Origin of the sequence: Thermasporomyces composti (genome assembly GCF_003386795.1) — a bacterium.
GTDB classification, from domain to species: Bacteria; Actinomycetota; Actinomycetes; order Propionibacteriales; family Actinopolymorphaceae; genus Thermasporomyces; species Thermasporomyces composti.
Genome location: NZ_QTUC01000001.1, coordinates 1,780,178 through 2,010,863 on the forward strand (window position 1 = coordinate 1,780,178; position 230,686 = coordinate 2,010,863).

The window sequence follows — 230,686 nt, forward strand, 5'->3', positions numbered from 1 at the left end:
GGGTGGTCTACGAGGCCTTGCGGGGTGGTCTCGACTTCACCAAGGACGACGAGAACATCAACTCCCAACCCTTCATGCGCTGGCGCGACCGCTTCCTGTATTGCATGGAGGCGGTCAACCGGGCCGAGGCGGAGACGGGTGAGATCAAGGGCCACTACCTCAACGTCACCGCCGCGACGATGGAGGACATGTACGAGCGGGCCGACTTCGCCCGAGAGCTCGGCAGCGTCATCGTCATGGTCGACCTCACCGTCGGCTACACCGCGATCCAGTCGATGGCGAGGTGGGCCCGCCGCAACGGTGTCCTGCTCCACCTGCACCGCGCCGGCCACTCCACCTACACCCGGCAGAAGACCCACGGGGTGAGCTTTCGCGTCATCGCCAAGTGGATGCGCCTGGCCGGCGTCGACCACCTCCACGCCGGGACGGTGGTCGGCAAGCTGGAGGGAGATCCGCACTCGGTCGCCGGGTACTACGACACGCTGCGTCTCCCGTACGTCGAGCCGGACCCGGTCAACGGGCTGCTCTTCGAGCAGGACTGGGCGTCCCTGCCCGGGGTCATGCCGGTGGCGTCCGGAGGCATCCACGCCGGCCAGATGCACCAGCTGCTCCACTACCTCGGCGAGGACGTCGTGCTGCAGTTCGGCGGCGGGACGATCGGGCACCCGATGGGGATCGCCGCTGGCGCCACCGCGAACCGGGTCGCCCTCGAGGCGATGATCAAGGCGCGCAACGAGGGTCGGGACGTCCTCGCCGAGGGACCCGACATCCTGCGGGCCGCCGCACGGCACAGCCGCGAGCTTGACGTCGCCCTGTCCACGTGGGGCGACGTCACCTTCACCTACGAGTCGACCGACACGCCCGACGTCGTCGAGACGCCGACGTCGACGTGAGGCCGTCGCCCGCCGCCACACGAGGGGGACCGATGCGGATCACCCAGGGCACCTTCTCCTACCTGCCCGACCTCAGCGACGAGGAGATCGCCCAGCAGGTCCAGTACGCGCTGGACAACGGCTGGGCGATCTCGATCGAGTTCACCGACGACCCCCACCCGCGTAACCACTACTGGGACATGTGGGGTCTGCCGATGTTCGACCTCACCGACGCGTCCGCGGTGGTGTACGAGGTGAACCAGTGCCGAGCGGCCTACCCCCAGCGCTACATCCGGGTCAACGCCTACGACGCGCGCCACGACCGACAGACGACGGCGCTGTCCTTCATCGTCCATCGGCCTGACCACGAGCCGGGCTTCCGGCTGGAGCGGGGGGAGCACATCGACCGCCGGCTGCGCTACACGATCCACCCCTACGCCACGGACCGGCCGCCCGGGGAGCGCTACGGCTTCACCTCCGGTGACGGGCACCCGCGTCCGCCGCGCCAGCGCGGCCGGCGGCCGGCGTCCTAGGCCCTGTCTCAGAACCGATGCCGTCCTCGGAACCGATGTCCTCCTCGAAACCGATGCCGTCGCCGACCATGACCTCTCCTCGACCGCGATGACCAGCGGCTCGCGAACCCCTCCGCGGGGTTTCCGCATGCCCACGCCGGGCCGGCCACACCCCGAGCCGCCGGCACCCGAGCCGGGAACGGCGGAGGCCGCAGCGTCTCCGGACTCGGCAGATCCCCCGCTGCCGCCCGACGCCACCGTCGACCTCGCCGCCGAACGGCAGGCTTCCGGAATCGACGAGATCCTCGACACCCTCGACCGGGAACTGGTCGGGCTCCAGCAGGTCAAGACCCGCATCCGTGAGATCGCCGCTCTCCTGCTCGTCGACCGGGTTCGTCGGCGCTTCCGGCTGACCTCGTCCCGACCGAGCCTCCACATGTCGTTCACCGGCAGCCCAGGAACCGGCAAGACCACGGTGGCGCTGCGGATGGCGGAGCTGCTCCACCGGCTGGGGTGTATCGAGCGTGGCCACCTGGTGGCGGTGACCAGGGACGACCTGGTGGGCCAGTACGTCGGGCACACCGCCCCCAAGACCAAGGAGGTCCTCAAGCGGGCGATGGGCGGGGTGCTGTTCATCGACGAGGCGTACTACCTCTACCGGGCCGAGAACGAGCGGGACTACGGGCAGGAGGCGATCGAGATCCTGCTCCAGGTCATGGAGAACGAGCGCGACAACCTGGTGGTGATCCTCGCCGGCTACAAGGACCGCATGGAGTCGTTCTTCGCCTCCAACCCGGGAATCAGCTCGCGCATCGCCCACCACCTGCACTTCGCCGACTACAGCCTGGACGAGCTGATGGCGATCGCGCGGCTCATGCTGGATCGGGACAACTACCGCCTCTCGGGGGCGGCGGAGCAGACGTTCCGCGAGTACTTGGCCCGTCGGATGCGGCAGCCCAGGTTCGCCAACGCGCGCAGCGTGCGGAACGCGCTGGAACGCGCGCGGCTCCGGCACGCGAACCGACTGCTCGCCGCCTCGGGTCGGACGTGGAGCCGCGACGACCTCATGCGGTTCGAGCCGGAGGACTTCCTCGCCAGTCGCGTCTTCACCGGCGGGGTGTGACCCGGCCCCGTCCCCAGCACGCGCCGAACGCCCGAGACTCAAAGCGACCAGGCTCAGAGCGCCCCGAAGTCAGACCAACGCAGACCTCGAACGACGCGGACCCGGAGTGGCCGAGCACCTCGACCCGACACGGGTCCAGAAAGGTTGGTGGGCACCGGGGAACCGGCGCCCAGCCCGAGTGTGACAGCTCGACACGTCCAGGTCAACAGTGCGCGAACAGCCGACTACGTCGCGCGCAGGAGATGGTCGAGGACGACGAGCTGGGTGATGGCCAGCGACTCACTCCGGCGGCCATTGCCCACGTCGCCCAACGTCGCCACCGGGTCGCCGTCGCCCAGCCCGAGCCGAGACCAGATCGCCTTCTGGACCATACGACTCTCCTCGCGCGGGGCGTAGCCGTGGACGTGGAGCGCGTCGACAGGGATGCCGTCCTCGTCGCGGATCAACCGGAGCTGGACGGTCCGCTGCCCGATCTCGGCGAGCAGCCCGCGCAGGCCCGTGTGACGCACGGTGGGCCGAAGCATGAGCTCCACCGAGAGCGGCGAGTTCGACGTGTCGTCGTGGCCCTCCGCCGGCGCGAACCGGACCACGATGTCGGCGTGCGCGCGTTGCGGCCGGATGAACTGCGCCGACTCCGGCTCCCGGCGTTCCAGCTCGGCGAGCACCTGGTCGACGGTGTAGCCCCGTTTGCGGACGTCCCGGCTCACCTTCCACTCCCGACGGATGCGCTCGGGAGGGTCGAGGTAGACGGCGATGTCGAAGCAGGCTCGGGTCAGCTTCGAGTACAGCGGCAACAGTCCTTCGACGATGACGAACTCCCGTGGCTCGACCAGCTCCGGTCGGGTGAGCTGACCGGTGTCGTGGTCGTACACCGGCTTGAGGATCGGCTGTCCCGTCGCGAGGAGCTGCAGGTGCTGCTCCATGATCTCGACGTAGTTGCACCGCGGGTGCAACGCCGTGAACGGCAGCCCCTTGCGCTCTTGCCGGTCGTACCGGTGGTAGTCGTCGACACAGATCGTCGTCACACGTGACGCGCCCAGGGCCGCGGCGATCCCCTTCGTCAAGGTGGTCTTGCCCGCCGCGCTGTCGCCGGCGATCGCGACCATGACGGGACGCCGGGCCGACGAGTGATCGCGGGTCCGTTCCATCCGGATCACCTTGTGCGGCATGGTCGCCCCCCTCGGTGGACACGTCACTGCCCTCGACACTGCCCTCGACGATCCCCTCGTCCCGACCGTAGGCGCTCGTCGGCGATCTCGGATCCCCCGGGCGGGGGTCACCGCGGGGGAGGACGAATCCGCCACGAACCCATGCAAACGACCGCCACGGCGCGGCTCGCTGTCCGACAACCGCCCACTCCGTCCGGCCGACGCTCCTACCCTCGACCCATGGGGACGCAGCCGCTGCGCCTGGTCATGGTCGACGACCACGAAATGGTGCTGGAAGGGCTGAAAGCTCTCCTTGCGCGCTTTCCGGGCCGGGTTCGCGTGGTCGGGCAGGCGGTGAGCGCCGACGAGGCGGAGCCGCTCGTCGCCGCCCTCGACCCTGACGTCGTGGTGTCCGACGTTCGTCTACGCGGATCCGCCAGCGGGCTCGACCTGTGCCGGCGACTCGTCGAAGCCAACCCGGACCGACGCGTCGTCCTGCTCAGCGCCTACGACGACGAGCAGTACCTCTTCCAAGCGCTACGCGCCGGTGCCGCCGGCTACCTGCTGAAGTCCATCGACCGGGAGGAGCTGGTGCGCCAGCTGGAACGCGCGGCCAAGGGCGAGACCGTGGTCGACCCGACCATGGCCGGACGGGCGGCGGCCTCCGCGGCCCGGCTCCAGGCCGGCGAGTTCTGGCCCGGCGCCCACTTGAGCCTCACCCAGCGGGAGAGCGAGGTGCTCGGCTTCCTCGTCGCCGGCCTGTCGAACCGCGCCATCGCGAGCAAGCTCGTCCTCGCCGAGGAGACGGTGAAGAGCCATGTCCGGGCGATCTTCCGCAAGCTCGAGGTCAACGACCGCGCCGGCGCGGTCGCGGTGGCGCTGCGGGAAGGGCTCTACCAGTGACCGCCCGTGCCCTCGGGCTGGCCGACGCGGCCGCCGAGAACGCCCTTCTCGTCGGCATCATCGAGGCGATCTCGGCCGGCCCCGAGCTCGAGGTCCTCGCGGCGAAAGTGGCGCCTCTCATCGTGGCGGCCACCGACACCGACGCCTGCTGCGTCCACGTGCTCGACGACACCGAGCGGTCTCTCACGCTCGTGGGCGCTACCCCGCCCCTGGACCGTCAGGTCGGCGAGGTCCATCTCCACCTCGGCGAAGGCGTGACCGGCAAGGCGGCCAGTCGCCAGGAGCCGGTCGTCGCGACCGCCGAGGCCGGCCACGGTCACTCCACCATGCCGCTCGGCGAGGAGCACAGCTGCCTGGCGGTTCCCATGACCACAGCGCCCGGCGGCCTGGTCGGCGTCCTGACCGTCTACACCCGCACGCGTCGGGTGTTCACCGACGACGACATCCGGCTCTTGACGACCATCGGCCGCCTGCTCGCGGGCGCGGTCCACCAGGCCCGCCTCCACCGTCGACTCCTGGCGCGTGAGCGCGCCTACGAACGGTTCACCGAGCAAGCCATCGCCGCCCAGGAGGTGGAACGCCGCCGGCTCGCCGCCGACATTCACGACGGCATCACGCAGCGACTGTGCAGCCTGCGCTTCCACCTGGACGCGGCCAGCGACGCCCTCACCGAGGACCCACCGTTCGCCTCGCGGCAGCTGGCGCTGGCCCGGGAGCTCGCCGACCTGACCCTCGACGAGGCGCGGGCCGCGATCACGAACCTACGGCCACCGGTTCTGGACGACCTCGGGCTCGCCGACAGCCTCGCCAGCCTGGCCCGGTCGATCCCGGGCGTCACGGTCCTCGTCGACGTCGAGGAATGCCTGCTTCCCGAGCACGTCGAGATCGCGCTCTACCGCATCGCCCAGGAGGCGTTGCAGAACGTCGTCAAGCACGCCGACGCCACACGGGTGCGCGTTCACCTGCGCCGCGACCCGTCCGAGGTGCTGCTGGAAGTCAGCGACGACGGGCGCGGCATCGACGACGGGGTACCAGCCACCGTCGAGGACCGGTCCCCCGGCGGCTACGGCATGACGAGCATGACCGAACGAGCCGAGCTCATCGGAGGTCGACTCGACGTCCGCTCCCGGCCCGGGATCGGTACCACCGTGACCGCCCGCATCCCGGTGTCCTGAGCGGCACCGAGGCACTGGCACCGGCGTTGCCCGAGGCCCGCTGACGCCTCGAGGTCTCAGTCGGCCTCGGTGAGGTAGAGGAAGTGGGACGCGTCGATGAGCCGCAAGACCTGCCGGACCACGAGCGGCATGGGCCGTCGGCTCTCGTCGTGGACGACCCGGGGATCGCGCAGGCGGACCGTCCGACCCCGGGTGGTGAGCTCACACTCTCCCGCCGCCAGGACGTTCTTCACCCAGTCGGCGTCGGGTCCGTAGGTCAAGGCCACCACGTAGCCGTCCGGCGTCCGGAACACGTTGAGCGGCGTCCGGTAGCGATGTCCGGAACGCCGGCCGACGTGGGTGAGGACGCCGAAGCCCGGGAGCCAGGGCGCGACGTGGCCGAGGACACGGTTGGTCGCCCGCCGATTGAAGCGCGCCACACGCCTGCTGAGCACCATGAGAGCAGCCACCTCGGTCGTCACGCTGGAACCGGCCGTGGGCGAGCTGACCGCGTGTCAGCCCTGCTCCCGCAGCAGCTCCACGAGCACGGCCGCCTGGCTGCGCTCGAGATCCCTGCTCGCGGTCAGCAAGGTCAGGGTGTCCTGTTCGGCGAGCTCGCGCAAGCGTGCGAGCCCCGCCCGACCGGTCGCCGTGCCGAGCTCGGCGGTGTACCGGCGCTTGAACTCGTCGAACCTCTCCGGCTTGTGGCCGTACCACATGCGCAGTTCATGCGAGGGCGCGACGTCCTTCTCCCAGGAGTGCAGATTGGCGTCCTCCTTGGTGAGGCCCCGCGGCCAGATGCGGTCGACCAGCACGCGGAAGCCATCGTCGTCGGAGACGGGATCGTAGACCCGGCGACACCGCACCTCGCGCACCATGGACCGCCCCCTCGCGTCGACGTGTCATCGTCGTCCAGATTCCCCGGTCGGGCACTCCGGACACCCCGCGAGGTGTGTGGACGGCTGGAGCGAGAGAGATGGCGTGAAGATCGACTACTCGTCGTCGGTCTCGTCCCAGCGCTCGACGATGTAGCGGATGGCTCCGCAGCTGCGGCAATGGGTCTCGTCGGCCTCGGGATCGGCCCAGGAGTGCGCGGTCTGACAGGCGACCGGAACGTAGCGAGGCGCCTGAACGACCTCACGCCGAACAGCGGACGTGACAGGTTGCCGATCTTCAGGCATGCCCGGAGCATAGCGCCGACACGTGAGGGCGGAAAGGGTTTCGTCACCCCCTGCGGAGATCGCCAGCGCGGCGCCTAAGCTCGCGGGGTGCGTCGACTGCTTGTCGTGGTCAGCGTCGTGGTCTTCGTCGACGCGATGCTCTACGGCGTCCTCGCGCCGCTCGTACACGGCTACGCCCACGACTTCGCGTTGTCCAAGACCGGCGCCGGCCTGCTCGTCGCGGCGTTCGGCACTGGCGCGTTCGCCGGTGGCATCCCCGGTGGGCTCGCGGCCCAGCGGTGGGGGCCGAAACGCACCGTGCTGCTCGGGCTCGGTTTGATGGCGTTCGCCAGTTTGGCGTTCGCGATCGCCGGCGACCCGTGGACGCTTGGCGTCTCGCGGTTCGCACAAGGCATGTCGAGCAGCACCACGTGGGCCGGCGCCCTCGCCTGGCTCACCGTGCTGACCTCACGCGATCGCCGCGGGCAGGTGCTGGGCACGGTGTTCGGGACGGCCGTCTTCGGGGCGATCCTGGGCCCCATGGTCGGGGCGGCGGCCGACCTGATCGGTATTCGCCCGTCCTTCCTCGTGATGACCGGGCTCGCGCTCGTCCTGCTCGTGAGCGCCGCCGCGATGCCGGCTGCGCCGGTCGAGCGCCAACGGCCGGGCGCGCTCGCCCAGGCCGCGCGTGACTACGCGTTCCTCGCCGGCCTGTGGTTCAACACGCTGCCCGCGCTGTTGTTCGGGACCGCCACCTTGCTGGTGCCGCTCGCGCTCGGTGACGCGGGCTTCACGCCGTTCGGGATCGGCGCGGTCTTCCTGTGTGCGGGGATGCTGGAGTCGGCGCTCAACCCGATCGTGGGCCGGCTCAGCGACCGGTATGGACGCTTCCGCCCCGCGCGGGTGGCGCTCGCCGCCTCGGCGGTCGTGGCCACCGCCTTGGCGTTCACGTCCGAGCCGTTCGTGCTCGCCGCTCTCATGTGCGCGGCGTCGCTCACGTTCGGCGGCTTCTACACCCCCGGGATGGCGCTGGTCTCGGACCGGGCCGAGCACGTCGGGCTGGCTCAAGGACTGGCCTTCGGGGTCATGAACTCGGCGTGGGCACTCGGTAACCTCGCCGGCCCCGCGCTCGGCGGCACCGCCGCCGAACGGTGGGGCGACGCCACGCCCTACCTGGCGGGCGCCGTCCTCTGCCTCCTCACGTTGGTGGCCGCGCAGCGACTGCGAGGGACGCGACCCACGCCGCGGACCCCGGTCAGCGTGGCGACCCCGCCGGGCCGCCAGGCTCCTTGAGGATCGGGAAGAGGTACCGGTCGGTGATGTGGTTCAGCACTCGCCGCGCCTGACGGAAGCGGTCAGCGACGTCCGCCACGACATCGAGGTGCACGGTGCGGAACGGCGCCAACTCGTACGCGCGCCGATACCAGCGAGCGCCGAGGTGCTCGAAGAGCTCCACGGCGGGCATGGTGACCATCCGCTCCCGTTCCTCCCCGGGACCCACACCGGACAACCGCAGCAACCGGCTCGCGTCGATCGGACCGAGGGCGTGCTGCTGGACGTACTCGGGGAAGACCCCGGAGAGGAAGAGGGCGACGTCACCCAGTCGGCGGTAGATTCCGGGGCGCTCGGCGTCGCTCACCGCCTCCAGCAGACCCGCCAGCCGTACCGGATCCAGCTCGCTGAACCGTCGCCACCGCCAGCCTCGTCCGGTGCGGACCCGGTAGCGGCCGCTGGCCACCCGGGTGAACGACGCGAGCAGCTCCGCCAGCAGGAACCTGCGCGCCGGCGAGCTGAGGAAGTCGACCAGCTGCGGGGCGTCGAACACCGGCACCGTCTGGCGCGGCGCGGTGCGCTCCAGGACGTAGTTCATCGACGAGAGCTCGTCGGCCGACCGGTGCACGACGAGCGCGAAGACGAGGAACGGCGACACGTCGAGGAGCTGCCCCGACGCGGTGACCCGCGTGCCGAAGACCGCCTCGAAGACGGCCGGGTCGGAGAGAAGTCGCGGAATCGCGGTCGGATCACGGCGCAGGTCGTCGACTGCCACCCGGCCACCCGACGTTCTGGCGAGCAGCTCGAGGTCCGTGGTGGTCAGGTGGTCCGCGTAGGAGACGCCAAGACCGTCCACAAAAACCACAGTACGACGGCACCGGCGCAGCGGAACCCGGTTCTCAGCTCCCGGCCCCTCCTGTGCCGAACCGCTCAACCGCCGCAGCGCCAGGGTGAAGAACGGCGTGGCGGCCCGGGCGGCCACGCGTCCCACCACCGCCGGAAGCCGTCCGAGGGCGGTGAGCTCCTCCTGCCAGGTGAGCCGGCAGCGGTCGGGCCCCAGCGGCTCGATCGTGAACGTCCCGGTCCCTCGCAACACCGCCCCGTCGTGCCGGATCACGCAGCGGGTGGGCGGCTCCCAGACGACCACCTCCATGGGGTCGACCACCCGAAACGGTCCGAGGCCGGTGACCGCCTCCAGACGCGTTCCTCGCCCGTGCCGAGGACCGGGCAGGACCCGCACCGTCGTCCCGGGCATCCACTGCCCCTGGGCCTCCCAGTCGACGAGACGCGCCCAGACCTCGCTCGCCTTCGCCCGGATCGTCCGGCTCGTTCGGATTCGCACGCCGGTACCGTACCTGTCGGACACAAAAGAAGGGCGTCTCCCATGGTGAGACGACCGGGTCGCCGCGTAGGGTGGGGCCGCTCAGGATCACGGGGGAGGTGCTCGCCATGCGGCTCACGAGACCGACGACGCTAGCCTTGGCCGGCCTCGCTCTGACGGTGGGAGCGGTCGCCGCCCCGACGGCCTTGGCGGCGCCGTCTGCCGCCCCGACGGCCATGGGCGCGGCCGCCTCCGCCACGGGAGCGGACGCACGCACCGCCGCGCCCCTGGACTCCTGCGACGCTCTCCTCGTGGACTCGGCGGGCGTCCTCTCCGCCGAGGAAGCTCGACGGGTCACCGAGGCCGCGCGTTCGTTCCGCAGCGAGACGGCCTTCGAGGTCCGGATCCGCATCCTCACCCAGCAGGAGGCGCCGTCTCTCGAGTCGTGGATGGACGCACAGGAGGCGGCCTGCCCGACCTGGCTGGCCGCCGACGGTGGGTTCCGCAGCAACCTCGTGGTCTTGGCGTTCACCACCGACTCTCCCACCGACACCGGTGAGACCGGGCTCTACTACGGCGCCCAGATGCCCTCGGACATGGACCAGGCCTGGCCGCGCATCCTGGCCGACGAGATCAATCCCGCGATCAGGGACGGCGACTGGGACCGCGGCATCACGTCCGGCCTCACCGCGGTGGAGCGGGCCATCAACCCACCCTCGAGGTCGGGGCAGTTCGCCGTCGTGGTCGCCGCGCTGGTTGTGGTCCTCGTCGGCCTGGTCGGCGGGGGCGTCGCGGTCGGGCGGCGGCGCCGTCGACGCCAGCTCGCCGAGCGCTTCGCGGCCGCGACGGCGAAGCTGGACGAGCTGACGCTGCCCCTGGACGACCAACTCCAGCTGCTGCGCCGCGACACGGAGCTGCTGCGCGAGGCCGTCGCCGACGAGGAGGAGACCCGGGGGGTCGCACCGGCGGAGCGCCTGCTCCGCGAGGGTGACCGGATCCTGCACCAACGCTCGGAGCTGTCCATCGGTCGCGACCGTGTGCTCGAGGACCGCGACCTCGCGGCGGTCGAGCGAGCGGTCTCCGCGTGGGAGGAGCTGGCCTCGTCGGCGGCGACGCTCATGGAGAAGCTGACCGCCGAGCAGCGTCGCCTCGCCGACCTCGTCGGCCGGCTGCAGACGGTGCGGGAACGCGCGCGGGACGTCCCGCGGCTCGCCGAGAAGGTCGCGGCGGCGGCGGACGCCGGGGAACGCGACGGCTTCGTCGTCACGACGGAGCGGTCGGTTCTCGACACCGTGGGCGAGCGGCTCGCCGAGATCGACCGCCTCGCCGCCGAGCGACGTCTGCTCAGCGCCGACGAGCGGCTCACGGCGCTGGTCGACGACCTCACGTCGGCGCACAAGCAGTTGACCCGGCTCCGGCGGCGTCGAGCGGCACTCACCACGCTGGTCGGGAAGCTCCAGGAGGCCACCGCGAAGGTGTCGGACCTGGCCGAGGAGGCCGCCGCCGCCTTGGCGGAGCTTCAGACAGGTTACGCGCCGAGCCTGTGGACCGACGCCGCGACATTCGTCAGCGCCGGCCGCGAGCGGTTGGCAAGTGCGCGGGAGCGGGCGAGCGCCGCGGAGTCCGCGCTCGCGGCCGGTGACCTCGGTACCGGGGAGCGCCACGCCGAGGCCTGGCGGATGGACGTCCGCCACGCACGCCGCGTGTTCACCCGCGTGATCAAGCGACTGGGCCGCGTGCGTCAGCTCCGCGACGCCGTGCCCCGCAAGCACGCCGACGTGGCCGCCCGCCTCGACCGCCTCCAGACGATCGTCTCCACCCCCGACGTCAACGGCAGCCTGCGCGCCAAGGCCGCGACTCTGACCTCGGAGCTGAAGGCGCTCGACATCCATGCCGAGCAACCTGACTGGATCACGCTGAACCGGCAGCTCACGGCTCTCCGCTCACGGGTTGACGCGGCCGTGCGGGAGGCGACCCGAGCGCGCGCCGAGGCCGAGCGCCGCCACCGCGAGGCGTACCTGCGCACCCGGCCCAGGCGAACAACGGGCTTCTCCTTCTCAGGCGGCACCAGCCGTTTCTCAGGCGGCACCAGCCGTGGCGCCCGTCTCCGCTCGAGCACAGGCCGACACGGCGGCTCGGTCTCCCGGAGCTCGCGCGGCCGCCGTGGTGGCTCGGCCCGCCGGTGACGTGGACGCGTGCGGCCGAACGTACACACGGGCGGCCTGATCAGCCGCGACGGCGGCGGGCCGCGGTCCGGCGGCCGCTCTCGCGTTGCAGCGCCTCCACCAGCTGTCGCTTGGTCATCCGCGACCGGCCGGGTATGTGCAGCTGCTGGGCTCGCTGGTAGAGGTGCGCCTTGCTGGCGTTGGCGTCGACGCCTCCCGCCGTGGCGCGCGACCGGCGGGAGCTCGGCGTCCTGCGCTGCGCCTGCGGGTCGGATGGACCCGCCGACGCCTTGGGCTCCCAGTGGTCGCCGACCTTCTCGAACTCGTGCTTGAGCGCCGCGTAGGCGGTCCGATGGGCTCGTTGACCCTCGCCGTACGTCTTGACGGCCGAGTCGTGCGCTTTCGTCCAGATGTCCTGCGCTCGCTTCGAGGATCGCAGGAGGGTCGACGGCAGCTCCTGTCGAGCCGGCATGTGACACCGCCTCCTTGGTCGTCGTTGCGCGGTGTACTCCCGCCCCGTACCCGGGTCATTCCGCTTGACACGTCCGGCCCGGCACATCGCCGGTGTCCGACCTGGGCCCAGGCTCACCGTTTGGGCGAGACGCGGCGGACCACCGTTCGACGTCCAGCGCGTGGCCCATGACCTGACGGGTACGGGTCTCGCCAAGACGGAGCAGCGGCTCGCGAAGGGGGAGGTCATGTCCCAGGAGGAGTACCCGGGCCAGACCCTCGTGACGAAGGACCACGACGTCATCAGGCAGTGGGGAGAAGAGCGGAACGCCGTGCCCGCGACCGTGCCGGGCAGCCGGCACGGCGACCACGTGGGCGTCCTTCGCTTCGACTTCCCCGGTTACGGCGGTGAACGCCTGGAGCACATCTCGTGGGACGAGTGGTTCCGCACGTTCGACGAGCGGAACCTGGAGTTCGTCTACCAGGAGCACCGCAGCGGCGGTGAGCCGAGCAACTTCTTCCTCGTGCGCAGCGCCGAGCAGTGACGACGCCCTGCCGGCTGTCCGCGTCGGCCACGGGCGGCGGCTCGAGGGCCGCGGCTCGCCGGCGCGGTGTTCACCGGCCGGCGGAAGCCCAGTAGCCTGCGCCGGGTGGGGTGCACGCCATGAGGATCGTGTCGCTGTTGCCGTCCGCCACCGAGATCCTCTTCGCGCTCGGCGCTGGCGACGACGTGGTCGGGGTGACCTTCGAGTGTGACTATCCCCCGGAGGCGCGCAGCCGGAGGATCGTGTCCACCAGCGCCCTGCCGGAGGGCCTCACCCCGGCGGAGATCGACGCCGCGGTGTCGGAGAGGCTGGCGGCCGGCGAGGACCTCTACCACCTCGACCGTGGCGCCCTCGAGGGCCTCGACCCGGACCTGATCGTCACGCAGGACCTGTGCGCGGTGTGCGCGGTCGACGTCTCGGTGGTGGACGACGCCCTCGCCTTCCTCGGATGCCAGGCGAAGGTCCTCACCCTCGACCCGCAGAACCTCGACCAGGTGCTCGCCTCGATCATCCAGCTCGGCGAGGCGGTAGGGCGACAGGACACCGCCGAGTCGCTCGTCGCGCAGCTTCGGGCACGTCTGGACACGGTCGCCGCAGCGGTGCGCGGACGCCGGCCGGTCCGCACCATGGTGCTCGAGTGGACCGAACCGCCGTTCGCGCCTGGCCATTGGATCCCGGACATGGTCGCGATGGCGGGCGGGACACCTGTCCTGGGCGTATCCGGTGAACGCTCCGAACGCGTCTCCTGGGACGCGGTGGCGGCCGCCGACCCCGAGCTCATCGTCTGCGCGCCCTGCGGATACGACCTCGCCGCGTCGGTGCGCCTGGCCGAAGCCGTCGTGGCCGCCGGTGTCCTGCCACCGACGGTGCCGGTGTGGGCGGTGGACGCCAACGCGTCCTTCGCCCGGCCCGGGCCGCGCCTCGTGGACGGCGTGGAGGCGCTGGCGGCCGTGCTGCACCCGGACGCCGGGCTCCCGGTGAACCAGCGACTGGCCCGGCAGGTACGTCCCGGGGTGACGTGACGATGAGCGTCTCGTCGCGAGTGGTCGACGCGACAAGCGGCGCACCGGCGGTCGGCGTGGCGGTCAGCTTGTGGGAGTCAGCCGCGATCGAGGGCGAGGCGCCGGCCGAGGGGGCGTGGACTCTGCTGTCGCAGGGTCACAGCCAAGCCGATGGAACCGTCGAGAGCTGGGCGGTGCGCCAGGGCATCTATCGGCTGGTGTTCGCGATCGGCGCCTGGTGGGCCCAATGCGGCATGCCGACGGTCTACCCCGAGGCCGTCGTCACGTTCAGCGTGACGGACCCTGGTACGCACTGCCACGTGACGCTCCTGGTGAGCCCGTACGCCTACACCGCCACCGTCACCACCGAACGTCCGGTCGAGTGACCTCAGCCGCCGCCCCACACCTTGCGGACCATGTCGCGGGCACGGTCCACCACCGCGGCCACCGGGCCGAACAGCAGGTTCCTCCCGCCGGTCTCCACGCCCGGGTGCGGACGGGTCGGCGCGGTCGCCTCCGCCGCCTTGAGCGCCTTGGCCATCGTCGCCCGTTGCTTGGCGTTCGTCGACCGCTGCAGGTGGATGAACTCGTAGCGTTCCTCCGCCCGGGCGTGGGCCATGACAGCGGTCCGCAACGCCAGCAGCTCGGGGAGAAAGCGGGGATCGGACGGATCCATGCGATCCAACCTGCTCAACCGTTCCTTGGCGTCCCGTTCCTCCCGGAGGCGATCCTCGACGACGCCTTCCCCACCGTCGAAGGCGCGACGAGCGTAGGGATGGACGACTTCTTCCTCCGCTGTCTCGTGGATCGACAGCAGACGCACGAGCCGCCGAAAGGCGTCCACCCGCGCCTCGCCGGTGCTGGCCTCGACCTCGTCGAACAGGTTGCGAATCTCGCCGTGTTGCCGTACCAGGAGCGCCACCACGTCCTCGGTGGAGCCGGGAACGTCCGCTGCGGGCCGGTCACTCATCTCGTCCTCCGCGTCCAAGGTGCCCGAAGACCTCGCGACTTCGGACCGTCATGTCGTCGACCATCGAGGACCTCAGTGCGGCGCACGCAACGACGCGACCGGGTGCTCGCCCTCGCTCTGGACGCGGTAGTCGCGCCCGAACATCTCGCGGTGGTCCTCGATGACCTGCTCACTCGGCACGAGCCCGTCGCCGTTGACCCGCTGCTGCATCGCCTGGAAGCGCTCGTGGGCCTCACGCACGTAGCCGGCGCCCAGCGTGGTGATGTCGATCTGCGTGTCGAGCAGGTTGCGGATGAAGGCCTTGTTCGACTCGAACGTCACCGGTCTCGGCAGCTCCGGGGCGACGACCTCGGCCGCCTCGCGCCCGTCGTGCCGGCGCATCAGGTCGGCGGCGATCCGCAAGTGCTCCAGCTCCATGTTCAGGTGAAGCTCCCAGATCGACTTCACCTTCGGATCGGTCTCCTGCTCCATGAAGCTGTAGTACATGTAGCACTCGTTGTACTCGTGGTTGACGAGCTGCTCCCACCAGGTCTCGCCCGGGTCCACCAGCGACTCGTAGTGGGTGACGTGCTCCTCCTCGATCATGCCGATCTCTTGGTAGAGCTGACGCGCGATGGGCTCCATGTACATGGGGCCGACGTTCATGTAGAAGTTCATCGTCTGCTGCTCGGTCGCCATGATGGTGAGCGCGTGCAGCTTCGACAGGGGGTTGGTCGACGCGCGGTCGTAAGGGTCGCGAACGTTGTCGACCGGGTCCCGGTGCTGGAACTTGGTCGGGCGGCCCGGCATGACCTCGGTGAGGTTGTCGACGATCGACTCCGCCTTGCGGTGCTCGATCATCTCGTACAGGTTCGCGTAGCGGTACAGGTGATCGAAGTCCTCGAGTACGCCGAACTCGTACGCCTGCCTGAGGTAGGGGTCCGGCTCCATGCGAGCCACCCAGGCGGTCAGGTCGGAGGCCACTTGCTCGTAGGCGATCGCGGTCTCCAGGACGGACGAAAGACCCGGGAGAAGCCAGTTGACCACCCGCTGCTGCTGCGCCTCGATGTAGCGGGTGCGCGCCAATTCCCGGCGGACGTCACTGTCCATGCAATGCCGAGCCAGATTGTGGCTGAAGAAAACGGCCTCGGTCTCGATGCCGTTCATGGTGATGATCCGGCACCGCGTGTAGGGGTCACAGTGGTCGGGATCGATCGGTGTCACGTTGAGCTCGCGCCAATTCCGCACCTGCTGTTCGAGCGGAATTCCACGCTCCTCCAGGGGATTGAACGACATGAAAGACCTCCCGTCCCTCCCCAGCTGGATACCCGACGCTTCGTCAGCAGGAAACAGGAGCTCTGAGGAGGGGGAAACACCGGGAGGCCGCGATTCGACGGCGGTCCCGCGATTCAGGATCCGCCCGACCGTCGGTCGGTCCGTGAAAACGCGACGCTCTCACGTCCGCCTGACGATGGGCGGCCGTGGCCCACCCAGACCGCGCAGCGGGGCAAGCTGAGCCTCGGCACCGCTTTGCTGGGTGGCGGCGCTGAGACCGACGATCGGCCCGGCCCAGCACAGGCCGTACTGGTCGAACCGGTTCCGGGCGTGGAGGTACGACTCGGTGGCCTGGTGACGCAGGTACCGCTGGTAGGGCCGACCGACGAGGGCGGCGTTCAGCTCGCCGAGGTTGCGCACGTAGACGCCCTTGAACGTGGGTCCGTCCGCGCCACACGAGGGCTCGCACGGCTCGGTGAGCACACCCTGGGGGTTGAGGAACTCGCTCGTCGTCGAGGCGTCCGCGAGCTCGCGGGCGCGCGCCAGGTAGCTGTCGTCGCCGGTGGCCCACGCCAACTCGGTCAGCGCCCCGAGGATGATGCCCTGGTTGTACGTCCACGTCGTCTGGCCGTTGTTCTGGCACGTTTCGCTGCTCAGACCGTCGTTGACGAGGTTCTCCGCGTTGATCATCCCGCTGGCCTCGAACCACCGCCAGATCTCGAGGGCGCGCTGCAGGTACTCCGTGTCGCCGGGGATGCGGTTGTGCAGGCTCGCGGCGACCTTGATGAACAGCTCGTTGGTGACCGCGTTCTTGTAGCGCTGGTGGATGTTCCACACGAGGCCGCCGCCGCAGACGTCGTCGCGGCTGGCCCACATGTAGTCGGCGTCGTACTTCGCCGTCTCCAGGTAGCGCGGATCACCGGTGAGGTCGTACGCCCTGATCCACGCCAGCGCCCACCACCCGGTGTCGTCGATGTAGTCGTTGGTGAAGTTTCCGCCCTGGGCGTCGAGGTTCTTCTCGTAGGTGTTGGCGATGATCCATTCGTGCCGCCGGTCGCCGGTGACGAGCATGTAGTCGATGACCGCGGTGAGTGCGTTGGCGGAGTTCCACCAGCCGGTCGTCTTCCACAGACCGGTGTCGGCGTCGTACAGCTTCACCAGCGCGTCGATCGCCCGCGTGGCAGGTCTGCCGGTGCCCGACGGCGTCTCCACGCCGATCCACGCGGTACATACCACGTCGTCGCGGTTGCCGGCCTTGCCGCACGCGCGCAGGACGGCGTCGCGACCGGTCGCCTGATCCTCCAGGGAGGACAGCAGGGTGCTCGTGCCGCGTTGCCCGGCGGGGATCGTGGTGTAGCCGAGCCGCTCCTCCGCGATGGTCTCCCCACCGTCGAACGAGCGGTCCAGCCACACCTCGTCGGTGGGGTCACCGTTGCCGATCGTCGCCCACCCCGCCGCGTCACGGTCGGAGATGTGCAGCTCGATGGAGCGGCCGAAGATCGTCGCACCGTCGGCGAGTCGGTTCTCCGTCGCCAGCTCCACTGGCGCGCCATCGCAGACCGTGCCGCAGATGGCGTTCCCCGGTGCCCGCTCGTTCACTGTCGTCACCTCCGCGGACGCGGACGCCGGCAGAACGCTCATCGCCAGCAGACTCGCGGCCACCGTCACCGCGGCGCGCATTCCTCGCGGCACCTCGCCCATGGACGTCTCCCCCGACGGAAGCAAAACTTTGCTGTGGAAACATCCCATGGGACAGAACCGCCGACAAGGCGAACGCCGAAACTGGCCTGACGCGATCTAGCCCGAAATTGGCCGTCCAATTTCATTCCTCAGATGTTCATGTTCCCTTCGTTCTTTCCTAGCCTTACGCGCGCCACGATCACGGTGGAGAAGCCCACTTCGGGCGGTTGAGCCACAACGTGGGAGGAGCAGGCGGATGCGCGACGAGCTGGTGGGTCGACGGATTCGACAGCAGCTGCTCGCGGGAGACCTGGATCGCCGGAAGTTCATGGCGGTCACCGCGGCGAGCACGGTCGCTCTTGTCCTCGGAAAAGGGCCGTACACCACGCGGACGATGAACTCCGGACGTTTCTCGGACTACCCGTTCACGCTGGGCGTGGCGTCGGGCGACCCGCTGCCGGACGGCGTGGTGCTGTGGACCCGTCTGGCGCCTGACCCGCTCGCTGAGGGCGGCCACGGCGGCATGCCCGACGCTCGCGTTCCCGTGCAGTGGGAGGTGGCCGAGGACGAGAACTTCCGCAGGGTCGTACGCCGGGGAACCGCGTCGGCGTACCCGGAGCTGGCCCACTCCGTCCACGTCGAGGTGTCCGGGCTGAAGCCGAACCGCTGGTACTACTACCGCTTCCGGGCACGGGGTGAGATCAGCCCGGTCGGGCGCACCAAGACCACACCCGCCTACGGCGCGGCGGTCGACCAGCTTCGCTTCGCGTTCGCCTCGTGCCAGCGGTACACCGACGGCTACTACACCGCCTACCAGCACATGGCGCAGGAGGACCTGGACTTCGTCCTCCACCTCGGTGATTACATCTACGAGTACGGCGTCGAGATGAACGGCGGCGCACGCAACCTGCCCGACCTGCTGCCGGACTACCTCATCCCCGAGGCCGTCACGCTCGACCGCTACCGCCTCCAGTACGCCCTCTACAAGCTCGACCCCAACCTCCAGGCCACGCACCAGGCGTTCCCGTTCATCGTCACCTGGGACGACCACGAGGTCGAGAACAACTACGCCGGCCTGGTGCCGGAGGAGGGCAGCCAGACGCCGACGCTGGAGGAGTTCCTGGTGAGGCGCGCGAACGCCTACCGCGCCTACTACGAGCACATGCCGCTGCGTCGGAGCTCGATGCCCAGCGGCCCGGACATGCAGCTCTACCGCCGCCTGTCGTTCGGCTCGCTCATCGACTTCCACGTGCTCGACACCCGGCAGTACCGCGATGACCAGGCGGCCGGCGACGGCACCAAGCCGCCGAACGACGAGAGCCTGGACCCGACGCGGACGGCCACCGGCGAGGAGCAGGAACGATGGCTTCTCGACAGTTTGTCGGCCTCGCAGGCGACTTGGAAGGTGCTGGCGCAGCAGATCTTCTTCTCCCAGCGCGACTTCGCCGCCGGGGACGAGCTGTCGTTCAGCATGGACGGGTGGGACGGCTACGCCGGCCAGCGCGACCGACTGCTCCGAGAGTTCGCCGACCTAGGGGTCAACCCGGTCGTGCTCACCGGCGACGTCCACGCCAACTACGCGTCGGACGTGAAGCTGAACTTCTCCGACCCGAACTCGCCGACCATCGGCGTGGAGTTCGTCGGGACGTCGATCGCGTCCGGACAGAACGGGTCCGACAGCACGTCGACCGGTGACCGCATCCTGGCGGAGAACCCCCACATCAAGTTCTTCAACGGACAGCGGGGTTACGTCCGCTGCACGGTGACACCTGACCTCTGGCAGTCCGACTACCGGGTCGTGCCGTACATCACCGAACCCGGTGCGGACATCTTCACCCGAGCGTCCTTCGTCACCGAGGCTGCCAACCCAGGCTTGCAGGTCGCCTCTCTGCGCTCGGTGCCATCGCGTCCGGAGTCGGAGTTCGAGACCGATGCCGAGCGCTTCGAGCGAGAGCGACGCGACGGGCGCGGCCCGACGGCCTAGTCACACGTGTCCCTCGCGCACCCGCACCCACGACCGTGCAAAGGAGCGACGACCATGCGCACTCTTCCCGGCCCCGTCCCCTCCGGGAGCGGGCGGCCCGAGGACGGTGTGGCCTCCGGACGTTTCCGGCGCTTGAGCAGGAAGGTCTTGCTCGCGGTGCCAGCCGCCTTCTCCTTGGTGCTGGCGGCGCACACGACCGCTCCGGTTCCGGCCGCCGTCGCGGCCGGGCATCCGGCCTCGGCTCCCGCCGCCAAGCCCACGATCGTGCTCTCCACCGAACCGGAGGTGCTGGAGACTCGGCAGTGTCTGACCGAGCTGCCGCGCGTGCAGCTGACGAACACATCCGGCCAAGGCGCGTTCGCCGACATCTCCATCACCCCCGAGGAGCCGCTGTGGTCGGCGAACACCCGCGTCTCCACGTACGTGCCGGCCGGCAGTACCGTCTCCGTCCCTGTCCAGATCTACGTCCCTGAGCAAACCCCGGACGGTGAGTACGACCTACGCTTCCAGGTGATCCGCTCGACGCCCTCGATCGCGCTGGAACCGGCACTCGCGTCCCGCAAGGGCGTCGTCCTCACCGTCACCGTGGCGTCGGCCCCCGGCCGGGACTGCGTACCGCCGAGCGGGATGACCGTGACGGCCTCCAGCTCGCAGGAACCGTTCAACGCGCCGACGTACGCGATTGACGGCCGAACGGCGACGATCTGGCACACGCACTGGTCGCCGGACCGCACCTACCTGCCGCAGTGGATCACGTTCGACTTGGGCGGCACCTACGACGTCGTGGAGCTGTCGTACCAGCCGCGCACCGAGGGCAACCTCAACGGCACCATCACCGCCTACACCGTGCTCGCCAGCACCGATGGGGAGACGTTCACCGAAGTGACGAGCGGCACGTGGGACGCCGACAGAACTCGCAAGACAGCGGAGTTCCACGCGCCCGGCGCCCGATACATCCGACTGCTGGCGACCGAGGGTGTCTCCGACTACGCCTCGGCCGCGGAGATCGCTCTCTTCGGTCAGCAAACCTCGGGGAGCTAGCCGAAACGCCCGGACGACACCCGCGACCGACCGATACGGTCGACACGAGCGGCCAGGAAGGGGCGGGCCACATTGGACCGCCCCTCCCGGCCTGTCGCACGACCGGTACGGGGGTCTGGGATGCGGGCAGTCGTCTACCACGGTCGTGGTGAGAAGGCACTGGAGGAGGTCCCTGAGCCGACCATCCGCGACAGCACGGACGCGATCGTCAAGGTCGACACCGCCACGATCTGCGGGACCGACCTCCACATCCTGCGCGGCGACGTCCCCGCCGTCACGCGGGGACGCATCCTCGGGCACGAGGCGGTCGGCACGGTGACGGAGACCGGTCCGGGTGTGCGTGGTCTCGCGCCGGGCGATCGAGTCCTCATCTCCTGCATCTCGGCCTGCGGGCGATGCTCGTTCTGCCGGACCAGCGAGTACAGCCAGTGCCTCGGGGGCGGAGGTTGGCTCCTCGGCCACCGCATCGACGGTGTCCAGGCGGAGTACGTCCGCGTGCCGTTCGCCGACACCTCGACGCACAAGGTGCCTGAGGGCTGGAGTGACGAGCAGGTCGTCTACCTCGCCGACATCCTGCCCACCGGCTACGAGGTCGGCGTCCTGAAAGGGCAGGTGCGGCCCGGGGACGTCGTCGTGGTGATCGGCGCTGGGCCGATCGGCCTCTCGGTCATCCTGGGCGCGCGGCTGTACTCGCCGAGGACCGTCATCGCTGTGGATCCCGTGCCGTCCCGGCGCGAGTTCGCGTCACGGTTCGGCGCCGACCGCGCCGTGGCGCCAGAGGACGCTCAGGCCGCCGTCGACGAGGCGACCGCCGGCTTGGGTGCCGACGTCTGCGTCGAGGCGGTAGGCATCCCCGCCACGTTCGAGCAGGCCACCGCCCTCGTCCGTCCCGGTGGCCACGTCGCCAACGTGGGCGTGCACGGCGAGCCGTCGACGCTGCACCTGGAGACGTTGTGGTCGAAGAACGTGACGATCACGACCGGGCTCGTCGACACGAACACGATCCCCACCTTGATGAAGGCGATCGAGGGTGGTCAGCTCGACCCCACCCGCTTCACGACGCACCGGTTCGGCTTCGACGAGGCGATGCAGGCCTACGACACCTTCGCCCGGGCGGGTGAGACGAACGCCTTGAAGGTGCTGCTGACGACCGACGCCTGACGCCTCAGGCGTCGTCGTCAGACGGAGGCGCTAGCTCTGCAGTGCCCTCTCCCAACGCTCGGCGCCGCGCAGCGCGACCCCCGTCGCCAGGGAACCGCCCAGGTTCACCGTGTCCGCTCGTACCGTGCGGTTCTTGCCGGTCGCCTTGGCGACCCGCAGGGCGCGGTCGGCGAGCTCGAGCAGGTGGTCCAGGGAGTGCGCGGTCTCGGGGTAGGTGGCCAGTCCGACGGAGACCGTCAGGCGCAGGGTGACGGTATCCGAGCCCTCGCCGTTGACGCACACCTCGAGCGGGGTGTTCGCGACCTCCGCGCGGATGCGCTCCGCCACCTCGTACGCGCGGTCCATGTCGACGTCGGGCACGGCGACGACGAACTCCTCACCGCCGAACCGACCGGCCAGACCGTCGCGCCTGGTGAGACGCTGCATGGCCTCCGCGACCGCGCGGAGGGCCCGGTCACCGACGAGGTGACCGTAGTTCGCGTTGACCTTGCGGAAGTCGTCGATGTCGATGAAGAGCACCGCCAGCCGACCGTCGGCGGCGGCCACCCGCCCCAGGAGCGTCTCAGTCTGCTCACGCCACCAGGGGAAGCTCGCCAGCTCGGTCTTGCGGTCGGTGTGGACCTCGACTTCGAGCTGACGAAGCAGCAACGAGCGTTGCGCCGTCAACGTCGCCGGGATGGCGAGCAGCGCGAGCCAGGGGACGACCGTCGAGGCGGTCGCGACAACGCAGGCGAGCCCACCGGCCACCATGTCGACCGACCACTCCGCCGGACCGCCGAACGCGTCCCGTGGGGTGCTCCCCGGCACCAGGACGAAGATGGCGATGGCGCACAGCAGGATGTCGATCGCGAAGTAGCTGGCCGCCGCGAGCACCATGGCGAGCCCCGAGGCGTTCGCGTCGGCCCACCCTGCCTCCTGGAGCACGGGAACCAACCGGCTCATCAGCGTGCTCGCGGTCACCACACCGAGGACCGTCACCGCGGTGGAGAAGAACCACCGGTGCGGCGTGCATCGGTTCGTTCGGATCCGCCACCACACGGATTGGACGACGGCGAAGACCAACGCGAGGGAGAGCGGCAACAGGATGGCGGCCGCCAGAGTCCAGACCGGTTGCAGGTCCTTGTGCAACGCGCCGGAACTCTGCCGTCGCCGTTCCACGCGACGCGCTCCTTCGGTGCCGACGATGCCGCACACCGTCAGTGCGACCGCGACAGCCCAGCTGCCGACGTCGATGCCGTCGCGCACGACCGCCACGAGCGCGACGATCGCGGTGAGGTCCACCGCCAGCAGATACGCCATGCTCCGCGTCGGTAACGACCAGATCGCCCACCGCCACGGCTCTCGCGGACGTCCCCCTGCCCCGGTCTCCATAGGCGTTCCCCCACGACATCCGTGCGCGAGGTCATCGCGCGCCGCCTCGACCTACTCGCCCGCCCCGTCAATGACATGACTGACGGTGATCATTATGTATCGTTCTGTGCTTGTTGATCATAGACCGGGTCGTGCCGTTTGCGGAACGCCCACCTGCGTCCACGTTGAGCGACGAAGGCGGGAGGATGGCATCAGCACAGCACGTCATTCCACCCTTACTGACGGCCAAGTCGCGGCACGCGTTCCCCCCTCGGCCACATCCGGTCACCTTCGCGACACGCCGGAGAGTCGACGGGACAGTCACGAACGCCGCTCGAGCAGCTTCGTCACGTACGTCGCGCAGGCTCGGACCAGGTCGGCCCGAGCATCGGACGTCTCGAATCCACGACCGCTCTCGATGGCCACGGTAGTCCCCCGCTGGGCGAACCACGGCGCGCAGGCGGCCAGCTCGACGTCCTTGGCGCCGTAGACCAGCAGGAACGGCAGGCCGGACGCGAGCAGGGCGGAACGCGGCCGCAGCGACTCGCGTTCGCGGAAGAACGCCTCGGGGAGGTGGAATTCCCCGCCCCGCATGGGTTCCACCGGGCCGACGTCGAAGCGAACGCCTTCGGCGAGGCGGCTCGAGACGAGGAGGACGGCGCGAGGGCGCGGGTCACCCGCGGAGACCAGCTCGTTCACCGCAAGCGTCGCAAGGACGCCGCCGATCCCGAACCCCGCGCAGACCAGTGGGCGGTCGGCGAGGGCGTGGGCGCGGACGACGGCGAGGAAGTCCTCCGTCATGTCGGCGAAGCTGACGTCCTGGAACGCGCCGGAGGAGTCACCGCTGCCGCGCGTGTCGAACCGGACCACGCGAACCTGGCAGCCGTCACACAGCGCGGCCGCGAGGAACGCCAGCAGGCCGCCTGGGCCGGAGCGGTCACCGGTGAGGTCGTGCGCCACGACGACGGTTCCACGGGGCGCGACCTCCACAGGGTCGTCGACGACGGTGAGGCACCGACCTGTGGGGAGCTCGGTGAAGAGCTGGTGTCGCCGTACCGGCCCGGGCTCACCGCTCACGACCGCTCACCGCCGTTCCCTCGGGCCGTCACCCTCGCGAGGTACTCGCGTAGCAGGTGGGCGAGTCCGCTCCGCTCCGACTCGAGCCTGGTGAGCGGGCCTCCGCCACAGACCAGGGTTCCGGTCGACTCCCGGCTCGACGTGACCGCGACGGTCCACGCGACGCTGCCCTCGAGGAACGGTGTCACGAGGTCGCGCAGGACGCCGACGGGGACGCGGAAACCGCGGAGCCGGCTCGTATCCGCCCCGCAGGCCTCCCAGAACGTCCGCTCCTCGCCGCCCGGCGAGAAGTCCACCTCCAGCAGCTCGGAGTCGACCCGATCCCGCACCGAGCTCCACCACCTGAGCTGATCGGGTCGCGGAGGGAACACCGCGATGCGGACACCGTCGAGGTCCTGCCCGGCGAGGAGGGCGGCGTGCAGGCCGCGGGCGGTCATGTGCACCGACCTGGCCCGGTGGCGTCGCGCGATCGTCACCGCGTCCGCGCACTGGCGCAGCCAGGTGCGCACGTCCATCCCCGCCAAGCTCTCGCCATGACCGCTGAGGTCGAAGCGGGCGACAACGATGTCGGCGGCGGCGATGATGCGCGCTGCCTGCGCCTGCCAGTAGTTGGTGCCGGTGCGGTTCTCACCGAGGGCGTGGACCATCACCAGCCACGGAAGCCCCGCGCACTGGTGAAGGTCACGCCGACCCGGCGGAAGCTCCACCAACAACGGTTCGATGGGCTGCTCGAGCAGAACCGTGGAGGACGCCAGCGGGCGGTCGAGCGTGTGGTCCCCGGCCGTGCTCGCCAGTCCTACCCGGGTCTGGAAGGGGAGCCTGGGGATCAGCGGAGGCCGGGCGTCCCACGTCACGGCGCCCCCACATGCCTGGCTCGGTCACCCGACCGGTCGTGCGTGGTGACCACACACCGCAGGACAGCCATGGTGAGCCCTCCCGATCGCGAGGAGGGGCGAGGTCTTCGCCACCTCCCTCGTGATCACGATTTCACAGAGCCGGACGCCGTGCCCGCACACCGTCTCGCATCGCGAGACCGGCCGGCCCGCTGTCTGGTACCGGTCAGCGCGATCGGGAAGGGCCACCACGACCTGGCCCGACGACGGGTCTCCCCAAGCCGAGCCTCGAGCGCTTCAGCGCGCGCGTACCGCGGCGGCGACCTCCATCAGCGCGTCAGCGGAAGGCGTGTGCGTCGACCACGACGTGATGCCCCAGCGCTCCGAGCGGCGGATGAGCTCCTCGGCCGCGGCTTGTGAGGACTCGGCGAACAGCACGAACGGCGAGTCGAGCAGAAGCTCGACCGTGAACCAGTCGGCACCTGAGGCCGCCCCTTCGGCCACCATGTCAGCCGCCGCCTTCTCCGGATCCTCCGTCAAGACCACCCGTTGCAACAGCGCGTCAAGCTCGGGTTGCCGACCGGCCTTCTCCGCGGTCGACCGCACCAGCTCGACACGGTCATCGGTGGTCGCCGAGTCGACGAGCGTGAGGGCACCAGGCGGCTGTCCTGGGACGGCCATGGCGCCCGTGAGACCTACGACATCGGCGAGCTGGGCGGCGGCACGAAGCCCCCGCTTGCCCATGCCCGCCACCATGACGGGGACGGGTCGCTGGACTGGCTCGGGTCGATGCTCGGGATCCTCCAGCCGACGGCGTACACCCGTGACCAGGTTCTGGACGTGCTGCCATCTCTCCGACAACCGCGGGAACGGCAGACCCGCGACCTCGTGCTCACGCTGCACGTAGCCCGCGCCGATGCCGAGCTCGACCCGCCCACCGGAGAGGCTGTCGAGGGTCGCCGTTTCCCGAGCGAGCAGAGCCGGGTTCCAGAAGTACGCGTCGAGGACGTAGGTGCGCAGCCGCACGCGCTCCGTCGCTCCCGCCACGGCGGCGAGGAGCTGGAACGGAGCGGGGCCGCCAATGTGATCGGGGACGGTCAGGACGTCGAGGCCCCCCGCCTCGGCGCGACGCGCGAAGTCGAGGAGTTCGGTCGCGGTCTTGTGGCCGTACACGGAGGTCCCGAATCGCAGCGATCGTGTCATGTCGTCACCCTTTCATTCGACGACACGGCACGCCGGCGACGTTCGCGGTCGGCTGAACAGGAACCATCCGTGGCGCGACAGTCGTTCTAGAGGACTCGTTCGGCGATCAGTTCTCCGATGGGCAAGGCCGACGTCGCGGCCGGCGACGGAGCGTTGGCGACGTGCACCTGCCGAGAGGTCTGGCGGAAGAGGAAGTCGTGCACCGGCGTGCCGTCCGCCAGGATGGCCTGGGCGCGGATGCCGGCCTCATGGGGACGCAGGTCGGCCAAGCGCAGCTCGGGGCAGTACGTGCGGCACTGGGCGAGGTAGCCACGCTTGAAGGCGGAGTTCAGCGTCTCCCGCACGCCGACGCGAAGGTTCGCCCGCGCGAACCTCCAGAACCCGGGAAAGCGCAGGTAGTCGCTGACGTCCTGCCACGAGAACGAGCCCTTGCGGTATCCCTCCCGAGCCCAGCCGAGAACGGCGTTCGGACCGACGGTGATCCGTCCGTCGATCGTGGGGCTCAGGTGGACGCCGAGGAACGGGAGCTCGGGGTCCGGGACGGGATAGATGAGGTGGTTGACCAGGCCTGCTCGCTCCGGAGGAAGCTCGTAGTACTCCCCGCGAAAGGGAACGATGCGGAAGTCCGGCGTGAGCCCACCCATGCGTGCGACGCGGTCCGCCTGCAGACCCGCGCAGGCCACCAGACGTCGGCCACGGTAGGCACCGCGACTGGTGTGGACACGCACCACGTCGGAGCCTTCCTCGATACCGGTCACGGTGACACCGGTGTGAATCTCCCCGCCCGCTTCCCGGATGTCCTCGGCCATGGCCAGCGCGACGAGCCGGAAGTCCACGATGCCGGTGGCGGGGACGAGCAAGGCTTCGAGACCGGACACGTGGGGCTCCATCTCCCGCAACCGCGTCGCGTCGACGGGCTCGACGACGACGCCATTGGCCTCGGCGCGTCCGCGAAGCTCCCGCAGCCGCCGAACCTCGAGATCGGTGGTCGCGACCACCAACTTGCCGACGGTGCGGAACGGGATGTCGTGCTCGGTGCAGAACTCCTTCGTCGCCCGCTCACCCGCACGACACAGTCGCGCCTTGAGCGAGCCGGGCGCGTAGTAGATGCCGGCGTGGATCACACCCGAGTTGTGCCCGGTCTGATGCACGCCCAGGTCGTCCTCCTTCTCCAGGACGACGACACCCGCGCCGGGACGTCGTGTCAGGAGATGACGTGCGGTCGACAACCCGACGATGCCGCCGCCGACGACCACGTAGTCGTACGTCATGTGCCTTCCTCACCGGAACGTCCCAACGAGAACGCGGCACGCCAGACACTAGCGTCGGCGTGCCACGTTGACCGTCATCGCGACTCAGTGGACACGCGCGTCGAGCTTCCGGAAGGCGTCGAGGTAGGCGTCCGCTCGTTCGAAATGCACGAGGTGACCTGACTGGACCTGCACGAGCTGTGTCCCTCGGGGCAGAAGGTCGAGCGCTCGCGAGACGTCGTGGGAGTCCATCGCGGCCATGAGGATGCCGCGGTCGTCGTACGCCGTGCCGGTCCGCGCCTCGAAGTAGTTCGTGTGCACGAGGACCGTGGGCACCCTGACGGCACGCAACGCCGCCTCGGTGTCGAACCCGTCGTACCACCGACCGCCGTCTCGCACCCAGGCGGCGCCGAACTCGGGGTCGTAGTCCACCAGTCCCTGGAAGAACACCGTCACGACCGGCGGAAGGTAGAACAGCTCGACAGGCTCGCCGGGCTGCTCTGTCGCCTTGGAGACGGCGTGGTTCTTGATCGGGCCGGCGAGCGGCCCGAAGAAGGCGAAGTAGTCGGAGTGCTCCAGGAAGTACCGCTGATAGTCAGCGTGCGGAGATCCCGCCTTCAGGTACTCGTCCGCGAGGACGAGCATGGCCCCGCCGGTGGTCTTGACCAGACGCGGCATCGTCGACGAGAACAGCGGAGGATCCTCGAGGAGCAGTCCGCGGACCAGCTCCGGATGCGCCGAGGCGATCCGCAACGCGAGGAGACCACCGGAGGAGTGACCTGACACGAGGGCGGGCTCGCCGATCACCTGCTCGACGAAGTCCGCGAGCACGTCGCCCACGAAGACGTTCGTGTAGCGCCGGGGGTCGAGCCGGCCGGACGCGCCGTGCCCGGGAACGTCCACCGCGAAGACGTGGTGCTCGCGCGCCAGCTCGGGCAGCACCTTCATGTAGTCCTGCCAGCGGGACCCCTGTCCGTGGATGAGCAGCAGGGGTTCGCCGTTGTCCGGACCTTCCGCGTACGCGAGACGCACACCGTCGACCCTGGCTTCCCGCTCGACGAAGCCAGCTTCGCGGACGGCCGTCATCGCCTTATCGAACGTCGTGACGTTCTGGTAGAGGTAGCCGCCGATGCCGGCGGCCACGAGGAGCAGCACGACGACCAGGGCGACGAGAAGGACGCGCCGCACCGTGCGACGCCTGGGTGTCCCGTGGCTCATCGTCGCCCCCGCGTGCTCACGTCGGTCCGGGTGACGTGGGGCAGAGCCCACGTCCGCTCGACGCGGCACATGTCAGGCACCGCCGAACGATTCCGGCGGCTGTGGGCAGGTCGTCCGGGTCGACCGTCGCGGCCTCCCGTCGTGGGTGTTCGGATAGTGCATGAGGAGAATCACGTCGGCTGGCTTGTCGATCGCGAAGAAGCAGTGGGGTAGGTCACCGCGGTAGCGCAGGCTCTCGCCGGCCTGGAGCCGACGTTCGGATCCCCCGTTTCCCGCGACGACGCTGCCGTCGACGACGAGCACCGACTCCCGCACACCGGCCGCGTGAGGCGCGGAGTCCTGCCGCTCGGTGCTCAACGTCGCCCGGTAGACCTCGACGAGCTCGTCAGCGCGGGCCCAGCGGTCGAGGAGAACGGCGGTCACTGAGGCTCCACTCACCGGTCCGGCACGGTCCGGCGTCTCGTCGGCGAGGAGGGACCCGAGCGGGGCCTCCAACGCCGTCGCCAAGGCGAGCAACGTGTCCAGGCGGGCGCCGCGTCGGTCGTTCTCCAGCTCTGAGATCGTGCCCTTGCCGATGCCGCTACGCCGCGCGAGCTCCGACAGCGACAGGCTCGCCTCGTCGCGGAGCCGCCTCAGCCGTGATCCCAGAGTTCGGCTCATGCCACCCCATCGGTTCTGTTAGCAGAACGGTACCAGGACCGGACAGCCGGCCGTCCGGTCGCGGCCCGCGACCGCGCCGCGAGGGGCAGCGGCCACCCGGGGCCTCGTCCTCCGGCGTGATCGACGTGGCGTTCCGTCTTCTCCTCGCGATCCTCGGCGGCCTCGGGAGCGCCTGGCTCCGCGCGCACCGCGCGCCGCCGCCGGGACCGCGAGAGCGAGCGGGTACACCACCGAGGAGGCGGTGGGATCGTCTTTCAGGGGACAGGACGGGAGCGGCAGGCAGGGACGGAGCGGCAGGCAGGGACAGAAGCGAAGACAGAGAAGCAGACGGGAAAGAGAAGCAAGACGGGAAAGGACAGAGAAGACAGGAAGAAGGCAGAAGAGGAGGGGCTCTACCGCGGGCATCCCCTGGTGAGCCCCTCCAGCCCTTGCCGTCTCTTCTCGCCCGAGTGCTCTCCCTTGGACTTGAACAGTGACCAACCTAGGGAATCCACAGACGGGGACGAACGGGCCCGAGTCTGTGTTTTGAGCGGACCAAGGACCTCACCGTGTCGGACCAACGGGCCGTGACCTAATCCCGCTTTGACAGCAGACGTACCGAGCCGTCCTCGTCCTGATCCACCAGGAAGAGCGTGCCCGGGGGGAACTCGCCGAGGATCTCCGGCGGAAGCTGGACCGTTCCGTCGCCCGCCACGACAGCGAAGTCCTGTCCGTCTCGCCCTTCCGCGCCGACCCGCCCGTCCCGGATCGTGACGACCCGGCCGAGCCGGGTGCCGACCTCCGGGTCGTGGGTCACGACGACGATGGTCGTGTCCCGGGCGGCGTTGACCGCCCGCAACGCCGCGACCACCTCGTCCCTGCCGACCGTGTCGAGCTGGCTGGTCGGCTCGTCGACGAGGAGCAAGCCGGGGCCGGCGGCGATCCCCACCGCGAGCGCGGCCCGCTGGCGTTGCCCCATCGTCAGCTCGTGGGGTCTGGCGCGCCCCAAGCCGCTGAGCCCCACCAGATCGAGGATCTCGTCGGGTTCCGCGAGCTCGATCCCACGCGTGGCCGCCGCCCGCCGTTGGGCCAGCCAGATGTTGCGGTGGAGGCTGGCATACGGCAGCAGGTTGCGCGAGGCGCCCTGCAGCACCACCCCGATCTCGGTGCCGCGGAGCCGGTTCAGCTCGGCGTCGCTGAGCTTGCCGATGTCGTAGCCGCCGATGCTGATCCGCCCGGCGGACGGCCGCATCAACCCGGCGAGCAGCGAGATCAGCGTGGACTTGCCCGATCCCGAGGGCCCGACGAGCGCCACCATCTCACCGGAGCTGATGGACAAGTCGACGCCGGACAACGCCACCACGTCCGAGCCCTCGATCCGGTAGATGTGCACCACCCGACGGCACACCACTGACAGGCCCATCAGCTCCTCACCTCCCGCTGTCGCGCGACCGGGTGTCGCCGCACCGGACCCGTCCGCGCCTGGCGTCCCTGCCACCAACCCCCGACCGCGGCCGCGACCACGACCAGCGCCACGACCGCGCCGTACGAGGCGAGCACCGGCCACCACCGCGGCCAGGCCGCCAGCAAGGTGGCGTCCACCCCGAGCGGCAGGCGTCCGCCGGCCGCGAACCAGGCCACCGCCGCGGCTGCCGCCCCGATCACGGCACTGGTCACGACGATGCCCGCGTACGACCACAGCGCCGCCCCGGTCGTCACGCGGTCCGGCACCCCTTGCGCCCGCAACGCCCTCATGCTGGGGCCCCACGTGCGCCGGTCGACGACGACCACGAGCGCCAGCGCGGCCAGACCGACCACCACCGTCATCCAGACGGTGAAGTCGTACGCGCGCAGCGCCAACGCGGCGCCAGTCCGGTCGATGGACGCCCGCAGGCTCTCGATCCTGCGGTCCTCGACGATGACGAGCCCTTGCTCGCGGAGCGCGTCGACGACCCGCTCGGGCGCGTCGGCGCTCAACCACACCCGGGGCCTGGTGGCAGTGCCCGGCTCGGCGGTGAGCCGTTCGGCGTACTCGAGGTCGACCAGCGCCCCGGACGCGCCCACTCCCGGCAAGCCGGCCATGCGCGCTCGCCTCGTGAAGCGCACCGGCTCGCCGTCGACGTTCGTCACGTGCTCGCCCGGGACCCCGCCGGCGGTGACGGCCGGCAGCGGGAAGGGAGCGTCGACGGTCCGCAGCTCGTACGTGGCCTCCGGCCGCGCGTTGGGATGGGTGATCAGGAGGCCGTCCTCGGCTCCGACGAAGCGAAGCTGGTCGGTGATGGGGCCGTCATTGGGGACCAGCCACCGCCGAGCGTCGGCCAGGACCTCCGGGGGGAGCAGGTCGACGCCGTTCTGCCTGAGCGCGCGGATCTCGACGCCGGTCTGGCCGGTCTCACTCGTGGAGAGCGCGACGCCGGTGAGCCGGCAGCCGTCCCCGCATCCGGTGACCTCCGCCCGGTAGCTGCCCGCCTCCGCCGCCAGCCTGCCGAAGCTCACGACGAGCTGCTCGTCCTCCGGCGTGCGCGCCAGGAGCGAGACGGTCAGCTCGTCGTCGCCGGTGAAGGGATCCGGGGCCAGCTCCGCGACGAGCTCACCGTCACGGATGACGATCGGCTCGGGCGCCGGTGGTCGCAGGCGGTCCGCCACCTGCGCGGAGCTCAGCGCGCCGTACCGGGGCGACCACAGCGCGACCGTGGCGAGCCGAGTCGAGTCGACAGCGAGCACCGGGGCACCGTCGACGTTCGGCGACGACATCACCGCCATCGCGTACCTGCCGTCCGGGTCAGCGGCACGCACCGCCCGCAGCAGCTCCTGCCGTCCCGCCCGCTGGATCTCCAGCACCCGGGGAGCACCGAGGAGACGTTGCGCTTCGGCCAACCGGCCCTCCGCGGCGACGTCGGTGGCGGCCGCGGCGAAGCCGAGCGTCCCGAACACCAGCGCCAAGACGACCAGCAGCCGCACTGATCCCGGACGGCGAGCCAGGTAGAGCGCCGCGACCGCGGCGCCGATCCGACCGCGACGCAGCGACCCTCGGCCGACGAAGTCGATGAGCGGACGGACGAGCAGCGAGGCGAGCGTCCCCACCGCGAGGATGACGAGGACCGGCGCGGCGACCATGACGCCGACCAGCTCACCGTCGAGCACCCGCAGCTCCGCCAGCACCACCAGGCCCATGGCGATGACCAGCAGCTCGACCGCGGCGACGGTGATCCGGCGGGATCGGGACGGCATCTGCCGCAGCAGCTGACTCACCGGCGCGGTGAGCTGGCGTCGCAGGGCGAGCAGTGCCGCGACGACCGAGCCGGCCGCCGCGAAGGCCGCCGCGAGCAGCTGCTGGCTGTCGATCGCCACCAAGCCAGGTGGCCCAGCGGCCGTGGCGGCGATGAGGACCCGGGCGAGCACGAGCCCCACGGGGACACCCGCGAGCAGCGGCAGCAGGCTCTCCGCCGAGACCGCCAGGGCTCGGATCCACCAGGTGGCGCCGCGCAGCGCCACCGTGCCGATCTCCTGCTGCCGCGACCAGCCACCGTGACTCACCGCGAGGTGGATGACGAACCAGCACAGGACGAGCAACGGCGCCACGGCGATGGGCAGCAAGGCGCGGGCGTGCCGGCCGTGGGCCTCGATGCGGTCCAGCAGGCGCGGGAGCGTCGTGCTCGGACTGCTCAGGTACGGGTCCTCCTGCTCCAGTCGCCGCTCGACCGCGTCGAGCTGCTGTCTCACCCGCGGGATCCGCTCGGGAGTGAGCAGGCGCGGCGGCAGGATCGCGTCGAGGTACACGAGCTCCTGCGCGTGCGGGAGCGTGGACAACGCCGTCCGGTTGGTGAGGATCGCCTTGTCCCCCAGCCTGCCGAGCGGGTCCTGCAGGCTCCAGTACGGGGCCGCGGGATCCCTCGCCGTGAAGAGCCCGGCGATGGTGAAGGTGGCCGGCGGGCCTTGCGGCTCCCAGCGGTCCTCCGCGCGTCGGACCGGGGTGAGGACCACCTCACGACCGGCGGTCAGCTCGAGGCTCGCGGCGAGCGACGCGGGTACGGCGATCTCACGGCTCCCGACGGGGCAGCGGCCCTGCCGGAACCGCACGTGGCGACAGAAGCCGTCCCTGGCGAGCATGCTGTGCGCCTGCGGGGAGAGCGGCTGACCGTCGATCCCTTGCACGTGGATCTGCGCCGTCGTGACGTTGGTGAAGCCGGTGAGCCTGCTTCGAGCGTCGGCATAGGCGGGGAGATCCTCCGAGGCCTCGAAGAGCCGAGTGCGCGGCTCGGGCGACGACACCAGCAACGGCGGGAGCGACACGGTGACGTCGCTGTGCTCCGCGGCGGCCAGCTCGTTGGCGATCGCGGCGCGGTCGATCGCCACCGCGAACGCGGGCACGCTCACCGCCGCGACCGTCGCGGCCACGGACAGCACGAACGCTGTCAACGCCTGTCCCCACCGCGCGGCCAGCTGCGCAAACACCAGCGTGATCATGGCCGCCCCTGCGTCGTCCGCCACTGCGCCGCACCAGCCGCGACGACCACCGCTCCCAACGCCGCCGCGCTGACCAGGGCGGCGAGGAGCACCGGAATCGGGCCCGCCGACGCCGTGGGGAGCACGGTCCAGCCGTCGACGAACCCCGGATACGACACCCGCGCGATGGCCGCCCCGACCAAGCCACCGACGAGGCCGACCACGGTGGCGGTGCCCACGAGGGCGGCGGGACCACCGTAGCCGATCGCACGGATCACCCGGGCCGGAACACCTTGCGCCCGCAACGCCGCGAGCTCCGCGCCCCGAGTGGGGCGCTCCCGCTCGGCGTCGACGAGGACCGCACCGGCCGCGAGCAGCAGTCCCACCAGGGCCACCACCGCCTGCAGCCGGCCACCGACCGCGGTGCCCTCCGCGCGCAGGTGGTCCAGGCGCTCCGCCAAGGACTCCACGCGCAAGGTCGAGATCCCCACCTCCCGAAGCTCGTCCACGATCGAGGCCGGCGCGTTCGGCGACAACCACACCTGAGGCGTCCCCGCGCCGGGCAAGGAGAACGGGACCAGGCGCTCGGCGTAGGTGAGGTCGGCGATCGTGCCGACCTTCTCGTGGCGCGGGACGAGCCTGGCCGTCCGAACCACCTCGGCGGGGACGGCGGCGCCCGGCAGCGGGGGCACCCGAAGCTCTCCGACGGGATCGGGACGCCACCCTGCGGTGAGCACCGGCAGCATCACCGGGGTGTCCACGACGAAGGCCCAGTCCGAGCGTTCGAGCGGCACCTCGGGCGTCGGCGAGACCGTGATCCGCAGGCCGTCGCCCTCGGCCGTGACGGACGGACCGACGTCGCGTGGCCCGAGGGCAGGCCGCCAGCGGGTCGGCTCGGTCAGGACGTCGGCGGGTATGGAGCTCCCGCGGTTCCGTCCGGTCGCGGCGTAGAGCTCGACGCGGGTGCCGGGCTCGGGTGGGGCATGTCCCACGCTCGCCGCTGTGGCGGGGTTCCCGCCGACGGGGTCGGGCCGCGGAGCGCCCAAGACCTGCACGCCGACGAGCCGACAGCCGTCGGCACAGGCGGGGATCGACGCGGTGTGTGAGGCGCGTCGCTCGGCGAGCGGGCCGACCACCGCGTCGACGGGCTCCCCGGTCCGCAGCGTCCGCAGCCGGATCCGCAGGTAGACGGGGGCGCCGTTCGGCTCGGTGGCCGCCGCCTGGAGCGCCAGCCGGTCGCTCTCGACGACGACGGGACGCGGCTCCTCCGGCCGCAGGGCTTTCGCGATGTCCTCGACGTCACCGCCGTACTCCTCCCGCCACCCGACCACGACGCCGAGCCGCGTGGTGTCGACGGCCAGCCTGGGCTCGTCGTTGGTGCCGCCCGGCTGGTCGACGACGGCCATCGCCCGCGTGCCGTCCGGGTCCACCGCCCGCACCGCGGCGAGCAGTTGGGCGGGATCCTCGGCATCGACGACGAGGACCCGGTCCGCGCCGACCTCCAGAGCCGCCCGCTGCCACTGGGTGCGCTCAGCGGTGTGGACGCCGACGAAGCCCGTCGTCACCAGCGCCACCGCGACGGTCACCAGCGCGAACAGCCGATGCGTCTCCGGACGCCGCGCGAGCAGCGCCGCGGTCAAACCCAGCGACAGGCGGCCGGCCTCGTGAGACCGGCGAACAAGCCGGCTCGCCAGGGGTGGCACCGCCCACGCCGCGACGAGGGCGAGCGCGAGCGCCGCCAGACCGGGAGCGAGCAGCGGCAGCCCGCGCACCTGTCGAGTGACCAGGAGGGTCTGACCGACACCGTATGCGGCGAGCAGGATCAGCACCAGGTCGACCACGGACCGGCGCCACCGGCCGCGCCGGCCCGGCGTCCGCCGAAGCAGGTCACGGACCGGGGTCACCAGGGTGCCGAGCTGCGTGGCCACGACGGCCACGAAGCCGCCGGCGAGCGCGAGCCCGACGAGCAGCAGGGAGAGCGTCAGGGCCGTCCGATCCGCCCCGCCGGCGATGTCGGCTCCCAGCACCTTTCCCAGGCCGAGTCCTGCCACCGTGCCGACGAGCGCGCCGGCGACCAACGGGACGATGCTCTGTCCCAGGACGAGGAACCACCCGCGTGCTGACGGGACGCCGTGCAGCCGCCACCAGCCGACGTCCGCGCGCACCTGGACCGCCGTCTGCCGGACGACCACGGTCAGGGCGAACCAGGTCAGGAGCAACAGGACGACCACCCCGACCCCGACGCCGGCGACGACGTTCCAGCGGTCACGGCTGATCCGCTCCAGGAGCGCGTCGAGGTTCGTGGTCGTGACGGTGTAGCCCTGCTGTCGCAGGCGTTCCATGTCGGCGTGGAGCTGCGCCGCCAGCTGTCCGACGTCGGCGGTCGCGAACGCCCGCGGCGTCGCCACGAGGTCGTAGGCGTAGCTGGTCCGCTCCTGACCACGCAGGGTTTCCTTGACGGTGAAGGCGGACGGCCGATCACGGCTGGAGCCCTCGCCGAGGCCGACGAGCGTACCGTCACCCCAGTACGCGTCGTCCGGGTTGACGACGCGATACGCGCCGACGAGATGGACCCGCAGCCACTCGTCCTCCCCAGTCTTGATGTCGAGGCGGTCGCCCAGCTCGAAGGAGTGCGCGCGGACGAGCGGCTCGGGGAGCACCACCTCCCCGGCGGACCTGGGACAGTCCCCGGTGAGGGCGAGGTGCTCGCAGACGTTCTCGCGGTAGGCGACAGTGACCTCGACGGCTGTCTCGTCGGCGGTCTTCGCGTGCTCGGCGGGCCTTCGGTCGTCCTCGTTCTCCTCCGCGCCCGTCGCCGTCTCGTCGGTCTGGTCGGTCTCGGCGGTTCCTGTCGAGCCTTCGTCCCTCGTCGAGGACTCGGTGTCGTCGCTGTCCGGGACGTTCGAGGCAACCTTCAGCTCACCCGTGGTGAAGCCGCCGAGAACTCCGCTGAACCCTGGCGGCCGGAACTGTCGCCGCGCCTCGTCGATCGCCTCCGTCGACGCGGAGTCGTCCGCACCACGCCAGCCGGTGAGGCGGGTGACCGAGATCAGGCGTTCCTCAGCCGGCGCGCTCGCCACCGCGGAGACGCCGACCCGCTGGCTCGCCGCGACGGCGTACCACGGCGCGGCCACCACCGCCGTACTCGCGGCCAGCGCGACGAGCGCCACGATGACGGCCTGCCCCCGTCGGGCCGCCAGAGCGCTCGCCAACACCTGCCACATCGGTGGGCCTACACGTCCCCGGGTGCGCTGTCGTCACGGGCCACACGCGCGCCAGCGCCGGCCGCCTGGACCGTTCCGCTCGGATCCTCCGCTGGCGCTCGCTCGGTACGCACCAACGTCGCGCGTCCATCGACGAGGGACAGCTCGGCGTCGCACACGGCGGCGGCGTCCGGGTCGTGGGTCGCGAACACCACCGCCACGCCTCGCTCCGCCTCCTTGCGCAACAGGTCGAGGACGTTCTGCCGCGAGGCCGCGTCGAGCTCACTCGTCACCTCATCGGCCAGGAGCACGTCGCCGTGGAGCGCGAGCCCACGCGCGATCGCGGTGCGCTGCTGCTGTCCGCCGGAGAGCTCCTCGACCAACTGGTCGCGCTGCGCGGACAGCCCGAGCCGCTCGAGCCATTCCACGGTGAGACGGCGGGCGTCGGATGGCGTGTGCCCGTTGGCGAGAAGCGCCACCTCGACGTTCTCCCGGACGGTGAGGAACGTCGCGAGACCGTTGTCTTGAGGGATCAACACCACGCGTCGCGCCACAGCGTCGTCGCGGTCGCGCAACGGCTCACCGTCGATCGTCACCGTGCCTTCGATCGGCCGCAGGAGTCCGGCGATCGTGGACAGCAAGGTGGTCTTTCCAGCGCCCGAACGTCCGCTGACGGCCACCATGCGACCGGGTTCGACGACGACCGAGACGTCCCGCAACACCGGCTCACCGTCGCCGTACGCGACGGTGACGCGATCGACCGACACGGTCCGCACGCTGCCTCCCGTCCGGGTCACTGGGCCCCCGAGCATAGTCAGCCGCGCGCGTCCCTTCGTGTCCCATTTCGGCAGCTCACGGACCTGAAGGCGCGAACGCTCTGGTCAGTCTGGGCGACGCCGCCGGCGCGACCGGGGTTGGCCAGGTTCGGTGCCGCGAGCTGGGTGAGCCGAAGGCGAACGGCCTACCGGTGCCGCCTCGCCGAGGCACCACCGCCCAGCCAACGTGGACGTCAGCGACGAGCGCGCTGTCGTCCCCTTGACCTGGCCCCGGGGTCGGCGTCGAGGAAGCGCGTCACGACGACCCGCAAGACCTCGACCTCGCGAGCGGGGTCGACGCCGGGACGACCCGCCTGCAGGTACACCGCGTCGATGAGGGCAGAAATCCACCGCGCCGCCGTCTCCGGGTCGGTCGGTGGCCGCACCTGGCCACGACGTGCCGCCTTGCGAATGAGATCAGCCATGACGGCGTTCACCATCTGCTCGTCCCGGTCGACGATCGCGGCCAGCTCCGGATCACGCCCGAGCTGAACGAGCAACGCCATCAGCAACCCCGGCACCACGGGATGTGTGGCGTCCGCGGTCCGATGGTCGATCACCGCGAAGAGTGCGGCCAGCGGGTCGGATCGGTCGAGCTGCTCGAGGAACGCTTTGGTCGCCTCACTGTCGTCGGCGAAGAGAGCGTGGAAGATCGACTTCTTGTCTGGGAAGTAGTGGAACAACGTGCCCGACCCGATACCGGCTCGGCGACAGATCGCCGCCGTCGTCGCCCCGTCGAAGCCACGCTCGGCGAACACCTCCGCGGCGGCGTCGAGGATCCGGGCGCGCCGCTCCGCGTACCGAACGGGATCGACCGTCCGCATCAGCGTGTCTCCCTCGGCCCTTTCGTCGGTTCCTTGCCGACATCCTCCTCGCCCGTCGCCCGCTCGCGGCTCGTGGTGCCGCCCTGCCGACGTCGCACCTCGCCGATCGCGACGAGCATCGCGATCAGGATAGGGACCACGTATTGGAGCCATCCGAGCTTGTCCGGCAGCGACTGCAGCCAGACAGGAATCTCCAAGTCCGGGAGGATCTGGCGCAGCCAGTAGATGGGGTCGACGTAGCGCAGCCACCGCGGAGGATCGATGTCGATGTCGGGCAAGGACGGCAGCCAGTCCAGGTTGACACTCGGCAGCAACGAGCGCAGGAGCGCGCTGACGCCCAGGAAGCCGAAGAGAACGCCGACGACCTGGACGACGACGTGGCGCGCCGCGTAGAGCTTCGGATGCTCCTCCTGAAAGCGGTAGACGCGAGCGGCCAGGGTGCCCTCCGGTGGCTTGAACGGCGTCGTCCGCTTCCGGGAGGGGGGCTCGCCGCCTTCGACGAGCACGCAGCGAGCGACGCGACCGCGCCACCACCAGACCAGGCGCACCGTGTGCGGTCCGTGCGCGAGCGTGACCACGTCGATGGCGTCGCCGTCGACTGTCGCCACCTCCTGGTCGTCGACCAGCAGCCGAGCCTTGTTGCGATCGCCGTCGACCCAGACCTCCACCGCGAGGTCCTCGTCGTGGTGTCGCAGCGTGTACGCCGCCGTCCCAGTCATGACTCAATAATAGAGTGACCACTCCAATAATGGCGCCAGTGCGCCAGAAGAACGTCGCCGGAGCGCGTCGTCCGGGCCCGCTCGTGTGGCGAGGACCTCACCACCGGACCGATCCGCGCTCCGTGTGGCAGGGCTGCGCGTCGAGACGTTCGTCCGCGGCCATCACGACGCACTCGCGATACGCTCCGCGCGACAGGCCAGCGGCTTTGAGTCCACGGCGAGAAGGAGCGGCATGTATCGGCTCGCGGACCTCGACCCTCTGCACCCCCCGCCGCTCGTCACCGGCGACGACCCCGACGTCTGGCGCGAGAATCGGGCCCGCATCGAGAAGGTGTGGCGGGAGTACCTCGGCGTCCTACCGGAGCCGATCGAGGTCAGCTGGCGGACCCGCGCGGAGCAGCGCATCCAACCGACGCCAACCGAGCCCGCCGTCACGCTGCTGCACATCGACTACGACGCTCCTGGCGGTCGCCCCGGCGACGTCGAACGCGTCACCGCGCACCTTCTCGTCCCGGACTCCGCCCGTGAACGACCCGCACCCGCGGTGCTCGCGTTGCACCCGACGCATCCGCGTGGGAAGGAAGCGGTCACGGTTGACGGCGTCGCCCCCGACCGAACGTACGGGCTCGAGCTCGCCCGGCGCGGCTACGTCGTCCTCGCCCCCGACGTGATCGCGAGCGGTGAGCGCATCGAAGCCGGCGAGGAGTACTGGCACACGGGGAGCTTCTACCGCTCGAACCCGGGCTGGACGGTCATCGGCCGGATGGTGACCGACCACCGGCAGGGCGTCGAGCTCCTGTCTCAGCTACCGGAGGTCGACGCCGCCCGTATCGGCGCCATCGGACACTCCCTCGGCGGCTACAACGCGGTGTTCCTCGCCGGCCTGGAGCCGCGCGTGTCCGCTGTGGTGTCCAGCTGCGGCTCGTCGATGTGGGCGGGCGATCCCCGACCGAACCGGTGGTACCGGGGCTTCCCGTTCATCCACCTGCCCCGGCTCGGTGACGATGTGGACGCCGGCGTCGTGCCGTTCGAGTGGCACGAGATCACCGCGCTCGCCGCACCACGCCCGTTGTTCGTCTACGCCACCACCGGGGACGACTGCTTCCCGCACTACCAGGCGATCGCCGCCGGTCTCTACGAGGTCGAGCGCGTCTACACCGTCCTGGGCGCAGCGGCGACCTTCACGTTCCTCCTCGGCACCGGACCGCACACGTTCCCCCGCCCGATCCGGCAGGCCGCCTACACCTTCCTCGATGACGTTCTCAGCTCTGGACGCCACGCGGCGGCCACCACGTCGACGTGACAAGATCCTAGGCGCTCCACGCACCGTGCGGGTGGGTCGACCGGAACCGCTCAAGCGCGGAACTGTCGATGCGTTCCTCGTGGCTTCGTTCTAACAACCACTGGATTGTCTCATCGGGGTCCAGCGCGATCTCTTCAAGCCTCGACCACGCTTCGACGTGCCTCCGCACATCGTACGGAGCCGACAGCGTGAGCTGCGCGGAGTACGTCTCAATCGAAACGATGGACGCCCCGTTCCGCAAGTCATAGAGCACGAAGCTCGAGACCGGAATGTCGTTGTGAGGCACTTCCGCGGGAATCACCCGCACCGTGATTCTGGGTGCCTGGGCCATGTCCGCGACGTGGCGGAGCAGGCGAGGGTAGCTCTGAGGCTCCAACCCCGTGAGCTTTTGCTCCAGAGCGTGCTCGGTGACGATCACCTGGTAGTCAGGTGCGTCTGGTCGACGTAGTCGCTTGCCGCGGCGCACTCGGGCCTCGACCGCTGCCCTGGCAACCTCCTCAGCGACGTTGGGGTCGCCGCCTAGGACGAGGCGAGCATACTCCGGGGTCTGGAGCGGACCTGGACAGATCAAAGGCTGGAAGTGACGGATCCTGATGGCCTGACGGTCAAGGTCGACCAACTCCTTCTGTCTCTTGTCCAGCCCTCGACGGTAGATGGTCAGGTTGGAGACGACGTCCGTATTCGCGTCCTCCGCGAGAGCTCGCAGCATTCTCCGGTAGTCGTCTGACGCCATCCGCTCGGCGTCAGCGACAAGCTCGCGATGCTGCCGAATCGTCAGGGTGTCGTCCTCGGCGATGCGAGTCCGCGCGAGCTTCAGGCACAGGTCGTGCCACTGCTCGACGAGTTCGACAGAGGGCATGCGTCGCCCATTCTCGATCTGCGAGAGGAACGGCTGCGAGATCTTGAGCTTGGCCGCCAACTTCACGCCGCTCTCCCCTGTTCGGGTACGCATCCAGCGAAGTTCCCTGCCAAGGCTTGTCCGCTGCTCCACCTGTCCTCCGTGAAGACGCCCGCACAGCCGGCCCGATCATATTGCGTATTCGCCGCTCCTTGGAAGATGACTGCGCCCCTCGCATCGCGACACGTGAGAACGAGTGTTATAGAGAACAACACCGATATCTCATGATTGCAGCCAGATTCATTGCAGCTCGGAGGATCACATGGCTGCGCGTGAATCAGGCATGGGCGTGGCGGTACTTGATGGGCCCGCCGCTACTGCGGCTGATCGCCCAGCACGACGCGGAACTGAGTCGGCGACGCGTGCGATCAGGGTGGAGCTTCAAAGAAGAGTTGCCGGCCAACCACCTGCTCGTGCTCTGACGAGCTTCGCCACGTCAGCGATGCCGCGGTCGTCGGTCTCGACCCAGAAGTTCGTGACATCGTTCTCGGCCAGCGCCCGAGAGAGGTAGACCGCGCGCTCGTAGAGCTTCTCGATCTCCTCACCTCGTTCACGCCCGCGCGTGACGATCCGCCGTCGCAGCTCATCGTGCCGGGCGGTCAGGCGGCACAGTGTGGGCACCGCACCCGGGATCGCGTCCACGTAGGCGGCGAAGCGATCCCGGTTCTCGATCTCGCCGGCGGCGATGAGACAGCGTGCGCCGGCGTCTCGATAGTTCCGCCACATCGCTTCAAGGTTGCGCGCCTTGAGCCTCTCGTTTGTAGGGGTCGTCCTCTGGGCTGGCCAGCACACGCCGATGAGGTCGGGGTCGACGAGGGCCGCTCGATGCCCCTCGTCGACGACCTGGTCGAAGATCTCCCATCCGACCGTTGTCTTTCCGACGCCCGGCGGGCCGGAGATCAGCAGGAACGGCACGGGATCAACGGCCATGGTCGGCGAGCCCAGCCGTCCGCGGGTACTCCGACCACGCCGTTTCGGTCGAACGCTGAAAGCCTGGCTGCGCCGTCAGACGCCAGAGCGCCGGCGGCTTGTGCGCTAGGCCTGTGCGGCGAGGTTCTTCGTGCTCTTGGCCAAGTCCAGCAACCCGTGGACGGCGAACAGCGGCTTGAGCGGCGCCCACTCGCCGACCCGGTAGTCCGCGGACCGGACCAGTCGTGCGGCGAGGTCCGGCCGTTGCCGCCACAAGTACAGGCGTCCCTTCTCGGCGTGCAGCGGGTTCGAAACGATCTTGATGCGGTCGACGTCCTCGAGGTAGGGGATGACGTCCTGGATGTTCTCCCACGTCGACCGTGACTCCTCCTCGCGGATGACCTGGCCGCCGTACCCGCGCTCCTCGGTCGCGTACCGCGCCATCACCGCCGCCTCATGCGGACCACCGCAGAAGATCAGACGCGAGCACGGCGCGGTGGGATCGATCGAGCGCAGCCCCGCCCGGACCCGCCAGCGGTTCAGCGCGTTCGCCCGGTCGCTTCGTGGGTTGCGGTAGCCGAGGACGACGACAGCCTCGGAGCCGCCACGATCGGGACCCGTGAGACGGCGAGACGACCGCCAGTGGACGATCTCCGCCCACACGATCACCGCGATCACGAGACCCGCGGCCACGAGCACCCAGGTCACCCTTCCTCCTTGCCCGCCGCCACAGACGCAGGGCCCCTGGAGTATCCCCTGGGGGTTCGCCGGAACCGACGAGACACCGGACGCCGCCGCTCGACAGGAGTGTCTGGAGGAAGCCGGCGTGCGCGGGACGATCGATGGTCTGCTCAGCGTCCAGGCGCTTCCCGGAACGCATCCGCTGACGTTCGTCCACCCACACCCGGCACGGAGCGCTAGGCTACGGCTGGCCCCTGAGCTCGAGGAGCCGCGGCGGTGGGGCCCGCCGCTCCCGGTCCATCCGGGATAACCGCGACGTCTGTCGCCAACGGTCCCTACCAGTCGTCCACGCTGCCGCTGGTAGGAGGCCCTATGCCCGACCCGAACCCCTCTGCCGTCACCGGTGACGACCTGCGTGCGACCCGCCGCGCACGCTGGCGGCAGGTTCTACCGGTGCTGGGAGCGATCTCGGTGGGCGGCGTGCTCGGCTCGCTGAGCCGCTACGGCGTCTCGGTGGCCATGCCGCACGAGCCCAGGGACTTCGCATGGGCGACGTTCGGGGTCAACGTCATCGGATGCCTTCTCATGGGCGTGTTGATGGCGCTCCTCGAATACGCCCGCCCCGGTCACCCGCTGCTGCGCCCTTTCCTGGGCATCGGCGTGCTCGGCGGGTTCACGACGTTCTCGACGTACGTCGTCGACACCCTTCGCACGTCGGCTGAGGCCCCGGGAACTGGCTTGGCCTACCTGCTCGGCACCCCACTCGCGGCGCTGGTCGCGGTGTGGATCGGTGCCACGCTCACCCGTACGACGATCCTTCGACGACGCCGGGAGCCGACATGAAGCTGGAAGGTCGCGCCCTCAAGCTGACGGTCTTCGTCCGTGAGACAGACCAGTGGCACCACAGGCCGCTCTACCAGGAGATCATCCGCCGGGCCCACCACGCGGGTCTGGCTGGCGCCTCGGCGTTCCGTGGGGTCGAGGGCTACGGCGCCTCGAACCACATCCACACCACGCGGATCCTCAGCCTGAGCGAGGACCTCCCGATGATGGTCGTCATCGTCGACGAGGAGGACCGCGTGCGCAGCTTCCTCCCCCAGCTCGACGAGCTGGTCAGTGACGGCCTGGTCATCGTCGAGCCGGTCGACGTGATCCGCTATGGCGCTGGCGGCGTGGAGCCGCGATGACCGTCCTGCTGCTCGCGGTCGGCGCCGCGATCGGCGCCCCGCTGCGTTACCTCGTCGACCAGCTGGTCCGGACGCGCCACGACTCGGTGTTCCCGTGGGGCACCTTCGCGGTCAACGTCACCGGCTCGTTCATCCTCGGCTTGGTGGCTGGACTGCCCGCGCCGACGGGCGTCACCGCGTTGATCGGCGTCGGCTTCTGCGGAGCGTTCACCACCTACTCGACGTTCGGCTACGAGACGCTCCGGCTCCTCCAGGACGGCGCACGGCTCTACGCCGTCCTCAACGCGGCGGCCAGCGTCGCGGCGGGACTCGGCGCCGGTTCCATCGGCCTGACCCTCGCCCGCGCCCTCCACGGCTGACGAGTCAGGCGCTCACCCTCGCCGGGTGACGACCCGACGGTCAGCTCCGCGACAGCAGGTGAGCGACGAGAGCGCCTTCCAGCTCCAGCTCCTCCGTCGTCGTGCGCAGCCTGACCCGCGCCTCCTCGTCGTGTTCGAGCCCCTCGACGACGTGCCAGCTCGTGCCGTCCGACGCGATCGGGAAGCTGAACGACAGCCCTTCGGGCACGCCGTACTCGCCGTGGCTCAGGACCGCCATCGACGTCCAGTCGCCAGGAGGTGTGCCGAAGGCCAGCGCTCGGACCGAGTCGACGACCGCGTTCGCCGCGGACGCGCCCGAGGACTTGCCGCGGGCCGCGATGATCTCGGCGCCGCGCTTCTGCACCTTCTCGACGAACTCGCCGCGCAGCCACGGGTCGTCGTCGATGACCTCAGGAGCGGGCCGGCCGCCGATGCGGGCGTTGAACGGGTCGGGGTACTGGGTCGCGGAGTGGTTGCCCCAGATGGCGACGTTGCTGACCTGTCCCACCGGCACACCGGCCTTCTGGGCGAGCTGCGCCTTCGCGCGGTTCTCGTCCAGCCGGGTCATCGCGAACCAGCGGTCGTCGGGGATGTCGGGCGCGTGAGCGCGGGCGATCAGACAGTTGGTGTTGCACGGGTTGCCGACCACGAGGACGCGAACGTCGTCGGCCGCGTGCGCGGCCAGCGCCTCACCGATCGGCCGGAAGATTCCCGCGTTGGCACTCAGCAGGTCACCGCGCTCCATGCCCTGCTTCCGCGGCGTCGCCCCGAGGAGCAGCGCCCACGAGCAGCCGTCGAGAGCCACGTCGCGGTCCGACGTGTAGACGACGTCCGCGAGCAGGGGGAAGGCGCAGTCCTCCAGCTCCATCACCACGCCCTCGAGCGCCGCCATGGCCGGCTCGATCTCGAGCAGCCGGGGTACCACCGGCGTCGGGACCGTGCTCGCCTCCGCGGCAGCCGCCACAGCAGGCCTGCTCGCGCTACCTGTCTACGAGATCTACAAAGTCGGCGCACGACCGCACCGGCTGCCCGGGCCCGACCTCCTCGCACACGTGGACCTGCCCGTCGCCGTCATACCGCACTACGACAACGCCGAGGGCGGAACGCACGACACCCGCTACTGCTACCTCGGTGAACGCCGCCTGTCCCAGCTCGAGCGTCAACTCCCCGAGGAGGCGGCTGTCCTCGGCATCGACGATGCATACCGGGGCGATCTTCGACCTCTCCGCCGCAACTGTGGAGATCCGCGGCCGTGGGGGCCTCACCATCCGACGCCATGGACACAGCACCTTCACGCCTGCCGGCACAGCCCTCTCCGTCGCCGATCTCCGCGAGCTTGTCCGGACGGGAAAGCCCTCGCGTCGACGGACGACGTCCCATGACGCAGCAGCGGCTCCACGACATGGGCTCCCGACCGAGCGACCCGCAACCTTGACCGAGCTGACGGCTACGTACGAGCGTGCTTTCGCGATGGCGGAGCAGCAGCGCGACACCGCTGCGATGATCAGGGCGATCCTCGACTTGGAAACCGCGATCCGCGAATGGTCAAGTGACACGGAGGAAGATGACGGCACGGCCGAATCGGCCGAAGTGCTCCACAGTCTCATCGTGCGCCTTGGCGACCTGGCCGCGCGTGGACTGCGGGACCCTCGAGACGTGTTCGCCCCCATCGTCGAGCCTCTCGCCTTGCGCACGTCCCTGCGCCAGGAGCGCGCCTATGCCCTCGCCGACCGCATCCGCTCCGCCCTGAACTCGGGCGGCGTCGTCGTAGAAGACACGCGCACCGAAACGCGGTGGACCCTCGCGTTCGCCCACCACGGATCACCATGGCCGTCGTCGGGGCGGAGTCATCCGACACCAGGGCCCTTCTCGAGTGGCTGGGGGTCTGGTTCACCTGTCGGGCCCGCAGCCTCGCTTCGCGCCGCCGACGCAACGATCGCAGGTAAGCTGCTTGTCTTCCATCTCCGCCGCGTGAGGAGAACATCTCCTCGCCCGAGCACGCCCGATGCCTACCGAGGTGGACGTCTGGGAGTCACGATGACATCGTCTGGGCCTCACCAAGGTGAGGAGCGGTTCCATACGACGACGGCGCCGAACTCAGTGACGCCGAGCCAGATCGGTACCGCCCTCTTCCTGGCCGTGACGAGCGTCGTGGTCCTCGTCAACGCCGTCTGGCTTCCCTTCGCCAGCGACCGTGGGGAACGTGCGCTCTTCGTCATCGTCGGCGGGTTCTGGGCGGTGGTCAGCGCGTTGTTCCTGCGTTGGCTTCGCCGGGTCGAGCGCTACGAGCTCACCGTCGACGCGGACGGCATCAGCGTGACGGGAGGTAGGACGTCGAGGTCGTGGCGGTGGGACGAGGTTCGAGCGCTCGCCGTCGTCAGCGGTGGTCACAGTCGCATGCTCACGATCGAGGACGACAGAGCACACACTGCTGACCACCTCGCGCCGCGGTCCGCTGGCCTCTTCCGTGCGCTCACGCGGCTTTCCCCGCTCGCCGTGAACGTTCCGCTGGAGAATCTCACCGCCGACGAGCACGAGATCCTCGACGCGATCCGCAGGTTCTCACAGGGTCGGTTCCCTGGGCCGGAACGGCGCGGACTCCGACTCCCGGGACGCGCGTTGCCGCCGCTGGACGGAAAGGAAGCGGGTTAAGACGACAGCGGCGGCCACCGCGCCGGTCGCCCACACGATCACCCGCGTCGTGGTCGACACGACCTGTCCACCGGTCTGCGGGGGTAGCCAGATCATCTGGACACTCGCGCCGACCGGAACCGTCAGCGCCGCGAGAAGACCAACCACCCCAGGTCGCCTCATGCTGGCTCCTATGGCGCCGAGGGGAGGCCCGAGAATCACGCTCGCGATCCACCACACCACGAGCTCGACATGGACGAACGGCTCCGCCCGGAGCACGGAATCCAAGCCGAAGTATCCCGCCGTGGCCGCGATGAGCGCGAGGGCGCCGGCGAACGCTCCTCGGGTCCGTGTCCGCACCAGCCAGCCCGCGGCCACCGCGAGCGCCGCCCATGACCAGCCGACGTCGAGCAGCTGGCTGACGACCTTGAGAGCCGGCGCCCAGCCGGTGTCGGCGATACGGCTGCCGAGCACTCCGTACTGGGAGGACACGTCGTTGACGAACGAGGTGACCGTGCCATAGCCGGCCCCGAGCACAACGGCGCCGAACGCCCAACGCGCGCTCCTCATGCCGCCACCATAGGACGTTTCGCCGACCGGTCACGTCCACCGACGGCAGGTCTGACCACGAGCGACCGTGACATCGAACAGTAGGCACAGATGCTTCGCCATTACGACCGCTCGAGGAACTCCTGGGCGAAGGCGAGCGAAAGGTCCCCGATGGTCTGCAGTCCTTGGACCTTCCCCATCCAGTCGGCTGGAGGGCCTCAGTGCCGTACTGAGCGCCGACGGGGTTACCGCAGATGGAGCCGGTGGAGTCGCTGCCGTCGGAGCGGTTGACCGCGACCAAAGGTCGGGAGCCCGCTCGTCCTCGTTGTAGGCGATAGCCGCGTAGACGCCAATGGTGAACGCCTTCCTCCGCCACCCATCCGAAACCCTCCGGACCCGCTCCGGCGTCGGTCGCCCCGAACTCGCGACCAAGAACCCGGCAGGCCGGAGCGACCCGCTAGGCAGCGCACTGTGGCTTGAGCGCCGCCCACTGACCGGCCCCGTAGTCAGCTGACCGGACCAGTCGTACGGCGAGGTCCGGCCGCTGGCGCCACAGGTACAGGCGCCCCGCCGTCTGGTTCAGCGCTTCTCTCGAGGACCCGTCTGTCCGCTCGTGCCGCAGCAACGTGAGGAGTTGGTGGCGAAGCAGACCGGCGCCGGCGACGAGCCGACCAGATCGTCACGGTAGAGAACGACCGGGACGATGCCGAACAGACGGACGCTTTCGAGAACAGCATGCGGCGCCACGGACGGTGCGAGGAGGCTGAAAGAACAGCCTCCTCAGAGACCCCCTGACTTGCTGCAACGATCCAGTCTCACCGACGCAACCTACGCCACTCTGGATTGGGGCGAAGACGCTCCAGTTCAGCCACCGCCCGTTCAAGTTGGTTCCGCATCTGCTGCTGCATGTTCTGGAGGGCGCCAGCAAGCGAACCATGCTCAGCGGTAAGTGCCTGGTTAAGCTTGCGAAGCTCTTCAACCGGTCCTCCACTCTCCGCGATCCTTGCGGCCAGGTCGTCGTGGGCACGATTCAACGCTTCCTTTACAAGCTCAGCGAGCTCCTCCGACGACCTCCGCATCGCCCTGGGATCGATGGAGACCTCTCGCACCCTCCCCCCAGGTCCTAGGCGCACCTTGACGAGCCCGTCCTCCGCCTCACCGTCGCCGGTCACATCCTCCAATCCACGGAGGCTTTCTCCGACGCGCTCGAGGCTCTCACGGGCTTGCTCGTTGATCCGATTGAGGTACTCGTCTGCGTCGTACATCACCAGATCCTCCCGTGCAGACATCCGGCTAACACCGTACCTACCTCGGAGCGGCGATCGTAGTTATCCACAGGCCGATGACGCTACGTTGCTCGGCCGCCCTTTCGTTGCTACCGTCTGTGCTCAAGCCTGATCCGCGAGGAGGAGCCATGGGGGAAACGACACAAGTCGATCTCTCGACTCTGCGCGACTTCGCCTCCGGCCCGCTAACCACGACAATCAACAAACTCCGAGAAGCCGCCACAAAGCTTGACGGCGCCACACCTAATGCGTCCGATTACCCGCCCGTCGCACAGGACGCCGCTCGCGCACAGCATAACGCGACGATTCAAAGTGCCGATACCTTTGTCGAAGCGATGCGGACGACCGCACAGATTCTCGAGCGACTGAAGATTGCCATCCTGAACTACGCGCAAACCGAGGAAACCAATACCCAGCTCCCCACCAATATCGAAATCTAGGACTGAAGCTATGGCTCGCCTGACGTCGACCGTAAACATCAACCTCGGCGGAGCACTCGAAGCGCTAAGCTTTTTCGGCATCCCCAATCCAGTCGATTGGCTAAGTGACGCCGACGGCGACCCAGAGGCCATTCAGCAGCGGACAACTGCCTTCATCGAGGCCGCTCAAACAATGTCTGACTGCGCTGATGAGCTCAAGGCGGGGCAGCAGAACTTGAGTTGGTCCGGCTCAGCTGCAGATGTTTTTGGTGACATACTGGGAGCCATCTGGGAGGGCTTCAAGGCCTGCGTAGAGTTCATTCTTTGGATCCCAGAAATCGTTCTTCAGATCGTCGACTGGATCCTCGACCTGTTCCGATGGGTTCTAAACCTCGTGATTCTCGTCTGCACAACGATCTGTGCGATCTACGTCGCACTCTGTGCAGTCATAGCTGCCTTGTCAGCAACCGGCGTCGGTACTGCCGGAATTCCCGCTGCCATTACCGAGGCCTGGACCGCCGCCTGGGCGGCAACCAAGGCCGGTTGGGTCGGCACCCTCGGGTGCTACGCCTTGATTGCCACAGTACTCGCTGCTGCCATCCGCCTTCTCGACTGGGTAGTCGACAAACTCGTCGAGCTCCTCAACGACTGGCGCGAAGGGCTCGGTGACCGCCTTCCCACGGTACCCGACTGGGAGCCCGGAGTCCCACCAGCGTTCCCCGTCTGAGGATCGTTATGACGTCGCCCAACCCCTTACGCGCCCGGAGGGCGGTTCCACAGCCGCGACAGCAACGGACATGACGCCATCTGAAGATTCTCGGGACGGACGTTTCCCGGACCGGCACAAATACGAGTCTACGGATCGCGCGGGAAGGCTATAGAGGGAGAGTACTGTGTCCTCGGGTGAAATCTTTACCACCCAGACGAAAGTTCGGGTGCCGGCCGCAGCGACCGTGATCGTTGCCTTAGCTTCCTTGGTCTGTGCGATCGCGGTGCTTGTCAACCTCGTCCAGTCGTTTACTGGAAGCGCCTCGACAACGCGAACTGTATGGACTTATACCTTCCTCTTTGCGAGCGTGGTCGGTGTCGTGATCCTCGGCCGACTACGTGCATTCGAAGACCGCCGCTTGATAATCGATACGAGCGGCATGACTGTTGTCGATCGGCGAGGAAGCCGCAGTTTTCCTTGGACAACGCTTGGTAGCGTCGCCATCCTGCATGGGGGGAGGTTGTCCGGAAGGTCACTCGTCATCGAAGGACCGCAGTCCGTGCAGGCCGCCCTGCGGCGTAGCCGGCTTTCTAGGGCGACACGACGCGTCTCCGGCGTACTACCCTTCGCAGTCGTCATTCCATTGCGAAACCTCGACGCCGATGAGGCCGCCATTGTTGAGGCTATCCGAAGGTTTTCTGCAGGCCGATTTCCGGACCCAGACCGTTACCTGACGCGACGGCGCTATCCGACTCTGTAAGATGGACAAGCAGCCGTCTCACCTAGGCGCGCTGGAAAGCAAACGCCTTCGGCTAAGAAGAAGTCCACGAAGGAGCGAGCAGCACGCATTGGAGGACAGCGGTTCCGGCGTCGATCGAAGGGGACAAAGAGTGCCCGGTCACGTTGGTGGCTAACGGCGTCGACCAGCTGGAAAGTGGGTTGGACGGTCTGATCACCGTGCAACGCGACGGTGGCTTAGATAGCTCATATGAGGATCGGCATCCATCCCGGTTTTTGGCTTGGCCGCGGACGGTCGGCTGCAATTGGACGCGTCCAGCCGCCGCAGACTTCTAGGTGGGATCCCGTCTAGGTGTGATCCTCGGCAAATCGGCACGGAGCAACGTCGAACCCACCGTGGTGCCTCATCCACGCCATGGCGAACCGTTCGACGAATGGCGTGTGGTACCACACGCGCACCCACCTGGACATGCGGTCGAGGCGCGGGACCGCCCCGTTGGGGGGAACCTAGTTCCAGCCGGGACGCGTGCCTTTCGGGGGGTCCAGCCGCCCGAGGAAGGCACGTACGTGGCACGTTCTCTCCGCTCACTGTCCGCCATCGCTCGCATGAACTTTCAGACGTTCGGGTACCTTCCGTGGGCTCATCGGTCTTCTTCCTCGTCGGAATCTTCCTCTGGTTCAGTCGAGCCCAGCCAACGTCGATTCGACAAGCGTTAGCACGAATGGGAGAAGGACGTGCCGTACCAGCGCACCGGGGCGATCACGACGTCGTTGACGTTAGGCGCGTCGGCGATGACTCTCTCGACGCTGCTCCGCCTGGACCGGAACGGCTGACGCGAACACCCTCCGCGTTACGGGGAGCCGGGATACCGGCGTCGTCTCGGAGTGTGAAGACGAAGCCTCTGGTGAGGAAGTCCTCGTAGAAGGCGCTCGCCTGCGCGGAGGCTGTGGACATGTCGACGATCGTGTGGCTCAGTGACCATGCGTCAAGCTCCCGCCGGTGACGGAGGAGGACGTGCCACGCGGCCGTGCTGCGGTGGCCCCTCCTCGAAGCACAGCGGCGTCGATGTTGTCGAGGTTCCAGGCGCTGACTGTCCAGGTCCTTGAATCGGCACGCAGAGTACGGCGGCTCTTCGTCGCCGTGGAAGGGCACGTCCATCCGAAGTCCTTGCAGATCGCTTCGTCGAAGACTGCTCCCACCGTCTCGGTGTCGGGCGGACCGGCCACGCGTAGGACGGAAGCGAGATGCTGACGAGATCGGACCTCCGGAGGTTGCGTCGTACGCCAAGTCGCGGAAGCCGGCAGGACGTGACCGTTCGTCTGGCCTCGAGTGTCGTAAGGCGGAGGTGGTCACGCGCGGATGCTGGGCCCCGCAGACGCTCCTGCGGAGTGCAGGGACGTTGGCAGGCGGTGTGGAGGCTTGGCAAGGGGGTTGACGTGCGTACGTGGACGAGCGAGCTCTTGAAGTCTCGATGGGGTCTGACCGGGGTCCGGTTGCTCGAGCGCCTGCGGACGTACCCGACGCGGTTCGTCGAGCGGGTCGCCAGCGACCAGGGTTGGTTCGCCGTCAAGGTCGATGAGGCGCCCGGAGCAATCGAGGAGGGTTCACTGCAGGTTTAGGCGGCGCTCGTCAAGGCGCTGCCACGTCACGTCCCGGCGATCGTGCCGGATCTGACGGGCGCGCTGCACGTCGTCGACCAGGGCAAGGGTGTCACCGTCTACGAGGACATCAGCGGCGGCCGACCATCGTCGAGCAGAGAGACGTCGAACAGAGACACGTGGTATGGCCTCGGCACCCTCTGGCTCGGATCCATGCCCTCCCACCTGTCCCACAACCCTTCGCGATACCGGTCCAGGCCGCCGCGAACGAACTCGACCAGCACGCCGCTGACTACCCGTTCGCCGACGAGTTCCGCTCCCTCATCCATCGCGTTCGACGGATCAGCGAGTGTCCGGCGGCCACCATCCACGGCGAGATCAACCTGAGCAACGTCGCACAGAGACCCGACGGCGAACTCGTGCTCCTCGACTGGGACGAAGCCGGAACCGGCCCGATCGCGATCGACCTGGGGTACCCGCTGATCTGCGTCTTCTTCGACGAAGATCTCACCTGGCACGCCGACCATGCCGTCGCCTTCTACACCGGCTACACCGAGAGCAGCACCACGCCGATACCGTCACCCGAGCAGATCGTCGACGCAGCCCTCATGCACGCGATGCGGTACCTCCGCTTCGCGACACCACGCGGCGGTGGCTCCGCGTGCCATACGCGCTCAGCCGCGAGGACAGTCTTCTCGAGACGCTGACGCGAGCCATCGGCCGTGGGGCTGCGGGTCGGTGAGTGCTGGGCGTGGGACGCACGGACGGGTTCGAACCTCAGCCCGACATGCGCCCAGTGCGGGACGGTGAGCATCGACGCCGACTCCGTGCGCGTCCTCGGGGAACCACGCCAGACAGCCAGAGGAGCGGCTGCCGACCAGTACCCCGTGGGTAGACGGCGGGCGAGGGCAGCTCAGGGTTGGCCCCAGGCTCGATCACACATCACCGGACGCCGGGACGACGAAGGCCCCGTCCATAGCGGACAGGGCCCCTGACCTGCGACTTGGTGTGTGCTCGACGTGGCGCGCTCGAAGGGATTCGAACCCCCAACCTTCTGATCCGTAGTCGCGGCCGGTACTTCCGAGCGCGTTCGTGGGGGTTCGTGGCCTGCACAGTCGTGGTCGTCGTGGTTCGGGTGTTGCCGCGTTCGTCCACCTTGTTGCGTGCAGAGTTGAGTGCAGGTCTCGGCGGACGGCGGGGTCGCGCGCGAGGCGCAGTCTCGCGAGCGGTCGGGTGGGCTCTGGTCCTCCTGCCGGGTCGGGAGCCTCGTTCGAGCGAGAGGGGAGGAGCCGCCGCATCCTCGACGTGAGCCTCTGGGGTACGGCGCGCGAGATCGGAGGGCTCAGGGGTGGGCATCAGTCCTGATCAAAGCTTTGACCCGGCCCGAGTCAAGTTCCTGAGACAGGCGCACGACCCGCACATTACGAGTCGGTGGCAGTCTGGTCGGAGAGGTGGTCTCCACGCTGGCTTGCAGTCCGCCGCTGTCCGCCAGAGTCCGTGATTGCGTGGCCGTTTGGCTGCTCGTTTGGCTGCTCGTCGATGGCGAGACCATGACAGCGATCGGCACTAGCAAGAGCGACACAATACGAGTGGGTTCTCGCACGCAGGGTCAAACGTCCGGAGGAAGGAGCACAGTGGGTGGGCGGCACTCCCGGCACTGCTCAGGACCCTGGACTAAGAGGCGTGTGCGCAGTGCAATTTTGACTAGTCTAACTAGTAATCAAGGTAATAGTCGCCCTCCTCCTCTTTAGTCGCGGGGCGAAGCTCTATCTCAGTTGGAATGCCTGCTTCCTCGACCAACTCTCGCGTAGGCAACTCCAGTTTGCACACTTGACACGCAAACGAATTTACGCGCAGCTCCCAGAAGACATAAACTCCGTTGAAGTATGGTTCCCCATCGGCAATGTCCCAATCAGGCTCCCCTTCTAGTTCTGAATCGCCTTGAACATATCCAAGCCTCCCACATGCAGGACAGGTAACTGGAGCAGCATCGTCAGTACTTAGACCAGCTGGAACGCCTTCGATCTTTCGCAGCAGGTCCTCATCGACGTCCGAACCAAACCGACTCTCGAATTCGCGTTTCGCAGCTTCGATCCGAACTGCAGCGATGTCCTTAATCGCCAGTCGACGATCGCGCATCATTACAGAGACCTTTGCGCGATACTGTCCCCAGAACGTCGCCGCATCTTTCCCTATGGCTAATACCAAGTGTTCGGCAGTCTGCAACCCGAGAATGAATGCTTTCTCGCCATACCTTGGATTCCACATGGCGGCATGAGCGATGCCGTTGCGGGTATGAATCAGGTCTTTCAAATCATCCTCGGGTTTTCGAAATGGGAAGGTTTCCAGTAGCATTGCTACGCGCTTTAACGCATCCTTCATGCTGATTGTTAATACCAACTCAGCATATTTTTTTCGGTTTACTCCAACTGCATAAAATAGGCTAGTGACATGTTTTGGATCAACAACAAGGCTGAGGCTAATGCTTGCCAAGTATGCCTTCGCTAAGTGTTCGATAGCTACACCGAGATGAAGCAAAGCCATGTCCATCCTTTTGTGCTCCAGGTCCGACAGCGCGCTCTTCATGAATCGCTGGGCCGAAGCGAAAAGGCTTTCCGTGCTCAAGTGCGTAGGTTCTTGATCCATGGCCATAGTTGATCACATACCGCCGGCATGCGCACTAGCTTTCACAAGATCGCTTGTGACTACTCGCGCAGGGACCGAGGGTGGCTCCTCAGCACCGACGCGAGGTTTTGCTGGCGTCCAATCCCCAGCGACGGTGATGGATCAGCTGCTTTGAATAGGGCTTCTCTCCCGTCGGTCGGACAGCTTGTCCGTACCCGGATTCTGCCCGGGCCGCAAGGCCAAGCCGCAAGCGGTCGCCGAGCGAGCCTTGCGGCCCGGGCAGGTTCCGGGTACGCCGCTTGCGGTGGCCGACCGACGGGAGGAGCCCGGGCGGCATCTCTCCCGGAGGGAGGACCGGGGGTGCGGGGGCAGCGCCCCCGCGTTTTGCTTGTTGGCCTCGGCCTAGTCGGTGGTGTGTCCGCTGTCGTGGCCGCGCCGGCCCGGCCGAGGACGGCCCCAGCCGCCCGCAGTGCCGAGGCCGGGCGCGGCGCGCGCCGCGTCAGCGGCGCGCCCTTGATTTGGTAGAGGTCAACTCAGCAGAGGCGAGGCGGCGCGGACCGCTGCCGCGAAGGTTTCCATGGAGTCGACGACCACCTCGGCGCCGGCCTCGGCGAGCTGGCTACGCCGATCGGGCCGTTTGGCGTAGCCGATCGGATGAACCCCGGTAGCCAGGGCGACTTGGATGTCGGTGTCGGAGTCGCCGACCAAGACGCATGCATCCGGCGCGGTCTCGAGGATGCCGAGTGCCCGGTGGACGGGGTCGGGGTGCGGCTTCATCAGGTCCGGCCGGGTGTGGGCTCGCCCAACGATGGCGCGCACGTGGTCGGTGAGTTGATGGTGTTCGAGGTAGGTGCGGATCGCTGCTGGTGAGTTGTTGCTGACGATGACCACCATCCGGCCCGCCGCGTGACAGACGCGTATGGCCTCATGGGCGTGCGGCGTGGGCACTGCCACCGAAGCCGCGGTGATCTCCTCGTCAATGAGGGCCTCTTCGACGGCGGACAGCAAGCGCGGAGCGGCGTGCGCGGTGTAGCGCAGGACGTTGAGCGGATCCGGGTCGTCTGCCAGCTCCTCGCCCACGCTGACACCGTGGTCGGCGAGGACCTCTCGAAGGTGGGAGGCGATGGCGGCGTTACGGCCGCCTGCGAAGATCCCGCAAACCGGGCCGTCGAAGTCCAACAGAACCGGCCCGATCCGCCGCAGCAGACCCGCGAGCTCCCGCACCTCGTCGATACTCATGGCGTCCACTCGCGGGCGATCGTGTTCCACACGCTGTCAAACCAGGTGTGGGCCTGCTCCACGTACTGCTTGCCCATCGTTGTGTCGTCGTCGGCGGCGTGATGGAACAGCACGGCGTCCTTACCCATCGCGTCGTAGATCGGGATTGCTTCACCGCCAACGCTGACGGTGTGCTCAGTGACCGGGTAGAAGCCGAAGAACACTTCCTCGCAGTTGAGGATGTAGAGCTTGAACAGCGGCGTGCCAGTGAAGACGCGCGCTTGTGCCGTGGCCGACTCGACCAAGCCGAGGTCTGCCAGCTCCTGCACCGAATCGATGATCGCGCCTACGTGGCGGCGGGCAATCCTCTCCGAACGCTTCCTGACGCGAGGGTCATCACCCGGCTCGTCACCGGCTCGTGAGGGTATCGCCACCGGCACGGACAGATCCGGAAGCAGGATCCGGATCGCGATCGTCCTCGGTCGCAGCTGACCGGCTCGGATCTTGTCCAACGGCTCCTGAAGCGCTCCGTGCAGTGTCTCCCCGGAAAAGCCGGCGAAATCGATCGACACATGCTGTCGTTCGAACACGGCCTCGACATGAGGGCGCAGCCCAACCGGCCGCTCGGTACGCTCTCGAACATAGACACCACTCCCCTGACGGGAGACGGTCAAGCCCTCGGCCCGCAGCACTCTCAACGCCTGCTGCACGGTCATGCGGGCGACGTTGTAGCGCGCCGCGAGCTCTGCTTGTGACGGCAACTTGTCGCCAGGCTTCAGCTTCCGCGTCAAGATCGCGGCTCGAAGCGCGTCCGCAACCTGCTGGTACGGCGGCCGCGGATCATCGGGGTCCAAGGTCATGCGCGCCAGCGTAGCGGCCTGACTAGCCAACCTAGAACAATCACGCCAAGATCGCTTGACATGGCTAGGCGGCCTAGCTGGCGTTTCGGGCAAGTCCGACATGGCTAGCCAACCTAGGGAGGTTGTAGATGGCAATTGGTGGGCGTCTCCCGGTGCATTCGGTGGATGTGTTCAACTCAGCAGTGCAGAGCCGGCGCCCTACCCCCTAGGCCTAGGCGCCTGTCGGGGTGGTGAGGATGTGTACGCCGTCGTGGGCGCGGATGACCGGGTGATCTGGGTTGGTGAGGGCGTCGAGGAGTCGTACGGCGTACGCCTCGGTCATGCGGTCGCGGATCTGGTCGGGGGTGAGCCAGGCGACGCGGTCGGTTTCTGAGCTGGTCTGCTCGGTGCCGCCGGTGAGGTGGCAGCGGAAGACGAGGGCGACGATGCCGTGGGTCATGTTCTTGTAGACACCGGTCAGGGCGTCGGGTTCGACCTGGAGACCGGTCTCTTCGGCGACCTCGCGGCGTAGTCCGTCGTGGATGGTCTCGCCGAGTTCGAGGACGCCGCCGGGGGGTTCCCAGTGACCGTTGTCGCGGCGGCGGATCGCCAGGGCGCGGCCTTGCTCGTCGATGACGGCGGCGGCGACGCTGACGGAGTGACGCGGCGCGGTAGCGGACATGGAGGACTCCTCGGCGTAGGTTGAGCCTCCTATGGCGACGCTGACGAGCGGCGCCATGTAGCCAGGCATAGGAGGACTCCCCGGCGTAGGGTAATCCCCTGAGTGTACGAACTCCGATAGAGGAGTGCAGGAGGTAGACGTGGCCCAGGGTGTGGACCCGACCAGTGACCGGCCGGTCTACAAGCAGATCGCTGACCTGCTGCGGAGTTCGATCGAGCGGGGCGAGCTGCGGCCTGGTGAGCGGCTCCCGAGTGAGACGGAGCTGATCAAGCGGTTCGGTGTCGCGCAAGGCACGGTCCGGCAGGCGGTCGGGCTGCTCCGCTCGGAGGGTGTCGTGATCGCCGAGCATGGGCGCGGAGTGTTCGTCCGGTCCCGGCCCCGGCTGCGGCGGCTTGCTCACGATCGGTTCGCGCGTCGTCACCGGCAGGCCGGCAAGGCCGCGTACATCGCGGAGTCGGAGGCGGAGAACGTCACCTACGACGTGGACAACATCCGGGTCTTCACCGACAAGGCGTCCGCGGACATCGCCAAGCGGCTGGGCCTGCGCAAGGGTTTCGCTGGTCCGCGATCGATCTCGACGCCGGGACGCTTCGAGTCAAGGACTCACTCCAGCACGTCGGTGGCGAGCTGCGGTTCACCGGCACGAAGACCCACAGGTCGCGGCGGACGATCCCGCTGCCCAAGGTGTGCGTCGACGTCCTGAAACAGCATCGGCAGCGTCAGGCGGCGCACCGGGCCGAAGCGGAGGAGTGGGCGGATCCGGATCTGGTGTTCACCACCGCGCGAGGGACGCCGCTCGAGCCTCAGAACGTCTACCGGCACTTCAAGGCGCTGTGCGCGGCTGCGGGGGTCCGCGCGGTGCGCTTCCACGACCTGCGGCACAGCTGCGCGTCGCTGCTGTTCGAGCTCGGGGTGCCGCTGAGGGTGATCATGGAGATCCTCGGCCACACGCAGATCACCACCACGTCCGAGATCTACACCCACATCCTGCCGACGCAGTACCGGGAGGTCGCCGTTGCGCTCGACGGCTGGTTCACCGGGGCAGACCTTCGCATCGACCCGACGGGGGCCGGATGAGTGCAGATCTGAGTGCAGACGACGTCGCGAAGATCGAAACGGCCCCGTTCCCTCCGAGGGGACGGGGCCTCTGACCTGCGGGTTGGTGTGTGCTGGACGTGGCGCGCTCGGAGGGATTCGAACCCCCAACCTTCTGATCCGTAGTCAGATGCTCTATCCGTTGAGCTACGAGCGCGGGACCGGTTCGTGAGTTTACAGCCCTTCCCGTCGAGCGTGAAACCCGGCCACCTCGGCGCGCCTCCGCCCGCGCCAGTCAGGGTGAAGCCAGGGGAAATCGGGCGAACCGACTGCATCCGGTCGCGCCCACCGCTCAGCCCACGCTCCTCGCGATGTCGATCAAGGTAGCCGACGCTCGCGGGGAACCGCCACAGCCACGTGTCGTCGCCGCTTGAGTCGACGAGCCGTCGCCGGCCAGCCACTGCGCGCATCGCCCGGCGGGAGCAGGTCGGCCAGCCGGTGCAGCCCTCGCGCAGCGAAGCACTCTTCCTTGGGCAGGAGAAATCCCACGTCACCGGCTCGATCCTGGGCAGGATGGCGGCAAGCCGCCCACGCGACCGGAAGGGGACGCTCCGTGACCACGCCACCCGGGCCGAGGAGGCCGGCTCGCCGGTCGTGCCGGGTCGTGGTCGTGGGCGCCGGGCTGGGCGGACTCGCCGCCGCCTGCCACCTGGCCGGTGCGGGCCACCAGGTCACCGTCGTCGAGCAGGCCGACCAGCCCGGGGGCCGCGCGGGTCGGATCGTCCGGCACGGCTTCACGTTCGACACGGGCCCGACCGTGCTCACCATGCCGGAGCTGCTGGAGGCGACGTTCGAGGCGGCCGGCGTCCGCATGTCCGACTACCTCAAGCTGCGACCTCTCGACCCGGCGTACCGCGCCAACTACGCCGACGGCACCACGCTCGCCCTCCGCCACGGCCGTGAGGCGATGGCGGCGGAGATCCGGCGCGAGTGTGGACCGGCGGAGGAGCAGGGGTTCGTGCGGTTCTGCCGGTGGCTGGAGGCGCTCTACCGGGTGGAGATGCCGGCGTTCATCGAACGCAACTACGACCGACCGTGGGACCTCGTGCGGCCGCTGGCGCCCACGCTGGCCCTGCTGCGCCTGGGCGCCCTGGGCAAGCTCGAGCGGCGGGTCCGCCGGTACTTCTCCGACGAACGGCTCGTCCGGCTCTTCAGCTTCCAGGCGATGTACGCCGGGCTCGCGCCACGGCAGGCGCTCGCGGTCTTCGCGATCATCACCTACATGGACGCCGTCCGAGGCGTCTACACCCCGGACGGGGGGATCGGCGCGGTGCCGGTGGCGTTGGCGAGGGCGGCCGAGGCGGCCGGCGCGACGTTCCACTACGGCAGGCGGGTCGACCGCGTGGTCTACGACCTCGGCGCCGGACGGGGACGGGTCCGCGGCGTCCGGCTCGCCAACGGTGACCACCTCCCCGCCGACGCGGTCGTCGTCAACGCCGACCTTCCGCTCGCCTACCGCGACCTGCTGCCCGACCTCACCGTGCCTCGGTCGCTGCGCCGCGCTCGGTACTCGCCGTCGGCGTTCGTCTGGCACGTCGGCGTGCGGGGCCTGCCGTCCGCGGAGGTCGCCCACCACAACATCCACTTCGGCGCGGAGTGGGCGTCGTCGTTCCGGGCGATCATGACGGAGGGGCGCCGCATGCCGGACCCGTCGGTGCTCGTCACTGTGCCCACCCGCAGTGACCCGACGTTGGCCCCGGAGGGTTGCTCGGTCCTCTACGTGCTGGAACCCGTCCCGAACCTGACGACCGGGCGGGTCGACTGGAGTGTCGAACGCGACCAAGCCCGAGACCGCCTCTACGAGCTGGTCAAGGGCTGGGGCTATCCGAGCGACGTGGTGGTCGAGCACCAGGTCGACCCCACCGACTGGGCCCGGCAGGGCATGGCGGCTGGGACGCCGTTCGCCCTGGCGCACACCTTCTTCCAATCCGGCCCGTTCCGGCCGCCCAACGCCGACCCACGGGTGCGGGGACTCTTCTTTACTGGAAGCGCGACCGTGCCGGGCGTCGGCGTCCCCATGGTGCTGGTGTCCGGGCGGCTAGCGGCGGAGCGCGTGGCGCACCTGGCGGAGGAGCTGTGAGACGGGCCCAGCGCGGTGTCGACGCCCACCTGCGGCGGTCGTACCGGCTGTGTGCCCGGATCTCCCGCCGACACGGCAAGACCTACGCGATGGCGGCCCGGCTCCTCGCGCCCGATCAGCGTCGGCACGTCCACGCGGTCTACGCGTTCTGTCGGGTGGCCGACGACATCGTGGACGAGACCGGCGGCCGCGGGGCCGACGTGACGAGGCAGGCGCTCGACGCGTTCGGCCAGCGCTTCCGGTCCGATCTCGCGGTCGGTGAGTCCGACCACCCCGTCCTGGCGGCTGTCGTCCACACGACCTTGACGCTCGCGATCGACCCCGGGTGCTTCGACCGCTTCCTCCAGTCGATGGCGATGGATCTCGACACCACCTCCTACGCCACCTGGGACGACCTCATGGGCTACATGGACGGCTCAGCGGCGGTGATCGGCGAGATGATGCTGCCGGTGCTGCGGCCCTACGACCGTGCGGCCGCGCTGGGTCCGGCGCGCGACCTCGGGGTGGCGTTCCAGCTCACGAACTTCCTGCGGGACGTGGGAGAGGATCTCGACCGGGGCCGGGTCTACCTCCCGCAGGAGGACCTGCGCAGGTTCGGGGCCGACCCGCGTACTCGTCGGGTCGATGAGTCGTGGCGGGCGCTCATGCGCTTCGAGATCGCCCGCACTCGCCGCATCTACGCCCGCGCCGACCGTGGCATCCCGCTGCTGCCACCACGCTCGGCACGCTGCGTGCACACCGCGCGGGTGCTCTATTCCCGCATCCTCGACCGCATCGAAGCGGCCGACTACGACGTGTTCAGCGCTCGCGCGCAGGTCCCGGCTCGGGAGAAGCTGGCCGTCGCGGCGTGGACCATGCTGCGCGGCCATCCCGCCGCCGGACCGTTGGAGGCCGACGCGCCAGGCGTTCCCACAGCAGGAGCGTGAGCGTGATCAGGCTGAAGCCGAACGCGAAGTCCTCCACCGGGATGTCCCACGGGAACCGCACCCCGCTGGAGTGTTCCGGCGCGTACACCACGATCGGCGCGCTGAGCTTGGTGAGCCAGCCGTCCACGAGGACCTGGAAGGCGAACATGATCGCCAGGCTCAGCCAGTACGCCGGTCGGCGGAACAGGCCGGTGCGCAGCACGACGAGCTCCAGCGCCACGACCACCGGAACGGACGCGAAGGCGGCCACGGTGTACTCGGGGACGAGCGGGTCAGCCATCGCCACCACCGGTCGCGACCGCGTCGTCGGACCTTTGCCCGCCGCCGTCACCGGCGTCGCCGCGCAGCAGACGTCGGACCGCCTCGTAGGTGAGCAGCGCGCACACGGGGATGACGACGAAGAACACGAGCTCCTCGACAGGAATGCCGAACGGCAGCGACCACCCGGTCGTGTAGTGCGGGCTGAACGTCCAGTGGCCGCGCGCGATCGCCAGCGCGTCCCAGGCCACGAACAGCGCGACGACGGGGACGAGCACCCGCAGCACCCGACGCGGCCGCCGGTACACCCGGGCGCCGAGGACGATCTCCAAGGGGAGGGTGATGGCCAGACACGCCCCCATGAGGAGGAGGTACTGGAAGCGGTCGATCGGGGTACCTCCTGGTGGTCACGCAGTCGGTCCGACAGTGGACCGAACCGAGGTCCTTTCCCCGCGAGGGTAACCAGTCGATGAGAGCCGACGAACCGTCTTCGCGTCGTGGCGTCGAGACGAGGCCGCCAGGACGTGACCCGAAGGCCGTGCTCGCACCGCCCCTGCCGCGACGAGACCACCCGGCGACGCGGCCTCGTGTGCCCGACCGTCCGCACGCGGCGGTCATCGGTGGTGGTCTCGCTGGTGTCGCGGCGGCGGTCGCGCTCGCCGAGCGCGGCGTCAAGGTCACCTTGCTCGAACGCGAGCCGTACCTCGGCGGCCGGCTCGCCGGCTGGTCGACCCGGCTCCGCGACGGCTCCACGGTCACCATGACGCGCGGCTTCCACGCGTTCTTCCGCCAGTACTACAACCTGCGCGCTCTGCTCACCCGCGTCGACCCAGAGCTGCGCTGGCTGGTGCCTCTGCCGGACTACCCGCTGGTCCACGCCGACGGGACGCGAGACGGCTTCACACGGATCCCGCGCACACCGCCGTGGAACGCCCTCGCCTTCGCCGCCAGGAGCCCGACCTTCTCCTGGCGCGAGCTCTCGCGGGTGAACGTCCGCGCGGCGCTGCCCATGCTGAACGTCTCGGTCCCCGAGATCTACCAGCGGCTCGACCACGAGGACGCGCTGTCGTTCCTGGACCGTGTCCGTTTCCCAGCGGCGGCTCGTGATTTGGCGTTCTCCGTCTTCTCCCGCAGCTTTTTCGCCGATCCTCGTCAGCTGTCGGCGGCCGAGCTGGTCACGATGTTCCACCTGTACTTCCTGGGATCGAGCGAGGGCCTGCTCTTCGACGTCCCGGCACGACCGTTCCCGCACGCGCTGTGGGAGCCGCTGGCCGCGTACCTGGAGAACCTCGGCGCCGAGCTCCGGCTGGGTACCCCCGCGCGAGTCGTCCACCGAAGCGCCCGAGGCGGGCTGCGTGTCCTCACCGGCTACGCCGATGGCGTCGACGTGGACGCGGTCGTCCTGGCCACCGACGTACGCGGCCTGCGGGAGATCGTCGCGGCCTCACCGGATCTCGGCGACGCCGCGTGGCGGGCCCGGATCGACACGCTGGCCTGCGCACCGCCCTTCCTGGTCGTCCGGCTGTGGCTCGACCGTCCGGTCGCGCCCGAGCGGCCCGCGTTCGTCGGCACGGCGGGCTTCGGGCGGCTGGACAACGTGAGCGTGCTCGACCGGTACGAGGACGAGGCCCATGCCTGGGCGGCACGCACCGGCGGGTCGGTGGTGGAGCTGCACGCCTACGCGGTCGGGGAGGACGCCGCGGTGGACGCCCTGCGCAAGGAGCTGGTCGACCAGCTCTACCGGGTGTTCCCCGAGACCCGCGAAGCCCGAGTCGTCGACGAGCGTCACGAGCTGCGGGCCGACTGTCCGCTCTTCCCACCAGGTGGCTTCGCCGACCGCCCGGGCGTGACCACCCCTGACCCAGCGGTCGTCCTGGCGGGAGACCTCGCTCGGGTCGACCTGCCGGTCGCGCTCATGGAGCGCGCGGTGACCAGCGGCCTGCTCGCGGCGAACCATCTGCTCGACGGGTGGGGCCGGCCCACCCATCCCGTGTGGAGCGTGCCGAACACGGGACGGTGGGGCGTACTGCGCTGGCTCGACCGGGCGCTGGGGCTGCCCAGGCCCGAGGTTCAGCCAGGCCAGCGGCCTGAGGTCCGCAGCTCGTAGCGGCGCTCGGCGTAGGCCAGGTCGTCCTTCCACAAGCGCTTCGCGGCGAAGCGCATGAGCGGGGCGATGGCCGGGGCCGCCCGACGCGCGACCGCGAAGCCTCGCCGGTCGGAGTAGGCCAGCGTCGCCTCGATGACGGCGGTTCGGGGATGGCCGTGCTCGTCCATCCCGAGCGGGGTCGCGTGGGTCTCGACGACGCTGGTCTCACCCTCACCGTCGACGATCCGCATGAGGACCGTCCGCGGATCCGGGCACGTGAACTCGGCGCGCACCGGGACGCCGAAGCGTCCCGCGACCCGGAAGGCGACCTCCACCTCGAACCGGTCGTCCGCGGGCTCCGACTCCTCGGGCGCCTTCGTCACCCGCAGGTGGGCGAAGGAGTACGGGTGGAACCACGCGCCGTGCCACGGATCGAGCCGGTTGGCGACGACGTCCTCCGGCTCACACCGGCCGGTCATCGTGGCGACCGCGGCGATGCTCGCCGACAGAGCGGGCCGAGGCGGGATGACCGGGCGGGGCGACGGCTCCTCGCCACCGACGTGGTCGAGCCGGACCCAGGCGAGCACGCCGTCGTCGTACGCCGGGAACGGGTCCCAGCCGGGAAACCCGTCCGCGCCGAACGCGAGGCCGTGCCAGCGGCAGATCAGCTTCCCCTCGCGGACGGCGGCCAGACACAGCGGCGCCCCGAGGTGCGGACAGGATCCCGGTCCGACGTGGAGGGCACCGTCGGGGGTGCGCCAAGCCACCAGTTCCACTCCGGCGACGGTGCGTCCGAACGGCCGGTCCGGTCGGATCTCGCGACTGGCCGCGAGCACGAACCAGTTGCCGGACGGCCGGGCACGGGCACGTTTGAGTGCGGCCTCGATCAGCCCGGGCCGCGCGCCACGCCAGGTGGGTTCCTGCGCGGCCCACGTGATGGGCGGCAGTCTGCGCAACGGAAGTCGTCGTCTTCTCCGCTCCGCCATGGGCTCCCTCATTCCCCATGGACGGCGGGTCCTACCCGGCCAGCCCGGTCAGCCCTCAACCCTGGCAGCACCGAGATCCAGCACCGAGATGGCGGGAACCGGTGATGGGGTCAGCTCACGATCAGCAGGTGGGGAGCGAAGGAGTCACGATCGGGCGAGCCGTTGCGCGGCCCGGACGACGGCGGCACGCCGACGGACGTGCTCGGCTTCGCTCTCCGGGCCGGCGATCATGCGGGCGACCTGGGGGACGGTGAACCACCATCCCGCCAGCGCGAGGATGAACAACATCAGGTGGTCGGCGTCGATCTCCTTGGTCAGGGCGCCGGCGTCCTGACCGGCCACGACGGCAGCCGTCTTGGTGTTGTAGTACTCGCGTCGCTGCTCCTCGTCGGGCACCTCGCCGTCGAAGGCGAGCCCTTCCCACCGCAGCAGGCGGATCAGCTCCGGGCGGCTACGGTGGTAGTCGTAGACCCGCCCGGCGTACTCGCCGACGTCCTCGCTGGCCAACGACTCGACCGGCACGGCGCGCGCCACCTTGGCGAGCTCGTCGCGCAGGACATATGTGAACAACGCGCGCTTGTCGCCGAAGTAGTAGTAGATCCGCTCCTTGTTCACGCCGGCGCGCTGGGCGATGCGGGCGATGGTGGTGCCGTCCGGCCCGTACGCGGCGAACTCGGCCACCGCGGCGTCCAGGATCTTCCGCTTGGTCCCCTCGGTGTCCCATGCCATCGCCTGCTCCTTTCTCCGTCCTGGGTCGGGCGGCGTCGTCGAGCACCATCTTCCAACTCCAACGATGGGGTTGGAATCTGGCCTCGACCGTACTACAGTCAACTCCAACCTTTGAGTTGGAAGTGAAGTCGGTCAATGTCCGCTGCTCGCCTTCACTCGGCGGCTCCCACACCAGCGCCAACCAGCGCATTCCCCGCAACGACGGGTGCGGTCGCGCTGCTGGTGACCATGGCGCTCCTCGTACTGACCCAGCTGTACGCGGCGATCCCGCTCATCGGGCCCGTCGGGGACGCCCTCGGCGGAGACGCGACCCTGGCGCTGTCGACGGTCTTCAGCCTCTGCTACGCGATCGGGTTCGTCCTGTGGGGCCCGATCTCAGACCACTACGGGCGCAAGAGGATCCTGATCGTCGGCATCGCCGCGTTGACCCTCACGACGCTCGGATGCGTCTTCGCCTCCTCGCTGACCGGGCTCGCCGTGCTGCGCGCGGCGCAAGGCCTGGCGGCCGCCAGCTTCGCCCCGGCCGCTCTCGCCTATCTCTCGGAAGCCGTCGCCCCGGCGCGACGGCCGGTGGCGCTCGGAGCGATCTCCACGGCGTTCCTGGTGGCCGGCATCGTCGGTCAGGTTCTCGCCGCGACGATCACGCTGCTGGTCGGCTGGACGTGGTTCTTCGTGGTCGGCGCGGCGGCCCTGGGGCTGAGCCTGGTCGGGCTCGTCACCCTGCCGAAGGAAGCTGGCCGTCCGGCCGGCCCCGGCGGGTTGGGCCAGCGGTTCGCAGCGTTCGCGCGAGTCGTCTCGAGGCCACCGGCGCTGCTGCTCTCCGCGGCCCACGTGACCTTGCTGCTGTCGTTCGTCGCCATGTACACCGCCCTCGGCCCGCACCTGGTCGAGCTGGGCTTGGCGGCCTCGCAGGTGATCTGGCTGCGCCTGGTCGGACTTCCCGGCATGTTCACCGCCCTGCTCGTCGGTGTCATCGCCCGCCGACTCGGCTATCCAGGCGCCGCCCGTCTCGGCTACCTGCTCGCGGCGGTGGGGATCACGGGTGAGGCGCTGTTCGCCTCGACCCTCGTCGGGATCGCCGTCACGAGCTTGGTGTTCGTGACCGGCGTGGCGATCACCATCCCGGCGATGATCACCCTCTTCGGCGAGACCGCGGCCCCGAACCGCGCAGGTGGCATGGCGCTCACCGGGCTCGTGCTGTTCATCGGCGCCAGCATCGGACCGGTCGTCGCCTCGGTCGGCTGGAGCTTCCCAGCTCTCATGCTCGTGCTGGCCACGCTGCTCGTGTGCGCTGCGGGATTCCTAACCGCCTTCGCACGCGTCACCTCACGCGCGGCGGCATGACAAGCGACGGCGACCCTCTGATCGTCGCTGAGTTCACGAGCGGCCACCTCGAGCTGGTGCAAGGCACCCCCGTAGGACTCCGCCATGGACAGCCACGCCCGCCCTGCCGATCGCCGCTCGCCTGCTCGACCGGGACGTGTCCGCCGCCGAGACACTGCTCGACCGCCTCCTCGACAACCAACTGCTCGAAGGCCCCGTCCCGGGCCGCTACCGCATGCACGACCTCACGCGGGAGTACGCGCGCGAGGTCGCCACGCGCGACGAGCCCGAGCACGAGCGACACGCGGCGCTCGACCGCGCGTGGGCTGCTCACCTACGCCGCCCTCGCCCACGCTCGGCGCCGTCGCGGCGACGCCGAGACCGCGGTGCGCCTGTGCGAGCAGGCCATCGCCGACCCCCAGGCGAGGCGGTTCCCCTACGCGCACGCGATCACCATGTGGCGACTCGGCGAAGCCTGGACGCCACCGGCAGACCCGCACGGGCCCGCTGGTTCCTCCGCGAGGCCTACGAGAAGTTCCGCGCGATGGGGGTTCCTGAGGCCGAAGAGGTGCGCGACGTGATGGACGCACTCCAGGACACCGAGTCCTCGGCCTGAGCCCGGTGAGTACGGCCTTACGGCGCGCCGAGCTCGTCGAGCGCCTCCGCCGCACCCGGGTTGAGCGGGATCGGGTCGGTCTTGCGGGCGTTCTCCAACTCGATGTCCGCGGCCACCGGGTTGACCTTCTCCAGCTCTGCGCGCTGCTCGAACAGCAGCGTCACCAACTGCTTGGCCAGCTCGGCGTCGAAGCCCTTCTTCACCACGAGCACGTTGGGCACGACGATCGTCGGCACGTCGGCGGGCTGCTGGTAGACGTCAGCCGGGATCGCGCCCTCCTCGTAGATGGGGCCGTACTCCTCTCGCAGCGCGGGGAGCTGCGGCGTGACGTCGATGAACCGCACCGCATCGCCCATCGACGTGGTGAGGTCGGTGATGCCACCGGTCGGCAGACCACCGGACCAGAACATCGCGTCGATGGTCCCGTCCTTCATGCCGTCCTGGGTCTCCGGCAGGCCCAGCCGCTGCGCCTGGATGTCGGACGCCGGATCGAGGCCGGCCGCCTCCAACACCCGGTTCGCGATCACCTCGGTGCCCGACTTGGGCGAGCCGGTGGAGACGCGCTTGCCCTTCATGTCGGCCACGGACTCGATGCCGGTCTCGGACCGCACCAGGACGTGGGTGTAGTTGGGATACAGGCGGGTGAGCGCCTCGATCGGCTGGGGCTCGTCGAAGGAGCCGGTGCCGTTCACCGCGTCGTTGGCCGTGTCGGCGAGCGAGAACGCGATGTCGTACCGGCCGGCGACCACGCCTTGGATGTTCTGCACCGAGGCGCCGGTCTCCGTCGGGGTCGCCTGGTAGCCCGCGATGTGCCGGCCGATGAGGCGAGCCAAGCCGCCGCCGAGCTGGTAGTAGACGCCGGTGGTGTTGCCGGTGGCGATGGTCAACCGACCGCCCGGGGAGCCGCCACCACCGCCGGTCTCGCTGTCGGTTCGTTTGCCCCCGCAGGCGCCGAGCAGCGGCACGCCCGCGAGGAGCGCGATCGCCGTGCGTCGGGTCGTTCGTCGAGCCGTTCTCATCATGGGCCTCCCCGTGAGTCGAGGGCCGGCCGGACGAGCCGCCGGCGCAGGAGGTGGATGGCCACGGCGAGGACGACAAGCGCACCGCCGAGACCGATGGTGATCGGTTCCAGGTACAGGAGCAGCAGCGCAGCGACGAAGGCGAGCACCCGCTCCACAGGGTGGGCAGGCCCCACGATCCAGCCGCCCGCGGCCGCAGCCAAGGCGGCGACCGCCACGACGCTGACCGCGGTCGCCCAGACGACGCCGAGGATCGGCCCCTGCGCGAGCAGGAATGCCCCGTTCTCGCTGAGCACGAACGCGAACGGCACGAGGAACGCCGGGAGGGCGTACGACCAGCAGGCCCACATGGTCCGCAGCGGGTTGCCCCCGGTGATGGCGGCCGCCGCGAGCGCGGCGAGCGCGGTGGGCGGGCTCACCTCCGAGAGGACGGCGTAGTAGAACACGAACATGTACGCCTCGGGGCGGCTCACCCCGAGCTCCACGAGCGCGGGCGTGATGATGACCGCGGCGATGATGAACGAGGCGGTGACCGGCACGGCCAGCCCGAGCACGGTCACCGCGACGGCGGCGAACACCGCCGTGAGCACGAGGATGAGCGTCGGGTCCTGGGTGATCGCGCTCGCCCCGTCGACGATGATCCCGGCCAGGTTGAGCCCGAGCCCGGTGAGCGTGACCACCGCGACGATGATGCCGGCGGAGGCGCACACCGTCGCGACCGGCAGCACACTGCGGGTTCCGGTCGCCAACGCCTGCACCAGACGGCGTGGCGTCATCCGGTGCGCGGGGTCGAGGAACGAGAACAGGAACTGCAGGATCGTGGCGTAGACGACGGCACGGAACGGCGGGATGTCGGCGGCCATGAAGGCCACGATGAGGAACAGCGACAGGAAGTGGTAGCCGAACCGCAGCAGGAGGCGGAGCGCCGACTGGTGCGGGATCTCGACGCCGCGGGTGCCGTGCTTTCGCGCGTCGATCTCGATGGCGAGGATGACGCCGACGTAGTAGAGGATCGTCGGCACGATCGCGTAGATGAGGACGGTGAGGTAGCTCGTCCGCAGCAGCTCGGCGATGATGAACGCCGCCGCGCCGAGCGTCGGCGGCGACAGGATCGCGCCGATGCCTGCCGCCGCGAGCACTCCGCCTGCTCGTTCTCTCGGGTATCCGGCGCGCCGCAGGATCGGCCAGGCGACCGAGCCTAGGCTCACCGCGGTGGCGGTTCCCGAGCCGGACACCGTCCCGAGCAGGAAACCCGCGAGGGTGACCGTCCGGCCTGGTGCGCTCGGCGACTGTCGACCGCGTCGTTGGAACGCCGCGAACGACAAGTCGATGAAGAACTTCCCCGCCCCCGACATGTCGAGCACGGCGCCGTAGATCGTGAACAGCACGATGTAGGTCGCCGCGACGTTGAGGGGCGTGCCGTAGAAGCCGCTGGTCCCCATGTAGAGCTGCGGCACGATCTCGTCGACGTTGAAGCCGACGTGGGCGAGGCTCCAGTCCAAGGGCAGGTAGCCGCCGTAGTAGGCGTACGCGAGGAAACCGAGGCAGATCGCGGGAAGCCACCATCCGCTCGTGCGGCGGCACGCCTCCAACACCAACGCCAGGAGGACGAGCCCGACCGCGAGGTCGAGGGTGGTCGGGACCTGCCGGCGTTCGAGGAAGTCGTCGAAACCGACGATGGGATACAGCGCCACCGCCAACGACAGGACCGCGAGCGCCCAGTCCAGCAAGCCCGGGTTGTCAGTCGATCGGGGTGTGTGCTCTTTTCCAGCGAAGCCGAGTCGCTCGACCAGCCGTGACACCGGCCGACGCGCCGACGGCTGGCTCCGCCCGGGCCGGTAGCACAGAAACGTCAACGGCAGGACGGCGGCGAGGAACAACGTCAGGTAGTACTGCGTGCCCTTGGCCAGCGGCGCGAAGACCACCCACAGCACGAAGACACTGAGCAGCGCGCACGCGACGGTCACACCGACGTCCACCGGGCCTGACAGCCGCCGGGCCGGGCGTTCCTCGTCGTGGGCGGCGAGAATCTCCTCCGGTCGCCGCCCAGCGGTCTCCGGCTCACCGGGCACGCGGTCGGCCGTGAGCTCACTCGAGGCGCCTTCGTCGGCCTTGGTCGTACCGTGCTGCCTGGCCTCTGGTGCGTGATCCCCCGGTGCGGTCAGGTTCTGTGGTCCGATGGCATCGACCTGCGCGCTCTTCGGGTGATCATCCTGTGGCATATGTCACGCTCTCCCCATGGACGAGCTCGCGCATGCCGACCTCGGACCGCGGCCGTTCGCCCGGTGGTCCGACCCCGAGGACGACGCCACGCCTGTACGCGGGGTCCCAGTCTGGCTCGCCCGGCGCCTCGGTGACCTGACTCCGCGGGCTCCTGTGCCGATCTCGGCCATCCCCGTCCCACCAAGCGGGCTGAGCCCGGACGCGGCGGCCGAGTTCCGCCAGGCGGTGGGTCCGGCGTATGTGGAGACGGAGCCGGAGGCGCGGCTCGCCCACGCGGGCGGACAGTCCTACACCGATCTAGTCCGCCGACGCTTCGGCTACGACGTCGCGGTCCCGGACGCGGTGATCCGACCGGCGAGCCATGACGAGGTGCTGTCCGTCCTCGCCGTCGCCACGAAGCGCGACGTGGCGGTCGTCCCGTACGGTGGCGGCACGAGCGTCGTCGGAGGGGTCGAGCCGGTCGACGGAGGCCACCGCGCCGTCGTCACCCTCGACCTCTCGCGGATGGACCGGCTCGTGGACGTCGATCCGATCTCCCGCACCGCGACGTTCCAGCCTGGGGTGACCGGCCCTCGGGCCGAGTCGCTCCTCGCCGAGCACGGCCTGACGCTCGGGCACGTCCCGCAGAGCTTCCCTCGCGGCACCATCGGCGGTTTCGTCGCCACCCGGTCCGCCGGCCAGGCGTCCACCGGGTATGGCCGGATCGACGACATGGTGGTCGCGTTGCGCGTGGCCACGCCCGTCGGCGAGATCCGCGCGGGCACGGGGACCCCGAACGCCGCGGGACCCGACCTGCGCGCGCTGTTCACCGGCTGCGAGGGCGCCCTCGGCGTGCTCACCGAGGTGACCCTGCGAACCCGCCCGACGCCAGAAGAGCGGCACTACGAGATGTGGGCCTTCGGCTCGTTCGGCGAGGGTCTCGACACCATCCGCGGTCTGGTCCAGGACGTCGACGCGCCCGACGTCGTCCGGCTCTCCGACGAGGAGGAGAGCGCGACGACCCTCGCCACCCAGGGTCCGAAGGGACGCCTGGCCGCCCTCCTCGCTCGGGTGCGCGGCCTGCGCACGCCGGCCCTGTGCGTGCTGGGCTGGGAGGACACGGCGGAGGGCGTCCGTCGCAGGAGGCAGGCGGCGGCCCGCTCGTTGCGGGCGTCCGGCGCGATCCCGCTCGGCGCACGAGCGGGCGAGGCGTGGCGGCGGCACCGGTTCGAGGGGCCGCGCCAACGCGACATCCTGCTGGACGCCGGCGTGCTGGTGGAGACCTTGGAGACGGCGACCACCTGGTCACGCCTTCGGGACCTGTACGACGCGGTGTCGCGCGCCCTCCGCGACAGCCTCACCGCAGCGGGCACGCCGCCCGTGGTCATGACGCACGTGTCGCACGTCTACCCGACGGGCGCGTCGCTGTACTTCACGGTCCTGGCGCGCCAGCTCCCGGATGCGGCCGAGGCACTCGAGCAGTGGGAGAGCGCCAAGGCGGCCGCCAATGAGGCGATCGCGACGCACAAGGCCACGATCACCCACCATCACGCGGTCGGCCGCGCGCACGCGCCCTACCTCGTCCACGAGGTGGGTGAGCTGGGCGTCACCACCTTGGCGGCGGTGAAGGCGCACCTCGACCCGCGCGGCATCCTGAACCCGGGCGTCCTCATCCAGGCATCGCCGCGCTGAGGAAAGCCACCACGAGACCTGGCTCTGGCCGAGGAAGGCGGCGGGCTCGTCGGCGGACGCGCCGCGCGGCGACGTTCACACACCGTCAGGGCGCCGTCGCCCGTTCGGCGGCTTTGTCCTAATGTGTCCGCCCATGGGACAGGCCAGCGACGACCACGGGTCACCAGGACCGAGCGCCGTCCCACCGCAACCACTGTCGCCCCACGCGCACTGCCGCGCTCGAGGTGGTCTCCATGGGTATCGCCGTCAGCGTCGTCCTCATCGTCGTTGGCGCCGTCTTGGCCTTCATCCCGCACGACCGGATCGCCGGGAGGGACCTCGAGGGTCCCGGCATCGTCCTCATGCTGATCGGATGCCTCGGCCTCGCGGTGAGCGTCGTGGTCTGGACGCCGTCGAAACGCCGCCGCGCTCGGCGCTCACCCCCGACCGGAGGAACGTGACACGCCGAGTCGGCCAAGCACGGGCAACGGGGACGACTCGGACGCCGGTCCTATGCGGTCCGGACCAGTCGAATGTCTTGCGATAACCCTGTGCAGGGTGCGACGACAGTCCGCAAGACCTTTCGGCAGTGCTGAAAGAACCAGGAGGGAAGCACTTTCCGCTCCTCTCGCCGGGCCCTGTGGACGTCCCTCCGGCCGCTCGGTCCCACTTAGCGTGACCTCCATGTCCACGACCACGACACCGAGCGGCAAGGTCATCAGTCCTCGCGGCGAGCCCGGAGCGGTGCCGGCGGCTCTGCCCACCCGCCACGCCGAGCTCCGTGCCTGGGTCCAGGAGGTCGCCGACCTGTGTCAGCCGGAGCGGGTGTACTGGTGCGACGGGTCCGAGGAGGAGTGGCGCGCCCTCACCGACCAGCTCGTCGCGGCCGGCACGCTGGTTCGGCTGAACCCGGACAAGAAGCCCAACTCGTTCTGGGCGCGGACCGATCCGAGCGACGTGGCGCGGGTCGAGGACCGGACCTTCATCTGCTCACAGCGAGAGGTCGACGCCGGGCCGACCAACAACTGGGTCCACCCGGACGAGATGAAGCGCACCATGACCGACCTCTACCGAGGGTGCATGCGTGGACGGACCATGTACGTCGTCCCGTTCTGCATGGGACCGCTCAACGCGGAACACCCGATGTTCGGCGTGGAGATCACCGACTCGGCGTACGTCGTCGCATCCATGCGCATCATGACCCGCATGGGGCAAGCCGTCCTTGACGCGATGGGTGACGACCGGCCGTTCGTGCGCTGCCTCCACTCCGTCGGGGCGCCGCTCGAGCCCGGTCAGAGCGACGTGCCGTGGCCGTGCAACGAGACCAAGTACATCTCCCACTTCCCCGAGACGCGCGAGATCTGGTCGTTCGGCTCCGGCTACGGCGGGAACTCCCTGCTGGGGAAGAAGTGTTACTCCCTGCGGATCGCGAGCGTGATCGCCCGCGACGAGGGATGGCTCGCCGAGCACATGCTGATCCTGAAGCTCACCTCACCGGAAGGCCGGGTCCACTACATCGCCGCCGCGTTCCCGAGCGCGTGCGGCAAGACGAACCTCGCGATGCTCGAGCCCACCATTCCGGGTTGGAAGGTCGAGACGCTCGGCGACGACATCGCGTGGATGCGCTTCGGCGAGGACGGCCGCCTGTACGCGCAGAACCCCGAGTACGGGTTCTTCGGTGTGGCGCCCGGCACCGGCTGGGAGACCAACCCGAACGCCATGCGCACGATCGAGCAGGGCAACTCCATCTTCACCAACGTCGCGCTCACCGACGACGGCGACGTGTGGTGGGAGGGGTACTCGCACGAGCCGCCCGCTCACCTCACCGACTGGCGGGGACGCGACTGGACGCCTGACACGCGGGACGAGAACGGCAAGCCCGTGCTGTCCAGCCACCCCAACAGCCGCTTCTGCACCCCGATCAAGCAGTGCCCGATCCTCGCGCCCGAGTTCGAGGACCCGCGCGGCGTCCCCATCTCGGCGATCCTCTTCGGCGGCCGGCGCGCGACGACGGTTCCGCTCGTCACCGAGGCACGGGACTGGACCCACGGTGTCTTCGTGGGCGCGACGCTGTCGTCGGAGACGACCGCGGCGGCCACGGGGAAGGTCGGTGTCGTGCGACGCGACCCGATGGCGATGCTGCCGTTCGTCGGCTACAACGCCGGCGACTACTTCCAGCACTGGCTCGACATCGGTCAGCAGACCGATCCGAGCCGTCTGCCGCGGATCTTCTACGTCAACTGGTTCCGGCGAGGCCCGCACGGCGAGTTCCTGTGGCCGGGGTTCGGCGAGAACAGCCGAGTGCTGAAGTGGATCATCGAGCGGGTCGAAGGACGCGCCGAGGCCGAGGAGACACCGATCGGGTTCGTCCCGTCACCGGACGCGTTGGACGTGACGGGCCTCGAGCTCCCGCGCGCGAACCTGGAGGCGCTGCTGCGGGTGGACCCGCAGGAGTGGAGCGCTGAGATCCCCAGCATCGAGGAGTGGTTCGCCACGATCGGCGACACCCTGCCAGAGCCCCTGTGGGCCGAGCTGGACGCGCTCCGACAGCGGTTGAGCGCCTCGTCGTAGATCCCGCGCCACCAGGGAGCGCGGCGAGAACGCAGCCCACGACCGTGCGGTGACTCACGGTGGTCCGCGAGCGCGGTCGTGGGCTTCGCGTGTGCGCCCGAGTTTGAACCCTCCTGTCGGCGTGGGCCAGACTGGCGTCCAGCCCTCGGCGCCGCCGAGAGGCCGATCTACTCGACCGCTCGGGGGGTTCCATGTGGACGGCCTGGTTGCTCCTGGTCTTCGTCGTCGTGGGCGGTGCCCTCGCCTACGCGAGTTCGGCGTACGCGGAGGTGCGACGCCTGCGTCGACAGGTCGCGACACTCCGGGAGCTCGTCGAACGGTTGAAAGAGCTCGCATGGGACCACCGTGAGCTCGATCCCTCGCTGAGCACCATCGTCATCGACGAGATCCGCACCTACGAGAAGAAGGAGCTGCGCGGATGAGGAAACGCGCCGTCCTGGCCCTGACGGCAGCGGGCGCCTTGGGCGCGATGCTTACGCTCAACGGCTGTACGACGATCAACACCCAACCCGACGAGGCGGGCCTGGTCTACGACGCGGGACCCATCTCCAACACCGAGTTCGACACGTGTGTCGGTCCGAGCACCCGTGCCTGGGACGGCCCGGGTGACCGCCACTACACCTACCCCTTCGGACAGCGCACGTTCGACTTCAGCGGAGGCGAAGGCGCCGACGGCAACCCGATCAGCGTCGTGACCAAGGACAACGTCACGATGACGGTCGCGGGCGTCGCGACGTTCGCCCTCAACACCGAGTGCGAGACGCTACGGCAGTTCCACGAGCGGATCGGCATCAAGTTCCAGGCGTGGATGGAAGACGGCCAGACCACCGACGGCTGGCGCAACATGCTGAACGTCTACCTCAAGCAGCCGCTGGACAAGGCCATGGACGCGGTGTCGAAGAAGTACGGCTACAAGGAGCTGTACTCCGACCCGGAGGTGAAGGAGGCCTGGGAGGAGGAGGTCGGCCGCCTGGCCTCCCGGTTCATCAAGGACCAGGCCGGGGCGGAGTTCTTCTGCCGGCCGTCGTACACCGGTTCGGGCGAGTGCGGCAACCCCGTCTTGACCCTCCAGACGCCTATCCCGCCTGAGAACATCCGCGCCGCGCTCACCGCCGAGCAGGAGGCCGTGGCGCAGAACAACGCGCAGAAGCAGCGGAACGAGACGGTGCGTACCGAGCTCGAGTCGATCCGTGAGCTCGTAAAGGTGCTCGGTCCGGAGGGCTACGTCCTCCACAAGGCGATCGAGGAGGGCAAGGTCACCGTGGTCCCGGTGCCGACCGGCAGTGGGATCAACATCACCCCGCCACGGCCCTCGAACGAGTAAGGACCTCTTCGACGAGCGAGGCGTTCGTCCCACGACGAGCGCTGGGTGACCACCACGTCCGGCTCCGAGACGCACCTCGGAGCCGGACGTGTTCTGTCCTCGGTGTGTGCCTCACCCTCGTGGAGTCACGCCGTACCGGTGGTCGCGAAGCGGCCCAGAGACGCGGCGGGCTCCGGTCGATGCACGCCGCGCGGGCGGTAGCCGAGTGCCTCGGAGAGGCCGAGGTAGTCGGCGAGGAGCCAGATGATGGCGAGCCACATCTCGGTGCCTTGCAGCCCAGCGGTGTGCTGGGGACCCACGCCCGGCTCGAGGGCGAACGCGAAGCCCGCACCGTCCCGCCAGCGGCGCAGCGCCCGCTCCAGCTGCCAGCGGGCCCACGCCTCGCCCTCGGCCTTCCGGTAGTCGGTCTGCTTCGCTGCCAACCACAGCGGGTGGATGACGTCCAACACGTTGCAGGCGTTCCCCCGCTCGTCGGTGAAGTACGCCGCGTCCCGGCTGTGCGTGAGGACCGTGTCGATCGTCCGCTCGGGATACGGCAACGGCAACCCGAACTGCGCGAAGGTCCCCCGGGTGAGCCGGTAGAAGCCGTTGACCGGCTGGAGCCAGCGCTGCTGCCGGTCCGGTCGGCTCCACATCCCTGTGAACGGGTCGGCGTTGGCGAGCAGCCAGCCGAACAGCGTTTCCGTCTGCCCGCGGATGCCGGCGTCGACGAGGTTGCGGTAGACGCCGGTGCCGAACGCGTCGACCCAGGCGCCCGCCGACCACCCCCGGGTGTCCCACGGCAGCGTGTCGAGCCGGGCCACCAGGTCGGCGGGGTCCATCTCCGAGACCGCGCGGATCGGGTGGGGGAACGACGTACCGAGCAGGTCCAGGGCGTAGCCCACGCACAGGATGTGGTACGCACCCGCGTTGTCCAGGGACGGCGGCGTGACGTCGCCGTACTCCGGGACGAGCCCGGTGTCGGGGTCCTGCAGCTCGCGCAGGTGGGCGGCGATCCGGTCCCCCTCCACCTGGGGAGGGGCGGAGCCGAGCAAAAGGTCCGCGATCTCCACCGCGTCACACCACGCCCGGACCGTCGGCTTGGCGTCCGGGCGGTCGAGGAACCGCCCACCACACTCGTCGTCGGCGGGCTGCCAACAGCGCGCCAGCACGTCCACCGCCTGCTCGCGGGCGCGGTCGGCGAACGCCGCCAGCCGCTCGGCGAGGTCGCCGTCGGGCTTCCGGCCGGCGCGGTGCACGTCGCGACGGTCGCGGAGGAACCGGGCCGGGTTGCCACCCACGACCGCCCAGGCCGGCACGTCCTTCGTGACGACGGCGCCGGCGCCGACCACCGCGTGGTCTCCGATCGTGACGCCGTCGACCACCACCACGTGGGAGCCGATCCACACGTCGTTCCCGATCGCGATCCCCTTGCTCGTGGTCGGCTGCTCACAGACCGCCCGGTCCGGCGCCATGGAATGGTTGAAGCCGAGCAGGGAGGTGTGGGCGCCGACCCGCACCTTGTCGCCCATCCGGACCCGGCCGCGGGCCACCGAGTACGGGTTGAGCGTGCACCGCTCACCCATCTCCAGGTCGTCGACCAGGACGTAGGTGTGGGCGGCGATGTAGGAGCCGGGGCCGATCCGCATCCGTCGCGGGAAGACCGCCGCCTGGGGCGAGATGTAGGCGTCGTCGGCGATGGTCACGTCGCCCCGGGTGGCGAGCTCCGCGTGCCAGTCGCGCTGGGCCTTGCGCTCCTCCTCGGTCGCCTCACGCGGATACACCCACGGAGCGAAGTCGAGGTACTGAGGCGTGGTGGCATCGCCGTGTGCCATGACGTCCCTTCGCCGGTCGAGCTCGCTCGTGGGCCAGTCTCGGGGGCGCCTGGCGCGGCGGACAACGAACGCGGACGGAACCGGCCGGCGAAGATCGGACGACGCGCTGGCGCTCAGCACAGCGAGCGACGCACCGGACACGGAGGACGTGCCACCGAGCCGACGTCGGTGGACGGCCCGGATGGACGGCGCTGGATGGACGACGTGTGGGCCGGGCGATGCCACCCGGCCCACACACGGCCTCTTTGTGCAGGTCAGTGCGGAGGCGGCGGGATTTGAACCCGCGAGAGAGTATTACCTCTCAACCCGCTTAGCAGGCGGGCGCCATAGACCGGACTAGGCGACGCCTCCCTTGGCGAGAGCCATGATGCCGGATCAGGGTAGCGGCCCCGCGCTCGGTCCGGCAAAGCGCGTCCCGTCGGAGTGTCCGGCGGCGTGTCGCCAGCCCCCCGGCGCCCGCGTCCACCGGCCCGCTCTGCGGCCTTGATCACCGGCCCGCGCCGCGACCTTCGGGCATCGTCCGGGTCCGACACGCGGGGGTACGGTCGGAAGGGATGGTGTCCTGAGGCGAGGCGATCTCGTGACGCGGCGGACCTGATGATGCGGCGAGGCGGTGCTTCGACGGCCGGCTACGCCGACCGGGCGGACGCCGGCCACCGGCTGGCGGACGAGTTGGCGGAGTATGCCCACCGGGACGACGTGATCGTGCTGGGGCTGCCCCGAGGGGGTGTGGTGACCGCCGCCGCCGTCGCCGAGCGGCTGGGCGTGGCCCTCGATGTCTTCTGTGTCCGGAAACTGGGCGTTCCGTGGCACCCCGAGCTGGCGATGGGCGCGGTCGCGACCGGCGGCGTCCGGGTGCTCAACCGGGACGTGGTGGAGCAGCTCGGGATCAGCCCGGCTGAGGTGGAGCAGGTCGCCCAGCGGGAGCGGGCGGAGCTCGCCCGCCGGGAGGCGACCTACCGCGGCGACCGACCCCCGGCGCAGCTCGAGGGGAAGGTCGTGATCCTCGTCGACGACGGGATCGCCACAGGCGCCACCGCCCGTGCCGCGGTTGTCGCCGTCCGACGCCACCAGCCCGCCAAGGTCATCCTCGCCGTCCCGGTGGCGCCGCCACAGGCGGTCGAGGAGTTCGCCGGCGTCGTGGACGAGATGGTGTGCCCGCTGACGCCCCCGTCCTTCGAGGCTGTCGGCCGCTGGTACACCGACTTCCGCTCGGTCTCCGACGCCGAGGTCCGCGCCCTCCTCACCTGAGCCGACCACTCCTGTGGTCGCCTGCTTCCTCTGGTCTTCTGCCCGGTCGTCCGCTGCACTCGAGGGACGGCGCCGTCTGGGTAACAGATTGATCATCTCCATGGCAGCGGCCTCAAGCGAGGCGATCATGGTGACCCGGTGCGCCCGTCGAGGGCTCTGCTTCGTCCTGGAGGAGTTGCTCGTGTCGACGCTGCGGTCGGCCGAGGACAGAAGCAGCGTCCACGCCCTTCCATCTGGCTGGACGACGTACGAGCCAGACCCGCTCCTCTACCGCCACGTGTGGCTCGCCCTCATCGAACGGGTCAAGGAGGCCGCCGCCGCACAAGAACTGGAAGTTGTGCCAGACGAACTTGTCTGGAGTCAGGCTGGACGGTGGCCGGCCGCACTTGGACGCAGCAGGTGTTCGACAAGCTCATCGCTCGAGGGAACACCGGCAAGCTGGTGGAGGCGGGCGCAGCACTAACGCTCTCCGGACAAGCACCCAAACCCTACTCGCCACCAGCTATCCGTGTCGTAGTTGACTTCGAAAAGCCACACGAAGGCGCCGGCCTTCGCGTCACTGTACGAACAGACCACCTCCGAGCAGAAGAAGAGGAGGACGCGACCGCAGAAATAGTTGCTTCATGGCTTGTACCGGTAACACGCCAGCTCAACGCCGCCTGGAGATTCGTCACGGCAGACACCGGCCAATCATGGAACAGCACACCGTATGACGAGTGGTTTGCCGTCTACGACGGCGCATCCAAGGCCGAGAACATCCACGCGGCTACTACTGGGCCAACCTGCTGAACACCACCCCCATCGCTTCACTCGGTGGACTTCGAAAGCTCACCACATCCGCCGAGCGATCCGGACTTGCCCTCGAGCCAGCCGCAGCGAACGGCAACTAGGCTACGCGCTCCTCAAGATCCCCGAACCGATCACCACCCACACCGACGACCAGCTCCGCGCAGTCAAGAACCTCCTCGACCCAGTACTCATCAAGAAGCCGGCCCCAAGGCGCACCACCTCCCACGCACCGACACGCATCCCGCCAGACTGACTCGAGAGATTGGCATATCGCTACAAAGGGTTGACGATGTCGACGCTGCGGTCAGCGGATGGAAAAGAGTGGCCCCTCATTCTCTGTGCAGGCTGGACGACGTACGAACCGGACCCGCTCCTCTACCTGGACGTGTGGCTCGACCTCATCGAGCGGGTGCTGCACGCGGTCGGTCGCGAACCGATGCCGCCGTCGGTGATGGTGCGGTGGTCGACCCATGACCGTGGCCCGCACATCGTGGCCGGCGTCGCGGAGCTGGCGCGCCGAGTGGCCACTGTTCTCACGAGGAATGGGGTCGAGCTCGAGGACAAGGGGATCGAGATCGTCGACCCCAGCGTGCACTCATTGACTTGACCATGACGTTCGACGAGTGGGCGCGTGAGCGGGAAGGCGTGGCCGAGGACTGGGCAGACATCTTCAGCCTGAAGATTCAGTGGCAGCTCCGCTGCAGCCAGAGTTCGCTGACATGCAGGTCGGACTCACCGACGAGCCGTATCCGCCAACCAGCGAGATCGTGGCGAGGGGCGGTAGGTGTCGCGGGCGAACCTAGTGTCCCGGATGGCGGCTTCTTGGATGTCTCGATGGTGTCGCGGACCACATCGCAGGACTCGGCGGCCTGCGCTCGTTGAGCCGGTTGGCTTCGCGTCGCGGCGTGACGGTCACGTCGTTGCGCTATCGCTCCGGCGCACGCGGCCATCGTCCGCCTCACCCAACCGCTCAGCAGCCGGTACACCGACGACGACGTCGCAAAAGTCAAGGACCTGTTCCAGCCGATCCTGCTGTATCCCACCGGCGGTCACGCCTTCGACGGCTGCGTCGGCCCACCTCTGCGCATCGTCCCCGACCCCTACACCGCCTACATCCGCAGCGACCATAGCTGCCCGACTTATAGGACGGGAAAGAAGTCCGCACCAGAAACTACCTGTGCCTGCTCGCCCAGCTCCCCGCCCCGTGGGACTTCTAGGACGGCGGGCGACCACTCATCTCATCGACAGGGACGCACCTCGTCGCGGAGGTCAGACTGCGCGAAGCGGGCCGCCGCCGATGAGACACGTGGCGCGACAAGGACCTGTCCACACACCACGTGGCAGCAAGACCCCAGGTGGCTCGCCCGGAGCACCGCCGCGCTCGCACCACTACGCACCGCCCACGCACCGCCACCGGCGGGATGAACGCGCGCGACGTATCGAGGGCCGCCGGGATCTCCCAGCCCGGCGGCTCCCCGTCCATGATGGGAAAACATCCCGGCCACATCGGGTGACTGTTCGGTCGCATGCGACTTCTGGCATCCTTCCGGACAGGACATCGAGCGGAGTGGTCCGCGCTGGGCCTCGAGGAGGGCGCCAGGGCGACTCGTGGGCAGGAGCCACATGGGATTGGAGACGGGCCGAATCTCGCCACGCCGAGACGGCGCGCGCGTCTCGCCTGCCCGCCCCGCCTCAGGCCCGTCGTTCCTCCGCGCCGTCCTCGTCACTCTCCTCGGCACGCTCATCCCGGGGAGCGGCCTGTTCGCGGCGGGTCGACGCCGACTCGGCGCTGGTGTCATGACGGTCACCGTCCTCCTCGTCGGCCTGCTCGGCTACCTCGCCGCCAATCAACGGGAGAAGGTGCTGGCGTGGCTGGTCGACGAGGGCAGCCTGGGCTTCCTCGCGGTCGCGCTCCCGACCGTCGGCCTGGCCTGGACGGCCGTCATCGTCGGCACCTACCGCACGGTGCTGCCGGCCGCCGCGACCGCTGTTCAACGCCTCGTCGGCTCGGTGCTCGTCGCGGTCCTCACGTTCTCCGTGTTGACGCCCCTCGCCGTCGCCGGCCGCTACGCGCAGGTGGGGAATAACACGATCGGCAAGGTCTTCGCCAGCGCCGACAGCAAGAGCGTCACCCGGCCGAAGAACGTGACCAGGGAGGATCCCTGGGGTGGCCGCGACCGCGTCAACATCCTTCTCCTGGGCGGCGACGGGGGCAAAGGCCGGATCGGCATCCGTCCCGACAGCATCCAGCTGGCCAGCATCGACACGAGGACCGGCAACACGGTTCTGCTGGGCCTTCCCCGCAACTTGGAGAAGGTGCCGTTCCCCGAGGACTCCCCCCTCGCCGAGGTCTACCCCGACGGTGTCTTCGACGGCCCCGGTGACCGGCTGGAGTGGATGCTCAACGCCATCTACAAGGACGTGCCGGAGCAGCACCCGGGGCTGCTGGACAGCGACAACCCAGGCGCTGACGCGACGAAGCTCGCCGTCGGCGAGGTCCTCGGCCTCGAGGTGCACTACTACGTCCTCATCAACCTCGACGGCTTCACGGAACTCATCAACGCGCTGGGCGGCATCACCGTCAACGTCAACACCCGGGTCGCGATCGGTGGCTCCCAGGACGAGGGCCGTCCGCCACACGACTGGATCGAGCCAGGCCCGAACCAACACCTCGACGGCTACCACGCGCTGTGGTTCGCCCGAGGCCGCTACGGGTCCAGCGACTACGAGCGGATGGAACGCCAGCGCTGCGCGATCAAGGCGATCATCGACCAGGCGAACCCACAGAAGGTCCTCACCCGGTACGAGGCCATCGCCAAGAGCTCCGAGGACCTCGTCTACACCGACATCCCACGCGAGCTGCTGCCCGCCTTCGTCAACCTGTCGCTGAAGGTGAAGAACGCGAAGGTGACCAGCATCGCGTTCACCAACAAGATCATCAAGCCGTGGGATCCGGACTACGACAAGATCCGCTCGATGGTGCGGAAGGCCATCCGCGACAGCGAGCGCGACGGGTCGAAGAAGACCACGAAGCCGAAGCCGAAGAAGACCGCCTCACCGGACTCCACCGACGCAGGTGAGGGCTCCGGGTCGTCGGAGACGTCGGAGTCCTCGGGAGACGCAGAGTCCTCGGGAGACACAGAGTCCTCGGGAGACACAGGGTCCTCGCAGGACGAGTCGAAGGACTCCGAGGAGGGAGCGACCTCGCTCGAGGACGCCTGCGCCTACCGACCCCAAGGAGCGGGGTGAGCGGGAGCGCTCCGAGGTCCGTCACTACAGACATCCGTCACCCGTCACCAGCGAGGCTCGTCACAGCGGGCGATAGCCGTGGGCGGCGTTGAGCCGCTCTCGGATCTGCTCCTCGAGCTCTGGCACCGCGACATCGAGCAGCCGCGACGTGATCACGCTCTGCCTGCCGTCGGCCAGCTCGAGGACGAGCACCGTGCCCGTGAGCGTGTCGCGGCGCCGAACGTCGGACACGTCCCGCCACGCCGCTGCGCGAACGCTGTCGCGCAGCCGGTTGGTGTGGTTGAGGAAGCCCTCGTCGTCGAGGACCAGCCGTGGCCTGCGACCGAAGACGATCCAGGCGCCCCACCCCGCGAGCACGGCGAAGATGGCGACGAGAAACCACTCCAGGAACTGGACCGCCAGCACGTCGAGCACGGGCACGGCACGACGGACGACTTCGAGGACGACGGCCAGCCCCAGCCACACGCACGCCATCCCGATCATGCGGGCGCCGAGCGCGGGCCGTAGGCGGTAGCTCACCGGGTCGGCCATGGCACGGAGTCTGTCATGCCCCTCGGTCGCGTCCGGCTGGCGGCCTCGCGCGGTGACGTCAGCGCCTCCCCTCGTCTCGCACCAACCTTTGTCTCTCAGCAGCCTGTCTCTCATATCTCTCAGCAACCTGTCTCTCACCAACGCCGTCCGCCATCCGGCGCTGGTGCTCACGAGCCACACCCTCGTGAGTAAGGCGCGACCGAAAGACGCGCGCCATCGCCCGCTCTCGTGCCCACTCTGGTTTGCCCACTCTCGTTGCGATGTCTGTCACACCCACGGCGTTGGGACTCCCCGCGCTGTCGGCTGTGACCTCCGACCCTGCCGACCCGAGTCCCTGTCGGGATTGTCTGGCGAGCATGGCCGTGCTCAACCTCACTGTTGACGGAGTGCGCTACGACGATTACATAGAGGAGCGAACGCTCCTCGTTCACCTCCTGCGCGATCGCCTGGGCAAGGTGAGCACCCGAGTCGGATGCGACACCAACGAGTGCGGCGCCTGCACAGTCCTCGTCGATGGCCGAGCGGTCCGGAGCTGCTCCATGCTCGCCCTGCAAGCCGACGGTCGTACCGTCACCACCGTCGACAGCGCGTCACACGCTGTCGACGGCCCGGTGCCCCACCAGACGCCGTCACACCAGGCTGTGCTCGAGGCCCTGGCCCAGACCTTCCGCCGGCATCGGGCGACACCGTGCGGCTTCTGTACGCCCGGCATGCTGCTCTCGGCTGTCGACCTGCTGAGCGAGTGCCCCGTGCCCACCGAGGACGAGGTCCGGGACGCGCTGGCGGGGACACGATGTCGTTGCGGGGACGAGCACACGGTCGTGCGCGCTGTCCTCAGCGCCGTCACCGAGCTCCGAGGTCTCACCCCGGCGGAGCGATCACGCGGCACGACGTCGCGGGACGCCCCGCCACCCGACCCGAACCAGGGTGAGAGCGCCACGGACTCAGCGGCGACCGCCCGGACGGACCACACCCTCGCCGGACACCGGGGAGCCGCGTCATGACCGGGCTCTCCGCGTCGTCCGTGACCCTGCCGGTCGCCGACGCCGAGCGGCAGTACCTCGACGCCACCCGGCGCGGCGAGGACCTCGCCCCTCCCGGGACCCTGCACCTCGCGATCCTGCGCAGCCCCTACGCCCACGCGCGACTCGCTCGCGTCGACGTCGAGGGTGCCCGCGACTGCCCTGGTGTGGTCGCCGTCCACACCGGCGCCGAGCTCGCCGAGGAGTGGACGACGGTCCCGTTCCCCGCTGAGCCGGGCCCACCGGTCCCGGCGGAGCTGCGGGTCCCGCCCCGGCTGCCCATAGCCGTCGACACCGTCCGCTTCGTAGGGGAGCCCGTCGCGGTCGTCGCGGCGACCAGCGGATACGCCGCGGTCGACGCCCTCGACGCGATCGAGATCGACTACGAGCCGTTGCCGCCGATCCGCGACGTGGAGGAGGCGCTGGCACCGGACGCACCCTCGGTCCACGACTCTGCTCCCGGGAACCGCTGCTTCCTCCACCGCCAAGCGCACGGACACTACGAGTCCGCCCGCGAGCACGCCGACGTCGTCCTCGCCCGACAGCTGCGTCACCCGTGGCCCCTTGCCACCGACGACCCTCCACCGTCGGTCGTGGTCGACGTCGACGACGCCCACGGCACCTACACCGTCTGGTCGGACACCCGCGACCCCGACCAGGTCCGAGACGTCCTCGCGCACATCACCGGTGTGCCCGTGACCGGTCTGCGGGTCCTCACCCCGGGACCGGTCGGCACCCGAGACCCGGCCGCAGAGCCTTACGCCGAGGACGCCGTCGCGCTGCTGCTCGCGCGGAAGCTCGGTCGCCCGACCACGTGGAGCGCGACCGGAGGCGAAGCGCGTCCCCGCGACGCCCGCCACGACGACCTCGTCCAGGAGGTCGAGATCTGTGCCCGCCGGGACGGAACCATCCTGGGCCTTCGCCTGCACCAGCTCGTCGCGGTCGGTGCCTACCTTTCGCCAGTTTCACCGCGCGGCCTGGGCTTCGCCGAGCTCGGCCCCTACCTCGTCGACGCCCACGAGCTGCGCTGCACCGGGGTCTTCACGACGACACCGCCCACGACACGCCTCGGCCCGGACACCGCGGCGGCCACGTTCGCGATCGAGCGGATCATCGACGAGCTCGCCGCCGAGCTCGGGTTGGATCCGGTCGTCCTTCGGCGGCGCAACTGGGCCGAGCCGCGGTTCGACGCGGTGACCACCCGGGCGCTGGAGCTGGTGGACTACGACGAGCTGCGCCGGCGCCGACGTGACCAAGAATCCTCCGCGGTACGGCTCGGGATCGGTCTCACGACCACGACGCGTCGGCGCCCTACCGACGCTCGCCGCCAGTCGAGTGAGCGACCCGAGGGGCCGTCGGCGTCGGTTCGGGTCCTGCCGACCGGGCGAGTCGAGGTCGTCACCGCGGCGGCGGCGTTCGGTCACGGCCACCTGGCCACCTTCGCCCGGGTCGTGGCGGACACCCTCGAGGTCCCGCTCCAGGACGTCCGGGTGGTCCCGGCGGACACGCCGCACTCACCCGCCCCCGGCTCCGCGTCCGACGCTCGCATGCTCGTCTTGGGTGGCATGGCTGTCCTCCGCGCCAGCGAGCGTGTCATCGAGGGCGCGCGGAGCGCCGCGGCACGGACGCTGGGCTGCCGGCTGGAGGAGCTGCGGTACGGACGCGGAGCCTTCCACACGCGGCGGGCACCCCACCGGTCGGTCAGCCTGCGCGCGCTGGCCACCACCCCGCTGACCGGCCACGGCGTCGCGCCGGACGTCGCCACCGACAAGGAGCCTGTCGACGCCGACCACACCACCGGCGACGTGCACGCCGCGCACGTCGCCGCGGTGGAGGTCGACACCGAGACCGGCGTCGTCGACGTGCTGACCTACGCCGTCGTCGACGACACCGACACGCCCCTGGGACTGACCGCCGTCCGGGACGGGGTGATCCTCGGCATCGGGCGAGCCCTCGTCGGGACGTCCGGCCAGGACGCCGAGAGCCCAGCTGACCTGCGCTGCTGCGGGCCTCCCGGCATCGTCGAGGGACCCGCGGCCACGGCCCGGCCAGCGGTTCCCGAGCCCCTCGCCGAACGCCTCGGCGGTGAGGCACCGCCGGAGGTTGGATCAGGCCGGCCAAACCCCGTCCTCCTCGAGGAAGCCGACCAGCGGCGAGCGGCGGCGTTGACGGCCGTGCCCGCCGTCGTCAACGCAGTCGCCGACGCGCTCCGTCCGCTCGGCGTGCGAGACCTCGTGCCGCCCTGCACGCCGGACCGGGTGTGGCGGGCCATCCAGGCCGCCCGGGCCGACCAGTCACCCAGCCCGGTGCCCGGCCGGGGCGAGACCGAGGGCGAGGTGGGTGACCGACCGTGATCCCGAGCCCGTTCGACTACCTGCGACCGAGGACCGTCGAGGAGACAGTGCAGTACCTCGACGAGGCCGGCGAGGACGCCGCGCTCCTGGCGGGCGGGCAGAGCCTGGTACCCGCGCTGCGATGCCGAGACGCCGTCCCCGCCGTCGTGGTCGACCTGAGCGAGGTCGAGGAGCTGCGTGGCATCCGGGTCGAGGACGACCAGATCGTGGTGGGTGCGATGACCACCCTGCGGCGGCTCGCCACCGACCCGATCATCGCCGAGCACGCGCCCCTGCTGGCGACCGCCGCCCGCCTCGCCGGTGACCGGCGGACCCGCACGATGGCGACGCTCGGGGGATCCTTGGCGCTGGCGGATCCGGCCGCGGACCTGCCGACCGCGGCGGTCGCGCTCGACGCCACGCTGCTGCTCGCGGGGCCGGAGGGACGGCGTACCACATCGGCGCGGTCGTTCTTCGTCGAGCCGTACACGACCGCGCTCGGTCTCGCCGACGTCCTCGTCGAGATGCGGTTCCCCACCCGCTTCGGGTGGGGCGCGCACTACACGAAGGTGTGTCGGACGACCCCGGGCTGGGCTGTGGTCGGGGTCGCCGCGTTGCTCCGTCAGGAGGACGGCGTGGTCACCGACGCCCGGGTCGTGTTCACCAACATGGGGCCGGTTCCGGTGCGCTCACGCCCGGCCGAGGAAGCCCTTCTGGGCGCGCGCCTCACCGACGCCATTGTCGGCGCGGCCGCGGACGCGGGCGCCGACGAGAGCGAGCCCGTCGACGACGCCGCTGCCACCGCCCCCTACCGGCGACAGCTGGCTCGAACCCTCACCCGCCGCGCGGTACGCGCGGCGGCCGGACGGTGAAGGACGAACACACGATGGAGCTGGAGCACGAGTTCACTGTCCCGCTCGACGTGGCGCGAACCTGGTCCTTGCTGCGGGACCCCCGCCAGGTCTCGTACCACCTGCCAGGCGCGTGCCTGTCCAAGTCGCGGGACGACACCGTGACGGGCACGCTCGACATCGCGATCGGCCCCCACCGCACGACCTACGTGGGCGAGGTTCGTCTTCTTGACCGGAACGAGGCGGTGCATCGGCTGGTGGTGCGTGCGCAGGGGCGTGACACCCGAGGACTCAGCACGGCGGCCGCCACGATGACCGTCACCCTCACCCCGGACGTCGCCGGTGTCGGGGCCGGCCCGCGCACGGTCGTGCACGTCCACTCCGACTTCACCATCACCGGCCCGCCGGCCCTGCTCAGCCCGGCTGTCTTGCAAGACACCGGGACGTGGCTGGTCACCCAGTTCGCCAGCAGCGTCGCCGGCCAGGTGAGGGGACCGTCCCTCGAGGAACCGGCTCCAGCCCTCGTCACGGAGCGCTCGTGGGCACGCCCGGCGCCCCTGCGGGCCGCCCTCCTGCGGTACGGGCCATGGCTCGCCGTGGCCGTCGCCGGCGCGCTGCTGCTCCGCCGCCCGGCCCGCGCGACCACCTGGCCGAGTGCGGTCCCGCGTGGGCTCGTCGGCGCGCTCCCTCGCCGACGCGTCCCGTGGTCGCGGCTCTTCAGCCGCATCCGGACGCTCTAGGCGTCGGCGCCGGCCGACACGCCACCGCTACCGCGACATCTCCTGCCGATCCGACGAGTCAGTCGTCTCCTCGCGCGGTGAGGTTTCCGCGCGGTCGTCGATCCAGTACGTCCCACCGAAGCCACCCGCCCCATGGGACAGGCAGAACACCGGCGGGTCGCCCAGGTCATAGCTCGGTCGCGGAGCTGCTCGTCGCACGGCGCGACCACCAGGCTGCGAGTCATTCATCGCCCTGACGCCGCCTTTCGCGCGCGAAGACCACGGCGGGCCGTGCCGTGGAAGGCCGCGGCGGCGCTCATGGCCCCCGTCACTACCTGAGTCGCGGTGGTCCCCATCTGGTTCAGCATGTCGTCGTCGACGATTCCCCGCTTCGCACAGAAATCACACGTCGAGCTCACTCGTCGTCAGCGGGTAGCCTCCGACGACCTCGGTCCGGCCGGTGTGGCACTCCGGCTTCCACCCTTCATGCGAACTCGTCGCCTCGTCAAGCGGATCACGCTTTCCCGGGCGAGCCCGTCGTCGACTGACCTCCTTTCGCGGGGGGCCGGTCGTTCGCGTGAGCCGGTCGTCGACGGTGAACGCGACCCTAGTCGTGCGTCGCGTGCTCGTGGTCCCGGTGCTGGGCCGACTCGATCTGGAAGGTCGAATGTGTGACGTCGAAGTGCTCCGCGAGGCACGCGTGGAGAGCGTCGAGGACCCGGCCGGTGTGGCCGCCGTTCATGGTCTTCTCATCCACCACCACGTGCGCGGACAGGACCGGGAGACCGGACGTGATGGTCCAGGCGTGCAGGTCGTGGACGTCCAACACACCGGGTACCCGCCGAATGTGGTCGCGGACGTGGTCCAAGTCGACCCCCTTCGGGACCGCTTCCAACAGCACGTCGACCGCCTCGCGGAGCAGCACCCATGCGCGAGGCAGGATCAGCGCGCCCACCGCGGCGGAGGCCACCGCGTCCGCCCACACCCACCCGGTGAGCGCGATCACCACCGCCGCGACGACGACGGCGACCGAGCCGACCAGGTCGCCGAGCACCTCGAGGTAGGCCCCGCGGATATTGAGCGACAAGGCCTGGGCCCGCCGAAGCAGCATGAGGGACGAGGTGTTGGCGACCAAGCCGACCACCGCGACCACGAGCATGAGGCCCGAGGCCACCTCCGGCGGGGAGAAGAAGCGGCGGACCGCCTCGATGAGGACGTACAGGGCGAGCCCCAGCAGCAGGACCGCGTTGGCCATGGCGGCCAAGATCTCGACCCGTTGCCAGCCAAAGGTGCGTCGACGCGTCGGCGCCCGTTGGGCGAGGGTCGCGGCGATCAAGGCCATGACGATCCCCGCCGCGTCGGCGGCCATGTGGCCGGCGTCGGCTAGCAGCGCCAGCGAACCGGACAGCAGCGCACCCACCGCCTCGACGGCGAAGACGGTGAGGGTGAACGCCAGCACCAGCGCGAGCCGCCCGCGGTGACCGCCGGTGAGCGTCGTGTGATCGTGTCCAGCACCCATGACTGACCCCGCCTCGTAGGGTAGCCGTCAGTCATCAGATCTCTGGGCGCTGACGACGTCCGGTCGCGACCAGCTCGGGCATGCGCCCGACCAGGCCTCGGCTGGAGACAAATCCGGACGACGTGGCGATGAGTGGAAGGCGATCAGTCGGTCGAACCGGACGAGTCGCCCACCAGCGCCGACCACCGCGCCATGGTGTCGACCAGCGCGGGGAACGTCTCGACCTCCTCGCGAACGTGGGCGTCCAGCCGAGCCTGGTCCATGTCGGCCAGCTCAGCCGGCACCGGATGGCGCAGCCCAAGCGTGACGTCGAGGCACGCACCGAGCCACTCCAACCGCCGCCCCACCCACCGCGCGAGCGCGGCAGGGCCTGGTCGCAGCGTCGCGCCTCCGGCGGTCGCGTAGGCACGGCTGGCCCGGTGCACTCGGTCGGCATCCGGCTCGGTCCACCCGACCGTCGCGAACTCCACGATCGCGTGCGCCGCCTCGAGCGGCGCACTGTCGGGTCCCACGGCATCCCAACCGAGCAGCAGCGGGCCGCCGTCCGTCATCACCACCCTGGACGGCTCGACCGCACGGTGGGTCACGACGTGGGGCTTCCCGGCGCTGAACGCCTCGGCGACCTGCGTCGAGGCCCGCAGGATCCCCGCGAGGTGGTCTCTCAGCGGGGACGCCCACGAGCGTCCCTGGGCCTCACCTTCCGCCAGCCAGGCGTGCCAGTGGGCGGGCGGGTACAGGCCATACCCCTGTGGCTGCGGCGTCGTGTCGAGCGGTCGTAGCCGGTGCAGGAGGGCGAGCGTGGTGCCCAGCCACTCCGCCACGTCGTCCTCGCGGTCGAGTGGCCGATGGTCGACCCACTCATACACCCGGAAGACGCCGAACCCGTGCACCCGCGCGGCGAAGCCGAAGGCGGGCTCTTGGGGCTCGACCGGGGTGAGCATCGCCACGCCCGCCTCCTGGGCACGCCGCTCGAGGTCCATCGCCTCCTCGACCTGGGCCCGCCACGCCGGGTCGGGACCCGCCCACAGCCGCACGACGAGGAAGCGTCCGGTCATGGTGGAGAACGTCCACGCCTCCTGGCCGACCCACCGATGGTGCGTGAGCGGCTCCACCGGGCGTCCCACGTCGAACGCCTCGGCGACCATGGCGGCCGGCGGCGACGGTCGAGGTGGCAGCGAGTCACTCACAGCGGACGGGTAGGTCGAGGTCGGCGGCATCGGGATCACCGTACCGAGATGTCCGGACCGTGGGGACCACCTGGTCCCCTGCGCCAGGTGCTCCAGAGAAGCCGCCCGATGGGTCACGCGGGCCCACGGGGCTCCTCGAAGGGCTCAGCCGGCCGCCTGACAGTCGAGGAGGACCTTCACCACCCCGTCCGCCGACTCCAGCGCGTCGAACGCCTCGGCCACCGCGGAGAGCGGGACGATCCTGGAGACCAGCTCCCTCGCGGGTACCACACCGCGGTGGACGAGCTCGATCGCCCGCTCGACGTCGGCCCGGGCGTAGACCCGGGCGCCCAGCACGGTGAGCTCGCGGAGGAAGACCTGGTTGAGGTCGACCGGCACCGGGTCGGGGTGGATCGCCACGACGACGAGACGACCCCGCACCCCGAGGACGTCGGTGGCGATCCGCATCCCCGCCGGGGAACCCGACACCTCGAACGCCACCGCCGCGCCCGCGCCTGCCGTCCGCTCCGCCACGTACGCCGGGACATCGGTGGACGTCGGATCCACGGCGGCGAGACCGAGGCGTTCGGCGACACCACGTCGGTAGGGGTCTGGTTCCACGACCACGATCTCGGCGCCCTCCGCGGCAGCGACCACAGCGATCAGCAGCCCGATGGGGCCAGCACCCACCACGACAACGTGCTCTCCAGCGCGCACCTCGGCGCGGCGGACGTCATGCACCGCCACGGCGGTCGGCTCCACGAGGGCCGCGTCGGCGAGGGGCACCTCCTCGGGCAGGCGGAGGACGACGTCGGCGGGAACCGTCCAGCGGGCCTGCATCGCACCGGGGAGGTCGACACCGAGCACCCGCAGCCGCTGGCAGACGTGGTTGTGGCCGGCACGGCAGGCAGCGCAGTCACCGCACCACCGCAGTGGCATCACCGTGACCGGGTCGCCGACCCGCCAGCCGGACACCCCAGCGCCGAGGGCGGCGATCCGCCCTACCGCCTCGTGACCGAGCACGGCTGGCGGCAGCGCCCGGTCGTCCATCGCGCCGTGACGGATGTGCAGGTCGGTGCCGCAGATGCCGGCGTAGGCCACCGCGATCTGCACCTCACCCGGCCCGGGCGGGACGGGATCGCGGTCCTCCACGCGCAACGCCCGGTTCCCGATGTAGACAGCCGCACGCATCCTCGCTCCCTGCTCAGCCGGCACAGCGCTTCCGTCGATGGCGTCCTTCGACGCGTCTCGCGATGGACGCCAGGTCCTTTGCTGGCGGTCGGACACCCTCCCGACTCTCCCTGATCGACGACCGGGACGCGACGCCGAGCGTCGGTGGGCTCGCCTCGTTGACCGCGAACGGTCGGGCGGGAGCTCGGGAAAGCTCGGAGGGGACAGGTCGGAGGGCAGAGGGAGGACGCGATGAACACCGGCCCCACCTGGAAGCTCTACGCCGACACCCCCGGCCGACGACTCGCCCAGCTCCTCGGTGACCTGCTCGCCCTGGGGCTCGCGGTGCTCGCCATCCGCGCGGGCCAGGTCGTGCACAGGCGGGTGCGCGAGCTCGTGGCGCCGGGGCGGGAACTGGAGGAGGCCGGGACGCGCGTCCACGACAGCCTCGCCACCACCGGAGCGGAGCTCTCGGGGATCCCCGGCGTGGGCGACGCGCTGCGGCAACCCCTGGACGCCGTCGCCGCGACCGGCGGATCGATCGCGAGCATCGGTCGCGCCCAGCAGAACCTGATGAACGAGCTGGCCACCCCGCTGGCTCTCCTCGTGGCACTCGCGGGACTCCTCCTCGTCGCGTGCTGGGTGGTCGCCCGCGCGCGATGGGTGCGCGCCGTCCGCGAGGCTTGTCGGATGGCGACGAGCCAGGCCGGCGTGCGTCTGCTGGCCCTGCGGGCGCTCACCAGCCGCTCGGTCGACTCCCTGACCGCCGTCCACCCAGACCCGGCGACGGCGTGGCGTGAGGGAGACGCGGACGCCACCGCCGAGCTGGCCGAAGTGCAGCTGCGGGCGCTCGGACTGCGGGCTCCCTCCTGGCGTGGCCGTGATGCCACGTAGTTGCCCGATGCCGTGATTGCCGGCTCCCTGTGTCAAGTTACACTTGCCTACAGAAGCGATACTCCTTGTGGAGTTGGGATCTCCGACGTGGTGAGTCGGCTCTCGGCAACATACGCTTGCACTCGTCTGATCTACTGGTTCACGCGTCCTGGGGAACGAACAATCGAGGGTGGTTCCGCTATGGCGGTGAGCACCGGTCGATCGCGGGTAGGGAACCTCCCCGCGGAGACGGGTCACTTCATCGGCCGACGACACGAGCTGGCCGAGGTCAAGCGCCTGCTCTCACGCTCCCGCTTGGTCACCCTCACCGGCGTCGGTGGCGTAGGCAAGACGCGGCTCGCTCTGCACGTGGCCACCAGTCTGCAACGCGCGTTCCCCGACGGGGTCTTCTTCGTCGACGTGGGTGAGTCCGCCACGCCGTGCTCGGTGGCCGAGACCGTCGCGGAGGCCGTGCTCGGCCCTGGGCCAAGCCGCCCCGACCCTTTCGCGGCGATCGTGGACTTCCTCGCCGACCGGCACGCATTGCTGATTCTGGACAACTGCGAGCACGTGCTGGCGGAGGCGGCCGACCTGGTCGATGCCCTCCTCAAGGCCACCCCGCACGTGCGCGTCCTCGCCACCAGCAGGCAGCGGCTCAACCTCGCCGCGGAGCAGACGATGACGGTTCCTCCGCTCTCCCTGCCTGCTCCCGACGAGACCCCCACACCGGAGACCATCCAGCAGTACGACGCCGTCACCTTGTTCGTCGAGCGAGCCCAAGCCGCCCGGCACGACTTCACCCTCACGCCGGAGAACACCCCAGCCGTGGTCGAGATCTCCCGGCGCCTGGAAGGGGTTCCCCTGGCCATCGAGCTCGCCGCGGTGTGGGTGCGAACCCTGGAACCACAGCAGCTCCTCGAGCGGCTGGACAACCAGCTCACCTTGCTGAGCGGCGGTCCGCGCAACGTCCCACCACGTCACCGAAGCCTGCGGGCCATGGTGGAGTGGAGCTACGAGCACTGCACGCCGAGAGAGCGCCTCCTGTGGGCTCGCGCGTCAGTGTTCGCCGGCAGCTTCGACGTGGAGGCGGCCGAGGCGGTCTGCGGCGGCGACGACCTTCCAACCGAGGAGGTCGTGGTCGTGCTCGCCGACCTGATCGACAAGTCGATCATCTTGCGAGAGGAGCAGGACGGGCGGGCGCGGTACCGCATGCTCGAGACGCTCCGCCAGTACGGCCGGCACCAACTGGTCGAGACGGGAGAGGAAGCCACGATCCGGCGCAGGCACCGCCAGCACTACCAACGGCTGGCCGAGCTTGCCGCGAGGGAAGCGTTCGGACCCCACCAGCTCGCGTGGATTCGACGGCTCAAGCTCGACCGCGCGAACCTCCGCGCGGCCCTCGAGCACTGCCTGACCGAACCCGGCGACGACCAGAACGCCGGCCTCCGGCTCGCCGCCGACCTCCTCTACCTCTGGCTCACCGACGCCGCCATGGACGAAGGCCGGCGCTGGCTTGACCGCGTGCTCGCGGAGGCCACCGAGCCGAGCGTCGAGCGGCTCCGCGCCTTGTGGGCGAGGAGCTGGCTCGCCGTGCTCGACTCCGACGTCGCGACCGCTCAGGCCACGCTCGAGCAGGCCCGAGCCTTCGCCTCCGACGACGACCCCACGAGTCGGAGTCACCTCGCCCTGCTGTCCGCCCATGCCGCGATCGTCCGAGACGACCCGGACGCGGCGCTCGCCTCCCTGGAGGAGGCGCTGGCCGCCCAGCGAGACGTCGGCGACCGCCATGGCGTCGCGCTGACGCTGCTGTGGATGGTGCTCGTGCACTCCCTCCGCGGTGACAGCCAGGCCGCCACCCGCCGCGCTCAGGAGTGCTTGGAGGTCTGCGACGCGGCCGGTGACGTCTGGCACAAGGCCTACGCGCTGGTCATGCTGGGCATCGAGGCGTGGCGCAGTGGGAACACCCCGCGCGCCACCTCAGCGGTACGGGAGAGTCTGCGGCTGCACCACTCCCTCGACAACCGGTTCGGCGTCGTTCTCGCCCTCGAGGTCTCCGCCTGGATCGCCGCCACAGACGGCCGCTACGACCGGGCGGCCCGGTTGCTCGGCGCCCTCGGGGCGCGTCGGAAGTCGCTCCGGGCGTCCATGCCCAGCTATGGGTACTTGGCCAGGTATCACAACGAATGTGTGGAGCGGACGCGTCAGGCGCTCGGCGAGGAAGCCTACGAGGAGGCCCTCCGGCACGGCGCTGAGCTCAGCCTGGAGCAGGCGGTCGCCTACGGGCTCAAGCAGAGGAGCACGCGCGTGGCCGCCAAGCGGGCGGGCGAGCCCGTCCTCACCCGCCGAGAGCGGGAGGTCGCCGAGCTCATCGCCCAGGGACGCAGCAACAAGGAGATCGCGAACCAGCTGGTGATCTCCCAGCGTACGGCGGAGAGCCACGTCGAGAACATTCTCGTCAAGCTGGGATTTACGTCGCGAGCGCAGATCGCCGCCTGGTCCGCTCAGCAGGAGCAGCAGCTCGCCGAACGGGACTAGCGCGGGCACGGCACCGACCGCAGAAGCCAGCCGCCCGGACAAGCTGCCCCAGCCGTACGCAACCACACGTACGGGGTCTCGCCAGTGGTCCAGGGGGCCCTAGGTCCTGGCCGACGGCCGCGGTCCTGGGCGTGACGAGTCCGGCAATGCTCGCGAACCCGCGTCGGGATGGGGGGCCGGGACCTTGGGCCCGGCACCACGTAGGGCCTCGGCCACAAAACTCGGTACCGAACCTGGTAGGAGTCCCGATGGCTCAGTACCTGGGCCTGGAGGACGGTGGGGCGATCGGGCCAAAGAAGCATGACCTAAGTCCCACACCATGCCTCCGAAGATCACTCCCACGACGATCGGAACCAGCCGGGTCACGACGGACCAGCTGAGGCCACAAGCCCACGTCGACCCGACCGCGTCGCCGACCCTGGACGCGACGACCGGTGTCATCGCCGACCGTGCGCCCGCGACGCCCCGAGCGGTCCCCCAGGCGGCCCCTAGCACCGCCGTCACCGCTCCGGACCTCGTCGCGCCCGGTTGGTGGCGGGACGCGGTGATCTACCAGGTCTACGTGCGCAGCTTCCACGACGCCAACGGCGACGGCATCGGGGACCTCGAAGGCGTGCGGGCCAAGCTGCCCTACCTCGCCTGGCTCGGCGTCGACGGGCTGTGGCTGAACCCGTTCTACCCCTCCCCCAAGCACGACCACGGCTACGACGTCGCCGACTACCTCGACGTCGACCCCGAGCACGGGACCCTGGAGTGCTTCGACCGGCTCGTCAGCGACGCGCACCGGCTCGGCATGCGGGTGATCATCGACATCGTGCCGAACCACTGCTCGATCGAGCACCCCTGGTTCAAGGCGGCGGTCGCGGCCGGCCCGGGCAGCCCTGAGCGGGAGCGGTTCCACTTCGCCGACGGCCGGGGCCCCAACGGCGAGCTACCGCCGAACAACTGGCGGTCGATCTTCGGCGGGCCCGCCTGGCAGCGGATCACCGAGCCCGACGGCTCGCCCGGCCAGTGGTACCTGCACACCTTCGCCCCCGAGCAGGCCGACTTCAACTGGCGGCACCCTGACGTCGCGGCCCACTTCGAGCACGTCCTGCGCTTCTGGTTCGCGCGCGGCGTGGACGGCGTCCGGATCGACGTCGCGCACGGTCTGCACAAGCGCGCCGGGCTTCCGGACCACCAGGACGCCATGGCGGACGAGCTGACCGGCAACCCGATCAACCCGTACGCCTGGAACCAGCCCGAGGTCCACGACGTGTGGCGGTCGTGGCGCCGGATCGCGGAGGAGTTCACCGCCGCGACCGGACGGGAGCGCGTGCTCATCGGTGAGGTCGGCGTGCTCGACCCCGACCAGCTGGCGCTCTACCAGCGGCCCGACGAGCTGCACCAGACGTTCTTGTTCCCGTTCCTCCAGGCGGCGTGGGGTCACGCGGACCTTCGCGGCGTCATCGACAAGGCGCTCGACACCATCGCCCGGTCCGGCTCGGCCGTCACCTGGGTGCTGAACAACCACGACCAGCCCCGCGTGGTCACCCGGTACGCCGGCGGTATGCCCGGCGGCCACCCCGGTGACGTCGAGCTCGGCACCGCCCGGGCCCGGGCCGCCGCGCTGCTGATGCTGGCCCTCCCTGGGGCGGCGTACCTCTACCAGGGCGAGGAGCTCGGCCTGCCCGAGGTCGTGGACATTCCGGCCAGCCTGCGGACCGACCCCATGTTCCACCGCACCAAGGGCGCGCGCGCCGGCCGGGACGGCTGCCGGGTTCCGCTGCCGTGGGCGGGGACGGCCCCGACACTCGGCTTCTCGGTGGCGGAGTCGGCCACTCCGTGGCTGGCCCAGCCGACGTGGTTCGCCGAGCTCGCGGTCGACCGGCAGCTGCTGGACCGCACCTCGATGCTCCACCTGTACCGCCAGGCGATCACCCTGCGGCGGACGGTGCCGGAGCTGTCGATGGACGCGTCCGGTCTGCGCTGGCTGCCCACCGAGGACGGCGTGCTCGCCTTCCTCCGGGGTGACCGGATCGCCTGCGTCGTCAACTGCTCCGACCGGCCCGTCGCGGTGCCTGTGCAGGGGGAGCTGCTGCTCGCCAGCCACCCCGACGTCGACGAGAAGCTGCCGCCGAACAGCGCCGGATGGTGGCTGCTTCCGGAAAGGACGAACCGTGCTGACGCGTGACGGGGTGGAGACGCTCGACCCGGGCGAGTGCCTGCGCCTGCTCAGGCAGACGTCCATCGGTCGCGTCGCCTTGACGGATCAGGCTCTCCCGACCGTCGAGCCGGCACGCTTCGCGCTGGTGGACGACTGCATCGTCATTCGGGCGGGTATCGGCTCCGCCCTCGCCGTCGCGGCCCAGGGCACGGTCGTGGGCTTCTGCGCCGACGAGGTGGCGGCCGACCCCGACCACGGCGGGTGGACCGTGTCCGCCGTCGGTGTGGTCGAGGTGGTGACCGACGACGAGGAGATCTCCCGCCTGTCGAAGCTGCCCTTGCGCTGCTGGCTCCCGGGTGAGGACTGCGTGTTCGTCCGGATCCGTCCCGAGGTGCTCAAGGGCGTGCGGGTCGCCCCTCGGAACAGACGACCGAGCGCTCCTCGTGAGGAGCCTCGGGAGCAGACAGGGGAAGCGGCCGACACGTTCCCGTGCGACGAGGCGGCCACCGCCTGAACGGCGAGGTCACGACGTCTCCGTGCGGCCGTGCCCTGGCCGTATCCGGCCAGGGCACCTGCCGTTCAGACATCGGACCCGGTCCGATTCCGGCCCCGGAACCTCCCGAAAAAGTCTCTCCTGCACCGTTGGTTCCGCCAGGATGATCAAAGCTCCGCGCCCGCCCGGCCCGGAGCGCTTCGGACCGTCCTTGGGAGGGACCACACAGATGAAGCTGCGGAGAGCACTGGCCGCCACCACGCTGCTCGCGTCGGGGGGTGCCATCGCCCTGGCGGCGCCAGCCAACGCCGATCTGGTCACCCGCTGTGTCGGGGAAGGCGGAGCCGTGACCGTTCCCGGTGACCTCGTCGTCCCCGCTGGCAAGACCTGCTGGCTGGACGGGACCACCGTGGAGGGCAATGTTCGCGTGCAGGCGGGTGCCGACCTGATCGTGACCGGCGGGACCCTCAAGGGCTCGGTGGTGGTGAACGAGAACGCCTACTTCGACGCCACCGACACCACGATCACGGGTCCGATCCGCGCGAAGAACGCGTTCGGCACCTACCTCGACAGCAGCGAGGTCGGTGGCGCGGTGAACGCGAGCGCCGACGAGGGCAGCCCGTACGAGGGATTCATCTACGTCGTCGGCTCGGAGGTCGCTGGAAAGGTCCAGGCGAGCGTCCCGGGCGAGGTGCTGTTCGACGGCGCCACCATCGGCGGTGCGGTGGTCACCGACGGCACCCGCTACACCGACATCTACGACTCGACGCTGAACAAGGCGCTCACCGTCACCAACAACCCCGACGGTGCGGTGTTCTGCGAGAGCGAGATCTACGGGTCCGCGAGCTACAGCGGGAACTCCTACATCCTGCAGATCGGCGCGAACGGCCCCGTCACGACCTGCGAGGGCGCCAGCTACTGGGACAAGAACCTCGACATCTCCAACAACACCGCCACGATCGTGGTGAGCAACAACATCATCCGCGGCAACCTCTCGGGTGAGGGCAACGACCCAGCTCCCACGGGTGAGAACAACCGCGTCCGTGGCACCGTCTCCGGACAGTTCGTCGACCTGCCCGCTCCGGCCGCGCTGCGCGCGTCGGCCCCGCAGGACCGTGCCGCCGAGCTCGCGGCGAAGGCGGCGGAGCGTCGTGCGGACGCGCAGGCCGAGGCCGAGGCGGCGGGCGACGCGAAGCTCTGATCCGTCGACAGGTGGCCCCAGCCACCAGGCGGTCTCCGTGGGCGGAGGAGCTGGAACCGCGAGCGCGGGCCCGGCTCCTCCGCCCCTTTCGTTTGCCTGCTCCTCGCCCCACGTCTCGCGCTGACACGCTGTCCCAGCGCACCAGCGAGTCGTCCTGGACGCCGACGGGCACACTCCAGGCTTTGTCATCCCTCCCGAGTCGGAACAAGCAGCGCTCGATCCGGCCACGATCACCAACTCGTGGCCCCACCGGCCGCCGCGCTCTGACGTCCCACAAGAACGTTTCCCAGACGAACGGGCCGGTTCACGGACGTGAAGTGCCGTTGACGGGCTCGCCGTCCCTCATGACGCTCACGGCACACCACGGGAGCCCTTGAGCGAAAGGCGATCCGGGACATGCGTCGACGGCTGTTCGTGTCCGCCGCAGCGGCCCTCCCTCTCGCCATCCCTCTCGCCGGCCTTCTGACCAGCACTGCCGTCACCCCAGCTCACGCGACCGGCGGGCGGCACCTGTTCGACGACCGCCGGTTCGAGCACGGCTTCCACCTCATGCCGGTCGTGCCGAGCGATGTGCCGCGCACCGTGCTCGACTTCGGTCGTCCTGGCGGCACGCCACGCTGGCGGCTGGCCGAGTGGTGGACCAGACACAGCATCGCGGACAGTCCGGTGCGCCAGTATCAGGCCGGCTCGGTGCCAGGGCTGACGTTCGCCGGAGTCGGCTACGAGAGCCCGGCCAAGCGGGTGATCCGTGGCGAGAACGGTGACCTGTGGCTGGAGGCGATGGCGAGCGCGGAGTACGAGCGTCCCCACCAAGCGGGCGAACCTTGGCCTCACCTGCTCATCGAACAGGTGTGGGGTGTCGAGGGGGTCCGCCTGGTCGACCTGGCCCAGCTCCGGTTCGGTCTCAGCGTCCGCGTTCCCCGCGTGGTCAACCGGATGACCCCGGACACCTACGATCCGAGCCTGCACGCCGCCCAGGTGACCGCCTACTTCACCGTCCAGAACCGTGACGTCGACTCGCCCGACTACGGGAGCCTGGTGTGGTTCGGCGTGCCGGTGTTCGACAACCGTTACGAGATTCCGCCCGCCTACTACGCCGAGGACTCCGGCCACACGGGGCAGACGAACCAGTTCATCGCCACGATGCCCGGGTCGGCCTTCTGGCGTCGCGGCGTCGGCGACGGTCGATGGCACACCTGCTCGGCGGACCTGGTGCCGTTCATGCATCACGCCTTCGCCGTCGCCCAGGAGCGCGGCTACCTCCCCCACACGCGACTGGACCAGCTGAGGATCACGACGTTCAACCTCGGCTGGGAGCTCCCGGGCACGTTCGACGTCGCCCTCCACCTTCGACCACCCCGCGCGATCGCGGTCTTCGATCCCGGCACCTGAGCCGTCCTGGGTGCCTGGCCAGACCACCTGTCCGTCCGGAAAGCTCGCTCAGGAAGGTCACCAGCCATGACCGAGCACCGACAGTCCTCCTCGCGGTTCCAGCCGACCCGACGCCGCGTGCTGCACTGGTCCGGTGTGGGCGCGGTGGCCGTGCTCGTCAACGGCTTCTTCACCAGTCCCGCGCTCGCCTCGTCGGCGACCACGGCGACGACGGCGCGGGCGAGGCACGGGCTTTCGGCCGACAGCGGGTGGGAGTTCGACCCCGCGCTTGGCCTCTTCGTCCAACCAGCGGTGTCCACGGGCACCGCGATCTCGTGGGACTTCGACACCGATGGCGACACCGAGGGCTGGCAGGCCGCCAATGGCGTGGCGCCCCTCGAGGTCGCCGACGGCGTCCTGCGGGTGACCGTGACCGGATTCGACCCCTACTTCTTCGCGCCGCCAGTCGAGCTGGCCGGGCAGCGGGACCGGCTCCTGCGGATCCGGGCGAGGGGCACTGGGGCGGACCGCCTTGGCCTGTACTTCGCCACCGTGGAGTCGCCCACGCTGGCGGAGGACAAGAACATCCGGATCGACCTGCCGATGGACGGGGAGTTCCACGAGCTGACCCTCGACCTGGGCGCCCTCAACCAGCACTGGCGCGACGGAACCGTCACCACCATCCGACTCGACGTCGAACCCGCCGCGAGCGAGGGGGCGGTGCTGGAGATCGACTGGCTGCGGGTCGAGCAGCTCGGGCCGCGGCTCGCCGCCAGCATCCCGGGTGTCTCGCGGGGCTCGGTTCGGCCGGGTGAGAGCCTCGACCTGTCGACAACGGTGAGCAACGTGGGTGGCGACGCCGCTGCGGCGTTCCCCGTCCACCTCACGCTTCCGGACGGCGTGGAGCTGACCGAGGGCGACCTCGAGACGTCGCTGCCCTCCCTGGCGCCCGGTGACGAGGCGGCGTTGCGCTGGACCGCGCGGGTCACGACGGCGACGCCAGGCACCGCGACGATCGAGCTGCGGGCACCCGACGCGCCCTTCCAGTTCGGCGCGCTCATCCCCGCCGTTCCCGACGCGGACCTCGCCGACCACTGGTCGGCCCACGGTGTCAAGGTCTTCCGGGACGAGGCCGGCCACGTCCACCTGCAGAACCCGACGGTCAGGCTCGTGCTGCTCGAGGGCCCGTCTGGCTACTCGCAAGGACGCATTGACATCCGTGCGCACAAGCGCTGGCGTTCGCTCGCCACGAGCCAGCCTCTGACCTGGGTCCTGGCGCGAGGAACAACGGGTCCGGAGCTGCTGCCCGTCGTTCCCGACCACGCGACGCTGCGCCGGGGCGATCCGGCGTCGGTCCTCCTCACCGGTCGGGTGCGTGACAGCGCCGGCACGACCTGGAGCGTGCGACTGACCTACCAGCTCGGGGGCGACGACGCGTTCGTGCGCACCTCGTACGAGGTGACCCCGGACCGTGACAGCGACCTGCTCGCCTTCCGCGCGGCGTCCCTGACCGCAGGGGAGCGCAGCTTCGGCGGGGAGCAGGACATGGCGCTCTTCCCGGGTTTGGAGTGGCTGGTCGCCGGTGAGCGGTCGTCGAGCACGCTCGACGCCGACCCGCCGCACAACCTGCGTCCGACACCACACCCGCTCAAGGTGACCGTCCCCCTGATGGCGGTCGTCAAGGACGGCGCTCTGGTCTCGTTGCAGTGGGACACCAACCAGACCTGGGACGGGGTCCGTCGCCACCCCACGCCCCGGTTCGCCTCCCCCAACTGGATCGACGGGCAGGACAACCACGCCTTGACGCTGTTCGTGCCCGACGTGCCCGACTTCGTGGACGAGAACGCAGGCTGGGCCACCGCGACGCCCTACCGCGCGGCGGCTGGACGCACCCTCCGCGTCGAGGCGGAGATCGTGGCGGAGGCGACCGGTGACGTGCTCCGGGCGGTCGAGCACTGGTACGCCGTCCACGGCCTCCCCGCGCCGGCCGAGAAGCCGTTCTCGTGGGAGGAGGAGCTCGCGCTCGTCCGTCACGCCTACGTCACGTCGTACTGGGTGCCGGAGGTCAAGGGCTGGCCGCACGTCTACGGGTGGGAGCCGAAGCCGTTCGTTCCGCTCGCCGCCGTCCTCCAGATCGCCGGGCTGCTCGCCGCCGACCCGGACGAGCGCGCCGCTGCCTTCGGGCGGGTGCGGGAGTTCGTCGACAACGTGCTCGAGGTGAACGGCCCAGACGCGCTCGGCGACCTCGACGGCGCGCACATCACGATGTTCCACGCGCCGTTCTACCTCGGTCACCTCGAGGCCGCCCTGCCACGCTGGCGCGAGCAGATGGCGGAGCTCCGGGCGACCCAATGGGAGGACGGGAGCTGGCGTTTCGACCCCGGCGACGACCCGGCGCGGCAGCGTCTCGGGGAGCCCGGCGCGGAGGGATCCGGCCTCACCGCCACCCCGGCCCAGCGGCTGCTGCGCTACGCCCGGCTCACCGGTGACCCGGACGCGTTGGACGCCGGCATGCGCGCCGTCGCCTACCTGGAGAAGTTCGCGGTGCCTCGCGCGGCGCAGACCTGGGAGGTTCCGGTGCACACGCCGGACGTGCTCGCCTCCGCGTACGGGGTGGGCGCCTTCACCGAGGCCTACCGGCTCACCGGGCGTACGACCTACCTCCGCCGCGCGGAGTACTGGGCTCGCACCGGCCTGCCCTTCCTCTACGCGTGGTCTGACCCGGAGCGGCCGATGCTTCCCTACGGGTCGATCCCCGTCTTCGGGGCGACGGCGTTCGTGCTCCCGTGGTTCGGTCGCGTGGTCCAGTGGAACGGCCTCGTCTACGCCTATTTCCTCCTCGAGCTCGTCGACGCCGGTGGCCGCCAGGTTCGTTTCCCGTGGCGGCAGGTCGCCGAGGGCATCGTGGTCAGCGCCATGCACCAGCAGCGAACGGCGGAACCGGCTAAGGGCGGCTATCCCGACGTGTGGGAGCTCCGCGAGAACGTCCCGATCAAGAACGTCGACATCAACCCCGAGGGCCTCGCCAAGCCGGCGATCATGCTCCTGGGCCATCCGGTCGACGTGCAGACCGTCCTGCTCCGCCACGGCCGGGACGTCGCCCGGCTCAGTACCGCCGCGGCGGTGTCCGAGGCTGCCTGGACAGGCAAGCGTCTGATGGCGACGCTGCGCTTCCACGACGGCGCGACGACCCAGCTCATGCTCGTCGGCGTTCCGACCCCTCGTGGCGTGAGCGTCGACGGCCGTTCCCTGCCGCTCGTGGACTCGCTGGACGCCGAGGGCGTGGCGGAGGGATGGAAGCGGCTGGACGACGGGACAGTCCTGGCCAAGCTTCGTCACCGGAGCCGGTCGAGCCTCGAGATCCTCTCCTGAGCCGCGCCACCGGCCAGCCCTCGTCGGGCCGTCGTCCGCACGTGTCACAGATCGCCGCCGGACGGCGTCCCCTCTGTGGGTCCCCTTTGGGCCCCTGAGGGAGTGCCGATCTTTCGCCCGTCCCGCGTAGCGTGAAGGCGTCGCGTGGGCCGGTCCGGGATGGGAGGCGGCCGGAACCGATGAAGGCGGTGGTTGTCGGCGGCGGCATCGGCGGGCTGGCCGCGGCGGTGGCTTTGGAGCGGCGCGGCTGGGAGGTCGAGATCCTCGAGCAGGCGGCCGAGCTCACCGCCGTGGGGGCGGGCCTCTCGCTCTGGCCGAACGCCGTGCGGGCCTTGGACCGTCTCGGGCTTGGCGAGGTCGTCCGTCAGCGGGCGCTGCTCGGCGTGCGAGGTGGCATCCAGGACACCTCGGGCCGGTGGCTGGCCCGAACGGACACCGACGAGCTCGAACGCCGGTTCGGCACGGCCGCCGTGGTGCACCGCGCCGACCTCGTCGAGGCTTTGCGCGCGGCGCTCTCCGCGGCGTCGCTGCGGACCGGCGTCACAGTTCACGCGGCACATCCGGACGGCACCGTCCTCCACTCCGCAGGCTCCTCCTCGGGGGACCTCGTCGTGGGCGCGGACGGCGTGCGTAGCGTGGTGCGGCAGTCCGTCTGGCCGCACGCCCCGGCTCCCCGCTACGTCGGCTACAGTGCCTGGCGCATGCTCACCCGGCCGATGGCGGTCGACGAAGCCGTCGAGACGTGGGGTCGCGGCGAGCGTTTCGGGTACGCGCCGCTGTCGGACGGTCGCGTCTACTGCTTCGCGGTCGCGAACGCTCGGGAGGGTGCCGCGCATGGCGGTCTGGCGGAGCTGCGTCGCCGCTTCGGCGGCTGGCACGAGCCGATCCCCGCGCTGCTCGACGCGGTCGACGACAGCGACCTCCTCTACCACGACATCTACGACCTGCCGCCGCTGTCCTCCTACGTATCCGGGAGGGTGGTCCTCCTCGGCGACGCGGCGCACGCGATGACGCCGGACCTCGGCCAGGGCGCGTGCCAGGCGCTGGAGGACGCCGTGGTGCTCGGCGACTGTCTCGACCTGGAACGCCCGGCTGCGGGGGACGTCGAGCACGCCATGGTGGCCTACGACGAGGCGCGGCGTCCCCGCGCGCAGACGATCGCCCGTCGGTCCCGTCAGGTCGGGGCCGTGGCGCAATGGTCGGCACGCCCTGCGGTGCTTCTGCGCAACACCGCCCTGCGCCTCTTGCCCCGTTCGGTGTTCGCTCGGTCGCAGGCGCCTGTCCTGTCCTGGCCTGGCTGACACCACCCTGAGGAAAAACCAGTACCGCTCGCGCGAGTCTCGTGCCAGCCTCGTAGACCTGCTCGCACGGGAGGCTGATGATGACAGACGTGATCCAGGTACGAGCCGGTGTCCCGGTCCTGGTCTGTGACCCCGACGGTCCACGGATCTCGAGCGCGAACGACGCGCTCGAGCTCATCGGTGCCACCTTCCGCGGCGCCGAGGTGGTGGCGGTTCCGACGGTTCGCCTGGACGAGCGGTTCTTCTCGCTGAGCACCGGTGTCGCGGGGGAGGTGGTGCAGAAGTTCACCACCTACAAGGTGCTGCTCGCGATCGTCGGAGACGTCTCCTCCTACCTCGCGGCGAGCTCCGCGCTGCGCGCGTTCGTCCACGAGTCCGACAGGGCCGGCCACGTGTGGTTCGTGCCGGATTTCGACGCGCTCGACGCGCGACTGGCGGCGCGGTCAGCGTCGCGTCCGTGATCGACCCCACTCCTCCGTGACGGCCGCCGGGCGCCCACCGCGCCCGGCGGTCTCGTCCCAAGGCCTACGGCGTGGGCGGTGCCCACATCGCCGACGGGCTGGAGGAGATCGCTCGCTGGTTCCACCCGGAGGCGTTCCGATGAGGTGTGCACCTGACTAGCGCGAGTGAACTGTGCGCTCGACGCCGCCAGGTGGGTGGCCGGTTCGGGCACGGCCCGCAGCCCTTCGTGATGTCCGGAGCACCAGACCGACACGCGAACGAAGGCCGCGTGCCCCGTATCGACAGGTGCTCGAGGAATTCGTTCACGAGGATGTCGAACCGTTGACACGCCCACGTGACGGCGTCACAATTCCGGGCACTTTGCTTGAAACGATCCATTCCCGCTCGTCGAGCGGTATGGATTCAGCGAAAGGACGTTTCGCATGCTGGCACGAGGCTCGAGGCGGACGGCACGCGGCCCCGCTGCCGCGCGACTCCTCGCTGGAACCATCGCGCTCACCCTGGCCGTCGCGGCATGCGGGGGCGGCGACCAGTCGGGCGGCGGATCGGGTGACGGGTCCGGCATCACCATCACCCTCGAGGGTCCGAACCAGTGGAACGACAGCGGCTCGTCGTTCGGCAAGCCGTGGGAGGACCTGGTCGCCGCCTTCGAGAAGGAGACCGGCATCAAGGTCAAGACCGTCGTCCTGCCGCTCAACAGCTTCTCCCAGACGATCTCGACCCACCTGTCCGCGGGGACGGCGCCGGAGCTGGTGTTCAACCAGGCCCCGCATCAGCCGTACATGGTGCACGCGCTCGACGAGTACCTGAAGAAGCCGAACCCCTTCATCAAGGAAGGGCCGGGCAGCGAGCGGTGGATCGACGTCTTCCACGAGCGGTACTTCGGTTTCGGCAACCCGGCCAGCATGAACGCCGAGGGGAAGATCGAGTTCATCCCGTTCAACCTGGTCGGCATCGGCCTGTTCTACAACAAAGACGCCTTCAGCAAAGCCGGTGTGACCGCACCCTTCGAGACGTTCGAGGACCTCATCGACGGCTGCACCAAGCTCTCCGCCGCCGGCTACACGCCTTTGGCGATGGACCGGTCCGACCTCGGACCGGGCTGGACGATGGCCACCATCGCCGGGATGCTCCTCGACAAGCACGTCGACCGGCTCAACGTCTACACCACCGACGGCGAACCGGGGAAAGCCACCTCGTCCACCGGCGCGCCGATCGTGTCGGGCAAGGCGCTGACCCGGGCCGTCCTGACCGGCGAGCTCACGACGAAGACACCGGAGGTGGTCGAGGCCCACAAGCTGCTCAAGCGCCTGTGGGACGCCTGCGTCGACAAGAACTGGTCGGGCAACACCGAAGGGCTCAACGGCGCGGTGGTGGGTCTGCGTGACTTCGCCGCCGGCAAGGCCGCGATGGCGTGGGGCGTCAACTTCGGCGTGAGCGCGTTGCAAGACGTGCCGTTCGAGTTCGCCAGCATGCCGTTCCCCCAGATCACCACCGAGTCGACACCCCTGGCCAATGGGGCTCCGGCGAGGTTCGGCGCGAGCGTCGGCGGCACGAGCTACATGATTCCGTCAACGGTCAAAGGCGAGAAGCTCGAGGCCGCCATCAAGTTCCTCCAGTTCGTCAGCACGCCCGAGCACATCCAGCCGTGGCTGGAGGCGACGGGCGGGATCTCCGCCGTCAAGGGCGCCGAGGGCGCGGAGGAGACCAGCGCGTTCGCCGAGGGAACGTGGGGTGACTCCATCCCACTCGGGATGCCGGGTGGTCCGCCAGGTGTTCCCGGCCTCGCCCTCTACGAGGGATGGCTGCTGGGCACCAAGTCCCTCGCCGAGCAGCAGGAGTATCTCCAAGACCTGTGGATCAAGGGAGCGCGGCAAGCGGTCAAGGACAACGGGTGGGACGACGAGCCCTGGGCGAAGAGCTGAGCCCGCGTGACGTCGGCTCCGCCAGCACGCCTGGCCTGGAGCTCACCCGGGTCGGCGCGCGGTACGGGCGGTCGCAGGAGGTCGGATGAGGACGTGGCGCAAACGCTTCCCCTGGTACGCCTACGTCGCGCTGTTGCCCCTCTTCGCCACCCTCGCGGTGTTCGCCTACTACCCGGCGGCGAGTGGCATCTGGTTCTCCTTCTACGAGTGGAGGCCTGGCTTCGAGTCGGTGTTCATCGGGCTCGACAACTACCGGACGATGCTCACCGACGACCTGTGGTGGAAGTCGTTCCGAAACCTCGGCATCATCTTCGTCTTCGGGGTCACCATCGCGTGGGCCCTGCCACTGCTCGCCGCCGAGCTCGTCATCAGCCTCGACAGCAAGCGGGCGCAGTTCATCTTCCGTACCCTGCTCATCGCGCCCATGGCGTTCCCCGGTGTCGTCACCGCGCTGCTCTGGGGCGCGATGTATGAGCCGAACAACGGCGTGATCAACCGGGTCTTGCGTAGCGTCGGGCTCGAGACACTCGCGCAGAACTGGCTCGGCGACCCACGGTACGCGCTGCTGTCGCTGCTGTTCATCGGGTTCCCGTTCGTCGCGGGCCTGCCGTTCCTGGTCTTCCTCAGCGCGCTGCAGAACGTGCCATCGGAGATCTTCGAGGCGGCGGCGCTCGACGGCTGCGGACGGCTGCGGCGGCTGTGGGTGATCGACCTTCCCCTCATGGCCAGCCAGATCAAGCTGCTGGTGTTCCTCGCGACGATCAGCGTCCTGCAGTACGGCTTCGCCGCCTACCTGCTCACCGGGGGAGGTCCCGACAACGCGACCCAGGTGCCGGTGCTCCGCATGCTCGGCGTCGCCTTCCAAGGCAGTGACTGGGGCTACGCCGCGGCGCTGTCGACCACGCTGTTCGTCATGACCATCGCGCTCAGCATCGTCATCGTCTACGTACGCAGGGAAGACCGAACCGATGTCCGTCCGCTCTGAGTCGTCGCCACGATCGCTGTCGGGCGCCCGGCACCGCGCCACCCGACCGGCCACGTTCGCGAGCCGGTCGTCGGGTGCCGAGCGACGCCGACGTCGGCACCGCCGCACCCAGCTGGTGATCCAGCTCGTGCTCGGGCTCCTCGTGTTCGTCGGGCTGTTCCCGTTCCTGTTCATGCTCATCACGTCGTTCAAGACGAACCAGCAGTACTACGAGTCGTGGTGGCTGCCCACGCTGCCGCTGCACGTCGAGAACTACGCGCGAGCCTGGAACCAGATCCAGCCCTACTTCGTGACGTCGATCACCGTCGCCGCGATCTCCATCCTCGGCTCGCTAGCCCTGTGCACGATCGCGGCGTTCGTCTTCGCCCGCTACGCCTTCGTCGGCCGGAAGGTGCTCTTCGGGCTGGTGGCGGCACTGCTCATGGTGCCGGGCATCGCCAGCCTCATCCCGATGTTCGTCCTCATGCGCGATCTCGGCCTGCTCAACACCCGGATCGTGCTGGCCATCCCGCACATCGTCGGCGGAGCCGTCCTCGGAACCTTGCTGCTGAAGACGTTCGTCGAGCAGATCCCCCAGGAGCTGTTCGACGCCGCTCGCGTCGACGGGGCGGGCGGTCCGCGCATGTTCGTCTCGATCATGCTCCCGCTGTCGCTTCCGGTGGTCGGCACCATCGCTCTCGTGACGGTCATCGGCGTCTGGAACGACTTCTTCTGGCCGCTGCTCACCGTCACCGAGAACCACCTGCGCACCGTCTCCGCCGGGCTGCAGTTCTTCCAGACCCAGAACGCGACCGAGTACGGACCCCTGTTCGCCGGCTACGCCATCGCCAGCATCCCGCTGCTGCTGCTGTTCGTCTTCCTGTCCAAGTACTTCCTCGCCGGCCTGCAAGGCGGCCTTCCCGGCGCCGGCACCAGGTAGTCAAGTCCCAAATCAGCTTGCGGGGTCCGGACGGGACCTGCCAGCATGCCGCGTGTCACCGCTCCAGGACGCACGTGAGCCTTCAGCACACCGTTCCCTCGTGCACGTGGCGGGACTCGTCAAGGAGTTCCGCCGAGTCAAGCGGATCACCGGCCGGTTCGGCGGGCTTCGCACGTTCTTCAGCCGCGAGTACGACGTGATCCGGGCGGTCGACGACGTGTCGTTCGACATCGACAGCGGCGAGCTCGTCGGCTATCTCGGGCCCAACGGCGCCGGCAAGTCCACGACGATCAAGATGCTCACCGGCATCCTCCCCCCCCCCACGGCCGGGACCGTCACGGTCGCGGGTCGCGACCCGGCACGCGAGCGCAAGGCGAACGCGCTCAACATCGGGGTCGTGTTCGGCCAGCGCAGCCAGCTCTGGTGGGACCTGCCGCTGCGTGAGTCGTTCCGGGCGCTACGCGACCTCTACGGCGTCCCCAGCGCGGAAGGTGAGCGACGTCAGCGGGAGCTCGTGGAGCTGCTCGACATGGCGGAGTTCCTCGACACCCCGGTGCGGCAGCTGTCGCTGGGCCAGCGGATGCGCGGGGACCTCGCGGCGGCGATGCTCCACCAACCACGTCTGCTCTACCTCGACGAGCCTACGGTCGGGCTGGACGTCGTCGCGAAGCAGCGGATCCGCGAGTTCATCGCCCACATCAACGCCGAGCTGGGCACCACGGTCATCCTCACCACCCACGACCTGGAGGACGTCGAGCAGCTGTGCCGGCGGATCATCCTCATCGACCACGGCCGGGTGCTCTACGACGGCGGGCTCGCCGAGCTCATGGCCCGCTACGCGCCGTATCGGGACCTCGTGGTCACCTTGGCCGAGCCGTCCGACGTCGTGGTGGCGAGCGCCGACCAGGTCAAGCGGGACGGGCCGGTCGTCACCCTGCGGTTCCGTTCCGACCAGGTGAAGGCGCCGGAGATCATCTCCGCTGTGACGGCGGCCTACCCGGTGGTCGACCTCTCCGTCGTCGAGCCCCGACTCGAGGCCGTCATCAGCCAGATCTACACCCAGCGCGGCTTGCCGGAGATGGTCGCGTCATGATCACGCTGCGTCGAGTCCTCAGCCAGGTGCGCATCGGCGTCCTCACGCCGTGGGCGTACCGGACGTCGACCCTGCTGTCCCTGCTCGTGCTGGCGCTGCAGATCGTGCTTTACAGCGTGGTCTGGCGCGCCATCTACGCCGGCCGGCAGGACCCCGTCGCGGGGACCGACGTCCACACGGCTGTCGGATACGCGGTGCTGGGGCTCACCATCGCCGCGGCGCTGCACACGGCGCCGTTCTGGTCGATCCAAGCGCGTGTTCGAGACGGGCTCATCGGGATCGACCTGACCCGTCCGATCGGCCTGCTCACCCAGAACCTCGCGGTGCAGACCGGCCACGTCCTCGCCGCGCTGCCGGCCGTCGCGGTCGGCCTCGGCACCGGCCTGCTCGTGGGCGGGCTCACGGCGCCGACGAGCGCCGGGGCGGCCCTCGGGTTCGCGGTCAGTCTGCTGCTCGCCTTCGGCGTGTCCCAGCTCATCACCCTGCTGATGTCGTTGACGTCGTTTTGGACGCTGGAGGTGGGCGGGATCGGCATGGCGTTCTACGTCGTCCGGACGTTCATGTCGGGGGCCATCGTCCCGCTGTGGTTCATGCCGGGCTGGCTGCAGGCGATCGCCAAGGCCCTGCCCTTCCAGGCCGCGACCTACACCCCGCTCGCCGTCTACTTCGGACGTCCGCCCGGCGGCTTGGCGACGGCGCTCGGCGTCCAGGCGCTGTGGATCCTCGTTCTCGCCGGGCTCTGCGCGTGGGTGTGGTCGCGTGCCCGGTACCGGGTGGTGGTGCAGGGTGGCTGAGATGGTCGCCAGGCCGCCGTCGACGCTGCGGCAGTTCGCCATCCTGGTGGGTCTCGGTCTGAGATCCGCGGTCCAGTACCGCGCCGACTTCGCGATGACCGCCATCGGGGCGATCTGCTACGAGGCGGTGTCGCTCGCGTTCGTCGGTGTGATCGTGCACGCGTTCGGCAGCATCGGCGGCTGGAGCTTCGTCGAGGTCGCCTTCGTGTACGGGATTCGCGCGATGGGGCACGCGCTGCACGGCTTGCTCTCCGGGCAGCTGTGGTCGACCGACGGGGTGGTGCGACAGGGCGAGTTCGACCGGTACCTCCTGCGCCCGGTCAACCCCTTGCTCCAGCTGCTGACGAGACGGTTCGTGGTGACGGCGGTGGGAGACCTCGTGTTCGGCGCCGTCCTCCTTGCGGTGACCGCGGCCGCGGCGCCCGTCGACTGGTCTGTCGGCTCGGTCGCCTATCTCCTCGCCGCGGTGGTAGGCAGCGCGTTCCTGGAGTCCGCCGTCATGCTGCTGATCGCGTCCCTGACGTTTCGGCTGTTGGTGAGCTCGCCCATGCTGCAGATGGCCGACACGGTGTTCGTGACGTTCGGCCCGTACCCGCTGAGCGTGCTGCCGCGAACCGTCGCCCACCTCTTGACGTTCGCGCTGCCGCTGGCCTACGCGGGCTTCTTCCCAGCCGCGGTGCTCCTCGGGCGGACGGAGGACCTGTTCGTGCCGCTCTGGCTCGCGGTCGCCTCACCAGTGATCGGCCTCCTGCTCTACTGGGCGGCGGTCAGGTTCTTCCACTCCCAGATGCGGCACTACTCCAGCCCGGGCCACTAGATCGCCCACCCCAGGACACGAGTGGCGGGTGGGTAGGTTATCGCGGGCACTCCACACCCTGGCGCTCTTCATGTATCTTTCAGCGCTGCTGGTTTCGGCTGGACGACGAGAAGTAGGTCCACCACTCACAGACTGAACCGTCCGGGCGACGCCTGCCACACTTCCAGGCCCACCTGCGCTCACGCAGAAGCGCGTGACGGACGCGCTTCTCACACCTAGGGTATGTCGGCGGATTGGCCAGGTCAGTCGCGTTTTCCTGGCTCAGCACCATCGACGCCAGGGTCGTGCTCTCGAACAACGCCATGATGTCGTGCGTACCTCGTCGCCCCTGGTGAGACAGCACATTCATGCTGCCGATGAACGTGCGCCGGTCGTCGACGACGAGCAGCTTTTGATGCTCCTTGTCCATGAAGATCACATGCCGGATCGCTCCGCAGAGGCTCGCCACGAACCGGCGCATCTTCTCGCCAACCTTGCTCGGTGGCCGTACGACAACGCGAACGGCGACCCCGCGCTCCTGCGCGTCGACGAGAGAGGTGAGGAGTCGGTCGAGGTTCGACCCCACCCACGGACTCCACAGCCAGACGCTGCACTGCGCGCGGTCCACCTCGCGTCGCAAGGCCTCCGACACGGAGTCCTCGTCGTGCAGCTCGACGATCTTGGCGTAGGAGCGCAGCGACTCCCACACGTCGACAGCTACCGGGTCGCCTGACGCTGGCGCCCCCTCCGAGGCCACCAGCTCCGCGGCCCGGACGATGTGCACGTCGCCCCGTTCGACGCTCCGAGCGAGCGCTCGGAGCGGACCGTGCCGTGCCCGGCGCACGACGGCAAGGTTGGCGATGATGTAGAGCCGGTTCCGAGCACGAGTCAACCCAACTGTGAAGAGTCGAAGCCCGTCCAGCGCATAGCGATTCGATCGGTTGAGCGCCCCCTTGGCGACCCAGCCACTGCCGTTCTCCACGAGATCGAGAACGACGGTGGTGAACTCCCGACCCTGGAACGCGTGCGACGTCCCTACCTCGACCCGTTGGCCCCCACCTGACTCAGCGAGAAGGCTCTCGATCAGGTTCTTCTGCACCTTGTACGGCGTGATGACCCCAACCGAGTCGTCGGCGGCGATGTGACGTTCGGCGACCGCTCGGGCCACCATCGCGCCGATCGGCCACCACCAGCCAGTAGGTTCCCCCTTCCTCGGTCTGGTCAGCTCAGCGCCCAAGCCATCCACGTCAATGAGGACAATGGCGGGATCGGCCGGCCTCGTTGCCGGCTCCGATTGCGCACACTCGAGCAGACCGCCGTAGGCGACCTCATTGACCAGCCGGGTGACCGCGGTGCCGAATCGCCGTTGGCGACGGAGCACCACACACCCTGGGGTCGCTTGCGCGGATCTCGGGTCGGTGATGCCGACGAGTGCGAAGCAATCCGTCTGGTACCACCGTGGATCGAACCCATTGATCGTGGCCTTTGCCTTGCCTCGAAGGTCGTCGAAGGGGTTGATGGGGCCGTTCTGGAGGAAGTCACCAAGCAAGGTGACACCACGCCGCGCGAGGCTCATGGCGTAGATCGCCTCGGGTGGGCTGGCAGCGGCCGCCTCGTCGATGAGGACATGGTCGTAGGGCTGTTCGTGGATGGTCGGCTTGAGCCGCAGCATCGTCAAGGTCGTCGCGACGATCCGTGCCCCGGCGATCACCCGGCCTTCGGCCTCCCTGGCGTGCTTCTGCTGCTCTCGCGCGAGCTCCTCGTGCCGACGCTCCAGCTGGTCGATCTCGGCAAGAACCTCGTTCGCGGTCGCGCGGAGCGCCGGTAGTTGTGCCCGCTGCTCGTCATAGCCCTCCCGCTGAGCGCGCTCGAGCAGATCGTGATCGGCCGATGTGGCCTGCGGCTGGCTTTCGAGCCGCGCGAGCCGCTCCTTCATCGCGGTCAGCTCGCGGGTCGCCGCCTCGATACGAGCGGACTGGGCTTGGAACAGCTCCTCCTGCCGCCGCAGCGTGGTGTGCCGCTCCTCCACTGCCGCTTCGGTCCACGGGTGGACGCTACGGAGGAGTCCATCGATGCGCGGTCGTAGCCGCTCGTCGGCACGCTGGGAGAGCTTTTCGGCCTCCCGGTACCGGTCTTCGGCTTCGCGCAAGGCGTTGCGAAGTCGGTGCAGCTCTTGACGCTGGTACCGCACCTTCGACCGGTTCCGCCATCGAGCGAGGAGACCGTCGGAGTCGTAGGAGCGCTGCTCCCGCTCGAGCCGGTCGATGTCGTCTCGAAGACGCACGACCGTGGCGTGCGCTCGGTCGCGTGTCCCGGCATAGTGGTCGAGCTCTTCCGACAGCTCCGTCACCTTGGCGAACACGGACCGCGCTGGCGCCGTCTCCTCGTAGCGGGCTCTGGCCTCCCGGACGGCCTGTTCGATGTCCGCGAGCCGGGCCCGGTCCTGGTCGATGCGCCGCTGCGTGCGGCCGATCGCCGCTCTGAGCTCGTCAATGTCGCGTCCTTTGGCGACGCGCTCGCGTGCCCCCGTCAGCTCGCCTTCGTCGAAGGCGCCAACGACCCGCTCCGCCTCCCGTAGCCGAGCGATACGGGGATCTGCGCGGAGCTCCTTGATCCGCCGCTGAAGCTCCGTTCGCTGGCGTTCGAAGCGCTCCTGACGCTCGCGGACCAAAGCTGCCAGGGACACGCGAGCGTCGTGAGCGACTGTGGAGATATGGGGGGTGCCAACCCGGACCACGATGCCTGGGGCGGGGTTGACGATGTCGACCACGCGCTCCACCGCGTTGTCCACGGCGACATTGGTCCCGGAGACCAGGAGCACACGCCGTCCCTGAGCGACCAGGGTGGCCAAAGCGCGTGCGATGACCTGTGTTTTCCCCGTGCCGGGTGGCCCCCAGACCGCGTGCAAGCCATCGGAGACACACGCCGCCCAGGCCTTCTGCTGTGCCTCGTCCAGCTCGTCCGGCGCATCCTTGCGTGTCGGGACGTCATCGAGCTCTCCGTTGTGGAAGCGCTCCAGCAGCCGCGTCGTCTCCATGGCCCGAAGACGGTCGAGGAGAGACTTGGTGAGTCGGGCCGAGTCGACTGGCTTCAGCCAGAGGTAGAGCCCGTCCTCCGGTGCGCTCTCGAGGACGTGGAGGAAGAGCTGGTTGCCATCCCGTTCGCTCTCGATGACGTGGTACGACTCGGTGTTTGTCCCCTCCGCTGGGGCGAGGACCGCCTCGTCGAGCCGTCCGTCGTCGTACGAAGCGCTCACCGTCACGACGTACCAGCCAGGTCCCTTCGCTGGGGCACGCGTAACGGGCTTGTCCTTTCGCAGGTCTGTGACGTCGCTCGCCCGTCGGTCGCCGCCCTGCGCCTGATACAGCGTCTCCACCTCGGCGATGAGATCCTCGATCCAGCCTGGTCGCGTCACCACGTCCCCCACAGCCACGACGACGCCGCGTGCGATCAGCGACGACCGATCCATTCACTGACCGTAGTCGTTCGTGATCATTGTGACACCGGACTGGCTCTCCTCCACGCCGCTGACCAGATCCGGTAGGGACGCGTCCGGGATGGCTCACGGCGGGTGGGCTCGCTCGAACCCGCTCGTACGCTGCGAGGGCACCCCCACGACCGAGGAGGTGCCACGGTGGGATCTCGGGACTCGTCTCCGGCGCTGAGCCGGCGCGCCATGCTCCGAAGCGCCGGCGCTCTCCTCATCGCCACGTCGGCGACCGGCTGTGAGTTGTTGTCGACCGAGCCGTCCCGTTCGTCGACGCCGAGCTCGAGGGCCGGCGGCGACGAACGGGAGGCTCCCATGCTGGCCGAACGAGTCCGGGCGGGCGAGCTGCCGCCCGTCGAGGAGCGTCTGCCCGAGGAGCCCCTCGTGGTCGAGCCGGTGGAGCGACCCGGCGTCTACGGCGGTGAGTGGGCCAGCGCGATGACCGGACCCTCTGACGCCGCGTGGCTCCAGCGCATCACCGGCTACGAGACCCTCACCCGCTGGGACCTCGCGTTCGAGTCGGTCATCCCGAACGTCGCGCGGGAGATCACCGTCGAGGACGACGGCCGGGCGTACGTCATCCACCTGCGGCGAGGGATGCGCTGGTCCGACGGCGCTCCGTTCACCGCGGACGACGTCGTCTTCGCCTACGACTCGGTCCTCGGCGACCCCGACCTCTTCCCGGGCGGACGGCCCGACTTGTACAAGGTGCGCGGCGAGGCTGGGACGATCGAGAAGGTCGACGACCACACAGTCCGCTTCGAGTTCGTCGCGCCGAACGGCCTCTTCCTCGAGAACCTCGCCACCCTCTACGCCGCGGACCTCACCAAGTATCCGCGCCACTACTTCGAACGCTTCCACGCCAAGCACAACCCCGACGCGCCCAAGCTCGCCGAAGAGGAGGGGCACGAGCACTGGGCGACCCTCTTCCAGGCCAAGTCCGACGTCTGGAGCAACCCCGAGCACCCTGTGCTGTACCCGTGGGTGCCGGTCAGGGTGTTCGGCGAAGGCTCGAGGCTCATCTACGAGCGCAACCCGTACTACTGGAAGGTGGACCCGGAGGGCCGCCAGCTCCCCTACATCGACCGCTTGGTGATCGCCGTCATCGACAACCCGGAGACGATGACGTTGCGGGCGACGTCCGGCGAGATCGACATGCAGGACCGGACGATCAACACGCCGGCGAACAAACCCGTGCTGGCCCGCGCACGTGAGTCCGGCGACTTCCGGTTCTTCGACGAGGTTCCGACGAACTGTGTCACGTTCGCCATCGCCCTCAACCTCAACCACCGGGACCCGGTGAAGCGGCAGATCTTCCGCAACCGCGACTTCCGGGTCGGGCTGTCCCACGCCATCAACCGGCAGGAGATCATCGACGTCGTGTACCTACGGCAGGGCGAGCCCTACCAGGTGGCGCCACGTCCGGACTCGCCGTTCTACGACGAGGAGATGGCCAAGCAGTACACCGAGTACGACACCGACCTGGCGAACGAGTACCTCGACCGGGCCGGCCTCACCGAGCGCGACAGCGCGGGTTTCCGCCTCGGTCCGGACGGCCGGCGCATCACGATCGCGGTCGAGCACATCGGGGGCCCGAGCTCGCAGACCGACCCGCTCGAGCTCGTGCGGGCGTACTGGCGCGAGGTCGGCATCGAGATGCTCAACCGGCCCGAGGACCGGGCGCTGTTCGAGGAGCGCCGACGCGCGAACGCCCACGACGCGACGGCGTGGGGTGCGGAGGGCGGCGGCAAGCTGGAGCCGCTCCTGCGGACCGACTGGTTCTTCCCGTCACGGTTCGAGTCCATCAACTACGCGCCCTTGTGGATGCAGTGGTACGAGACGAACGGACAGGCCGGCGAGCGACCACCGGAGCTGGTACGCCGCCAGATGGAGCTCTACCGGCGGGTGCGGGAGACGGTCGACCCCAAGCAGCGCGACGAGCTGATGAGGCAGGTCCTGCGCCTGGCGAAGGAGTTCTTCTATCACATCGGGATCAGTCTCGCCCCGCCCAGCTACGGCATCGTCAAGAACGACTTTCACAACGTCCCCGAGGAGATGCCGGCGTCGTTCATCTGGCCGAGCCCAGGTCCGTCGAACCCGGAGCAGTACTTCATCGAGCGTCGTTAGGAGACCGTCGACATGGCCAAAGGTGACCTGTTCGGGCCCGAGTGGCACGAGGTGGAAGATCTCACCACGGGGGTGAAGACCCTCCAGCTCACCGACCACAAGGCCCACAGCCACCACCTGTACTTCACCAACTCCGGCTGGTACGACGACAACCAGCAGCTGCTCTTCGGCTCCGACCGGGGCGGGTCGAGCAACCTCTACAGCCTCGACCTCCGAACCGGCGAGTACCGGCAGCTCACCGACCTCGAGGAACCGCCAGGCTCCGGCTCAGGCGCGTTCCAGTCGACGAGCGTCAACCCCGTGCGCCCCGAGGCGTACTTCTGGTGGCGGAACACGCTCGTCGCGATCGACCTCGAGACGCTGGAGGAACGCACCCTCTACACCGTCCCGGACGGGTTCCATGGCGGCGGCCAGACCAACGTCACCGCCGACGGCGCCTACGTCTGCGTCAACATCGGCCAGGACCTCTCCGACCGCATCCCGATGGACCTCGGCGCCGGCTACGTCGGCATGCGGGAGTACTGGGCGGCCAAGCCTCGGTGCCAGATCGTTCGCGTCCCCACGGACGGCGGCGAGCCGAGCGTGGTGTGGGAGGAGGACAGCTGGATCGGCCACGTCAACACCTCGCCGACCCGGCCGAACCTGCTCACCTTCTGCCACGAGGGCCCCTGGCACCTGGTCGACCACCGCATCTGGATGCTCGACCTCGACACGGGCGAGGTGTGGAAGCTGCGTCCGACGGCGCCGAACGAGCGGGTGGGGCATGAGTACTGGTTCGCCGACGGCGAGCACGTGGGCTACCACGGCTGGACCGAGGGAGGCAGCCCGTTCCACGGTGCGGTGCGCTACGACAACACGACCGTCGGCGAGTACCCGCTCTCCCACACCTCGACGCACTTCCACAGCAACGACCTGAACCTCATCGTCGGCGACGGCAACCGCGACCGGCCGTTCCTGCTGCTGTGGCGCCTCACCGAGCACGGTTACGAGGGTCCACGCGTGCTCCTCCGGCACCGAGGGTCGTTCCACATCCAGGCCGTCCACGTGCATCCGCGCGTGAGCCCAGACGGCCGCCAGATCCTCTACACGAGCGACCCTCGCGGCTACGGCAACCCGTATCTCGTCGAGATCCCCGACGTCGAGACGCTCCCGCTCCTCGAGGAGGTGGAGCAGCCGAGAAGCTGACGCCATCCTCCCGCGCTGGCAGGGGCCGTCGGACGCCGTATGCCCCGGCGCGCTCTCCCTGACCTGGCTCGACACCGTGTCCCAGCGTGGTGGGGAGGCCGAACGTGAGCGGGCCTTTTTGTGGCGTGGCCGAAGCAGGTGGCGCAGCACAACACCCGCTCACCCGCTGGTCCCGCCTGGTGCGGCGTGCGGACGGTCAGCGCGCTCGGCGTCGTGGTAGCGCGCCTACTCCCTGATGTAGAGCAGCTCAGGGCCGATCGGGGCCGGGTCCGGGTAGAGCGAGCCCTCAGGGATCGGCTCGGGGATGTTGCGGACCTTGTTCTGCGCGATGGTGTAGCGGCTCGCGATGAGGACGGTACCGATGCAGTAGAACTCCTCGGCGGAGATCCGCAGGATCTCGGCGAACAGCTCGCGTTGCTTGTCCAAGTCGGGTGTCGTCTTGATCTGGTCGTAGATCTCCATCTGTCGGCGCGGCGCCGGCGGTGGCTCCTCGCCGCTCTTCCCTCCGCTGGCGTACCAATCCGCCCAGAGGCGTGCGTAGTAGCACCGTCCGCCGATCGGGAAGAACCATCCCGGGTCCAGGATGGCGTCGCGCAGGCCGTTCTCCGCGCTGTACATCACGGCGTCGTGCTCGTTAGCGAACAGCCGCTCCCAGAACAGCGGACCACCCTGAGGCTGCACCCGCATCTGCACGCCGACCTTCTCGAAGTACTGCGCGACCAGGTTGGCGGTCGACGGGTAGGTCGGGTCGAAACCGGAGCCCGGCAGCTCGAGCGTGAACAAGATCCGCTTACCGTCGGGCCGGAGGCGGAACCCGTCGGAGTCGCGCTGCCGGTAGCCGGCCCGGTCCAGGTACTCGTTGGCCAGGTCGGGGTCGTACTCGGTGTACTGCTTGGCCAACCTCTCGTCGTAGTACTCCGACTCCGGCCGTGGCGCGGACTGATACGGCTCACCTTGCCGCTGGTGCACCGCGGCGATGAGCTCCTCGCGGTTGATCGCGTACGACAGCCCGATGCGGAAGTCCTTGTTCTGGAAGACCTCCCGCATCGCGCGGTCCTTGTGCGTCAGGTTCAGGCAGATGACACCGGCGTTGATGTCGGAGGTGTTCTGCTCGATGATGCGGTAGTCGCCCTTCTCCTGATTGCGGGCGTAGACGGGCTTGTTCTGCGGGGTCAGCACGTCGGTGGACGGCAGCGTGAACTCGCCGTTGCTCGTCCGCAGCGTCGCCGTCTCCGCGTTGGTGATCACCTCGATCTCGACCTCGTCGAGGTACGGGAGCTGGTTGCCCTCCGGGTCCACCTTCCAGTAGTACGGGTTTCGCTTGCAGACGAGCCGGTCAGTGGTCAGCGGTGTCGCGACCGTCCACGGCAGCAGCACGGGAAGCTCCGGGTTCTGCCAGAGCGCGAGCCCCGCAGGTCCGTCGCCACCCTTGCCGAAGTAGAGCTGGTTCCAGTCCTCCAGCTTCTCCTTCTTGACGAGGGAATCGATCTCTGGGTTGTACTTCTTGTGGAATCGCTCCAGGTAGTGCTTAGGCGTCGCGCCGAGCAAGTTGCCGTGCGGGCTCGCCAGGTGCTCAAGGAAGAACGCGTGCGGCTTGGCGAAGACGAACCGGCACGTGAGCTCGTCCACTAGCTCGAACTCCGCCGGCTTGCCGCCTGGCGCCAACCACTCGGGGAAGACCGGAAACAGGTCCTCGTTGCTGATGACATCCTCGTAGGCGAAGGCGATGTCGGCGGCGGTGAACGGCTCGCCATCGGACCACTTCATGCCACGGCGGCAGTGGAAGACGTACTCGCGACCGTCGTCGCTGCGTTCCCACTCCACGATGTTGGGCATGATCCCGGTGAAGTCGGGAGTCCAGCGGACTAAGGGCTCATAGCCGATGTTCTCGTAGACCGACGCGCCGTCGATGCCTTGGATGAAGGTACGCCAACGACCGCCGTAGGCGCCGATCTCCTGCGCCGGTTCGAGCACGAGTGGGTTCTCAGGCAAGCGTTCCTTGAGCGGCGGAAGCTTTCCCGCCTTGACCTGCTCGGCGAGCTCAGGCGCCTCCTTGGTCCTCGTTGCGCTGTTGCGGCTCGGCTCGCGCCGTGTTGCGGGCTTGGTGCTCAGCGCCTCGCAGCCCACCAGGGAGACGGTGGCGAGGAGTGCTCCCCCAGCCTGGACGAGGTCTCGTCGGCTGAGTCGTCCGTGCTGTCGGCGCGGATTGACCATGACTGTCGCCTCCAGAACGCGTGCGTCGCCGAGGAGGCCGCGGAACGGGGAGGGCCTCAGTGCGACCGGGCATGGGCACCGGCGTCGGAGTCACCGTGTATTTCAACGTTGCAAGGGTGGACTCTTTGTCGCACGCCTCGACGCAGGCGTCAATCGAGACGTGCGCCCGATATCGGAAACCCTCGACCGGTTCGGGCCAGAGGTCCCGGTCCCGACAGGCGTGCGGATTGGTCGCGACCTTTCCGCGATGCGGGCTGAATGGCCTTGACGTGCTCGGTGGCTCAGAGTTTGACTGGCAGTGCGTCGCGGGGTTTTGGCGACCTCACAGGGGTGCCAGCGACGACACGAGGCCAGCGTTGGCGCTGACTCGCCTCACCCAGCGGCCGTTCCGCGAACCTCACAGCGGGCGGAGGAAATCATGATTGTCCTCGGAGTTCTCCTGCTGCTGGCTGCTCTCGTTGTCGGCCTGGTCGGTGTTCTCACCAACCTCAGCGGCATGGGCTTCTCGATCTTCGGCGTCCCGGTCGGTGGCGCGAGCGGCTGGTTGTTCCTCTTCGGCATCGTCGTGGGTGCGGTCGGCATGCTCGGGCTCGCCATGATTCGCGGTGCCAATGTGCGCAGCCGACGGTCGCGGAGGGAGCTGAAGCAGACCAGGCGGGAGGCCGAGAAACTGCGCGCGGAGCACGAGCGCCGGCACGCACAGGCCGCTCGTGGCGAGGAAGCGGCGCGTGGTCGCGAGGCACCCGCCACCGGCGAGACGCACGCGGGTGAGACCCGGACCGGCGAGACCCGTGCCGCTGAGACGCCGACAGGTGAGGCTCGCGGCCAGGACATCCCCCAGCAACGCGGGGCTGAGCACAAGCCGAGCTTCCGGGAGCGGCTCGGGTTCCGCCCGCGCAAGTAGGCACTGCGGGAGACGGGCCGTCCGGCGATCCCAGCTCACCGCTCAGGCAGAGTGCTGACGCCCGCGGAGAGCGAGCACGAGCCCGACCAGCACGAGCAGCGCTCCGAACACGAGAAACGCCACGTCGAACGCCGTCTGGTGCGGCCCGGACCGGACGTGGTGAACGCCTAAGACCTGGTGGTCGACTGTCCCCTCCAGCAGGTTGAACACACCCCAGCCGGCGAGCATCCACCCCGACAACCGGCGAGCCGCGGAGGGTCCACCGAGATGTCGCGCTGAGCGGACGAGGAAGACCAGGCCCAGCGTGACGAGCAGCAGGCAAGCCAGGTGGAACAGCCCGTCCGCCACCATGTTGATCCGCATGTGCGCACCGGTGGTGTCCGGATACCAGCCGGAGAGCATGTGATGCCACTCCAGTAGCTGGTGGAGGACGATCCCGTCGACGAAACCGCCGAGCCCGAGTCCGAGCACCAGTCCGGGCAACACGAGCCCTCGGCCCGTGCTGTCCGGTTGGGTCGTCATCGACGCTCCTCGTCGGTCGGTCCAGGCTCGGTCACAGCCCCGTACCTCGTCAGCAGCGACGATCGCAAGAGCGGCCGCGATGTGCATGACCACATAGGTGCGACGTCGCTCGGTACATACCTACCCGGGGTCCCATGCATGCATGACCCCGAACCCCACGGCGGATGCCGGCACCCGCTAGTGACGACTGTCCGGCGCGATCATTGGTGATGACCCGATGCGCGGATTCACCCCCCACGTGCGTGGGGAGGACGTCGGAGCGCGCTATCGACCAGATGCGTACCTCGGCTCACCCCCACGTGCGTGGGGAGGACCCCATGGCGGTCAGTGCCGCCGCGATCTGGGCGGGCTCACCCCCACGTGCGTGGGGAGGACCCGATCGCGAACGGGGTGTCGACCTCGGGCAGGGGCTCACCCCCACGTGCGTGGGGAGGACGATCCGGGCTCCCATTCGAGCCCGCGGTCCAACGGCTCACCCCCACGTGCGTGGGGAGGACACGCCGATGCTCCCGAAGGGCGGCGAGGGCTACGGCTCACCCCCACGTGCGTGGGGAGGACCGCCCCCAACGCGCCACCGCGTCGTCGTCGGACGGCTCACCCCCACGTGCGTGGGGAGGACAGCTCGTCGAGTTTCTTCTCCAGCTCGGCGACCGGCTCACCCCCACGTGCGTGGGGAGGACCTACGGACACGTGAGGTATCCAAAAGCTCTGGAGGCTCACCCCCACGTGCGTGGGGAGGACATCGTCGCGCCGTAGCCGAGCAGTGTGAGCGGCGGCTCACCCCCACGTGCGTGGGGAGGACGCTGGTGGTCATGTCCGGGTGCGCCGCTTTCAGGGCTCACCCCCACGTGCGTGGGGAGGACGACAACGTCGTACGCCAGATCGAGTTCCACGCCGGCTCACCCCCACGTGCGTGGGGAGGACCGCGTATCGCCGTACGGCAGGCGGTTAAGAGGCGGCTCACCCCCACGTGCGTGGGGAGGACTCCCGCCGACGGTCCTCGATCCACATCCGGAACGGCTCACCCCCACGTGCGTGGGGAGGACAAGCGGCGCACACCCTTGTCGTTCAGCAGCTGCGGCTCACCCCCACGTGCGTGGGGAGGACAGCAGCGGCCGGTCACCGTCACCCTTCAGGTACGGCTCACCCCCACGTGCGTGGGGAGGACCCCTCGTCCCGGCCCCACTCGTCACCACAGCGCGGCTCACCCCCACGTGCGTGGGGAGGACCTCTGCTACTGGTGTCAGACCTACGTGTGCGACGGCTCACCCCCACGTGCGTGGGGAGGACGCCGTGGCTCTCCCCGTTGACACCAGAGCCCACGGCTCACCCCCACGTGCGTGGGGAGGACAGCACCCACGCGGCCCACCAGCCGATGGAGTACGGCTCACCCCCACGTGCGTGGGGAGGACTATGAATCAGCCCTGCAATTGCACTGCACTTGCGGCTCACCCCCACGTGCGTGGGGAGGACCCGATGTCCCCGTCGGCGATCATCTCGTCGGCCGGCTCACCCCCACGTGCGTGGGGAGGACTGGTGCGGCGGGCGTGGTAGCCGCCCTTTTGACGGCTCACCCCCACGTGCGTGGGGAGGACGAGCTTGAGCCACTCGTGGCCGCCAGCCCTGACGGCTCACCCCCACGTGCGTGGGGAGGACATGACCTGCGCAAAGGCGAAAGGCCTGATGGCCGGCTCACCCCCACGTGCGTGGGGAGGACCACGAGCGGCACACCGGCGGATCCCGCGAGGACGGCTCACCCCCACGTGCGTGGGGAGGACTCTCGTTGCGTTCGAGGGTGAAAAACAGCACGGGGCTCACCCCCACGTGCGTGGGGAGGACCGCGACCCGCTCGGCAGACGTGCACCAACCGTCGGCTCACCCCCACGTGCGTGGGGAGGACGGAGGCGGGCGATCGACGCGAGCATGGTGGTCCGGCTCACCCCCACGTGCGTGGGGAGGACACGACCTGTTCGAGCCTGGCGAGCGGTTCCTGGGGCTCACCCCCACGTGCGTGGGGAGGACGGCTCGCTCAACCCGTTCGACATCCTGACCTACGGCTCACCCCCACGTGCGTGGGGAGGACGACTGTTGGGGCGCCGCCGACCCGGACCGCTGGGGCTCACCCCCACGTGCGTGGGGAGGACGCGGTGGCGATCCCCGCCGCGACGGCCGGCTACGGCTCACCCCCACGTGCGTGGGGAGGACGGCTGAGGAGGAGCGCCGCCGCCTGGAGGAGGAGGCTCACCCCCACGTGCGTGGGGAGGACCTCGCCTCAGCGGGCGGCACCGTCACCGGCGTCGGCTCACCCCCACGTGCGTGGGGAGGACAGCGTCTACAGGCGCTGCCAGGTGGGTGACTACGGCTCACCCCCACGTGCGTGGGGAGGACCTCGCCTCAGCGGGCGGCACCGTCACCGGCGTCGGCTCACCCCCACGTGCGTGGGGAGGACTACCGGGGTCGGTTGGGGCTGTGGGACCTGGAGGGCTCACCCCCACGTGCGTGGGGAGGACCCCAACAGATCACCTGGCGTGCCGAAGACTGGCGGCTCACCCCCACGTGCGTGGGGAGGACGGAGACCACCCACCCGGAGGCCCCTCGGGAGGCGGCTCACCCCCACGTGCGTGGGGAGGACGGAGGAGCTCCCGGAGCTGCTCGGTGGACAGCCGGCTCACCCCCACGTGCGTGGGGAGGACTCGGACGAACGTAAATGCGACGTGACGATCACGGGCTCACCCCCACGTGCGTGGGGAGGACCCCTCCCTGAAGGACGGCCGCCGTGATGTCGACGGCTCACCCCCACGTGCGTGGGGAGGACATCCGCACGTTCCGGTCGAGGTTCTCCGCGTAGGGCTCACCCCCACGTGCGTGGGGAGGACAATCGCCTTCCATCCATTCGGCCCATCCGCGACGGCTCACCCCCACGTGCGTGGGGAGGACGTCGGTTTCCCGGTCGTCGGTTTCCCGGTCGTCGGCTCACCCCCACGTGCGTGGGGAGGACCGCCGCGCTGCGTCTGTCTGTGTTGATGTTGCGGGCTCACCCCCACGTGCGTGGGGAGGACACTTCCTGACCTGGGACTTTACCCGCCTCCCTCCCCGAGTGGAAGGAGACGGGCGGCACAGCCTCGCTGGTCTCTGCCCACGCCTTCCCTCGTCCGGGCCATGGATGGCTTCCGAAGGGCTGAATTGTCGGTGCCCTCTTGTAGATAGAAGGACATGACCTTGCGGGATGTCTCGCCCAGGCCGCCGCGACCTGCGCATGCGGGCGCGGCGCCGGCCGGCGTGGATGGGTTGTTGTGGGGGAAGTCGCGTAATCTGCCACGTGATCTGTCCTTGCGGCACTACCCGCTGATCTGCCACTTGGTGGATGTCGCGGCGGTTGCCCTAGCCCTCTGGGAGTTGGTGCTGACGTCTGGACAACGACGTCGGATCACCAGGGGACTCGGCTTGACCGATGAGGATCTCGCTGGCCGACTCATAGCACTGTGGGCGGCGCTGCATGACATCGGCAAAGCGACCCCGTCATTCCAGGCCCTCGATTCCGCGCTGTTCACCGCTTTGGTTACTGGCGGCCGCTATCCGGCTGGTGAGCCGATCGACCGGCTGAGCCACGATCGGGCAACCCACCTGGTCTTGGGGCTACTGCTCCATGAGCGTGGCTATCGGCTCGACGAAGCGAGTTGGGTCGACTCACCGGCACATCGGATCGCCCAGCTCCTAGGTGGCCATCATGGACGTTTTCACGAGCCGCTTAGTCCTCAGTTCCGGAAGTTCGGCCTCGCCATGGCGCCGGAGTTGGGTGACGGGCCATGGCACGAACAGCGTATGGCGCTGTTCGAGCTGTTGCACCACTTGCTCGGATGCCCAACGCCTCCGCCCCAAATAGACGTCGAAGCAGCCGTGCTCATCACTGGCGTCACCGTGGTGGCCGACTGGTTGGCGAGCCAGGAGTCGTTCCTCGCCCTACGCATGGCCAAGTTGACCCTGCCCGACGATGGTCACCTTGACGCTCAGACGGTTGCGAGCCACTTCTTCCGCTCGCGAGAACTCGCTCCGGAGCTTGTCCGTAGTGCAGGCCTAGCACGTGTGGCAATGCGCCAAGGCACCTTCCAGGAGACGTTCGACTGCTCTCCACGTCCGCTTCAGGCGTCGATCGAGGAAGTCCTGCCGAGGTTGGTACGTGGGCCGGGTGTGCTGCTAGTGACGGCACCGACCGGTGAGGGAAAGACCGAGGCGGCGCTGTTCGCGGCAAGACTGCTCGGCGACGCGGCCGGAACACCTGGTCTGTTTGTAGCTCTTCCGACCATGGCGACCGCGGACCAGATGCACCGCCGCGTGGCCGCGTACGCGAGCAAATGCCTCACGGAATCGGCACCGCTCACGCTCTTGCACAGCACCGCCTGGCTATCCGACACTACCGCCGACACGTCCCAGGAAGGGCGCATCGTGAGTGAGGATGAATCCAGAGGGGACAACTCAAAAACGACGCCGACGCAGTGGTTGCGAGGGCGGCGCCGTGGAGTACTGGCACCTTTGGCCGTCGGAACGATCGACCAGGTACTCACATCTGTGCTGCGCTCGCGACACAACGCGCTAAGGATGCTAGGCCTGGCTGGCAAAGTCCTCATCGTGGACGAAGCCCACGCCTACGACGCCTATATGCAAGCGCTGTTGCGACGGACACTTACCTGGCTCGGCTCCATGGGAGTGCCAGCGGTACTGCTGTCAGCCACACTGCCGGCGCGCGTCGGAAAAGGCCTGATTCGCGCCTACCTTGAGGGCGCAGCACCCAACCGGAGCGTGCAGCTGGGTGACCTGACCTACCCGGGATGGATGTATGCCGACGCGACTACCGGCGAAGTCACCGGGCAGCAGGTAAGGACTACACAAGTTCGCGATCTTGCAGTAGAAATACATGCGTACCAACCCGGAGACCGCATACAGCTAATGGAGCGGATGCTCACACCACTGGTGGAGGAGGGCGGCTCCGCACTCGTTGTATGCAATACGGTCGCCGACGCCCAAGAGACCTACACCGTGCTGTGCCGCCGACTTGCCGACAAGCCCGTGACGATGCTTCTACTTCATGCTCGACTTCCGCAGTGGGATCGCGCCGAACGCATCGCACAGGTCGAACGTTGGTTCGGCAAGAGCACAGCCGAGCGACCCAGAGCAACGATCTTGGTCGCCACCCAAGTCGTCGAACAGTCCCTGGACCTTGACTTTGACTTCCTCGTGAGCGATCTCGCACCGCTTGCCTTGCTTCTTCAACGCGCGGGCCGCTGCCACCGGCATCCCAACCGTATACGCCCAGCATGGGCGGCCACACCACGACTGGCGGTACTGACGCCCGTAGATCAAGCGGGTGTCCTTGCCGTTCCTCGCTCCTGGGGTAATGTGTATGACACGTCACTCCTGGAGCGGACCAACCGGCTTCTCTCATCCCGTGCCGATACCTCGATTCGCGTTCCGGATGACGTGCAAGGCTTAGTCGATCAGGTGTACGGCGACTTTACGGTCGCCGATGAATGGCTGTCGGATTTGGACACCGCACGCCTTGCTGATGAGCTCGCCCAGGAGCAACTCGCTCAATTCGTTGCGATTCCGCGGCCGTACGACGTCGGCGATCTCCACGAACTCAGCTACGGCGACATCGACGATCGATTGATCGCAACACGGCTGGGTGCCGATTCGCTCCGGATCCTTCCGCTGTTCGTTAATGAAGACGGCAGTCGGTGGCTCGACGCCTCCCGCACCAAGGCTATGCCAGAGCATGGCAGCGACCCAAAGGGCCGTTTCACCCGAGACGAAGTGCGACAAATCCTCAGCTACACGGTCCCTGCACCTGCCGACAGGTGGGCTCGCATCTTGGCCGAAGCCAATCCACTTCCCGAGAGTTGGCAGGACGACCCGTGGCTCAGCGACGTCGTACTTCTGCCTCAGTCATGGACGCAGGGTCGATACACAGCCGCACATATCAACGGCGTCGCTGTACGGCTCGACCCGGAACTCGGGCTCGTCGTCACGCATCGAAGGGGCGAACATCGATGACCCAGCCGTCGTTCGACCTTACGACCGAACCCTGGTTGCCAATCATTCGCCACGGATCGCTCCAGCAAGTAGGTCTACGGGAGCTGTTCAGCACAGCCCACGACATCGCAGACCTAGCGATCCCGGTTCCGCCAGCGGCGTCCGGCATCTGGCGCATCCTGTATGCCATCACGGCACGCATCACTGGGCTCGACGACACCAACCTTGACTTCAACACGTGGAGCAGGAGGCGCAATGACCTCATTACCTCCTCCAGCGGCTTCGATCCTCAAGTGGTCGACGCGTACTTCGATCGCTGGGCATCGCGATTCGACCTGTTCCATCCCGAGCGTCCGTGGCTCCAGGATCCCCGGTTGAAGACCCAGTGCAAAAATGATGCCGGGGTGAACAAGCTGGTGTTCTCCCGCAGCAACGGGAATAACCAAGTGTGGTTCGACCACCACCACGATCACAAGCTGGACCCCTTGCCGCCTAGTGAAGCAGCCTGGCATCTGGTCGCGCAGCTGTACTACGGTGCGCCTGGTGGCTGCTCTACCCGAGAGGTCGACGGCTTGCGCAAGGACGATACTCAGGCAGGTCCACTGCGTGGCACCTTATCTTTCCACCCGGTCGGCGAGACCTTGTTCCAATCACTGCTCGCCGGTCTCGTTCACCCTGGAAATCTTCGAACCCATCGTGGAGGTCAGGAAGACCTCGCACCATGGGAGATGGATACACTGCCGGATCCCCTCGGGAGTCCCCCGATCCCTGGCGGGTTCGTCTCCGCCCTGACGAACCGGGCCCGCCACGCCATCCTCCTCACCCCCGACCAGAGTGGCAGTCACGTCCTCGGTGCTCGCCTCACTTGGGCATTTCGCGCTGACGCGAGCAAGGTCGAGGACCCGTACCTTATTCACCATGTCGCTGGCCCAGGTGATCTGCATGCGCGCCCGGCAAGCAATCACCGAGCGTTGTGGCGAGATCTGGACGCGCTTGTCGCTGATGGAACCGATACCCGACGAGCCCGAAGACCTCGAGTGCTGCTACAGAGCAGCAGTCTTCCTCTCGCTGTACTCGATGCGCTGCGGGTACGTGCGTTTGGATTCGATCAGGGCCGGGGGGCGAAAGATTATGGGTGGTTCGTCGCGATCACTCCACCCATACTGAAGTGGGCTCAGGAACGTGATCCAGAAATGGCACGAGGGATCGCGCGCACACGGCTCGCCGCTGAAGAGTCACAGCGGCAACTTAGCCGCACACTCCGCGAGGCCTGGAAAGACTTCACTCGCCAATCAGATAAGTCGGAAGGACCGTGGGTTTCAGTAGCCACCTCCAGGTACTGGCCTCGCGCGGAACGCGTTTTTTGGCAGATTCTCAACGAACGCCGTTTCGACGAAGCTGGCATGACTTTTTCTCGTATCGCATCCGAGGTGTATGACGAGATAACCGATACTGCTTGTCGAAGTCCTCGAGGTGCCCACGCGGTATATACGCGGAGGCACCTGCTGTTTCCGTCACCCTCGAAGAGCCGCGCGAGAGCCACGACAGGAGGCTCCAAATGACAGCCCTCCAACCTGTACACGAAAATAGTCGTGACGACAATCAATTCCTGACATATATTCGCCACGCGATCCGTGACCCAGGTGCCCGTGCCGCCCTACGCAGGGGAGTGGGACGCACCCCTGAAGAGGCGCCACAGATGCACATCGTTGTCGCTCCCTGGCTTCCTGATCGTCCTCGGCCAGCGCTCGAGCGCGCGTACTACACGGTAGCCGCGTTACTGGCCAACCAGCCAAGAGGGCAAACCGATACACCCACCGATGACGAGATGTTCGACGCCCCCGCCAACCTTGGAGCTTCGTTCGCCGAAGCGGTTCGTACTGGGGTCATGCGCGAGGAGACGAGTACGGCTCGCCTCCACCTCCTCTGCAGGCAGAGTGTCGATGGCGTGCACAGGCAGCTGCCGCGTGCTATAGCTCAGCTTCAGGCAGCTGGGATCCGCATCTCCTGGGAGCAGCTGCTGAAGGATTTAATCGGCTGGGACCGCTATCGTGACAAAATCGCGAAGCGGTGGCTACAAAGCTACTATCGAAACTTCCGAGCTACACGCAACTTCGACGAAGTCTCGACCGCGCATTCTTTCGAGTAGGAAGGATTTCCAATGACTACTTCTTCTCGGTTCGTAGACATTCATCTTCTGCAGACCATTCCATACGCTAATTTGAACCGCGACGACCTTGGATCACCGAAATCTCTCACATACGGGGGCGTCAACCGCACCCGTGTGTCAAGCCAGTGCTGGAAGCGCGCGACACGGCAAGCATTGGAAGACCAGCTGCCTGACAAGGCGATTCGCACACGCAAGGTGGTCGTCGAGGTCGCCGAGAGGCTGTGCAAGGAAGGCTGGCCGAGGGAGCTCGCAGACTACGCCGCCCGCCAGCTCTTGGTCGCAGCCGGCGCCAAGCGTTCCAAGAGCAAGAAGAGCAACGGAGAGGACGAGGGTCTCTCCTTGGAGAACAGCGGCTACACGTCGGTGCTGTTGTTCCTTCCCGAGTCTTCGCTCGACGGACTGGCCGCACTTGCCCGCCGTGAGCGAGGCGCCCTCGAGCGTGCATACGCCTCAGGTAAGGAGCAGAAGCCGCCGTTCACTCAGGAAGAGGTGCGCAACCTGCTGATCGGACGTACCGGCACAATCGCATTGTTTGGTCGCATGCTAGCCGAGCTGCCGGATGGAAAGGTCGACGGCGCAGTGCAGGTCGCGCACGCTTTCACTACTCACGCGACAGACACCGAGGTCGATTTTTTCACTGCTGTCGACGACAAGCTCTCGAGCGACGAGACCGGTAGCGGCCACATGAACTCAGCAGAGTTCAGCGCGGGCGTGTTCTATCGCTACGCGACAGTCAACGTTCGGGACCTGATCGATAACCTCGATGATGACGCGGCTGTCGCACGGGGCCTGACCGAGCGGTTCCTTTCCGCGTTCGCTACCGCGATGCCATCCGGAAAGCGAACCGCAACAGCTCCTCACACGCTACCCGATCTCGCCTACATCGCGGTGCGAAGCGACCGACCCGTCTCACTTGCTGCTGCATTCGAACGGCCTGTCCGCGCTGGCTGGGAGGCTGGAGGCTTGGCCGAGCCGTCTCGTCAGCAGCTCGCCGATTACGCGTCTGTCCTGCACGAGATGTGGGGCACCGACGGTATCGCCTACCACGGGCACGTCAGCATCGACTCGAAGCCGTTCGACAGCCTCGGCAACAAGCTAAGCTCGTTCCGCGAGCTGGTCATCGCGGCTGTCGACACGGCGTTCAGGGACCGGGGGTGACTGTGTCCGGCCTGATTTTGCGTTTAGCCGCGCCGCTGCAATCGTGGGGCGAACACAGCACATTTGGGGAACGTGACACCCAACCTTACCCCACGCGATCTGGAATTCTCGGCCTCCTTGCAGCGGCACAAGGCCGTCCCCGTACGACCGGGCTCGCAGACTTTTTTCACCTACGGCTTACGGTCCGCGTGGACCGGCCTGGAGTCCTGCTTACCGACTTCCACACGGTCGGTGGCGGACTTCCCCGCGACCAGACAGTTCCCACCGCCCGAGGCGATAGGCGCGAAGAGGGCAAGGGGACCGTCGTGTCACATCGGCACTATCTCGCCGATGCGGCGTTCACCGTCGCTGTTGAAGGACCGGATGAGCTCATTCACGAACTCAGCGCTGCCTTACGCCACCCGACGTGGGCACCCTATCTTGGGCGGCGCTCTTGCCCGCCGGCTGAGCCGATCCTCCTTGCAAGTGGCCTCACCGACCCAGTTCGCGCGCTCAAACGACAGGTGCCCCTTAGCAGAGAGCGGCCACACACCGGTGACACGGTTGCGGTGGACTTCATCTATGAAACCGACATTCGCGACCCTCACGCCCGGGCTCACCTCATGGACGTGCCCGTGAGTTTCGATCCGCTGCGACGCGCATACCGGCCGCGGGCCATCAAGGTCCGTACCGAGCATCTTCCAGCAGATCTGTGTGGTGGTCATGGAGTTGACCAGCTGGCAGCGCTGGCCGAATACGCCGGATCCGCACGACAGGGGGGATAGGAGGAGTCGTGAACGTTTGGCTATCTCGACTGCGACCCAACCTGAAGCACGGCGCTGCTCGCCACGACCTGCGCAATGTTTACGACCTGCACCGCCGGGTCATGACCCTTGTTCCCGACAACCTCGGAGAACAGGCCCGTCGTGTGACTGGACTGCTCTTTCGCGTCGAACACACCGCTCGAGGCCCACAGGTTCTCGTACAAACGCAGGTTGCCCCAGACTTCGGACGACTTCCGGAGGGATACGCTGACGCTGAGGGTCCTCGGCGGCTCGACCCATTTCTCAGGGAGCTGCATGCCGGCGCACTGGTCCGCTATCGGATTGCCGGCAATCCTTCGAAGCGTCGTGGAAACTCATCGATCGATCTCGGCAAGCCGGGGCAGATCGTCCCCCTTCGTGGAGCAGACGCCGAACAGTGGTGGATCAGGAAAGCTGAGAAGCACGGCCTGCACATCCTGAGTTTGATCGCCCGACCTGTTCCCGACGCACGAGGAAACAAGAACGGCGCTCAGATCAAGCACGCAATCACGCAGTTTGATGGCGTTGCTCGCATCACCGATCCGGATCTGGTACGAGCCGCGGTCCTGTCAGGAATCGGACGTGGCAAGTCATATGGCTGTGGACTTCTCAGCCTCGCTCCTCTCAAGGTGGACCGGTGAACCAGTTGTCGGCTCGGCGACGCCTGGCCGCACCGACGCTCGTCATGCTGCCTCGCGTCGCCGACAGCCTAAGCTTTCTCTACCTCGACGTGGTGCGCGTCGTCCAGGACGACACCGGAGTCTGTGCGCTCATCGACAGCTCGCGTGGAACGGACCGCATCTACCTCCCTATCGCGGCGCTGTCATGCATTCTGCTCGGACCAGGGACATCCATCACGCAGCCTGCGATGGCTACCATCGCCCGCCACGGCACCAGCATGGTCTGTGTCGGCTCCGGTGGGGTGCGGTGCTACGCCGGCATTCTGCCCGACTCACTCACGACTGCGTGGCTAGAACGTCAGACCCGGGCGTGGGCTGACGACGCCACACGCCTAGCGGTCGCGATCCGCATGTACGAACGTCGCTTTGGCGTGCCAGCCCCAGTGGGCGCCACGCTGGCTCAGCTACGCGGCCTGGAAGGCCAACGTGTCAAGGCCCTGTACAGACAGCTCGCTCGCCGGTATCGCATTGGTAGATTCAAACGCAGCTATGACCTCGCCGCCTGGGATCAGCAGGATCCTGTCAACCTGGCTCTGTCCGCTGCCAACGCATGCCTGTACGGAGTGGTACATGCCGCGGTCCTCGGCCTCGGCTGTTCACCGGCACTCGGTTTCATTCACTCTGGAACGCAGCATGCGTTTGTCTACGATATCGCCGACCTGTATAAGGCCGAGGTCACGATACCGCTCGCCTTTTCCCTCCATGCGTCCACCGATCCTGAACGAGAGGCGAGACTTCGCCTTCGTGATCAGTTCCGACTCCTGCGGCTGCTTCCACGCATTGTCATCGACATTCAGAACCTGCTTGACCCAGACAACGCCGCGCAACGGACCATCCCGAAAGAGACGCTGGTCGAGCTTTGGGATCCCGTTGTCGGCGCGGTACCGGCAGGCGTGAACTACGGCAATGAGATTGACGAGGAGGCGCCATGGTGACCATCTTCCGTGAGGTCCGCGTATGCCATCGATGATGGTCCTGGCGGTGACCGCAGTTCCCGAGCATGTTCGCGGCGCACTTAGCCGCTGGTTGATTGAGCCAGCACCGGGCCTCTACGTTGGATGTGTCTCCGCCCGGGTACGGGACGAGCTATGGACGGCGGTCAGCGCCGTCATTGGCGATGGCTCCGCTGTTTGCATACATCCTGCCGATACCGAACAGGGCTATGAAGTACGTTCCTCTGGCTCCCAGCGCCGCGAGCCGATCGACTTCGACGGCCTCACGCTCATCCGCTTCCAGGCACTGGACCAGCCCTCGGATACACCCGACGCCGACTTCCTGTGATGGAGCGTGAGATGACCGCACGGAGGTCTCGGCGATGAGCGCTCACGTCGTGGCCCGGAGCCGCCCCCAGTCGTTGTAACCTCGCAGGTCAGAAGGAGTCCTCCCCACGCACGTGGGGGTGAGCCGCCGACTTCCCTCGGCTGGCCGCACCGCAGGCAGTCCTCCCCACGCACGTGGGGGTGAGCCGAAGTACGGGCGGCGGTAGCCGCACGCCGATCCGTCCTCCCCACGCACGTGGGGGTGAGCCCTTGCGCGCCTCGGAGCCGTCCCTGGCGTAGGTGTCCTCCCCACGCACGTGGGGGTGAACCGCACCATCGTTTGAGCACCCGGTGGAGGGTCGGGTGTTCCCCACGTACGTGAGGGTGAGCCGTTCACCACTCCGGTCGCTGTACTCGCCCGAGCGCCGTCCCCACGCCGTGGGTGTGAGTCAGACACGCCGAATGGAGTTCCCGCATCTACTCCCTGGTAGCCGCTTCCCCGACCCAGTTCAACGGGCACTAGCTGGTGACCGCGCAGCGGCCACGGTCGGCCCGCTTGGGTCCCTCGGCGCTGGGCCGGATGTCGAAGTCGAAGATCGCGGTCGGCAGGTAGAGGGTGCAACAGGCGTTGGGGATGTCGACGATGCCGCTGATCCGACCCTCGATGGGCGCCGAGCCCAGGAGCAGGTACGCCTGTTCCCGGCTGTAGCCCCACTTGGTGAGGTACTCGATCGCGTTCAGGCAGGCTCGCCGGTACGCCACCGTCGCGTCCATGTAGTGGTTGGTGTCGTCGTCGTCGACGGAGATGCCGACGAAGCTGAGGAACTCCGAGTACCTCGGCTCGACGTTGCCAGGCATGAACACGGGGTTCGTGGTGATGCCGTACTTCTCCATCCCACCCTTGATGAGGTCGACGTGCATGTCGATGTAGCCGCCCATCTCGATGGCGCCGCAGAAGGTGATCTCTCCGTCGCCCTGGCTGAAGTGCAGGTCACCACCGGACAGCTTGGCGTCCTTGACGAAGACCGGGTAGAAGACCCGGGAGCCGCGAGAGAAGTTCTTGATGTCCTGGTTCCCTCCGTGCTCGCGTGGCGGCACGGTTCGAGCGCCCTCCTGAGCGATCCGCTCGGCGTCCGACCCTGTCGCCTGACCAGCGAGTGCGTTCTGCGCGAGCGGTGGAAGGGCGAGCGGCGGAACCCGGTTGGGGTCCGTGTCAATGAGCGCTTGCTCCCGACGGTTCCACCGTTGGAGGAGCTCAGCCGACGGAGCGGTGCCGAAGAGTCCTGGGTGCGCGATGCCGGTGTAGCGCACCCCGGGGATGTGCCGAGACGTCGCGATCTGGCCGTGGAAGTCCCAGATCGCCTTGTACGCGTCGGGGAAGTAGTCGGTGAGGAAGCCGCCGCCGTTGTTCCTGGCGAAGATGCCCGTGTAGCCCCAGCCCTGGCCAGCGACGTCTCCGGTCTCCTGCGGGACCGGACCGATGTCGAGGATGTCGACGACCAGCAGGTCTCCCAACTCCGCGCCTTCGACCCCGATCGGCCCGCTGAGCATGTGCGGGATGCTCAGGTCGACGTCGCGAACGTCGTTCGCCGAGTCGTTGTTGCCGATCTGGCCGTCGGTCCATTCCCGGCACTCGATGCGGAACTCGTCCCCGGGCTTGACCATGGCCGCCACCGGGATGTCGGGGTGCCACCGGTTGTGCCCGGGAACGGCTTGGTCGCGCATGGACCGGGACTGGTCGACACTGAAGACGACGTTCGGCATGGCACTACTCCTTCGTCCCTTCGGCTCACTGAGTCCTTCCCCAGAGCGGGAGCGCGCCACGCCCGGGCGTCCACGGCCTAACGACTGCCTGTCGCCTTGCCAGTCGTCGTTGCATCGCTCGCCCCCTCGACGGGCCGCCGCGACGAGCGGGTCAGCGGCCACAGGGCGACGAAGACGATCACGGCGAACACCGCCCACGCGATCGCGAACTCAGCCGTGGGCCGCCAGTAGTCGGTCAGGATGAGGAACGACGGAATCACGGCTGTCACCCACCCTTGGATCGCGGTCACCCACCCGGTGTAGACCGTGAGCGAGGTGCGCTTGAGACCGAAGAGCAGGAAGAACAGGAACCACAGGAACGACCAGTACAGCCAGATGACTCCGAAGGGGTACTCCCGCAGGATCGCGAAGTTGGCGTAGGAGTAGCCGAGCGCCGCGATCGAGACGAACAACGAGAACCAGCCGACACCCGTGCTGTCGAGGTCGGCGAGCAGGCCGATGCCCACGTAGAGGTACGTGAAGCCGAACAGGTAGAGCCCGGAGGCGCTGAGGATCTGGGCCGGGTCACCACCGGAGGCGATGATGAGGTACGTCGGTGTCACGACCTGCAGACCGCCGACGAAGAGGTTGAGGATGGCCGCCGCTTTCGGTTCGACCTTGCCGAGCAGCAACAGGCCGTTGAGGAAGAGCACCGCACCGACGTACAGCAGCGCCACGTTTCCCATCGGCACTCCTTTCGCGGGGCTCCCGTCCAGACGGGCGCCGACCTTCGGTGATCGAGGCGGCCCTTACGGTCGTGGCAGCCGTCGAAGCGCCGGGTTCGGAGGTGGAGCGGGTCGGCTCGTCCGCCGTGGTGGAACCTCGGTCACCACGTCGGGTGCCTCTCGGCTCTTCTCCTCGAGGTCGCGGAGCGACCGGATCGTGGGAGAGAGTCGCCTCATCCGGGGCGCGGAGTAGACGCGCCGCGCCGCGTCACCACAGTCCGGGCACGCCGTCACACCAGGCGCGCTCCCCATCGGCATGCGCAGGTCGAATGTGCCGCACGATCGGCAGGAGAACTCGTACGTCGCCATGGACACACCCCTGACACCTCATCCGTCTGTGCCAGACGTACCCAGGCGTGCGGCCCAGCCAACGCTTCAGGCACGCGCTGCCAACGCTCCAGGCACGCGGCCGCGAAACATCGACCACGGGTGGGTCGGTGTACGGCGTCGCTCGCCGTCACTGGCTGGCGCGCCGGGTCACGACGCGACGCAGCTCGTCCTCATCCGGTGGCTCGCCGAACCGCTCGTCCCCCGGCAGGCCGTCCACGAGCACGTAGTAGACGACTCCTTCATCCTCGATCGTCTCGACGAGCGCGACCTCGTGCTCGTCGACGCGGTACGTCGTCACCACTCGGTCCATGGCTCCTGCTTCCCACGCGCCCGCCGACGGAGCGTGACCCTGTCCGTGACCGACAAACACAGTCAATGACACACTGACACCTGTGTCTTTCCCAGATGACGCTGATCGTGTCCCGCACGACAGAGCCACTACATCAGCGCGGGTTGATCAGCGTGTCGCCCCGTCGTCCGTCGCGATGACGATGCCCAACGCCTGGGCGAGGGCGTAGGACAGGGACACGAGATCGGTCGGGTCGATGACGGCGCCGCGTAGACTGGTCACACCCTGGATGCCGTCCAGGACGCACCGCGTCAGCACCGCGCCGGCCATCCGCGCCTGTGAGAAGCGTGCCCTGGTCAGGTCGCAGTCGACGAACTCCACGCCACCGGTGAGATCGGCGTCCATGAAGTCGGCCTGGGTCAGGTTGCACCCCTCGAAGCGGACCCGCTCGAACCTCGTCCCGTGAAACGCAGACAGGTCCAGCTTGCAGCCGTTGATCACCACGTCACGGAGCACGCCGCTCCGCCAGCGCACGCCGGTCGCGCGGGAGCCGCTCACCTCGACCCGCACCAGTCCTGAGGATTCCGCCGAGAGATTGGCGAGGTCACAGCTGTCGAACCGGCAGTCGACCCACCTCGTGCGGTCACACCTGGTGCCGTTGAAGGTGGTTCCCACGAACCGACAGCGGTCGAACTCGACGAGGACCGCGTCCCGGCCGGACAGATCGAAGTTCGCGAACTCCAGTCGAGCGAACTCGGCTTCCTCCTCGAGTTCGTGGTCGGGCAGGACGGCGGGAGCCAACGCGGCCTTGCCGATCCTCGGGGCGGTGGGCGGTCGACGTGCGCTGCGTGCCGAGCTGGGGGACATGCCCGCGCACCTTAGCCAGCCGCGCCGACGATCGCCCGCACCGGAAGCGGACCCGATCGTCACCCACCTGGCACCGCACGTTATGGCGGCGATAACGAGATCGTGGGTTCCGGCCCGGAGGATTTCGCTGTTGCATGGGCCACACACGCAGGATCCCAAGGAGCTGGAAGAGGAGCCGATGGAGCCCCGCCTGCCCGCGATCGAGCTGAACGGACGTCACTACGGTCCGACAGCCGAACCGGTCGTCGTCGTGTGTGTGGACGGCAGCGAACCCGCCTACCACGAGGAGGCGATCGCGGCGGGGCGGATGCCCTTCGTCGCCAAGCTGATCGAGGAGGGCACCGCACTGGTCGCGGAGTCGGCCATGCCGTCCTTCACGAACCCGAACAATGTGTCGATCGTGACGGGGGTCCCCCCAGCCGTCCACGGGATCTGCGGCAACTACTTCTTCGACCGCGACAGCGGCGAGGAAGTCATGATGAACGACCCGCGCTGGCTGCGGGCACCGACGATCCTCGCCGCGTACGCCGAGCACGGATGCAAGGTCGCGGTCATCACCGCCAAGGACAAGCTGCGCCGGCTGCTCGGCGCGGGACTCACGAACGGCATCTGCTTCTCCGCGGAGCGCGCTGACCAAGCGACTCGAGAGACCTGCGGGATCGACGACGTGCTGAGCCTGGTCGGCATGCCGGCGCCGCCCGTCTACAGCGCCGAGCTGAGCGAGCTCGTCCTCGCGGCGGGTGTGGAGGTGCTGCGGCGGGAGCAGCCCGACGTCATGTACCTGTCGCTCACCGACTACATCCAGCACAAGCACGCGCCGGGGTCACCCGTCGCGAACGACTTCTACGCGATGCTGGACCGCTATGCCGAACGCCTCGACGCGCTCGGCGCGCGGCTCGTCATCACCGCGGACCACGGCATGAACGCGAAGTCCGACGACACCGGCGCACCCCAGGTCGTCTACCTCCAGCAGCATCTGGACGAGTGGATGGGCGCGGGAGCGGCTCGCGTCGTCCTCCCGATCACCGACCCCTACACGGTCCACCACGGCGCGCTGGGCTCCTTCGCGACCGTCTATCTGCCACCGAACGCGGACGCGTCCACGGTGGCCGAGCGTCTCGCCCAGCTCTCCGGCATCGAGCTGGTCCTGCCCAACGCCGAGGCCTGCGAGAGGTTCGAGCTTCCGCCCGACCGCACGGGCGATCTCGTCGTCGTCAGCGAGACGAACGTCGCGCTCGGAACGTCACCGGACCGCCACGACTTCTCCGGCCTCGACGCTCCGCTGCGCTCGCACGGGGGCCTGTCGGAACAACGCGTTCCGTTCCTCGTCAACCGCCGGGTCGAGGGCCTGCCCCCCGACCACCGGCTGCGCAACTACGACGCGTACTGGGTGGCGACCAACTTCGTGGTCGCCGGCTAGGCGCGTCTGCGCCGCGGGAGGCTCGAAGCCGCGGGTGCCCCTACGCCGCGATGCCTGTCCGCGGCACCCGCTCAGGGTTCCTGGCCACGGGAGGCACTCGTGTCCACTCCCAGAAGCACCACATCCCAGGGCGTCGTCGACGTCACCCAGGACGGCCGACTGCGTCGGATGCAGTGGGTCGTCTTGGTCGCGACGATGTTCTGTTACCTGTTCTTCTACACCGGGCGGCAGACGTTCGGTTTCGCCATCCCCGGTATCGAGGCCGAGCTTGGACTGAGCAAGGCGACCCTCGGTTGGGTCAGCACCGCCCTGCTGTGGAGCTACGCGATCGGGCAGGCGATCAACGGCAACCTCGCGGACACCTTTGGTGGCCGCAGGATCATGGCACTCGGCGCCGTGGCCTCGACGGTCATGAACTGGATCGTGAGTCTCGGCGCCAACCTGGTGAGCATCGCAGCTCCATGGGCGGTCAACGGCTACGTCCAGGCGATGGGATGGGCAGCGGGCAGTCGGGTGCTGTCCAACTGGTGGCCTCCGTCCGAGCGCGGCAAGACGTATGGGTTCTACGTCTTCGCCGCTGGTACCGGATCGATCGTCGCGTACGCCACGGCCGTCGTCGTGCTCGACGTCTGGGAGCTGGACTGGCGTTGGCTGTTCCGGCTCCCGGTCTTGTTGATGCTGGTGGGCGCCGTCACGTTCTTCGTGCTCGCCCGGGAGCACCCGCGCCACCGCGGACTGCCGTCCCCGGTCGAGGAGCGCGGGACCGGCTCGAGCGCGAGCCACCGCGCGGCCGAGGAGAGCGCCTGGCAGCGCTACCGCACGGTTCTGCGTGAGCCGAGGATCTGGTTGGCCGGCGTGGCGATCGGCTTCCAGAACGCCGCCCGGTACGGCCTCCTGGTCTGGGTGCCGGTGCACTTCCTCGGGTCAGCGTGGCAGGAGGGAAGCGGTCGTGGCGGGATCAGCCCGCTGTGGATCACGGTCGCTCTCCCCGTCGGAATGGCGGTCGGCGCCCTGGTCAACGGGCAGATCTCGGACCGCCTGTTCGGATCGCGGCGCAGTCAACCGATCGTCTTGTTCATGCTCCTGGGCGCGGCGTCCGCCGTCGCCATGCGTCTGGTGCCCGTCGACCAGACGACCCTCGCGATGGGTGTGCTGTTCTTGGCGGGGTTCTTCGTCTACGGTCCGCAGGCATCGTTCTGGGCGTTGTGTCCTGACCTCGTCGGCGCGGCTCGGGCCGGCACGGCGACCGGCGTGGTCAATTTCTTCGCCTATCTCTTCGCGGGATTCGGCGAGCCGCTGATCGGTCGGTTGATCGACGTCTCGGGTCAGACCTCGATCGTCTTCGTGGTTGTCGCCGTCTGCTGCGCCGCCAGCGCGGCCGTCGCAGCCACGATCCGCCGCTAGGAGGGAAGAGGATGGCCAGCCAGCACGCGCTCGCGGCCGTGTGGAACGGCCCAGCGGAGGGCTTCCAGCTCACGGAGATTCCCCTGCCCACGCTCGCGGACGGCGAGGTGCTGGTCGAGGTGGAGGCGGCGACGCTGTGCGGGAGCGACCTGCACACGATCGCCGGCGAACGGTCGACACCGCTCCCCACCGTGCTCGGCCACGAGATGGTGGGCACCGTCGTCGCCGTCGAGGGGCAGGTCGAGACCCATGACGGACGGCGGGTGACACCCGGCATGCGGGTCACCTGGTCGGTCGGCGCCTCCTGCGGCGACTGCCCGCGCTGCCGACGCGGCCTGCCCCAGAAGTGCCGCACGCTGCGAAAGTACGGCCACGAGGCGATGACCGACACGTGGCGGCTCAACGGCGGGTTGGCGACCCACTGTCATCTGGTGCCGGGGACCGGGATCGTCGCGGTGCCCGACGAGTTGGCCACCGAGGTGGTTGCGCCGGCCAACTGCGCGACCGCCACGGTGGTCAGTGCGTTCCGCCAGCTTCACGCCAGCGAGGCGGGGCTCGTCGTGGTCCAAGGCTGCGGCATGCTCGGCCTGACCGCGGTCAGCTACGCCAAGGCCCAAGGCGTGGAGACGGTCATCGCCTCCGACGTCGCGCCGGAGCGGCTCGAGCTCGCCCGGCGGTGTGGCGCCTCGGTCGTCGCCACGCCGGACGACCTGCCGGACCAGGTGGCGGCCCACAGCGACGGTGAGGGCGCCGAGGTCGTCCTCGACGTCACCGGCAGCAGCACGGCCGTCGCGGCCGCGCTCGACCTGCTCGCCCTAGGCGGCCGGCTCGGCCTCGTCGGCTCGGTCTTCCCCGCCCCAGCCATCCAGCTCGACCCGGAGATGGTCGTCCGGCGCATGCTGACGCTGCGCGGCGTCCACAACTACACCCCTGACGATCTCGCGGTCGCCGTCGACTTCCTCACCCGAGCCGACCACGAGCTCCTGCGCAGCCTCGTCGCCAGGACCTTCCCCCTCGCCGAGCTGGACCAGGCGGTCACCTACGCGAGGACGAAGCGCCCACCGCGGGTCGCCGTCGACCCACGGATGACCTCCCCGGGAGGAGTGTGCGATGCGTCGCGTTGATCCACAGCACCTCGGCAACTACATCGCGGGAGCGTGGCGGGAAGGGCAGAGCGGCAAGCACCGTCGCAACGTCAATCCCGCCGACATCCACGACCACATCGGCGACTTCACCGAGTCGGGTGTCGTCGACGTCGAGTGGGCGGTCGACGCCGCCGCCGAGGCGTTCGCCGACTGGCGGGCACGCGGGCCGATCGCCCGGGCGGAGGTGCTGCGGCGTGCGGGGCGCCTGCTGGAGGAGCGCCGCGAGGTGCTGGCCGCGACGATCACCCGCGAGCAGGGCAAGCGGCTGGTCGAGGCACGCGCCGAGGTCGACCGGGCCCTGACGATCCTCGACTTCACCGTCGGGGAGGCGCGGCGGCTCAACGGCGTCACCACCCCGGCGGAGGACCCACGCACGGTGGCGATGACCTTCCGCCGCCCGATCGGGGTGGTGGGTCTCATCACCCCGTGGAACTTCCCCGTCGCCATTCCCATGTGGAAGGTCGCTCCCGCGCTGCTGTCCGGCTGTACCGCGGTCCTCAAGCCGTCCCCGTTCACGCCGTTGACCGCGGCGCTGCTCGTCCAGGCGTTCCACGACGCCGACCTACCGCCAGGCGTGCTCAACCTGGTCCAGGGTGACCGGGCGGCGGGGGAAGCGCTCGTCGCCCACCCCGCTGTCGCCGGCGTCTCCTTCACCGGCTCTCTCGCGGTGGGTCTCGCCATCCAGCAGGTAGGGGCCTCCCGGCTGCTCAAGACCCAACTGGAGCTCGGCGGCAAGAACGCGTTGATCGTGCTCGACGACGCCGAGCTCGACCGGGCGGTGGACGCGATCATCCACGGCGCGTTCGGACAAGCCGGCCAGCGGTGCAGCGCCACCAGCCGAGTGATCGTCGACCGCACCGTCAAGGAGGACTTGCTCGATCGGCTCGTGACCCGGGTCCAGGCCATGCGGGTGGGCCCCGGGACCGACCCAGCGGTCGATGTCGGTCCCGTGGTCAACGAGGAGCGGCTCGAGGCCTGCCTGAACGCGATCGAGCGGGCGGTGGCCGACGGCGCCACGGTCGCGTGCGGCGGACGTCGCCTCACCGACGGGCTGCCTGAGGGGTACTACGTCGCGCCGACGGTGCTGCGGGACGTGCCCGAGCAGTCCGAGATCGCCCAGGAGGAGATCTTCGGCCCGGTCCTGGCCGTCCTCGACTGCGACGGCCTCGACGACGCGATCCGCATCGCCAACTCGGTGCGCTACGGCATGTCCGGCACGGTCTTCACCAAGGACCTCACCCGGGCGTTCGAGGCGCTCGACCGGCTCGAGGCGGGCATGCTGCACGTCAACCGCCCAGGCGTCGGCGCGTACGCCCACCTGCCGCACGTGGGAACGAAGAGCTCTCAGTACGGACCACCGGAGTGCTCGCCGCAGGTCTGGGACTTCTACACCGAATGGCGCTCGGCGTGCGTCGCGTACTAGAGGTGGCCCATGCGGCTGAACTTCCACCGACTGTGGCTCTTCCTGCAGGTCGTCGAGTGCGGTGGCTTCTCGGCGGCCGCGCAGAAGCTCTACATGAGCCAACCGTCGGTGTCCAACCAGGTGCGCCAGCTGGAAGCGTCGCTCGGCGCGACGCTGATCGATCGGTCCGGGGCGAAGGTGCGGCCCACCGCTGAGGGCGAGGTGCTCGCGGAGTACGCCCGACGGTTGTTCCTGCTGGCCGACGAGGCCGTCACGGCCGTCCGACAGGTGCAAGGGCTCACGGTCGGACACCTGACCGTCGGTGGCTCGACGACGGTCGGCACGTACCTGCTGCCGCCGCTGCTCGCCCGGTTCCGTCAGGACTATCCCCACATCGGCGCGGACCTGGTCGTCGCGAACGCTGAGGAGGTCAACCGCCGTCTCCTCGACGGGGAGATCGGCTTGGCGGTCATCGCGGGTCGGCCGCGGTCCGGCCAGCTGCAGTGGGAGCAGGTGGGAACCGACCGGCTCATCCTCGTCGCGCCACCCGGGCATCGGCTCGTGGGGCGCGTCGTGGACGCCGACGAGCTGGCGGGCGAGAGCTTCCTAGTGCGGGAACCTGGCTCCCACACCAGGGAGCTGCAGACGGTGGCGCTCCATCAGTGGGGCCTGGACCTGGAGCCGGCGGAGGTGTGGGGCCCCGAGGCGCTCAAGCAGGCGGTCGGCGCCGGCTTGGGGCTGTCGCTCATCTCCGAGTACGCCGTCCACCACGAGCTTCGCGAGGGACGCCTGGCGACCATCGTGGTGGAGCCAGCACCGCCGGAGCGGCCGATCGTGGCCGTGCACCGCCGCGACCGCCTGTTGTCCCCCGCCGAGCAGGCGTTCCTGCGCCTCCTGCGTCGGCGGGAGGAGTGGCCGGCCCCTTCGGATGCGCGGTGAGCCGAGCGACCTCCAGCGAAAGCGTGCAGGCGGCGCGTGTGGACGACGGTCGGGGGTGCGCCGACGGTCTCGGCGCACCCCCGACGCGTCCGCGCTACGAGGCAGCCGTCTCCACCGGCGTCAGCTCGTAGGTGACCGGGACGTCCCGGTAGAAGACGCGGTAGACCCACACCCAGAACCGCATGCCGAAGGACTCCCGCGGGTTGGTGTCGACCACACGGGCCAGACACTCGACGGCGGGACCCGTCACCTTTCCACGCCGGGTGCACGGCGCGACGGTGACCTTCGGGTTGCGGGCGATGCGCTTGACCTTCCAGGTCTTCGACCGGGTGGTGACATATGCGCGGTCGCCGTCCACACGGATGCCGACCATCGTTCCGACGCCGCGGCCGTCTCGGCGGTAGCTGGTGAGCATGACGACCGAGGACGAGCGCAACGGCGCCAACGCGTCGCTCATCTCGCCTCCTTCCAAGCCGAGCTCGGGTTGGGCATCGGCGTCACGCGCGTGTTCTGGAACGACGCCAGCCGCCAACCCTTCGGCCCGCGCACGGCGGTGAGCGTCATGATCGAGTCACGGTCGGGCGTGGGCGTGGACTGCCCGGCCAGCACGGTGCCGCCTCGGCTGACCACGAGCGCGACGTCCTCACTGAGGAACCGGATCGTGGGGCCCGCCGAGCCGGTCGACGGCTGCCCGATCCGGGACCCCTTGAGCGCGTGGGTGAACAGCGGTTCGTGGGCGGCCTCGATCTCCTTCCGGCCCTTCAGGTGGGCGCCGAAGAACGTGATGTAGTCGGCGTCCTCGGTGAACACCTCGGCGAACGCCGCCGCGTCACCGGCGTTCCACGCGGCGACCATGCGGTTGAGCAGCTCGGTGATGGGAGTGGGATCCATGCGGAGTCTCCTTGTCGGAACTGGTCGCGGGACGTCCCGCGACGGTGACAGGCACTCCGCGAAGCCACGGCCTGGCTATCCTCGACGTGGGAAATCTGGACGGCGACCGTGCCTGTCGCGGAGTCGTTCGGACGGTCGGTCGGGTGTTGGCGCACCCGACCGACCACTCGTCTCCAGATGCCTTTCCGGCGCGCTTCCGCGGGCGCGTCCAACCGGACGGCAGGACACCGTGGTGGCGCGTCCGCCCTCTCAGCTAGTGGTCTGTCGCGCTGACCTCCTTTCCGGACGACCCACCACTCGGACCGATCTCGTGTTCCTCGAGCAGTGGTTGCCAGGTCAACGTCCCGTCGCGTAGTTCGGCCAGGATCTGCCGCACCCACGTCAGCTCGGCGGAGCGAATCGCGCGCTCCGATTCCAGCTCGAGGACGAGGACGCGCGGCAGCCCGCGCTCCTGGAGGCCGGCGGCGTGCGCGTCGAGCGCCTTGAGGGTGGCCTCCAGGGTGACCGCGCGGGTCTGGAGAGCCCGCTCGACGGCGGCGGGCGGCAGGCTCCCACACAGCGACACGGCGGCGGAGAGGACGGTGCTGTCGGGGTCGGGCTGCTCGAGCAGGCGGGTCAGCCGGCTGCCGAGCTCGGCTCGCCCCTCCGCGGTGATCTGGTAGACCGTCCGCTCCGGACGGCGGCCGGCGCGGCTGGTCGCCACGGGCTGGATCAGCTCATGGGCGGCGAGCCGATCGACCGCGTGGTAGAGGCTGCGAGGCAGGCCGGTCACGTAGTCCTTGTGCGTGTCGAGGATGAAGCGGTGCAGCTCGTACGGGTGCTTCGGCCCGTGCGCGAGAAGGGTGAGCACGGTGAGCTCGACCAGGTCACGGTTGCTGGGCCGACGGGCCACGTGGGCTCTCCCTCCGCACTTCACGAGCGGGTCACGAGCAACATCGCATCACAAGCAACATTGCATCGATCTCTATTGCACTTTGCACTATAGCAGGAAGCGCTATCGCGATTCTCGTCGTTGACCGTCCTGTGCCCTGCCCGGTCAGACGGCACGGGCCGGCCTCGACCACGAGGCTCAAGCAGCGCGTCGAGGGATGAACCGGGAAAGGGACCAGGAACGCAGGGCGTCCGCGCCGCGACTCGACGGGCGGGGACCCCGCAGGTGGGCGTCACGCCAGGGCCTCGACCGGGCGCAGGTCGAGCGCGAGGAAACGCAGGGCGGCACCAGGACCCGCGAGAAGATCAGTACCGCAGGAAGATCGCGCGTTCGCGCAGCCCCTCGACGACCGGCGGCGGCAGGCTCGTGTAGGCGCTGAGCTCCTCGAGGCTGGCGAAGCCGTGGATCTCCGCGCGCACCCGCACGATCTCCTCGGCGTGCTCGGGCGACAGCTCGAGGACGTGGACCATCACCTCGGGCCCCACGTGGTTGAGGTCGACCAGGCCACCGTCGTCGTACGTCCGACCCGACACGTCGGGCCGACCGATGCGCAGCTCCCGCGCCATGGCCGGGTCCCTCTCGACGATCGCCCGCGCCTCAGCACGCCGGGCCCGCGCGTACTGCACCTGTGCGATGGCGGCACGGGACGGTGTGTGGTCGATCGCCTCACCACCGACACCGAAGACCCGTGACCGCAGCCGGAACGCCTGCACCGTCCCCGCCCCCATGGCGACCAGCGCGAGGACCACGCCGATCGATCCGGCGAGGCCCGGCTCTGCGCTGGGGTCGTCCATCGACGGGTCGAGGGAGACCAGGACGAAGGCGAGCCCGGAGAGCACCGCGAGGCCCACCGTCGAGCGGAGCAGCTCGCGTTCCCGGAGCTTCACCCACGCGTACAGCGCCGGAACCCAGGCGAACAGTCCGGCGCTGACGAGGGGGACCAGCGCCCACAAGGATCCGGGGTCCCGATACCACGGGCGCCCGCGCTCCGCCCGTCGTTCCGTGGGGACGCCGCCACCCGACGACGTCGGGGCAGGTGGGCGCGACACCGACGCGTCCGAGGGTGGAACGGGCGCCGGGCCGGAAGGGCGGTCAGGCGGGTGCACACCCCTTAGGTAGCACAACGCGCCCTGGCTCCGTGTCCAGCGGCGGCCAAGAGTTGGCGCACGCACCCCACCACGGACGTCCCCGGGTGAGGATGATCACGGCCCTGTCCACCGTCTCCTCGCATCGTCCCACCGCACGTCGAGGGAGGACTGATGTCCGACCATCCGCACCAGTGGCTGAAGCCGAACCGTCGCAGCCTGCTCAAGGCGGTCGGCACGGGCGCCCTCGCCGCGGCCGCCCCAGTGTCGCTGGGTGCCCCCGCCGCCGCGGCGCCGCCGACCACGAAGACACGCGGGTCCACAGCTCCCACTCACGCGGCCTGGACCGACCTTCCGCTGCTGAGCGGCGAGGAGTTCCCGATCGGGCTGTGGTGGCCACCACCGCCGTTCCAGACGACGCTCGAGCGCTACCAGGAGATCAAGGACGCTGGCTTCACCTTCACCCACAGCAACAACTACCTGTGGGCCGACCACCAGATCCAGCGACGGGCGCTCGAGATGGCCCACCAGGTGGGCTTGCAGCTCGTCATCGACGACCCCACGATCCGGTGGCTCCGCAACGACTTCGAGATCACCACGAGGGGTGGCGACTTCACGCTCACCCCCGAGCAGGCGGCGACCAAGATCCGTCAGGTCATCGACCTCTACCGGCCCAGCAGCTACTGGCGGATCGAGGACGGCCGCCTCCTCCAGGACGGCGGCACCGGAGCCGGCAGCGTCGGCCTCTCCCGCGCGGGCGCCGACTGGACCGACTACACGTTCGCGTTCGACACGGCGCCACGCCCGACCGGTGGCGGCGGCCACGCGCAGGCCGGCTGGGCCTTCCGGGCGCAGGACCCGGCGAACACCTACGTGTGGCTGCTCGCCAACGCCGGCTACGCCCCCGAGGGAGCGCCCGGCTACCTGGCGAAGGCGCTCTTCGTCAACGGCGCTCCCGTCTGGGTCCGAGCCGTCCCACTCGAGATCACCGTCACACCGGACACCTGGTACCACGTCGAGACCACGGTGGAGGGTGACACGATCACCACCTCCATCAACGGGCAGGTCGTCGACACCACCACCGACGACACGTACCGGACCGGCAAGGTCGGCTTTCGCGAGGCCGGATCCGAGTCCGCCCTCTTCGACAACGTCCAGGTGACCGCCCTGGACGGGACCGTGCTCCTCGTCGACGACTTCTCCGGCACGCTCAGCAAGTGGGATCCGCCCAATGCCGGCGGCTATCCCTCCTTCGTCGGCCTGGACGTCTACGACGAGCCGAGCCCGGACAAGTTCGAGACCCTCGCGCGGATCGTCGAGATCATGCGCGAGGAGCACCCGGACTACCTGCCCTACATCAACCTCTTCCCGACGACCGACCCGAACTACGTCCGGCAGTTCGTCGAGGTCGTCAAGCCGGCCCTGATCTCCTTCGACCGCTACCCGCTCCTGATCGACGGAAGTGACGACCCGCACTACTTCCTCAACTGGGCGATCGTCCGGGAGGAAGGGCTGCGCGCCAACCTGCCGACGTGGATCTTCATCCAGACCCTCGCCTACGCCGGGCACCGCGAGCCCACCGCCGCCGAGATCCTCTGGCAGATCAACGTGAGCCTGGCCTACGGCTGCAAGGGCATCCAGTACTTCACCTACTGGACACCCGATCCAGCCCGTGGGGAGGCCTTCGAGTCCGCGCTCATCACGGTCGACGGTCAACGCACCCCGCGGTACGACGCGGCCAAGGAGATCAACAACGGCTGGCTCGCACCGGTCGGTCGGGAGCTCAAGCCGCTGGTGTCGGAATCCGTCGTCCACGCCAACGAGAGCCCTCTGCCCGCCGGGGCGAGCGGGTTCACCCCGAACGACTACGTGCGCCAGGTCAGCGGCGACGCCGTGATTCTCGGGCAGTTCCGCAGCACCGACACGGAGGACACCACGCGCTGGCTGTTCGTCGCCAACCGCGCGCACAGCAGGCCGGCCACGGCTCGGCTCACCATGAACCGCGCGAACGTCAAGGACGTCCTCCGCTTCGACCCGGCCAGCCGACGCTACGAGCCGCTACGCAACAGCGCCGTCGTCGAGGTGAGCCTCCCCGCCGGGGCCGCCGCGCTGTACCAGCTCAGGACCTCCTGATGGCACCAGGACGCTCGACCCGACGGGGTGCCGCGACGTCGAGGCCACGGCGTAGTGGCGCCCCGCCGGGAGCGGCTGTCGTCGGAGGAGACGTGCCGTGCGAGTACCGCTGGAAAGGAAAGGCACGCGATGGGACCCCTGCCTCGCCGTGAGTTCCTCAGCCTCGGTGGAGGCGTGGTGGCCGCGGCGGCTGGCTTCTCACCGACCCTCACCCCCGTCTCGACGAGACGCGCACCCACGAGGGAGGCCACGATTCCCCACCCGTCACGCCTCGGTGACGAGAACGACGAGGCACGCTTCTACTACCGCCTGCTGCTGCTTCACACCCGGTGGGTGGAGACGCTGTGGGACGACGCCGTGGGCCACTACCCCCTGGCCGACTACAACATCGTCCACGTCCTCGGCAACGCGGTCCTGCTGACGATGGGCGACTACGACGCCGACCTCGCCGGCGTGTCCCGCGACACGCTGCGCGACCACACCCTCGCCACCATCGACTACGCCGCCCGCACCAACTTCTACGCGACCGGCTCCACGTGGGGTGACGGCGGCTACGAGTGGGGTGGCGCCATCTTCTGGGACGGCACGATGGAGTCGTACTTCGTCGCCGCCGCCCGTCTGCTGTGGGACGACCTCTCGGCCGAGACGAGGGAGGCCGTCGACGCCATCGCGATCGGGGGAGCGGAGTACGTCGCGAGCCTCGAGGACACCGAAGACCCACGCAGCGGCGGATGGTCGTCCAACGGCCTCAAGGGCGGTTACCGCGCCGACTCCAAGATCGAGGAGATGGGCGCGAAGTCGATGCCCTTGGCGACCGGTCTGGCGTACTTCCCGGACCATCCCTCGGCACCGCGCTGGCGGGAATGGCTGACCCGCTGGATGTCGAACATGACCGGGCTGCCGTCCGCTGACCGCCACAACCACACCCTGCTCGAGGGGCGTCCCGTCTCGTGGTGGAACGAGGCGCACAACATCTTCGACACCTACATCGTGGAGAACCACGGGTCGTACGCCCCGATGTACCAGGAGTCCGTCGGCGCCTACCCGGGGCGCAACGCGATCCACTTCCTCATCGCCGGCCAGCCGCTCCCCGACGTCATGTGGGCGCAGCCGAACGCCGACGGCCTGTGGCGGACGCTGCGCCACCTCGGCACGGCCGCCGGCCTCACCGCGCATCCGATGATCGCGGACCGACACCATCTCTACGGCCGGGACGTGTTGCCGCTGACGTGGCGCCGACTCGGCCAAGGTGACCGGTTCCTCGCCCGCGGCGAGCGGATGCTCATCGAGCACCTCGAGCCGTACCTGCTCCATCCGCCGGAGTACCGCCTCACGAAGTTCACCGGCGAACCCAAGTACGAGCCGGAGGCGCGCGCGGAGGTCGCGATCGCGTACCTGCTCCATCGATGGCGCGACCGCCTGCGTGGCGACGTGACGCCCGTGTCGGAGACGGCCTACTGGGACGACGTCGCCGGTGTCACCGACTACGGCGCCGACGTCGGGCTGCTCGCCCACCAGTCGCGGGAGTCGCTGGCGATGGTGGTCACCAAGCCCGGCTACGTCAAGCTGGCCTTTCTCCCCGAGCACGACGACTGGTTCCTCGACGTGGCGGGGAGCGCTCCGGCGTTCCTGCCGTCGACGCAGACCACCATCGAGGGCGTCACGACCACGGTGTACCACCGGGAGTCGGACGGCTTCGACGGGACCGCCACGCTGCTGCGCCTGCCGACAGGGTTCGCCGGATACGCCACGCTGCCCGGCGGTATGGTCGTCTACGCCAGCTCCGGGCACGCGGACGGCGAGGGCGCGCTGCGCCTGTTCTGCCTCCGCATGCCAGGGGTACGTGGACTCGACGGCGACCGCACCTTCACCGGACCGAACGGCAGCGTGACCCTCACCGACACCGGCGGTGACGGCGACGTCGATGAGCTGACCTTCCCGGCCGTGCAGGCCCGCCACGTGCGCATGCTCGGCGTCCGACCGGCCACCCAGTACGGCTACTCGCTCTGGTCGTTCGAGGTCTACGCCGAGGGCGGGGACACCGACCTGGCTCGCGGTCGACCGACCACCGCGTCGTCCTCGTTCAGCGAGGAGTACCGACCCGAGTACGCCACCGACGGCGACCCGACCACGCGGTGGGCGGTGTCCGGCGAGGAACGGCCACGCCCGGACAGCTGGCTCGCCGTCGACCTCGGAGAAGTCCACACGGTGGATCGGGTGCGACTCCACTGGGAGACGGCGTACGGCGCGGAGTACCGCATCCAGGTGTCCGTCGACGGACAGACCTGGACCGACGCTGTGCGAGTCCCCGCCTCCCACACCTTCCCGACCGGCTGGGTGAACGTCGACGACCGCGTCGGTTTCCTCGTCCGAGGGAGCCGCAACCCCATCCGGGTGTCGGCCCGCTCCCTCACCCTGTCCGACGGCCCGGCCGCTGGGAGCGCTGGCATGGTCATCGAGGCCTACCCCGGCGTGAGCGCCGCCGTGACGGCCTCGCTCGCCCACCAGCCCGCCGCCACCACCGAGACCCCTGGCCTGGCGGCGAGCACCGCGGCGGGACACCTCAGCCTGTTCAACCTCTCCGGCGCCGACCTCACGGGACTGGTCCGGGTGCCCCGCGCCGCCGAGCGGGTCCCGCTCTACCTCGGACCGGGGTCCATCAAGGAGCAGGTCGTGAACCGGGACGGGGTGACGGTGGGCGTCCAGCTCGGCGCCGCCACCGCGCGGATCGCCCCACCGGCATTCGAGCTGGCAGTGGACAGCGCCCCGGACGTGGCCGTGCGGGCGAGCGTGTCCGATCCGCGGGTGGTGCGCCTCACCAACACCGCCGACGAGACGTGCCGGCTGCGCCTGACCTGCCTGGCGACCGGCGAGACCCGGCCGGTCACGCTGCCGCCAGGCGGCACCAGGACCGTGCGGTTCCGTCGCCGCTGACCGCCGCCCTCCACGCCGGTGTGGCCGTGACTGGTCGGCGCGCTTGGCCGAGCGCGCCGCGGACGGCAGGGTAACGACGGGTACCGCCGGTGCCCATCACCACACACCCGGGTGAGAAGGGCTGCGACATGTCACGAGCACGGCTGAGAGTGGGCATCCTCGGTCTGGGGCGAAGCGGGTGGGGCATCCACGCCACCGCCCTCGCCGACCACGACGGCTTCGAGGTGGCGGCGGTCGCCGACCCCGTCGAGGAGCGGCGGGCCGAGGCCAAGGAGGCCTTCGACTGCGAGACGTACGACGCGCCCGAGGCGCTCCTCGACGCCGCCGACGTCGACGTGGTCGTCGTCGCCACGCCCTCCCACACCCACGTGCCGCTGACGCTCTCCGCCCTCGGCAAGGGGCGGCACGTCGTGGTCGAGAAGCCGATGGCGGAGAAGGCGGCGGAGGTCGACGAGATGATCCGCGCCGCCGAGGCCGCGGGCCGCGTCCTCACCTGCTACCAGCCGCGTCGGCTCGACCCAGACTTCGAGTACGTGCGAGACGTGATCGACTCGGGCCGGCTGGGTGAGCTGGTCCTGCTGCGCCGGACCGCCCACCGATTCCAGCGGCGCGCCGACTGGCAGACGTTGCGCAAGTACGGGGGCGGCGAGCTCTCGAACACCGTGCCCCACTTGCTGGACCAGGTCTTGCTGCTCCTCGGCGAAGCGCCGACCGAGATCTTCGCCGACCTCCGCCACACCGTCAGCCTCGGTGACGCCGAGGACCACGTGAAGCTGTGTCTGCGCACGAGCGGCGGCCCGCTGGCCGAGATCGAGTCCAGCCTGTGCGTCGCGCTGCCCCAGCCGGCGTGGCAGGTCGTGGGCACGGCGGGCGCGCTCGTCGGCGACGGCAGGACCTTCACCCTGCGCTGGTTCGACCCCGACTCTCTTGGTCCGCTCGAGCTGGACGAGGGCCCAGCGCCCGAGCGCCGCTATGGGACCGGCGAGACGATCGACTGGCAGGAGGAGGTGCGCACCCTCGGTCGGGGCGCCCGGTCGGCGGCGCTCCGCTTCTACGACCGGCTCGAGGCGACCCTACGGGACGGCGCGGAGCTTTTCGTCACGCCGGAGAGCGTGCGGCGTCAGATCCACATCATCGAGGAGGCGCGCCGACTGACCGGGTATGCCTGAGCCCTCGGCGACCTATGGTGAGGGCATGCCCACGTCACGGGTCCTGCAGCTCGCCGGCCGCGAGGTGACCATCACCAATCCCGACAAGGTGCTCTTTCCCGCCAAGGGCATCACCAAGCTGGATCTGGTGCGCTACTACCTCAGCGTCGCCGACGGGGTGCTGCGCGGCGTGCGCGGACGTCCCATGATCCTCAAGCGTTTCGTGCACGGCATCGAGGAGGAGGCGTTCTTCCAGAAGCGCGCCCCGGCCAACCGCCCGGACTGGATCGAGGTGGCCGAGCTCCGTTACGCCTCCGGTCGATCGGCGAAGGAAGCCGTCCTCCGCGACGCCGCTGGGCTGGCGTGGGCCGTCAACCTCGGGTGCATCGACTTCAACCCTCATCCGGTGCTCGCCGAGGACTTGGACCATCCCGACGAGCTCCGGATCGACCTCGACCCCGTTCCGGGCGTGGCATGGGAACAGATCCGCGACGTCGCGGAGGTCGTCAAGGAGGTCTTGCGTGAATACGGCCTCACCGGCTGGCCGAAGACCTCCGGCTCTCGCGGCTTCCACGTCTACGCGCGCATCGAGCCGCGGTGGTCGTTCGCCAAGGTGCGGGTGGCGGCGGAGACCGTGGCGCGCGAGGTCGAGAACCGGGCACCCGAGCTGGCGACGAGCAAGTGGTGGAAGGAGGAGCGCCACGGCGTCTTCGTCGACTTCAACCAGAACGCCAAGGACCGCACGGTCGCCTCGGCGTACTCGGTGCGACCGACACCAGACGCCCGCGTCTCGACCCCGCTCACCTGGGCCGAGGTACCGGGCTGCCGGCCCGAGGACTACACGATCGAGACGGTCCCCGACCGGTACGCCGAGCGGGGTGACCCGTGGGAGGGGATGGACGACGCCGCGGGCTCCCTCGACGCGCTGCTGGACCTAGCCGAGCGGATGGGACCCGCGCCGAAGCCGCCGAAGGGGAAGGGCCGCCGTCAGCCGACGAGGCCCCTCATCGAGATCGCCCGCGCGAAGACGAAGCGGGAGGCGCTCGAGGGGTTGGAACGCTGGAAGGCTCGCCACCGCTCCATCGTGGGTCACCTGCGGCCGGCTGACGTCCTCGTCGACGGGATGCGAGGGCGAAGCTCGGTGTGGTACCGGATCCGTGTGAACCTCCAGCACGTCCCCGAGAGCGAACGCCCACCGCAGGAACCGCTCGAGGTCGACTACGACCCGTGGGGAGACGCGTCGTAGCAGAGGAGGCTCCTCGTGACGTCGAACGCCCACGCGCCGGCTCAGCACGCGCCGACCGTGACATCGCACTGGTGGTGGCGGCCCGGGTGGGGACCAGGCCGTCGAGGGTACGCGTGGCACATCAACGTGGGCCTGGAGCCGCTGCATGACCACGCGACCGCGTACCAGCGGGCGATCTCTCACCTCCCTCAGCTCGACCTGATCCCGCTGGAGTGGCTTCACCTGACCGTGCAAGGGGTCGGGTTCGTCGACGAGACCAGCGACGAGGACGTGGCCGCGATCGTCGAGGCCACCCGACGCCGCCTCGCCGACGTCACTCCGATCCGGCTGACGTTCGACCGGCCGATCCAGCGGCCTGAGGCGCTGGCGATCCATCCGACACCAGCCGAGCCGCTGGTCGAGGTCCGGACGATGCTCCGCGACGCGATCGCGGAGGTATGGGGGCCGGACAAGGTCGAGGGATCCGCCGACGGGTTCCAGCCTCACGTCAGCCTCGCCTACGTCAACGCCCCGGGACCCTCGGACGAGATCGTCGCCTCCATCGACCAGGTGACCGCCGAGCCCGTCGAACTCGTCGTCGACACCGTGTCCTTGATCGAGCTGTTCCGGGACGGCCACCTCTACCGGTGGGACACCGTCCACAAGGTCACGCTCGGAGCCACCTGACGGGGAAGGCTCGCGCGTCGTCGGCGCACCCGAGCGAGAGGCCGCGACGCGGCGGCACGTCGCGGTGAGGGCTACGAGAGGCGGCTTCGGATCTCGCGCGGGTACTCGGGGAAGTAGTGGGTGATCTGGTTCAGCGCGAACTGGCTCAGGATGGAGGACGCCGGCTCGCGCTCCAGGAGGAAGCGGAAGGACTCGCGCACCAACCGCTCAAGGTCCACGTCGCCGCGAAGGCCGAGCTCCTGCTCGAACCGGTCCGGCACCGTGACCCGGTGGCTGGTCTCTTTCTCCCCCTGCCGGACGCGGACGTCGAACGTCCGGTCGCCATGCGGCTCGATCACGATCTCGCTCATCGCTGTCCCGTCCTGTCCATCGAGCGGGCCCGCTCGGCAGCGTACGCGGCGTCTGGTCGCTTCGTCGCCCAACGCGGACGATGACCTCTCGATCGTCACCCTGGATGACTCCGGCACATCGGTCGAGCCGCGGGACCGGAGGCTCCGGAGCGACGTCCGGAACCTCCGCCGGTCTCAGGCCACGTCCCCGCGTTCCATCCACTGCGCCGCGCCCATCCCGACGGCACGATCGCGCATCGCACCGCTGTCCAGCGCCCTGCCAGCGTTCGCCAAGGCTTCGAGCGACGCGACGTCGGGCATGATCCGCGGACGCACGTCCAGCGATCCGGTGTCTTCCGCGGTCCGCGGTCGGGCTCACTCGTCGACGAGGTAGACGACGCGCACGGTGAACGAGTGGTTGAGGAAGCTGATGTCACCCTGCTTGACGTAGGTGACCTTGAACGGATTCTCCGGCGAGAACCGGACCGGCGTCGACGCGAAGCTGACCGGAGTTGGCTGGTCATCCCGATCCAGGTGGTCGCGGCTGGTCCCGAAGATCGTCACGCCGAGGATCGTGCCGGAGTCCTTTCCGGTGTCGACGGTGAACGTCTGCTCGCCGTAACGCGGGTTCCTGTCGAGGATGAACGTCTGTCGGAGGACCTTCATGTGCGGCATGGGCGTACCTCTCTCGTCGTTGGTCGTTGCCGACGGGCCACCGCTGGGGATCGGGGAACGAGCAGCCGGACGACTCCGTCGGCTCGTGGCGTCGCGGGCGCCGGACCGTTGTATGCCAGACAGGCCGTCGGAAGATCCACCCGGGGCGGTCACCTGACCGCCGGGTCGTCAGCGGTCCGCTCCGCGACGGCTCCGGCCGGACCAGCCACCGCGTCCACGGCACGATCCACGCCCGTGACCTGGACCAAGCCGTGCTGGCCGGGATCGTCGAGGTAGCCCTCGACGAGAGCGGAGGTCGACCCGTCGCTCCACGGCAGCCGACTGCGCACTGATGCGCGAATGTCCAGATCTTGACGCAGATCTGTTCAAGATCCGCGAGCGGCGTGAGGATTCGGCGCGAGCTCCGACGTGGACGACACGCACCACCGGCGGCGCGTCGTCCCACGCCGGCGCCCCAGCGACGTCAGGAACGAGAGAGGGCACCACATGGGCATCTCGACCCGCCGCGCACTCGCCGTGGCTGCCACGAGCCTGGCCGCCACCGTCGCCGTCGCGGCGACCAGTGCGCCGACGCAGGCCGCACCGTCATCGAGCGGCGACCGAGGACCCCGCCAGGCCAGCGCGCCCGTCGAGGTCCAGCTGCTCAGCATCACCGACTTCCACGGCTACATCCGGCCGCACGACGACACCAGCAACGGCACGGTGCCAGGTCCCGACGGCCCCATCGTCGTCGGCGGCGCCCCCTACATCGCCACGCACTTCGACCGACTCTCCGCGGGGCACAAGAACTCGATCCGGTTCGCCGTCGGCGACTCGTTCAGCGGCTGGCCGACCGAGGTCGCCTATCACGCCGACGAGCCGACAGTCGAGTTCCTCAACTACCTCGGCATCGAGTTCACCACCGTCGGCAACCACGAGCTCGACATCTCCCCGAGCTTCCTCATCGACCACATGTGGAAGGGCCGGTGCTTCGGCACGGTCGACGTCGACTCCTGCTTCACGGACTCCAGCGGTCGACGCTTCCGCGGATCGAACTACCCCTACGCGACGGCGAACATCGTGGACAAGAAGAACGGGAAACCGATCGTCCCGCCGTACGTCATCAAGCACGTCGTCGCGGACAACGGCCGCCGCATCCCGATCGGCTTCATCAACCTCACGACCGACACGACGGTGGAAGGGTCGACGTCGTTCCAGCCCACGCTTGAGGACCTGCCCCTGGTCGAGACCGCCAACAAGTACGCCAAGATCCTCCAGCGGCGCGGCGTCGAGACGATCATCGTCACCGCCCACGAGGGTCTGACGGCCGGAGGTCAGTTCTGGACCTGCAACGACTCACCGTCCGGCCCGATGGCGGACTTCGCCAGGCAGGCCGACCCCGCCATCGACGCCATCATCACCGGCCACTGGCACACGCAGTTCATCTGCCACCTGCCCGACCCGGCCGGCAACCTCCGACCGGTCGTCGAAGCCGGCTACCACGGCAAGCTCATCAACGAGGTGCTTCTGTCGATCGACCCGCGCACCAAGGACGTCATCCGGTCGGAGACCAAGGTCACCAACCACCCGGTCACCCGGGACGTCCCGCCGGACCCGGTCGTGCAGGCGATGGTCGACTACTGGCTCGACCGCCGTGACGAGACCGGCGCCCGCCCGGTCGCGGAGATCACCGGCGACCTGACCCGCGACCTCGACGCCACCGGTCAGAGCACCCTCGGCAACCTGGTCGCGGACGCCCTGTACGAGGACTCCCAGCGGACAGCCCCGCGGCGCGAGCAGGCCGCCGACCTCGCGCTCGTCGTCCTCCGCGCCCACAGCGGCTCAAACTCGCTGCGCGGCGACCTGCGGTACGCGCCCGGGACCAACCCGGCGGACGCGCCCGGTCGGGTGTTGTTCGAGGAGGCGTGGGCGGCGTTCGGCTACGCCAATCCAGTGGTGACGGTGACGGTCACCGGTCAGCAGATCCACGACGCGTTGGAAGACCAGTGGCGCACTGAGCCCGACGGCACCGTTCGGTTCGCGCCGTTCGGCGTCTCCTCGAACGTGCGGTACGCGTTCGACGCCGACGGCCCGGTCGGTGACCGGGTCGACCCCGCGGACGTCACCATTGACGGCGAGCCGCTCGACCTGACCAAGGAGTACCGCCTGGCCACGCTGGCGTACACGCTCATCGGCGGTGACGGCACGACAGCGTTCCAGGACTCCTACGCCGACCCGGTGCGTGGCACCCGCGACTACGAGGTGCTGCGCGGCTACCTCACCCGACACAGCCCAGTCGAGCCACCCGCGTTGGACCGCGTCACGGTCAAATGAGCGGGTGACCCAACCGGAGCGTCAGCCCAGGCCGCCGGCGGTCGCCTGAGACCGTTCGAGCGTTCGACCGCCGGCGGCCTGCTTCGGACAGCTCCGGCCGGACCAGCCACGCTCGGCCCGCGATCACGTCACCATCGATGCGGGCCCCCGACACAGGCCAGACTCACCGCGCTGACCGGGATCGCCGAGGCTTCCGGACGCCAGCGTCGGTGACCAGCCGCGCCGCCGGCCGAGCCACGAAGGGATACGGGATGGGCGCTGCTCCCAGACGATGGACGATCCTCGCGGCCGCGCTGCTCCTGCCGCTCGCGAGTCCCGCCCTCCCCCAGGCGGGTGCCGCGACCACAGCGGCCGCGACCCAGAGCCCCGAAGCCCGGGCGGAGGCCGACCCGCCGCCCCACGCCACGGTCGAGATCTGGCCGACACCCCAGCAGGTGACGACCCGAAGCCCTGGGTTCCCGCTCACCCCGACCGTCGGGCTGGTGCGCGGCGACACCGCGGACGCGTCCGCCGAGCGAGTCGTGCGCCAGATCCTGGAGCGCGCGGGCGTCCGGACCGTCGTCGCGACAGACGGCACCGACCCCGGCACTCCCGTCACGATCTGGCTCGGCGGCGGCCAGCACGTCCTCGACGCCCTCCGGGTCGAGGGACCAGCGGACCTGCCCGCAGAAGGCTACGTCCTCGCCACCGGGCGGACGCGAGACGACCGCAAGCACGCCGTCCTCGCCGGCGTGGACGCCGACGGCACCTACTACGCCGCACAGACGTTCCGCCAGGTGGTCCAGCCGCGCCCAGGCCGGCACTGGGTGCACGGCGTGACGGTCCGCGACTGGCCGGCCATGCGTTACCGCGGGTCGATCGAAGGCTTCTACGGGACGCCGTGGTCGCACGAGGACCGGCTGGATCACCTCGACTACCTCGGCGCGCACAAGATGAACACCTACGAGTACGCGCCGAAGGACGATCCCTACCACCGGGAGCGCTGGCGTGACCCCTATCCCGCGGAGAAGCTGGCCGAGCTCGGTGAGCTGATCGACCGAGCGCGGGAGAACCACGTCGACTTCACCTTCGCTCTCTCGCCCGGTCTGTCGATCTGCTACTCGTCCCCGTCCGACCTCGCGGCGCTCTTGGCGAAGTTCGAGGCCATCTACGAGCTGGGTGGGCGGGCGTTCAACGTGCCGCTCGACGACATCGACTACAACCAGTGGCACTGCCCCGAGGACCCCGAACGCTTCGGGACCGGCGGCGCCGGCGCCGGCCGCGCCCAGGCGTACCTGCTCAACAAGGTCCAGGAGTGGGTCGAGAGCAAGGGCGACGTCGCACCGCTGCAGATGGTGCCGACCGAGTACTACAACACCACCGAGACGCCCTACAAGAAGGCGCTGCGGGAGGAGATGGACCCCGACATCGTGGTCCACTGGACCGGGATCGGCGTGATCCCGCCCGCGATCACCACCGCTCAGGCGGCGGCCGCCCGCGAGGTCTTCGGGCACGAGGTGCTGGTGTGGGACAACTACCCGGTCAACGACTACATCGCCGGCCGGTTGCCGCTGGCCGACTACGCCGGTCGCCAGCCGGGCCTGTCGACGCACCTGGTGGGCGTCCTCTCCAACCCCGCGAACCAGGCGGCGGTCAGCAAGGTCTCGCTCTTCTCCTTCGCGGACTTCTCCTGGCACGACGAGACGTTCGACCAGACGAGGGCTTGGCTCGCCGCGCTGTCCGAGCTCGCTGGCGGCGACCCGGCCACGGTGGCCGCGCTGCGCGCGTTCGCTGACGTCACGACCTACGACGGCACGCTGCACAAGACGCAGGCGCCGGTGCTCCGCGAACACCTGGAGGCGTTCTGGCGAGCCTGGGAGGCCGGCGACACCGAGCAGGCGGTGTCCGGTCTGCGGCCCTACCTCGAGGCGCTCGCCGAGGCGCCAAAGGTGATCCGCGCCGGCGTCACCGACCCGAGGTTCGCCCCGGAGGCGGCCGCCTGGCTGGACGCGACGACGCTGTGGGCGCGGGCCGGTCTCGCGGCGGTCGAGATGCTCGCCGCGCAGGCGAGGGGTGACGGTGCCGCCGCGTGGCAGCACCGGCAGCGGATCCAGCCGCTGGTCGAGCAGGCGACCGCGATCCGGGACACCCGGCTGCCGCACCGGAACACGTACCCACGGATCGCCGACGGCGTCCTCGACGCCTTCCTGACCAAGGCGCAGGAGGCCAACGACCGGTGGCTCGGGCTGACCGGGGCCCGAATCTCGCCGGTGACGACGCTCGGCACCTACCAGGACAACGTGCCCGCCCGCATGGTGGACGGCGACGTGGCGACGTTCTTCTGGTCGGACGCGGCGCCCAAGGCCGGCGACCACGTGGGCGTCGACCTGGGCACGGCGCGAGCGATCGGCGAGGTCACCGTGCTCATGACGAAGCCGGACAGCCCGAACGACTACATCCACCAGGGCGTGCTCGAGTACTCGGTCGACGGGCGCACGTGGCAGACCCTGACCACCGGCACCACGCCCGAGGTGCGGGCCACCGCCCCCGAGGGAACGACAGCGCGCTACGTGCGCTACCGCGCGACCGCGGACAACAGTCCGTACTGGCTCGTGGTGCGGGAGTTCACGGTGGAGGTGCTCGACGACGACGCACCGGTGTACGCGGTGACGGGAACCCCGCCGGCGGCCAGCGGCTCCACGCTCGCCAGCGCGGCCGACGGCCAGGTCGACACCTGGTACCGCGCCAGCGCCGCTCCCACCGAGGGAGACGCGCTCACGGTGACGGCGTCCCGAGCCCGCCCGCTGGACCGGCTCATCGTGCTCTCCACGCCCGAGACCCGGGCGACCGTGCGGGTGCGGGACGCCGACGGCGCCTGGCACACGCTCGGTTCCCTCGCCGACGGCTACACCGAACTGGCGGCGCCTGACCTCGGTGCGGTCGACGCCGTGCGGCTGGACTGGGAACCGGGCTCGCCCGCTCCGGGGATCGCCGAGGTGATTCCCCGGCACGCCGACGTGCCCCTGGTCGACCTGTCGTTCGACCCGGCCGAGGTGTCGGTCGAACGGGGTGACTCCGTGACGGTCGCGGTCCGGCTCGGCTCCACCCGCACCAGGGACGTCACCGGCACGGTGACGGTCGGGTCCGCGCCCGGCGTCCAGGTGGAACCCGCGAGCACCGAGGTCACGGTGCCGCGCGGTGCCGACCGAGTGGTGGAGCTCAAGATCTCCGCCGACGACGACGCCGAGACGGGCGCACGTGAGCTGCCGGTACGGTTCACGACCACGGACGGCGAGGAGGTCTCCGGCACGCTGAGCGTCAGCGTGTGGCCGGCGACCTCGGACACCAACCTGGCCCTCGGCAAGCCGGTCACCGCGTCCGGCGTCGAGCCCACGACGGAGTACGTCCCCGAGAACGCGGTCGACGGGGATCTCGACACCCGCTGGGCGTCGGACTACGACGACGCCTCGTGGCTCACCGTCGACCTCGGCACCTCCACCCACCTGGGCCGCGCCGTGCTGCGCTGGGAGGCTGCCTACGGCGAGGCGTACCGGCTGGAGGTCTCCGACGACAACGAGACCTGGGAGACGGTGGCGACCGTCGACGACAGCGACGGCGGTGTGGACGAGATTCGGCTGGACGCGCACGGCCGGTACGTGCGCTTCCACGGCGTGCGGCGGGCCACCCAGTGGGGCTACTCGCTGTGGGAGCTGGAGCTCTACCCGGTCAGGTAGGCGACGCACCGCGTCCCATGGGGCGGGCGGGCACGCCCGCCCGCCCCAGCCGCACCGACTCCCGTCGTGGAGTTGTCGTGGAGCGTCGCTGCGGTAGACCTGACTACCCTCGCTAGGCGTGCTAAACACCTCGACCATCGTCGTTCGTCCCGCCCAACCCGCCGAGTACGCCGCGGTGGGTGAGCTGGGCGTCGAGGCCTACCGACACGCCGGCGTCCTCGTCGACTCCTACGCCGAGGTGCTGCGCGACACGGCGAGCCGAGCACGGGACGCGGACCTGCTCGTGGCGACCGACGGCGAAGGGCGGCTGCTCGGCACCGTGACGGTGTGCCGACCGGACTCGCCGTGGGCGGAGGTCTCCCAGGAGGGCGAGCTGGAGTTCCGCGCCCTGGCGGTGGCGCCGAGCGCGACAGGCCGCGGGGTCGGCCGTCGCCTGGTCGACGCCGTCCTCGAGATCGCCCGCCGCGAGGGCCGGCACCGTGTCGTGCTGTCGGTCCTCGACCGCAACACCGTCGCCCGCCGTCTCTACGAGCGGATGGGGTTCCGGCGCCTGCCCGAGCGCGACCACCGGCCGCTACCCGACGTACTCCTCGCCGCGTACGCCTTCGACATCCCGACGAGCGACCACTGAGCCGGGACGCCCTGGCGATCTGTCAGCCTGGGAGACCCGTCAGGGCTTCCGAGCGACGCCGCAGTACCCCCAGCGCGACTCCTCGGTGTCCGCCAGCTCGGGGTCCTCCGCACCCCACAAGCCCAGGTAGGTGAGATCCGGCTTCGCGCCTTCGTACGGTGGCACGAGCTCGAGACCCTCGAACAGCCGCTTCACCTCGTCGTAGCTACGCAGGTAGAGCTGCTCGGTGGCGTTCTTGTAGACGTTCTTGACCGCGTTGGCCACCCGAACGTCGTTGCGGTCCTCGGTGCCGTGCGAGATCGCCAGGTAGCTTCCCGACGGCAGCGCGTCCATGTAGCGCTTGACCACGCCCCAGGGGTCCTGCTCGTCGGACAGGAAGTGGACCACCGCGACGAGCATCAGTCCGACCGGCTGGGAGAGGTTTAGCAGCTTCCGCAGCTCGGGATGGTTGAGGACGCCGTCGGGGTCGCGCAGGTCTCCGTCGATGTAGACGGCGTTCTCGACGTTGACGAGCAGCGCCTGGCCGTGCCGCCACACCATGGGGTCGTTGTCGACATAGACGACCTTGGCGTCCGGCGCGACCGACTGTGCGGCCTCGTGCGTGTTGTTCCGCGTCGGGAGGCCAGCACCGATGTCGATGAACTGACGGATGCCCGCCTCAGCCGCCAACCAACGGGCGGCACGCTGCAGGAAGCCACGGTTCGCCCAGGCCGCTTGCTCGACGTACGGCGCGGCGGCGCGCACCTTCTCCGCGGCGATCCGGTCGACCTCGAACCACTCGGTCCCGCCGAGGTAGTAGTCGTACAGGCGCCCGGCGCTCGGCTTGGTGGGGTCGACGCCGGGAGGGACCACCTTGGCACCGCTCATCTCGCCTCCTGCGAAGATCGGTATGCGAAGTGTGCCACGAATTGATGACCCACCGCTCACGGGCCCGGTGGGCGGCCGAATGTGGCAGCGAGCGGTGCCGACCGACGGCTTGTCACCTCCATGGCCACCTACATGGCGGCCGCGGAGGCCTGGTCCAGCGCCGCGAGCTGGGCGCGAATGAACCGCTCGGCCCGGTCCTGCTCGACGACCGGATCGCAGAACTCGTCGTACAGGCGTCGCGTCAGCCGCTCCACCACGTCCGGCCTGGCGGAGGCGAGGTCGCGCAGCTCGTGCGGGTCGGCGTCGAGGTCGAACAGCTGGTGGGGAGCCTTCGCGTGGTAGAGGAGCTTCCAGCGACCCTCGCGGACCATGAACGAGCTGCCGCGGGTACCGTGACCGTGGTACTCGGCGAACACGGCTCGGTCGTCCCGCCGATGCTCCCGCGAGAGGCTCTGCAACGGCTGCCCTGGAAGCCCGTCCGGGTAGGGCACACCCACCGCGGCGAAGATCGTGGCCCGCAGGTCCCAGTGCGACACCGGGGTGCGGACCCGAGCTCCACGAGGGAATCCTGGACCCGCGACGACCAACGGCACGCGCACCGAGTCCTCGTACAAGCTCGACTTCCACCACATGCCGAACATGCCGAGCATCTCGCCGTGGTCGGAGGTGTAGACGACGACAGTGCGGTCGAGTTGACCCGTGGCTTCCAGCGCCTCGAGGAGCCTGCCCAGTTGGGCGTCGACGTAGGTGACGCGGCCGTAGTAGGCGCGGCGATGCTGACGAATGAGCTCCTCGGTGAACACGTGGGTCCCGAAGTGGCGACGCAGATCCGCGGCATAGGGGTGCTGCGCGGGCGGTGCCGTCACGTCGTACTCGGGCAGGTCCGCGTGGTCGGCGTAGAGCTCCCACAGCTCCTCGGTGACGCGGTGCGGGAAGTGCGGCGCGATGAGGTTGACCTCCATCGTCCACGGTCGACCGAGGTCGGCGGACCGGCGCAGGAACGCGAGCGCGTCCTCCATGCGGCGGTCGTCGCCGCGGAACGGGTTCTCGGCGACACCGACGTCCCGAGCCCGCTCGAGTCCGTCCGTGCGCAGGGCGAGCGGCTCTCGACTGATCATGGTGTCGCCCACGCCGCGGTAGTCGGTGCCGAACATCTCGGTGAAGCCCAGCTCGTTCGGCGGACGGTACGCGTCCACCTTGCCGACGTGGACGCTGTGCACGCCGGCGGCGTCCAGGATCGCGCCGTAGGAGGGGTAGTTCGGCCGCTCCAGGACCAGGGAGTTGTTGTACGTCTGGATCTGGTGCACCGGACGCCCGGAGATGAACGACGACCGCGACGGCACGCACAGCGGCGACGGGCAGTAGGCGCTCTCGAACACCACACCGCGCGCCGCGAGGCGCTCCAGGTTCGGCGTCCGGATGAACGGGTGGCCGTCCGTGCTCGCGATCCGTGGGTTGTGCTCGTCGGACTTGAGGATGAGCACGTTGACCGGGCGGACGTCCCGCTCACTGCTTGACGGCACCGGCGATCCCCTCCACGAAGTAGCGCTGCAGGAACAGGAAGACCACGATGATCGGCAGCAGTCCGATCGTCGCCGCGGCGGCCATGCCGCTCCAGTCGGTGAAGTACTCACCCTGGAACGAGTAGATGCCGACCGACAGCGTGCGCAACTCCGGCTTGTTCAAGGTGAGCACGAGAGGCAGGAGGAAGTCGTTCCAGGAGTGCATGAACTGCAAGATGATCGCGGTGGCGGTGACCGGCTTGGCGAGTGGAAGGTAGACCTGCCAGAAGATCCGGACGAAGCCGGCGCCGTCCATCATGGCGGCCTCCTCCAGCTCCTTCGGCAGCTGGCTGAAGTAGCCGGCGAACAACAGGATCGCCACCACGTGCGCGCCGCCTGCCTCGGCGAGCGTGAGGCCCCAGAGCGAGTCCTGCAGCCCCAGCTTGTTGATGAGGTCGAAGATCGGGATGATCGTGTAGCCCTCGGGCAGGAACACCGCCGCCGCCAAGAGGCCGATGACGACGCGCTTGCCGGGGAACCGGTAGCGGCCCAGCACGTAGCCCATCATCGACACCGCCAGCACCGAGATGACGATCGAGGTGACGGTGACGAAGACGGTGTTGAAGAAGTAGTCGCCGATGTGGGCGTCGTGCCACGCCCGCACGTAGTTGTCGAGGCGGATCGCCTTCGGGAACAGGCCCAGGCCGCTGAACACCTCGGCGTTCGTCTTGATCGACGACGACACCATCCACAGGAACGGGTAGACCCAGACGAAGCACACCGCCAGCAGGACCACCGAGATCAGCGTCATCCGCACGTGGTTCGCGGTGAGGCGGAATCGTCTGGTGGGACGGCGACGTGTCACCGGCCGGGTCGGGCTCCGCTCGACGGTCACCATGGCTGCCTCACTCGTTCACCAGTTGGGCCCGCACCTGCGCCGCCTTGCGCGCGACGTACACCTGCAGCAGCGCGATGACCATGACGACGACGCCGAAGAAGCATCCGGCGGCGGACGCGTACCCGAGTCGGGGCACACCGCCGACCTGGTCCGCCGCGAAGGCGGTCTGGTAGATGTACACCTCGATCACCTGGGTCGCGAAGTACGGGCCTCCTCGCGTCATCGCCTGCACGATCGCGAAGACGTGCAGCGTGGCGTTCGCGGTGAGCAGGACGATGATCGCCGCGAACGGCAACAGCATCGGCACCGTGATGTAGCGCAGCAGCTGGAAGCGTCCGGCGCCGTCGACCTTGGCCGCCTCGTAGTAGATCCTCGGGACGGTCTGCAACGCCGCCAGCCAGTAGATCATCGTGATCCCGAAGTTCTTCCATACCTCGACCGCCATCACCGTCCACAGCGCGGTGTCCGGGTCACCCAGGAAGTCGATCGGCTCCGGAATGAGGCCGAGCCCCATCAATGCCTGGTTGACGGGACCTCGGTACGGGCTCAGCACGAACGTCATGACGATGCCGACGATCGCGGCGGTCGTCACCACCGGCAGGAAGAAGAACGTCCGGAACACCGGGGCCAGCTTGAGGGCCTGGTTGTTGAGCAGGATGGCGACCAGGAGCGCCAGCACCAGCCGGATCGGCACGGCGACGATGACGAAGAGGAAGGACCGGCCGAACGCGTCCCAGAACAGCGGATCGCCGATGAGCTCCCGGTAGTTGTCCAGCCCGACGAAGGTGCGTGCCGAGGTGAACCCCGACCAGTCGAGGAACGAGAAGTACCACGACATCACCATCGGGTAGAACGTGAACATCCCGGCCAGGACGAGCGACGGGAGCATGAACAGGTAGCACCACCGGGACGTCCAGATGCGCGTCCACAGCCCGGCCGAGCTCGTCCGGCCCGCGCGGGCGATGGAGTCACGCGCGAGCGTCATCGACGTCCTTCCGTGCCGCCGGGCTCTGCTGTGCCGCCATGTCCTTGGCCGCCACGTCCTGGGCCGCCATGTCCTGGGCCGCCACGTTCTCCTGGGCTGCCGGACGCGTTCGTGCCACCAGACGCGTCTGCGGCGCCACGTGCCGAGCTGCCACGGTCCGGTGCCTCACAGCTGCTCGTACATGGCGGGGGTGTAGTCCACGGTCGGGTCCCAGTTCGGGAACACCCAGTCGTCCCTCGACACCTGGAACCCCTTGGCCTGCGCGGCTTTGATGGCCTCGTCGAGGTTCCGCTCGGCACGGTCGTTGAGGTCGCGCAAGGCCGCCTTGAGGTCGTCGATCTGCCCGCTGAACACGCCCTGGGCGATGTCGGCCAGGTTGGGCTTGAGCGGCTTCAGCTCCAGCGTCACCTGGACCGCGTCCGGGTTGCGGATCTCCACCATCGGCGCCATCCGCAACAGCCGGTTGGCGATGTCCGCTCCCGCCTTGGCGCGACCGGTGAGCAGGTTCGATTGGCGGGCTCGCTCGTTGGCCTCCGGCATCAGCGAGCTCAAGTTGCCCTCGGAGGCGATGACGATGTTCGTCTGACCCTCGAGGCTCCCCATGTAGGAGAACAGGTCGCCGGCGATCTCCTTGTACTTGCTCTTGGCGTAGACGAAGACCTGGTTGGATCCGACCTCCTGGTACGACACCGGCGCCCACTCGCCGGCGGTGGGACTCGGCGGCATCGCCACGCCGAAGTCGTAGTCGGGGTTGATCCGCGGCCACTCTGGGATGTCCCACGGCCCGTCGAAGATCATGCCGGCGACGCGTTGCGGCATCCGAGCTCGCGAGTCCGCGTCACCCAAGCTGAGGAACCCGGGGAAGACGCTGCCGTCCGCCTTGATGGCGAGGAGCAGCTCGAACGCCTCGACCAGCTCTGGTGCGTCGTAGGTGAACTCGCCGGTCTTCCAGTCGATGTGGGTGCTGGCGTCGCCGCGCAGTCCCGCCAACTCCGCCAACGCCGACGCGACCCCACCGATCGCGGTGCCGGCGAGCATCAGCCCGTAGTAGTCGCCGCCGCCCTGCTTGGTGACCTTCTTCGCCGCGGCTCGGAAGTCATCCCAGCTCAGCGGCTGCTCCTCCGGGTCGTACCCAGCCCGCCGCAGGTACTCCCGGTCGTACATGAGCAGGTAGCTGTAGCGCTTGCTGGACGTCACCGGCCAGGTGTAGGTCCGGTCGTTGAAGATGTGGATGCCCGGGATGAAGGAGTTCTCGGGGAACCTCGACTTCCAAGCCTCGAAGTTCGGGATGATGTCGTCGATCGGCGCGACCCAACCCTCGTTGATGATGACCTGCACGGGCACGTTGTTGGGCTTGGCGAAGACGTCCGGCGCGCTCCCGTTCCGGACGCCGAGCGGGACGACCTCGTTGATGGTGTCCCAGGGCGAGTCCTGGTAGTCGATGGTGATGTTCGGATACTTCTGCTCGTACGCATCGAACAGCGGAACCTCGAACATCGCCTTGAGGTCACCGCTGTCCATCCACTGGAAGGTGACCTTCTCAGTGGGAATCTTCGCGCCACTGTCGGGGATGTTGTAACGCCGGGACGGCGAAGGGCTCGGACGCCCGCCGTCCGCGGCGTTGGGATCGGTGACGACCTCACAGCCCAGCAGCGCCAACCCCATGCCGACGCCTCCCACGGTGGCGAGCAAGTCCCGCCGGGAGACCCGTCCGCCGCGCAGCCGCGTGCTCGTCATCGCCCACCTCTTGCGTCGAGGTCGCCTGCCCGACAGCGGGGCGGAAAGCGCCGCCCCGTTCGTGGTTATTCGATTAACCTCGAGTTTTTCGTACTCTTCGCACGCGGACGACGTCAAGATCGTGACGACTATCTGGGCGGGCGCGAGTCGACGGCCCTCCTCCCCTTTTCCGGAGATGGACACGACGGTCCGAATATCGGACACAGTCTCTTGACCGCGCGCACGCGGACACGAGCGTCAAGCTCGCGAGGACGCCGCGGCGGCGAACGAGCGCCGCGTCGTCACTGCTTCGTGGTGCGCTCCGGCCGAACGTAGACGACGACCCGGTGCTCGTCCGGCCGGTTCCAGGGATACTCGTCCTGCCCGAGGTACTTCTTCGCCATCTTGTTGATGAAGGCCTTGTCGGGGTCGTCCTCGATGCGTTCGACCCGTCCGCGAATCTCGATGTATCGATAGGGGTTGTCCGGGTCCAGGACCGAGATGGCGATCCGCGGGTCGCGCTGGACGTTGCGGTACTTCTGCCGCGTGGTGGTCTGGCTGAACTTGAGGAACTCTCCGTCCCACTCGAACCAGACCGGGTTCACCTGCGGCTCACCGTTGGGTCCGATCGTGGCGACGTGGCCGAACGACACCTTGGTGAGGATGTCCTCCCGGTCCTTCGGTACGACCGACATCCTGCGCCTCCCCTCCTCGCACGGGCTGACAGCTTCCCGCTCACCCTGACGCGAAACTCCGTCGGGCCGCGCGCCGCCGCGAGGTCCAGTATCGACGATCTCGAAGCCGTCAGGAGGCCACCGGCTCAGTGCCCGGACCTCTCGCTGCGCGAGCTCCCAGCGGCCGTGATGGCTCAGCGCTGGTAGAGGCCCACGAGGACACCGGTGGCGAGGGCGAGGTCGTCGAACGCGTGATGCACGTCGTCCGCGCTCGGCAGTCCCTGCGCGTCCGACGGGCGGGGCGCGTTCTCCCGGCGCGGAAGAGCGTAGAGGCGGAAGAAGTACCGGTGGGCCGAGTCACCGACGGGCGGCTGCGGTCCGCCGTAGCCGACCTCGCCGAACCCGTTGGTCCACTCCTGTCCACCGGGTGGCACCTCCCCCTCGCCGACGCCAGTGGTCGACGGGTCGATGCCGGTCACCAGCCAGTGGAGGAAGGTTCTGCCCGGCGCGTCGGGATCCTCGCAGAGCAGCACCAGCTCAGCCGTGCCCTCGGGGACGCCCGACCACTCCAGGGCGGGCGAAAGGTTCAGGGAGTCATGGGCGTGACGCTTCGGGATCGGCGTGTGGTCACGGAAGCTTGGGCTGCGCAGTTGGAGAACCGTCACGAATCGCCACCTCCTCCTGCCGGTGGGCGCCGACGGCCGGCGGCTCGCCGACCCCGCGCGCTCAGCGGCCCGTACCCAGTCCCGGCGGCGTTAGGCTCCGATCAATGGCCCTCGATCCGATGGCTCCCGACCCGGACGCCCTCGACCTGGTGACGTCCGGGCGAGCGCTCGCGCCGCTCTTCGTCCTCGCCGGCGCGCCCGGCGTGGGAAAGACGACGCTCGCGCCGCGGCTCATCGACAAGGCCGTCGGACCGGTCGTCGTCGACATGGACGAGGTCCTCGAGGACGGCGCGCTGCTCGGCGTTCCCATCGCGCATCCCGAAGCCGCGCCGAACTGGCCGGCGTACAACCGGATGTGGCGCCGCGTCCTCGCCGTCGTTCGACGGGCCGGCCACCCGGTGGTCCTGCTGTGCCCGATACCGTCGCCGGAGGAGATGGCGGAGCGAGCCTTGTGGGACGAGCCCGTCCACTGGGCGCTCCTCGACTGCGACGACCAGCTCCGGCTCGACCGGCTGCGCGGGCGCGGCTGGCCGCGGGACTGGATCGACGACGCGATGACGGACGCCCGACTGGGCCGGGAGCTCCTCGGCACCGTCTTCCGTACCGACGCGGCCGACGTGGACACCGTGGCCGACCGCATCCTCGCGTGGGTCGCCAGTCATTGGCGCCACATCCTCGACGAGACCTGAGGCGGAGTCTCGATGACACGAACCCCTCCTGCGTCTCCATCGGTCCCACAACGTCAACCGCCCGGTGCTGGCGGCGTCGCGCGGGCTCGACTCGACCCGCGCAAGAGTAGGGCCTGACATGAGTGTTTGGAGAGTTCACAGCGAGCGCACCGTCTACGGCAACCGCTGGCTGACGGTCAACCTCGCGGACGTGGAGCTTCCGGATGGCCGCCGTCTCGACCACTACGTGCTCAGACAACGCCCGGTGGCGGCCGCCGCGATCGTCGACGAGTCCGACCGGGTCCTCATGCTGTGGCGCCACCGGTTCATTCCCGACTCGTGGGGTTGGGAGCTGCCCGCCGGCGTGGTCGACGTGGGCGAGACACCCGTCGAGACGGCCGCCCGAGAGACCGAGGAGGAGACGGGCTGGCGTCCTCGGGACCTCCGGCCGCTCCTCCGGATGCACCCAGCGGGCGGGCTCAGCGACTGTGTCCACTACGTGTTCTGGACGCGGCACGCCGAGCACGTCGGCGCGGCCGTCGACGCCCACGAGTCTGAACGCGTCGCGTGGGTGCCCCTCGCGGAGGTACCCACGCTTCTGGAACGAGGCGAGCTTCGGGAGTCCAACGCGGTCGCCGCGACGCTTCGCCTCCACCTGATGATGCTCGCCGGGCGGTGAGGACGCCATCGTCACCCGGTCAGCGGCATGTCTGTCTCCTCAAGGCACCGACAGCTGGCTCCCGCATCGTGCGTTCGCCACCGGTGAGCGCTCGCAGCACGCGTTCGCGATCCGACAGGTCGTCGAACGTGACGTCGGCACCCGCGGCGGCGAGCCGCTCGACGGGCGTGCGGCCGGTCGCGACGCCCACGGTCCAGACACCCGCGCGGACGCCCGCCACCACGTCGCCGCGCGTGTCTCCCACGAGAGTGGTCGCGGTCACGGGAATCTCGACGCCGTACGCGGCCGCCACCCGCTCCCGGGCGAGGGTGACGAGGTCGGCCCGGTCATCGCTGTCGGTTCCGTAGGCACCCACCGCGAGGTCGAGAAGGTCAGCGAGCCCGAACGTCTCCAGCTTGACGCGCGCGGACTCCCTCGTGTTTCCGGTGACGACCGTTTGGACAGTTCCGCCGTCGTCGTGAAGTGCGGCGAGGATCTGCGCCACTCCCGGCAGGACTCGACCTCGGCGTCGAAGCTCGTCGGCGCGGGCGACGTACTCCGCAGCTTGGTGAACGGCGAACTGGCCGAACAATCCAGTGGCGAGCCGCTCATCCAAGCCGTTGATCCGAAGCGTCTGACGGAAAAGCGCGGGCTCGGTCGCTCCAGTCACATCCGCCATCCGAGCGAGCGGGCGACCCGTCACCGCCTCGAACGCTGTTCGGTAGACCTCGCGTCCAACACCACCGGTCTCGATGAGCGTGTGGTCCACGTCCCACAGAACGAGTCGCGACACAGAGGTACGCGTTCGTGTGGACCTCATGGTCGCAGCTTCACCGTTCATGGACGCCGTGTAAAGACCGACAACAGCCGTCAGGGCGCGCGTCTGTGTGACACACGTGCGAGCTCGGGGCGAGGCGCCAGGGGGCAAGGACGCCTTGCGCGATCCCGGCGCGCGATCGTGACCCGCTGGGAGCGAGGCCGAGACCGCGCTGAGCAGTCGAGAGACGAGGACAGCACGCACGCTGGCGCGGGCTCTCGGGAAAGCCCGCGCCACGCCGCGGCGTGGGCAGCGGCGCTCGCTCAGCTGGAGCCGCGCCCCTTGCTCTTCCGACGCTTCGGCTGCTGCTCCGCGGGCGGCTCCGTGGCCTGCGTCGGGAAGGTGATGGTGGCGGACGGACCCCAGAAGTCCCGCCAGGTGGCCTGGGCCTCCGCGACCCCTCGGGCGTACGCCTCGCGGGCTTCCTCGGATTCGTCCCAGGTCTCGTGGCCTTCGAACTCCGCCGGGCCGCGGCCAGAGCGTTCGGCGATCAGCTGGTCGTACAACGGTGTCTCGGACCACTCGGTGCTCATCGCTGCTCCCGTATCCCGCGCTGCGTGAACGGCGGTTGTCGACGCCGCCGAGCGCGTTCCTGCCAGGCGGTGTCAACCAGGTACGGCGGACCGCACCCGGTTGCCTCTCCGACGCGGAGTCTCTACCCCATAGCGACGTACTCATTCCATCCAGTAGTCAAAGTCACCTATCGGTCACTCTGCGCCAGCGCGTCGTTCCGGGACAGCACCCGGTGCGGCATAGATCACATGTTCGAGAGATGAGTTCGCGGCGACCTGGCGGTCTACCTCGGCGGAGGAACGGATGGAGGGAGGTTGGCCGCGGTGTCGACCGCACCAGGCCCACGTTCGAACCAGCAGAACCAAGGAGCTCATCGACGAGAGCTCCGAGCCAGCAGGCGAGAGTGGGCTGGGCTCGCCGTGCTGGCCTTGCCCACGCTGCTGCTCTCGCTCGACCTGAGCGTGCTCTACCTGGCGCTGCCCCATCTCAGCGCCGACCTCGCGCCGAGCGCGACCCAGACGCTGTGGATCACCGACATCTACGGCTTCATGATCGCCGGCTTCCTCATCACGATGGGCACGCTCGGTGACCGGATCGGTCGCCGACGCTTACTCCTCGTGGGCGCGACGGCGTTCGCGGCTGCCTCGGTCCTCGCGGCGTACGCACCCAGCTCGGAGGCGCTCATCGCGGCCCGCGCTCTGCTCGGGATCGCCGGCGCCACGCAGATGCCGTCGACCCTGGCGCTCATCCGCACGATGTTTCGCGACCCGCACCGGCGAGCGGTGGCCATCTCGGTGTGGATGAGCTGCTTCATGGGCGGCACGATCATCGGGCCACTCGTCGGCGGAGTGCTGCTGGAGCGGTTCTGGTGGGGGTCAGTCTTCCTGCTCGGCGTCCCCGTCATGGTTCTCCTGCTCGTGGCCGCGCCAGCCGTGCTCCCCGAGTCCAGGGACCCGCACCCTGGACGGCTCGACCTCACCAGCGTCCTGCTCGCGCTGGCGACTGTGGTCCCCATCGTCTACGGGCTGAAGGAGCTCGCGGCCGACGGCTGGGGGACGACCTCGGTGGCGGCCGTGCTCCTCGGCGTGGCGATGGGTGTCCTCTTCGTTCGCCGTCAGAACCGCCTTGACGACCCGATGCTCGACCTGACGCTGTTCCGCGAGCGGGCGTTCAGCGTCGGCCTCAGCGTGAACCTTGGCGGCGCCGTGGTGATGTCCGGGACGTTCCTGCTCCTCGCCCAGTACCTGCAGCTCGTCCAGGGCCTGTCCCCACTGCGAGCCGGCCTGTGGACGATCCCCATGCAGGTGGCCATGGCGATCTCCTCGATCCTGACACCGCACCTGGCGCGGAGGTGGCGACCCGCCTGGGTGATGTCCGGAGGACTGGCGCTCGCCGCGCTCGGCTTGGCCATCGTCTCCCAGACCCCCAGCTCGGACGGGGCGGTCACCCTCGTCATCGGCTTCTCGTTCGCGACCGTGGGGATCGCCGCGCCGACCGCGCTCGTCGTCGGCCTCATCCTGGGCGCCGCTCCACCGGAGAAGGCCGGTGCGGCCTCGGGCATGTCCGAGACCTCTGGCGAGCTTGGAGTCGCGCTCGGCGTGGCCTTGCTCGGTAGCGTCGCCACCGCCGCCTACCGCGGCCAGGTGGCCATCCCGGACACGCTTCCCGACCAGGTCTCCGCAGCCGCCCGTGACGGACTGTCCGGCGCGCTCGCCGCGGCACGGACACTTCCGGACGCGTTGGCGGCCGAGCTGCTCGAGTCCGCGCGCACCGCGTTCACCAGCGGTCTGAGCACCGTGGGGACCATCGGAGCGGTGCTGCTCGCGACGCTCGCCGTCGTCACGGGCGTGGCCTTCCGACACCTGCCCCCGCACGGCGAAGAGAGCGCGCCCACCACCGACGAAGCCGTGGAAGGGGCGACGGAGACACGACCCGACGTCGTGCCCACCGGAGCCGGGGCGGAGACTGATCAGTAGCGGACCGGTGGCGCGCGGTGCCGATCGAGCGAGTGAGCCGCCTCGACTCGAGCCGGCTCGCACCGGCCGGCTCGGTTCGACCTGGCATCACCGATCCGCCTCCAGCACGGCCTGACCGGAAAGGAGCCCCGCCCATGGCGGAGACGCTCGTGGCACCGCTTCGCGCGTTCGGCCGAGACGACCTCGCCCTCGCCGGCGGTAAAGGCGCCAACCTCGGAGAGCTGGTCCGGGCCGGCTTCCCGGTGCCCGACGGGTTCGTCGTCACCACCCGGGCGTACGACCAGGCCGCCAGCGAGCTCGACGCGCGGCTTTTCGACGCCGCCGCGACGAGCGGCGACGGATCGGCCGTCCGCGAGGCGTTCGCCACGGTCGCCATCTCCACCGAGCTGCGGACGGCGATCTCGCGGGCGTACGAGGAGCTCGGCGGTGGTCCGGTCGCGGTCCGGTCCAGCGCCACCGCCGAGGACCTTCCGGGTGCGGCGTTCGCGGGTCTGCAGGGCACCGTCCTCAACGTCGTCGGCGAGGAGGCGCTGGTCGACGCCGTTCGCCGCTGCTGGGGATCGCTGTGGACGGACCGCGCGATCGCCTACCGCCACAAGCGCGACCTGGACTCAGCGGGCGTCCGCATGGCGGTCGTCGTCCAGCGCATGGTGTCCGCCGAGACCGCGGGCGTGCTCTTCACCGCCAACCCGGTCTCCGGCGAGCGTGGGGAGATCGTGGTCGACGCCAGCAGCGGACTCGGCGAGGCGGTGGTGTCCGGCGCGGTGACGCCAGACCACTACGTCCTCGACGCCGAAGGGCGGCTGAAGCGGTGGACGCCAGGGCGGCGGGAGGTGGTCATTCGCGCGCTGCCCGAGGGCGGCGTCCAGCGCGTGGAAGGGGAGGCCTCCGCGGATCCCACCCCGCTTCCCGCCGCGGTGCTCGGTGAGCTCGCGGGACTCGGGACGCGGATCGCGGCCCACTTCGGCCGCCCGCAGGACATCGAGTGGGCCCACGCGGACGGGCGGGTGTGGGTGCTTCAGGCCCGTCCGATGACGGCGCTGCCACCGCCGCCGATCCCGCTGTCCAGCGTGCAGCGCACGCTAGGACGCACGCTCCTGGAGTACGTGCCGGTGCGCCCGTACCCGCTCGACATGAGTACCTGGGTGCCCTACGGGCCGGTCGGCCAGATGGCCAGGATTGTGCGGTCGCTCGGGTTTCGCGTCGGCCCCTCCGACGTCTTCCAGGAGGAGGACGGCGTGGTGGTCCGGCTCGTCCCGGTGTCGCCACGACCGACTTTCGACCTCGTCGCGGCGCCGTTTCGGCTCGCGCGCCGCGCTCTGGGGTACGACCCCCAACGCTGGATGGACGACCCGCGGGTCACCCGCCTGCTCAAGGAAAACGACGCCCTGACCAAGCTCGACCTCGCGGCGTTGCCGTGGCGGCGGCTCATGCGAGTCCCCCGGGAGGCGCTGGCCCTGGTCGAACCAGTCGGGGATGTGCGGTTGGACTACTTCCCTCGAGCGATCCTGTCCCTCGGACGGCTGCTCGCCCTGCTCGTCGTGCTGCGACGCACGAAGCTCGTCGGTGACCTTCTGCTCGGAGTCTTCAACAAGACAACGGAAAGCATCCGTGCGTTGCGGGAGCTCGCCGACGAGGTGCGCGCCGATCCGGCGCTCGCCGAGGCGTTCGCCACCCGTGAGCCGGCCGCCCTCGTCGAGGCGCTGTCCGACGACCCGACCTTCGCGCGGTTCGGTGAGAAGGTCCGGGCTTTCCTCGCCGAGTACGGGCACCGGGAGACCGAGACCCCCATCCTGGTGACGCCGGGTACCTGGGTGGAGGCGCCGGAGACCGTCCTCGGTCTCGTCAAGGTGCTCGCCCAGCCGGCGGGCGCCAACGGCGATGGCGGCGCCGGCGAGGTGCTGAAGGACGCATCCGATGGCTACCAGCGGGCAGTGGAGGAGATCCTCACCCATCCACGCCTGCGGTCGGAGACCCGGCGAGCACGGGTGCGGCGGTGGATCGACGCGGCGCGCGTGGGCTTGGCGTTCCGGGAGGACACGCATTTCTACTTCACCAAGCCACTGCCGGTGCTGCGGCGCAGCCTGCTGGAGATCGGCCGCCGCCTCAGCGAGGCCGGCGTCCTTCGCGAGGCCACGGACGTCTTCCACCTCCGCTTGGAGGAGCTGGAGGCCATCCGAACGATGCCGCCGCCGACGTCCGACGCCGTGCGGCTTCGCGCGCTCGTCCGCGCCCGCTCCGCGAAGCGCGACGAGCTCGCCGGCGTCCCGCTGCTGAACCCGATGCTGGTCTACGGCGACAGCGCTCCCGACGGCGACGCGTTGGTCACCGGCCTCCCAGCGGTCGGTGGCAGGGTCACGGGCACGGTGAAGGTCGTCCGGGACCCCTCGGAGTTCGGGAAGCTGGAGTCCGGGGACGTGCTCGTCTGCCCCTACACCAATCCCGCGTGGACACCGCTCTTCCAACGGGCCGCCGCCGTGGTGGTCGACACCGGTGGGCCCACCTCACACGCCGCGATCATGGCGCGCGAGTACGGCCTGCCCACCGTCATGGGCACCCGCAACGGCACCACCGTGTTGAGCGATGGACAGCGGGTCACCGTCGACGGTCACGCCGGCCGGGTCACGCCCGCGGCGGCGAAGGAGCCCGCATCGGCCGCGTAGGCGGCTGTCGGTTGCGCCGGCCGCGTCGAGCGACTCACGCGGAGAGCGCGACGTCCGCGTCGGTGTCGAGGCGGACCGTCTGCCCTTCCCTGGCCGACCGGTAGATCGCCGCGGTCAGCTCGGCGACACGCACCCCCGCGCTCGGGGGTGACAGGTTCGGGCCCTCGCCGCGGATCGCGTCCGCCCAGGCCTCGTGCTCGCTGGGGCCACGCTGCAGGCGCAGCGGCTCGACGATCTGGTTGTCCCGGCTGAAGGTGACCCGGCCGGTCCGCCACGGGTGCTGCGGGTCGACCTCGTACCGCAGCAGCCCGTCGCTTCCCGACACGACCACGGTCTCCATCCACGTGATGGCCAGGTCGCCGATGACGGTGAGCTGTCCGTGCACGCCACCGGCGAACCGGACGGTGGCGGAGGTGTTGATGTCGACCGGCGAGCCGCACTGGTCGACGAGCGCGGACACCGACTCCACCGGACGGTCCACCAGCCACAGCAGCATGTCGGCCAGGTGGGAGCCGCTGTCCATGAGCATGCCGCCGCCCGAGAGCGCCGGGTCCTGGCGCCACGTGCCCGCCGTGCCGCGCTGCCAGCGCTGGCCGCACGTCACCGCGATGGTCCGCAGCTCGCCCAGCTCGCCGCTGGCGATCTTCTCGCGCATGAAGCGGTACGCCGGGTCGAACCGGCGCTGGTAGCGCACCATGACGACGACCCCGGCCGCCTCGGCCGCCTCGGCGATCTCCTTCGCGTGGGCGACCTCGCAGGTGAGCGGTTTCTCGCAGAGCACGTGCAAGCCCCGCTTGATCGCGCTCATGACGATCGGGTGGTGGAGCGTGTGGGGCGTGACGACGGTGACCGCGTCCAGGTCCACCGCCTGGAACATCTCGTCCGCGGACGAGAACGCCGGGACGTCGCCGAGCAGCGGCAGCCTCGCGCGGAACCGCTCCAGGCTCTCGGGGCTCGGCTCGGCCAGCGCGACGATGTCGAACTGGCCGGACGCCGCCATCCCGTACACGTGGCCGGTCGCGGCACTGCCACAGCCGACCATGCCAACCCGCAGCGTGCTCACTCGCTCACCCTTCCGAACGAAGACCTCGTGACTGCTGGACGAGAGCGCCGTTCACGACCCTCCCACGCGAGCGTGGCGAGCGCACGGCGTGCCCGCGGCCTGCTCCGGACAGCCGAGCCGTAGCACGGACGGCATCGTGCTCGCGGGCGAGGTCTCACCGAGCTTGGTGTCTCGGACTGCCACGGCGCCGGCCGGCTGGACGACGGGCGCCACCTCGACGCATGAGCCGTTGGCGCAGCCGTGAGTCGACTTGCGCCAACGCCCAACGGGTCATGGACACAACTGATCACCTCCCTTCTCGTGCGGATTGAGGGCGGGGCCGGCCGGAGGAGGTAGGAGGGTGGCCGACCCCACCCTCGTGGTGCGCGCCAGGGTGGGGGCGGAGTAGGTGAGCAACGGGGTCACACCCTGGGCGCTGGTCTCAGCTAGCTGCCACCGATATGCGTCTCCGGTGGGCACATGCCGGTGACGGCGTAGCGGCGGGCCTGGTGCTGGTCATCCATGCGCAGGATCTCCTCCCCGGAGCCGCGCCGGACGCACCGCTGCCCTGGCTTGGCGGCGCAGGTGGGGCAGGGCTGGAGCAGGATCCGCGCGAACCGGTGGCGGTCGGAGGTGGTGAGCCCGTCCAGGTCGTAGCGGGAGGTGTCGAACACCCAGTCGACGATCCCGGTGTCGATGAGCTCGGGGTCTACCGGCTGAGGACCAGGGCAATGAGGAGCCCGATCAGCATCCCCGCTCCGAATGTGCCCGCTTTCCACAGGACTGCTCTCGTCAGGCACCCGGTCGGCTGGCCTCGTCGCCATGCCACCACCGCCTTACCTCCCTCGCGGTGGGTGTGGCGGCCGCCTGTGAGGTGGGCCGGAGACCTGGCGGCGGCCACCACACCCGGTTGGTGAGGCGCAGCAGCCGGGACCTCGACCTGGGTCGCCCGTCAGGTGGGTCTACCGACCGCCACGCCGGCCTGAGTGGTCACTAAGCGTCACCGCACGGTGTGGATGGGTGGAAGGAAGCGCGACTGGAAGAAACGACTGGAAGAAACACTGGTGATCACTACATGGAGATCGCACCAGCGAGTAGCCTCACGGCTACAGCGTGACTGGGCTGGTAGGGACCTGGAGACACGGGTCATGCCACGGAACGAGGTGCTGGTCACGCTCCGCAAGGCGCGTGGCTGGACGCAGGAGGACCTCGCACAGCAGGTTGCGCAAGTCGTCGCAGTCCTCGGCAGCAACGTCGCCCCCGACGCGCGACTGGTGTCCGCCTGGGAGCGCGGTGAGATCCGCTGGCCACAGCGGCACTACCGCCACGCCCTACGCATGCTGTTCGGGGTCACGAGCGACGAGGCGCTGGGCTTCATCCGACCTGGCAAAGACCCGGCTCGCAGACACCCGCGTGTGCTGGTGTCCGTGCTCGATTTCGAGGAGAGCAGTACCGTGCGACGCGCCGATTTCCTCAAGTCCATCGCCGGGGTCGCGTTCGGCTTGACCGCCGGCGAAGACCTCCAATCATGGCTGGGCGTTGACCCGTCCAGATCCGTCAAACCGCGTGTCCTCGGCGCCTCTGACGTCGCCGCGATCGAACAGACCACGGCACGGTTCGCGGCGTGGGAGCGAAGCCAAGGCGGCATCCTCTCGGTGGATGCGATGCTCGGCCAGCTCAACTGGGCCGCCACGTTGCTCGACAAGAGCCGCTTCGCGTCCGAGCAGGTCCGCCGTCGCATGTTCAGCGCGGTCGCCAACCTCGCCGAGGTCGCCGGGTTCGCCGCCTACGACGCCGGCATGCACACCGAGGCCCGTCGAGCATTCACGTTGGGGGTGCATGCCGCCGCCGAGGGCGAGGATTGGCCGCTGCGAGCGAACATCCTCTCGGACATGGCGCGGCAGGCCATCAGCCTCGGCCACCCCGAGGACGGGCTCGACCTCATGCAGATCGCCATCTACGGCGCCGACGGGCGTGCCACCCCAGCCACCCAGGCAATGCTGCAAGTCGTCCTCGGTCGTGTTTACGGGGCGATGGGCAAGGTCCGCGAGTGCCGCAATGCCATCGCCAAGGCCGACCACGTGTACGAGCCGCCGACGGACGAGGATCCGGCGTGGATCTCCTACTACATCCCCGCCCAGCTTGCCGGCGACTCCGGCCACGCCCTCTACTCGGCCGCCCAGCACGATGTATCGCTCCGCGGCGAGACCGCCAACCGTCTGGCGACCGCAGCCGAGACCTATGGCCCGAAGTACCCCAGAGCCGCGGCGTTCTGCCTCGCCCGGCTGGCGGCGATCCGGTTCGACGAGGGCGAGCCAGACGAGGCGGTCGCCGTGGGGAGGCGGCTGCTCGACATCGGCAGCGGGGTCGCCTCCGCACGGCTCAATGACGACTACCGGCTTGTCTACGCCCACGCCAAGCGCTACCAGAGCCACGGTGACGTTGCCGAACTGGTCGCCGACCTCCCCTAGGACAGAAACGAGCCCTAGATGACGGACCCGTTCTATGACCGCGCCGCAGCGCTCGCCCTCCAGCTGGACGGGGTATGGCTGAACGCCACCCAGTCCGGCCGGCCCGGCATCCACCTGACCTCGACCCGGGACCTCACCCGGTGCGCCCGGGAGCTCGCCGCCGTCTACCAGAGCGTCGGCTGGCGGGTCGACGACCTGCGATTCCCCACACCTCTGGTGCCGACGGCGCGGATGACGGTCCTGAACGAGATCGACCGTCAGTGTCCGGTTGAGATCGCCGCGGGGAAGGCCGACGAATGACGCGCTCGCCGGCCTGAAGGCCGGGGATTCAGCCCGTGCCGCGCGTGCGACACCTCCGCGGCGGCCTGACCGTCTGGCGCACTCCCGAGCGGTCCTGATCAGACCAGGAGCTCAGCGGACTCCAGGTACGGGCGTGCCATGTCCGCCGCGCCGTACTGGAGCACGTACAGACCGGTCGACACCCGTTCGAGGAAGCCCCACTCCCAGATGGCCTCCTCGTCGACGCCGGTGTGGTCGGCGAGCAGCCGGCAGTAGCGGCGGGCGAGGGCGGGAGGGTCGTCCGCCGCGAGCAGCTGTGCACACCAGTCACGCAGCACGACGCCCAGGTCGTACGCGGGCTCGGCGAGGAGACCGTCAGGGTCGACGAAGACGACGCCGAACTCCGCGCCCGGCCTGGGCGTGCGGACGGTCAGCGCGTTGGCGGGATGCGGGTCGCCGTGGACCACGACGCACCGGTCGAGGTCGAAGGCGGCGGCCCGCCGCTCGGCGTACCCCAGTGCCTTCCGCACCACTCGCTCCGAGCAGGGGTGGCGCAACCGCTCCCAAAGTGAGGCGACCAGGCCGTGCAATCCACGCGCCTTCTCCTCCGACGGCGCAACCGTGGCGCCCGGGGGACGCGGCACCCGCCATGCCTCGCGGAGTGTCGCGCACAGCACCTCGATGGTGCGTTCCGGCGACCAGCCCAGGTCCGCCAGCGACGGGCCGAGCGCCTCCTGGAGCATGGCGTTCCGCTCCACGTCGTACGCCAAGAGCCGCACGTAGCCACGCCCGTGCGCGGCCGCGAGCGTGCGGACCTGGGCGTCGAACCCCGGCTCCGGGATGCCGAGCTTGAGGACGGCGTCGTCTCCGTCCGCGGTGCGCGCCCGCGCGACGTAGGAGCAGGTGCCCTGGGACAGCGGCGCGCCCACGCGGATGGACCACCGCCGCTCCAGGTCGGCGATGAGGCTTGGCAGGTCGGCCAGCCACCGCTCACCCCGCTCGCCGAGGGCGGCCAGCTTGGCGCGGACGACAGGCGACAGCGCGACCGGCGCCACGTCAGCTGCCGAGGATGACGAGCTTGCGCTCGGTCAGCTCCTCCACCGCGTACTTCACGCCCTCCCGGCCCTGGCCGGACTCCTTCACCCCGCCGTACGGCATGTGGTCGGCTCGGAACGCGGGCGGCCGGTTGACGAGCACGGTGCCGGCCTGGGCCTCCCGCGCGTATCGCAGCGCGCTGGTGAGGTCCGAGGTGTAGATGGAGGTGTTGAGGCCGAAGCGGGAGTCGTTGACCGCCCGGATCGCCTCGTCGAGGTTCGCGACCGGGACGACGCTGACCACCGGGCCGAAGACCTCCTCGCACAACAGGGGCGACGAGGCCGGCACGTCGGTGACCACGGTGGGACGGAGGACACCGTCGTCGGTGAGCGTGCCACCGGTCACGATGCGGGCTCCGTCGCGCACGGCGTCGTCCAGCCAGGAGCGCACCCGCTTCGTCGCCTCGGGCGTGATGAGCGGCCCCACCACCGTGGCCTCGAGGGCCGGGTCACCGGCGGGCAGCGCCTCGGCGGCCTCGACCAGCCGGTGAAGGACCTCGTCCACGACCGCCTTCTCGACGTAGAGGCGCTGCAGCGAGATGCAGGCCTGACCGGCGAACGTGAACCCGGACGTCACCGCCGCGTTGACGGCCGCCTTCAGGTCGGCGTCGGCGCGGATCACCATCGCCGTGGCCGACCCGAGCTCCAGGATGTGCCGCTTGTACGGTGAGGCCGCCTTGAGCTGCCAGCCGACCCGGCTCGACCCGGTGAAGGTCAGGACCGCGACGCGAGGGTCCTCCTGCCAGCGGCCCACGATGGTCGCGGGGTCGCCGGTGACGAGGTTGAGCCAGCCCGGTGGCAGCTCCGCCGCCTTGAAGGCCTCGACCAGCATGCCGGCCGTCAGCGGGGTGCGCTCCGACGGCTTCAGCACGACCGGACACCCGGCCGCGAGCGCGGGCGCGACCTTGTGGGCGACCAGGTTGAGCGGGAAGTTGAACGGCGTGATCGCGGCGACCACGCCGACCGGCTGGGCGACGGTGAAGGCCAGCGTCCCCTCGCCGGAGGGCACGGCGTCGAGCGGCACGGTCTCGCCCGGCGGTCGCCGGGCCTCCTCGGCGGCGAAGTCCAAGGTCGTGAGCGCGCGCTCCACCTCCTGGCGGGCGGCGGTGATCGGCTTGCCCGCCTCCGCGCGGATCATCTGGGCGAACTCCTCCGCCCGCCGCGCCACCTCCTCGCGGGCCCGCCGCAGGATCTCCGCCCGTCGGTGCGGCGGCAGCCCACGGCGCAGGGCGCGGGCCGCGGCGCCGACGGCCGCGGCCGCCTGCTCGGGGCTGGCGACGGCGGCGACACCGACGAGCGAGTCGTCGTAGGGGTTGCGCACCTCCAGCCGTGTGGAGCCGTCGGCGAGCGATCCGGTGCCGTCGACCCAGGTACCGTCGAGATACAGCCGTTGGGTTCGCATCGGTGTGTCCTTCTGCGAGTCAGCGTGTGCCTTCCGGACGCGGGAGCGCGCGCAACCGCGCGTCGACCTCCTCGGTGAACTCGGCGGTGGTCGCGGTGCCGCCCAAGTCAGGTGTGCGGATCCCGGACGCGAGGACCGCCTCGAAGGCCTCGACCACCTCCCGGGCGGCGGCCTCCTCACCGAGGTGCTCCAACATCATCGCGCCCGCCCACATCTGGCCGATCGGGTTGGCGATGCCCTGGCCCGCGATGTCCGGCGCCGACCCGTGCACCGGCTCGAACATCGACGGGTACTCTCGCTCCGGGTTGAGGTTGCCGCTCGGCGCCACCCCGATCGACCCGGCGATGGCGCCGGCGAGGTCGGAGAGGATGTCGCCGAAGAGGTTCGACGCCACGATCACGTCGTAGGCCGTGGGTTGCAGCACGAGCTTGGCCGCCATCGCGTCGACCAGGACCTTCTCCAGCTCGACGTCGGGGTAGTTGGCGAGCGTCTCGGCCACCACCTCGTCCCAGAACGGCATGGTGTGGACGATGCCGTTCGACTTGGTGACGGAGGTGACCCGCTTCCGGCGCTGACGAGCGAGCTTCGCCGCGTACTCGGCGATCCGGGTGACGCCCACGCGGGTGAAGATCGCCTCCTGGATGGCCGCCTCGCCGGGCTGGTCACGGTAGAGGCGGCCGCCGACCTCGGAGTACTCGCCCTCGACGTTCTCCCGGACGATCACCAGGTCGACGTTCTCCGCGCCGCGCACCGGGCTCGGCACGCCCGGCAGGGTCCGCACCGGCCGCAGGTTGACGTACTGGTTGAACCGCCGCCGGATCGGGATGAGCAGGCCCCACAACGTGACGGTGTCGGGGATGTCGGGGTCGCCGACCGCGCCGAGGAAGATCGCGTCGTGCTCGGCGAGCGTGCGGATCGCGTCCGCCGGCATCATGACGCCGTTCTCGTGGTAGTACGCCGAGCCCCACGGGTACTCCGTCCAGCGCAGGACGAAGCCGTGCCGGTCCGCCACCGTGTCGAGGCAGCGCATCGCGGCGGGCACCACCTCGGGCCCGATGCCATCCCCGGCGATGACGGCGATGTTGTGGATTCGGCTCACGACGTGGCGTCCTTTCTCGTCTCCGTGCTCGTCTCCTGGCGGTCCGCTGCCTGGGCGCGGGCGTCCGCGACGATCTCCACCAGCCGACGCAGCCGCGCCGCCGACCGCTCGCGCAACGCCGTGGCGACGCTCGGCTCCCGCACGGTGTCCGCCCAGACGGCCCGCCCGGCGAGGAAGCCGCTGGCGCCGCCGAGGCAGGCGAGCCGGACCGCGTCGGAGAACTCCGCCGCCCTCGTGCCGTTCGACAGCACCACCCACGGGATGTCGATCGCCTTCGACAGCAGGCGCGACTGTTCCTCGACGCGGGAGAGGTCGCCGGGGACGTAGCCGGGCACCTCGGCCTTGTAGATGTCGGCGCCGAGCCGGCTCAGCTCGGCCGCCGCCTCGAGGATGGCCTCGTGCCTGGCCCGCTGGTCGGTCCAGGTCTCCCCGTCGGCGGGCCGCACGATGCCCTCGACGAGACTGACCGTGCCGGTCCGCCGGCACAGGTCGACGAAGCGTCCGACGAGGTCGGCGCGGGCCTCCACGCTCCCGCCGGCACGCCAGATGACCAGCAGCTTGAGCGCGGTCGCGCCGACGGACGCGACCAGCTCGGGCGTGACCTGCTCGTCGAGCCCGGTGTCGCGGACGATCTCGCCGGGAGCCTGGTGCAGCTCGTCGGCGGCCAGGATGAGCCGGCATCCCGGCGCCAGCGTGGCGGGACGGGCGGTGTCGAGGCCGTAGAGCCGGTCGAGGAGCACCGCCGAGGCGTACGGGGACAGCGCGGCGGTCGCCTCCGCCTTGAACTCACGCAGCCTCGCGTCGGGGACGCTGGCGACGGGAGCGTCGCCGGCCATCATCGTCCGCAGCGACTCACGCTGGTCGAGCGCCACCATGGTGAGGTCACCGGCGGCGTTCGCGAGGCGGGCGGCGGGCGCGGGAAGGACGGTCACCGACACCTCCTGCTCGGGTTCTCGGGCAAACGCCTGGGGCGGCGGAGCCGCAGGACGCCGACCCAGACGGCACCGCCCCATCCTCTCCTGACCCGACCGGCCGGCCCGAGGGTGACCAGCCCATCTGAGACGGCCGACCGCCTCCGGCCAGGGACGACGACCCGTGAGCGGGTGGTCAGCGCGGCAGGAAGATCCCCAGCGCGTCGTAGGCGTGCCAGGACCCGTCCACCTTGTCGATGGTGAGCACGTTCTCACCCACGGTGAGCCGGTCGCGTGGCAGCGCCAGCTCCACGTACGACGGCTTGAGCGGCGAACCCGGCAGCGTCGCGTCCCCCTCGAGCGAGCCTCGGGTAGCCCCGCCCTCGAACGTGACCTTCGTCCACTCCGACCCGCCGAGGCCGAGGATGGCAGTCCCAGGGATCGTCGCGTGGGTGTCGATGAGCCAGATGGACAGCCACGGGTCGGTGTCGGGGATGGCGTCCAGGCCGAACCGGAACGTCGCCCGCCAGGCCTGACGTCCAGCCCACGCGTCCGCCGGACCGGGATGGATGTAGGCCCAGTCGTGGGCGGGGTCGCTGACGCCGTAGGTGAAGTCCGGCCCGGTCGGGAACCGCGTCCGGTACTGCGCGTAGCCGTTCGGGGCGAGCGCGAGCTCGAGACTCTTGTGGTCGAACGTTCCCACGGTCGCGATCGGCTCGCCGGACACCGCGACCGACTCGACGGACGTGCCGGAGACCTCCGGCGACGGGCGACCGCGCAGGCCGGAGGCCTCGACCACGACGACGCGGTAATACCAGGTCTGCGCGTGTCCGCCGAGCCGGCCGTGGACGAAACGCGGGTAGATCGTCTTGGCGAGCAGCGTCTCCTCGCTCGGCGGCGTGCCCGGCGTGCGGGACGCGTAGATGGCGTAGTGGTCGACGAACGGCTCGTACGGCTCGGACTCCCAGGTCAGGATGATCCGGCCGAGCTCACCGACCGCGGTCAGGTTCCTCACCGGGCGTGGTCGCGGCATCTGTCATCCCTCCCGCTGCAAGCCGGGGTCGCCGGCCTCGGTCACGAAACGCGCGACGGTCGAGATCGGCGCGCCGGGGCGTTGGATGTAGGGCAGTGCCCTGAAGTCCGCGGTCAGCTCGGTAGGCGTCATCCGACAGCTCACGTAGCCGCGGCGGGCGTGGTAGAGCTCGACGTGCGGTTGCCCCAGCCAGATCGGCTCGTAGCTGTCGGTGTCCGCCCCGTCGCCGTTGGAGGCGATCGAGGTGCACACCAGCTCGACCCCGACGGTTCTGGAGTCCGGGTCGAGCCAGTCCTCCTTGAGGTTCGCCGCGACGCTGCGGTGGATGTCGCCGGTGAGGACGACCGGGTTGTGGATCTGGTGACGTCGGAACGCGGCGAACAGCCGGTCACGCGCGGCCGGGTAGCCGTCCCACTGCTCGTTGCTGAACGTCTCACCCGGCCCGAGGTCCCGGTCGATCCGGGCCATGACGATCGACTGTGCGAGCACGTTCCAGACCGCGTCGGAGGCGGCGAGCCCGTCGTAGAGCCACGCCTCCTGCTCGTACCCGAGCATGGTGCGCTTCGGGTCCTCCCGCTCCGGACAGTTGCCGGTGACCTCACCACACGGCAGTGGGTCCCGGAACTGCCGGGTGTCGAGGACGTCGAACTGCGCGAGCCTCCCGTAGTGCAGCCGCCGATAGAGCGGAAGATCCGGGCCCGAGGGTCGATGGACGCTGCGCAGCGGCATGTGCTCGTAGAAGGCCCGGTAACCGACGGCCCGACGACGTAAGAAGTGCTCCGGTGGGATACCGACCGACGAGACGTCGCCGGCGTAGTTGTTCTCCACCTCGTGGTCGTCGGTCGTCACGATCCACGGCGCGGTGGCGTGCGCGGCCTGGAGCAGCGGATCGCTCTTGAACAGCCCGTACCGGAGCCGGAACTGCTCCAGCGTCTCCACCATGGCGTCGTGCTCGGAGGGCAGTGTGACGCCCTCCCGCCACAGGTTCGAGGAGTTGATGGCGTACTCGTAGATGTAGTCGCCGAGGAAGAAGATCAGGTCCGGGTCCTCCGCCACCATGTGCTCGTACGCCGTGTAGTAGCCGTGGTACCAGGCCTGGCACGAGGCGAAGGCGAACCTGAGCTCGCTCGGCATCGCGTGCGGTGCCGGCGCGGTCCTCGTCCGACCGACCGGACTGATCTCGGAGCCAGCACGGAACCGGTAGAAGTACTCGCGGCCAGGCTCCAGGCCACGCACCTCCGGGTGGACGGAGTGCGCGAGCTCCGGGCTCGCGATCGCGACACCGCTGCGCACCACGTTCCTGAAGCGCTCGTCGGTCGCGACCTGCCAGTGGACGGGAACCGGGCGGCGCGGCATGCCGCCGTGTCCGTCCGGGGCGAGCGGGTCGGGCGCGAGGCGGGTCCAGAGCACCACCCCATCGGGGGTGGGGTCACCGGAGGCGACGCCGAGCCCGAACGGATCCGCTGGCACGGTGGCGGTGATGTCGGCGAACGCCGGCGCCTCGATGCCGAGCACGAAGGCGGCCGTACTGACCCCGGTGAGGGCGAGGAAGGACCGGCGACCGGGTCGGAGAGGTGGACCAGGATCACGCATGGACGTGGAGTCTGGTCCACGGTCGCGCCCCTGGGGGGCGACGTGATCAAGTCGGACGACCGCAATCGGCGGGCCAGCAGCCCCAGCACGCGACGGCAGTCTCTCACGCGTGGCGGGTCAGTCCGCAGAAGGCGGCCAGCGGATGGTGCCAGTGGGATCGGTCAGCGGGAGCGTTCGAGCACACCACGGATGAACGCCGCCTGACCGACGTGCTGCAGGTCGTCGGCGATCACGCTCACCAGCCGCACCCCGAGCGACACCGGCGGGTCCCACGCCTCGTCCACGATGCGGTCCAGGTCGGCGTCGGTGAGCGTGCGCACGTAGCCGACGGTCGCGTCGTGCACCGCCTCGTAGTAGCCGACCAGCAGGTCGCCGGAGTCCACCCGCACGGCGGCCACGTCGTCGCTGGTCTGGCCGTATCCCGTCTCCATCGGGTCGAACGGAAGGTCGAACCGCTCCATCCACCCACCACTCAGCCACACCTGCTCCGCGCCTCGGACGTCGGCGACGTGGTCGTCTTGGACGCGGGTCAGGTGCCAGACCAGCCAGGCGATCGAGTTGGCGCGACCGTCGACCCGGTACGCCAGCTGCTCGGGTGTCAGACCGTCGACGACCTCCACCACGGCGTCCCGGACCCGGCCGAAGGCGTCGACGAGCAGGTCAGCGCTCCGCATTGCCGTCCTCCCCCGTGGTGCGTTCGTCAGCGCCGCGACGCGTGCGCGCGGGCGGTCGCTCACCGCCAGGCTACGCGGACCGGCGCCGCACCACGACGAGTTCCGAGCCCTCCTCCGGCAGCTCGACGGTCAGGCCGTCGTCCATGAGCGCCGCGCCCATCCGCGCCTCGTCGTGGTCACGGTCGGACCAGTGAACGTCGTACGAGGCGGTCGGGTCGAGCGCGTGCAGGCGGATACGCCGGCTCGGCTCACCCCCGGACAGCCGGAACACGAAGACGAGGTGCGCGCCGCCGTCCGGTTGGGCGTACTGCACGGCCGCCCACCGCTCGCCCTCCCCGAACCGGCGCGGCGCCCCGGTGAGCCGGTGCACGTCGGCGGTGCGGACGAACGGGCGGACCAGCTCCTGGTAGGCCCGGACCTGCGCGCGGAGCCGGTCCCGCACCCACGCCGGCAGGTTCGGGAGCCCACAGGAGAAGCCGGTCGCCCCGAGCATCGCGATCCGGCGATAGAAGTCGAGCTGGTGCGGTCGGAGGCCGGGGTCGCGCGGGTCGAACGTCTGGTGCGGATGGTGGCCGTGCCACTCGGAGAAGCCCCAGTGCAGGAGCTGGTTCGGCGGCAGCATCGTCGTCGCCCCCCACAGCAGCTGCAGGCCGTGCTCAGGCCAGTCCGGGTCGCTGAGGAACGTCAGGTGCGTGTGCCGCATGATCCCCAGGTCGATCCGCAGGCCGCCCGAGGAGCAGTTCTCGAGGACGACGTGGGGGTGTGGTCTCGCGGATCCGGTCGAGGAGGCGGTAGTAGCCGCGGTAGTGCTCGAACAGCCCGTCGCCGGGACCGTGGCCGTGGTCGGTGCGGTCGCAGCCCAACCCCGGGTCGAGGTTGAAGTCGAGCTTGATCCAGTCCGTGCCGAACTCCCGGACCAGCCGGTCGAGGGTCTCGAACGCCCACTGCCACGCGGCCGGGTTGGCCAGGCAGACGTAGCCGAGAGGTTCGCCGTCCCGTGTCGCCGGGAAGTCAGGTCGACGCGACGCGAGCGTCGCCTTCGGTCCCAACGCCTCGATCTCGCACCACAACCCGAACCGCAGGCCGCGCGCGTGCGCGTGGTCGGCGAGCGCCCTGATGCCCTCCGGGAACCGGGCCGTGTTGACCTGGTCCCAGTCGCCGCGCACGTCTGTCCAGGCGGAGGAGGCGTCGGCGGGACCGAACCAGCCCGCGTCAAGCGTGACGACCTCCACGCCGAGCTCGGCCGCGACGTCGACGTTCGCGCGGAAGGTGGCGGCGTCGACGCTGTGGTCCTCGTACGTCCACCAGTGGTTCCACTCGACAGGCAGCCGCTCGGCGAGGGCGTTGCGCGGCGCCCAATACGCCCGTGCCGCACGCGCCAGGGCGATCGACGTCGTGTCGAGGTCGCCGTCGGACCCCAGGGCGAGGACGACCGGCGGCGCGTCCACCGTCTCGCCCGGCCGCAGCCGCTTCGCGAAGCCCTGGTCGTGCAGTCCCCCGGTGACGATGTAGCCCTCGTTGTGGCCCTCGTTCGGCTTCCAACCCTCCGACGTCTCCTCGGTCGCGCTCGGCTTCGCTGTCTCGGGCGCCTCCTCGAACCGCACGACCCAGTTGCCGGACCACGCGACCGCCCCGCACAGCACCGCGCCGTCGTCGCGCACCAGCCCGAGCCACGGGTGCATGCCGTGGGACGACCGGCCGGCGAGTGTCCCGATCGACCTACCGGCCGTGAGCGGCTCCCGGTCGCCGTCGAACTCCCGGCCCCACGCGCTCGTGTACGACAGCAGCTCGTAGCGTCCGGCCGGGATCGTCAGGCCCACCGAATCCAGCCGCTCGACGGTCACCGCACGTCGGCCCCGGTTGGTCACGCTCACCCACGTCTCGACGAGCGGCAGGTCGGGGTAGCGCCGCACATGCCAGTCGATTCCCACCGCCAGGCCGTCGGCCGCGGCCCCCACGTCCCCCGCATACTCCCCGTCCCCCGCGTCCGCCGCATGCTCCTCGTACCGGCAGCGGGTCGTCTCGTCGACGACGCCGTCGTCACGCCGCACGCTCGTCACGCCCTCGACGCGGAGCCCGGGCGACGTCCCCGTGATCGTCACCCCGTCGACGACGACGGTGAAGACCGGCCCTGCGTTCTCGACCGACCACCCCGGGTCGCCGTCGAGCGCCAGGACCCGGGTGCGCAGGCCGTCGTCCCTTGACAGGTCGTACGACAGGGTCCGCAGCGGTGCCGTGCATCTCGTCATGAGGAAGCCTCCGGTCTTAGGACGGTTCCGGTCCCCATGCTTTCGCGGGCGACGCGACATGGTGCCCGGGCCCCCGACTGTCGAGGGCGGCAACGGCTGCGGTCCGAGCTCACAACCTTTTTGGGTAACGCTTTCGACAAGTCCTTGCCGGCGCGTCGATCATGCCTGACACGTCAGGCAGGCCACGCAGGTGGCGCGGCCCCTGCTCGAGGCGGTGAGGCCTCATGCGACTCGTCCTCGAGTGCTCCGACGACCTGGAACGGGCCACGGCACTCGCCTCCTGGCTGAACCGCCCCACGGTCACCGAGGTGGTCATCCGACTCCCTTGGCTCGACGAAGACGAACGGCACCGATACGCCTCTGCGATCCGACGCCTGTTCAACGACTGCGGGTGCGCCGTCGCCGCCGCAGCCTTCATCGCCGCCCTCGCGGCGACCCTCCTCACCCACGTACCCGAACGAGGGTGGTCGTGGCCACTGGTCGGGACCTCCCTCGTCATCAGCATCACCGCGGCTCTCGCCGGAAAGCTTCTCGGTCTGGCATGGACCCGTCACCGCCTTCGCGCGCTCCTTCGCCGCGTCGGTCGTGGGGGATCCGCCGCTCCCGTGCGCTGACACCGGCCGAACCGGTCCCCTCGTGACCACGGAAGGAATCCCTCATGGCCGTCGTCTGCACCCAGATCAAGGAATGGGTCGAGGAAAAGGTCTCCAAGCCCATCGAGGAATGGGAAGAGCGTCAAGAGAAGAAGTGCAAGGACTATCCCTGGTACGACCCGCGCGGCTGGGTCTGCTGGTTCGTCACCGTCCTGGTCAAGGTCGTCCGCTGGGTCGTGGTCACCGTCGGGAAGTGGGTGATCCGGACCGTCTGCACGATCGTCGGCGCCGTTCTCACCGCCATTCGAGACGTCCTCGTCGGGATCGGTGACATCATCGCCGGCATCGTCACTCTCGACTGGCGTCGCATCGTCGACGGGCTGATCCGCATCGTTATCGCGGTGGTCCTGGGCGCCATCCGGCTCGGCCGCATGATCCTCGGAGACACCATCGGGTTCATCATCGACGAGATCGACACGTGGCGGCTGCGTCGGTACGTGCGCGGCCTGCTGGAGGAGAAGTACTCCGGCGACACCCTGGCTCAGATCAAGGAGGCCATCGGCCTCGACCACGGGACGTTCGGGCTGCGTCTGCACGCTACGGCGTATCGGACCGTCCTGGACTCGGAAACCCCCTCACCACGCGACCCCGCTGTGGCGAACCTCGTCGCACTCCACAGGAGCGGCAGCATCAATCTTCGCGAGCTCTGCGGCTACGAGTTCACCGAGGGCTTCTGGAACCGCAAGCGCTACAAGACAGTGAAGAAGGACGTGGTCGTCGGTGGTGGTGGCGGCGGCGAGTTCGACAACCCGATCAGCGAGGACGAGCTGGATCTCTACCTCCGCTCGGGTGGCACGGAGGGACCACGGTTCATCGTCCTTCCCATGCGGGACAGCGCGCTTACCACCAAGGTCGACACCGCCAGGGAGAAGGGACGTGAGCTCGGGCTGATCCTCACCTTCGAGCGGGCCACGAAGCCGGTGACCAAGGCGCAGCACATCGTCCATCCCGGGTTCGACACCGGGACAGCCAACAGCTCGCTCACCAGCTTCCTGATCGAGGTCATCGGCCGGACCAACAAGACGAACGACGACGCCGCGGCCCAAGCTGAGCTCTGCCACCCGGTCGCCGTCGGCGTGTTCCGCTACACCGACTCCCTGCGCGGACTCGCGAACAACCTCCGCCAAAGCTCATGCAGGCTCGCCGGCAAGGACACCTCCGGCGTCACGTTCATCGACAACACTCCCGACGAGGTGTGGAAGTACGTGATGATCCACGAGCTCGGCCACTACTTCGGGCTCTGCCACACCGACGGCCTGGATCGGATCATGTTCTCGTCGAGGGAGAGCACCTGGTGGCGTGGCTGGCTCCTCCCCCGCCTCCTCCTCCACATCTTCGTGAAGGGCGAGCCCTCCTTCACCTTGTCCGAGGCGAAAGCCGCCTGGAGCTACATCGTCGCCAACGTCAACCCCGAATGTCTGGGAGCTCGGCCCGTGGGCGGGCCCACGGTGAGGACCCCCGCCGGGGTGCCCGCGCAGACCCGACACACCGGGGGCGACGCGGGTCAGAGCTGAGCCTCGGCATCGCCGGCGCGCGCGAACGCTCTCCTCGGCGTGACCTACTCGGCGGCGGGCACGGCCTTGATCCGAACCGGGATCGAGTGCGTGGGGCTCGTGCCCGCCAGGTCCGTGTGCACGTGGTACGCGATCGCCGCTTCCGTGGCGGAGGTCGCCTGGATCTGCCAGGTGCGGTGACCGCTTCGCCGGTGTCCATATCGGCGAAGCGGTCGGCTCCTGAGACGATCCGTGACTGCCAGCCGGCGGGCCGTCTCCTCGCACCGGCGCGAACGGCTGGGCACTCCTTCGTCCACCGACAGACCGCTCAGCCACCTCGCGCTGCTGACTCCTGCCGCACCCCGATGGCGTGGTACGCGACGACGGGACAGTCAGCCGGGACAGTCAGCATGGCTCGAGGAGATCAGCCCGTCTTCCTCGCGCGTCCGATACGTGACGGCCGTTAGCTGACGGATCGAACGGTGTTCGCCACCTGGTCGGCTCCGCTCACGCCGACGATCCCCGCGCGAGCTGGTCGGCCGCCTCCGGCTCCGACGGGGCAGGCGGTGTCGCGGGTGTCGGACGACCACCGCTCACCATCGCGGCCAACGCGGCGAGCCCTCCGGCCACCAGGCAGACCACGAAGCCGCTGCTCGCGCCGAACGCGTCGACCACCTGGCCGGCAACGCTGGAGCCCAACGCGACGCCGGCGACGAGCGCGCTCGTCGTCCAGGCGAGCCCTTCGCTCAGGCGGGTGACTGGAACCGTCTGCTCGACCCGCGCCATGGCCGCGACCTGGGTCGGGGAGATCGTCAGGCCGAGCGCGAAGACGAGGACCGCGAACAACCGCAGGTCGGTGACGAAGGGCAGCGGAACGACCGCACAGGTCAGCGCGACCGCCCCGATCTGGAACCGTCGCAACGGCGGCGTGCGCAGGCGGAGCGTGCCCAGGACGAAGGCGGCGACCATCGAGCCGCCCGCGCAGATGCCGAGGAGGACGCCGGCCCACGAGCGGGCGTCCTGCGCCGTGGCGAGCGCGACGACGGAGATGTCGAACGACCCGAAGAGGGTGCCGATGCCGGCGTTCGCCAGCACGAGCGGAAGCAGCAGGCGCCACCCAAGAGGCTGCGTTCTGGTTCTGCCACCGCCTCGGCCGTGTGCGGGGGGTTCGGTGCTCCGCAGGCTGGCGAAGGCCAACGTGCCGACGAGCCCGCACACCATCGCGACGACGAGCGCGGCGCTCCCGTTCACCGCGGTGGCGAGGAAGGTCACGATAGGCGGGCCGATCATGAAGAGCAGCTCGTCGACGACCGCCTCGAGCGCGAAGGCCGTCTGGAGCCGCGAGCTCGACCCGAGGACGTGGCTCCAGCGCGCCCGAACGTAGGAGCCGATCGTCGGAGAGCTGGCCCCGGCCAGCGCGGCGAGCACATACAGGGAGACGGTCCCGCCCGCCCCCGCCGCGAGGACCACCCCGCAGAGCCCCGCCGCGTGGATGATCGCCGCGATCGGGAGGATCCGGTGCTGGCCGTACCGGTCGACCCAGCGCGCCTGCAGGGGTGAGCCGATCGATCGGCACACCACGTAGGTCGCCGACACCGCGCCCGCGATCCCGTAGGAGCCGGTTCGTGCCGAGACGAGCAGCACGATGCCCAGGGAGACCATCGGCATGGGGATCCGGGCGAGGAGGCCGCTGGCGGAGAACTTCAGCGTTCCAGGCAGGCGAAACAGGCCGAGGTACGGGGCAAGCACACCCGCGACCCTAACCGGTTGACCGACGGCGCCCATGGTCCGCCGGATCAGGATCGGCCACGATGGACGCATGCGGACCGTCTGGCGCACGGTGGCGACGGCGGCGGTGGCGGGGCTGCTGGCGGCCCTCGATCTGCCCCGCCTGTCCGGTCGTCCGGAGCCAGACGCCCACACCCAGCGCGCGTTCGAGGAGTTCACCGCCCGCTTCGTCGACCCGCCGGGGTCGCCCCGTCCGCTCCAGGCGCCCGGCGACACCCTGACCTACCTGCGCTGGCTGGCCACCCACCGGGCGGTGCTCTTCCACGGCAGCCGGCGGGGCGGGATCGGCGAGCTGCGTCCCGACCGGGAGTCGCGCGACGCCAGCCCGTTCGGCAACCAGCGCGCCGTGTTCGCGAGCGACGATCCGGTGTGGGCGATGTGGTTCGCGCTGCTCAACCGCGGGCCCGGCTTCCGCTCGACCCGGAACGGTGTGCTGTCAGCCGGTGACGGACAGGACGCACGGTGGTACTTCTTCTCCGTCGACATGGACCGGGCCAGGCCCCTGTTCGTCGACGAGGGGTGGCTGTACGTCGTGCCGCGCGACGGCTTCACCGTCCAGCCGTCGCTCGCCGGAGTCCTGCACTCAGCCCAGTGGGTCAGCCCGGACCCGGTGCGCCCGCTCGCCAGGTTCGCCGTCACCCCGAGCGACTTCCCGTTCGCCGATCACGTCACACGCCACACCCGAGGCGACTCCATGGTCAAGACGCTCTGGAACGCCCGGACATCCGCGCGCCGCCGCGCGAGGTGACGCCCAGCGCGAGCTGACGAGCCCGAAAAATAGGTGGCGAGCCACCCGAGTCTCTGGTAGCGTACCGGCCCTCTTTGCGCAGTCCGGGATCGAAACGAACCGGAGCCTGCTCCGGGGCGGGACCTGTCGATTGCGGTCAGTCAAACCCTTCGTCCAACGCGAGCTGAGGGCTGTCCTCTCATGGCTGAATCCGCACCACATCCTGCCGACGACCCAGAGTTGCGAGCCGAGCGCGCCTACCTCGCCCAGGCCCGCGCCGCGCTCCGCGAGATGTACCAGGAGGTCATGGCGTACGAGACGCTGCTGATCGGCAGCGAGGACAACGACGAACGCTTCACCAACGAGTCCTACCAGCGCGCTCGGCACCTGCGGGCGCAAGCGCTGATTGACATGCCCGACGTGCCGCTCTTCTTCGGGCGGCTGGACAACGAACCCGGAGTCGTCGAGGAGACCGACCAGATCTACGTCGGACGGCGACACGTCCGCGACCAGGCGGGTCGTCCGCTCGTGATCGACTGGCGGGCGCCGGTCGCGGTGCCGTTCTACCGAGCCACCCGCGACGACCGTCAGGGCGTCCTGCGGCGCCGTCGCTACGGCTTCTCCGACGACGCGGAGCTGACGGCCTACGACGACGAGATCCTGGTCAGCCCGACCGAGGCCGACCGGGCGGACGCGATCCTGCTGGCCGAGATCGAACGCCCACGCACCGGCCCGATGCGGGACATCGTGGCCACCATCCAACCCGACCAGGACGACCTGGTGCGAGCCCCGCTGCAGCCGTCCCTGTGCGTGCAGGGCGCGCCGGGCACCGGCAAGACCGCGGTCGGTCTGCACCGCACCGCCTACCTGCTCTACACCGAACGAGAACGCCTCCGTCGCGGCGGCGTCGTCATCGTCGGGCCGAACCGCTCCTTCCTGTCCTACATCCGCCGCGTCCTCCCCGCGCTCGGCGAGGTCGACGTCACCCAGACCACCGTCGACGAGCTCATCGGCCAGGGACGGCCCAGCGCGCAGGAGGACCCGACCATCGCGCGGATCAAGGGCGACGCCCGGATGGCGACGGTGCTGCACCGTGCCCTGTGGTCCCACGTCGGTGAGCCGAGCGAGGGCCTGGTCTACACCAAGGGCTCGCGGCGCTACCGCGTGCCCGACTACGAGGTGAAGGAGATCGTCGCGGCGTTCCGCGGCACCTCGCGCTACGTCGACGGCCGCAACTCGGTCGCCCAACGGCTCGCCCACGAGGTGCTGGTGCGCATGGAGCGTCGCGGCGAGGCGCCGGACGACCGCGTCCAGGAGGCCGTGGCCAGGTCCAAGCCCGTCAAGCAGCTGCTCGACCAGTGCTGGCCCAAGCTCGCGCCCGAGCAGGTGCTGTTCCGGCTGCTGTCCGACGCCGATTTCCTGGCGTCGTCGGCCCACGGGGTGCTCACCGCGGACGAGCAGGCCGCGCTCCTGTGGTCGAAGCGTCCCCGCTCCTGGAAGTCGGCGCGGTGGTCCGACGCGGACCTCGTCCTGCTCGACGAGCTCGCCGACCTCATGGAGCGTCGCCCCGGCTCGCTGGGCCACCTCGTGGTCGACGAGGCCCAGGACCTGTCCCCGATGCAGCTGCGAGCCCTGCATCGGCGGTGCCGCAGCGGGTCCATGACCGTGCTCGGCGACCTGGCGCAGGCGACGACACCGTGGTCGACCGGCTCGTGGGACCAGGTGTTGGAGCACCTCGGCGTCCCGGACGCCCGGCTGGTCGAGCTGGACCGAGGGTTCCGTGTGCCGGCGCAGATCATCGAGGTGGCCGCCCGGCTGCTGCCGGCGATCGCGCCCGGGCTGCGCCCGCCGACCGGCATCCGCGCGGTTCCCGACGCCTACCAGGTCGTCGAGACCAGCGACCGTGAGCTCCTGGACCAGGTGGTGGCGACCTGCCGCGCGGCCCTCGCGAGGGAGGGTTCGATCGGGGTGATTGCGGCCGACTCCGACATCGCCGCCCTGCACGAGCGCCTGGCCGCCGCGGGCTGCGAACCCGCGCTGCTCGGCGTGACCGAGGACGCCATGGAGTCGGCGCGGCTGGTCTGCGTCCCGGCGACGCTCGCCAAGGGCTTGGAGTTCGACACGGTCGTCGTCGTGGAGCCGTCTCGCATCGTCGAGGCCGAGCCGCGCGGACTGCACCGCCTCTACGTCGTGCTCACCCGTGCCGTCACCCGTCTCGTCCTCGTCCACGCCCAGCCGCTTCCCGCACCGATGCAGGACGCCGCCTGAGCGACCACACGGGTCGATGTGCACGGCGGCCTGGCGGACGCCGTCGGCCTGAGCCTGGGCAGTGCTGGACGACCGCGCCCGGACACGAGCCGCCCATCGGAGGCGCGTTCGTGCTTCGCTGGACGCCGACTCCTAAGAACCGAGCCGACGAGAGATTCGGTCCGGAAGGTCGGTCCGGGAAAGGCACGCCGTGCACATCGACCTGTCAGGCCGCGTCGCCATCGTCACCGGAGCCGGGCGTGGGATCGGGCGGCACCTCGTCCTTCGGCTCGCGCGCGAAGGCGTGACCACGGTCGCGTTGGATGTCGACCAAGGCAACCTCGACTCCCTCGGCGGCGAGCTGGCGGAGACCGGCGTCCCGTCCAGCCAGTTCGTCTGCGACGTCACCGACGCCACCCGCGTCCAGGAGGTGGTGGAGGAGACGGTCCGCCGCCACGGACGCGTGGACATCCTCGTCAACAACGCGGGGGTGGCCGGCGGCGGAGCCGTCGACACCATGCCCGAGGACAGGTGGCGGCTGTGCCAGGACGTCAACCTCACCGGAACGTACCTCATGTGCAAGGCGGCCGTTCCGATCATGAAGAGGCAGCGGTCCGGGCGCATCATCAACGCCGCGTCCTTCGCCGCGATCATTCCCACCGTCGGCGGCGCTGCGTACGCGGCGTCGAAGGCGGCGGTGGCGCAGTTCACCCGCGCTCTCGCCGGCGAGCTCGGGCCGTGGAACATCACCGCGAACGCCTACGCGCCCGGCATGATCCCCACGGAGATGAACCACTTCACCGAGCGTCCGCCTGAGGTGCAGGAGCGGCTGCTGGACCTGCTCACGATCCGCCGCTGGGGAACCCCGGACGACATCGCGCACCTGGTCTGCTTCCTCGCCTCCGACCAAGCCGCCTACATCACCGGCACCCTCATCGACATCAGTGGCGGCAAGCTGGTCACCCAGGTGCCTCGGGTCGCCTACGACCAGGCGGCTCGCCGCGACCCGACCCTTCAACAGCCGACGCCCGACGCAAGGGAGCCGAGCCGCACACCGTAAGGGTGCGGCAATAGGAAAAAAGGGGGCACCGCCCGTGGACAACCCCGACACCAGTCCTCGCCCGACGGGACAGCCTGACCTGTCTCGACGCTCGGTTCTGCGTGGCGGCGCCGCGCTCGGTGCCGCTGTCGGCATGACGAGCGTGTCGGGTCCCGCGACGGCGGCGCCGGGCACCACGCGTAGCCCTCGTCTCGTGCTCGCTCACGGTGGTCACACGGCGTACCGCATCGTCGTTGGCACCGCGGAAGGTCCCGTCGTCCGCCACGCGGCCGACGAGCTCGCGGCGTACCTGCGCGAGATCACCTCCGCGACCTTCCCCGTGGTCGTGACCGACGAGCTCCCAGACTCCGACCATCTGCTGGTCGTCGGCCGTCACAACGCCGTCGCCGCCGGATTCGCCATCGACGCCAACGACCTGTCCGACGACGGATTCGCACTCCGCACCTTCGACCCAAGGCGAGCTGGCCCAGGTCGAAGTGTGCTGATCGCCGGCGCGAGCGACCGAGGAACCCTGTACGGCGTCTACTGGGTGCTCGACCGACTCTGCGGCGTGCGCTGGTTCGCTCCCGACCACACGGTCGTCCCGAAGCGGCGACGCCTCGCACTACGCGTGGACGACTTGAACGGCGATCACACGCCGCGCTTCCGTTTTCGTGAGGTCTTTGCCGCCGATGGCGTCGACCCGGCGTACCGGCAGCACAACCTGCTCAACGGGAGCAGCCACCACGTCCGCGACCTCCCGGTGCCGGCCGAGATCGATACCTGGTCGGACTACTGGCCCTACGAGGCGCACAACTTCCACCACATCGTGACCGACCAGGACCTCTGGGCCGGCGGGCAGCTCAAGGCCATGCATCCGGCCACCCGCGAGCAGGCCGCCGTCGAGCTCGTCCGGCGCATCGAGGCCAAGGTGGCCAACGGACGCGACGCGTCCTACGGCTTCAGCCAGATGGACTGGGGGTGGACTCCGGACCCGGACAGCCAGACGTTCGCCGACGCCCACGGTGGCGCACTGTCGGCACCCATCATCGACATGCTCAACGACGTCGTCGCTCGAGTGCGGGAGCGGATTCCGCAGGCCCGCCTTGGAACCCTGGCGTACCAGTTCTCGTTCCAACCGCCCACGGACCTGCCGGTGAGCGAGCACGTCGTCATCACCGCCGCGCCGATCGAGGCGGACTTCGCCCATCCGCTCATCAGTGCTCGCAACGAGGCGATCGGATCCGGCCTCGAAACCTGGGCAAGGCTTTCCGCCAACGTGGTCGTCTGGACGTACAACACCAACTTCCAGAACTACCTGCTGCCCTTCCCCAACTGGTGGGCGATGTGTTCCTCAGTCCGCCAGCTCGCCGAGCTCGGCGTCCAGGGGTACTTCGGTCAAGGCGCGTGGGACAACGGCGGCGGCGCAGAGCTCGCTCACCTTCGCCTCTGGGTGCTGGCTCGGCTGCTGTGGGATCCGGACCTGGACGCGGACGCGTTGATCAGGGAGTTCCTGGACGGCTACTACGGCGCGGCCGGTAAGGACGTCTACGCCTACATGCGGCTGCTAGCCGCTGCGGTCGAGGAGACTGGAGCCGCCCTGCCCTGCTTCATCTCCACCCTCGCGCCTCCGTACCTCACCTTCGACGTCGTGCGACGGGCGGACGCGCTCCTCGACCGGGCGGAGCGAAAGGTACGTCACGATCCGACCCTGCTCCGCCACGTCCAGATCCTGCGACTGGGCCTCGACATGGTGATCCTGCTGCGTCGCAACGCGTTCCACCGTGCGGCGAAGGACGAGGGCGTCTCATGGGACCCCGACCTGGATCGCCGGATCGCCCGCTTCAACGCCGCGCTCGACGCCTCCGGGATGACAGCCTTCCGGGAAGAGCTCGGCGGTAAGGGCCTTGGTAATCCGGAGTGGCTGCGAACGCTGGCGAGCCTCCGCCCGGCACCGGCGGCGCCGCCACCTGAGGTCATCGGCCGACCGGACTCAGAGTGGATCGACTACCAGGAGCTGGACTTCACCCTCTGGCCGCTCACCACGTGGGTCGTCGAGGACGAGAAGGCGTCCAGTGGCTACGCCGTACGCATGCCGGGTAACACCCCTGACTGGGGCGTGCAGGTGCCGCTTTCCCTGTTGCCCCGTAACGGTGCGTGGCGCCTGTACGCGGTGGTCCGTGCCGAGACCAACGGGGCCGACTCCACGGCGCCGGCACTGACGGTCGGTGTGTATCCACCGTTCGGCAACGAGATCACCGTCTTGGTCGGTGAACTGTCGGATGGCGAGTACCACACGGTGGAGCTCCCCGGCAGCTACCGGCACGACAGCGCGGACATGCTCTGGGTCGCGCCGCCCAACTCCGACCAAGTGCGCTACGTCTACGTCGACCGGGTGTTCGCGATCAAGGCGTGACGCCGGCTGAGGAGGACCGACGTCAGCCCACGCCGCTGAGCGTCTCCACGATGCGAGCACAGCGGACGGGATCGATGGTGAGGCCGTTCGCCAGTCCCCACAGCCAGTAGTCGACCGACCGGACGATCGTCCACGCACGCGCCAGGTCCCAGTCCAAGTCGGCAGACTTCACGATGAGATCGAGACTGCGGAGCAGACCGCGCTCGCCGTCCATGTCGTCCAAGCGCCACCACAACAGCTGGGCGACGCCGTACTCCGGAACGCCGACCACGACGCGAGGGTCGATCGCCAGCCACGGTTCCCGCTCGCCGGCGAGGATGTTCTCGTCGTGCAAGTCGTAGTTGACAAGGAGCTCGTCACTGACGGTCGCCACCTGCCGGGCGAGGTCGCGCGCCAGGTCGAGCACGTGCGCGGGGATCGGATGGCCCAGCGACGCGGACCGCGTGTGCGAGGAGTCGATGAAGTTGAGAGCGAGCGCCTGGGTCGTCGGCAAGGTCGCGACGGAGAGCTTGTCCCACCGCCCCGTCGTACTCGAGAGCGGGATGGCCAGGCGTCGCAGGAGTCCCGCCGCGATGGTGAGCGCCTCGTCCAGTGGCACGGCACGCAAGGAGCGCGAGCTGTCGAGCCGCTCCAGCAGCAACGCGCCGTCCTCGACGGATGCGTCGATGAGCCGCACCACACCACGGCCGTCCCACAGGCGCAGACAGAGCATTTGCGCCTTCAGCTCCTCGTCCAGCCACGCGACCTTCAACACGTACGGCACGCCCTCGCGTAGGACGGGGACGGCGATACCGTTTGCGCCGTGCATCAGCTCGCCATCGATGCGTAGCGACCAGCGTGCGCACAACGTCTCCACCAACGCTGGCAGGGATTCGGCCCATGCCCGGCCAGCGGCGCCTTCACGGGTAACCCGGGTGTACTCGAAAAAGGACGGCGGAAGTGTGAGCACGTTTCCATCCTGGCAGACGGACCGAGGGCGGAGATGAGCATGACGGCGTGACTCGTCCCCCGATGGGCGGACCGTCTTCAGCGTGTCACCAGGTGTGTTGGGGCTACTCGCGGGTATGGGGAGGCTCATTGCCTGACCGTCGATGAGAACTGGCGCGGGCGAGTGCGGCGAAGGAGACAATCGTGCCGGAACGCAACACAGTCCTGCGCGCCATGCACGACATCGGACTGGCGGCCTGGTTCGGCGGCTCGATGATGGGCGTCACGGGCCTGAACCCAGCGGCCGAGGAACAGGAACCCTCCCAGGTCGAAGCCGCCCGGATGGCGAGCGCCGGTTGGTCGAAGTGGACTCCGATCAACGCGGCGGCCATCGGCCTCCATCTGGTCGGTGCGGTCGGGATCGCAGCGGCGAACCGACACCGGATCGTCAAGCAGAAAGGCGTCCTTGCCTCCACGATCGCCAAGACCGCTCTCACCGGCGCCGCCCTCGCGGCCACCGCCTACGCTCGCAAGCTCGGGAAGAAGATCGAGATGGCGAGCTCACCAGACCAGGAGACGGCCGCCAAGGCCGACCAGTATCCGGTCGACGTGGAGGCGGCACAAAAGCAGCTCAGCGTGGTCCAGTGGACTGTCCCCGCGCTCACCGGAGCGGTCGAGGTGCTCAACTCGCTGCACGGCGAGCAGCAACGGCCGTCCCAGCAGGGCGCTGGCATCTTCCGCCGACTCATGCCGGCGGTCGGATAAGAAACCAAGCGACACGGTCGTCAGGCTTGGTGACTGGGTGGCGGCGCGTGACGCCCGACGTCACTCGGGCTCGGATTTTCGACGTCGGCTGCGAGCGCGCCGCTTCCCCTCGTGCATGGCCTGGACGCGGGCCACAGGGAGAGCGCGACCCTCGTCGATCAAGTCAGCGTCCAGTCGTTGTGGCGCGGGCATCTCCTCCGCCCAGGGGTCGCGATCCACGAGCAACCCGACCGCGGTGCGGATCGTGAAGTCGGCTGGTACGACGCGATCGACCTCGCCCCAGGCCACCGGGAACGACACGGGGACACCGGCACGCGCCCGAGGACTGTAGGTGGCCACGATCGTCGCACCACCCGCCCGGGTGGAGTCGATGAACACCTTGCCGGCGCGGTCTTCCTTGAGGAACGCCGTGGTGGCGAGCGTGGGGTCGAGGCGTTCCGCGCGGGCCGCGATCGCGCGGGTCGCCGCGGCGGCTTCCTCCATCGTCGCGTCCTCGACGGGCACGAGGACGTGGAGCCCTTTCGCGCCGCTGGTCTTCACCGCGCCCGCGAGCCCGACGTCGGCGAGGGCCTGCCGGACGAGCTGCGCGGCGGCGACCGCGGAACGGAACGCCTCGACTGACGGCGGGTCGATGTCGAGTACCAGATGGGTCGGCTGGTCCGGCCGCGCGGTACGGAACAGCGCGGGGTGGTACTCCACGCTGCGCTGGTTGGCGAACCACATCAAGGTGCGACGGTCGTCGCACAGCGCGTATGTCACCCGTCGCCGCGAGCTCTCCGCCCAGATCGACACGGTGCGGATCCACGCAGGCGCGTACGTCGGCAGGTTCTTCTGCATGAACGGCGCCTGCCCGCGCAGGACGCGGATCACCGACAACGGTCGATCGGCCAACACCGGGAGGATGCGGTCGGCGATGGCGTCCAGGTAGTCCACCAGGTCGCGTTTGGTGAAGCCCGCGTCGGCGAACAGCGGTTCGTCGAGGTTGGTCAGGGGTACCCCGGCTCGCGTCTCACTCACGTGCCCACCTCCCAGGCTCCGGGCGAGCGGCCAGGCCCCTCGCGAGCTCTGGCTCGATCGTCAACCAACGGGCACCGCCGGCGCCTCCTCGGCGGCTCTCGCGTCCAGCCTGCGCAGACCACGGACCGACGGCTCGGCGAGGGTGAGCGCGACCACGATGCCGACGAGCACCCCGCTCCCCACGATCACCCGCTCGGTGCCGATGATCGACGCCAGCGGCCCGGCCACCAGCTGCCCGACCGGCATCGCGACGAAGGACCCGAGGGCATCGTACGAGGCCACCCGCGACAGCTTGTCTCGCGGAATGTGCTGCTGCAGGGACGTTTCCCACCCAATACCGAACAAGTCACTGCCGACCCCCGCCAGCACGCCGAGCAGGAGCAGCGGGACGAGCGACGGGTCAAGCCCGAGCATGACCATCAGCGGCGCCTCGAAGGCGATGCCGAGCATGCCGACGACCAAGGGCCGCTGTGGGCGCCAGCGCAGCATGACGACGGCACCGAGGACGAGACCGACGCCCGTGGCCGATTGCAGCGTCCCCCAGCCGACTCGACCGAAGCTCTGGTCGGCGATGACCGGTCCGAGCGTGTGGATCGCGCCGGCGATCGCCGCGTTGATGAACCCGAACGCCAGCACGATGACCCACACCCAGCGGCGCGCGGTGAACTCCCGCCAGCCGGCTCGCAGGTCGTGCAGCGTGGACCGGCTCGTCGACTGCTCCGCAGGCCGGTCGCCGAACCGAAGCTGGGCGATGAGGAGGGCGGCCGCCCCATACATGACGGCGTTGATGGCGAGCCCCCAGCCCGGCCCGAGGAATCCGACAATGACGCCACCGAGAACGCCGCCACCGATCAACGTGACGTTGCGGACCATCCCGTTCAACGCGTTGGCCTGCTGGAGCTCGTCGCGCGCGACGAGCTGCGGCATGATCCCCTGCAGGGCGGGGAAGCTGAACGCCGCGGCGGCGCCGTTCACCGCCTCGATGGCGGCGATCTGCCAGACGTCCGCGACGCCCGACAGCAGCAGACCGGCGGCGACCGCCTGGGTCGCCATGCAGATGACGTTCGACGTCACCAGGACGAGGTCACGGCGGAGGCGATCCGCCACGACGCCTCCGAAGAGGACGAGGAGGACCATCGGGGTCGTCCGCGAGGCGAGGACGAGACCCAACGCCGCCGGCGACGCGCTGACGTCTCGAACCGCGAACGCGACCGCGATCGGTGCGACCGCGCTCGCGAGGAGCGTGCACAGCCGCGCGGCGAGGAAGTACCGGAACACCCGGTGGCGTAGGGGTGCCAGCGATCCGCTCATCGCTTGGCCTCGTCGCTCGCCATCCGGAACAGACCCATCGTCGCGTTGACGTGGATGGTGCCCGCGGTGCGCGGTGGCTTGGCGTGCTCGTGGAGCACGGTGCTGGCCTCACGAGCGAGCTGCAGCGCCCGGTCCCAGACCTCCGGCTCGACCCAGAGCTCGGCGTCGCAGAGCATGCTGTTGCCCCACACCTCTTTCTCGGCGCGCCGGATCAGCTCGTGGGCGACCGTGAGCCAGACGAGGTACTTGCCTTCCAGATCCTCCTGGACCTCCTGCGCGGTCTTCTTCTCCACGGTGCGCCGGTAGCGGTAGCGCTTGGCCACCCCGCCTCGGATGGTCTCCTCGCCGGCCTCCTCCACAACGCCCGCCGCCGCGAGCGCGCGCAGGTGGTACGAGGCGTTGGCGTGGGAGATGCCGAGCTCGCGAGCCAGCTCAGCTGCCGACATCGCCGCGCCGGTGAGCAGGGAGAGCATCCGAAGGCGAATCGGGTGCGCCGTGGCACGCAGCTTGGAAACCCCCAAAGACATGTTGGGGACTGTAGGGGTGGAGCAGCGCGACAGTCAAGCACTTGTTGGGGGGTCTGCGATCCGCCGTCACCAGAGGCCGTGGGAAATGCCTCGAGGCGTTTCGACGCCGTGACCTTGTGCCGCGACAGCTCCACCGAGCCGCTGAGGGGCGCACGCGCCCTGAGGGAGCGAGCGAGACAGCCCTTACTCGGTCATCTTGCGCATCCGATCGAGGAGAACGTCGAGCTGATCACGCATCTGGTGGGTGTCGCGCAACACCTCGTCGACGGTGCGCTGGAACTCCGGAAGCTGATCGACGATCGCCGTCGGTTCCCCGAAGGTCTCGGAAACCAGCTGCTGCATCTGGCGTCGCGCGTCGGCGCGGGCCTCGTTGACCAACCGAGCCACTTCCGCGGCGAGGTCCTCCGAGGGCATCCGCATCACCCGCGGATCGAACCTGATCTCCTCAACGCCGTTGCCCTCGCTGTAGGTCACGATGATGCGGTCGTCCTCGCTGCGCGCGGTGCCCGTCGCCTCCGCGATCCTCTGCTGCAGCTCGGCCAGCCTCCCCAGCCGCTCCTGCTGCTCCCGCTGAAACTCTTCCGGGCTGCCGAAGAGGTCTGGTAGGTCGAAATACTCCGACACCAGTGTTCCTTTCGCCTCGCGGTGGGGTCGGCTAGAACCCGCTCAGGACGTTGACCTGGCCCTTGGTGAGCTTCTTGACGAGATCACCGAGGACCTCCACGGCCGCACCGCCAAGCACACGGAACCCCGCGCCGTCATCAAGCCGCATGCTGTCGCTGACCGCCGCTTGCAGCGTCCGAGCGCTGAGGATACCGGCGTGCACCCAGCCCACCTTCACCATGATCTCGTCCATCACCCGGATGATGGTCGGCAGCGTGCGGGCGATCGCCGTACCAGCGGTGCGGATCGACTGCGCGGCCGCGGTGGTGAACGGAATGAACACCAGCGCCCAGTACGCGATCGCCATCGCGGCGAGAATTCCCGCGATGACGGCGGCGATCGCCAGCTGTACGAAGCGAAGCACCGCCACGATCGAGGTCAGCAGCGCCGTTTCCCACGCCAGGCAGTAGGTGTTCTGGACACTGTTGCGGTAGTCGAGAAGCTGCTTCGAGTACGCCGCCTGGTCGTTCGACTCCCAGGTGGCCGGCGACACGCTGTAGTACTGCTTGTTCAGTTCCTCGAGGTAGCGCAGTCCCGCCGAGCCGGACTCGTGAATGCGCGAGCACGCCTGGAGCATCTTGCCGGTGTCGGTACGGATGAGGGCGAGGCGCGTCGGCACGTTAGTGGGGCCTACGTCGACGGCGCCGTGGACCGGCAGGTTGACAGTCTTGACCGGAACTCGCTTCTCCAACTGCGACAGCAGGATCCCGCTTTTCGCGGCGGGAATCGGCGCCAGGAGGTGCTCGGGCCAGACCGTGCAGGCGATGAGAGAGGAGACGAGCGCGACATTGCCGAGCTCGTTGCCGGACGACAGCGCTCCCGCCATGGAGTCGTAGGTGTTGCTCATACCGAGATCCCGTGCCCCCCGTATCCTTCCTCGACCGCGCGCCACCTCGTGGCGATGCGTTGGGCTGCTTCGTTGAGGGTTTGGGCGGTGCCCGTCTTCGTCCGCCACGCCTCTTCGACGTACTCGGCCGCGAAGAAGAACGCTAGGACGACGAGCAGACCGCCGCCCTGCCCCGCCGTCGTCATCAGCTCCGATGCCTGAGCCGCGTCGCGACTGGCTTGGGGCAGATGGTCATTGGCCGATTGCTCGATGTTTCGACCTAGCCGTTCAATGAACGCCCGGTCGATGACCCGCGTGCCTGGCGTCCCCGTCATAACCGGGCAGTCAGTGTGAACGCTGGCAGGTGTCGTGGGCGAGAACAGGCCCGGGTGCGCTACTAGGGTGAGGATATGAAATACACCGTCCTCCACCTGCTCACGAACCCCGCGCACGTCAACGACGCGGTACGGCTCGTCGCCCCTGACTGGGTGGGGCCTGGTGTGTTCACCGCGAGCCATCCTGGAGGCCACGCGTACCTGGTCACGATCGAGCCGACCGCGCGCACCCTCGGGGCACGGCTCGCGGCGGTGACCGGCAAACCCGCCGTCGCGGTGACGGTGGAGGACGAGCGCTGCTCCCTCTGGCTGGCGGCACCCGACGGGACCCAGCTCGGGCCGACCGAGGGCAGCGACCCGGTCACGGCGACCGCTGCGGTCGAGCTCGTCGGCCGCTGGCTCGGCGCGGCGTTCCGGTCACGTGGCGACACGGTGGCCGCGGCTCTCGCCGACCGCGCTCGCCCAGCGGTCGAGCGGCACCGGCAGGTGGCCAAGCTCTTGGACCTGGAGTACGTCGACCCGTCGACGTTCCGGTCGCGCGCCGGTGTGCTGCTCATCGACGCGCCGGCCGACGAGGTGCGTGCCCGCCTTCCGGTGGACGGTCACGGTGCCTGGGTGGTGCCTCTCGACTCCGCCCGAAGCCTGGTGGTGCCTGACGGCTCGGGGCCCATGCCGGTGCCGGCGTCCTTCGCCGGAGTCGTACGGGGGTCGAGGGCTGTCATGGTCGAGTGGGGTGACGCACCCATGCTCCGGGCGTTCGGCGGCAACGGCGAACGCCGGACCAACCTCGCGCACGCCTACACACTGGACGCCGCCCGCCTGGAGGCACGCCAGCTCGCCGCGGTACTTGGCAGGCCCGAGATCGAGGCCGCGCTGACCGACGTCCTGCGGTCGCCGGCGCAGGGCGACCGGGCCGCGCTGGCGCTGCGTGCCCTGAGCGTCGAGGGCGTGCCTGTCGGCGCGAATGTCGACCAGCTCGCCGCATGGGCGGCGACGCGGCCCGGGGCGGTGCGTGTCCCCGCCGCCGCGGGGACGACTCTCGTACTGCGCCCAGTCCTCGACGACGCGCTGCGTCAGACCTACCGCCGCCGTCGGGCGATCCGCCGGCTGCGCTGGGCCACGTTCGCGCTGATGGCGCTGTCGGGCCTGGGCGCCGTCGTCGCGTGGGATCGGGCCTGGGACGACCGCTGGCTCGTCGCCACCGGTGTCTTTCTCGTCGCCTTCGTCGTCCTGCTGGCGGTCTGGCTGCTCCTGGGCAGGCTGCTCAGGGGCGGATCGGTCGAGCCGCGCACCCCGTGAGCGCCTCGCCTGCGCGGGCGAAACGCCCTCGTGGGGTGACGGCTCGGCGCACGCGTCAGTCGGTGAGACCGACCTCCAGTCGGGTGCCGTGCGTGACCGTGTCCGCCACCGGCGACCGCTCCGTCGCCTGGCGCACCAGCTCCGCCAGCTCCTCCCGTGACGCGTCACCCTCGACGTCCATCGTCATGCGGATGGCCTGGTAGCCGGGGCGAACCTTCTCCGACATGCCGAACAAGCCCTGGGCGTCGAGGTCGCCGTCCAGCCGGGCGTCGACCTTCGTCAGCGTGATGCCCTTGCGGGCCGCCAGGAGCACCAAGGTCGTCGTCACGCAACCGGCCAGCCCGGCGAGGAGGTACTCCACCGGGTTGGCCCCGCGGTCCTGCCCGAAGATCAGCGGGTGCTCATCCTTGTCGTAGACGAAGAAGGTGGTGTCGCGACGCACGACCTCCCCACCCGCGCTGAAGTCCTTCACGAGAGCCCGGTTGTGGGTGCCCGTCACCCAGAAGTTGCTGAGCCGGAAGTTGAACCGCGCCCGCGTGGGGTCCTCGTCGATCGCCGTCATGGTCTGGGCCACCGCGTCGGTGTCCACCCCGTTGACGACCCGCTCGGCACTCGTCTGCGTCGACATGTCGCTCTCTCCTCACTTGGCACGAGGGGCCTGACGCTCGCCGCTGCCAACCGTTACAGACCACGCCTCGGCGAGCACCGAGGACAGGGAAGACCGGCCGCTTCACCCAAGTCCTTCGCCACTCCGGAGGCCACCGCCACCTCGTCACGACCGCCAGCAGTGTCAAGGACCCTGGACCCCCTCGACACCGGGACGCGTCCACCCAGTCCCCACCCACTAGGTCAGCAAAAGCCAGACAATTGGCGACATCCTTTCCTCGCTTCGTTCCTGACGATCCGCGCGGGTCGTGGCGTGCGCGGCACCGAATGAGGGACTTTCGGCCCTGCTCCGGTGGGTCAACCTTCCTGGCATGGTGTGGACTCGCGGCGTTTCACTTTCCATGACGAAGGAATGGGTGGGCTCCTCGCGACCTCGTCGACACCCATGAGGTTCGCGCCTACCCACCCTCAGACGGCGCGGGGCGCTGACGGTTCCAACGCCCATCAACACGCGCCACCTCTGACCGAGCGCGCGTGGGCGAGGGTTCGTCAGCAAGCCTGTTGGGAGGCAAAGCCGTGACGACGACACACGTCGCGCCGGAGGAGACAGCGTTAGAGCGCCTCCTGTCCGCGATGGAGGACATGCGGGACGGAAACTTCCGGCGCCGGGTGACGGTCTCCGGCAACGGCACAGTGGCGCGTCTCGCCTCGGTGTTCAACGAGATCAACGAACGCAACCAGGCTCTCGTCGGCGAGCTGATGCGCGTACGCGAGGCCGCGAAGTCGGCGACTGTCGACGGCGAGCGCGTGCGTCTGGACGAGGCACGCGGCGGGTGGAAGATCGCCGTCGACTCCGCGAACGACATCATCGACGACTTGCGGCGACCCACGACCGAGCTCACCCGGGTGCTGCGCGCGATCGCCGACGGTAACCTCTCCCAGCGCATGCCCGTTTGCTCCGCGACGGACTCGCTGGACGGAGAAGCCGACCCGTTGAGCACGATGGTCAACGAGATGCTCGACCAAGTGTCGTTGTTCGCCTCCGAGACCACGAGGGTGCTCCGTGAGGTGGGCACGCAGGGGAGGCTGGGCGTCTACGCCGACGTCCCTGGTGCTTCCGGGGTGTGGCGCGAGCTGACCGAGGCCGTCAACTACATGTCGCAGTTCCTCACCGCCCGGACGCGCAATATCGCCGAGGTGACAGCCGCGGTCGCCCGAGGAGACTTCAGCCGAAAGATCACCGTCGAAGCACACGGCGAGATGCTCGAGATGAAGAACACCATCAACACGATGGTGGACCAGCTCTCCCTCTTCGCCGAGGAGGTCACCCGGGTCGCCCGCGAGGTCGGCACCGAGGGTCGGTTGGGCGGTCAGGCGCACGTTCCAAATGTCGCCGGCACGTGGCGTCACCTCACCGAGGCGGTCAACCACCTCGCCCGAAGTCTCACCACCCAGGTGCGGGCACTCGGCAACGTCGCCACTGCTGTCGCCCAGGGTGACCTGACCCGACACGTCACCGTGGACGCCGCCGGCGAGGTCGCCGAGCTGAAGGACAACATCAACCGGATGATCGCGAACCTCCGGGACACCACACGGCGCACGAGGGAGCAGGACTGGCTGAAGACCAACCTCGCCCACGTCTCCAGCCTCATGCAGGGCCACCACGACCTGAAGTCCCTCGCGTCCCGGACCATGAGCGAGCTGACGCCCTTGCTCTCCGCTCAGTTCGGCGCCTTCTACGTGGCCCGCTCTGACCCCGACCTGGGGGTGGCGCTGGAACGGGTCGGCACGTACGCCGCTCCGCCGGAAGCCTCGGTTGACGTACCGGACGTGGCCTTCCGTTTGGGCGAGGGCCTCGTCGGTCAGGCCGCGGTGGACCAGAGAACCATCGTCTTGGAAGGCGCGTCGAACCACACGCGCATCGCCACCGGCCTGGGCACCCTCATCCCCAGCCACTCGGTCTTCGTCCCGCTGCTCTTCAAAGGCGACACGGTCGGCGTCCTCGAGTTCGCGTCGGTCACGCCCTTCGGTGAGGTCGAGCTCGATCTGCTGGAGCGGCTGAAGCAGATCATCGGTGCCAACGTGCAGACCATCGAGACCAACACCCGCACCGAGGCGCTCCTGGCGGAGTCGCAGCGTCTCACGCAGGAGCTGCGAACCCGCTCCGAGCAGCTGCAGCGTCAGCAGCAGGAGCTGCAGCGCTCCAACGCCGAGCTCGCCCAGAAGGCCGCTCTGCTGGCCAAGCAGAACCGCGACATCCAGATCAGGAACTTCACGATCAGTCGCACCAAGGCGCAAGCTCGACAGGCCTCGACGCTCGCGAAGTACAAGTCGGAGTTCCTCGCGACCATGTCGCACGAGCTGCGAACTCCGTTGAACAGCATGCTCATCCTGGCTGGCCTGTTGGCGGACAACCGCGAGGGCAACCTGACGCGGCGGCAGGTGGAGTTCGCCGAGACCATTCGCAGCTCGGGCAGCGAGCTCATGCACATGATCGACGACATCTTGGACCTCGCCAAGATGGAGGCCGGTCGGCTCGAGATCTACCCCATCGACGTGTCGATCGCCGACCTGGCGAGCTACGTCGAAACGCTCTTCCGGCCGGTCGCGGACGACCGGGGCCTGGAGTTCAGCGTCGACGTGGCACCGAACGTGCCCGCCACCCTGTACACCGACCGCAGGCGCTTGGAGCAGATCCTGCGGAACCTGCTGTCGAACGCGGTGAAGTTCACCTCGGAGGGCAGCGTCCGGCTACGGATCAGGACCGCGGAACCGAGCGAGGTCTCCAACCCCAACCTGCGGGAGGCACGAACGCGGGTGGCGTTCTCCGTCGAGGACACCGGCATCGGGGTCCCCGCGGACAAGCTGTCGGCGATCTTCGAGGCCTTCCGCCAGAGCGACGGAACGACGAGCCGGCGGTACGGCGGCACGGGTCTTGGACTGTCCATCAGCAAGGAGCTGACTCGGCTTCTGGGCGGAGAGATCCAGGTCGACAGCACACCCGACGAGGGAAGCACCTTCAGCCTGATCCTCCCGGCCGAGGGGCCCGATGGATCCTCGACGACAACCGAGAAGGACGAGTCGACGACGCACGACGACGATGCGCGCGACGACCTGTCCGTCGCCATCGTCGACGAGCAGCAGCCGGACGTCCCTCCCGACCGCGACGAGGACGCCGCTCGAGATGAGCTGGACGCCCCGCTGACCGCCTACGCCAGCGACGCGTCCCAGCGGCAGTTCCACGGCGAGAAGGTGCTCGTCGTCGACGAGGATCCGCAGTACCGCTACGCGATCTGCGCCGTCTTGGAGGAGCACCAGCTCGCGCCGATCTGCGTCGACAGCGGGCGGGCCGCCCTTCAGACGCTCCAACGGGAGCCCGACATCGGTCTGGTCATGATGGACGTCGTCATGCCGGACATGGACGGCTACGCGACGATGGCCGAGATCAGGCGCCAGCCGAGGTACGACGACCTGCCCATCCTCGTGGTCAGCGCCAGACCGATGGAGGAGGCCGCGGCGCGCAGCATTGACGCCGGTGCCACCGAGTACGTCACCAAGCCGGTCGACATCGACTGGATGCTCCAGCTGCTCGCCACTTACCTCCCGGTGGATCCCACGCCCGACCAGGAAGAGCTCTAGCGGTCGACCTCATGCGCCTCGCTCGCTGTCACGAGAACCAGCCCAGCGCGTACGCGGCGTTCACCGAGAGGTGGAAGCCGACGATCCCCAGGATCCACGCCAACGCCTCCCCGGAGTTCCGCGACAGCCACGCGTCGAGTCGGGTGAGCGTTGGGGTGATCCGCTCGTGCAGCGTCACGCGGGCGGCGAGCAGCGCCAACGCCGGCGTGACCATCACCAGGCAGTACGTGGCGAGGACCACCACGCTGCTCGACGGGGACAGGCCCGAGGAGCTGATGATGCCGATCGCGGCGAGGTAGGGCAGCATGGACGCCGCCTCGATCACCGCCGCGGACAGCGCGAGCACGACGACCCCGGTAGCCGCGCCGTCGCCGCCAGCCGCGCGCTCGCGCCAGACCTGCAGTCGGGACGGCTTCCCACCGCGTCGGGCCTGTCTGCGCTCGGCCCGCTTGCGCTTGCCTTCCTTTGTCCACGGCTCGATCGTCAAGCCGAGCACGAGGAGAATGACGCCCACGACGAGCTGGGCGATATGCCCCGGAGTGCCCTCGAAGACGCCATCGACGCGGTCGAGGACCGCCATGGCGCCAGCCATCAGCGCGACGCCCAAGAGCAGGTAGAACGTTCCGACTGTCGCGAGGAACACCAGGACGCGGTGCGCGCGCAGCCGTGGCGCCATCATCAGCCAGATGGGGATGACCAGCGTGCCGAAGCTGGTGCTGTCGATGAGCGCGAGGACGGCGAGCGGCGCGACGAGCTCAACACCCACGGAGCACCTCGCCCGACGGACGCGGCGTGGCGGCAGACAACGTCGAAGCGGCGTGACTCATGGCCCCCAGCGTGCGTCACCAGCCGATCGCCGCACCATCCGCCGAAGGTTGTGCTCGACCCAGCGGCATCCGTCGATGGATGGACACCGCTGGGTCGACTGGGCCGGCAATGCCCCGGGTCGGGTGTGGTTGCCACGCCAGACGGTCGCGGCTGCCGTACCGACGGTCACCACCGGTCCGCGACCAGGCCGGCTCGCTCCCGCGACGAGGTGCCTGGGAGGAGCTAGGGCGTCCTCGGCGGTTCACCGCCCTCCGTTCCCGGGCGCTGCCGCGGCGCGGTGTGGGCTGGGCTCGGCGTCTCCTCCCCGGGAGCGCTCCGCATGTGGGGAACCCTCTCCCGCGCCTCGCGCTCTCGCCTCGCACGCTCCCGACTCTCCTGGCTCCTGGTGTACGCGTCCTCCAGCATCCGCTGCGCGACCGCGCGTCCGCCGAGTCCGAAGGCAAGCGCGAAGCCGAGTGCGAGCGCCCCCATCGTCGCGGCAAACGCGATCTGCACGATCCCCTCGGCAATCCTCAGCTGCTGGAGGATCATGAACACGGCGATCACCATGACCAGCGCGGGAAGCACCGTCCCGGCGACCTTGCCGCTCGGCGAGTCACCCAGCAGCCGGTTCGCGGCGGCGGACACCACGCCAGCCACGATCGCCGCGACCGCGAAGATGAGAATCGCCGCGATGACGTTGGGAATGTAGGCGATCACCTGGTCCATGAATCTGGTGAGCGCACTGATCTGCAACGCGCCAATCGCCGCGACCAGGAAGAACGCGAAGATCACCCAGAAGACGACACGGCTGGTCAGGCGGGTGGCGCTGCCTCCACCCATGGCGCTCTTCATGTAGCGGTGCGTATCCGATTCCTCGATACGCCTGTCAACCTCCGCCCGCTGCATCACCTTGCGAACGCCGGCCGCCACCAGCTTGGCGACGAGATAGCCGACGACGAGCAGGACCAAGAACGCGATGAGGTTCGGAATGAACCCGATGATCTGGTTCACCACGTTCCAGAAAGTGCTGCCGATATTCATGGAAGCTCCTCCGCTTGTCGACGGTGCCGCGTGGCGGTCACGGCATGGTCGCGGACCGTTCGGCGGGTCCTCGTTCCCACACGCTCGCGCTGACCTGACCGCGGCACTACCGCCAGACGTCCCATGCGGCGGTGTCGTGGGTCACAGCGAAGGAGCGGTTCGTCGTCACCGGCAGTCACGAGCCGGTGTCCTGGAGCGACGGGACGTGACGTCCGGATCTCCGTTGCCCCCAAGGCCTCGCATCCTGGACTATTGATGCCACCGGGGGACGCGATGACCGAACCGGTTCAGCCGACTGTCGAGAGCCGTGCGTGGCTCGGTCGAGCTGTCCGGTCGACCGAGGCTTCAAACACGAAGGGCTTCAACACGAAGGGACGGTCATGACCACTGACCCGACAGGCTTCGCCGCGACCGGCCGTTGGAGCGCCTCATGACGGCTGAGGCGGCGCCGCCAGCCGCGGCCACGGAAGCCGTCCAGCTCACCCTCAACAGCCAGCGCTACGACATCGACGCCCCTGTGGGTCGAACCCTCGCGGAGGTACTCCGGGAGGACCTCGGGCTCACGGGCACCAAGGTGGCGTGCGGGGAGGGGCACTGCGGAGCATGCACCGTCCTCGTCGACGGCAAGCCCACCCTCTCCTGCATCACGCTGGTCCACAGCGTCGACGGCACCGAGATCACCACGATCGAAGGCTTGCGCGACCACCCGCTGGTCGACGCGTTCGTCCGGTGCGACGCCCTCCAGTGCGGGTTCTGCACACCGGGGCAGATCGTGTCCGCCGCCGCGCTCGTGGCGGAGAAGCCGCAACCCAGCCGTGAGGAGATCCGGCACGCGATGGCGGGGAACATCTGCCGATGCGGCGCCTACCCGAAGATCGAGGAGGCGATCCTGTCATGGCGCGGCTGATCAAGACCGAGAAGGAAGTCGAGGGCCGCTACGAGACCGTCTGGCTGGTCGTCGAGGAGGACAGCCTCGACCAGTGGCCGGCTGGTCCGCGCGACGTCGTAGGGAAACCCGCGGTCCGCAAGTCCGCCCGTGCCCGCGCCCGCGGTGAGGCGAGGTACACCGCCGACGTGCGGCTGCCGGGGATGCTGCACGCGGCCATCCTGCGCTCGCCCTACGCGCACGCTCGCGTCCGACGCATCGACTTGTCCCGGGCGCTCGCCGCACCCGGTGTCCGTGGCGCGATCGGGCCTGGCGACGCGCCCGAGCTCGACGAGGTCGCCGGCTACCACGGCGCCCCGGTCGCCGCGGTCGCCGCGGATTCCGAGCGCGAGGCCCGCGCCGCGCTCAAGCTCATCGACGTCGACTGGGAGGTCCTCGAGCCGGTCCTCGACCCCGACGAGGCGGTTCGGCGCGGGCAGCTGGTGGGTGAGCCACGGCGCGTCGAGCGAGGCGACGTCGACGCCGCCCTCGCCGAGGCCGACGTCGTGATCGAGTCCGAGTACCGCACACAGACCGTGCTGCACAACGCCTTGGAGACCCACCAGTCGGTCTGCGTGTGGGAGGGGGAGCGGCTCGTCGTCTACACCTCCACCCAGGACATCTGGGGCGTCCGGAACGCCATCGCCCGCACCCTCGACCTGCCGACGGACCAGGTGCGGGTCGTCTGCGAGTACATGGGCGGCGGCTTCGGCGCGAAGAACGAGCCCGGCCACTACACGTTCGTCGCCGCCGAGCTGGCACGGCGAACCGGTCGTCCCGTCCGCTGCGCACTCACCCGCCGGGAGGAGAACCTCGCGACCGGCAACCGCAACGCGACGATCCAGCGGCTCACGGTCGGCGCGCGGCGCGACGGCACGATCGTGGCGTTGGCCGGCGAGTTCGTGGCCAGCCTCGGCTGGGACGGCTGGATGGCGTTCACCGCCGGCCCCATGCACGGCCTCTACGCGTGCCCGAACGTCCGGACCGTCGAGTACGGCGCCAAGCTCAACACGCCGCCGATGGCGGCGTTCCGCGCGCCCGGGTTCGTCGAAGGCACGTTCGGCCTGGAGTGCCTGATCGACGAGCTGGCGGCCAAGCTCGACATGGATCCGCTGGAGCTGCGCCGGCGCAACTACGCCGACCGTGACCCGGCGACCGGTGCCCCGTACTCGGCGAACCAGCTCCTCGAGTGCTACCGGCGCGCGGAGAAGCACTGGGCGCGGCGCCACGAGGTCCGCGCACGCAGTGAGGGACCGTGGCGGCGTGGAGTCGGTCTCGCCAGCCAGATCTGGTACGGCGGAGGCGGCCCACCGGCGTACGCGTGGGTGCGGGTCGGGTCCGACGGCCGCGCCACCGTCATCACCGCCATGCAGGACATCGGGACCGGCACGCGCACCGCGATGTCGCAGATCGCGGCCGAGGAGCTCGGCTTCCCCTTGGACCGGGTGGACGTGGTGCTCGGCGACACCGACCGCGGACCCTACGCCGTCCCCGCCGCCGGCTCCTCCACGACGCCCTCGATGGGGCCGGCCGTTCGCGCCGCGGCAGCCGACGCCCGCCGCCAGATCCTCGACATCGCGGCACAGCGGTACGAGCGCCCGGCGGAGTCACTGCGGATCCGGGAGGGCCGGATCGAGGCCTCCGACGGCGAATCCTGGCCGGTCGAGGAGGTCCTCGGCCTGCTCGGCAACGCCCAGATCCTGGGCACCGGGGCCCGCGGCCCCAACCCGGCCGGCATGGCCGTCCACACGTTCGGGGTGCAGGTCGCCGAGGTGGCGGTCGACATCGAGACCGGCGAGGTCCGGGTGGAGCGACTGGCGGCCATCCACGACGTCGGACGGGTCATCAACCCGCTCGGGGCGTCGAGCCAGCTCGAGGGCGGCGTCATCCAGGGCATCGGGCACACCCTGTCGGAGGAGCGGCTCGTCGACCCGACGAGTGGCCAGGTCCTCACCCAGACCCTCGACGCCTACCGGATGCCGACGATCGCCGACGTTCCCGAGATCGTCACCGAGCTCGTCGACGTCCCCGACCCCAACCTCACCAGCCTCGGCGCGAAGGGCCTGGGCGAGCCGCCGATCATCCCTGTCGCGGCCGCGATCGCCAACGCCATCCGCGACGCGACGGGCGCGGCCGTCCACGAGCTGCCGATCGACCGCGAGGAGATCCTCCGGGCACTCCGCGAAGCGGCCGACCGGCGAGCGGGAGCCCTCGGCGAAGGAGCGAAGGAGCGCCATGAGACTCCGGCGACTGTCTAGCCTGTCCGAGCCCGCGCTCGCCGAGGCGGGACTCGGCAACGGCTCGGTGCCGCTGGCGGGCGGCACCGACCTCGTCCCGCTGCTGCGTGACGGGCTGCTCACCGCCGACACCCTCGTCGACGTGCGTCCCGTGGTGCCACGTGGCGTGACGCCGTACGACGGCGGCGTCCGCATCGGGGCCGGCACCACACTCGCGGAGCTGGAGCACGCGGCCGAGGACGCCGTTCCGGCCGCGTTGCGGGAGGCGTGCCGGCTCGCGGCGTCCCCGCAGGTTCGAGCCATGGGTTCGATCGGCGGCAACCTGCTGCAGGCCACCCGCTGCTGGTACTGGCGGCTGGGTCACGCCTGCTGGCTGGCCGGCGGTGAGCGGTGCCTGGCTCGGGACGGCCGCAGCGACGAGCACGCCATCTTCGGCAACGCCCACTGCGGCTCGGCGCACCCGTCCGACATCGCCGCGGCGCTGCTGGCGCTGGGGACCACGGTGCGGACGACGCGACGCGAGCTGCCGCTGGCCGAGCTGTACCGCCTGGCGACGGAGGACGACCGGAGCGTCACGACGCTCGAACGCGGTGAGCTCCTCCTCGAGCTCGACGTGCCGAGGCCCGACGCCAGCACCTACCTGAAGGCGATGGACCGCAAGCGGTACGCCTTCCCGATCGTCGGGGTCGCGGCGGCGCGGTTCGGCGGGGACGTGCGTGTCGCGCTGGCCGGCGTGGCGCCGATCCCGTGGTCCCTCGACACCGACGCGGGGCTGACCGACGCGACACCGCTGCCGGGCTCGGCGTTCAAGGTGCAGGTGGCGGAGGCGCTGGTGCGGCGGGCGCGCGAGGCGGTCACCGGCTGACGCGCCGCGCGCCGCCGCGCCGGCCCGAGTCACTCCGCTGCTCAGCTGGCCGCGCCGGACGTGACGACGTCGAGGAGGGCCTGGATGTAGCCGATGGCGTGGGCCCTCCCTCGGTACCCGTAGCCGTCGTCGTTCACCAGGCCCGGCGTGTGGTCGTCGAGGATGAAGCCGTCGAACCCCACTCGGTGCAGGGCCTGGATGACGCGCAGCGGCGAGTAGTTGCCCTCGCCTAGGAAGCACTCGCGGAAGCGCGGCATCGTCCCGGCCACGTCGCGGAGGTGGACGTAGAGGATCTTCCCGCGGCGGCCGAGACGCTCGATGGCGTCCAGGACGGCGGGCTCGCCACCCATCTCGGAGACGGTGCCCAGGCACAGCTCGATGCCGAGGGCGGGGCTGTCGACGATCGTCGCGGCCCGGACGAGGGCGTCCACGCTGGTCAGGATGCGTGCGACGCCGTGGAGCTCCTCGGCCGGTGGGTCGTCGGGGTGGAAGCCGATCCGGATGCCGGCCTCCTCCGCGGCCGGGACGATGCTGCGCACGAAGTACTCGACGTTCGCCCACAGCTCGTCGTGGCTGATCGGGACTTCGTTGCCGAGGTGCTCGCCGCGCACCCACGAGTCCTTGGCGTCGGCGACGCGCCGGTCGCGGCGGGCTACCCAGACCTCTTCGAGCCGGGAGGGGTCGGAGGCGACGTCGTGGTCGTAGATCGACACAGTGGCGCCGCCACGACCGTAGGGCCCGACGTCGGTCCGCCACACCGACTGGAGCATGACGTTGAGGCCGAGGATGGGGACGCCCGCGCGGCCCATATTGGTGATGGTGGCTCGGACGTTCTCGATTTGTTCGTCTCGCCCGGGCAGGCCGAGCAAGACCTTGTCGTAGAAATGGTTCGGAAGGTTCTCGAACGCCTCGATCCGGAGTCCGAACTCAGCGACCCGGTCGACGAGACGCTTGATGTCCTCGTATTCCCAGCGGTGGTCGCCGGGCAAGTCGGGTGTGTTGAACTGAACCCCCTCGACACCTAGCTGTGCGGCGAAGGCGAGGTACTCGTCGGTGGCGACGGGTGACTGTCCGACCGCGACGCGCATTCCCACGGGCGCTCCCCTCACTGGTACCGCCTAAGGCCACAGCGATTCACGCGAGGCTCTTGCCTCGTGAGCTGGGACGCTAGCATGCTAGCCCGCTAGATAGCGGATAGCAGAGATACAGAAGGCGAGCGGCGGACGGTCGAGCCGGACACCATTCCGCACTGGCGACGAGTCATCCGAACGCGGCAGGCATTCGACGCCCTGGGATGGTGAGCACGACGTGAGGAGTGGCCATGGTAGGAGAGGCGAGCGCGGCGGCGCACCCACACGCCCCACAGGTTGACCCGTACCGGCTGACGACCGAGGGCATCAAGGAGCCGCCCACCGGCTGGTGGCAGAGCCTCCGTTACCTCGGTCCCGGTCTCATCCTCGGCGCGGCGATCGTCGGCGCCGGTGAGCTGATCGCCACGACCGCCCTCGGAGCACGAGCGGGCTTCGCCCTGCTGTGGCTGGTGATCTTCAGCACCTTGGTCAAGGTGGCCGTCCAGATCGAGCTCGCCCGGTGGACGATCTCGACCGGCCAGCCGGCGCTCACCGGCTACAACAAGGTCCCGCCGAAGGTGGGCCGCGTCGGGTGGGTCAACATCCTGTGGATCGTCTTCGCGCTGTCGAAGGTGGTGCAGACCGGTGGTGTCGTCGGCGCCGTCGCGGTGGCGTGCAGCGTGCTGTATCCCCTGGGCGGTCCACCGCTGGGGTTCACGTCCCTCGCCACGTGGACGGTCATCGTCGTCGCCATCACGGTCGCGGCGTTGTTCTCCAACAAGTACGGCCTGATCGAGCGGGTGGCGGTGCTGTTGGTGGTGCTCTTCTCGCTCGCGACGGTCGCCATCGCCGTCGGCCTGCCACTCACACCGTTCGCCTACGACGTCGGCGACATCGCGAGCGGCTTCACCTTCGGCATCCCAGCGGGCACGCTCCCGGTTGCTCTCGCGATGTTCGGGCTCACCGGCGTCTCGGTCGACGAGATCACCAGCTACCCGTACTGGTGCATCGAGAAGGGGTACGCCCGCTGGACCGGGCCCAACGACGGCAGTGCGGACTGGGAGCGTCGCGCCAAGGGCTGGATCAAGGTCATGCAGCGGGACGCCATGCTGTCCTGGGTGGTCTACACGGTGACCACGATGGCGTTCTACGTCATGGGCGCGGCCGTCCTGCATCCCCAGGGCCTGGTCCCCGAGGGCAACGAGGTCATCACCACCCTGACCCGGCTCTACACCGACACGCTCGGCGAATGGGCGCGCATCGTCTTCCTGGTCGGCGCCATCGCCGTGCTCGCCTCGACGCTGTGGGCGGCGACGCCCGCCTGGTCGCGGATGTACGCCAACGTGCTCAGCTGCGCCGGCGTGTTCGACTGGACGAACTCGCGGGCCCGCCAGCGCTGGATTCGTGGCTTCATCGTGGCGCTGCCGATCATCTGGGGTATCGCGTACCTTTTCGTCCAGTCCCCGGTCATCATGATCATGATCGGCGGGATCAGTGGCTGCATCTTCCTCTTCGCCGCGGTCATCGCCGTGTGGTATCTCCGCCGCACGGAGATCGATCCCCGCGTCAAGGCAAGCTCGCTCTTCACCGTCGCTCTCGCGATCAGCAGCGTGGCCATCGCTCTCGCGGGCGTCTACACGATGCTTGACGCCTTGGGCTACTCCATCGACTGACGCGAACGACGCGACGTGCCACCCTCTCCGACGCTCGGAAGGGTGGCACGTTCCTTTTCCCAGTGGGTTCTTCTTTCGGCACATTCCTCTTCTTGGCGCAGGCCTTCGCTGTATGGGCCCGACGGTCGAGGCGAGGCGAGACCCTGAGACCGAGAATGGTCAGCGACCCACATCGCGACGTGCGTCCTGCTGAGATGGAGTGCAAGCCACGAGCCTCGTGACGGGAGAACTCCGCCATGGCCCAGCGCGTCGCGCCTCAACAAGACGACGAGAGCCGGAAGACCTTGGGCAGGCGCTCCTTCTCCGCGGGATTGGTGGGCCTGGTCGCGGCATCGGCCGCCGTATCGACCGTGCACGCGCCCCCCGCCCGTGCGGCGACCGAACGTCCGCGAGTCGTCGGGGCGTATACCCAGCTCACGGCTGACGGTGAGTACATCGGACTCGGCATGGAGGGAGTCCAGCACGCGATGGCGGCCTTCGCCGCCATGCACCAGGTGACGCGTAGCGCCCATCAGCGAATGATCGTCGAGGCGCTTGTGGAGCGCGTCTTGGAACGCAGCCCCACGTACATGGGCCATCTCTTCGGCGTCCAAGTGCTGTCCGACCCGTTCCTGCTCTCCCACCCGCAGCTGCGCGACAACGTCCATCGATACGCCACCTCGCTCGTGGAGCGCTTCGCGACCAACCCCGACCAGCTGCTCCGGACGGGCGACATCCGGACGCTCACCGGCAACGTAAGCTTCCTCATCGCCTACGCGAGATTCCGCGAACGCGACGCCTCGAAGCTCAGCGAGGACCTGCCCACCGTCGAAGACGTCGACGCCGTCACCCTCGCGCTGCTGAACCGCGTGGTCGAGCTGCAGCTCACCCTCTCCGCGGCCACGAGCCGGTTCGGCAACCCGCGGCTGGCCGGCGGCTTCCCGCACCTGGTCGAGGGACCCGACGGGTCCATGGGCTCGTGGGACGTACGGACGTGGTCGCCGGCGATGCTGTCCCTCGACCAGTACGCGGCGGTGCGCGCCCTCGCCGAAGGGTTCGGTCGCTACCGCCATCCGCTCTACAGACGCGCCGCCGCTGCCGGGGCCCGGCTGCTGCTCGCGACCACCGAGATCGACCCGAACCTCGTCTACGCCGGCGAACCGCCGGGCTTCCCCCTCGATGGCGCGGAGCTCGAGTTCGGCGAGGAGACGGGAGAGATGCCGTACGCCATCACCTACGGCTGGTCTCCCAACGCTGTCGCCAATCTGGGCACCGCCTTGCACGCCCTGCTCGTGAACCGCGTAACCGTGCCGAGATCCCGCACCTGGACGAAGGTGTATTGGCGGGGACGCCGCCGCCGTCGGTTCTTGACGCGCGGTCGTTCTGGGCGGGACTCGCGGCCAAGATCGCCTTCACGCACCGCTTCGTCGAAGCCACCCAGCTCCCGGTACCGCCTGACTTTCCGTGGATTGACCTTCCGCGGGCGACCTACCCGGGAAACGGCGACGACGACCTGCGGCGCGGCGGCTGGTACGACGGCTCGGGACGAGGCGCGATGTCCGCGGTGTACGCGCGAATCGAACTCACCAGCTACGTTGCGAGCGGAGGCCGCGACGCCGAGATGCTGCTGCGCGCCGGCCGTTGGTGGGAGTCGCTGCTGGTGTGGGAGTGATCCGCCTAGTCCTCGCCCCCGCACACGAGAATGCGGCTCGAGAAACTGATCGTTCAGCCGTCCTACGCGCGTGGCGGCCCTTCCGACACCCGTTCGTGTCGAAAGGACCGCCACGTCTTGGCAGCGCGCGCCCTCAGTGCGAGGGGTTGCGGCTGTCCGTCCGCAGCTCTGCCCGCGTCGTGTCCGCGAGCACGGTCGGCGTCGCCGGGTCGACCGTCCAGTCGGGGTGGTTCGGCATCGGAGGCGTCTTGGTGCCGTAGAGCCACTCCTCGAGGAACGGCCTCACCTCCGGGTCACCGGTGACCTCCACCGCCACATCGATGAACTGCGCCGTCGAGATGTTGCGGTTCTTGTACCGCTTCAGGATCGTCCGCTCGATCTCGGCGAACGCCTCGACACCGACCCTCTCCTGCAAGGCGTAGAGCACCAGCACGCCGCCTGTGTAGCGCTGGTTGTCGAAGAGGTTCTCGGCGTTCGGGTCGGCGACCGGACCGGACAAGGCGCGCCAGATGTCGCCTTGGCTGTAGGTGTACTTCATCCGCTCCTCGAGCGTGGTGTAGCCGCGCGAGTCGGGCCAGCCGCGCTCGTAGCGGTACATCAGACCGTAGAGGTCGGCGTGTCCCTCGTTGATCCACAGGTCGGACCAGCTTGCCGGCGAGACGCTGTTGCCCCACCAGCTGTGCACGATCTCGTGCATCATGTGCGAGCCGATGCTGGACTCCTCCTGCTCGAGGAACGCCGGCTTGTACAGCGTCAGCGTCTGAGTCTCCAGCCCGGTGAAGTCGAAGGCGTTCGGGTCGTCGGTGTCGGCCGGCAGCAGACCGTACGCCTCGAGCGGGAACTCACCGAGGTACTGACGGATCCAGTCCAGGTGACCGGGTGTCAGCGACAGCGCCGGCTCGAGTCTGTCGACCCGGTCCGTCGGCACCACGTCGCGCAGGTGAACGCCGGTGTCCGTACCGCGATCGACCACCTGGTAGTCACCGACGGTGATCTGCAGCAGCTCGGTCGCGATAGGGTCGCGGGAGACGTACGCGAAGGTCGTACGCCCATCCGGCTTGGAGTACTCCCCGACCTTCGTGCCGTTGGCGACAGCGTGCGTACCTTCAGGGACCGTCAGCCGAAACGCGAAGTACGCCTTGTCGGACGGGTGGTCGTTGCACGGCAGCACCGAGTGCGCGCCCGCCGGCTGCGGCGCCAGAGCGAACCCACCCTCGGTCGGAACGAAACCAGGGTTGGGGACTTCCTTTCGCAGGTCAGCGGTGTACTGCACCTTCACGACGAACGGTGCGCCCTTGTGGATGGCGGACGCCGGCGTCACCACCAGCTCCTCCTCTTGCTGGGTGAAGCTCGCCCGCTTCCCGTTGACCGTCACGGACTCGATGTCCAGGCCGACTGCGTCCAGGTTGAACGACGACAGCGCATGCTTCGCCTTGGCGATCATGACGACAGTCGCGTCGACTGTCTGCGTGTCGGCGATGTACTCGAGGTCGACGACGTAGCTCTTCGCGTCGTAGCCGCCGTTCCCGAGATTGGGGAACACCTTGTCCCCGACACCGGGAGCACCTGGCCGCGGCACATGTGCTGCACCGTGCCCTGCCGTGCCCGCGTGAGCGACCTCCGTGGTTGGAATCAGCGGCGCAGCCATCACTGCCGCCGCGGCAGCGGCGGATAGGAATGTCTTCCGCTTTCTCGGATGCCGACGAGGCATGAACGAACTTCTCCTCCCGTAGCAGATGCACGAACCGGGCCAGGTACCGCGCGGCGCGCTTCGTGTCTCAGTCGCAGAGATGCTTCCCAGGCGCGGCAAGGTTCGCACAACGGACGAAAGGAACTCCACGTCCACCCGGCATGACAGGCGATCGATACGTACTCGTGATCTTGTGGCGCAGGGACGCGATGCCCCCGCCACGTACGACAAAATCCCAGCGGGGCGTCGACTTCTGCGTGGTCGTGATCGCCTCAGCGCCCGCCTCCGGGCCGTTCGCCGTCATGCGCGCGTGGGGGTGCTGCGGGCACTCCGGCTCGACCAGGGCAGCGGCACGGTCGACGCGCACACGCTCGCCCCCACGCGCACGACAGCCGTCCCGTCGACACCGTCGCCCTCATCGGGGCATCGGTCGGATCCGACTCGGCGGCCGGTCGATCGTGTCCTCATCCCACGCAAGGCATCCCACGCAAGGCGAGACGTAACCGGCGCGGCACGCCCACTTGCGGTCTCGTCGCACGGCCCCGGCGTCATCGGACGCCTTGACCGGAGTCGAGGTGACCCGAGATCTCGACGGGAAGGTCGAGGGTTCCTCAGGAACGCGGATTCCCCACGTCGTCGGAGCGAAGCGCGTCCGCCAACCGCCCACCCGCTCCGGCGAGCATCGCGCGGGCGGTCGGCGCGTCGACACCGCGCTCGAGCATGAGCACCGCCGTCTTGACGTCACGGTCGGCCGCCTCCAGCGTCCGACGCGCGACCTCCCGGTCGACTCCGGTGATCTGCCGAACGATGCGCACCGCGCGGTCGACCAGCTTGTCGTTGACGACCCGCAGGTCGACCATGAGGTTCCCGTAGGTCTTCCCGAGCCGCACCATCGAGATCGTCGAGATCATGTTGAGCACCAGCTTCTGCGCGGTGCCGGCTCGGAGCCGGGTCGACCCGGCGAGGATCTCCGGCCCCACGGGGACCTCGATCGGATAGTCGACCATGGCCGACAGCTGCGTGTCGGCGTTGCAGCTCACACCGACGGTCAGGGCGCCACGACGCCGACCCTCCTCCACCGCGCCCAACACGAACGGCGTCCGCCCGCTCGCCGCGACGCCGACGACGGCGTCGCCTTTCCCGATCCCTCGCTCGGCCACGGCCTGCGCGCCACCGGGACGGTCGTCCTCCGCGCCCTCGACGGCGCCGGTGACGGCGACCGGGCCTCCCGCGATGATCGCCTGCACCTGCTCGGGCGGGGTGTTGAACGTCGGCGGGCACTCGGCCGCGTCCAGGACGGCGATCCGCCCGGAGGTGCCCGCCCCCACGTACACCAGCCGACCACCGGACGCCAACAGCGGCACGATCGCGTCGATGGCGGCGCTGATGGCGGGGAGTGCCCGGCGCACCGCGTGCGGCACCTCGGCGTCGGCGGCGTTCATCCGCTGGGCCAGCTCCAGCGTCGAGAGCTGATCGATGTCGCCGTACCGCGGGTCGGCCTGCTCCGTGACGAGTGCGGCGAAAGGCGAGTGGGCCTCGCTCACCGGGCCTCCTTTGAAGCTTATTGACGTTATGTAATGGAGGAAGGTAATTTACCAACCTACCACGGACCGCACGCTCGCGCCGCTGGCGCGGATCTCGCTCACCGGAGGGCAGCCTCGTGCAGCACGGCACCCAGCGAACCGTCACCGGGGTGGAACGCCTGTGCGCCGACCCCTCGCTGGTCCCGGGCCGACGCCTGGGGTTGGTGACCAACTACACCGGGGTGATGCCCGACCTCACCACGAACGTGGCCGCCCTGCAGGCCGCCGGCGTGCCGCTCGTGGCGCTGTTCGGCCCTGAGCACGGCCTGCGCGGCAGCGCCCAGGCGGGCGAGAGCGAGCCCGACGACCACGACCCCGACAGCGGCTTGCCGGTCTTCGACACCTACCGTCACAGCGGCGCGGACCTGGAGGCGCTGGTCGTCCGGTCCGGCGTGGACACCCTGCTCTACGACCTGCAGGACATCGGCACCCGCTTCTACACGTACGTGTGGACGATGTACGACCTGCTCGTCGTGGCGGCTCGGCTCGACATGCCCTTCGTCGTCCTCGACCGACCCAACCCGGTGGGCGGACTGGCCGTCGAGGGCCCCCTCCTCGACCCGGCCTTCGCCAGCTTCGTCGGGCGCGCCCCGATCCCGCTCCGGCACGGGCTGACCGTCGGTGAGCTCGCTCGACACCTCAACGAGACCGCGATCCCGCGCGAGGCGGGACGGCCGGCGCGGCTCGAGGTCGTGACCATGACCGGCTGGCAGCGGTCCTCCTACGCCGACCAGACCGGGTTGCCGTGGGTCATGCCGTCGGTCAACATCCCCACGCTCGAGAGCGCCCTCGTCTATCCGGGCACCGGCCTGTTCGAGGGCACGAACCTCTCCGAGGGCCGGGGGACGACCCGGCCGTTCGAGCTGATCGGCGCGCCGTACGTCGACCGCCGCCTCGCGCCCGCGCTCAACGAGCTCGGTCTCCCCGGCGTGCGGTTCCGGGACGCGACGTTCACCCCGACCTTCCACAAGTACGCCGGCCGCCAGTGCCGCGGCGTCCAGGTGCACATCACCGACCGTGAAAGCTTCGCGCCCGTGCGGACCGCCCTGGCGATGCTCCACTGCCTGCGCACGCTGTATCCGGACGACTTCGGGTGGCGCGTCGCCGAGGACGAGAGCGCGAGGCACCCCTACTTCATCGACCTGCTCTGGGGCTCCGACACCCTGCGCCGGACGCTCGACGCCGGCCAGGACCCCACCACACTGCTGCCCTCGACCGCTCCCGGCCACGCCCGTCCTCACGAGTGGGCAGGTGAGCAGGTCATCCTCTATCACTAGTCCGAGCCACCCGCGCGCACGCGCACGCCGAGCGAGGAGGGGCGGCCGGTGAAGGAGGACACGGCGACGCGGCAGCCACGCCCCGCGGACGTCCGCAAGCACGTGCGCGCCA

General features: G+C 69.4%; 197 protein-coding genes, 2 tRNA genes, 3 pseudogenes and 2 CRISPR repeat arrays (2 of these 204 cut by a window edge). Of the genes and pseudogenes, 105 read left to right on the top strand and 97 right to left on the bottom strand.

Annotation, left to right across the window (positions count from 1 at the left end; translation table 11 throughout):
- From DFJ64_RS07785 to cbbX, 3 genes are all read left to right on the top strand, one after another.
- Window positions 1-893: the 3' portion of a form I ribulose bisphosphate carboxylase large subunit gene (locus tag DFJ64_RS07785; protein ID WP_115849853.1), read on the top strand. The gene continues 553 nt to the left of window position 1, outside the view; 893 of the gene's 1,446 nt are visible here — the last part of the coding sequence; the start codon falls outside the window, past its left edge; its stop codon occupies window positions 891-893.
- Between the two features lie 32 nt (window positions 894-925).
- Window positions 926-1,405 (top strand): ribulose bisphosphate carboxylase small subunit, encoded by a 480-nt coding sequence (locus tag DFJ64_RS07790; protein ID WP_115849854.1) that lies wholly within the window; start codon window positions 926-928, stop codon window positions 1,403-1,405.
- Window positions 1,406-1,532: 127 nt separating this feature from the next.
- Window positions 1,533-2,507 (top strand): CbbX protein, encoded by a 975-nt coding sequence (cbbX, locus tag DFJ64_RS07795; RefSeq protein WP_115851909.1) that lies wholly within the window; start codon window positions 1,533-1,535, stop codon window positions 2,505-2,507.
- Window positions 2,508-2,731: 224 nt separating this feature from the next.
- On the opposite strand, the gene DFJ64_RS07800 is transcribed toward cbbX, so the two are convergent.
- A complete protein-coding gene (locus DFJ64_RS07800; protein ID WP_245941005.1) occupies window positions 2,732-3,655 on the bottom strand; it encodes a phosphoribulokinase in 924 nt (307 codons plus the stop codon).
- Window positions 3,656-3,895: 240 nt separating this feature from the next.
- On the opposite strand from DFJ64_RS07800, the gene DFJ64_RS07805 reads away from it, so the two are divergent.
- The gene (locus tag DFJ64_RS07805) at window positions 3,896-4,558 is read left to right on the top strand and encodes a response regulator (RefSeq protein ID WP_211310529.1); all 663 of its coding nucleotides are present in this window, start codon (window positions 3,896-3,898) and stop codon (window positions 4,556-4,558) included.
- The gene (locus tag DFJ64_RS07810) at window positions 4,555-5,733 is read left to right on the top strand and encodes a GAF domain-containing sensor histidine kinase (protein ID WP_115849856.1); all 1,179 of its coding nucleotides are present in this window, start codon (window positions 4,555-4,557) and stop codon (window positions 5,731-5,733) included. Before DFJ64_RS07805 ends, DFJ64_RS07810 begins: the two co-directional genes overlap by 4 nt.
- A 56-nt stretch (window positions 5,734-5,789) precedes the next feature.
- Here DFJ64_RS07810 and DFJ64_RS07815 read toward each other — a convergent pair whose 3' ends face one another.
- From DFJ64_RS07815 to DFJ64_RS07825, 3 genes are all read right to left on the bottom strand, one after another.
- Window positions 5,790-6,170: a nitroreductase family deazaflavin-dependent oxidoreductase gene (locus DFJ64_RS07815; protein WP_115849857.1), complete on the bottom strand. Its 381-nt coding sequence runs from the start codon at window positions 6,168-6,170 to the stop codon at window positions 5,790-5,792.
- Window positions 6,171-6,227: 57 nt separating this feature from the next.
- Window positions 6,228-6,590, bottom strand: a complete 363-nt coding sequence (locus DFJ64_RS07820; RefSeq protein ID WP_115849858.1) for a DUF488 domain-containing protein — start codon at window positions 6,588-6,590, stop codon at window positions 6,228-6,230.
- Window positions 6,591-6,704: 114 nt separating this feature from the next.
- Window positions 6,705-6,893, bottom strand: coding sequence for a hypothetical protein (locus DFJ64_RS07825; protein WP_115849859.1), 189 nt, complete (start codon window positions 6,891-6,893; stop codon window positions 6,705-6,707).
- Window positions 6,894-6,980: 87 nt separating this feature from the next.
- Between DFJ64_RS07825 and DFJ64_RS07830 the strand changes: the two genes are divergently transcribed.
- Window positions 6,981-8,165, top strand: coding sequence for an MFS transporter (locus DFJ64_RS07830; protein ID WP_147304633.1), 1,185 nt, complete (start codon window positions 6,981-6,983; stop codon window positions 8,163-8,165).
- Here DFJ64_RS07830 and DFJ64_RS19665 read toward each other — a convergent pair.
- Window positions 8,128-9,486 carry an SRPBCC family protein gene (locus DFJ64_RS19665; RefSeq protein WP_211310530.1) on the bottom strand — a complete coding sequence of 453 codons (1,359 nt, stop codon included), beginning with the start codon at window positions 9,484-9,486 and terminating at the stop codon, window positions 8,128-8,130. The genes DFJ64_RS07830 and DFJ64_RS19665 overlap by 38 nt on opposite strands.
- 107 nt (window positions 9,487-9,593) lie before the next feature.
- On the opposite strand from DFJ64_RS19665, the gene DFJ64_RS07840 reads away from it, so the two are divergent.
- Window positions 9,594-11,651, top strand: coding sequence for a TPM domain-containing protein (locus DFJ64_RS07840; protein WP_147304634.1), 2,058 nt, complete (start codon window positions 9,594-9,596; stop codon window positions 11,649-11,651).
- Between the two features lie 40 nt (window positions 11,652-11,691).
- Here the strand turns inward: DFJ64_RS07840 and DFJ64_RS07845 are convergent, their stop codons facing one another.
- A complete protein-coding gene (locus tag DFJ64_RS07845) occupies window positions 11,692-12,102 on the bottom strand; it encodes a ChaB family protein (RefSeq protein WP_115849862.1) in 411 nt (136 codons plus the stop codon).
- A 160-nt stretch (window positions 12,103-12,262) separates the two neighbouring features.
- On the opposite strand from DFJ64_RS07845, the gene DFJ64_RS07850 reads away from it, so the two are divergent.
- The 3 genes from DFJ64_RS07850 to DFJ64_RS07860 all read left to right on the top strand — a co-directional run bounded on the left by DFJ64_RS07850 (window position 12,263) and on the right by DFJ64_RS07860 (window position 14,012).
- A complete protein-coding gene (locus tag DFJ64_RS07850; RefSeq protein ID WP_211310531.1) occupies window positions 12,263-12,625 on the top strand; it encodes a hypothetical protein in 363 nt (120 codons plus the stop codon).
- Window positions 12,626-12,744: 119 nt separating this feature from the next.
- Entirely contained in the window at window positions 12,745-13,647 is a 903-nt protein-coding gene (locus DFJ64_RS07855; RefSeq protein ID WP_115849863.1) for a cobalamin-binding protein, read from the top strand.
- A 2-nt stretch (window positions 13,648-13,649) separates the two neighbouring features.
- Window positions 13,650-14,012 (top strand): hydroxyisourate hydrolase, encoded by a 363-nt coding sequence (locus tag DFJ64_RS07860; protein WP_115849864.1) that lies wholly within the window; start codon window positions 13,650-13,652, stop codon window positions 14,010-14,012.
- A 2-nt stretch (window positions 14,013-14,014) separates the two neighbouring features.
- Here DFJ64_RS07860 and DFJ64_RS07865 read toward each other — a convergent pair whose 3' ends face one another.
- The 3 genes from DFJ64_RS07865 to DFJ64_RS07875 form a co-directional block, all read right to left on the bottom strand.
- Complete coding sequence (locus DFJ64_RS07865) at window positions 14,015-14,596, bottom strand: hemerythrin domain-containing protein (protein WP_115851912.1); 582 nt, start codon at window positions 14,594-14,596, stop codon at window positions 14,015-14,017.
- 72 nt (window positions 14,597-14,668) lie between these two features.
- Window positions 14,669-15,871, bottom strand: coding sequence for a hypothetical protein (locus DFJ64_RS07870; protein ID WP_115849865.1), 1,203 nt, complete (start codon window positions 15,869-15,871; stop codon window positions 14,669-14,671).
- Window positions 15,872-16,030: 159 nt separating this feature from the next.
- Window positions 16,031-17,551, bottom strand: coding sequence for a glycoside hydrolase family 76 protein (locus DFJ64_RS07875; protein WP_245941006.1), 1,521 nt, complete (start codon window positions 17,549-17,551; stop codon window positions 16,031-16,033).
- Between the two features lie 235 nt (window positions 17,552-17,786).
- Between DFJ64_RS07875 and DFJ64_RS07880 the strand changes: the two genes are divergently transcribed.
- The 3 genes from DFJ64_RS07880 (at window position 17,787) to DFJ64_RS07890 (ending at window position 21,716) form a co-directional block, all read left to right on the top strand.
- Complete coding sequence (locus DFJ64_RS07880; RefSeq protein WP_115849867.1) at window positions 17,787-19,514, top strand: alkaline phosphatase D family protein; 1,728 nt, start codon at window positions 17,787-17,789, stop codon at window positions 19,512-19,514.
- Window positions 19,515-19,568: 54 nt separating this feature from the next.
- On the top strand, window positions 19,569-20,555 hold the full coding sequence (locus DFJ64_RS07885) for a discoidin domain-containing protein (RefSeq protein WP_147304635.1): 987 nt from the start codon (window positions 19,569-19,571) through the stop codon (window positions 20,553-20,555).
- A 120-nt stretch (window positions 20,556-20,675) separates the two neighbouring features.
- The gene (locus tag DFJ64_RS07890) at window positions 20,676-21,716 is read left to right on the top strand and encodes an alcohol dehydrogenase catalytic domain-containing protein (RefSeq protein WP_115849869.1); all 1,041 of its coding nucleotides are present in this window, start codon (window positions 20,676-20,678) and stop codon (window positions 21,714-21,716) included.
- A gap of 30 nt (window positions 21,717-21,746) precedes the next feature.
- Here the strand turns inward: DFJ64_RS07890 and DFJ64_RS07895 are convergent, their stop codons facing one another.
- From DFJ64_RS07895 to DFJ64_RS19410, 13 genes are all read right to left on the bottom strand, one after another.
- Window positions 21,747-23,015, bottom strand: a complete 1,269-nt coding sequence (locus DFJ64_RS07895) for a GGDEF domain-containing protein (RefSeq protein ID WP_170152540.1) — start codon at window positions 23,013-23,015, stop codon at window positions 21,747-21,749.
- A 372-nt stretch (window positions 23,016-23,387) separates the two neighbouring features.
- Window positions 23,388-24,143, bottom strand: coding sequence for an alpha/beta hydrolase (locus DFJ64_RS07900; RefSeq protein ID WP_115849871.1), 756 nt, complete (start codon window positions 24,141-24,143; stop codon window positions 23,388-23,390).
- On the bottom strand, window positions 24,140-24,997 hold the full coding sequence (locus DFJ64_RS07905; protein ID WP_115849872.1) for a hypothetical protein: 858 nt from the start codon (window positions 24,995-24,997) through the stop codon (window positions 24,140-24,142). Before DFJ64_RS07905 ends, DFJ64_RS07900 begins: the two co-directional genes overlap by 4 nt.
- Window positions 24,998-25,273: 276 nt before the next feature.
- Window positions 25,274-26,179 (bottom strand): TIGR03621 family F420-dependent LLM class oxidoreductase, encoded by a 906-nt coding sequence (locus tag DFJ64_RS07910; protein ID WP_115849873.1) that lies wholly within the window; start codon window positions 26,177-26,179, stop codon window positions 25,274-25,276.
- An 86-nt stretch (window positions 26,180-26,265) separates the two neighbouring features.
- Window positions 26,266-27,450: an L-2-hydroxyglutarate oxidase gene (gene lhgO / locus DFJ64_RS07915; protein WP_115849874.1), complete on the bottom strand. Its 1,185-nt coding sequence runs from the start codon at window positions 27,448-27,450 to the stop codon at window positions 26,266-26,268.
- Between the two features lie 84 nt (window positions 27,451-27,534).
- Window positions 27,535-28,617, bottom strand: a complete 1,083-nt coding sequence (locus DFJ64_RS07920; RefSeq protein ID WP_170152541.1) for an alpha/beta hydrolase — start codon at window positions 28,615-28,617, stop codon at window positions 27,535-27,537.
- A gap of 102 nt (window positions 28,618-28,719) precedes the next feature.
- On the bottom strand, window positions 28,720-29,307 hold the full coding sequence (locus tag DFJ64_RS07925; RefSeq protein WP_115849876.1) for an XRE family transcriptional regulator: 588 nt from the start codon (window positions 29,305-29,307) through the stop codon (window positions 28,720-28,722).
- A gap of 571 nt (window positions 29,308-29,878) precedes the next feature.
- A complete protein-coding gene (locus tag DFJ64_RS07930) occupies window positions 29,879-30,709 on the bottom strand; it encodes an ABC transporter ATP-binding protein (RefSeq protein WP_115849877.1) in 831 nt (276 codons plus the stop codon).
- The gene (locus tag DFJ64_RS07935; protein WP_170152542.1) at window positions 30,709-33,741 is read right to left on the bottom strand and encodes a hypothetical protein; all 3,033 of its coding nucleotides are present in this window, start codon (window positions 33,739-33,741) and stop codon (window positions 30,709-30,711) included. The genes DFJ64_RS07930 and DFJ64_RS07935 overlap by 1 nt, the downstream gene beginning before the upstream one ends.
- Before the next feature lie 8 nt (window positions 33,742-33,749).
- Window positions 33,750-36,956 carry a hypothetical protein gene (locus DFJ64_RS07940; RefSeq protein ID WP_115849879.1) on the bottom strand — a complete coding sequence of 1,069 codons (3,207 nt, stop codon included), beginning with the start codon at window positions 36,954-36,956 and terminating at the stop codon, window positions 33,750-33,752.
- A gap of 8 nt (window positions 36,957-36,964) precedes the next feature.
- Complete coding sequence (locus DFJ64_RS07945) at window positions 36,965-37,702, bottom strand: ABC transporter ATP-binding protein (protein WP_245941007.1); 738 nt, start codon at window positions 37,700-37,702, stop codon at window positions 36,965-36,967.
- Window positions 37,703-37,944: 242 nt separating this feature from the next.
- Window positions 37,945-38,574, bottom strand: coding sequence for a TetR/AcrR family transcriptional regulator (locus DFJ64_RS07950; RefSeq protein ID WP_170152543.1), 630 nt, complete (start codon window positions 38,572-38,574; stop codon window positions 37,945-37,947).
- On the bottom strand, window positions 38,574-39,293 hold the full coding sequence (locus DFJ64_RS19410; RefSeq protein WP_170152544.1) for a hypothetical protein: 720 nt from the start codon (window positions 39,291-39,293) through the stop codon (window positions 38,574-38,576). The genes DFJ64_RS07950 and DFJ64_RS19410 overlap by 1 nt, the downstream gene beginning before the upstream one ends.
- Before the next feature lie 232 nt (window positions 39,294-39,525).
- On the opposite strand from DFJ64_RS19410, the gene DFJ64_RS07955 reads away from it, so the two are divergent.
- Window positions 39,526-40,596, top strand: coding sequence for a dienelactone hydrolase family protein (locus DFJ64_RS07955; protein ID WP_115849882.1), 1,071 nt, complete (start codon window positions 39,526-39,528; stop codon window positions 40,594-40,596).
- Window positions 40,597-40,603: 7 nt separating this feature from the next.
- Here DFJ64_RS07955 and DFJ64_RS07960 read toward each other — a convergent pair whose 3' ends face one another.
- The 3 genes from DFJ64_RS07960 to DFJ64_RS07970 all read right to left on the bottom strand — a co-directional run bounded on the left by DFJ64_RS07960 (window position 40,604) and on the right by DFJ64_RS07970 (window position 43,111).
- Complete coding sequence (locus DFJ64_RS07960) at window positions 40,604-41,587, bottom strand: helix-turn-helix domain-containing protein (protein ID WP_281268495.1); 984 nt, start codon at window positions 41,585-41,587, stop codon at window positions 40,604-40,606.
- A gap of 288 nt (window positions 41,588-41,875) precedes the next feature.
- Window positions 41,876-42,424 (bottom strand): ATP-binding protein, encoded by a 549-nt coding sequence (locus DFJ64_RS07965; RefSeq protein ID WP_115849884.1) that lies wholly within the window; start codon window positions 42,422-42,424, stop codon window positions 41,876-41,878.
- Window positions 42,425-42,529: 105 nt separating this feature from the next.
- Entirely contained in the window at window positions 42,530-43,111 is a 582-nt protein-coding gene (locus DFJ64_RS07970) for a YdcF family protein (RefSeq protein ID WP_245941008.1), read from the bottom strand.
- Between DFJ64_RS07970 and DFJ64_RS20200 the strand changes: the two genes are divergently transcribed.
- From DFJ64_RS20200 to crcB, 4 genes are all read left to right on the top strand, one after another.
- Complete coding sequence (locus DFJ64_RS20200; protein WP_170152545.1) at window positions 43,023-43,394, top strand: NUDIX domain-containing protein; 372 nt, start codon at window positions 43,023-43,025, stop codon at window positions 43,392-43,394. The genes DFJ64_RS07970 and DFJ64_RS20200 overlap by 89 nt on opposite strands.
- Before the next feature lie 62 nt (window positions 43,395-43,456).
- Complete coding sequence (locus DFJ64_RS07975) at window positions 43,457-43,927, top strand: fluoride efflux transporter FluC (RefSeq protein ID WP_115849885.1); 471 nt, start codon at window positions 43,457-43,459, stop codon at window positions 43,925-43,927.
- Window positions 43,924-44,271, top strand: a complete 348-nt coding sequence (locus DFJ64_RS07980; protein WP_115849886.1) for a DUF190 domain-containing protein — start codon at window positions 43,924-43,926, stop codon at window positions 44,269-44,271. Before DFJ64_RS07975 ends, DFJ64_RS07980 begins: the two co-directional genes overlap by 4 nt.
- On the top strand, window positions 44,268-44,630 hold the full coding sequence (crcB, locus tag DFJ64_RS07985) for a fluoride efflux transporter CrcB (RefSeq protein ID WP_115849887.1): 363 nt from the start codon (window positions 44,268-44,270) through the stop codon (window positions 44,628-44,630). Before DFJ64_RS07980 ends, crcB begins: the two co-directional genes overlap by 4 nt.
- 40 nt (window positions 44,631-44,670) lie before the next feature.
- Here the strand turns inward: crcB and DFJ64_RS07990 are convergent, their stop codons facing one another.
- Together DFJ64_RS07990 and DFJ64_RS08000 are read right to left on the bottom strand one after the other, a co-directional pair.
- On the bottom strand, window positions 44,671-45,594 hold the full coding sequence (locus DFJ64_RS07990) for a malate dehydrogenase (protein WP_245941009.1): 924 nt from the start codon (window positions 45,592-45,594) through the stop codon (window positions 44,671-44,673).
- Window positions 45,595-46,175: 581 nt separating this feature from the next.
- Window positions 46,176-46,445 carry a hypothetical protein gene (locus DFJ64_RS08000; protein WP_147304637.1) on the bottom strand — a complete coding sequence of 90 codons (270 nt, stop codon included), beginning with the start codon at window positions 46,443-46,445 and terminating at the stop codon, window positions 46,176-46,178.
- 222 nt (window positions 46,446-46,667) lie between these two features.
- Between DFJ64_RS08000 and DFJ64_RS08005 the strand changes: the two genes are divergently transcribed.
- Window positions 46,668-47,282 carry a phage holin family protein gene (locus DFJ64_RS08005; RefSeq protein ID WP_147304638.1) on the top strand — a complete coding sequence of 205 codons (615 nt, stop codon included), beginning with the start codon at window positions 46,668-46,670 and terminating at the stop codon, window positions 47,280-47,282.
- Here the strand turns inward: DFJ64_RS08005 and DFJ64_RS19210 are convergent.
- Both DFJ64_RS19210 and DFJ64_RS08020 read right to left on the bottom strand, forming a co-directional pair.
- Entirely contained in the window at window positions 47,193-47,831 is a 639-nt protein-coding gene (locus DFJ64_RS19210; protein ID WP_147304639.1) for a DUF6518 family protein, read from the bottom strand. The genes DFJ64_RS08005 and DFJ64_RS19210 overlap by 90 nt on opposite strands.
- 794 nt (window positions 47,832-48,625) lie before the next feature.
- Entirely contained in the window at window positions 48,626-49,099 is a 474-nt protein-coding gene (locus DFJ64_RS08020) for a YbaB/EbfC family nucleoid-associated protein (RefSeq protein WP_115849892.1), read from the bottom strand.
- A gap of 125 nt (window positions 49,100-49,224) precedes the next feature.
- On the opposite strand from DFJ64_RS08020, the gene DFJ64_RS19215 reads away from it, so the two are divergent.
- The 4 genes from DFJ64_RS19215 (at window position 49,225) to DFJ64_RS08035 (ending at window position 53,268) form a co-directional block, all read left to right on the top strand.
- Window positions 49,225-49,536 (top strand): hypothetical protein, encoded by a 312-nt coding sequence (locus DFJ64_RS19215; protein ID WP_147304640.1) that lies wholly within the window; start codon window positions 49,225-49,227, stop codon window positions 49,534-49,536.
- Between the two features lie 10 nt (window positions 49,537-49,546).
- Window positions 49,547-50,242 (top strand): WXG100 family type VII secretion target, encoded by a 696-nt coding sequence (locus DFJ64_RS08025; protein WP_115849893.1) that lies wholly within the window; start codon window positions 49,547-49,549, stop codon window positions 50,240-50,242.
- Window positions 50,243-52,399: 2,157 nt separating this feature from the next.
- Window positions 52,400-52,582, top strand: a complete 183-nt coding sequence (locus DFJ64_RS08030) for a hypothetical protein (protein ID WP_115849894.1) — start codon at window positions 52,400-52,402, stop codon at window positions 52,580-52,582.
- A 158-nt stretch (window positions 52,583-52,740) separates the two neighbouring features.
- Window positions 52,741-53,268 (top strand): phosphotransferase family protein, encoded by a 528-nt coding sequence (locus DFJ64_RS08035; protein WP_170152546.1) that lies wholly within the window; start codon window positions 52,741-52,743, stop codon window positions 53,266-53,268.
- A gap of 1,006 nt (window positions 53,269-54,274) precedes the next feature.
- Here DFJ64_RS08035 and DFJ64_RS08040 read toward each other — a convergent pair.
- The 4 genes from DFJ64_RS08040 to DFJ64_RS08055 form a co-directional block, all read right to left on the bottom strand.
- On the bottom strand, window positions 54,275-55,213 hold the full coding sequence (locus tag DFJ64_RS08040) for a HEPN domain-containing protein (protein WP_115849896.1): 939 nt from the start codon (window positions 55,211-55,213) through the stop codon (window positions 54,275-54,277).
- A gap of 501 nt (window positions 55,214-55,714) precedes the next feature.
- Window positions 55,715-56,425 carry an HAD family hydrolase gene (locus tag DFJ64_RS08045; RefSeq protein ID WP_147304641.1) on the bottom strand — a complete coding sequence of 237 codons (711 nt, stop codon included), beginning with the start codon at window positions 56,423-56,425 and terminating at the stop codon, window positions 55,715-55,717.
- On the bottom strand, window positions 56,422-57,264 hold the full coding sequence (locus tag DFJ64_RS08050; RefSeq protein ID WP_115849898.1) for a GntR family transcriptional regulator: 843 nt from the start codon (window positions 57,262-57,264) through the stop codon (window positions 56,422-56,424). Before DFJ64_RS08050 ends, DFJ64_RS08045 begins: the two co-directional genes overlap by 4 nt.
- 211 nt (window positions 57,265-57,475) lie before the next feature.
- Window positions 57,476-57,925 carry an NUDIX hydrolase gene (locus DFJ64_RS08055; RefSeq protein ID WP_115851915.1) on the bottom strand — a complete coding sequence of 150 codons (450 nt, stop codon included), beginning with the start codon at window positions 57,923-57,925 and terminating at the stop codon, window positions 57,476-57,478.
- A gap of 151 nt (window positions 57,926-58,076) precedes the next feature.
- Between DFJ64_RS08055 and DFJ64_RS19860 the strand changes: the two are divergent.
- Window positions 58,077-58,280, top strand: a pseudogene (locus tag DFJ64_RS19860) (GntR family transcriptional regulator); the annotation flags it as partial.
- 212 nt (window positions 58,281-58,492) lie between these two features.
- Window positions 58,493-59,002, top strand: coding sequence for a tyrosine-type recombinase/integrase (locus DFJ64_RS08065; RefSeq protein WP_115849900.1), 510 nt, complete (start codon window positions 58,493-58,495; stop codon window positions 59,000-59,002).
- 99 nt (window positions 59,003-59,101) lie between these two features.
- On the opposite strand, the gene DFJ64_RS08070 is transcribed toward DFJ64_RS08065, so the two are convergent.
- Window positions 59,102-59,177 (bottom strand) — tRNA-Arg (locus tag DFJ64_RS08070).
- Window positions 59,178-59,573: 396 nt separating this feature from the next.
- On the opposite strand from DFJ64_RS08070, the gene crtI reads away from it, so the two are divergent.
- A complete protein-coding gene (gene crtI / locus DFJ64_RS08075) occupies window positions 59,574-61,100 on the top strand; it encodes a phytoene desaturase family protein (RefSeq protein ID WP_115849901.1) in 1,527 nt (508 codons plus the stop codon).
- An 89-nt stretch (window positions 61,101-61,189) separates the two neighbouring features.
- Window positions 61,190-61,867, top strand: a pseudogene (locus DFJ64_RS08080) (phytoene/squalene synthase family protein); the annotation flags it as partial.
- A gap of 31 nt (window positions 61,868-61,898) precedes the next feature.
- On the opposite strand, the gene DFJ64_RS19865 reads toward DFJ64_RS08080, so the two are convergent.
- Window positions 61,899-62,306 carry a lycopene cyclase domain-containing protein gene (locus tag DFJ64_RS19865; protein ID WP_115851917.1) on the bottom strand — a complete coding sequence of 136 codons (408 nt, stop codon included), beginning with the start codon at window positions 62,304-62,306 and terminating at the stop codon, window positions 61,899-61,901.
- On the bottom strand, window positions 62,299-62,673 hold the full coding sequence (locus DFJ64_RS08090; protein ID WP_211310789.1) for a lycopene cyclase domain-containing protein: 375 nt from the start codon (window positions 62,671-62,673) through the stop codon (window positions 62,299-62,301). Before DFJ64_RS08090 ends, DFJ64_RS19865 begins: the two co-directional genes overlap by 8 nt.
- 200 nt (window positions 62,674-62,873) lie before the next feature.
- On the opposite strand from DFJ64_RS08090, the gene DFJ64_RS08095 reads away from it, so the two are divergent.
- Window positions 62,874-64,391, top strand: a complete 1,518-nt coding sequence (locus tag DFJ64_RS08095) for an FAD-dependent oxidoreductase (protein ID WP_245941010.1) — start codon at window positions 62,874-62,876, stop codon at window positions 64,389-64,391.
- On the opposite strand, the gene DFJ64_RS08100 is transcribed toward DFJ64_RS08095, so the two are convergent.
- Window positions 64,355-65,356 carry a Rieske (2Fe-2S) protein gene (locus tag DFJ64_RS08100; RefSeq protein WP_115849903.1) on the bottom strand — a complete coding sequence of 334 codons (1,002 nt, stop codon included), beginning with the start codon at window positions 65,354-65,356 and terminating at the stop codon, window positions 64,355-64,357. The genes DFJ64_RS08095 and DFJ64_RS08100 overlap by 37 nt on opposite strands.
- A 144-nt stretch (window positions 65,357-65,500) precedes the next feature.
- Window positions 65,501-66,085 carry a TetR/AcrR family transcriptional regulator gene (locus DFJ64_RS08105; protein ID WP_115849904.1) on the bottom strand — a complete coding sequence of 195 codons (585 nt, stop codon included), beginning with the start codon at window positions 66,083-66,085 and terminating at the stop codon, window positions 65,501-65,503.
- 228 nt (window positions 66,086-66,313) lie between these two features.
- Between DFJ64_RS08105 and DFJ64_RS08110 the strand changes: the two genes are divergently transcribed.
- Both DFJ64_RS08110 and DFJ64_RS08115 read left to right on the top strand, forming a co-directional pair.
- A complete protein-coding gene (locus tag DFJ64_RS08110; RefSeq protein WP_211310534.1) occupies window positions 66,314-67,429 on the top strand; it encodes an MFS transporter in 1,116 nt (371 codons plus the stop codon).
- A gap of 136 nt (window positions 67,430-67,565) precedes the next feature.
- Complete coding sequence (locus DFJ64_RS08115; RefSeq protein ID WP_115849906.1) at window positions 67,566-68,024, top strand: hypothetical protein; 459 nt, start codon at window positions 67,566-67,568, stop codon at window positions 68,022-68,024.
- Window positions 68,025-68,041: 17 nt separating this feature from the next.
- Here DFJ64_RS08115 and DFJ64_RS08120 read toward each other — a convergent pair whose 3' ends face one another.
- Both DFJ64_RS08120 and DFJ64_RS08125 read right to left on the bottom strand, forming a co-directional pair.
- Window positions 68,042-69,043, bottom strand: coding sequence for a TAXI family TRAP transporter solute-binding subunit (locus DFJ64_RS08120; protein WP_115849907.1), 1,002 nt, complete (start codon window positions 69,041-69,043; stop codon window positions 68,042-68,044).
- Window positions 69,043-71,265 carry a TRAP transporter permease gene (locus tag DFJ64_RS08125; protein ID WP_245941011.1) on the bottom strand — a complete coding sequence of 741 codons (2,223 nt, stop codon included), beginning with the start codon at window positions 71,263-71,265 and terminating at the stop codon, window positions 69,043-69,045. The genes DFJ64_RS08120 and DFJ64_RS08125 overlap by 1 nt, the downstream gene beginning before the upstream one ends.
- Window positions 71,266-71,281: 16 nt before the next feature.
- Here DFJ64_RS08125 and DFJ64_RS08130 point away from each other — a divergent pair, with 16 nt between their 5' ends.
- From DFJ64_RS08130 to DFJ64_RS08150, 5 genes are all read left to right on the top strand, one after another.
- On the top strand, window positions 71,282-72,937 hold the full coding sequence (locus tag DFJ64_RS08130; protein ID WP_115849908.1) for an FAD-binding oxidoreductase: 1,656 nt from the start codon (window positions 71,282-71,284) through the stop codon (window positions 72,935-72,937).
- Between the two features lie 233 nt (window positions 72,938-73,170).
- Window positions 73,171-73,377: a hypothetical protein gene (locus DFJ64_RS08135; protein WP_115849909.1), complete on the top strand. Its 207-nt coding sequence runs from the start codon at window positions 73,171-73,173 to the stop codon at window positions 73,375-73,377.
- Window positions 73,378-73,600: 223 nt separating this feature from the next.
- The gene (locus DFJ64_RS08140) at window positions 73,601-75,487 is read left to right on the top strand and encodes a phosphoenolpyruvate carboxykinase (GTP) (protein ID WP_115851920.1); all 1,887 of its coding nucleotides are present in this window, start codon (window positions 73,601-73,603) and stop codon (window positions 75,485-75,487) included.
- 191 nt (window positions 75,488-75,678) lie between these two features.
- Window positions 75,679-75,909: a hypothetical protein gene (locus DFJ64_RS08145; protein WP_115849910.1), complete on the top strand. Its 231-nt coding sequence runs from the start codon at window positions 75,679-75,681 to the stop codon at window positions 75,907-75,909.
- Window positions 75,906-76,811 (top strand): SPFH domain-containing protein, encoded by a 906-nt coding sequence (locus tag DFJ64_RS08150; RefSeq protein ID WP_115849911.1) that lies wholly within the window; start codon window positions 75,906-75,908, stop codon window positions 76,809-76,811. The genes DFJ64_RS08145 and DFJ64_RS08150 overlap by 4 nt, the downstream gene beginning before the upstream one ends.
- 125 nt (window positions 76,812-76,936) lie before the next feature.
- Here DFJ64_RS08150 and DFJ64_RS20085 read toward each other — a convergent pair whose 3' ends face one another.
- Window positions 76,937-78,625: an acyltransferase gene (locus DFJ64_RS20085; protein ID WP_115851921.1), complete on the bottom strand. Its 1,689-nt coding sequence runs from the start codon at window positions 78,623-78,625 to the stop codon at window positions 76,937-76,939.
- 260 nt (window positions 78,626-78,885) lie between these two features.
- Window positions 78,886-78,976, bottom strand: a tRNA-Ser gene (locus DFJ64_RS08160).
- Window positions 78,977-79,225: 249 nt separating this feature from the next.
- On the opposite strand from DFJ64_RS08160, the gene DFJ64_RS08165 reads away from it, so the two are divergent.
- The 4 genes from DFJ64_RS08165 to DFJ64_RS08180 all read left to right on the top strand — a co-directional run bounded on the left by DFJ64_RS08165 (window position 79,226) and on the right by DFJ64_RS08180 (window position 83,914).
- A complete protein-coding gene (locus DFJ64_RS08165; protein WP_245941012.1) occupies window positions 79,226-79,876 on the top strand; it encodes a phosphoribosyltransferase in 651 nt (216 codons plus the stop codon).
- Between the two features lie 399 nt (window positions 79,877-80,275).
- On the top strand, window positions 80,276-80,665 hold the full coding sequence (locus DFJ64_RS19220) for a hypothetical protein (RefSeq protein ID WP_147304642.1): 390 nt from the start codon (window positions 80,276-80,278) through the stop codon (window positions 80,663-80,665).
- A gap of 289 nt (window positions 80,666-80,954) precedes the next feature.
- Entirely contained in the window at window positions 80,955-81,272 is a 318-nt protein-coding gene (locus DFJ64_RS08170) for a hypothetical protein (RefSeq protein WP_115849913.1), read from the top strand.
- Window positions 81,273-82,288: 1,016 nt separating this feature from the next.
- Window positions 82,289-83,914 carry an LCP family protein gene (locus DFJ64_RS08180; RefSeq protein ID WP_211310535.1) on the top strand — a complete coding sequence of 542 codons (1,626 nt, stop codon included), beginning with the start codon at window positions 82,289-82,291 and terminating at the stop codon, window positions 83,912-83,914.
- A 60-nt stretch (window positions 83,915-83,974) separates the two neighbouring features.
- Here the strand turns inward: DFJ64_RS08180 and DFJ64_RS08185 are convergent, their stop codons facing one another.
- Window positions 83,975-84,445 (bottom strand): hypothetical protein, encoded by a 471-nt coding sequence (locus tag DFJ64_RS08185; RefSeq protein WP_115849915.1) that lies wholly within the window; start codon window positions 84,443-84,445, stop codon window positions 83,975-83,977.
- 356 nt (window positions 84,446-84,801) lie between these two features.
- Between DFJ64_RS08185 and DFJ64_RS08190 the strand changes: the two genes are divergently transcribed.
- The 4 genes from DFJ64_RS08190 to DFJ64_RS08205 are packed head-to-tail and all read left to right on the top strand — an operon-like array spanning window position 84,802 to window position 89,391.
- Entirely contained in the window at window positions 84,802-85,449 is a 648-nt protein-coding gene (locus DFJ64_RS08190) for a (2Fe-2S)-binding protein (RefSeq protein WP_115849916.1), read from the top strand.
- Window positions 85,446-87,821, top strand: coding sequence for a xanthine dehydrogenase family protein molybdopterin-binding subunit (locus DFJ64_RS08195; protein WP_115849917.1), 2,376 nt, complete (start codon window positions 85,446-85,448; stop codon window positions 87,819-87,821). Before DFJ64_RS08190 ends, DFJ64_RS08195 begins: the two co-directional genes overlap by 4 nt.
- A complete protein-coding gene (locus DFJ64_RS08200) occupies window positions 87,818-88,672 on the top strand; it encodes an FAD binding domain-containing protein (protein WP_115849918.1) in 855 nt (284 codons plus the stop codon). The genes DFJ64_RS08195 and DFJ64_RS08200 overlap by 4 nt, the downstream gene beginning before the upstream one ends.
- Before the next feature lie 14 nt (window positions 88,673-88,686).
- Window positions 88,687-89,391 carry an SRPBCC family protein gene (locus DFJ64_RS08205; protein WP_115849919.1) on the top strand — a complete coding sequence of 235 codons (705 nt, stop codon included), beginning with the start codon at window positions 88,687-88,689 and terminating at the stop codon, window positions 89,389-89,391.
- A 586-nt stretch (window positions 89,392-89,977) separates the two neighbouring features.
- Here the strand turns inward: DFJ64_RS08205 and DFJ64_RS08215 are convergent.
- The 3 genes from DFJ64_RS08215 to DFJ64_RS08225 form a co-directional block, all read right to left on the bottom strand.
- The gene (locus tag DFJ64_RS08215; protein WP_115849921.1) at window positions 89,978-90,889 is read right to left on the bottom strand and encodes a cation diffusion facilitator family transporter; all 912 of its coding nucleotides are present in this window, start codon (window positions 90,887-90,889) and stop codon (window positions 89,978-89,980) included.
- Between the two features lie 143 nt (window positions 90,890-91,032).
- A complete protein-coding gene (locus tag DFJ64_RS08220) occupies window positions 91,033-92,106 on the bottom strand; it encodes an aminoglycoside phosphotransferase family protein (protein WP_147304643.1) in 1,074 nt (357 codons plus the stop codon).
- Window positions 92,107-92,220: 114 nt separating this feature from the next.
- Window positions 92,221-93,246 carry a zinc-dependent alcohol dehydrogenase gene (locus DFJ64_RS08225; RefSeq protein ID WP_115849923.1) on the bottom strand — a complete coding sequence of 342 codons (1,026 nt, stop codon included), beginning with the start codon at window positions 93,244-93,246 and terminating at the stop codon, window positions 92,221-92,223.
- 231 nt (window positions 93,247-93,477) lie between these two features.
- Here DFJ64_RS08225 and DFJ64_RS08230 point away from each other — a divergent pair, with 231 nt between their 5' ends.
- From DFJ64_RS08230 to DFJ64_RS08300, 15 genes are all read left to right on the top strand, one after another.
- Window positions 93,478-94,119 (top strand): hypothetical protein, encoded by a 642-nt coding sequence (locus DFJ64_RS08230; protein ID WP_115849924.1) that lies wholly within the window; start codon window positions 93,478-93,480, stop codon window positions 94,117-94,119.
- Between the two features lie 180 nt (window positions 94,120-94,299).
- A complete protein-coding gene (locus tag DFJ64_RS08235) occupies window positions 94,300-96,633 on the top strand; it encodes an ATP-binding protein (RefSeq protein WP_115849925.1) in 2,334 nt (777 codons plus the stop codon).
- A 319-nt stretch (window positions 96,634-96,952) separates the two neighbouring features.
- A complete protein-coding gene (locus tag DFJ64_RS08240; RefSeq protein WP_115849926.1) occupies window positions 96,953-98,806 on the top strand; it encodes a glycoside hydrolase family 13 protein in 1,854 nt (617 codons plus the stop codon).
- Entirely contained in the window at window positions 98,793-99,293 is a 501-nt protein-coding gene (locus DFJ64_RS08245) for a pyridoxamine 5'-phosphate oxidase family protein (protein WP_115849927.1), read from the top strand. The genes DFJ64_RS08240 and DFJ64_RS08245 overlap by 14 nt, the downstream gene beginning before the upstream one ends.
- A 208-nt stretch (window positions 99,294-99,501) precedes the next feature.
- Complete coding sequence (locus DFJ64_RS08250) at window positions 99,502-100,473, top strand: hypothetical protein (protein WP_115849928.1); 972 nt, start codon at window positions 99,502-99,504, stop codon at window positions 100,471-100,473.
- A gap of 396 nt (window positions 100,474-100,869) precedes the next feature.
- Window positions 100,870-101,865: a hypothetical protein gene (locus DFJ64_RS08255; protein WP_115849929.1), complete on the top strand. Its 996-nt coding sequence runs from the start codon at window positions 100,870-100,872 to the stop codon at window positions 101,863-101,865.
- Window positions 101,866-101,931: 66 nt separating this feature from the next.
- Entirely contained in the window at window positions 101,932-105,216 is a 3,285-nt protein-coding gene (locus tag DFJ64_RS08260) for a DUF11 domain-containing protein (RefSeq protein ID WP_115849930.1), read from the top strand.
- 179 nt (window positions 105,217-105,395) lie between these two features.
- Window positions 105,396-106,517: an FAD-dependent monooxygenase gene (locus DFJ64_RS08265; protein WP_115849931.1), complete on the top strand. Its 1,122-nt coding sequence runs from the start codon at window positions 105,396-105,398 to the stop codon at window positions 106,515-106,517.
- Window positions 106,518-106,597: 80 nt separating this feature from the next.
- Window positions 106,598-106,978: a DUF4180 domain-containing protein gene (locus DFJ64_RS08270; RefSeq protein WP_115851922.1), complete on the top strand. Its 381-nt coding sequence runs from the start codon at window positions 106,598-106,600 to the stop codon at window positions 106,976-106,978.
- A gap of 423 nt (window positions 106,979-107,401) precedes the next feature.
- Entirely contained in the window at window positions 107,402-108,904 is a 1,503-nt protein-coding gene (locus DFJ64_RS08275; protein WP_115849932.1) for an ABC transporter substrate-binding protein, read from the top strand.
- 85 nt (window positions 108,905-108,989) lie between these two features.
- A complete protein-coding gene (locus DFJ64_RS08280; protein ID WP_115849933.1) occupies window positions 108,990-109,889 on the top strand; it encodes a carbohydrate ABC transporter permease in 900 nt (299 codons plus the stop codon).
- Window positions 109,873-110,808, top strand: coding sequence for a carbohydrate ABC transporter permease (locus tag DFJ64_RS08285; protein ID WP_115849934.1), 936 nt, complete (start codon window positions 109,873-109,875; stop codon window positions 110,806-110,808). Before DFJ64_RS08280 ends, DFJ64_RS08285 begins: the two co-directional genes overlap by 17 nt.
- A gap of 106 nt (window positions 110,809-110,914) precedes the next feature.
- Complete coding sequence (locus tag DFJ64_RS08290) at window positions 110,915-111,901, top strand: ABC transporter ATP-binding protein (protein ID WP_115851923.1); 987 nt, start codon at window positions 110,915-110,917, stop codon at window positions 111,899-111,901.
- Window positions 111,898-112,695 (top strand): ABC transporter permease, encoded by a 798-nt coding sequence (locus DFJ64_RS08295; RefSeq protein ID WP_115849935.1) that lies wholly within the window; start codon window positions 111,898-111,900, stop codon window positions 112,693-112,695. The genes DFJ64_RS08290 and DFJ64_RS08295 overlap by 4 nt, the downstream gene beginning before the upstream one ends.
- 1 nt (window position 112,696) lies before the next feature.
- Window positions 112,697-113,512, top strand: coding sequence for an ABC transporter permease (locus tag DFJ64_RS08300; RefSeq protein ID WP_245941282.1), 816 nt, complete (start codon window positions 112,697-112,699; stop codon window positions 113,510-113,512).
- Window positions 113,513-113,591: 79 nt separating this feature from the next.
- On the opposite strand, the gene DFJ64_RS08305 is transcribed toward DFJ64_RS08300, so the two are convergent.
- Window positions 113,592-116,960, bottom strand: a complete 3,369-nt coding sequence (locus tag DFJ64_RS08305) for an AAA domain-containing protein (RefSeq protein ID WP_115849937.1) — start codon at window positions 116,958-116,960, stop codon at window positions 113,592-113,594.
- A gap of 165 nt (window positions 116,961-117,125) precedes the next feature.
- Between DFJ64_RS08305 and DFJ64_RS08310 the strand changes: the two genes are divergently transcribed.
- Window positions 117,126-119,105, top strand: coding sequence for an ABC transporter substrate-binding protein (locus DFJ64_RS08310; RefSeq protein ID WP_147304644.1), 1,980 nt, complete (start codon window positions 117,126-117,128; stop codon window positions 119,103-119,105).
- Between the two features lie 12 nt (window positions 119,106-119,117).
- Window positions 119,118-120,290 (top strand): oligogalacturonate lyase family protein, encoded by a 1,173-nt coding sequence (locus tag DFJ64_RS08315; protein WP_115849939.1) that lies wholly within the window; start codon window positions 119,118-119,120, stop codon window positions 120,288-120,290.
- 225 nt (window positions 120,291-120,515) lie between these two features.
- Here the strand turns inward: DFJ64_RS08315 and DFJ64_RS08320 are convergent, their stop codons facing one another.
- A complete protein-coding gene (locus DFJ64_RS08320; RefSeq protein WP_115849940.1) occupies window positions 120,516-122,504 on the bottom strand; it encodes an ABC transporter substrate-binding protein in 1,989 nt (662 codons plus the stop codon).
- Between the two features lie 418 nt (window positions 122,505-122,922).
- On the opposite strand from DFJ64_RS08320, the gene DFJ64_RS08325 reads away from it, so the two are divergent.
- Complete coding sequence (locus DFJ64_RS08325) at window positions 122,923-123,408, top strand: hypothetical protein (RefSeq protein WP_115849941.1); 486 nt, start codon at window positions 122,923-122,925, stop codon at window positions 123,406-123,408.
- Between the two features lie 42 nt (window positions 123,409-123,450).
- Here the strand turns inward: DFJ64_RS08325 and DFJ64_RS08330 are convergent, their stop codons facing one another.
- On the bottom strand, window positions 123,451-123,930 hold the full coding sequence (locus DFJ64_RS08330) for a DUF2243 domain-containing protein (protein WP_115851924.1): 480 nt from the start codon (window positions 123,928-123,930) through the stop codon (window positions 123,451-123,453).
- A 286-nt stretch (window positions 123,931-124,216) separates the two neighbouring features.
- Window positions 124,217-126,989: direct repeats of the CRISPR family, unit length 28 nt; unit sequence GGCTCACCCCCACGTGCGTGGGGAGGAC.
- A gap of 154 nt (window positions 126,990-127,143) precedes the next feature.
- Between DFJ64_RS08330 and cas3 the strand changes: the two genes are divergently transcribed.
- Genes cas3 through cas2e form a run of 8 tightly spaced genes read left to right on the top strand, consistent with a single transcriptional unit; the run spans window position 127,144 to window position 136,028 of the window.
- On the top strand, window positions 127,144-129,978 hold the full coding sequence (gene cas3 / locus DFJ64_RS08335) for a CRISPR-associated helicase Cas3' (protein ID WP_115849942.1): 2,835 nt from the start codon (window positions 127,144-127,146) through the stop codon (window positions 129,976-129,978).
- The gene (gene casA / locus DFJ64_RS08340; RefSeq protein WP_170152549.1) at window positions 129,975-131,519 is read left to right on the top strand and encodes a type I-E CRISPR-associated protein Cse1/CasA; all 1,545 of its coding nucleotides are present in this window, start codon (window positions 129,975-129,977) and stop codon (window positions 131,517-131,519) included. Before cas3 ends, casA begins: the two co-directional genes overlap by 4 nt.
- Window positions 131,516-132,106 (top strand): type I-E CRISPR-associated protein Cse2/CasB, encoded by a 591-nt coding sequence (gene casB / locus DFJ64_RS08345; protein WP_115849944.1) that lies wholly within the window; start codon window positions 131,516-131,518, stop codon window positions 132,104-132,106. Before casA ends, casB begins: the two co-directional genes overlap by 4 nt.
- Window positions 132,107-132,118: 12 nt before the next feature.
- Window positions 132,119-133,285 carry a type I-E CRISPR-associated protein Cas7/Cse4/CasC gene (gene cas7e / locus DFJ64_RS08350; protein WP_115849945.1) on the top strand — a complete coding sequence of 389 codons (1,167 nt, stop codon included), beginning with the start codon at window positions 132,119-132,121 and terminating at the stop codon, window positions 133,283-133,285.
- 2 nt (window positions 133,286-133,287) lie between these two features.
- Window positions 133,288-134,049, top strand: a complete 762-nt coding sequence (cas5e, locus tag DFJ64_RS20205) for a type I-E CRISPR-associated protein Cas5/CasD (protein ID WP_115849946.1) — start codon at window positions 133,288-133,290, stop codon at window positions 134,047-134,049.
- Between the two features lie 8 nt (window positions 134,050-134,057).
- Window positions 134,058-134,708 (top strand): type I-E CRISPR-associated protein Cas6/Cse3/CasE, encoded by a 651-nt coding sequence (gene cas6e / locus DFJ64_RS08360; protein ID WP_115849947.1) that lies wholly within the window; start codon window positions 134,058-134,060, stop codon window positions 134,706-134,708.
- Complete coding sequence (gene cas1e, locus DFJ64_RS08365) at window positions 134,705-135,682, top strand: type I-E CRISPR-associated endonuclease Cas1e (RefSeq protein WP_211310539.1); 978 nt, start codon at window positions 134,705-134,707, stop codon at window positions 135,680-135,682. Before cas6e ends, cas1e begins: the two co-directional genes overlap by 4 nt.
- Window positions 135,683-135,704: 22 nt before the next feature.
- Window positions 135,705-136,028 carry a type I-E CRISPR-associated endoribonuclease Cas2e gene (gene cas2e / locus DFJ64_RS08370; RefSeq protein ID WP_115849948.1) on the top strand — a complete coding sequence of 108 codons (324 nt, stop codon included), beginning with the start codon at window positions 135,705-135,707 and terminating at the stop codon, window positions 136,026-136,028.
- 97 nt (window positions 136,029-136,125) lie between these two features.
- A CRISPR array of direct repeats spans window positions 136,126-136,397; the repeat unit is 28 nt; unit sequence GTCCTCCCCACGCACGTGGGGGTGAGCC.
- 128 nt (window positions 136,398-136,525) lie between these two features.
- On the opposite strand, the gene fmdA is transcribed toward cas2e, so the two are convergent.
- From fmdA to DFJ64_RS08395, 5 genes are all read right to left on the bottom strand, one after another.
- Window positions 136,526-137,770: a formamidase gene (gene fmdA, locus DFJ64_RS08375; RefSeq protein WP_115849949.1), complete on the bottom strand. Its 1,245-nt coding sequence runs from the start codon at window positions 137,768-137,770 to the stop codon at window positions 136,526-136,528.
- A 77-nt stretch (window positions 137,771-137,847) separates the two neighbouring features.
- Window positions 137,848-138,495, bottom strand: a complete 648-nt coding sequence (locus DFJ64_RS08380; protein WP_115849950.1) for an AmiS/UreI family transporter — start codon at window positions 138,493-138,495, stop codon at window positions 137,848-137,850.
- Window positions 138,496-138,558: 63 nt separating this feature from the next.
- Window positions 138,559-138,843: an FmdB family zinc ribbon protein gene (locus tag DFJ64_RS20210; RefSeq protein ID WP_115849951.1), complete on the bottom strand. Its 285-nt coding sequence runs from the start codon at window positions 138,841-138,843 to the stop codon at window positions 138,559-138,561.
- Window positions 138,844-138,991: 148 nt separating this feature from the next.
- Entirely contained in the window at window positions 138,992-139,174 is a 183-nt protein-coding gene (locus DFJ64_RS08390) for a hypothetical protein (RefSeq protein ID WP_115849952.1), read from the bottom strand.
- Window positions 139,175-139,321: 147 nt separating this feature from the next.
- Complete coding sequence (locus DFJ64_RS08395) at window positions 139,322-140,020, bottom strand: pentapeptide repeat-containing protein (protein ID WP_115849953.1); 699 nt, start codon at window positions 140,018-140,020, stop codon at window positions 139,322-139,324.
- 130 nt (window positions 140,021-140,150) lie between these two features.
- On the opposite strand from DFJ64_RS08395, the gene phnA reads away from it, so the two are divergent.
- The 5 genes from phnA (at window position 140,151) to DFJ64_RS08420 (ending at window position 146,330) form a co-directional block, all read left to right on the top strand.
- Complete coding sequence (gene phnA / locus DFJ64_RS08400) at window positions 140,151-141,440, top strand: phosphonoacetate hydrolase (RefSeq protein WP_245941013.1); 1,290 nt, start codon at window positions 140,151-140,153, stop codon at window positions 141,438-141,440.
- Between the two features lie 99 nt (window positions 141,441-141,539).
- A complete protein-coding gene (locus DFJ64_RS08405) occupies window positions 141,540-142,844 on the top strand; it encodes an MFS transporter (RefSeq protein ID WP_245941014.1) in 1,305 nt (434 codons plus the stop codon).
- A gap of 11 nt (window positions 142,845-142,855) precedes the next feature.
- Window positions 142,856-143,968 (top strand): zinc-binding dehydrogenase, encoded by a 1,113-nt coding sequence (locus tag DFJ64_RS08410; protein ID WP_115849956.1) that lies wholly within the window; start codon window positions 142,856-142,858, stop codon window positions 143,966-143,968.
- The gene (locus DFJ64_RS08415; RefSeq protein WP_115849957.1) at window positions 143,955-145,412 is read left to right on the top strand and encodes an aldehyde dehydrogenase family protein; all 1,458 of its coding nucleotides are present in this window, start codon (window positions 143,955-143,957) and stop codon (window positions 145,410-145,412) included. Before DFJ64_RS08410 ends, DFJ64_RS08415 begins: the two co-directional genes overlap by 14 nt.
- A 9-nt stretch (window positions 145,413-145,421) precedes the next feature.
- Window positions 145,422-146,330, top strand: coding sequence for a LysR family transcriptional regulator (locus DFJ64_RS08420; RefSeq protein WP_115849958.1), 909 nt, complete (start codon window positions 145,422-145,424; stop codon window positions 146,328-146,330).
- A gap of 94 nt (window positions 146,331-146,424) precedes the next feature.
- On the opposite strand, the gene DFJ64_RS08425 is transcribed toward DFJ64_RS08420, so the two are convergent.
- The 4 genes from DFJ64_RS08425 to DFJ64_RS08440 all read right to left on the bottom strand — a co-directional run bounded on the left by DFJ64_RS08425 (window position 146,425) and on the right by DFJ64_RS08440 (window position 149,105).
- Window positions 146,425-146,787, bottom strand: a complete 363-nt coding sequence (locus DFJ64_RS08425) for a PPOX class F420-dependent oxidoreductase (protein ID WP_115849959.1) — start codon at window positions 146,785-146,787, stop codon at window positions 146,425-146,427.
- A complete protein-coding gene (locus tag DFJ64_RS08430) occupies window positions 146,784-147,221 on the bottom strand; it encodes an SgcJ/EcaC family oxidoreductase (RefSeq protein WP_115849960.1) in 438 nt (145 codons plus the stop codon). Before DFJ64_RS08430 ends, DFJ64_RS08425 begins: the two co-directional genes overlap by 4 nt.
- A gap of 253 nt (window positions 147,222-147,474) precedes the next feature.
- Complete coding sequence (locus tag DFJ64_RS08435) at window positions 147,475-148,113, bottom strand: PadR family transcriptional regulator (RefSeq protein WP_115849961.1); 639 nt, start codon at window positions 148,111-148,113, stop codon at window positions 147,475-147,477.
- A gap of 344 nt (window positions 148,114-148,457) precedes the next feature.
- On the bottom strand, window positions 148,458-149,105 hold the full coding sequence (locus DFJ64_RS08440; protein ID WP_115849962.1) for a helix-hairpin-helix domain-containing protein: 648 nt from the start codon (window positions 149,103-149,105) through the stop codon (window positions 148,458-148,460).
- A gap of 306 nt (window positions 149,106-149,411) precedes the next feature.
- On the opposite strand from DFJ64_RS08440, the gene DFJ64_RS08445 reads away from it, so the two are divergent.
- The 5 genes from DFJ64_RS08445 (at window position 149,412) to DFJ64_RS08465 (ending at window position 157,364) form a co-directional block, all read left to right on the top strand.
- A complete protein-coding gene (locus tag DFJ64_RS08445; RefSeq protein WP_115849963.1) occupies window positions 149,412-151,370 on the top strand; it encodes a 3-keto-alpha-glucoside-1,2-lyase-like domain-containing protein in 1,959 nt (652 codons plus the stop codon).
- Between the two features lie 129 nt (window positions 151,371-151,499).
- The gene (locus DFJ64_RS08450; protein WP_115849964.1) at window positions 151,500-154,304 is read left to right on the top strand and encodes a discoidin domain-containing protein; all 2,805 of its coding nucleotides are present in this window, start codon (window positions 151,500-151,502) and stop codon (window positions 154,302-154,304) included.
- Window positions 154,305-154,393: 89 nt separating this feature from the next.
- The gene (locus DFJ64_RS08455; protein WP_115849965.1) at window positions 154,394-155,473 is read left to right on the top strand and encodes a Gfo/Idh/MocA family protein; all 1,080 of its coding nucleotides are present in this window, start codon (window positions 154,394-154,396) and stop codon (window positions 155,471-155,473) included.
- A gap of 25 nt (window positions 155,474-155,498) precedes the next feature.
- Window positions 155,499-156,698 (top strand): non-homologous end-joining DNA ligase, encoded by a 1,200-nt coding sequence (ligD, locus tag DFJ64_RS08460; protein ID WP_115851926.1) that lies wholly within the window; start codon window positions 155,499-155,501, stop codon window positions 156,696-156,698.
- A 15-nt stretch (window positions 156,699-156,713) separates the two neighbouring features.
- Complete coding sequence (locus tag DFJ64_RS08465; protein WP_115849966.1) at window positions 156,714-157,364, top strand: 2'-5' RNA ligase family protein; 651 nt, start codon at window positions 156,714-156,716, stop codon at window positions 157,362-157,364.
- A gap of 71 nt (window positions 157,365-157,435) precedes the next feature.
- On the opposite strand, the gene DFJ64_RS08470 is transcribed toward DFJ64_RS08465, so the two are convergent.
- From DFJ64_RS08470 to DFJ64_RS08480, 3 genes are all read right to left on the bottom strand, one after another.
- The gene (locus DFJ64_RS08470; protein WP_115849967.1) at window positions 157,436-157,714 is read right to left on the bottom strand and encodes a hypothetical protein; all 279 of its coding nucleotides are present in this window, start codon (window positions 157,712-157,714) and stop codon (window positions 157,436-157,438) included.
- A gap of 354 nt (window positions 157,715-158,068) precedes the next feature.
- Window positions 158,069-158,368: a hypothetical protein gene (locus tag DFJ64_RS08475; RefSeq protein WP_147304645.1), complete on the bottom strand. Its 300-nt coding sequence runs from the start codon at window positions 158,366-158,368 to the stop codon at window positions 158,069-158,071.
- A 149-nt stretch (window positions 158,369-158,517) separates the two neighbouring features.
- Complete coding sequence (locus DFJ64_RS08480; RefSeq protein ID WP_115849969.1) at window positions 158,518-158,697, bottom strand: hypothetical protein; 180 nt, start codon at window positions 158,695-158,697, stop codon at window positions 158,518-158,520.
- 157 nt (window positions 158,698-158,854) lie between these two features.
- On the opposite strand from DFJ64_RS08480, the gene DFJ64_RS08485 reads away from it, so the two are divergent.
- The 3 genes from DFJ64_RS08485 (at window position 158,855) to DFJ64_RS08495 (ending at window position 165,025) form a co-directional block, all read left to right on the top strand.
- Window positions 158,855-160,681 (top strand): bifunctional metallophosphatase/5'-nucleotidase, encoded by a 1,827-nt coding sequence (locus DFJ64_RS08485; protein WP_115849970.1) that lies wholly within the window; start codon window positions 158,855-158,857, stop codon window positions 160,679-160,681.
- Between the two features lie 251 nt (window positions 160,682-160,932).
- Complete coding sequence (locus DFJ64_RS08490) at window positions 160,933-164,394, top strand: glycoside hydrolase family 84 protein (protein WP_170152550.1); 3,462 nt, start codon at window positions 160,933-160,935, stop codon at window positions 164,392-164,394.
- A 118-nt stretch (window positions 164,395-164,512) separates the two neighbouring features.
- Window positions 164,513-165,025, top strand: a complete 513-nt coding sequence (locus DFJ64_RS08495) for a GNAT family N-acetyltransferase (RefSeq protein WP_115849971.1) — start codon at window positions 164,513-164,515, stop codon at window positions 165,023-165,025.
- Between the two features lie 39 nt (window positions 165,026-165,064).
- On the opposite strand, the gene DFJ64_RS08500 is transcribed toward DFJ64_RS08495, so the two are convergent.
- The 8 genes from DFJ64_RS08500 to DFJ64_RS08530 form a co-directional block, all read right to left on the bottom strand.
- Complete coding sequence (locus DFJ64_RS08500) at window positions 165,065-165,892, bottom strand: SAM-dependent methyltransferase (protein WP_115849972.1); 828 nt, start codon at window positions 165,890-165,892, stop codon at window positions 165,065-165,067.
- 128 nt (window positions 165,893-166,020) lie between these two features.
- Window positions 166,021-167,415: a sulfatase family protein gene (locus tag DFJ64_RS08505; RefSeq protein ID WP_115849973.1), complete on the bottom strand. Its 1,395-nt coding sequence runs from the start codon at window positions 167,413-167,415 to the stop codon at window positions 166,021-166,023.
- Window positions 167,399-168,205, bottom strand: a complete 807-nt coding sequence (locus DFJ64_RS08510) for a carbohydrate ABC transporter permease (protein ID WP_115851927.1) — start codon at window positions 168,203-168,205, stop codon at window positions 167,399-167,401. The genes DFJ64_RS08505 and DFJ64_RS08510 overlap by 17 nt, the downstream gene beginning before the upstream one ends.
- Before the next feature lie 94 nt (window positions 168,206-168,299).
- Window positions 168,300-169,277: a carbohydrate ABC transporter permease gene (locus tag DFJ64_RS08515; protein WP_115849974.1), complete on the bottom strand. Its 978-nt coding sequence runs from the start codon at window positions 169,275-169,277 to the stop codon at window positions 168,300-168,302.
- A complete protein-coding gene (locus DFJ64_RS20090; RefSeq protein ID WP_281268497.1) occupies window positions 169,261-169,395 on the bottom strand; it encodes a hypothetical protein in 135 nt (44 codons plus the stop codon). Before DFJ64_RS20090 ends, DFJ64_RS08515 begins: the two co-directional genes overlap by 17 nt.
- Before the next feature lie 47 nt (window positions 169,396-169,442).
- Window positions 169,443-171,014 (bottom strand): ABC transporter substrate-binding protein, encoded by a 1,572-nt coding sequence (locus DFJ64_RS08520; RefSeq protein ID WP_115849975.1) that lies wholly within the window; start codon window positions 171,012-171,014, stop codon window positions 169,443-169,445.
- 281 nt (window positions 171,015-171,295) lie between these two features.
- Entirely contained in the window at window positions 171,296-171,688 is a 393-nt protein-coding gene (locus DFJ64_RS08525) for a PPOX class F420-dependent oxidoreductase (protein WP_115849976.1), read from the bottom strand.
- A 173-nt stretch (window positions 171,689-171,861) separates the two neighbouring features.
- Window positions 171,862-172,332: a YbhB/YbcL family Raf kinase inhibitor-like protein gene (locus DFJ64_RS08530; RefSeq protein WP_115849977.1), complete on the bottom strand. Its 471-nt coding sequence runs from the start codon at window positions 172,330-172,332 to the stop codon at window positions 171,862-171,864.
- Between the two features lie 104 nt (window positions 172,333-172,436).
- On the opposite strand from DFJ64_RS08530, the gene DFJ64_RS08535 reads away from it, so the two are divergent.
- Window positions 172,437-173,021, top strand: coding sequence for a P-loop nucleotide/nucleoside kinase family protein (locus DFJ64_RS08535; RefSeq protein WP_147304646.1), 585 nt, complete (start codon window positions 172,437-172,439; stop codon window positions 173,019-173,021).
- A 118-nt stretch (window positions 173,022-173,139) separates the two neighbouring features.
- A complete protein-coding gene (locus tag DFJ64_RS08540; RefSeq protein WP_115849979.1) occupies window positions 173,140-173,679 on the top strand; it encodes an NUDIX domain-containing protein in 540 nt (179 codons plus the stop codon).
- Window positions 173,680-173,698: 19 nt separating this feature from the next.
- Here the strand turns inward: DFJ64_RS08540 and DFJ64_RS08545 are convergent, their stop codons facing one another.
- Both DFJ64_RS08545 and DFJ64_RS08550 read right to left on the bottom strand, forming a co-directional pair.
- Window positions 173,699-174,451 carry an HAD family hydrolase gene (locus DFJ64_RS08545; RefSeq protein ID WP_211310540.1) on the bottom strand — a complete coding sequence of 251 codons (753 nt, stop codon included), beginning with the start codon at window positions 174,449-174,451 and terminating at the stop codon, window positions 173,699-173,701.
- A gap of 287 nt (window positions 174,452-174,738) precedes the next feature.
- Entirely contained in the window at window positions 174,739-175,008 is a 270-nt protein-coding gene (locus DFJ64_RS08550; RefSeq protein ID WP_115849980.1) for a hypothetical protein, read from the bottom strand.
- 399 nt (window positions 175,009-175,407) lie between these two features.
- On the opposite strand from DFJ64_RS08550, the gene DFJ64_RS08555 reads away from it, so the two are divergent.
- Window positions 175,408-176,964 carry an MFS transporter gene (locus DFJ64_RS08555; RefSeq protein ID WP_425452213.1) on the top strand — a complete coding sequence of 519 codons (1,557 nt, stop codon included), beginning with the start codon at window positions 175,408-175,410 and terminating at the stop codon, window positions 176,962-176,964.
- A gap of 134 nt (window positions 176,965-177,098) precedes the next feature.
- Window positions 177,099-179,627 (top strand): PEP/pyruvate-binding domain-containing protein, encoded by a 2,529-nt coding sequence (locus DFJ64_RS08560; RefSeq protein ID WP_115849982.1) that lies wholly within the window; start codon window positions 177,099-177,101, stop codon window positions 179,625-179,627.
- Window positions 179,628-179,661: 34 nt separating this feature from the next.
- Here DFJ64_RS08560 and DFJ64_RS08565 read toward each other — a convergent pair whose 3' ends face one another.
- The 3 genes and pseudogenes from DFJ64_RS08565 to DFJ64_RS08575 all read right to left on the bottom strand — a co-directional run bounded on the left by DFJ64_RS08565 (window position 179,662) and on the right by DFJ64_RS08575 (window position 181,493).
- The gene (locus DFJ64_RS08565) at window positions 179,662-180,690 is read right to left on the bottom strand and encodes a Gfo/Idh/MocA family protein (protein WP_245941015.1); all 1,029 of its coding nucleotides are present in this window, start codon (window positions 180,688-180,690) and stop codon (window positions 179,662-179,664) included.
- 51 nt (window positions 180,691-180,741) lie between these two features.
- Window positions 180,742-180,939 (bottom strand): annotated as a pseudogene (locus tag DFJ64_RS08570) (DUF397 domain-containing protein); the annotation flags it as partial.
- A 176-nt stretch (window positions 180,940-181,115) separates the two neighbouring features.
- A complete protein-coding gene (locus DFJ64_RS08575; protein ID WP_245941017.1) occupies window positions 181,116-181,493 on the bottom strand; it encodes a zinc finger domain-containing protein in 378 nt (125 codons plus the stop codon).
- Window positions 181,494-181,817: 324 nt separating this feature from the next.
- On the opposite strand from DFJ64_RS08575, the gene DFJ64_RS08580 reads away from it, so the two are divergent.
- Together DFJ64_RS08580 and DFJ64_RS08585 are read left to right on the top strand one after the other, a co-directional pair.
- On the top strand, window positions 181,818-183,140 hold the full coding sequence (locus DFJ64_RS08580; RefSeq protein WP_115849983.1) for a helix-turn-helix domain-containing protein: 1,323 nt from the start codon (window positions 181,818-181,820) through the stop codon (window positions 183,138-183,140).
- A gap of 18 nt (window positions 183,141-183,158) precedes the next feature.
- Complete coding sequence (locus DFJ64_RS08585) at window positions 183,159-183,440, top strand: hypothetical protein (RefSeq protein ID WP_115849984.1); 282 nt, start codon at window positions 183,159-183,161, stop codon at window positions 183,438-183,440.
- A 98-nt stretch (window positions 183,441-183,538) separates the two neighbouring features.
- Here the strand turns inward: DFJ64_RS08585 and DFJ64_RS08590 are convergent, their stop codons facing one another.
- The 9 genes from DFJ64_RS08590 to DFJ64_RS08625 all read right to left on the bottom strand — a co-directional run bounded on the left by DFJ64_RS08590 (window position 183,539) and on the right by DFJ64_RS08625 (window position 193,474).
- Entirely contained in the window at window positions 183,539-184,474 is a 936-nt protein-coding gene (locus DFJ64_RS08590; RefSeq protein ID WP_115849985.1) for an aminoglycoside phosphotransferase family protein, read from the bottom strand.
- 1 nt (window position 184,475) lies between these two features.
- Window positions 184,476-185,915, bottom strand: a complete 1,440-nt coding sequence (locus DFJ64_RS08595; protein WP_115849986.1) for an aldehyde dehydrogenase family protein — start codon at window positions 185,913-185,915, stop codon at window positions 184,476-184,478.
- A gap of 19 nt (window positions 185,916-185,934) precedes the next feature.
- Entirely contained in the window at window positions 185,935-187,014 is a 1,080-nt protein-coding gene (locus DFJ64_RS08600) for a tartrate dehydrogenase (protein WP_115849987.1), read from the bottom strand.
- The gene (locus tag DFJ64_RS08605) at window positions 187,011-187,946 is read right to left on the bottom strand and encodes an aldolase (protein WP_211310541.1); all 936 of its coding nucleotides are present in this window, start codon (window positions 187,944-187,946) and stop codon (window positions 187,011-187,013) included. The genes DFJ64_RS08600 and DFJ64_RS08605 overlap by 4 nt, the downstream gene beginning before the upstream one ends.
- A gap of 175 nt (window positions 187,947-188,121) precedes the next feature.
- On the bottom strand, window positions 188,122-188,958 hold the full coding sequence (locus tag DFJ64_RS08610; RefSeq protein ID WP_115849988.1) for a polysaccharide lyase family protein: 837 nt from the start codon (window positions 188,956-188,958) through the stop codon (window positions 188,122-188,124).
- A 3-nt stretch (window positions 188,959-188,961) separates the two neighbouring features.
- On the bottom strand, window positions 188,962-190,551 hold the full coding sequence (locus DFJ64_RS08615) for an alkaline phosphatase D family protein (RefSeq protein ID WP_115849989.1): 1,590 nt from the start codon (window positions 190,549-190,551) through the stop codon (window positions 188,962-188,964).
- A gap of 161 nt (window positions 190,552-190,712) precedes the next feature.
- Window positions 190,713-191,225, bottom strand: coding sequence for a mycothiol transferase (locus tag DFJ64_RS08620; protein WP_115849990.1), 513 nt, complete (start codon window positions 191,223-191,225; stop codon window positions 190,713-190,715).
- A 70-nt stretch (window positions 191,226-191,295) separates the two neighbouring features.
- Window positions 191,296-191,949, bottom strand: a complete 654-nt coding sequence (locus tag DFJ64_RS19875) for a GH36 C-terminal domain-containing protein (RefSeq protein WP_245941284.1) — start codon at window positions 191,947-191,949, stop codon at window positions 191,296-191,298.
- A complete protein-coding gene (locus DFJ64_RS08625; RefSeq protein WP_245941018.1) occupies window positions 191,882-193,474 on the bottom strand; it encodes an alpha-galactosidase in 1,593 nt (530 codons plus the stop codon). The genes DFJ64_RS19875 and DFJ64_RS08625 overlap by 68 nt, the downstream gene beginning before the upstream one ends.
- Window positions 193,475-193,698: 224 nt before the next feature.
- Between DFJ64_RS08625 and DFJ64_RS08630 the strand changes: the two genes are divergently transcribed.
- From DFJ64_RS08630 to DFJ64_RS19420, 3 genes are read left to right on the top strand one after another with little or no spacing between them, the layout of a single operon-like run.
- The gene (locus DFJ64_RS08630; protein ID WP_115849991.1) at window positions 193,699-194,088 is read left to right on the top strand and encodes an MHYT domain-containing protein; all 390 of its coding nucleotides are present in this window, start codon (window positions 193,699-193,701) and stop codon (window positions 194,086-194,088) included.
- A 44-nt stretch (window positions 194,089-194,132) separates the two neighbouring features.
- Complete coding sequence (locus DFJ64_RS08635; protein WP_115849992.1) at window positions 194,133-195,641, top strand: hypothetical protein; 1,509 nt, start codon at window positions 194,133-194,135, stop codon at window positions 195,639-195,641.
- A 39-nt stretch (window positions 195,642-195,680) separates the two neighbouring features.
- Window positions 195,681-195,821, top strand: coding sequence for a hypothetical protein (locus DFJ64_RS19420; protein ID WP_170152551.1), 141 nt, complete (start codon window positions 195,681-195,683; stop codon window positions 195,819-195,821).
- A gap of 306 nt (window positions 195,822-196,127) precedes the next feature.
- On the opposite strand, the gene DFJ64_RS08645 is transcribed toward DFJ64_RS19420, so the two are convergent.
- Entirely contained in the window at window positions 196,128-197,369 is a 1,242-nt protein-coding gene (locus DFJ64_RS08645) for an MFS transporter (RefSeq protein ID WP_115851932.1), read from the bottom strand.
- A gap of 70 nt (window positions 197,370-197,439) precedes the next feature.
- Here DFJ64_RS08645 and DFJ64_RS08650 point away from each other — a divergent pair, with 70 nt between their 5' ends.
- The 4 genes from DFJ64_RS08650 (at window position 197,440) to DFJ64_RS08665 (ending at window position 203,837) form a co-directional block, all read left to right on the top strand.
- Window positions 197,440-198,156, top strand: a complete 717-nt coding sequence (locus DFJ64_RS08650; protein WP_147304647.1) for a hypothetical protein — start codon at window positions 197,440-197,442, stop codon at window positions 198,154-198,156.
- A gap of 180 nt (window positions 198,157-198,336) precedes the next feature.
- Window positions 198,337-200,403 (top strand): HelD family protein, encoded by a 2,067-nt coding sequence (locus tag DFJ64_RS08655; RefSeq protein ID WP_115849995.1) that lies wholly within the window; start codon window positions 198,337-198,339, stop codon window positions 200,401-200,403.
- A 190-nt stretch (window positions 200,404-200,593) separates the two neighbouring features.
- The gene (locus DFJ64_RS08660; RefSeq protein ID WP_115849996.1) at window positions 200,594-201,442 is read left to right on the top strand and encodes an SDR family NAD(P)-dependent oxidoreductase; all 849 of its coding nucleotides are present in this window, start codon (window positions 200,594-200,596) and stop codon (window positions 201,440-201,442) included.
- A 34-nt stretch (window positions 201,443-201,476) separates the two neighbouring features.
- Window positions 201,477-203,837, top strand: a complete 2,361-nt coding sequence (locus DFJ64_RS08665; protein ID WP_115849997.1) for a DUF4838 domain-containing protein — start codon at window positions 201,477-201,479, stop codon at window positions 203,835-203,837.
- A 22-nt stretch (window positions 203,838-203,859) separates the two neighbouring features.
- Here DFJ64_RS08665 and DFJ64_RS08670 read toward each other — a convergent pair whose 3' ends face one another.
- Window positions 203,860-204,786 carry an aminoglycoside phosphotransferase family protein gene (locus tag DFJ64_RS08670; protein WP_170152552.1) on the bottom strand — a complete coding sequence of 309 codons (927 nt, stop codon included), beginning with the start codon at window positions 204,784-204,786 and terminating at the stop codon, window positions 203,860-203,862.
- Window positions 204,787-204,968: 182 nt separating this feature from the next.
- On the opposite strand from DFJ64_RS08670, the gene DFJ64_RS08675 reads away from it, so the two are divergent.
- Window positions 204,969-205,529: a hypothetical protein gene (locus DFJ64_RS08675; protein WP_115849999.1), complete on the top strand. Its 561-nt coding sequence runs from the start codon at window positions 204,969-204,971 to the stop codon at window positions 205,527-205,529.
- A 60-nt stretch (window positions 205,530-205,589) separates the two neighbouring features.
- Here the strand turns inward: DFJ64_RS08675 and ligD (DFJ64_RS08680) are convergent, their stop codons facing one another.
- The 6 genes from ligD (DFJ64_RS08680) to DFJ64_RS08705 all read right to left on the bottom strand — a co-directional run bounded on the left by ligD (DFJ64_RS08680) (window position 205,590) and on the right by DFJ64_RS08705 (window position 210,208).
- Window positions 205,590-206,546, bottom strand: coding sequence for a non-homologous end-joining DNA ligase (gene ligD / locus DFJ64_RS08680; RefSeq protein ID WP_115850000.1), 957 nt, complete (start codon window positions 206,544-206,546; stop codon window positions 205,590-205,592).
- 60 nt (window positions 206,547-206,606) lie between these two features.
- Complete coding sequence (locus DFJ64_RS08685) at window positions 206,607-207,857, bottom strand: MFS transporter (RefSeq protein ID WP_115850001.1); 1,251 nt, start codon at window positions 207,855-207,857, stop codon at window positions 206,607-206,609.
- A complete protein-coding gene (locus DFJ64_RS08690; protein WP_115850002.1) occupies window positions 207,854-208,384 on the bottom strand; it encodes a winged helix-turn-helix domain-containing protein in 531 nt (176 codons plus the stop codon). The genes DFJ64_RS08685 and DFJ64_RS08690 overlap by 4 nt, the downstream gene beginning before the upstream one ends.
- Window positions 208,385-208,567: 183 nt before the next feature.
- Window positions 208,568-209,008, bottom strand: a complete 441-nt coding sequence (locus DFJ64_RS08695; RefSeq protein WP_170152553.1) for a YbaB/EbfC family nucleoid-associated protein — start codon at window positions 209,006-209,008, stop codon at window positions 208,568-208,570.
- A 31-nt stretch (window positions 209,009-209,039) separates the two neighbouring features.
- Entirely contained in the window at window positions 209,040-209,894 is an 855-nt protein-coding gene (locus DFJ64_RS08700) for a hypothetical protein (protein ID WP_115850004.1), read from the bottom strand.
- Entirely contained in the window at window positions 209,891-210,208 is a 318-nt protein-coding gene (locus DFJ64_RS08705) for a hypothetical protein (RefSeq protein WP_115850005.1), read from the bottom strand. The genes DFJ64_RS08700 and DFJ64_RS08705 overlap by 4 nt, the downstream gene beginning before the upstream one ends.
- 75 nt (window positions 210,209-210,283) lie before the next feature.
- Here DFJ64_RS08705 and DFJ64_RS08710 point away from each other — a divergent pair, with 75 nt between their 5' ends.
- Window positions 210,284-211,507 (top strand): hypothetical protein, encoded by a 1,224-nt coding sequence (locus tag DFJ64_RS08710; RefSeq protein WP_115850006.1) that lies wholly within the window; start codon window positions 210,284-210,286, stop codon window positions 211,505-211,507.
- 55 nt (window positions 211,508-211,562) lie between these two features.
- On the opposite strand, the gene DFJ64_RS08715 is transcribed toward DFJ64_RS08710, so the two are convergent.
- Entirely contained in the window at window positions 211,563-212,135 is a 573-nt protein-coding gene (locus DFJ64_RS08715) for an OsmC family protein (RefSeq protein ID WP_115850007.1), read from the bottom strand.
- Between the two features lie 554 nt (window positions 212,136-212,689).
- Between DFJ64_RS08715 and DFJ64_RS08720 the strand changes: the two genes are divergently transcribed.
- Entirely contained in the window at window positions 212,690-215,752 is a 3,063-nt protein-coding gene (locus DFJ64_RS08720; RefSeq protein WP_147304648.1) for an ATP-binding protein, read from the top strand.
- A 28-nt stretch (window positions 215,753-215,780) separates the two neighbouring features.
- Here the strand turns inward: DFJ64_RS08720 and DFJ64_RS08725 are convergent, their stop codons facing one another.
- Together DFJ64_RS08725 and DFJ64_RS08730 are read right to left on the bottom strand one after the other, a co-directional pair.
- Complete coding sequence (locus DFJ64_RS08725; protein ID WP_115850009.1) at window positions 215,781-216,518, bottom strand: GAP family protein; 738 nt, start codon at window positions 216,516-216,518, stop codon at window positions 215,781-215,783.
- 284 nt (window positions 216,519-216,802) lie between these two features.
- Window positions 216,803-217,603: a mechanosensitive ion channel family protein gene (locus DFJ64_RS08730; protein ID WP_115850010.1), complete on the bottom strand. Its 801-nt coding sequence runs from the start codon at window positions 217,601-217,603 to the stop codon at window positions 216,803-216,805.
- Between the two features lie 430 nt (window positions 217,604-218,033).
- Here DFJ64_RS08730 and DFJ64_RS08735 point away from each other — a divergent pair, with 430 nt between their 5' ends.
- Genes DFJ64_RS08735 through DFJ64_RS08745 form a run of 3 tightly spaced genes read left to right on the top strand, consistent with a single transcriptional unit; the run spans window position 218,034 to window position 221,630 of the window.
- On the top strand, window positions 218,034-218,510 hold the full coding sequence (locus DFJ64_RS08735) for a (2Fe-2S)-binding protein (protein WP_115850011.1): 477 nt from the start codon (window positions 218,034-218,036) through the stop codon (window positions 218,508-218,510).
- Window positions 218,498-220,786 carry a xanthine dehydrogenase family protein molybdopterin-binding subunit gene (locus tag DFJ64_RS08740; protein WP_170152554.1) on the top strand — a complete coding sequence of 763 codons (2,289 nt, stop codon included), beginning with the start codon at window positions 218,498-218,500 and terminating at the stop codon, window positions 220,784-220,786. The genes DFJ64_RS08735 and DFJ64_RS08740 overlap by 13 nt, the downstream gene beginning before the upstream one ends.
- Window positions 220,764-221,630, top strand: coding sequence for an FAD binding domain-containing protein (locus tag DFJ64_RS08745; RefSeq protein WP_115850013.1), 867 nt, complete (start codon window positions 220,764-220,766; stop codon window positions 221,628-221,630). The genes DFJ64_RS08740 and DFJ64_RS08745 overlap by 23 nt, the downstream gene beginning before the upstream one ends.
- A gap of 41 nt (window positions 221,631-221,671) precedes the next feature.
- Here DFJ64_RS08745 and DFJ64_RS08750 read toward each other — a convergent pair whose 3' ends face one another.
- The gene (locus tag DFJ64_RS08750) at window positions 221,672-222,718 is read right to left on the bottom strand and encodes a mannonate dehydratase (protein WP_115850014.1); all 1,047 of its coding nucleotides are present in this window, start codon (window positions 222,716-222,718) and stop codon (window positions 221,672-221,674) included.
- A 233-nt stretch (window positions 222,719-222,951) separates the two neighbouring features.
- Between DFJ64_RS08750 and DFJ64_RS08755 the strand changes: the two genes are divergently transcribed.
- Window positions 222,952-224,373, top strand: coding sequence for an Nramp family divalent metal transporter (locus DFJ64_RS08755; protein ID WP_115850015.1), 1,422 nt, complete (start codon window positions 222,952-222,954; stop codon window positions 224,371-224,373).
- Between the two features lie 236 nt (window positions 224,374-224,609).
- Window positions 224,610-226,073 (top strand): hypothetical protein, encoded by a 1,464-nt coding sequence (locus DFJ64_RS08760; RefSeq protein ID WP_115850016.1) that lies wholly within the window; start codon window positions 224,610-224,612, stop codon window positions 226,071-226,073.
- 84 nt (window positions 226,074-226,157) lie between these two features.
- Here DFJ64_RS08760 and DFJ64_RS08765 read toward each other — a convergent pair whose 3' ends face one another.
- Together DFJ64_RS08765 and murQ are read right to left on the bottom strand one after the other, a co-directional pair.
- On the bottom strand, window positions 226,158-227,603 hold the full coding sequence (locus tag DFJ64_RS08765; protein WP_170152555.1) for a M1 family metallopeptidase: 1,446 nt from the start codon (window positions 227,601-227,603) through the stop codon (window positions 226,158-226,160).
- Window positions 227,604-228,325: 722 nt separating this feature from the next.
- Window positions 228,326-229,258, bottom strand: a complete 933-nt coding sequence (gene murQ / locus DFJ64_RS08770) for an N-acetylmuramic acid 6-phosphate etherase (protein ID WP_115850018.1) — start codon at window positions 229,256-229,258, stop codon at window positions 228,326-228,328.
- A 116-nt stretch (window positions 229,259-229,374) separates the two neighbouring features.
- Here murQ and DFJ64_RS08775 point away from each other — a divergent pair, with 116 nt between their 5' ends.
- Together DFJ64_RS08775 and DFJ64_RS08780 are read left to right on the top strand one after the other, a co-directional pair.
- Window positions 229,375-230,574 (top strand): exo-beta-N-acetylmuramidase NamZ family protein, encoded by a 1,200-nt coding sequence (locus DFJ64_RS08775; RefSeq protein WP_245941019.1) that lies wholly within the window; start codon window positions 229,375-229,377, stop codon window positions 230,572-230,574.
- 48 nt (window positions 230,575-230,622) lie between these two features.
- A protein-coding gene (locus tag DFJ64_RS08780) for a MurR/RpiR family transcriptional regulator (protein ID WP_115850019.1) crosses the window boundary here: on the top strand, window positions 230,623-230,686 show its beginning. The gene runs 845 nt beyond the window's last position; 64 of the gene's 909 nt are visible here — the first part of the coding sequence; it begins with the start codon at window positions 230,623-230,625; the stop codon falls past the right edge of the window.

Coding starts and splice junctions, on each gene's coding strand:
- DFJ64_RS07790 (WP_115849854.1), top strand. CDS start 926: ATGCGGATCACCCAGGGCACCTTCTCCTACCTGCCCGACCTCAGCGAC.
- cbbX (WP_115851909.1), top strand. CDS start 1,533: ATGCCCACGCCGGGCCGGCCACACCCCGAGCCGCCGGCACCCGAGCCG.
- DFJ64_RS07800 (WP_245941005.1), bottom strand. CDS start 3,655: ATGGAACGGACCCGCGATCACTCGTCGGCCCGGCGTCCCGTCATGGTC.
- DFJ64_RS07805 (WP_211310529.1), top strand. CDS start 3,896: ATGGGGACGCAGCCGCTGCGCCTGGTCATGGTCGACGACCACGAAATG.
- DFJ64_RS07815 (WP_115849857.1), bottom strand. CDS start 6,170: ATGGTGCTCAGCAGGCGTGTGGCGCGCTTCAATCGGCGGGCGACCAAC.
- DFJ64_RS07820 (WP_115849858.1), bottom strand. CDS start 6,590: ATGGTGCGCGAGGTGCGGTGTCGCCGGGTCTACGATCCCGTCTCCGAC.
- DFJ64_RS07825 (WP_115849859.1), bottom strand. CDS start 6,893: ATGCCTGAAGATCGGCAACCTGTCACGTCCGCTGTTCGGCGTGAGGTC.
- DFJ64_RS07840 (WP_147304634.1), top strand. CDS start 9,594: ATGCGGCTCACGAGACCGACGACGCTAGCCTTGGCCGGCCTCGCTCTG.
- DFJ64_RS07845 (WP_115849862.1), bottom strand. CDS start 12,102: ATGCCGGCTCGACAGGAGCTGCCGTCGACCCTCCTGCGATCCTCGAAG.
- DFJ64_RS07855 (WP_115849863.1), top strand. CDS start 12,745: ATGAGGATCGTGTCGCTGTTGCCGTCCGCCACCGAGATCCTCTTCGCG.
- DFJ64_RS07860 (WP_115849864.1), top strand. CDS start 13,650: ATGAGCGTCTCGTCGCGAGTGGTCGACGCGACAAGCGGCGCACCGGCG.
- DFJ64_RS07865 (WP_115851912.1), bottom strand. CDS start 14,596: ATGAGTGACCGGCCCGCAGCGGACGTTCCCGGCTCCACCGAGGACGTG.
- DFJ64_RS07870 (WP_115849865.1), bottom strand. CDS start 15,871: ATGTCGTTCAATCCCCTGGAGGAGCGTGGAATTCCGCTCGAACAGCAG.
- DFJ64_RS07875 (WP_245941006.1), bottom strand. CDS start 17,551: ATGGGCGAGGTGCCGCGAGGAATGCGCGCCGCGGTGACGGTGGCCGCG.
- DFJ64_RS07880 (WP_115849867.1), top strand. CDS start 17,787: ATGCGCGACGAGCTGGTGGGTCGACGGATTCGACAGCAGCTGCTCGCG.
- DFJ64_RS07885 (WP_147304635.1), top strand. CDS start 19,569: ATGCGCACTCTTCCCGGCCCCGTCCCCTCCGGGAGCGGGCGGCCCGAG.
- DFJ64_RS07890 (WP_115849869.1), top strand. CDS start 20,676: ATGCGGGCAGTCGTCTACCACGGTCGTGGTGAGAAGGCACTGGAGGAG.
- DFJ64_RS07895 (WP_170152540.1), bottom strand. CDS start 23,015: ATGGCGTATCTGCTGGCGGTGGACCTCACCGCGATCGTCGCGCTCGTG.
- DFJ64_RS07910 (WP_115849873.1), bottom strand. CDS start 26,179: ATGACACGATCGCTGCGATTCGGGACCTCCGTGTACGGCCACAAGACC.
- lhgO (WP_115849874.1), bottom strand. CDS start 27,450: ATGACGTACGACTACGTGGTCGTCGGCGGCGGCATCGTCGGGTTGTCG.
- DFJ64_RS07925 (WP_115849876.1), bottom strand. CDS start 29,307: ATGAGCCGAACTCTGGGATCACGGCTGAGGCGGCTCCGCGACGAGGCG.
- DFJ64_RS07930 (WP_115849877.1), bottom strand. CDS start 30,709: ATGGGCCTGTCAGTGGTGTGCCGTCGGGTGGTGCACATCTACCGGATC.
- DFJ64_RS07940 (WP_115849879.1), bottom strand. CDS start 36,956: ATGTGGCAGGTGTTGGCGAGCGCTCTGGCGGCCCGACGGGGGCAGGCC.
- DFJ64_RS07950 (WP_170152543.1), bottom strand. CDS start 38,574: ATGCGGACGGTCGATCCCGTTCGGTACGCGGAGCGGCGCGCCCGGATC.
- DFJ64_RS19410 (WP_170152544.1), bottom strand. CDS start 39,293: ATGACTGGGACGGCGGCGTACACGCTGCGACACCACGACGAGGACCTC.
- DFJ64_RS07955 (WP_115849882.1), top strand. CDS start 39,526: ATGTATCGGCTCGCGGACCTCGACCCTCTGCACCCCCCGCCGCTCGTC.
- DFJ64_RS07965 (WP_115849884.1), bottom strand. CDS start 42,424: ATGGCCGTTGATCCCGTGCCGTTCCTGCTGATCTCCGGCCCGCCGGGC.
- DFJ64_RS07975 (WP_115849885.1), top strand. CDS start 43,457: ATGCCCGACCCGAACCCCTCTGCCGTCACCGGTGACGACCTGCGTGCG.
- DFJ64_RS07980 (WP_115849886.1), top strand. CDS start 43,924: ATGAAGCTGGAAGGTCGCGCCCTCAAGCTGACGGTCTTCGTCCGTGAG.
- crcB (WP_115849887.1), top strand. CDS start 44,268: ATGACCGTCCTGCTGCTCGCGGTCGGCGCCGCGATCGGCGCCCCGCTG.
- DFJ64_RS08005 (WP_147304638.1), top strand. CDS start 46,668: ATGACATCGTCTGGGCCTCACCAAGGTGAGGAGCGGTTCCATACGACG.
- DFJ64_RS19210 (WP_147304639.1), bottom strand. CDS start 47,831: ATGAGGAGCGCGCGTTGGGCGTTCGGCGCCGTTGTGCTCGGGGCCGGC.
- DFJ64_RS08020 (WP_115849892.1), bottom strand. CDS start 49,099: ATGTCTGCACGGGAGGATCTGGTGATGTACGACGCAGACGAGTACCTC.
- DFJ64_RS19215 (WP_147304640.1), top strand. CDS start 49,225: ATGGGGGAAACGACACAAGTCGATCTCTCGACTCTGCGCGACTTCGCC.
- DFJ64_RS08025 (WP_115849893.1), top strand. CDS start 49,547: ATGGCTCGCCTGACGTCGACCGTAAACATCAACCTCGGCGGAGCACTC.
- DFJ64_RS08040 (WP_115849896.1), bottom strand. CDS start 55,213: ATGGCCATGGATCAAGAACCTACGCACTTGAGCACGGAAAGCCTTTTC.
- DFJ64_RS08045 (WP_147304641.1), bottom strand. CDS start 56,425: ATGAGTATCGACGAGGTGCGGGAGCTCGCGGGTCTGCTGCGGCGGATC.
- DFJ64_RS08050 (WP_115849898.1), bottom strand. CDS start 57,264: ATGACCTTGGACCCCGATGATCCGCGGCCGCCGTACCAGCAGGTTGCG.
- DFJ64_RS08055 (WP_115851915.1), bottom strand. CDS start 57,925: ATGTCCGCTACCGCGCCGCGTCACTCCGTCAGCGTCGCCGCCGCCGTC.
- DFJ64_RS19865 (WP_115851917.1), bottom strand. CDS start 62,306: ATGGCTGACCCGCTCGTCCCCGAGTACACCGTGGCCGCCTTCGCGTCC.
- DFJ64_RS08100 (WP_115849903.1), bottom strand. CDS start 65,356: ATGGCGGAGCGGAGAAGACGACGACTTCCGTTGCGCAGACTGCCGCCC.
- DFJ64_RS08105 (WP_115849904.1), bottom strand. CDS start 66,085: ATGGCATGGGACACCGAGGGGACCAAGCGGAAGATCCTGGACGCCGCG.
- DFJ64_RS08110 (WP_211310534.1), top strand. CDS start 66,314: ATGGCGCTCCTCGTACTGACCCAGCTGTACGCGGCGATCCCGCTCATC.
- DFJ64_RS08120 (WP_115849907.1), bottom strand. CDS start 69,043: ATGAGAACGGCTCGACGAACGACCCGACGCACGGCGATCGCGCTCCTC.
- DFJ64_RS08125 (WP_245941011.1), bottom strand. CDS start 71,265: ATGCCACAGGATGATCACCCGAAGAGCGCGCAGGTCGATGCCATCGGA.
- DFJ64_RS08130 (WP_115849908.1), top strand. CDS start 71,282: ATGGACGAGCTCGCGCATGCCGACCTCGGACCGCGGCCGTTCGCCCGG.
- DFJ64_RS08135 (WP_115849909.1), top strand. CDS start 73,171: ATGGGTATCGCCGTCAGCGTCGTCCTCATCGTCGTTGGCGCCGTCTTG.
- DFJ64_RS08140 (WP_115851920.1), top strand. CDS start 73,601: ATGTCCACGACCACGACACCGAGCGGCAAGGTCATCAGTCCTCGCGGC.
- DFJ64_RS08145 (WP_115849910.1), top strand. CDS start 75,679: ATGTGGACGGCCTGGTTGCTCCTGGTCTTCGTCGTCGTGGGCGGTGCC.
- DFJ64_RS08150 (WP_115849911.1), top strand. CDS start 75,906: ATGAGGAAACGCGCCGTCCTGGCCCTGACGGCAGCGGGCGCCTTGGGC.
- DFJ64_RS20085 (WP_115851921.1), bottom strand. CDS start 78,625: ATGGCACACGGCGATGCCACCACGCCTCAGTACCTCGACTTCGCTCCG.
- DFJ64_RS08165 (WP_245941012.1), top strand. CDS start 79,226: ATGCGGCGAGGCGGTGCTTCGACGGCCGGCTACGCCGACCGGGCGGAC.
- DFJ64_RS08170 (WP_115849913.1), top strand. CDS start 80,955: ATGTCGACGCTGCGGTCAGCGGATGGAAAAGAGTGGCCCCTCATTCTC.
- DFJ64_RS08180 (WP_211310535.1), top strand. CDS start 82,289: ATGGGATTGGAGACGGGCCGAATCTCGCCACGCCGAGACGGCGCGCGC.
- DFJ64_RS08185 (WP_115849915.1), bottom strand. CDS start 84,445: ATGGCCGACCCGGTGAGCTACCGCCTACGGCCCGCGCTCGGCGCCCGC.
- DFJ64_RS08190 (WP_115849916.1), top strand. CDS start 84,802: ATGGCCGTGCTCAACCTCACTGTTGACGGAGTGCGCTACGACGATTAC.
- DFJ64_RS08195 (WP_115849917.1), top strand. CDS start 85,446: ATGACCGGGCTCTCCGCGTCGTCCGTGACCCTGCCGGTCGCCGACGCC.
- DFJ64_RS08205 (WP_115849919.1), top strand. CDS start 88,687: ATGGAGCTGGAGCACGAGTTCACTGTCCCGCTCGACGTGGCGCGAACC.
- DFJ64_RS08215 (WP_115849921.1), bottom strand. CDS start 90,889: ATGGGTGCTGGACACGATCACACGACGCTCACCGGCGGTCACCGCGGG.
- DFJ64_RS08220 (WP_147304643.1), bottom strand. CDS start 92,106: ATGCCGCCGACCTCGACCTACCCGTCCGCTGTGAGTGACTCGCTGCCA.
- DFJ64_RS08225 (WP_115849923.1), bottom strand. CDS start 93,246: ATGCGTGCGGCTGTCTACATCGGGAACCGGGCGTTGCGCGTGGAGGAC.
- DFJ64_RS08230 (WP_115849924.1), top strand. CDS start 93,478: ATGAACACCGGCCCCACCTGGAAGCTCTACGCCGACACCCCCGGCCGA.
- DFJ64_RS08235 (WP_115849925.1), top strand. CDS start 94,300: ATGGCGGTGAGCACCGGTCGATCGCGGGTAGGGAACCTCCCCGCGGAG.
- DFJ64_RS08240 (WP_115849926.1), top strand. CDS start 96,953: ATGCCTCCGAAGATCACTCCCACGACGATCGGAACCAGCCGGGTCACG.
- DFJ64_RS08250 (WP_115849928.1), top strand. CDS start 99,502: ATGAAGCTGCGGAGAGCACTGGCCGCCACCACGCTGCTCGCGTCGGGG.
- DFJ64_RS08255 (WP_115849929.1), top strand. CDS start 100,870: ATGCGTCGACGGCTGTTCGTGTCCGCCGCAGCGGCCCTCCCTCTCGCC.
- DFJ64_RS08260 (WP_115849930.1), top strand. CDS start 101,932: ATGACCGAGCACCGACAGTCCTCCTCGCGGTTCCAGCCGACCCGACGC.
- DFJ64_RS08265 (WP_115849931.1), top strand. CDS start 105,396: ATGAAGGCGGTGGTTGTCGGCGGCGGCATCGGCGGGCTGGCCGCGGCG.
- DFJ64_RS08270 (WP_115851922.1), top strand. CDS start 106,598: ATGACAGACGTGATCCAGGTACGAGCCGGTGTCCCGGTCCTGGTCTGT.
- DFJ64_RS08275 (WP_115849932.1), top strand. CDS start 107,402: ATGCTGGCACGAGGCTCGAGGCGGACGGCACGCGGCCCCGCTGCCGCG.
- DFJ64_RS08280 (WP_115849933.1), top strand. CDS start 108,990: ATGAGGACGTGGCGCAAACGCTTCCCCTGGTACGCCTACGTCGCGCTG.
- DFJ64_RS08285 (WP_115849934.1), top strand. CDS start 109,873: ATGTCCGTCCGCTCTGAGTCGTCGCCACGATCGCTGTCGGGCGCCCGG.
- DFJ64_RS08295 (WP_115849935.1), top strand. CDS start 111,898: ATGATCACGCTGCGTCGAGTCCTCAGCCAGGTGCGCATCGGCGTCCTC.
- DFJ64_RS08300 (WP_245941282.1), top strand. CDS start 112,697: ATGGTCGCCAGGCCGCCGTCGACGCTGCGGCAGTTCGCCATCCTGGTG.
- DFJ64_RS08305 (WP_115849937.1), bottom strand. CDS start 116,960: ATGGATCGGTCGTCGCTGATCGCACGCGGCGTCGTCGTGGCTGTGGGG.
- DFJ64_RS08315 (WP_115849939.1), top strand. CDS start 119,118: ATGGCCAAAGGTGACCTGTTCGGGCCCGAGTGGCACGAGGTGGAAGAT.
- DFJ64_RS08320 (WP_115849940.1), bottom strand. CDS start 122,504: ATGGTCAATCCGCGCCGACAGCACGGACGACTCAGCCGACGAGACCTC.
- DFJ64_RS08325 (WP_115849941.1), top strand. CDS start 122,923: ATGATTGTCCTCGGAGTTCTCCTGCTGCTGGCTGCTCTCGTTGTCGGC.
- DFJ64_RS08330 (WP_115851924.1), bottom strand. CDS start 123,930: ATGACGACCCAACCGGACAGCACGGGCCGAGGGCTCGTGTTGCCCGGA.
- cas3 (WP_115849942.1), top strand. CDS start 127,144: ATGACCTTGCGGGATGTCTCGCCCAGGCCGCCGCGACCTGCGCATGCG.
- casA (WP_170152549.1), top strand. CDS start 129,975: ATGACCCAGCCGTCGTTCGACCTTACGACCGAACCCTGGTTGCCAATC.
- casB (WP_115849944.1), top strand. CDS start 131,516: ATGACAGCCCTCCAACCTGTACACGAAAATAGTCGTGACGACAATCAA.
- cas7e (WP_115849945.1), top strand. CDS start 132,119: ATGACTACTTCTTCTCGGTTCGTAGACATTCATCTTCTGCAGACCATT.
- cas2e (WP_115849948.1), top strand. CDS start 135,705: ATGCCATCGATGATGGTCCTGGCGGTGACCGCAGTTCCCGAGCATGTT.
- fmdA (WP_115849949.1), bottom strand. CDS start 137,770: ATGCCGAACGTCGTCTTCAGTGTCGACCAGTCCCGGTCCATGCGCGAC.
- DFJ64_RS08380 (WP_115849950.1), bottom strand. CDS start 138,495: ATGGGAAACGTGGCGCTGCTGTACGTCGGTGCGGTGCTCTTCCTCAAC.
- DFJ64_RS20210 (WP_115849951.1), bottom strand. CDS start 138,843: ATGGCGACGTACGAGTTCTCCTGCCGATCGTGCGGCACATTCGACCTG.
- DFJ64_RS08390 (WP_115849952.1), bottom strand. CDS start 139,174: ATGGACCGAGTGGTGACGACGTACCGCGTCGACGAGCACGAGGTCGCG.
- DFJ64_RS08395 (WP_115849953.1), bottom strand. CDS start 140,020: ATGTCCCCCAGCTCGGCACGCAGCGCACGTCGACCGCCCACCGCCCCG.
- DFJ64_RS08410 (WP_115849956.1), top strand. CDS start 142,856: ATGGCCAGCCAGCACGCGCTCGCGGCCGTGTGGAACGGCCCAGCGGAG.
- DFJ64_RS08415 (WP_115849957.1), top strand. CDS start 143,955: ATGCGTCGCGTTGATCCACAGCACCTCGGCAACTACATCGCGGGAGCG.
- DFJ64_RS08420 (WP_115849958.1), top strand. CDS start 145,422: ATGCGGCTGAACTTCCACCGACTGTGGCTCTTCCTGCAGGTCGTCGAG.
- DFJ64_RS08425 (WP_115849959.1), bottom strand. CDS start 146,787: ATGAGCGACGCGTTGGCGCCGTTGCGCTCGTCCTCGGTCGTCATGCTC.
- DFJ64_RS08430 (WP_115849960.1), bottom strand. CDS start 147,221: ATGGATCCCACTCCCATCACCGAGCTGCTCAACCGCATGGTCGCCGCG.
- DFJ64_RS08445 (WP_115849963.1), top strand. CDS start 149,412: ATGTCCGACCATCCGCACCAGTGGCTGAAGCCGAACCGTCGCAGCCTG.
- DFJ64_RS08450 (WP_115849964.1), top strand. CDS start 151,500: ATGGGACCCCTGCCTCGCCGTGAGTTCCTCAGCCTCGGTGGAGGCGTG.
- ligD (WP_115851926.1), top strand. CDS start 155,499: ATGCCCACGTCACGGGTCCTGCAGCTCGCCGGCCGCGAGGTGACCATC.
- DFJ64_RS08470 (WP_115849967.1), bottom strand. CDS start 157,714: ATGAGCGAGATCGTGATCGAGCCGCATGGCGACCGGACGTTCGACGTC.
- DFJ64_RS08475 (WP_147304645.1), bottom strand. CDS start 158,368: ATGCCGCACATGAAGGTCCTCCGACAGACGTTCATCCTCGACAGGAAC.
- DFJ64_RS08485 (WP_115849970.1), top strand. CDS start 158,855: ATGGGCATCTCGACCCGCCGCGCACTCGCCGTGGCTGCCACGAGCCTG.
- DFJ64_RS08490 (WP_170152550.1), top strand. CDS start 160,933: ATGGGCGCTGCTCCCAGACGATGGACGATCCTCGCGGCCGCGCTGCTC.
- DFJ64_RS08500 (WP_115849972.1), bottom strand. CDS start 165,892: ATGAGCGGTGCCAAGGTGGTCCCTCCCGGCGTCGACCCCACCAAGCCG.
- DFJ64_RS08510 (WP_115851927.1), bottom strand. CDS start 168,205: ATGACGCTGATCTCGGTGGTCCTGCTGGCGGTGTGCTTCGTCTGGGTC.
- DFJ64_RS08515 (WP_115849974.1), bottom strand. CDS start 169,277: ATGACGCTCGCGCGTGACTCCATCGCCCGCGCGGGCCGGACGAGCTCG.
- DFJ64_RS08520 (WP_115849975.1), bottom strand. CDS start 171,014: ATGACGAGCACGCGGCTGCGCGGCGGACGGGTCTCCCGGCGGGACTTG.
- DFJ64_RS08525 (WP_115849976.1), bottom strand. CDS start 171,688: ATGTCGGTCGTACCGAAGGACCGGGAGGACATCCTCACCAAGGTGTCG.
- DFJ64_RS08535 (WP_147304646.1), top strand. CDS start 172,437: ATGGCCCTCGATCCGATGGCTCCCGACCCGGACGCCCTCGACCTGGTG.
- DFJ64_RS08540 (WP_115849979.1), top strand. CDS start 173,140: ATGAGTGTTTGGAGAGTTCACAGCGAGCGCACCGTCTACGGCAACCGC.
- DFJ64_RS08550 (WP_115849980.1), bottom strand. CDS start 175,008: ATGAGCACCGAGTGGTCCGAGACACCGTTGTACGACCAGCTGATCGCC.
- DFJ64_RS08560 (WP_115849982.1), top strand. CDS start 177,099: ATGGCGGAGACGCTCGTGGCACCGCTTCGCGCGTTCGGCCGAGACGAC.
- DFJ64_RS08575 (WP_245941017.1), bottom strand. CDS start 181,493: ATGGCGACGAGGCCAGCCGACCGGGTGCCTGACGAGAGCAGTCCTGTG.
- DFJ64_RS08580 (WP_115849983.1), top strand. CDS start 181,818: ATGCCACGGAACGAGGTGCTGGTCACGCTCCGCAAGGCGCGTGGCTGG.
- DFJ64_RS08585 (WP_115849984.1), top strand. CDS start 183,159: ATGACGGACCCGTTCTATGACCGCGCCGCAGCGCTCGCCCTCCAGCTG.
- DFJ64_RS08595 (WP_115849986.1), bottom strand. CDS start 185,915: ATGCGAACCCAACGGCTGTATCTCGACGGTACCTGGGTCGACGGCACC.
- DFJ64_RS08610 (WP_115849988.1), bottom strand. CDS start 188,958: ATGCCGCGACCACGCCCGGTGAGGAACCTGACCGCGGTCGGTGAGCTC.
- DFJ64_RS08615 (WP_115849989.1), bottom strand. CDS start 190,551: ATGCGTGATCCTGGTCCACCTCTCCGACCCGGTCGCCGGTCCTTCCTC.
- DFJ64_RS08620 (WP_115849990.1), bottom strand. CDS start 191,225: ATGCGGAGCGCTGACCTGCTCGTCGACGCCTTCGGCCGGGTCCGGGAC.
- DFJ64_RS08625 (WP_245941018.1), bottom strand. CDS start 193,474: ATGACGAGATGCACGGCACCGCTGCGGACCCTGTCGTACGACCTGTCA.
- DFJ64_RS08630 (WP_115849991.1), top strand. CDS start 193,699: ATGCGACTCGTCCTCGAGTGCTCCGACGACCTGGAACGGGCCACGGCA.
- DFJ64_RS08635 (WP_115849992.1), top strand. CDS start 194,133: ATGGCCGTCGTCTGCACCCAGATCAAGGAATGGGTCGAGGAAAAGGTC.
- DFJ64_RS08650 (WP_147304647.1), top strand. CDS start 197,440: ATGCGGACCGTCTGGCGCACGGTGGCGACGGCGGCGGTGGCGGGGCTG.
- DFJ64_RS08655 (WP_115849995.1), top strand. CDS start 198,337: ATGGCTGAATCCGCACCACATCCTGCCGACGACCCAGAGTTGCGAGCC.
- DFJ64_RS08685 (WP_115850001.1), bottom strand. CDS start 207,857: ATGAGCGGATCGCTGGCACCCCTACGCCACCGGGTGTTCCGGTACTTC.
- DFJ64_RS08690 (WP_115850002.1), bottom strand. CDS start 208,384: ATGTCTTTGGGGGTTTCCAAGCTGCGTGCCACGGCGCACCCGATTCGC.
- DFJ64_RS08700 (WP_115850004.1), bottom strand. CDS start 209,894: ATGAGCAACACCTACGACTCCATGGCGGGAGCGCTGTCGTCCGGCAAC.
- DFJ64_RS08705 (WP_115850005.1), bottom strand. CDS start 210,208: ATGACGGGGACGCCAGGCACGCGGGTCATCGACCGGGCGTTCATTGAA.
- DFJ64_RS08710 (WP_115850006.1), top strand. CDS start 210,284: ATGAAATACACCGTCCTCCACCTGCTCACGAACCCCGCGCACGTCAAC.
- DFJ64_RS08715 (WP_115850007.1), bottom strand. CDS start 212,135: ATGTCGACGCAGACGAGTGCCGAGCGGGTCGTCAACGGGGTGGACACC.
- DFJ64_RS08730 (WP_115850010.1), bottom strand. CDS start 217,603: ATGAATATCGGCAGCACTTTCTGGAACGTGGTGAACCAGATCATCGGG.
- DFJ64_RS08735 (WP_115850011.1), top strand. CDS start 218,034: ATGACGGCTGAGGCGGCGCCGCCAGCCGCGGCCACGGAAGCCGTCCAG.
- DFJ64_RS08740 (WP_170152554.1), top strand. CDS start 218,498: ATGGCGCGGCTGATCAAGACCGAGAAGGAAGTCGAGGGCCGCTACGAG.
- DFJ64_RS08745 (WP_115850013.1), top strand. CDS start 220,764: ATGAGACTCCGGCGACTGTCTAGCCTGTCCGAGCCCGCGCTCGCCGAG.
- DFJ64_RS08750 (WP_115850014.1), bottom strand. CDS start 222,718: ATGCGCGTCGCGGTCGGACAGTCACCCGTCGCCACCGACGAGTACCTC.
- DFJ64_RS08755 (WP_115850015.1), top strand. CDS start 222,952: ATGGTAGGAGAGGCGAGCGCGGCGGCGCACCCACACGCCCCACAGGTT.
- DFJ64_RS08760 (WP_115850016.1), top strand. CDS start 224,610: ATGGCCCAGCGCGTCGCGCCTCAACAAGACGACGAGAGCCGGAAGACC.